Source organism: Tistrella mobilis KA081020-065, from assembly GCF_000264455.2.
In the GTDB taxonomy this organism is placed as follows: domain Bacteria; phylum Pseudomonadota; class Alphaproteobacteria; order Tistrellales; family Tistrellaceae; genus Tistrella; species Tistrella mobilis.
In genome coordinates, this window is record NC_017957.2 from 1 (window position 1) to 230686 (window position 230686).

The window sequence follows — 230686 nt, forward strand, 5'->3', positions numbered from 1 at the left end:
ATGAAGATCGGCGATCTGCTGCTCGACGACATCGCCCAGAAGCCCCGCCTGGCCGAGGCGGCAGCCCCTGCCGTCGATGGCACGGTGCTGGATGCCATCCTGCGCCGGGCCGCTGCCCATCCCGACCGGATGGCGGTGCAGGATGAAGATGGCGCGGTCAGCTATGCCGGGCTGGTGGCCGAGGCCCGCGCCATTGCCGGCGTGATCGCCGCGGCGGGCCTTGGCGACGAGGCCCGGGTGGGGGTGATGACCGGCCGCAGCCGGCAGTATATCGCCGCCGTGCTGGGGGTGATGATGGCGCGGGCAGCGTTCGTGCCGCTCGATCCCGCTATGCCCCTGCCCCGCCGGCAGATGATCGCGCGGGCCGCCGGGCTTGCCATGATCATCGCCGATCGCGACCGCATGGGCGATGCCCGCCGCCTGGCCTGGAGCTGCCCCGATATCGCCCATCTCGTCTGCCCGGATCTCGACGATCCGGACAGCCCGACCGAGGCCCATGGCGCGCGGATGAGCGCCGAGCTCTGGGATCATCTGGCCGGCAGTGCCGCCGACGACGTCGCCGCCGCCGGCTGGCGCAGCCCCTTCACCGGCCAGCCGATCGCGGAGGCGGTGATGGCGGAGTTCGGCCAGGCTGCGGCGGGCAAGCTGTCCGGTCTGGTCACGCCCGCCAGCCGGGTGCTGGAAATCGGCTGCGCCTCGGGCTTCACGCTCCGTGCCCTGGCGCCGCTCGCCGGCCCCTATCTCGCCACCGACATCTCGCGCCGGGCGGTGGAGCGGGCGGGCGGGGTGGCGCGCCGGCTGGGCCTCGACCGGGTCGACCTGAAGCCGATGGCCGCCCATGACCTGGACCTGCTGGCGGGGCGCAGCTTCGACCTGATCGTGCTCAACAGCGTGATCGAAAGCTTCCCGGGCTTCGGTTATCTGGCCGATGTGCTGACCCGGGCGGCCGGGCTGCTGGCGCCGGGTGGCGCCATCTTTCTGGGCAATATCCGCGATCTGGACCGCCGCGACGCTTTCCTGGACGATCTGGTCGGCTTTGCCCGCAGCCATGCGGGCGACCCCGAGATCGGCACGCGGCTCGATGCCGCCGACGACCTCTTCGTGCCGCGCCGCTTCTTCGAAGACTGGGCCGCCCGCCATGGCGGCTTCCGGGCCGAGGCGAGCGCGCTCGACGTGCCGGGCTTCGACCTTGCCCCTTATGTCTATGATCTGGTGCTCCGGCGCGACGAGGCTGCGCCCGCCCACCCGCCCCGCCACAGCCATCACGGGCGCGCGGCGCTGGCCAAAGCGGCATCCGGCCCCCTGCCGGCGGCCCCCACGCCCGACATGCTCGCTTATGTCGTCTTCACCAGCGGCACCACCGGCACGCCCAAGGGCGCGATGATCGAACACGCATCGCTCGCCAATCTGGCCATGGCGACCGCCCAGGTGTTCTATGCGCCGCTCCACCCCTCCGACACGCGGCCGCTCGATCTCTGCTGCATCGCGCCTTTCGCCTTTGACGCCTCGATCATCCAGACCCTGCCGGTGCTGGCGAACGGCCACCGGCTGCATCTGCCCGACGACGACACCCGCCGCGATCCGGCCCTGCTTGATGCCTTCCTGCGGGCGCGCAACATCGCCATGATCGACCTCACCCCCAGCCAGTTCACCCTGCTGCTGGACCACTGGAAGACGAGCGGTACCCACGCGCCCGTCCTTCAGGTTGTTCTGGGTGGCGAGCCGGTGACCACGGCGCTGGTAGAGCGGATCTACGCCGACCCTGCCCATGCCGGGTTGAGGCTGATCAACGCCTATGGCCCCACCGAATGCTGTGTCGGCGCCGCCGCCCATGCGATGACCGCCCATGGCTGGCGCGAGATCCTGCCGCCGCCGATCGGCCGACCCTTCCCCGGGGTGGTGATCGAGATCCGCGATGCCGCCGGCCGACCGGTGCCGCCGGGTGTGGCGGGCGAAATCGTGATCGGCGGCCGCGGTGTCGGTCGCGGCTATCTGGGGGCGGCAGGCGCCGCCACCCGTTTCGAAACCGATGCCGCGGGCCGGCGCTGGTACCGCACCGGCGATATGGGCCGCAGCCTTGCAGGCGGGGCCATCGCCTTCATCGGCCGCGAGGACGGCCAGGTGAAGATCCGCGGCAACCGCATCGAGCTTGGCGAGGTGGAAAGCGCGCTGCTCGCCCATCCCTTCATCCGCGCCGCGGTCGCGACGCTCGCCGATGGCGCGCTCCTCGCCCATATCGTGCCGCGACCGGGCTTCGACGAGGCCCGCTGCCGCGCCGATCTGGAGGCGCGGCTGCCGGCGGTGATGATCCCGTCGCGGATCCTGGTCATCGACGAGATCCCGCTCACCGTCAACGGCAAGGTCGATACCGCCCGGCTGCCCCGGCCGGCCCCGGCCGGCACCAACCGCCCCACCGCCGCCGCCCCCCTTCGCCCGCTCGCCGACGAGACCGAGCGCCGCGTCGCCCGGATCATGGGCGAGGTGCTGGAGGTGGCCGTCGACGATGCCGCGGCCGATTTCTTCCGCCTGGGCGGGCACAGCGTGCTGGCGGTGCAACTGGTCGACCGGCTGCGCCGGGCGTTCGGCGTGAAGCTGCCGCTCTCGGACCTCTTCGCCCATGCGACCGTGGAAGGCCTGGCCCGGCGCCTCGCCCGCCAGGCCCGGACCCGGCGCGACCGGCTGGTGGTGGTGAATGCCGCGGGCCATCTGCCACCGATCGTCTGTTTCCATCCCGTCGGCGGCAATGTGCTCTGCTATCAGGCGCTGGCCGCCGGGCTCGGCCCCGACCAGCCGGTGGCGATGGTCGAAGCGGCGGGGCTGGAGGCCGACGACACGCCCGAGCCTTCAGTCGAGGACATGGTGGCCGCCACCCTCGACGACATCACCCGCTTCGCCGCCGGCCGGCCGCTGCACCTCGCCGGCTGGAGCTTCGGCGGCCTGCTGGCGACAGAGGCTGCCCGCCGGCTGGATCAGGCGGGTAGCCCCACGGGCCGGGTGCTGCTGTTCGACGCCGTCGCCTCGCCCGATCCGATCCGCGACATGCTGGCCAAAGACGATGCCGACTACCTGGCGACACTTTTCGCCGGCATGGGCATCGCCGACGCCGCCACCTTCCGCGCGCTCGACCCCGAAGGCCGGCTCGACCTGCTGATCGACCGCGGCAAGACGGCCCTCGGCCTGCCGGACGGCGTCGACCGCGACGCCATGCGCCGCCTGCTGGCGGTGTTCCAGAACAACGCCGTCGCCGCCATCCGCTACCGCGTCCCCCGCCTCGACCGCCTCAGCGCCCTTCTGGTCCGCCCGAAAACCGCCTCCGCCCAGGCCCCGGGCCTCCCCGGCGACCCCTGGAACGGCTGGCGCGACCGCTTCGGTGCCGGGGTGACGCTGGCCTGGATGGACGGCGACCACGCCTCGATGATGATGCCGCCGCATGTGGAGGTGCTGGCGGGGGTGGTGCGGACGTATCTGGGTGGGGCGCCGGAGGCTGGCAGTGCCGCATGACGGGACGGATCCGCCGGGGAAATGGGACTGGCCAGAGCCCGGATGGTGCCGGAAGCTGCGCAGCGTGGAGGATCATATCCTCTGGTCATACTCGGTGCTCAGCATCTCCCGCAAGGTCATGAAACAGCTCAAAACCGGCGAGACCGGCGACTATCCGGGAGGACGGACCAAGGCCGCCAACATCCTGATGTCCGGCTATCAGCGCCGGCAGAAGAACATCACGAGCCTGGACCGCGACGACGCCCTGGCCCAGGACGGCGCCCATGTCTGCATGCATTGCGGATGCATCTCACCGCGATATCATTGGGACCATCTGATCCCGCGCAGCCGGCTGCGGGGAGAGACCATCCCGCTCAATCAGGTCAGGTCCTGTCCCGGCTGTAATCTGAGCCGCGGCGACAGGGATCTGATGACATGGCATCGCCAGCGACAAACCTTCCCGACCCTGGGCGTCCTCCGTCGCTACATCAAGCTCTGCTACTTCTACGCCAAAGAACGCGGCCTGCTGGATGAGACGGCAGATGACGCCGTCGCCAACGGGCTGCCGTTCGACCCGAGGGAATTGCCGCGGCGATATCCGCCCATCGATCAGTTGGTCTGGGACCATGCGCATCCGACGGTCGGACGTGGATGAGAACGGCAGGTGCGTCGGGCCGGGTCCAACTATAAAGCTTGGCGCCCACAAGACACCAACGACACGCGCCTCAGCTGTCCACAGGCACACGATGAAAATGAGCCGGCGGCCGTAGAGCATGGGCATATACTGGATATAGCCTTTGATAGCGGAGGCCCGCCATGTCCGCAAAAGTCGTGTTGACGATAGAGCTGGAACCGCAACTGCGTGACATGTTCATGGCCGAAGCGGCGGCAGACGGCCGCCCGCCCGCGCAGCTTCTGCACGATCTGATGCCCGACTATGTCGACCGCCGCCGGCAGGCACGGGACTATGACGACTTCCTCCGCCGCAAGGTCGAGATTGCCCGCCGGCAATGGGATGCCGGCCGTCACGTCTCCAATGAGGAGGCGGAGGCCGATGCGGCGGCGGGGCGTGAAAGGCTGCTTCAGCGTACCGCCGCGGCCATTGTTGATGAACTCGCCCCGACCACTGGTACACCGTCAGACCTGTGCTAATATGTCGTACAATATAGCACACTCCTGAGCGGACACCCGATCATGGCGCGAACCACCTCAATCACCCTCGGCGATCACTTTGCCGATTTCGTCCAAACGCAGGTGGCGACCGGCCGCTATGGCTCGACCAGTGACGTCGTCCGCGCCGGACTGCGTCTTCTTGAAGAGCACGAGGCGCGCGTCCGCGCGCTTCATGATGCCCTGCAGGCGGGTGAAGACTCGGGTGAACCGCGCCTCTGGGATGACGAAGCCTTCCTGGCGCGGATGATGGCCCGACATGGCGGCTGAACGGCCGGTCCGGGTCAGCCCCCGGGCCGAAGCCGATCTGGAGAACATTTTTGCCCACACCACCGCCCGCTGGGGCATCCAACAAGCGCAGACATACCACGCCGGTTTCATCGCAGCGTTCCGGAACCTGGCAGCCGGGCGCGCCGGCGTGATGCCGGCCGTGCGCACCGGCTATCTGAAGCTGCGGGTGGGCATGCACGTGATCTATCTGAAAGAGGGGCCGGCAACGATCGATGTCATCCGCATTCTGCATGCTGCAATGGATGTCGATCGGCATTTGTGATGGCCCCGCTGGTGACGCTCGGATCAAATGGCATGCTATGTCTCGGCATTGATTTAGTCGAAGCAGTCATCTAAACTTATTTCCTCGAAATAAGGGGAAATACCGATGCGTATCTCAAAAAACTTGGAAGAAATTCTTGATAAAACTCCCAAAATTTTGACTTATATGCTGTTTTTCGGATTGGTCTGCGCTTCTTGGTCCTTAGAAAACACCTTGGATGCAGCATTTTCTAGGTACATTGAAGCGCTCATGAACGTGCGTGAGTGGAATGATTTTGGTCCGTCAGGAGTCTTTACCTCAATATTGATGATTTTGATGTTTTCACACCTGAGGATGCTGAGAAAAACATACAAAGAAATCAGCCTGTATTTGATCAAGCGTACAATATAACTTCTGATACCAGCAGGATACGAAGTGGATGGCACCGCCGATCCCCGATCAGGACTTTCCTTCCCCTGCCCGCCCGGCCATCATCGCCCGGTCTCAACAGCCTGAGCCCGGGGGCCCCATGACCGATCCGATTGCCCTGTCACCGGCCGAGTTGGCCCGGCGCGGCGAGGCGTTCAGCCGGGCCTGGCGGATGAAGGAGGCCTATGCCGATCTGACGGCGGCGCTGCGGCTGGCGCCCGATGATCCCGAGGCGCGGTATCAGATGGGCCGGCACCATATGCGCAACGGCCATGTCGAGATGGCGTTGATCGCCTTTCACGAGCTGCGGCGGCGCACGCCCGGCTACAGGGATGTGGCGGCGCGGTTCGAAATCTGCCTTGGCCGGCTGCGCTTCCCGCCACCCTTCGACATCACCGCCGATCTGATCGCGGCGCTGGATACAGGGCAGATCGATGATCTGCAGGCGGCCCGGATCATCGCCCGGGTGCTGACCCGCCGCCACGGGATCGCCGCCGACATGGCGCTGGATGACACGCGGATCGCGACCATTACGAGTAATCGGCTATTCCGCCTGTATCTGCGAATGTGCCGCAACATCGACCCGGCGATCGAGGCGGTGCTGTGCCGCCTGCGCCGCCGGGCCGCCGGGCTTGAACCGGGCCCCGCCCTGCCGGCGGGATTGCTGGCCGATCTTGCCATCGGCTTCGCCAATGGCGATTACGTTGTCGACTGGCCGGCCGACGAGGCGGCGGTGGCAGACCGGCTGCGGACCGCTCTGACGGGGGCGGAGGCCGTGGTGCCGGGGGCTGCCCCCAGCCTGGTGATGACCCTCGCGCTTTACGAGGCACCGCCCGTCGCAGCGGTCGTGCAGATCCGATCCGCGGCTGCGGATGACGACGGTATCGCCGCCTTCATCACCCGGTTCCACGACGAGCCTCTGGCGCTGGCAGCCGAGCCGGTGGCGACGCTCGGGCGCGCCGAGCCGGCGACCACGGATGCCGTGTCGACGCGCGTCCGCCGCCAGTATGAAATGGCGCCCTATCCGCGATGGCGCGGGCTGTCGCCACGGGCGGGCCTGGATTTTCGGGAAACGCTGGCGCGCTCCCTGCCCCTGGCCGAGCTACCGGCGAGCGTGACCGGGCACCTGCCCGCCCGGCCCGATATCCTCATCGCCGGCTGCGGCACCGGCCGCCATCCGGCCCGCCGGGCCAGGGCGACCACCTGCGGGTCGCTGCTCGCCATCGATCTCAGCCACGCCAGCCTGGCCTATGCCTCCCTGAAAGCGCGTGAGCTGGGCCTTGCCGACGAGATCCGCTTTGCCCGCGCCGACATCCTCGACCTGCCGGCACTGTTGCCGTCCGCGAGCTTCGATCTGGTCGAGGCGGCGGGCGTGCTGCACCACATGGACGACCCGTTCCGCGGCTGGCAGGTGCTGCGCGATCTGCTCCGCCCCGGCGGCTGGATGCGGATCGGGCTCTACAGCCGCACCGCCCGCCGCCACATCACCCGGGCGCGGGCCTGGCTGGCCGACCGGAACTGGGGCAAAACCCCTGAAGATATCCGGCGCTTCCGGCGGGAGCTGATCGCCGGCCGGCTGGATCCGGCGCTGGAGCCACTCGCGGCCTTCGCCGACCTCCACAATCTGCACCACCTGCGCGACCTGCTGTTTCACGAACAGGAACTCACCTTCACGCCAGAGATGATCCGCGACCACCTGGACCGCCTCGGCCTGACATTTGCAGGCTTCAGCCCCAGCCAGCCCGAAATCCTGTACGCTTATCGCCAGCGTTTCCCCGAAGATCCCACCGCCACCGATCTCGACCGCTGGGCTGCCTTCGAAGCCGATCATCCGGATGCGTTTCTCGGGATGTATCAGTTCTGGTGTTATGACCCGCATTAAGGCGACGTGATCCCTGGCGGGAATGCCATCCGGCGTCAAAGCAGCGGCCGCAGATCGGCACATCTTCCGGAGTGATGAGCGAACTTTCAGAGTTCCATTTGGTTTAGAAATGCTATCTATGATATCTAATATCTATAATATGTTTCTTATTGGTTAGATATCCTCCTGCCGGCTCGTCATACTATGGGATTGGCTCATTCAAACCGATGGAGATGCCGATGTCCCTGTACCGCCACGAGAGCACCCCCACCCCCGTCAAGGCCGATGCGCTTCGCCCTGCACGCAAGACCTGGCAGCAGCCGGTGCTGAGTATCGAAGCCCTGAGTGACACCGCCGCCGCCCCGTACACCGTGAGCGACGGCACCATCGCCTCCTGAGACCTGCCCGCAGTCTTTCCGATCCGCCCGGGATTGCGGGTGCAACGGCCGGGTCCGCGCCCCGCTCGCGGGCTTGCCGCTGCCGGCGATTGTCTGCGCCCTTGCCGATCACGGCAGCTTTACCGCGGCGGTGAATGCCGTGCAGTCAACCCTGACCATGCGGGTGACGGAGCTGGAGGCCGAGCCGGGGTAACCCCTCATCCGCCGCAGCAACGGCGTCATGAGGCGCCGACATCCCAGCCGGAACCGTCGTCCGGATTTCTGCCTATAGTAGATTTCATTATCGATATAATCGTCATAAGTTATTTTCTTCACGCCCAACCCGTGATACCACATGCCTGATGAATTCAACGAATGGAGATGGAGATGGAGATGTCCCCCGACTGCCACGACAACAGCACCCCTACCAGGACCGGTCCCCTCCTCGCGGCACGCACGCCCTGGCAGCGGCCGGTACTGAACGTCGAAAACGTGGAAAGTACTGCAGGCACTTTTAGCGGTTCGATCTTCGACGGCAGCTTCACCTCCTGATCTTTGCCCGACTATACGCCCCCGTCCCGATGCTATAGACTGATGCATCGCCCTCCGATGCATCACTTATGGTGATTCATTCCCCATGGACCTGCGCCAGCTGAAGATCTTCTGTGCCGTCGTCGATCACGGCAGTTTCACCGCGGCGGCAGAGGCCGTGCACACCGTGCAGTCCAACGTGACCATGCGGGTGAAGGAGCTGGAGGCCGAGTTGGGGCAGCCTTTGTTCATCCGCCGCAGGAGCGGGGTGATGCCGACGGCGGCGGGGGAGATTTTTCTCGGCTATGCGCGGCGCATCCTGCAGTTGACCGAAGAGAGCCGGGCCGCCCTGCAGGATGACGGCAGACCGATCGGCCCCTTGCGGCTGGGGGCGATGGAGACCACCGCCGCGATCCGCCTGCCCCGGCTGCTCGGCTCATATCGCGCGCGCCATCCCGAGGTGCGGATGTCGCTCACCACCGGCACCACGGCCGAGCTGATCCGGGCGGTGGAAAGCTGCCAGCTGGACGGCGCCTTCATCGGCGGCCGGCATCAGCACCCGGCCCTGGTTCAGGAGGCGCTGTTCGACGAAGAGCTGGCGCTGATCAGCACCAGCGATATCACATCGCGCGACGCCCTGCTCGACACCCTCCCCGATCAGACGGTGTTCGTCTTCCGGGCCGGCTGCTTCTACCGCTCGACGCTGGAAAGCTGGTTCCATCAGGCCGGGCTGGTGCCGGGGCAGATTATGGAAATGGGCACGCTGGACGGCATTCTGTCCTGCGTCGCCGCGGGCATGGGCATCACCCTGCTGCCGGCATCGGTTGCCCGCCAATCCAGTCTGGCCGATGCGCTGCACTGCCATGCCCTGCCGGCAGGCGTGGCCACCGTCACCACCGTTTTCATCCGTCGGCGCGACACCCTGCCGGGCGCGGCGCTGACGGCGTTCATGGCACTCGCCCGGGCGACGTTCCAGCCATCGCCGCTTCGGCCGCCGCAGCCGGCAGACCCTGAATGAGTTCCGCCATGCGGTCTGCGGCGGGAACGATATCGTGGATACGGCCCACCCCCTGCCCGGCATAGAGCGACAGCTTGCGCGCCAGGGCCGGCCGGTCGATCGCACGTGCGCCACCACCCACAAGGCGCAGCAGGTTCCAGCGGTCGCGATTGGGGATCACGCGATGCGGCGTGCCGTAGCGCCATCCGAAGGAATAGCCGGTGCGATATTCGGTATCGTCGGTGGTGGCCTCGACGATCTTGCGCTTATAGAGCGGGTGCGCCTCGGATTCCGCGCTCGCCACGAAGGCCGTGCCGACCAGCACCCCCGCGGCACCCAGCCCCATGGCGGCCCTCACATCCTCGCGCGTGGTGATCCCGCCCGCCGCCAGCACCGGCCGCCCCTCGGCAGCGGCGATGATCGCCGGCAGCAGCGCCATCAACCCGATGGTGCCGCGATTGAGATGCCCGCCCGCCTCCGCCCCCTGGGCGGCGATGATGTCGGCGCCCGCCGCGATCGCCCGGCGGGCCAGCGCCACCGTGCCCACCTGCACCATGACCACCAGCCCCGCCGCCTTGGCCCGCGGAATCATCTCGGCGCCGTAATCCTCGGCATAGAACAGCGACAGCAGCCGCGGCCGTTCCTGAAGCACCACCTGAAACTGCGCCTCGAAGACCTCGGGCCCGCCGAATTGCGGCACCAGATTGACGCCGAAGGGCCGGTCGGTCAGCGACCGGGTCTCGCGGATCCATCCTCTGAGCGTCCGCGGCGGCAGACGCAGCCCGCCGAGCACGCCCATGCCCCCGGCATTCGCCACCGCGGCCACCAGCCGCGGCCCCGAAATCGCCGCCATGCCCGCCAGAAACACCGGATGGCGCACACCGCAGAGCCCTGCGACGGCCTGGTTCTTCGCCTCGACCATCTCTCACAGCTCCACATGCTTGCCGAGCATCCGCTGCACGGCCGGGGTCTTGAGCACGACGTGGCTTTTCCAGGCGCCGAACAGATGCAGCGCCAGCCCGGCCAGAAATGCCGTGCCGCCGATCGCGAACAGCGTGTCGACCAGGGCTTTCAGCCCGGGGGCGGGATCGATCAGCCGCGGCAGGGCGTGGCCGCCCGGCAGAACGACCGCCGCGCCGCCCGCCGCCCTCGACAGCCACACCGCCGCCGGCAGCAGAACCATGGCCAGGGCCAGCGCCGCCGCGACCGAGCGGCTGACGATCACCTCCACCGGATTGGGCGTGCCCACCGGCAGCGGATGAACCGAGGTGATCCGTGCATAAAACCGGTAGATCGAGACCAGAAACAGCACCAGGCCCAGCAGGTTCTGCACCTCCGCCAGCCCAGTGTCCGCCGCCATGTCCGCCGCCCTCTCCGGCCCCGCGGCCATCGCGATCTCCAGCCCCAGGATCGCCACCAGCAACGCCGCCACCATCCAGTGCAGCACGATGGTGACCGGCGAAAAGCCGAGTCCGTTATCCCGCCATTGCATGATGTCCTCCCGCCGTCACGGCCCTGTTGCCCTGTGCCCGATCGGCCCCCGTGCCCCACCCTAGCGGCGGCAATACATCATGCATAATGCTGAATATTGATCTTTTCCATCATTTAAAATGATGTCTAAGTGCGTCATCACGTCTGTTGAAGGCGGTGTCGCCGGGCATATGATGGGTTGGTGAACGCATTTGCGCGACGGGGGCCCGGCCGGCATCCCCCTTCGCGCGGCAGGGAGATGACGCTGATGGACACCGTCGCGGCCACAGCCATTGCGCGACGCCTCTGCTGGACCACGCGCCCGACGGCAGCGGCACTCTCGCCCAAGGCCAAAGCTGCGGCCTGCCGCGCCGCTTTCGCGCGGGGCCGGGCCACACCGGCCACTGGCCTGTTCCTGCTGGACGCCCTGTTCAAGGCCGGCGCGTTCGACGAGGCTCTCGCCTTTGCCGGCGACAATCCACGTCCGGAGGGGACGGATCCGGCCTGGGATATCAGCCTCATCCATATCCTGCTGGCGACGGGGCAAAAGGCGCGCGCGCTGGCACAGGCAGAAGCCGCGCTCAGGGTCGTGCCCGATCACATCGGGCTGCTGCGCGAACGCGCCGAGATGCTGATCCGGCTGAACCGGGGTGCCGAGGCCGTGGCGGATGTCGTGCAGCTGCTGGAACGGGGCGATCAGGCGCTGAGCCCGCTGATGACCAGGCTTCTGATGGAACACAAGGATCCGGCCTGGTTGCTGGCGATGCTGGACCGCCGGCCCGCGCTTTTCCTGCCCGGCGAGGCACCGCTCACCCGGGTGCAGTGCCTGCTGGCCCTGGGGCGGACGGCAGAGGCCCTGGACTGGATGGATGTCGACAGGCTGCTGTTGCAGGCGCCGCTGCCCCTGCCCGTTATCGGCGATGCCGATCTGTTTCGCCGGGCGGTCGTCGACGAGATCACCGGGGCTGCCGCCACGGGCCCCAAACCCTCCGATGTCTCGACTTTGGGCGGGGTGCAGACCAGCGTGCCGCTGGACGGCATGACCCATATGCCGGTTCTGCTGGCGGCGATCAGGGCCCGGATCGACCGCTATGCGGACGACCTGCCGGCCGATCACCCGTTCACGGCCATGATGCCGCGGGCGGCAACACTTCAGGCCTGGTCGGTCTGCCTTGGCCCGGGCGGGCGGCAGGCACCGCACACCCACCCGTCAGGCTGGCTCAGCGGCGTCTTCTATCTTGCCGCACCCGAGGTGGATGAAACTGCCGGAGCACTGGTCATTCCCACAACGGCCGATCTGCCCCGGACCCTGGTGCCGGAAGCCGGAAAGCTGGTGCTGTTCCCGTCCTATTTCATGCACACCACCCTGCCCCACCGCAGCGGACAGCCGCGGATCTGTGTCGCCTTCGACGTGGTGCCCGACCATGCCACCGCCGGCGCCGGGGTGCCGTGATCCGGCCAGGTCACCCCGCGCGCATCACCATCCCATACAGATCCCGCGGATCGTCCGGATCGGCCAGCAGGTCCAGATCCTGGGCGAAGGGCGTCTCCGCCACCCGGTCGCGGATATAGCGCAGCGCCGAAAAGTCTTCGATCGCGAAGCCGACGCTGTCGAAGAGGGTGACGGCATCGGCGGCACGGCGGCCCGGGGCGTCGCCGGTCAGGACCTGCCAGAATTCGGTGACCGGATGGTCGGGGGCCAGCTGCTGGATTTCGCCCTCGATGCGGGTCTGGGGGGCGTATTCGACGAAGATGTCGGCGCGGGTCAGGATGCCGGCCGCAAGCTCGGTCTTGCCCGGGCAGTCGCCGCCGACCGCATTCAGATGCACGCCCGCACCCACCATGTTGTCGGACAGAATGGTGGCGCGGCGCTTGTCGGCGGTGACGGTGGTGATGATCTCCGCCCCCTCCACCGCGGCCTCGGCCGAGCGGCAGGTGGTGATGGTGAAGCCGGCCCCGTCCAGATTGCGGCGGAATTTGGCGGTCGCCGCCGGGTCGGTGTCCCAGAGCCGCAGCCGGTCGATGCCGAGCAGGGCGCGGAAGGCCAGCGCCTGGAATTCCGACTGCGCGCCATTGCCGATGATCGCCATGGTCGCGGCACCTTCAGGCGCCAGATGCCGGGCGGCCAGCGCCGACATGGCGGCGGTGCGCAGCGCCGTCAGAATGGTCATTTCGGTCAGCAGCACGGGATAGCCGGTCGCCACATCCGCCAGCATGCCGAAGGCGGTGACGGTCTGGCGGCCGCTGGCGGTGTTCTTCGGGTGGCCGTTGACGTATTTGAAGCCATAGGCGCGCCGGTCGGCCGCGGGCATCAGCTCGATCACCCCATCGGGGCTGTGGGCGGCGATGCGCGGGGTCTTGTCGAATTCCGGCCAGCGGCGGAAGTCGTCGGCGATATAGCCGGCCAGATCGGCCAGCACCCGTTCCACCCCCAGATGCAGCACCAGCTTCATCATGTGGTCGACCGAGACGAAGGGCACCAGATTGAGCGTGGCGGGGGTGTGCAAAGCGGTCATGACCGGTCACTCCGTGTCGGATAGTCCATGACCCGGCGGCCCAGCAGGCTGGCCAGCAGGTCGACCATCAGCAGCGCGGTGCGGCCGCGCTCGTCCAGGAAGGGGTTCAGTTCCACCAGATCGACGCTGTCGACCAGCCCCGCCTCGTGCAGCATCTCCATCACCAGATGCGCCTCGCGGAAACTGGCGCCGCCGGGCACGGTGGTGCCCACACCGGGCGCGATGGCAGGGTCCAGGAAGTCCACATCCAGGCTGAGATGCAGCCGCCCGCCGGCCGCCTGAACCCGGTCCAGAAACGGGCGGAGCAGGGCGACCATGCCGTGTTCGTCGATGCGGCGCATGTCGTGCACGGTGATGCCCGAAGCCGCCAGCGGCCCGCGTTCGGCCGCATCCACGCTGCGGATGCCGATCATGCAGATATGGGCGGGGTCGACCAGCGCCGCGGGTTCCGGGAAATGCCCGGCAAAGCCCGACCGGCCGGTGGCATAGGCCATCGGCACGCCGTGCAGATTGCCGCTGACGGTGGTCTCCAGCGTGTGGAAATCGGGATGGGCATCCAGCCAGAGCACGAAAAACGGCCGCCCTTCGGCCGCGGCCCGGCGGGCCAGCCCGGTCAGCGTGCCCGCCGCCAGCGCATGGTCGCCGCCCAGAAACACCGGCAGATCGTCGGGCCCGGCGCTGGCGGCAAAGGCCGCATCGGCGATCGCCGCAGTCCAGCCGGCGATGCGGGCCAGGTGTTTCAGCGCCGGATTGTCATGGGGTCCGGACAGACGATCCGTGCGGGCTGTCGGGTCGGCGCGGGGCGCCAGATCGCCCTCGTCGGTGACGCGATGGCCCAGCGCCGCCAGCGCCTCGACGATGCCGGCGGTGCGAAAGGCGGCCGGCCCCATGGCGCAGCCACGCCGCCCGGCCCCCTCTTCCAGCGGCACGCCGATCAGCCGGCAATGGCGCGGCCGCTCCCCCTGGTCGTTCTCCGTCATCGGGCAGTTCCCTTCCTGTCCGGTGATCACCCGACAGGAATCGAAACATGGCCGCGCGGCGGAGTGGAGACGGCAGATCGGCGAAAAGCGCTGCCGGATTTACCGGATCGGCAGCCCCTTCCGCCGAAATGGCAGACCTCTTGTAAATTACGCCGCGCCGAAGGCCCAGGACATGTAGCCAACCACCCGCCGCCGGTCGGGTTCGGGGAAGGCGGCCAGCGCCGACATCACCGCCGCACCGACCACGCCGCCCAGGATGCACAGCCCGGCGCGGCTTTCGCAGAAGCCGCGGGATGCCGCCGCCTCGGTCTGCGGCGGCTCGATCGCCCGCACGCGGATCACCGGCTGGCTGCGATGGGTCACGGCCGGCGTGGTGGTGTGGGCAGTGGCGGCGGGGGCGACAGGTGCCGGTGTCGGGGCCGGCGTCACCACGGCCGCCAGCGCCGTGCCGGCCGCCCGGCCATTGGCCAGAGCATCGATCGAGGCGGTGCGCACCGGCACCGATTTGGGGCTCAGCGCATCGTCGCGGTCGAGGAAATAGACCGTGACGTTCTCCCCCGGCCGATGCGCCGCAATTGCGGTGAACACATCGTGGGTGCGCTGCAATTCGGTATCGTCGATCCGGAAGAGGTAATCTCCCGGCGCCACCGTGCCCGCCAGCGGCGAGCCGGCATCGACCTCGGCGACGCGAACGAAGATCCGGCCGTCCTTGCGATAGGGCACCGCTTCCAGCGTGATGCCCAGCCGGGCGCCCTGATCCGCCGCCAGCCGGCCGGCGGACCAGTCATGCGCGAAGGGTGCCCTCCCCTCGCCAAAACCGCCCGCGCCGAAACCGCCTCTACCGGAACCGCCGATATCTTGGGAAGCTTCCGCGGCGAGCGCGGGTCCGGACATCCACGACAGGCTAAAGATCAACGACGCGACAAGCGCCTTCTTCATCTGTCCTCCCCGGCCGATGTTTCGGCCTGTCTCTTATATTTATGAGAAGGATGGTAAAGGAGGGTAGTCCCAAGTCAACGCACAAAAACACCGACTCGGAAATGCTGCAGAGCAATATTTGTCTCGGATTGGTTGAAAATCCGATCCGGATCGACCCCAGGAGCCCCCGATGTCCCCGCCAGAGCTCGACCCGCTGGACCAGCGCCTGATCACCCTGCTGCGCCATGACGGCCGGCGCAGCATTTCCGACCTCGCCATCGATCTGGAGGTCTCGCGCGCCACGGTGCGGACGCGGATGGCGCGGCTGGAAAAGGCCGGGGTGATCCTGGGCTATACCGTCATCCTGCGCGCCGATGCGGTGGAAGATCCCGTCCGCGGCATTATGCTGATCGAGGTGGAGGGCCACGCCGCCGACCGGGTGATCAAGGCGTTGAGCGGCATGCCCGCCGTCCAGGAAATCCACACCACCAACGGCCGCTGGGACCTGATCACCACCCTCTCGGCCACCAGCCTGCCCGATCTGGACCAGGTGCTGCGCCGCATCCGCCTGATCCCCGGCATCACCGCCAGCGAAACCAACCTGCTGCTGGCGACGCCGCGGACGACGCGGGCCAGATTGTGAGACGCTGTGGACAGCCCCGCTCTGGACAGACCGGGGTACGCTCTGTCATGGTGGACTCACTGGCATTGTAAAGGGCATTGCCTCTTATAAGGGACACGAGATATGGCCGACGCCGCAGTGTTCGATCTGGTCATTCGTGGGGGGCGGGTCGTCGACCCGGAAACCGGGCATGACGCCGTGGCCGATGTCGGGATCACGGGCGACCGGATCGCGGCCATCGGGCCGGCGCTCGCGGCCGGGCGGCGCGAGATCGATGCGGCGGGGCTGGTGGTGGCGCCGGGGTTCATCGATCTGCATGCCCATGGCCAGTCGATCCCGGCCGACCGGATGCAGGCCTTCGACGGTGTGACCACGGCGCTGGAGCTGGAGGTGGGCGCCCTGCCCGTGGGCGCCTGGTACGATCATCAGCAGGCGGCCGGCCGGGTGCTGAATTACGGCGCGGCCGCCGCCTGGCTGTTCGCGCGCAAGGCGGCGATGATCGGGCTGGACCTGAACAGCGGCCTGCCGCCGATCGCGATGATGGGCGCGGGCGCCGGTGACATGCGCTGGTCGGTCGATGCCGCCACGCCCGCCCAGACCGAGACCATCGTCGACCTCACCCGCCGGGGGCTGGACGAGGGCGCGCTCGGCATCGGCATTCCCCATGGCTATGCCTCGGGCGCCGGGCTGAAGGAGATGAGCCGGATCTGCGCGCTCGCCGCCGCCTATGATCGCCCGACCTATACCCATATCGCCTATATGTCGAACATCGACCCCAGAAGCTCGGTCCAGGCCTATGTCCAGCTGATCGGCCTGGCGGGTGCCACCGGCGCGCATATGCATATCTGCCATCTGAACAGCACCAGCCTGCGCGACATCGAAGAGGCCGCCGGGCTGATCCGTACCGCCCAGGCCCAGGGCCTGCCGGTCACGACCGAAGCCTATCCCTATGGCACCGGCTCCACCGTGCTCAGTGCCGGCTTTTTCATGGAAAGCGATTTCGCCGAGCGCACCGGCACCGGCTATGGCGCGATCGAGGTGGTGAGCACCGGCCGGCGTTTCGGCAACCGCGACGAACTGGCCGCGGCCCGCGCCGAGGCGCCGGAAGCCCTGGTGCTCTGGCATTTCCTCGACACCGACGACCCGCACGACACGAAGCTGCTCGACATCTCGGTCACCTTCCCCGGCGGCGCCATCGCCTCCGACGCCGTGCCGTGGAGCAACCCCGACGGCTCGCTCTATGACGGCGACGCGTGGCCGCTGCCGGCGGACAAATCCTCGCATCCGCGCTCATCGGGCACCTTCACCCGTTTCCTGGCCCAATGGGTGCGGGAGCGCGAGGTGGTGCCGCTGGTCGAAGCCATGGCCAAATGCTCGCTGATCCCGGCGCAGATCGTGGAAAGCTGCAGCAGCGCCTTCCGCCGCAAGGGCCGGCTTCAGCCGGGCTGCGATGCCGATATCGTGGTCTTCGATCTGGCCCGGGTGCAGGACCGCGCGACCTTCGAGGCCATGCATCTGCCGGCCGAGGGCATGGTCCATGTGCTGGTCAATGGCGAGGCAGTCATCGCCGACGGCGCCCTCGTCACCGAGGCCCGCCCCGGCCGGCCGATCCGGAGCGATCCCAGATGACCACCGCGCCTGCAACCGCGCCTGTCCCCGTCCTCGTCGTCACCGGGTATCTGGGGGCGGGCAAGACCACGCTGATCAACCGCCTTCTGGCCGATGCCGGCGGCCGGCGCATCGCCGCGATCGTGAATGATTTCGGCGCGATCAACATCGACGAAGAGCTGATCCGCGCCCGCACCGATACCGTCGTCGGCCTGGCGAATGGCTGCGTCTGCTGCACCTTGCAGGGCGATCTGTTGCGCACGCTGAAACTGCTGCTCGCCGACGGTCCGTCTCCGGATCACATCATCGTCGAGGCGAGCGGCGTGGCCGACCCGGCGGGCATCATCCAGGCGCTGTCAGACCCGGTGCTGTGGAAGAGCACGCGGCTGGATGCCGTGCTCTGCGTGGTCGATGCCGAGGATCTGGTGGCAAGCCCCGCCCGGCGCGCCGACCCGCTCTGGCAGGCGCAGCTGGCGGCGGCGAGCTTCGTGGTTCTCACCAAGGCCGGCGGGCTCGACGCCGCGGCGGCGGCGGATCTGGCCCGCAGCCTCTCGCCCCGGGGCAAGCCGCCGGTGATCGACACCGCGCGCGAACCCCTGCCTGTGGCGCTGCTGCTGGATGGCGGCCCCGACCTCCCCGCCCTGCCCGGCCGACGCTTCACCGCCACCGCCGCAACCGGCGAGAGTCATGCCGGCAGCCGCTTCGCCACCACCACCTGGCAGAGCGCCGGCCCGGTCAGCCTGGTGGCGCTTCAGGCGCTGATCGGCGCGCTGGCGCCGGTGCTGGTCCGCGCCAAGGGGATTTTCCGGTTTGCCGAAAGGCCCGGCCAGACCTGGCTGCTGCAGATGGTCGGACAGCGGGTGACGCTGGAACCGCTTTCAGGAGACTATCCGGAAGGCTGCCGTCTGGTCATGATTGCCGAGGCCGGGCGGCTGGATGGCGATGCCATCGCGGCACATCTCGGACCACAGACCCATCGATAACCGGAAGAAGAACCGCATTCATGCAGCGTGCGAAGGGCACCGACCGCATTCTCGACATTCTGGAACATCTGGAAACGGAGACCAGACCGGTCAGCCGCAATGCGCTGGCCAAGGCGCTGAACTGCCCGCGGTCGACGATCTATTCCCTGGTCGACCAGCTGGTCGCCCGCGACTGGCTGACCCAGGACGACAGCGGCACCATCAGCCTTGGCCATCGGGTGGGGCTGCTGGGCCTCGCCTATTCACGCAATGCACGGTTCGAGCCGGTGGCGCGCGAGGTGGTGCAGCGGGTGGCGAGCGAGGCCGGCGTGGTCACCGAAATCAACATCGCCGACAGCTGGCAACAGCTGGTGCTGATTTCGGCCACCGGCCGCAGCCGCAACTATCTGCGCACGGTGGAAGGCTCGCGCTACCCCCTGCCGATCACCGGCTCGGCGCGGCTGCAGCTGGCCGACATCCCGCGCGACGTGATCCGCCGCAACATCCCCGACGAAGACTTCCGCCTGGGCTCGGGTGAGATTCTGCCTTTCGAGACCTTCTGCGCCGAAATCGACCAGGCCCGCCGCGACGGCCATTTCATCGCCCGCGGGCTGATCGACCGCTATGTCGGCACGGCCGGGGTGCCGATCCTGAACCGCCACGGCCACTGCGTCGCCACCCTCAGCATCATCCTGCCCCAGGCCGATCTGGACGCGCGCCAGAACGACCTCCTCGACCTCCTGCGCCGCGGCGCCGACGAATTGTCGGGCTACCTCCGCGCCGCCGTCTGGCCGATGGGGGATCGGGCTTATGGGCATCTGTTTCATGATCGGGTGGGGGGTGCGGTGGGCGTGCCCTGAGAGGGGGGCTTGAGGCTGGGACGGAGGCAGAGGGGGCGCAGATCGCCGGGTTCCGTGGTTTTGACGCTTTCGCTGTCGATGAACGCACCCGAGGGCCGGCTTCACATCCGACCCGTTCGTCCGGGTGTAAGAGCCCGTCCGGAATGTTATTGAATCCGGTGAATCTGTTGTGATTCGATGCCGCCCCAAAGGAAATGGGAGCGGACAGAATGGGGACCGGAAACCCGCCGTGTTTATGAGCGGCCGGGGCTGAGATACCCGAGCGACCTGACGGATGAAGAATAGGCGCTGGTCGAACCGCTGATCCCGCCCGCGAAGCGCGGCGGTCGACAGCGCACGGTCGATGTCCGCGACGTTCTGAATGGCGTGGTCTATGTGCTGATGACCAGCTGCCAATGGCGGGCCCTGCCCAAGGATCTGCCGCCGCGGAGCACGGTGCATGAATATCTGGGTCTGTGGGAACGGGATGGCACGCTGGCGCGGATCCACCATGCCCTGTTCGTGGATGTCCGCGAACTGGCCAGGAAAGAGACCGGCCCGACTGCGGCAATCATCGACAGCCAGAGCGTCAAAAGCGCGGAAAAAGGGGGGCGCGGATCGATCCGTCGGGCTACGACGCGGGCAAAAAGGTCAAAGGCAAGAAGCGGCACATCGTCGTCGACACGCTCGGCATGATGCTGGAAGCGCAGATCCAGCCTGCCGACATCCAGGATCGGGACGGCGCGTTGCCGGTGCTGAAAGAGGTCCGCCGCCTGTTTCCGTTCATCGAGCGCATCTTCGCCGATGGTGGCTATCAGGACGCCGCACGGCTGCCGCCGTGCGTGAACTCGGCGTCTGGCACCTGGAAATCGTCAAGCGTTCGGATACCGCCAAGGGCTTCCAGGTCCTGCCCAAACGCTGGATCGTCGAACGGACCTTCGGATGGCTCGGCCGCTGCCGCAGGCTGGCCAAAGACTTCGAGAACCTCTCACGGATGGCTTTGGCATTCCTCCGCCTCGCCATGATCCGGATCATGATGCGGAGAATCGCAAGGAGCTGGAAATCATAGATAACTTCTCGGACGGACTCTTGGAGGCGGCGCATAGAGTTCCGTTCACGCCTCAACCCTCCTGCTCCTCGTCAGGAAGATCGCCCGGGTAGCAGGCGTTTTTAGTCGGGCTCTGAGTGGATCACGGTAGAACCAGGTGCCGGGATCCATCGTGTAGAGCGGAGGACTCTCCTTTTAGATGCTACTCCTCTCTATACTGCGATTCCCAAGCTCTGCTACCAATAGTGGGGGCGGACCTTCAAGAGGGAGGAACGGATGAAGATCGCCAAACTAAAGATCACCAACTTCAAGCGCTACGAAGAGACTTTCACATTCGCCATGAACGATGGCCTGAACGTAATCGTTGGCGGAAACGAGTCCGGAAAGACAACAATACTGGAAGCCATACATTTAGCCCTGACAGGGATGTTACACGGTCGCACACTCAATAATGACATCACGAGCTATCTTTTTAATTTAAATACACAAAGCAAATACCTAAACAGCCTCAAGACCTCATCGCCTCTCCCGCCGCCAACAATCACCATCGAACTGTTTTTTTCCGGAACATCGAGCGAACTGGCCGAACTGGAGGGCGATGGGAACTCCGAAAAAATCAAAGCCAGCGGCGTCGTCTATCGGATCGAATTTGATGAAGAAAACTACAGGGGTCCGTATGAGGCGCTATTGAAGGCCGGAGAACTAAATTCTATTCCCGTTGAATATTATACCGTGACCATGCGGTCGTTCGCACGTAGGGGCATCACTGCGCGGAATATCCCGATCAAGTCCGCTTTGATCGACTCGTCGAGTACGCGCCTGCAGAACGGTTCTGATGTGTATGTTTCCCGGATTATTCGAGATATACTTGACGAATCCGATCGTGCATCTATTTCACAAGCACATAGGAAATTGAGAGACGCCTTTGTCAAAGATAGCAACCTCCAGCTGATTAACGAGAGAATCACGAGAACTGCAAAGATCAGTCAGAAGTCAGTCAGCGTCTCAGTTGATCTATCATCCCAGACTGCTTGGGAAAGTAGCCTGATGACATACATCGATCTCATCCCGTTCCAGTATATTGGTAAGGGAGAACAATGTATCATCAAGACCAAGCTCGCTCTTAGCGCCAGAAAGACGACAGAAGCGACCGTCATCCTCTTGGAGGAGCCGGAAAACCATCTGTCGCATGCGCGGCTGAACGAACTTATGGCAGACCTCACCGATGAACACGGGCAGAAGCAGATCATCATTTCTACACACAGCAGCTTTGTTGCCAACAAACTGGGACTTGATCATCTTATCGTGCTGCGCGATGGGGAGGTCGCGCGGATATCCGAATTGACGGCGAGCGACTTCTTCAAGAAATTGGCGGGCTACGATACTCTGCGCTTGGTGCTTGCTCGCAAAGTTATCTTGGTGGAGGGCGATTCCGACGAACTCATCATCCAGCGAGCCTATATGGATAGAAATGACGGCAAACTGCCAATCCAGGACGGTATAGATGTTATTTCAGTCGGTACGGCGTTTCTCAGGTTCTTAGAACTCGCTGACAAGCTCAAGATTCCGGTCGCCGTAGTGACTGACAATGATGGCGACGCAGGTGCCGTCGAGAAAAAATACTCCGAATACAAAGAATCACAAAATATAAAAATTTGCTTTGACAAAGTCGTAGATGCCGGTGAATTAAGAATAAAAGATAAACCATATAATTATAATACTCTGGAACCAAAAATCCTTAAATCAAATAATTTGTCTATATTAAATGGCATATTTAATAAAAAATTAAAAACAGAAGACGATCTTCGAAAGTACATGAAGAATAACAAGACAGAAGTTGCACTGGCGATCTTCAGTTCGGAGACCGCCATTGACTATCCAGACTACATTATCAAGGCCATCACGCTATGATCGACAACAACAAGATTATTGTCGCCGCCGCCGGTTCAGGCAAGACCACCTATCTCGTCCATGAGGCGATGAAGATCAAGGGGGAACGGGTGCTGATCACGACCTACACAGAGTCGAACGAGGCAGAGATCCGCCAAAAATTCTTCGAGATCATTGGACATGTCCCGGCCCATGTCGTGATCATGACGTGGTTCAGTTTCTTGATCACTCATGGCGTCAAACCATTCCAAGGTGGTTTATTTGATTTCCAGGTTGTTGGCATGCAGCTAGTCTCGAAGCAGTCGGGGCTGAAGGTCAATAGATCAGGAAGCCATCCGATTTACTGGGGCGAAAGAGATTTCGAGAAGCACTATTTTGATTCAACCCGGCGCATATATTCTGATAAACTTTCTAAATTAGTGATTCGCTGCAATAAAAATAGTAATGAATCTGTGATAGACCGAATTTCTCGCGTATTCCCACACATATTCGTCGACGAGGTCCAAGACTTAGCCGGATACGATTTAGACATACTCAAAGCCCTAGCGGGAAGCCCTGCACGCTTACTTATGGTCGGCGACCCGCGGCAGGTTACATATTTAACACATAATGAAAAGCGTTACGCGAAATATACTGATGGCGGTATCGTGGATTTCCTACGCCATAAATTTCCCAGAAAAGTCGCTGTTGAGATCGATGAAACTACTCTAAATCGCTCGCATCGCAACAGCGTTGATATCTGTGCGATTTCGTCCCGTCTATTTCCGAGGTTATCCGCCAGCGAAGCCTGCGAATGCACGTGTTGCCGGTCAGGCACTCCACACCATGCAGGCCTCTTCATTCTTAGAACCGCTGACTATACTCATTATCTCGAAATGTTCCGGCCAATGCAGTTACGCGATAAAGTCAGCAGTACTGGGGTTGACAACCGATTTTCGGCGATGAACTTTGGAGAAGCAAAGGGTAGAGGGTTTGATCACGTCGTCATCGTCCCAACTAGCCCCATGAAGCAATGGCTCATCAATCATGAGTTCGATTTAAAACCCCAGAGCAGAGCTAAATTTTACGTAGCCCTTACCCGTGGCCGATATAGCGTGGCGATCGTCATGGACTGGGGTTCAGAACCTCTGCCGGCAGGCTTTTCACTCTACGAGGCCGCACAGTCCGCTTAAGAACCATCACCAGCAAAACACACCTGAGATATGTGAGCAACCGGAAAGACGGGTAACACTTCAGACCGGAGACATAGGTAACAGCTCACCCCGGTTCCGGCCTTGGTTTGGTGCGGGATCGCGATCCCGCACCAAACTTTTCAAAGCCCGCTTTCCCCCTGATCGAGCCCAGCGCAACAGGCCCGTATTTCACCAGCCAGGTCTCGGGGCCGATCAAGAACAGCCCGACCGGCTCGCCTGAGAGCACCTCGGTCAGAAACAGGCTTCGGTTTCGCCATTTGATCTCTCCCGTCCTGCGCACTCTCCGGATCTCGGCGTCATGCGGATAGTCTGGCGATCGCAGCCGGCCGTCAAAACGCCGTGGCGAGGGCTGGTAGCGCGCGGCGGGTACCTCATAATCCAGCGCTTCATGCGGGCGCTCGTGGTTGAAGCTCTGGCGGAAGTCCCGGAACCGCTGCATCTGCTCCTTCAGGCTCCGCGCCGGCGGCGAGGCCGTTTCTTCCTGAAGCGTCAGGTGCATCCGCTCATGTCGCCCGTTCTGTTGCGGCTTGCCGGGCTCGATCCGCTCCGGCCGGATGCCAGCCTTGATCAGTCGTACCGCCAGACGGGACAGGCCTCCCGCACCCCGCCCGGCAAACGGCGCTCCATTGTCCGAGCGCATCGCCGTCGGCAGACCAAACTCGTAAAACGCGCTTTCCAGAACCGGCCACACATGTGCCAGATCCGGACGGCCGACCGCCTCACACCGGATCAGGTATCGGCTCTCCGCATCCGTCACCGTCAGAGAATCCACCTGGATCCCGTCGCCGGTCAGAAACCAGCCTTTGAAGTCCATGCACCAGACGTCGTTCGGCGCCCGGCAGCTCTGGAACGGGTGGGATTGCGGCCCGATGCGCCGACATCTCTTGCGCGCCCGGCTCAACCCGGCCTCGACAAGCATGTCCCCGATCGTGCTCGCCGCCGGCCAGCACAGATCCGGAGACCGTGCCTCAAGCCAGGCATTTACCTTGCGAGGCCCCCAGCGAGGAGGTGCACGACGCACATCCAGAACCGCCTCGCGGATCTCCGCGCCAACCGCTCGCGGATTGCCATGCGGCGCACGCGACCGATCCTCCAGCCCGCGAACCTCGTCACGGCGATAGCGACCCAGCCATTTATGCCCCGTCTTACGGCTGATGCCGAACACACGGCACAACTCCGAGATGCTGTCGCCGCCCTCAAGGCACGCCGACACAAAACACAACCGCTCATCCATCACACAGGTCTCTTGTCACGCCATGGTCGCACCTCCGCGACCATCTTGCACACCTGTTACCCATGTCGGCGGGCTGAACTGTTACCTATCTACGCGGTCTGGACCACCCCTCACCCCCCCAACCCCAACTCCCCCGGCAGCTTCTCATTCCCCGCCAACTCCCCCGCCAGCATCCGGCCGGTGGTCGGGCCCAGGGTGAAGCCCTGGTGGCCGTGGCCGAAATTCAGCCACAGTCCCTTGTGGCGGGGGGCCCGGCCCACGATCGGCAGCATGCCGGGCAGGCAGGGGCGGTTGCCGAACCAGGCTTCCGATTCGACCGGGGTGCCCAGGTCGAACAGTTCGCCGGCGGCCATGCGGGCGCGGTCGATCTGGTGGCGGGTGGCGCCGGCGGTCAGGTCGGTGAGTTCCGCGCCGGTCAGCACCCGCAGCCCCTTGCGCATCGGTGCCACCACGATGCCGCGATCGGCGTCGATCAGCGGCAGGTCGGGGCCGCGGCCGCCGGTGAAATGCTGGTGATAGCCGCGCTTGAAGAACATCGGGATGCGATAGCCCAGTGGCCGGAGCAGGTCAGCACTCCACGGCCCCAGCGCCACCACCACATGTTCGGCCTCGATCGGCCCGTCGGGGCCGTCGATCCGCCAGCCGCCGGCGGTCTGGCGGAGCGTGGTGGCATCGGCCGTGACGGTGGCACCGCCGCGCGCGCTGAACAGCCGGGCATAGGCGGCGGTCAGGGCGCCCGGATCGGCGCAGCTCCAGGCATCCGTCCAGTGGACCGCGCCGGCAAGCCCGATGCGGAGCGTGGGCTCCGCGCGGGCGATGTCCTGGCCGGTTTCGATCCGCGCCGCCACGCCGAACTCCCGCCGCAGCCTTTCGGCCTCGTGCACCGCCTGATCGAAGCTCCTGGGCCTGCGATAGACGTCGCGAAACCCGTCGCGGCGGATCAGATCCCCGGCGCCGGCCGCCTCGATCAGCGGCGCGTGATCCTCTCCGGCCTGGCGGATCATCGCGCTGTAGACCGCGGCGATGCGGCGATGGCTGGCGGGGGCGGAGGCGAGGAAATAGCGCAGCACCGGCCCCGCCCAGCGATGCAGCGATCCCGCCCGCCAGCGGACCTTGTCGTTGAAGCCCAGCGCCGCCGACAGGATCTCGCCCGCCTGGCGCGGGAAGGGATAGGGCTCCACCGCCTCCATCTGGATGATGCCGGCATTGCCGTAGCTGGTTTCCTCCCCCGCCGGACGACGGTCGGCCAGCGTCACCGCCACGCCCAGCCGCTGGAGTGCCAGGGCCGTGCCGACGCCGACCATGCCGGCGCCAAGAACGATGCAATCCTTCATAAAAATCAGATCCCCGATGACAGAAGACAATGAGAGGAAAGGTTATGCGCCCGTCTGAAGGTTATGCACCCGGCCGGAGGGGCGCAATCTCGCGGCAGGCGGCGAAATCCCAGCCGCGGCCGGGGGCGGCGTCGATCAGCGCATGGGTATAGGCATGGCGCGGCGCCACCAGCACCCGGCCGGCGGGGCCCTGTTCCACCACCCGGCCCTGCTGCATGACGATCACCTCGTCGCAGATCTGGGCCGCCACCCGCAGATCATGGGTGATGAACAGGATGGCGATGCCCAGCTCGTCCTGCAGCCGTTCCAGCAGTTTCAGCACCTGGTCCTGCACCGAGACGTCGAGGGCGGAGACGGCCTCGTCGGCGACGATCACCTCGGGTTCCATGGCGACCGCCCGGGCAATGGCGATGCGCTGGCGCTGCCCGCCCGAGAACTGATGGGGATAGCGGTCCAGGGCATCGGCGGTCAACCCCACGGTTTCCAGCAGGTCACGGGCGCGGGCCAGCGCCTGATCGCGCGTCCGGCCGAAATTCATCGGCCCCTCGATCAGGCTGTCGGCGATCCGCCGCCTGGGGTTGAGCGAGCGATACGGGTCCTGAAACACGATCTGGATCTTCGCGCGGTGCCGGCGCATGGCCCCGGGTTTCAGATGGGTGATGTCGGTGCCCGCCAGGCTGATCCGGCCCTGGCCGGGATCGATCAGCCGCATCACGCAGCGCGCCACCGTCGACTTGCCGGAGCCGCTTTCGCCCACGATGCCGATGGTCCGGCCGGGCCTGAGGGCGAAGCTCACATCCTCGGCCGCCCGCTTCGCCAGGGTCGGTTTCAGGAAGCCGCCGCTCCGATAGGTCTTGCCCAGCCCCGCCACGTCCAGCACCGGCGGGCGGGATTGCGGCTCCCGGGGCGCGCGCGGCCGCAGGCTCGGCACCGCCGCCAGCAGGGCGCGGGTGTAGTCGTGTTCGGGGGCCCGGAACAGCCGTTCGGCAGGCGCCGTCTCGACCAGCCGGCCCTGGCGCATCACATGCACCGTATCGGCGATTTCCGATACCACGCCCATATCATGGGTGATGAACAGCACCGCCGTGCCGTGCACCCGCTGCATCTCGGCGATCAGCGACAGGATCTGCTTCTGGGTGGTGACATCCAGCGCCGTGGTCGGCTCGTCGGCGATCAGCAGGGCCGGTTCCAGGATCAGCGCCATGGCGATCATCACCCGCTGGCGCTGGCCGCCCGACAGCTGATGCGGATAGGCCCGAAAGATCCGCGCGATATCGGGCAGATGCACCTGTTCCATCGCTTCCAGCACCCGGGCGCGGCGGTCGGGTCCCTTCAGTCTGGCATGGGTGTCCAGCACCTCGGCGATCTGGTCGCCGACCCGCATCACCGGGTTGAGCGCGGTCATCGGCTCCTGAAAGATCATCGCCATCCGGTCGCCGCGGAGGTTTCGCAGCTGGCGGGGCGTGCGGCTCAGAAGATCCGTGCCCTCAAGCATGATCCCGCCGGACCGCACCTTCAGAACGCCGGGCGGCAGCAGCCCCATGATCGCGAGCGAGGTGAGCGACTTGCCCGACCCGCTCTCGCCCACCAGGCAGGCGGTCTCGCCCTGTCTGATCTTCAGGCTGACGTCGTCGAGCACCGGCCGGGGGCCGGCGGCGGTCTCAAGATCGATGCACAGCCGGTCGATGGCGAGCACGTCTTCGGCCGTCTCGAAACCGGTGGTCTTGAACCTGGTCGTCATCGGCTCAGCCCTCCCGCCGGCGCATGCGCGGGTCCAGCAGGTCGCGCGCGGCATCGCCCAGAATGTTGATCGCGAGCACGCAGAGCGACAGCAGCAGCCCCGGCCAGAAGATCAGCGACGGCTTCAGCAGGAAATAGCTGCGACCCTCGGCCATGATATTGCCCCAGCTGGGCGTTTCGGTGCCGATGCCCAGCCCCAGGAAGGACAGGATCGATTCGATCAGGATCGCCGAGGCGCAGATATAGGTGCCCTGCACGATCAGCGGCGCCAGCGTGTTCGGCATCAGATGCCGCCACAGGATCACCGGCATGCGCGTGCCCAGCGTCATCGCCGCCTCGACATAGGGTTCCTCGCGCGCCGACAGCACCACCGAGCGCACCAGCCGCACCACCCGCGGGATCTCGGAAAAGGTGATCGCCAGGACCACCGACAGGATGCTGGCGCCGTGGATCGCGACCAGCGCCACCGCCAGCAGCACCGGCGGGATCGCCATGAAGGCGTCCATCACCCGCATGATCACCGCATCGGCGGTGCGGAAGAAGCCCGCGACCAGTCCGATGACCAGACCGGCCATGATGCTGACCGCCGCGGTGCCGATGCCGATCAGCAGCGACACCCGCCCGCCATGAAGCACGCGCGACAGAAGATCGCGGCCCAGCGCATCGGTGCCGAGCGGGAAATCACCCCCCGGCGGTTTCAGCCGGTTCAGCGGCGACAGCGCCAGCGGATCATGCGGCGCCAGCAGCGGCGCCAGAAGCGTGGCGAGCACGATCGCCGCCAGCACCAGCACGGCCAGGCCGGGGACGATCAGCGCCGGCATCTGACGGATCGAACGGAACATCTCTGCCATCAGTAGCGGATCCGCGGGTCGAAGAGGGTATAGGCAAGGTCGATCAAAAGGTTGACCAGTACGTAGAGGCCGCTGGTCAGCAGGATCATGCCCTGGATGACCGGGTAGTCGCGGGCCATCACCGCATCGATGGTCAGCCGGCCGATGCCGGGGATGTTGAACACGCTTTCGACCACCACCACGCCCGACAGCAGCATGGCGAAGCCGGTGCCGACCACCGTCAGCACCGGCACCGCGGCATTGCGCAGGCCGTGGCGCAGCAGAACCCGGGTCTCGCCCACGCCCTTGGCCCGGGCGGTGCGGATGAAATCCTCCCCAGCACGTTCAGCAGGCTGGCGCGGGTCATGCGCGCGGTCAGCGCGACATAGGCCGCGGTCAGCGTCAGGGCGGGCAGGATCGCATGGCGCAGGAACTCCCCGAACCCGGCCGAGGGCGCACGATAGCCCTGGACCGGCAGCCAGCGCAGATCGGCGGCGAAGATCTTGATCAGCACATAGCCGACCACGAAGGCCGGCACCGAGAAGCCGGCGACCGAGACGATCATCACCACCCGGTCGCCGATGCGGCCATGGCGCCAGGCGGCGAAGGTACCGAGCGGCACGGCGATCGCCACCGACAGGATGATGGTCAGCACCGCGATGTTGAGCGTGGGCCAGATCCGGTCGGCGATCAGCGCATTGACCGACGTGCCCGACAGAAGCGAGGTGCCGAGATTGCCCTGCAGCAGCTGCCCCACCCAGTGGATGAACTGCATAAGGATCGGCTCGTTCAGGCCCATGCTCTGCCGCAGCCGTTCGATCTGGTCGGGGGTTGCGGCATCGCCGGCGATGATCGCGGCCGGGTCGCCGGGCGTCAGGCGCAGGATCAGGAAGACGATCAGCGCCACGATCGCCATCACCGGGATGACCGCGAGGACGCGTTTGACGATATAGCCTGGCATGGGCTTGGGCTCCGGGCGGGCAGCTGCCCGGCCGGCCCGCCGCAGAGCGGCAGGGCCGGGCCGGCGGATGGATCAGTCGGCGAGCGTCAGGTTCCAGAACACCGGAACCGCCGTCGGCAGCATGTCGGTCAGCCGGTTGCTGCGCGCCTGCACGAAGGGATAATTGCCGAGCGGCACGAAGATCACCTGGTCCAGCACATGTTCCTGGATGCGGTGGGCCACCGCCTTCTGCGCCTCCAGCCCGTCGGCCTTGAGATAGGCGGCGCGCAGGGCTTCGAGTTCGGGATCATTCGCCCAGCCGAACCAGCCGGTATCGCCGGTGGACGGCAGGATCGGGTTGATCAGCGGCGTGTTGGACTCGATCCCGCTGATGAAGCTGGTGAAGATGTTCCAGCCGCCCTCTGCCGGCGGCTTCTGGCTGGCGCGGCGCGACACCAGGGTCTGCCAATCCATGGCCTGAAGATCGACCTTGAACCCGGCCTCGCGCAGGGCGGCGGCGATCACCACAGGCGCGGTGCCGACGGTGCCGAGATCGGTCGCCTGCATGATCACCACCGGCGTGCCGTCATAGCCGGCCTCGGTCAGCATCTGCCGCGCCCGGGCCGGGTCGCCGCCGGCCTTCAGGCTTTCAGACCCCGCCTCGCTGCCGAGCGGCGTCCCACAACCAAAGATCGCACCACACAGCTTATAGTAGTCGGGGTTGCCGATCAGCGTGGCCATGACCTGTTCCTGGCCAAGCGCCGCCAGCGCCGCCCGCCGCAGGCGGACATCGTTGAAGGGCGGATGCTTGAAATTCATCCGCGCGAAAACCTGATAGCCCAGCGGATCGCGGGTCTCCACCGTCACGTCGGGGCTCGATTTCAGGATGTCGAGCAGATCGATCTGGACGTTCTCGATCAGGTCGACCTCGCCGCCCATCAGCGCGCTGATCGCGGTCTGGTTGTCGGGCATGGTCACCCATTCGACGCGGTCGACATTGACGACCTTGCCGCCCGCCAGGCCAGAGGCCGGCTCGCTCCGCGGCTTGTAACCGTCGAAGCGGTTGTAGACGACCTTCACCCCCGGCTGGAAATCCGCGCTCGAAAACACGAAGGGGCCGGAGCCGACATAATCGGTGATCGTCTGATCGGCGGGGGTCGCCGCCACCCGCGCCGGCATGATGAAGGCCGGCACCGAAGACGGCTTGGCCAGAACCTCCAGCAGCAGCGGGAAGGGTGTCGTCAGGGTCCAGACGACCTTGTCGTCACCCTCGGCCGCGATGCCGGCCGTGGCGGCCATCAGAAAGGCGGCGGCGCCGTCGCGCGCACCCCAGCGCTTCAGCGAGGCCACGACATCGGCGGCCGTCACCGGCGCACCGTCGTGGAAGCGCAGCCCGTCGCGGAGCGTGAAGGTATAGACCAGCTTGTCGTCCGAGATGCTCCAGTCCGCCATCTGCGGCCGGACCACACCCTCGCCATCGCCCGCGACCAGCACGTCATAGACCATATAGCCGTGATCGCGGGTGATATGCGCGGTGCTGACGATGGGGTCGAGCATGCGCAGCCCCGAATGCATCACCGCCGTCAGGGTTTCGGCCTGCACCGGCCCCGCCATGGCCGCCAGCACGACGGCGGCGGCGGCAAGTTTGCGCCCTGCCCCCGTCCCGGTCGCCCCTCTGTCGACCCTGCGGAAACGCCTGTTGAACCGCATGTCCAATGCCTCCTCTGTGCACCGCCGCATCGGGCGGCCATGCAGCACCCACGACCGGACCGCCGACGAGCCTGCTCCCCAGCCTCGCCATCCCGCCTCTTCAGGCCCGCATGTCTTTTATAATGGACTTATGTTCCCCGTAATGATCAGCTTATTTTATTGAGGACTGATGTCAACGCCAATTCGGCACGCGCGCCGATGCGGCAGGCATGTGGGGCAGAGGCTGCACGGAAGAGAAGTACCGGTGCCGGTACCGGTAGCGGGGCGCTATGCCGGGCGGAGATGGATCGCGACCACGGCCCCGCCCTCAGGGCGGTTGGCGAGCGTCAGATGTCCGCCATGGGCAACCGCGATGGCCTGGACGACCGAAAGCCCCAGCCCCGTGCCGCCCGTGGCGCGCGACCGCGAGGCATCGCCCCGCCAGAACGGGTTGATCGCGACCGCATCCATGTCCTCGGGGAAACCGGGGCCGCGGTCGAGCAGGCGGACGACCGCGCCGCCATCGGGCAGCCGGGCGGTTTCGACGCGCAGCCAGCCGCCGCCGGCTGCATAGCGGCGGGCATTGTCGACCAGCGCCAGCACGGCCTGGCGAAGCCTCGACGGATCGGCGGAGACGGAGGCCGGCTGAAGATGGGTTTCGACCGTCAGGCCCTCCGCCTCCAGCATCGGCTGCGCGGCCGACAGAACCGCCGCCACCACCCCGGCCGCATCCAGCCTCTGGCGCTGCATCACCAGCTGCTGGCCGATCGCCAGCGACAGGGTGCGCAGATCCTCGACGATCCGGCCCAGACCTTCGACCTGAAGCAGAAGATCCGCCAGCATCCTGCGGTCCATCGGGAAAACGCCGTCGAGTATGCCCTGCAACCCGCCCTGCAGAACCGTCAGCGGCGTGCGCAGTTCATGGGCGACCGCCATGTTGTTGAAGCGCAGCCGCGTCTCCATCCGCTCAAGATTGGCGGCCAGCGTGTTGAAGGTGCGGACCAGGCTTTCCACCTCGCGCGTGCTGCCCGCCGAGGCGGCGACGCGGGCGGAAAAATCACCGGATCCGAGGACATCGGCCGCCGCGGTCAGGTCTTCCAGCGGCCGGGCGATCCGCCGCGCCAGATAGACCCCGATGATGGCCGAGGCCACTGCCGACAGCAGGCTGTAGGCCAGGGTGGCGATCTGCACCTTCAGATCCGCCGCGGCCGATGCCGTCTCCAGATGATCGATGAGCGTCTTAAGCCCGGCCTCGTCGGGCAGCAGCCCCTCGTAGACGCGGGTATAGGCAAGCGCCGCCTCGGGCGGCAGGCTGCGATTGATGCTCTCTTCCAGATAGGCCGAATACCAGGTGACGCCGATATAGGCGAGACCCACGCTCAGCATCAGCATGGTCGCGATGGCGATCGCGGTCAGGGTGGCGAGCGGCAGGGCGCGGGCTCTGCGCCAGCGCGTCGGCCGGCTCATTGCGGGTCCGCCAGACGATAGCCGACGCCGCGCACGGCGGGAAAGAAGCCGGTCTCGCCCATGTCTTCCAGCTTGCGGCGCAGATTGGAGACATGGGTGTCGACGGTGCGGACCAGCGCATCGCTTTCCGGCAGGCAGGCATCCAGAATGTCGGCGCGCGCAAAGACCTGGGTCGGGTGGCGGATCATATGCGCCAGGATCCGGAATTCGCTCAGCGTCAGCGACAGCAGCCGGCGCTCGCCGTCGCGGTTCACGAAGGCCGCATGGCTGCCGAAATCCACCTCGATCGCCCCGAAGCGGCGCAGCACGGTATCGGGCCGCTCCAGGGTCCGGCGCAGGACGGCCCTGACCCGCGCCACCACTTCCTGCGGGTTGAACGGCTTCACGACATAGTCGTCGGCCCCCAGATGCAGGCCGCTCAACCGGTCGATATCGTCGGCAAGCGCGGTCACCATGATCACCGGGGTCGAACTGGTCTGCCGCATCCGGGCCAGCACCGCGAAGCCGTCGATCTTCGGGATCCGCACATCCAGCAGCACGATGTCGGGCTTCAGAAGCGCGTGATGCTGAAGGGCGGTTTCGCCATCGGCGGCTTGAACGGTCCGAAAGCCCTCGCGCAGCAGATAGCCGTCCAGAATTCGCGCAATCGCCGGCTCGTCCTCGACCAGAAGGACAAGATTATTGTTCATATTGAATGCCTTGCCGCCGTTGACCGGGTCGTCGTCGCCAGCGGCGACGCCGGACCATACGGCTTCCACCGACGCCGGACAATCCCGGGGCGCGGCGCCTTGGCCGGATCCCGACAGGATCTTGATCCGGTCTTCGCCGTTTCTTGACAATCGCATTCCAGCCTGCGGCCGTTCCACCCCAAGGAGAGGCCGGCATGCGACGCGCCGTAACGGGCTACGCGCCCCCGATTTCCACCCCCCTGACGGTGCCCACCCCGCTGACGGTACCCGGCCGCCGGACCGGCATCGACCGGGCGCCGGCGGTGATCGCGAGATCAATCATCGTCGTCAGCTTCGCCTTCATGATCTTTCCGGCGATCGATCTGGCGGTCGCGCACCGGGTCGCCGACGGATCGGTCTTCGTTCTGGCGCAGGATCCGTTTCTGAAAGGGCTGCGGGCCTTCGGCCTCGGCAGCCCGGCCTGGATTCTGGGGCTGATGCTGCTGCTGATCCTGGCGCACCGGTTTCTGCCCCGGCGCCATGCGATCTGCCGGCCGCACAAGCCGCTCTTCGTGCTGATGAGCTTTGCGGCAGGCCCGCTGCTGATCGTGGAGGCCCTGAAACCCCTGATCGGCCGCGCCCGGCCGCGCCAGCTGCTCGATTTCGGCGGAACGGCGGATTTCACCCCGGTCTGGCAGTTCTCCGAAGCCTGCGCGCGCAACTGTTCCTTCCCTTCGGGAGAGGCCGCCGGGGCGGCGGCGGCGCTGTCGCTTCTGATTTTCGTGCCCGAACGGCTGCGATGGGTCGCGGCCCTGATCCTCGCCCCCGTGCTGATGATGATCGCGGGCAACCGCGTGCTGTTCGGCGCCCATTTCCTGTCGGATGTGGTGCTGGCCTGGTTGTTCACCATGCTGGCCATGGCCTGGATCTGGCGATGGATGCAGCCGCGCGCGGTGCGCATCGACCGCGCCCTCTCAAGCGCCCGGCCATAGGCTGCACCTCCGTCAATCCGCTGGACGGCCGCCATGGCCGGTGTGACCATCGTCGTCACGCGCCCAGCCAGAGATCCCGCCCATGCCCGATCCCCAGCCAGACCCGCTCACCCCCGTTCTCGACGACATCGCCGATCTGGGGGCGCTGACCCGCAGCCTGTCGGGGCGATACGAGGCGATCTTCCGGGGCTTCCGCGCCGCACTCGCCCGGCGGCTCGATCAGGCGGAGACGATGGCCGACGCGGCGCTTCAGGCGATGGAGATGGCCGAGGCGACCGCGGCGGCCTTCCGGTCGGCCTTTCCCAACCAGCCGGCGCTCGCCTGCACGGGCGGCTGTGCCGCCTGCTGTCACCTGTTCGTGGCGGTGCCGCCGGGGGTGGCCCGGGCGATGGCCGCCCATATCGCCGCCACGCATCCGCCCGCGGCGCGGGACCGGCTGATCGCCGATCTGCGCGCGGCGGCCGCCGCCGCGGCCTCCATGGCCGATCCGGCGCGGCTCAGGCGGCGCTGCCCGCTTCTGGGCGCGGATGATCGCTGCACCGTCTATGACGTGCGGCCACCGGCCTGCCGGGCCTTCACCTCGACATCGGCGGCGCGCTGCCGCCAGCTGCTCGATGATCCCTCGCGCGACGTGCCGCAGAATGCCGGGCAGTATCGCCTGTTCATCGAGGCGACCGCCGCCCTCCAGGATGCCGCGCGGCACCGCGCCCTGCCCGCAGAGCAGCAGGGCCTGGCGGCTGCCCTGCTTGCCGCGCTCGACAACGCGGATCCGGACGGCTGACCAGACGAAGACACCCCGGCAAGAGACCTGCCGGGGTGTCCGTCGTTATCCGTGCCGGGGGACGGCACGGACGTCCTGGGCCTGGGGTCAGCCGCGCGTACCGAGGGCGGCGCGCAGCTCGCCGCCATGCTCGTTGTTGGCGGGGCCGTCCAGCACCTGATCGGGGCGGCTGGCGGCGCCGTAATAGGCGGCCGTGCGGTCCTCGTCATACGAGATGTCGCCCACCGACACCGCCGCACCGGCGAAGGCGCCCTCGGTGCCCGACCACACCACCACATCCTTGGCGGTGTTGTCGGTGGTGGCGGCGGCACCGTCCTTGGCCTCGCCGAAGGTGTAGCCGGCCTCGGCACTCAGCGTGAAATCATCGTCGTTGCGGAAGCCCTGAACGGCCTTGTCGGTCATCAGCATGAAGGCCATCGGGCCCGACTCGCCGCCGGCCTGGGCGCCGAAGCTCAACCCGCCCATCTCGTAAAAGGCCGGATTGCCCCAGCCCTCGTCGGTGCGGGCCAGGAACACGCCGGCACCGCCGCCGGCGCCGATGATCAGGGCGCCCTGGGCGAAATCGGGCACGATGAACACGCCACGGGCCTTGTCGAGCGCGGCACGCGCCTGGCCGTCCGAAGCCATCTGGTTGGCGACCTTGGTGGCCGCGGCGATGATCTCCTGCGCTTCCTGCCGGTCCTCGGCGATGTCTTCCGCATCCTCGCGGTCGTCGCTACGCGCGGCCGGAACCTGGCCGGCGTTTGTGCCGGCTGCGGCCGCCGGGGCCTGATTCGCAGGGGCCTGATTCGCCGGGGCCTGTGCCACGTTGCGCGTCTCGTCGGTCGTGGTGGCCGCCGCAGAGAAGGCGGGGGCGGCAAGGCCGCCGGTCACGAGCATGGTGGCCGTCAGCAGGGCGAACTTACGCATGGAGCGGTCTCCTTGGGGGTAAGAGAACTGAAGAGTGTTTGACAGGCGGCCGGCCGGAGGGCAGGTCGCCGGCTCAATACCAGTGCCGCCGGCCGTCGCCCGGGTCGGAGCCGTCCTCGCTATGGCGGCAGGCCAGGCAATAGGCGGCAAGCCCGATCACCCCGGCCACGATCAGCCCGGTGGTCATCGGATGCTCCCGCGTGGCCCGCCGGGCATCGGCGCCGAGCGCCGCGGCGCGGTGGCGGGCGGCACGCAGCGTTTCGGGCGCCGAGGTCTCGTGGGCGGCATGGCTCAGGCGGTCGGCCAGCTGGTGGACCTGGCGCTTCAGCGCGGCCAGATCCTCCTGAAGACGGCTGGTGGCCGTGCGGTCGTCGGTCATGAAGGCCTCCGGTCGATAGGGTCCTGATCGCACCCCGCAAGGTGCGGTTCGCCCTCTCAACGGCGGCCAGGCGATTTGGGTTCCATGCACCGGACGCTTCTTCCGGAACCGCAGCCGGCCGCGCGCGGTTGACGTCCCGGACCATCAGACCGGGAGACCGCCCTCCATGTATGCCCCGATGTATGACGGCACCGTTCCGCCGACCGACGACGATCTCGCCGCCACCCCCGGCCGGCTTGCCGCCCGCTTCGCCGCCGTCCGGCACCAGACCGAAGCCCTGGCGGCGCCGCTCGATCCCGAGGATCAGGTCGTGCAGTCGATGCCCGATTGCAGCCCGACCAAATGGCATCTGGGCCACACCACCTGGTTCTTCGAACGCCTGGTGCTGCTGCCCTGGCTGCCGGGCTGGGCCCCGGTCGACCCGATCTACGACCATCTGTTCAATTCCTATTATGTCGGCCTGGGCAGCCGCCATCCCCGCGCCGCCCGCGGTCTGCTGACCCGCCCGCCGCTGGCGCGGGTGCTGGACTGGCGGGCCAGCGTTACGCAGGGCGTGCTCGACCTCATGGCCTCCGCCGGGCCGGATGCCCTCGCCCGGGTGATGCCGCTGGTCGAACTCGGCATCCATCACGAGCAGCAGCACCAGGAATTGCTCCTTATGGATGTGCTGCACCTGTTCGCGCAGAACCCGTTGCAGCCCGCCTATCTGCCCGGCGACAGCGGCACGGCACCGGTTGCGGCCATCACCGACACCCCCCGCCCCGTCACCTGGACCGATCATCCGGGCGGCATTCATCAGATCGGCCACGACCCGGCCGCGGGTTTCGGTTTCGACAATGAAGGCCCGCGTCACCAGGTGCTGTTGCAGCCCTATCGCCTGGCCGACCGGCCGGTGACCAATGCCGACTGGCTGGAGTTCATGGCCGAAGACGGCTATGCGCGCGCGGAATTCTGGCTGTCCGACGGCATCGCACGGGCCGAGGCCGAAGCCTGGCAGGCGCCGCTGCACTGGTTCCGGCCCGAGCCCGACGGCCCCTGGTGGCAGATGACCCTGCGCGGCCCGATGCCGATCGATCCGGCGGCGCCTGTGGTCCATGTCAGCCATTACGAAGCCGATGCCTTCGCCCGGTTCTCGGGCGCGCGCCTGCCCACCGAAGCCGAATGGGAGGTGGCGGCCGCCGGGCACAAGGTCGAGGGCAATCTGCTGCCCCGCGGCGTGCTGCACCCGCAGCCGGCCGACCCCCGACAGAGCGGCGGGCCGGTTCAGCTCTATGGCGACGTCTGGGAATGGACCGCCAGCGCCTATGGCCCCTATCCGGGCTTCCGCCCCGCGGCCGGGGCGATCGGCGAATACAACGGCAAGTTCATGGCCAATCAGATGGTGCTGCGCGGCGGAAGCTGCGTCACCCCCGGCGGCCATGTCCGGCCCGGCTATCGGAACTTCTTCTACCCGCATCAGCGCTGGGCCTTTGCCGGCCTGCGGCTTGCCGCCGACGCCTGATCTTCCCCTTAAAGGAGGCTTCTTCCCATGTCAGCCAGCCCCACCGGCGGCATCACCGCCGCCGGCCCGCGCGCCCGGGCCGCGGCCGCCGCCACCGACCCGTCGGATATCGAAACCCAGGCGCTGCGCGGCCTGACCCGGACTCCCAAATGCCTGCCGCCGGCGCTGTTCTACGACGATCGCGGCTCGGTGCTCTTCGACCGCATCACCCGGCTCGACGCCTATTACCCCACCCGGGCCGAAACCGCGATCCTGCGCCGCCGGGCGCCCGAGATCGCGACCCATGCGGGATCGGGGGCGGTGCTGGTCGATTACGGCGCCGGATCCTCGGTCAAGACCCGCCTGGTGCTGGATGCGCTGGACCGCCCGGCGGCCTGGGTGCCGATCGATGTCTCGGCCGGCCATCTGGAACGGGCGGCGGCCGCGATCGCCCGCGACCATCCGGGCCTTCTGGTCGCCCCGGTGGTCGCCGATTTCACCGCCGCCCTGGATCTGCCCGATGCCGTCACCGCCCTGCCCGGCCCTCGGCTCGGCTTCTTCCCCGGCTCGACCATCGGCAATCTGGCGCCCGAAGAGGCGGTGGCCTTCCTGCGCCGCGCCGCCTGCCTGCTGGGGCGCGACGGCCGGCTGATCGTCGGCGTGGACCTCGTCAAGGACGAAGACCGCCTGATCGCCGCCTATGACGACCCCGAGGGCGTGACCGCCGCCTTCAACCTGAACCTGTTGGCCCGCCTGAACCGCGAGGCCCGCGCCGATTTCGACCCCACCGCCTTCGCCCACCGGGTCCGCTGGAATGCCGGCCTCTGCCGGATCGAGATGCATCTCGAAAGCCTGACCGACCAGGTGGTCAGCGTCGCCGGCCGCCCGATCCGCTTCCGGGCGGGCGAGACCATCCACACCGAAAACAGCCACAAATACACGCCCGAAACCTTCGCCCGCCTCGCCCGCCGCGCCGGCTGGCGCAGCCAGGCCTGCTGGACCGATGCAGCGCGGGATTTCAGCGTGCATGAGCTGGTGCAGAGTCATTAGGCCGGCAGGATCGAAGACCCGACGCGCTACGACATCGGACACTTGACATCAAGCACTTGATGGTCGGCCGCATCGCTATGACATTTGAGAGCTGTGGAGCGATGGAGGTCGTGATGGCATCACTAGGGGTCACAGCTGAAGGTCAGGTCACGCTGAAGCAGGATCTGTTGCAGCATCTGGGGGTCAAACCGGGGGAACGGGTTGACGTCGAAAAGCTCCCCAATGGCGAGGTCCGGCTGCGGGCGGCGCGCCCGGCCGGCAACATTGAGGGCTTCTTTCATGCCCTGGACGGCAAGGTGTCGCTGCAGAAGCCGCTGACCATTGATGAGATGAACGACATCGCGGCGGCCGGCTGGGCCGGCACGTCTGGCGGCGCATGAAGGTCATCGCTGATACCAATGTGCTGGCGCGTGCGATCCTGCAGGACGACGAAGCACAATGCCGCATGGCACGTGACCTGCTGAAGCAGGCGACGTTGATCGCCGTCCCACTGCCGTGCCTGTGCGAACTGGTGTGGATCCTGCGGCAGGGCGCCAAACTGCCGAAAGAAGATGTGGCCGTCGCCATTCGGGCGCTGCTGAATACCGACACTGTCGTTGTGAACAGGCCGGCGGTAGAGGCGGGACTTGCGCTGCTGGACGCGGGCGGCGATTTCGCAGACGGCATCATCGCCCATGAAGGCAAATGGCTGGGCGGCGAGACCTTTGTCTCTTTCGATCGAAAAGCAGCGGCCCTGCTGTCGAAGCAGGGGGAATCCGTACGGTTGCTCAGCCAGCGCGACCCCCCTCACGGATCCGCATAGCCAACCGCCCGCATCCGCAGTGCCGCCCCCGTCGGATCGCGGTCGAACAGGATGCCGCCCTTGCGGGTGGAGCGGGCGGGCAGATAATCGATGCGGGTGCGACCGCGGGCCAGGACGTGGCCATCGGCCAGGATCTCGGCCTCGATCTCGACCTCGGATGCCGTGCGCGGGCCGGTGTTGCTGGCCTCGAAGGTGACGACCCAGCCCGCCCCGGCCTGCTGCACCGCCGTGGGGCGGACGGCCAGGGCCGGCGTGCCTGCGGGTTCGGTCAGGGCCAGATAGCCCAGCCATGCGGCCAGCGCGACCAGGGCCGCCGCTGCGACCGAGGCGATGATCCATTCCAGCGGGTCGGTCCTGTCGCCGCCACCCGCGTCGTCCATCCGCGTCCCCATCACACGAATATCCTCATCACACGATGATTCTGGCAGCTGCGGCGCCCACGGCGCCCGGGAAAGACAGCACGATCACGACGCCCGCGACGTCCACCGGGCCGGTGCCGTCCAGCCGGCCGATGGTCCAGAGCACGTAAAGACTGACCAGGGCGACCAGCACATAACCGGTGACCGTGAAGCGCAGGAACAGGCTCCAGAAGCCGTCTTCCGTGCGGGGGCCATGGCCGCCGATGAATTCCAGCTGGTAGACCAGGGCATGCATCACGATCAGGCTGGCCGCCAGAAGCCCCAGCTGCTGCCAGAGCGACATGCGCCAGGCGATCAACACCACCTCTTCGGTCGGCGCGATGTTGAGCGACAGGAAGAGCGCGCCCGCGACCATCACGAACAGCTCTCCGGCATAGCTTTCCTCCACCTCTTCCCGCCCGGCATCCTCCTGGTTCGAGGCCCCGAGCTGGGCGCGGCCGAAAAGCGCGCCCACCGCCCCGGGGGTGATCTGGATCGCGAGCTTGCCCAGCACTTCCGAGGCCGGCATCGCGTCCGAGATCACGCCGAAGATGCCGAGCACCCCGGCCGCGACCACGCCGGCGATGCCGATCGCGATCGCGGCATCGGCCGTGTCCTGGGCCAGGCTGGAGGTCCGGCGGAAGCCACCGATCCGCGACAGCCCGACCAGCAGCGGCAGGGTGAGCGCCAGCAGCAGAAGCAGCCGGGATGCCGGCACCGTGACGCCCAGTTGCCAGGTTTCCATGGTCATCAGGATCGGCAGGGTGAACAGCAGGGCCCCGGCCGCGGCGCGGCCCAGCCCGATGATCAGATCCCGCCGCGGCGATCGTCGCCGCTCATGCTGCCCGGACATGACGTCTCCGGATGATGCTGCCCCGGTGGAAATCGATCGGCGCCGGTTCCGGTTCCGCGGACGTCTGCGGATCTGCCTGCGGAACATAGCGCCCGGGCCGGGATTGCAGCTCCATACCGTGCAGCCCGAGAGGAGACGCCCCGATGATCCCCCGGCCGATCCGGACCACGACCATCAATGCCGTGCTCGCCGCCCGGCTGTTCGCCATGGCAGCCGGCGCCGTGCTGATCGGCAGCGGCATCGCCGCCGGCGCCAACATGACGGCCCCGGCCAGCTCCACCGCCGCCTATACCGAAGAGGCGGCGCTGTCCGACATCTTCGAGATCGAAGCGGCGAAGCTTGCCCGCAACAAGACGCAGAACGACGACATCCGCGCCTTTGCCGGCCGCATGGTGCTGGACCACACCGCCGCGACCGAAAAGATGAAGGAAACGCTGGCCGATATGGGCCTGTCGGTGCAGCTGCCGGCGCGGCTCGACGACCGGCGGATGAAGATCCTGGAAGATCTGAACGAACAGCAGGTCCCGGGCTTCGACCGGATGTATGTCGCAACCCAGATCGAGGCGCATGAAGCGGCGCTACAGCTGCATCGGGGCTATGCCGAAGCGGGCGAGAACGAGGAACTCCGCGAGACCGCGGCGGAGATCGCCGACACCGTGGAACGGCATCTGGAGCATATCCGCGACATTGCCGACGAGATGGGCTCCTGACCGCATGCCCGCCATCCGACACGCGAAGGATGAAGCCGATGACCTTCAATCCCCTGCAGGAAAAAGGCATTCCGCTCGAAAAGCAGTGCCGCACCTGGTCGGAGCTGAACATCCGGCCCTATGACAAGGCGAGCGTGCACCCCTATAGTCGCTGCCGCGGCATCGTGATGAACGGCATCGAGGTCGAGGCGGTGATGTTCTCGCACCAGATGGCCCGCAACACGCTCGACCCCGAAATCCGCAAGCAGCTGTCGCTGATGCGCCGGATCGAGGCCCAGCAGCAGAAGGTGATGAACTGGCTGATCCCCGGCGACGAGACCACGCTGGAGGTGACGCTGGGCTATGAACAGGTGGCGGTGGATCTGACGGCCTGGATCGCCCAGCACGAGCCCGACCCCTATCTGCGCCAGGTTTACGAATTCGGCCTGCTGGAGGATTTCGACCACCTCTACCGCTATGCCAACCTCTACCAGATGCTGGAGGGCCACAAGGCGGACGAGATCACGGATCGGCTGACCGAAATCATGCCCGGCCGTCCGACGCTGTTCGAACATCGCGATCCGCGCGACGAGATCCGCCGCCCGATGACCGCGCTCGCCGCCGATCCGCAATCGGTGATGAATGCGCTGACCGTGATGTCGGCCGAGCAGCAGACGATGAATTTCTACATGAACATCGGCAACCGGCCGCAGGAACCGCTGGCGCGCGCCACCTATCTGGAAATCGCCCAGATCGAGGAACAGCATGTCAGCCATTACGAAAGCATCCTGGACCCGACGGTCGGCTGGTTCGAAAACCTGGTGCTGCACCAGTATCACGAATGCTGGATGTACCATTCCTTCATGCAGGACGAAGTCGACCCCCGGGTGAAGGCGGTCTACGAGCTGCACCTGGCGATGGAGATCGAACACCTGCACGTCGCCTGCGAGATGATGCGCAAGGTGGAGAAGCGCGACCCCGAAGCCTTCCTGCCGCGCGAGATGGGCGAGAGCATCGTCTTCCGTGAGAACAAGGCCTTCATCCGCGACGTGCTGGCCCGGCAGGTGGACCTCACCTCCAAAGACAGCGATTTCGTGCCGGTGGACGAACTGCCGGCGGATGACCGCTATTTCGCCTGGAACCGCGCCGTCAATGACGGCTGGAACCCGACCGAAGAGATCATCGCCCGGGCGCGCGCCGATGGCGGCGACTACCGGCTGGAGACCGAAGGCCCCCATCCGGTGCCCGGGCTCAGGCGCGAAGACGCGCGCGACGACGCCACCACCGCCTATGCCCGCCGCCGGGCCAGCTGAAGAGGGCACGCCCCCCCATGTCCATCACCGTCAGCCACGTCCCCCCGGCGAAAGACTGTGCGCGTTCACCCCGCACCGGCGACCCCGTCCCGGGGGATCTGCATCTGGGCGACCCGGTCTCGCTGGGTGCCGCCCTGATCACCGGCCGCAAGGTGGCGCCCGACGCGACCCTGCTGCTGATCCAGGACCATCGCGAAGCGATGGCCATGTTCGACGCCCATGACGAACAGACCGATCCGGTGGAGCGCGCCGCCATCATCCGCCGACTGCTCCGGGCGCTGCGGCGGCATATGGAGATCGAGGAGCAGATCTTCTATCCCGAGGCCGCCCGCGCCACCGGCCGCGACGACCTGACCGGCCATGGCCGCCATGAACACGACGAGGCGCGCGGCATCATGGCCCGGATCGACACCGTGCTCGCCCGCGGCGAGGCGGCGGATCAGGCGATGGGAGAGCTGCGCCGGGCCATCGACCACCATGTGAAGGACGAGGAGGAGGAGCTGTTCCCCATCGTCCGCAACAGCGGGCTGGACCTCTACGCGCTGGGCCGCAGGCTTGCGGCCCGCAAGGTGGCCCTGCTCTACCGCACGACCGATGGCCGGGTGCCGGGCATCGCTTACGAAGACCTGGAGAGGCGCATGACCGACCGGATGAACGAGGCCCGCAGGCTGCTGGTGATCGGTCTGCGCGACATGCATGCCGCCACCCGGCTGGGCGACGAGATGCTGAAGGTGCAGCTGCCGCGGCTGAACACCCTGCCGCAGATGACGGCCCGGCTGGAGGCCCACCGCAAGGACAAGGCCGCCCAGCAGAGCCGCATCGAACACATCCTGGATGCGCTGGGCGAAGACCGGCCGGCGCTGAAGGACATGATGATGGCCGCAACCGGCGACCTCGCCACCCGGCTGAACGCAGCGAGGGGCGACGAGGTGGTGCGCAACGGCGTCACCATGTTCGGCATGGCCCATTACGAGGTGGCCTGGTACGAAAGCCTGGTCGTGCTGGCAGCCGAAGCCGGCGAGACCGAGGCCGCCCGCCTGCTGGCCGAATGCCTGGCCGAGGAACGCGCCATGGCCGCCTGGGTGGGGGAAAACCTCCGCGGCCTGCTGCTCTCGCATCTGGATGCGCTTGTATCGGGCGTGAAGGATGCGGGCTGAGAGATCGGCCGCCCTCAGTGCGAATGCCCGGCCTGGCCGGGCGGGGCCGGATGCAGTTCAAAGGCCACACAGATCCGCCGCTGATCACAGCCGAGCGGTACGGTCTCATGCGTGAAATGGCTGGGCATCAGCACCACGAGGCCGGGTTCAGGACGGATCCAGCGCTCCTCCCAACCTCCAGCCCCGCAACCGGCGGCCGGAAAGCCGCGCCCGGCAGCCGGGCCGACGCGCAGCCAGCCGGGCCGGCCCGCTACATCCGCCACCACCGGCGGCACCTCGGCGTAATAGACCCCGTTCACCCAGCTGGTGGCATGCAGATGGGGAAGATGGCGGGTTTCCGCCCCCGACACCACGCTCCAGGCCTTGAGGACAAGCCCGGCCGGCCGGGCGCGCAGGAACGGATTGGCCGGGTCCGCCGGCAGGCGGTCGACATAGTCGCAAGCCACCCGCCACAGCCGGTCGAGCAGACGGCGCAGCACCGGGCTGTCCGACCGTTCCAGATGGTTGCGGCGCGATCCCATGCGGATGGAGCGGTCGCCGGGCCGGTCATAATGCTCCAGCCCGCTCGCCAACTCGGCCACCAGCGGCGCCAGATCGGGATCATCCGGCCCGTGCAGACGGGTGATCGACAGGAACCGCTCGGGGCTGGTCAGCTCCCGGGCGGCCGGGATATCGCCCGCCCAGATCGCCGTGGCGGCCAGCAGGTCGAAGCTGCGCGGATTGGCGAAGCCGGCATCGACCAGCGCCCGGACCAGGGGGTAAAGCCGCTCTCGCGGGCGGGCCCAGATCAACAGGTCGACAAAGGCGCCGAAGGTTTCGAGATTGGGGTCGATCGCCTGGATGTGGCCGCAGAGCGCCGCAGCCGCATCGGCCCGGCCCTGCACAAGCAGGAAGGCCGCCTGACGGGCCATGGAGGCCAGATCCGGCGCGGCGGTGACGTCCGGGGCGTCGTTCACGTTGCCTCCTTTCGCACCAGCCCGTGGGTCAGCATGTCTGCGAGCAGCGCCGCGACATCGCGCCGGATGATGTCGAGCGGCGCGTCATAACGGGCATGCAGCTCGCCACACAGATCCTCGAACCGCGTCGGGGTCTCCAGCCGCGCCCAGATGGCGGCGCCGATGCTGTCCAGGTTGAAATAGGCGCTGCTCGCCAGATCCATCATCACCACATCGCCATCGATCTCGGTGGTGAGCGGGTCGGGAGAACGGGTGAAGACGGTCTCAGGGGGGAAGATCATGACGCGGACTGCCTTGCTGCCTGATCGAGGTTGAGCATTCCGGAACCGCCATGGGCGACGGCCGCCAGCCGCTGCCAGGGCGCGCGCAGGAAACGGTCGCAGAGGTCGTGCATCTCCGGGGTGGCGGCCGCCTGCTTCTGCGCCCGGTCGTCGCTGAAGGGCCGGCGGCCCCGGCGGCTCCAGGCCTGAAGCCGGGTCGCATCGGCCATCGCCGCCGCCTCGACCGGTGTCGGCGTGATGCCCAGGCGCGGCAGCAGGCGGGTGATCACCGCATCCGGCAGTTCCGCATAATCCAGGATCAGCCAGCCCGCCGGATCCGCCTCCACCGTCGCCGCCATGGCGGTGAAGGCGCGGCCCAGGCAGCGGACGATGAATTCGGCATCGCTCAACTCCCGCTGCCGGGCGAGCGCCACCCCCGACAGCAGCGGCGACCACACCGCATCACGCAGCTTCAGCCAGCCCGGTGGCCCGGTCAGGTTCGACACCAGGATTTCCAGCGGATCGCGAATGATCAGCACCCGGTGCATATCCGGATGGAGCTGCGCGAACAGATCCTGATCCCGCCAGCTGCGCAGCGACTGCTTCACGACCAGATGCCGTGCCCCGGGCCTGACCCGCTGGCCCAGCGACCGCAGCGCCGCATCCAGCGCCGCCAGCCGGTCGGCGATGGGCACCAGCGCCCAGAAGGCGCCGCAGATATCGACCACGGCCCCCGGCTCGTCCATCACCTGCAGGGCATCGATGCAGGACAGCATGCGGGCGGTGAGCGTGGAGCCGCAGCGGGTCAGATGCCAGATCGCAAGCAGCGGCGGCAACACCGGCGCCGTCGGCGCATGGTCACGGATCAGCGCAGAGTGCAGCCCCGCCGCGGCCGGATGATCGGCGGGCGGGCGGCCATGCAGACCGAACAACACCTCCTCGACCGGGGCATCGGCCGCCATCGGCCGCAGCAGGAAGCTGCCACCGCCGGCCGAGGGCACGGCGCGGACGGGCATGCAGATCGGGCCGGTTCCGGCGAGACCTTCAGCCATTGCGGCCTTCCTGCATCAGGATGAACTGCCCCACCCGCAGCGCCTCGCCCAGCCCCTTGCGCAGACGGTGAGAGGTGGGGAAGCGCCCGGCCTCTTCGGCGGTGGCCGGCCAGGCATCCAGGATCGCGCGCATATGCTGCGTATCCAGAATGGAGCAGGCCAGGGGTGATTGTTCGATCCGGTCGATCTCTGCCGCCATCCAGTCGCGCCGCCGCCCCATCCAGCCGAACCAGTCGGCATGCTGCAGGCCGATCCGACGCTCATCCAGAATCGGCTGCGGCACGCGGTCTGCCAGGGTGCGGCGGGCCAGCAGGCGCGGCACCCCGTTGCGGCGAAACTGGTCGCGCGGCAGCGACAGGCAGAACTCCACCAGGCCCAGATCGCAATACGGATCGCGCCAGGACCAGGCCATGCCCTGAAAGAGGTGGGCGTATTGGGCGTTGTTCTGGCGGAAATGTTCCAGCAGCCGGATATGGTTGTCGAGATCGGGCGAGCCCGTGCGCACGGTCGGCTGATCGTGTTCCGCCAGCCGCAACCGTTCCGCGACTTCTGGCCGGATGCTGCTCCATTCCTGCCACCAATAGTCCCGGCCGCCGCGCAACCGCCGCGTCAGGCGGCGAATGCCGGGGCCGGCCAGGGGCGCCACCGCCTGACCCCAAAGCGCCCGGGGGCCCCAGAACAGCCGTGGCCGGCCCCGCAATTCCGGGCGATAGGGAACGAGGTTGCGCCAGGCCGCCAGCGCCCGCCCGCGCCGCAACTGATCGGCCGCCACCCGGCCGCCGGTATAGCTGAGCGTGACATTGCCCGCATCGCCGCTCAGGACCACGCCGATGTCCTGTTCCCGCACAGTGCGCTCCAAGGGCAACAGCATCCAGGATATCTGATAGGGTCTCTTCACCGGCCAGTCGCGGCTCTGCAGCGGCCCGCCGGCATATTCCATCGAAAGGTCGGGTTGCCAGGCATCGACCAGATGCGGCGTCAACCCGGGATAGCGGGCCAGGAAAGGCTGCAGACGCTCCCACTCGTCGGCGAAATGACCGGCATCCGGGGGCAGCTGGGGAACATCGGGATCGGCGCGGATGGTGAGGGTATGGACGGGCGCGTCATGGCTGCGGGAGGCCGTCGCGGCGACGCCGGGGGAATCCAGCCCTGCCGACAGCAGGCACAGGATGGGTTTGCCGGCAGGGCAGCGCGCGGCGACCGCCCGGTCCAGATGTTCGCGCGCGGCCTCCACATACTCGGCATCCCGGCGCAGACGCAGTGTGCGCCGCGGCACCGGTGACCAGAAGGGGGCCGTCTGCGTGGATCCGTCCTGCCATTCCAGATACCAGCCCGGTTGCAGGCGCCGGATGTGGCGCCAGGGGGTGCGGTCGCCGATCCGGCTTTCCATCTTGACCAGCCGGTAGGCAAGCACCTCGGGGTCCGGTTCCGGATCAACCTCCGGGACGGCCAGCAACCAGCTGGGTCGGCTGGCCGCAACGATGCCGTCGGGCGTGGCGGCATGGCACAGGCTGTCCCGCCCCATCGGGCAGGCGGCGAGCAGCAGCGAGCGATCGGCGGGCGACCAGCGCACCAGGGTGTAGTCGCCATCCAGCCGGGCGAGCCCGTCGACGCCCCACCGGTCGAGAAGGGCATCGACCAGCCGCACCGGCGTCAGCGGCGTCGTCCGGTCCAGCCCCAGCTCTCGGGCCAGACCGGCGAGATTGTAGATCTCGCCGTTGACCAGCGTCACCGCGCCTGACGGACCCGCCCCGATTGATCGGGGCGCGGGGCGCCGTAGCCGGCCGGTCGGGTTGTCGCGGCCCAGCCCGACGACGACACCGCCGTCACCCTGGTGAATCCGGTCGATGCGGAAGTCCGACGGGCAGCGGCGGGCCAGATCACGCACCGCGCCACCGGTGCCGGCCAGAAACCCGGCGCTGCTCTGAACCATCCTGGCGGCGGGTCAGGAATGGGTGGAAATAAAGCCGTCGTCCGAAACATTGCTGATCCCCTGGGTCAGGGGCGTGGCATTGTAAACGCCCAGAACCGGCGCAGCCCAGGGCAGCAGGTCCGTATTCCGGGGCAGGGCAGGATGCGCCGGAGAGGCGGTCATTTCAGGCTTGTTCATATCCACACCAGCACATAACGGGTTCAAGTGGCGTACGGGGTTCCGGTACACGGGTGACCTCGCGGTCAGGGCACTTTGCAGGAAAACGTCGTCATTTTCAAACAGACTTTCTGACCGAACTCTTCGGACGCAGCTCCAGGCGTCGCTTTGGGAAAGTCATTCCAACGCTGTTTATTTCCACGCGAAAGATATTTGCGTCGCCGGCGTGAAACCGGCGCCGACGGCCCGAAGGCGGTCACCCCGCCCGCGGCAGCGGCAGGGTGCCCGGGGTCTTGATCTCGCGCAGCACCAGGCTGGAATGCATCTCGCGGATGCCGGGGAGGCGGCGGACCACGGTCATGGCGAAGCTGCCGAAGGCATCCAGATCGGCGGCGACGACCTGGAGCAGGAAATCGGCCTCGCCGGTGATCGCCCAGCAGGCCGTCACTTCGTCCAGGCGCATCACCTCGGCCTCGAACAGCCGGGCCTCGGCTTCGGAATGCACGCCGATGCGGGCGCGGACGAAGGCCTGCACGCCGAGGCCCAGCCTGCGGCGGTCGAGCTGCACGCCATAGCCGCGGATCACGCCCAACTCCTCCAGCCGCCGCACCCGGCGCCAGCAGGGCGAGGGCGAGAGGCCGACCGCCTGGGCCAGATCCTGATTGCTCATCCGGCCATCGCCCTGAAGCGTGCGCATGATCCGGATGTCGGCGGCATCGAAGCTGATCTCCGGCATGATCCATCCCCGGATTAAGAGAAAGCCGGCAGGATCTTGCGGGATCTGTGACGTTGTCGGCAAGCTTTGCACGCGCTTTTCGGGCGAAACGCGCTACACTGCGCGTGTCCGGTGCACAGGGCCGGGCCTTATCACCCGAAGGTTATCATCCATGCTGCACGGTTTCACACCCCCCTATACCCCGGAGGGCCGTTCCTCTCTGGTGCCGCCGCCGCCCTGGCATTATGCCGGCACGGTGCTGTCCATGGCCTGCCCGACCGATCCGGCGGCCGCCGCGCGCTTCCTGCCCCAGGGGTTCGGCCGCGCGACCGGGCGGATCATCGCCCATGTCTGCGAATGGCAGGCGACCACCGACGGCTGGGAACTGCTCGACCCGGTCAATGCCCAGTACCGGGAATTCATCCTGCTGGTCGAGGCCGAGCGCGAGGGTGCGCTGGTCAATTTCTGCCCGATGATCTGGGTCGATCAGGACATCTCGCTGATCCGCGGCTGGCTGCAGGGCTGGCCCAAGAAACTCGGCCAGGTGTGGATGACCCGCTCCTACGGGCTGGACCATCCGGCGGCCGCTCCGCTCCGCGCCGGCACCCGGCTGGGGGCGAGCCTGGCGGTCAAGGACCGGCGGCTGGCCGAAGCGGCGGTGACGCTGGATGGCGGTGAAGGCCAGGCGCTGGGCTTCCTGGCCGGGCCGACCTATGGGCTGGTGGGGGCGCCGTCGATCATCGGCGAACCGACGCCCGGCGCGCTCCGCCTGGTGCTGCCGGGCATCACCGGGCGGATGGCCGGGCCGATGGTCGGCGGCACGGCGGAGCTGCGCTTCTTCGACGCGCCGCGCGACGAATTGGCCGCCCTCCGCCCCACCGGGCCTGCGGTGGCGGCGATCGGCAATGTCGCGATCACCGTGACGGGTGCGACCGATATGGGCGTGGTGGCGGGGTAAGCCCCACCACCGGCCGGCCCTCAGGCAGCCGCGCCGGATGCCTTCAGCGCGGCGATCTCGTCGGCGGAGAAGCCCCAATCGGCCAGGCCCTGATCGGTATGGGTGCCGGGGGCCGGCGGCGGGGTCGGCCGGTCGGGTGCCGTGCGGCTGAAGCGCGGCGCCGGGCCCGGCTGAACCACGCCGTCCACCTCGATGAAGGTGCCGCGTTCGCGATTATGCGGGTGCTCCGGCGCCTCGAACATCGACAGCACCGGGGCGAAGCAGACATCGCTGCCTTCCATCAGGCTGCACCACTCGTCGCGGGTCTTGGTCTTGAACACCTCGACCAGCCGGGCCTTCATCCGCGGCCATTCCGCCTTGTCGTTCTGGGCCGCGAATTCGGCCGGGTCGAGCCCGGCCAGGCGGATCAGCTCGGCATAGAATTGCGGCTCGATCGAGCCGATCGAGACGTGTTTGCCGTCGGCCGTCTCGTAAGTGTCGTAGAAATGGGCGCCGCCATCGACCAGATTGGAGTAGCGGCGATCATCCCAGCTGCCGGCGGCGGCCATGCCGTACATCATGGTCATCAGGCTGGCGGCACCGTCGATCATGGTGGCGTCGACCACCTGGCCCTTGCCGCTGCGCCCGGCCTCGATCAGCGCCGCCATCAGCCCGAAGGCCAGATAGAGCGCGCCGCCGCCGAAATCGCCGACCAGGTTGAGCGGCGGCACCGGCTTGTCCGCCCCGCCGATCGCATGCAGCGCCCCCGACATGGCGATGTAGTTGATGTCGTGGCCGGCCACCTTCGCCAGCGGCCCGGTCTGGCCGAAACCGGTCATGCGGCCATAGACGAGCTTCGGGTTGCGCGCCAGGCAGATATCGGGGCCGAGGCCGAGCCGTTCCATCACGCCGGGGCGGAAGCCCTCGGTCAGAATATCGGCGCTCTCCACCAGTTTCAGCACGGCGGCGACACCTTCCGGCTTCTTCAGGTCCAGCACCACCGAGCGCTTGCCGCGGTTGGAGAGATCGAATTTCGGATCGAACAGCCCGCTGCCGGTCGCCCGCTCGATCCGCAGCACATCGGCGCCCAGATCGGCCAGCAGCATGGCGCAGAACGGCCCCGGGCCGAGGCCCGCGATCTCGATGACCCTGATCCCCTGAAGCGGACCCATTCCCAGCCTCCCTGTCGGTTGCGGCGCGTCGCGGCGGTATGCCCGGTCTTGCGGCCGTATGATTGAAGTGAACGGCCCGGCTCCGCAACCGTTTTCATCGACCCATGGGTTTCTTCCCGTCCCGCGGGTCAATTCTGCCGGCGGCGACAGTGCGGGACATTCCGGCCGGAACGGATCGGGCAGGCGGGGATTGAGGGGCGAAACCGAAGGAGGGTCAGCGGTGACGGCCGAAACCACAGGTCAGAAGACACAAGCTTCGGGGTCGCAAGCCTCGGGCTCGGGCGAGCCCGGCAATCTCGACGACCTGCTCGACCGGCTGGGAGAGGCCGGCCGGAACGACCAGGACGGCAAGGTGTCGGTCGACGACATCTGGCACACCATCGGCCAGCGATCTTTCGGGCCGCTGCTGCTGGTGGCGGGGCTGGTGGTGATGACGCCGCTGGGCGGCATTCCGTCGGTGCCCACCATCTTCGGGGTGATCGTGATCCTGATCGCAGGCCAGCTGCTGCTGGGACGCGAAAGCTTCTGGCTGCCGGGCTTTCTGCGCCGGCTGCGCACCGATCAGGGCAAGCTGGACAAATCCATCCGGGTGTCGCGGCCGGTCGCGCGCTTCGTCGACCGGCTGATCAAGCCGCGGCTGACCTGGCTGACCCGCAGCCCCTGGAACCGGGTGATCGCGGGTGTCTCGGTCGCGCTGGCCGCGATCATGCCGCCGCTGGAACTGGTGCCGATGGGGGCCGCCGTGCCGGCGGCAGCGATCACCGCTTTCGGCCTGGCCCTGGTCGCCCATGACGGGGTGCTGGCGCTGATCGCCTTCGCAATCAGCCTTGGCGGCTTCGTCCTGGTGGGGACCCAGCTTCTGTGACGCCGCCAGTGACGAAGCTTTCAGCAAAGACGGGGGCCGGCACCGGCCGGCCAAACAGATAGCCCTGGACCTCGTGGCAGTCGTGGCGGCACAGCATCTCAAGCTGCGCCTCGGTCTCCACCCCTTCGGCGATCACCTCCATGCCGAAACTGCGGCCCAGATAGAGCACCGCGCGCACCACGGCGGCATCCTCGGCATCGGTGGTGATGTCGCGGATGAAGCTGCGATCGATCTTCAGCCGGGTGACCGGGAAGCGCTTCAGCAGGCTGAGCGAGGCGAAGCCGGTGCCGTAATCGTCGAAAGCCAGCCCCACCCCCAGCGCCCGCAGATCATCGAGCAGCTGCAGGGTCAGCGGGTCGTTGCGCAGCACGATGGTCTCGACGATCTCCAGCTCCAGCGCCTGGGGCGGCAGGCCGGTTTCGGCCAGCACCTCGCGCACCAGCTCCAGCAGATGGCCACTGCGGAACTGGGCCTCGAACAGGTTGACGGCGATCCGGAAGTCGGGCCGGCTTGCGCGCCAGACCGCGGCCTGCCGGCAGGCGGTGCGCAGGACCCAGTCCCCCACCGCGGCGGCTGCCGGTTTCTGCGCCAGCACGTCGATGAAGGCCGCGGGCGTCAGCAGGCCGCGCTCGGGGTGGTTCCAGCGGAGCAGCGCCTCGGCACCGACCACGCGGCGGCCCTCGCAGGCGATCAGCGGCTGATAATACAGCTCGAACTGGCCGGTCTCGAAGGCCAGCCGCAATTCCCGCTCCAGCGCGCGGCGGGCGGTGGCCGCCGCGCGCAAGGCCGGCTCGAACAGCACATGGCGGTTCCGGCCGGCCCGTTTCGCCTGCTGCAGGGCCAGCATCGCCGCCCCCAGCAGCTCGTCCGGGTCGCCGCCATGGCCGGGCCCCAGCGCAATGCCCATGCGCACACCCACCGTGCAGGGGCGGCCGGCGATGTCGTGCGGGGCCGAAACGGCGGCCATCAGCCGGTCGGCCAGCGCGCTCGCCCGCGCCATGTCGTCGCCCGCCAGCAGAATGACGAATTCATCCCCCGCCAGCCGGGCGACCATCATCGCCGTCCCCGCACAGATGTCGCGCAGCCGTGCTGCGGCGCTTTTCAGCACGACATCCCCGGCCGGATTGCCGAAGGCATCGTTCACTTCCTTGAAGCCGGCCAGATCCAGCAGCATCAGCGTGACCGGACGGGAGGCGGCCATCACCTCGGCCATGCGGCGATACCAGGCGCCGCGATTGGGCAGCCCGGTCAGGCTGTCGACATAGGCCAGGCGGAACAGCCGCTCTTCGCTGCTGCGGCGCTCGGTCACGTCGCGGATGATCACGCCGATGCTGACGGCCCCGCCTTCGGTCCAGGTGGAGACCGACAGATCGGCGGGAATGGCCTTGCCGTTCCGGTCGATCACCGGCAGTTCGATCGACGGCCCGGCCGCCGGCATCAGCCCCCGGCGCAGCCGGTCCAGCTGTCGCGCATAAAGCCGCCGCCAGCTGTCCGGCACCAGGATCGCGGCGTCGCGGTCGACCATCTCGGCGGCGCTGTAGCCGAACAGCCGTTCCGCGGCGGCATTCCAGAAGCTGACCCGGCCATCGCCGGTCAGGCAGAGAATGGCGTCGGGAGAGGTGGCGGCGATGTTTTCGAACCGCGCCTGATCGGCGATGCGGGCATGGATCAGGCGGCGGATTTCCATCCGCTCCATCACCAGCCCGGCGATATCGGTCAGCGTGTGGCGGTCGGCCGCGCTGAAATCGTCGCGCGGCCGGCTGTCGATCAGGCAGACGGTGCCGATCCGCCGGCCCGACGGGGTGATCAGCGGCTTGCCGGCATAGAAGCGGATGAAGGGCGGCCCCAGCACCAGATCATTCGCCTGGAAACGCGGATCCTGCCGGGCATCGGGGACGACGAAGACCTCGTCCGCGAGGATCGCATGGGCGCAGAACGACACGTCGCGCCCGGTCTCGCAGACATCCAGCCCCAGCCGCGCCTTGAAAAACTGCCGGTCGCCGGCCACCAGCGACACCAGCACGATCGGCACGTCGAACAGCCGCGAGGCCAGGCCCACCAGACGATCGAATTCCTCTTCGGGTGGCGTGTCGACCAGATGATAGGCCGCAAGCGCCGCAAGACGATCGTCTTCGTCCGCGGACATCGGCCAGGAGGTCGGGGTCGGCTCGACGGAAGAAGTCGGCTCGGTGGGTCGGGTCATCTCGTCCTGCTCGCACGCGGCCCTTTGCGGGGCAGAGGTTGAAGTTTAGCAGAACCGGGTTAACAAACTCTCCCTCCGCGCGGATCGATCGGGCCCTGCCGGCGTTGCACCGGCAGGTCGATCATGAAACCTGGCCGAAGACGGAACCTGCAGGAGACCGCCCATGCACGCCCGCGCGCTTCTCCCCATCCTTGCAGCGCCCCCCAATGTCGCCCCCCTCACCCTGGTCGCCACCCTGACCCTGGTCGCCACCCTCACCCTGGCCGCCACCCCCGTCCGCGCCCAGGACCCGCCGATGGCGGTGCAGGCGACCGTCGCCGTGGTGAAGCCGGCGAAGCTGGATCTACCCGAACGCGACCAGGATCTGATCCGCCACCTGACGGTGTCCGACGGCTACAAGGTCGAGGTCTATGCCCGCGATCTGGGGGCGCCGCGCATGCTGGCGGTTTCCCCCGCCGGCACGCTTTATGCCACACGCCGCGACACCGGCGATGTGGTGATGCTGCCGGCGGCCGATGGCGGCGGCGCGCGCACGCCGCGCACCGTGGCGAGCCGCGCCGGGCTCCACGGCATCGCCTTCGACGGCGACCGGGTCTTTCTTGCCACCACCACCGATGTCTATGTGGCCGAGGTGCTGGCCGATGGCGGCTTCACGCGGCTGGAACGGATCATCGACGACCTGCCCGATGGCGGCCAGCACCCGAACCGGACGCTGGCCATCGGCCCCGACGGGCAGCTCTACATCTCGGTCGGCTCCAGCTGCAATGCCTGCGCCGAACCCAATCCCGAACATGCGACCATCCTGCGCGCCAGCCCCGACGGACAAAGCCGCCGGATCTTCGCCAGCGGCCTGCGCAACACCATCGGCTTCGACTGGCAGCCGGAAACCGGCGCGCTTTACGGCTTCGATCACGGCATCGACTGGCTGGGCGACGACGGCCAGCTGGAAGAGCTGAACCGGATCGAACAGGGCGGCCGCTATGGCTGGCCGCATCTGGTGGATTTCTCCCGCCCCCATGTCCGCAGCGCCCCGCCCGACGGCGTGTCGCTGGCCGACTGGAAGGCGATGTCGACCGAACCCGCGCTTGGCTACACCGCCCATGCCGCCCCGATGCAGATGGCGTTCCACGACGGCACCGGCATGCCGGCGGATGTGGCGGGCGATGCCTTCGTCGCCATGCGCGGATCCTGGAACCGGGCCACGCCCAGCGGTTACGAGGTGGTGCGGGTACGCTTCGAAGACGGCCGCCCGGTCGAGGTCCGCCCCTTCCTGACCGGCTTTCTGGCGGCGCCCCGGGGGGATGACCGGGTGCCCGGCATGATCGGCCGGCCGGTCGGCCTCGCGATCATGCCCGATGGCGCGATCATGGTGGGGGACGACACCAATGGCGTGATCTACCGCATCACCCACCCCGCGACGGAGGCGACCGGCGCGCGCATCGCGCCCGCAGAGCCGCCGGCGCAGAAGCCTGCGGGCCGGCCGCTGGCGCTGGAGCAACTGGCGCCGGACCAGGCGGCGGAAATGACGGTCACCGCCGGTTTCGAAGACGGCGGCAGCCTGCCGACGGCGATGCTGGCCCGCGGCCACGACGCCTCGCCCGCACTCACCTGGTCGGGCGCGCCCGAAGGCACCCGCTCCTTCGCGGTGATCATGGAGGATCCGGATGCGGGGGATCCGAAACCCTTCGTCCACTGGATGATCCACGACATCCCGGTCGGCCATCAGGCTCTGCGCACCGGCCTGCCGACGGCGCCGGTGCTGCGCGATCCGGAAGGCGCCCGCCAGGCGACCAACAGCCAGGGCGGCATCGGCTATACCGGCCCCAAGCCGCCGCCGGGCGACAGGCGCCACGCCTGGCACCTGGTCGTGCTGGCGCTGGATGTCCCGCGGCTGGAGGTCGGCCCCGCCGCCGATCCCGACGCGGTGCTGAAGGCCATGGACGGCCATGTGATCGGCGCCGGCCGGCTGGTTGGCCATGCTGGTGGCTGATGCATCCTTCCCGCTGCCGGTCGTCCACAACCCCGGCGCCGGCGGCGGCCTGTGGCCGGAGGCGCGGCTGCGCGCGCGGCTTGACGCACAGGGACTGGCGGCAGCGCCCCTCATCCACGCAAAGGATCCCGATCTCGGCCTGCGCCTTGCCGCCGCCGCAGCGCTGCCGGCTGACGCTGGGCGACCGGGTCGTAGCCCTGCGCAGCCTGCTGGTGGAGGTTCCCTGCCTGCCATGGAGCGGGCCGCGGCTGCTGATCGCACCCGGCCTGTCGCCCGGCGGCCGCCAGATCTGCGCCGTCACCCTGTCCGCCCGCCATCTGGCGGCGGCCCGGGACTGGCTCGCCGATCCCGAAATGCCGGTCCATGTCTTGTCGCCGCTGACCGCGCCCCATATCGTTCTGGACGGCCCATAGCGTTCTGGACAACCAGCGGCCCGGTCAGGATCGACGATGCGCAGCTGACCGAAGATGCCGCCGGCCGCCCCTTCGCCTTCGACCCCCACCCCTTTCGGATCCGGCCCGATCCCTTCCGCATCCTCACCGATCCCGATATCTGATCGACCCGCCAGACGGAGACCCGCCGTGACCGCCCTCAGCCCGAACGAGCTTCATGACATCGAGATGCTGGCGGTGGAACTGGCCGAGCGCGCCGGCGCCGAAATCGTCTCGCGGCTGGGCTCTCTGCTGTCGGTGCGCTACAAGACCGGCGCCGAAGACGACCGCACGCTACGCAACCCGGTCTCGGATGTCGACGAGGCGGTCGAGCGCGCGATCCGCGAGCGCCTGGCCGGGCGCTTCCCGGAACACGACGTGATCGGCGAAGAATTCGACCACCGCCCCGGCCGCGATCACAGCGTGGTCTGGGCGATCGATCCGATCGACGGCACCTCCAATTTCGTCAACGGCTTCCCGCTTTTCGCCTGCTCGATCGGCGTGCTGGAACGGGGCCGGCCGGTGGCCGCGGCGGTCTGGTGCGCGACCAGCCATGCGCTGCGCCCGGGCGTCTATCACGCACGCAAGGGCAGCGGGCTGCAATTCGACCGCCAGCCGCTCACGCCTGCCCGCAACCCGATGGTGCACCGCCGTTTGGCCGGCGTGCCGCAATTCCGCCGCGGCCGCCACCCCTGGGATCTGCGCAAGACCGGATCGGCTGCCATCGAATGCGCCTTCGTGGCGGCCGGCCTGCTGGAGGCGGCGGCCTTCAATTCGCCCAATCTCTGGGATGTGGCGGGCGGCGTGCTGCTGGTGCAGGAAGCGGGCGGCACGGTGCTGGAGGGGCGACCGGGTGCCTGGCAGGAATTCACGCAGTTCGCCCCCCGCCGCGGCCGCGGCGACACCCCCGACGCCCCCGCCGATCTGGCACGCTGGAACGCCGGTCTGATCCTGGGCACCAGTGCCGAAGCCGCCCGGATCATGGCGGAACAGGCGATCGCGGAGGGGTGAGGCGATCAGCCCGGTTCGGCCGATGCCGGGCTGCCGCGCCGGCGGCCGGCCAGCACCTCGTCGAAGGCATCGGCGATGCGCGCCACTGCGGTCAGCAGCGGCACGTCCTTCAGGTCATGACCTTCGGCCAGGGCGGCGGCGTTCAGACCCGATCTGCGGGCGCGGGCGACCAGCCGTTCGGCCAGGGCGTAATCGGCGGCGATCCTGCGGGCGAGCGCTTCCAGAACCGGGAAGGCAGTCTCAGACTGTGCAACGTTCGACATGACGGCGATCCTTGGAACGGCACGTCCGGGACATCTGTTGGGGGGAGACGACGTGTTGGGCGAGACGACGGGCGTGCCAGGGCGTTATCATAACCTGGGCGCCGCCGGCGAACCCGGCCCGGCGTCTCAGATAGCCGGCCCCGCGTCTCGATCCGCGATGGCCGTTATGAAAGACCACCGCCCGTGCCCAACCCTTCCGTTCCCGACCCGGAATTGTCCACAGCCGCGCCCACGCAAGCGGCCGGGGTCGTCCGGCTGTTCGGCGCCAATGCCGGGGGCCATGATGCAGCCTTCGAAGGCTGGCGTCTGGCGCTGGACGGGGTGTTCGACGTCTCGCGCCCGCGCGATGGCGGCGATCCGTTCCGGGGCGGCATCGTCGCCCATGATTTCGGCCAGGCGGTCATCACCGACGCCCATGCCGGCGGCCAGCGCTTCCGGCGCGACGGCCGCACCATCGCCCGCGGCGGTCTGGATCATTTCATCGTCCAGCTCTACCGCCAGGGCGGCTTCGACGGCGAGGCCGAGGGCCGCGAGATGGCGGTCCGCCCGGGCGATGTCTGCCTGTTCGACCTGTCGCGGACCATGCAGACCGATGCCGGGCAGTTCCGGAACGTCACTCTGCTGCTGCCCCGCGCCCTGCTGGCGCCGCTGGTCGACACGCCCGACGATCTGCACGGGCTGGTGCTGGACGGCAGTTCCGGCCCCGGCCGGATCCTCGCCGCCCATCTGCAAAGCCTGGTGGCCCAGGGCGCGCTGATCGACCCGGCCGATGCCGGGCCGGTGATGGAAGGCACGGCCGGGCTGATCGCCGGCTGTTTCCGCAGGGCCATGGCGCTGGCCGGCCCCACCGACGGCGAGGCCGCCCAGGTGGTGCGCCACGGGGTGCGCGATGCCGTGCTCGGCGCCATGCACCGTTTCATCGACGCCAACCTGACCTCCCCGGAGCTGACGCCCGATGCGCTGATGCAGCGTTTCCACATCTCGCGCCCCACCCTCTACCGGCTGTTCGAAAGCTCGGGCGGGGTGGTCGCCCATATCCGCGCCCGGCGGCTCCGGCGCTGTTTCGCGGCGATCACCGATCCGGCCCAGGCCCATCGCCGGCTGTCGGACATCGCCTATGATTGGGGCTTCACCGACGACACCGCCTTCGCCCGCGCCTTCCGCCGCAGTTTCGGCCTGTCGCCCCGCGATGCCCGCCGCGCGGCGCTGGAAGCCCGTGCCGCCGGCCACCACGACGGCACCATCCGGGCGCTGCCCGGCGGCGATCCCGGCCTGCAGCGGCTGATCCGGCAGCTGCGGACCGTCTGAGGCCCCCTGCTGCCCCCTCCCCCCTGCCACCGGTGCAGCCCGGCCCTGCACATTCCGCCATCTGCAATCGCTCGCCTGATCGCGCGGGATAGGGCACACTCTCTGCCTTGAGAGGATGCCGGTTCGGGAGGACCGGCCGCGACGCGCGGCCAACGCGCGCGCAGAAACGGCAGAACCTGGGCAGTCGCAAGGCGGGGTCGAATGACGAGATTTAAGAGCGGCGGCGCTGCCGATGCGGCGCTGATGGGGTCACTGGTGCGCCTGTGGCTGGAAGCGGGCACGGTGATGATGATGCGCACCGGCATGAGCCTGTTTCAGACCGGCCCGGCGGGCGAGGAAGTCCGGATGGTGACCGAAAAGCCGGCCGCGTTCATCCAGGCTCAATTTGCCGCCACCGCCGCCGCCGGCGCCGCCATCACCCGCGACCCGATGGACCCGATGGGCGCCATGGTCGCCGCCGGCCGCGCCTGGACCGGCGTGATCTCCCGCAAGACCAGCGCAAATCGTCGGCGGCTGAACCGGCATATCTCGGCGAAGTGAGGGGTGGGGGTGGCCGCTGAGGCTTTGCCGGCAGCCCTCAGATCGGCGGAAGCCCGGCTGCGATACGGACCCGGTTGAATTCGACATAAGGGATGATCAGCGAAAGTGGCCGGTCGTCCAGTGGCACGGCGCCGTATCTCGCATACCATCGGGCTGCATCGGCATCCCTGGCATCGATGAACAGGGCGGTACCGCCAACGCTGGCGGCCGCACGCATGCAGCGCTCGACGGCACCCACCGGCAGATGCCCGCCAGGACTGCGGTCATGTCCGCGTGCAATCGGCTCTTCCCGCCAGGTCGGCAGGCCGGTCACGAGGTCTTCCGGACATTCTGTTCTTCGACGAACCGGAGCCTGGTCTGCACCCGCATGCCATTACGCTGGTGTCTGAAATGCTCAAGCGGGTGGCCAGGACACGGCAGGTGTTTATTGCGACCCGGTCGCCCTACATGGTGGACTGCTTCGACCTCGACAATATCGTGGTCGCCGAAGCCAGCGACGGGGCGACGACGCTGCGCAACCTTCCCCGGGCGCAGTACCAGCAATGGCTGGATGACGACTATCTCCTGTCGGATATCTGGCTCCTGTCGGATATCTGGCTCCTGTCGGATATCTGACTCCTGTCGGATATCTGACTCCTGTCGGATATCTGGCTGAAAATGCCCGTCGGGGTGCCCGGATGATCAGGGTGGCCAGATGAATCGCATCTGCATCGTCTGCGAGGGTGCGACCGAGGTAGAGTTCGTCAAGGGGTGTCTGGCGCTGTCGGTAGAACGGCTGGCGCGCTTCCTGTCCCATCCGTATCGGACCCGCCGGCAGCAGGCAAAGAGGCTGGATTCCCGTCCCACAGGGGCCTGGGTTATTAATGGATCGTTCCGGAAGGTGAGTGTCATGTCGACCTCTCTCAAGATTGATGACGACCTCGAACGGCGCCTCCACGAGGTGGCAGGCCGCCGCCGTCGCTCCGTCGATGCCGTCACGGTTGAAGCGATCCGGCAATATGTCGAACGCGAGGAAGCCCGCGACGACTTCCGACGGGAGGCCGAAGTGTCCTGGGCCGCTTATCAGACGGACGGCCTGCACCTGACCGGCCAGGAAGTCAGCGATTGGCTGAACAGCTGGGGCGCCGACGGCGAGACGCCGGCGCCGCGGTGCCACAGGTAATCGTCACCAGGAATGCCGTTCGCGGCATCCAGCGCTGCCAGGCCTTTCTGGCGGCCAAGGCGCCCGATGCTGCTTATGTGCTGGCTTTCCGACACCAGAAGGAAGCCGGCTATCTGTTGCCTTGACCACCCGGCCCTCACGGAGCCCCCACCTCCCACCCGATCCCATCGCTCCGCCGCCACCCGCCGGAAGCGGTCATGCAGCCGGTCGAAGCTGGCGGTGTCGCGGGCGACCAGCAGGAAGCCGTCGCCATCGGTCAGCGGCAGCACCACCGCCTCGATCGGGGCACTGAGCGCGGGCGCCGGTTGTGCGATCTCAGGCCGGCCGGGCGGGCGCCAGGCCAGAAGTTCGGTTTCGAAAAGCAGATCGGCCGTCGCCGTCAGGGTGTCATGATCCGGCATCGGCGCCTCTGCGGGCACCAGGATCAAAACCTGTTGCTGCATGCCCCAGCGCGCATTGTCCAGCGCCCCGTCGATCACCGCCGCCGCCGGGCCGGTGGCAAAGATCAGCCGCCGGGTCAGCCAATAGCGGATCCGGGCGCGGAGTGTCGCGCAATAGGCCGGGTCGATCCAGAATACCGCCCGCCCCTCCCCGGTCACCGCCTCGGCCAGCCAGGCCGCCAGTTCCGGCGTCGGCTGGGCATCCACCGGCGGCGGTTCGGTCGAAAACGCCACCCGCATGCTCCGGCCATCGGGCCGGACGGGGTCGGCGATCAGACGGTTGCTGGGCGTGGTCACGGCTGCGCTCCGCCGGCCGCCGCAGGCAAGCTGGTCTCAGGCAGCGGCGTGAAGAAGGTATCCGCCGCCCAGTCATAAACCTCGCCGGACACCGCCTCGCCCAGCGCATAACCGCCGATGCCCCCGACGATGCAGCCGCCCAGCGCGCCCACGCCCGTGCCCAGCCCGGGTTCCACGAAGGTGCCGGCGGCAGCGCCCAACTGGCCGACACCCCGGCAGCCCAGCCAGGCCCCGGTCCAGCCGGAGACGACCTGCACCGTGCGCCGGATCGGCCGGTCGGCGACGACGATCGACCAGGCATCGATCGCAATGCCTGCGATCAGAAACACCCGCCCGGCATAACGATAAGCCCGCGCCCCCTGATAGAGCGCGGCCCCGCCACGCCCGGCCGGCGCATGGTCGCTGATCCGGAAGCTGTCATGGGTGCCGCGCTGGTTCCAGTGATAGTCGATGGTACCGCTGCGCGGATTGGGGCCGTAATCGAGCCGCAGCACCCGCTTGCCGGTGACGTCCTGGAAAAACAGGGTGGAGGTCGACTGGCCGCGGAAGCGCGGATCGCGCGTGTCCAGCGCCACCGCCAGCCCGTTGGTCCCGGGTATCGGAATCCGCACCACCGACCCCGCCCCCACACCCACCGGGATCATCCCCGACATCAGGTCCTCGTCGCTGGTCACCTCTTCGCTCAGGGTCGGATCTGCCATGATCTGTCGTCCGTGATGGTGGTCAGGGAGCAGAGAAGGTGGATCGTCACCCGCGCAGGGCTGACGGGGGAAGAGAGGGTGAGAGGGCCGGCATGGCCATGCCGGCCAAGAACCACCACATCACCGCCACCCGGCCCTCACAAGGTCGCCACCTCCCAGCCGATGCCATGCTCCGCCGCCACCCGCCGGAAGCGGTCATACAGCCGGTCGAAGCTGGCGGTGTCGCGGGCGACCAGCAGGAAGCCGTCGCCATCGGTCAGCGGCAGCACCACCGCCTCGATCGGGGCACTGAGCGCGGGCGCCGGTTGTGCGATCTCGGGCCGGCCGGGCGGGCGCCAGGCCAGAAGTTCGGTTTCGAACAGCAGATCGGCCGTCGCCGTCAGGGTGTTGTGATCCGGTATCGGCTCGGCCGCCGGCACCAGGATCAATACCTGTTGCTGCATACCCCAGACCCCGCCGAACGCCTCTACGGCCAGCTCTGCGGCCTCATCCGTCACCCGAAAGGCCACCGCCCGGGTGATCCGGCGTTTCAGGCGCGCAATCAGGCCCGGCGGAGGGTCATGATCGATCCAGACCACCTGCCAGTATCCGCCGGTCACTGCCTCTGTCAGCCAGGCCGCCAGTTCCGGCGTCGGCTGGGCATCCACCGGCGGCGGTTCGGTGGAGAAGGCGACCCGCACGCTCCGGCCATCGGGCCGGACCGGATCGGCGATCAGGCAATTGCGGGCGGTCGTCACGGCCGTGCTCCGCCAGCCGCCGCGGAGGGTGCGGTCTCGGGCAGGGCGGTGTCGGGCAAGGCGGTCTCAGGCAGTGGCGTGAAGAAGGTATCCGCCGCCCAGTCATAAACCTCGCCCGAAACCGCCTCGCCCAGCGCATAGCCGCCGATGCCGCCGACGATGCAGCCACCCAGCGCGCCCACCCCCGTACCCAGCCCCGGTTCCACGAAGGTTCCGGCCATGGCCCCCAGCTGGCCGACACCCCGGCAGCCCAGCCAGGCGCCGGTCCAGCCCGAGACGACCTGCACCGTGCGCCGGATCGGCCGGTCGGCGACGACGATTGAATACATATCAATGGCCACCCCGGCGATCACGAGAACCCGCCCGCCATATTTGTAGGCACGCGCCGATTCGTAAGCCAGTGCACCGATCCGTCCCCCGGGGGTGTGATCAGAAACGCCGAAGATCTTGTGAACCCGATCCTGATTCCAATGGTAATCGATACATCCGGATCGTGGATTGTACCCATAGTCTAAACGCAGTACTCGCTTACCGGTGATGTCCTGCAAAAAGAGGGTAGAAGTCGATCGCCCGCGACGGCGTGAGTCATTGGTCTCAAGCCCCACCGCAAATCCAGGGGTCCCGGGTATCGGAATCCGCACCACCGACCCCGCCCCCACACCCACCGGGATCATCCCCGACATCAGGTCTTCGTCGCTGGTCACCTCTTCGCTCAGGGTCGGATCTGCCATGATCTGTGGTCCGTGATGGTGGTGGCTGGCGTGATGGTGGTGGCGGTGGTGATGGCGGTTGGGGGCGGGCCGTCACCCCCCGCCAAAACTCCCCCGCACGATCTCGAACACCCGCCGGTTGGCGGCGTCGATCAGATAGGGGTCGGGGTCGGGGCGCGTGCCGGCCAGGGCGAAGACCACCCAGCCGCGCGGTTCGCGGACGATGGTCATCTCCACCCGCACCGGCACGCCGGCCCGATTGACCGCGGTGGTGCTGCCGGTCTGCACCTCGGCCGTCGCACCCGGGGCGCTTGCCCGGTCGAGGGTCGGGGTGTCGAAGGTCAGGTCCTGCCGGGTGCGCAGGGTCTCGGCCACCGCCGCCGCCAGCGCCGCATGATCCGTCGCCGCCTGGGGCGCCAGCGTGCCGACATAGATCAGCCCCACCGGCCGGCCGCCGGCATCGGTGGCGGTGAACTGCCGCCCGGCCGCGCGGGGCAGGCGGTCGTCTTGTGCCATCGTCCATGCCGCCGGCACCAGCAGCCAGGCGGGGATCGGCCCGTCCCAGGCGGCCTCGCGCATCGGCTCGGCATAGGGGCCGCCGATCAGCCCTTCCAGGCGGAAGCCTTCGGTGGCGATGAACAGCGTTTCCTCGGCCGCCGCAAAGCCGTCGCGCGACACCGAGGCATCCGCCAGAAACATCAGATCGCCGGATTTGTAGCTGCGCAGCCGGTGCACCCGGCCCGCGCGTTCGGCCAGAACATCGCCCTGGGCCCCGGCCGCACCCGGCAGGCGGCGGGCATCCAGCACCTGCCAGTCATTGGCCTTCAGCCATTCCACCATCCAGTCGGCCGGCGCCAGTTCGCGACGCATGCGCTGCACCGCCACCTCCAGCCGCACATCGCCATCGGGCGCCGACCACGCGGCCAGCACCGCCAGCCCCTCGGTCTCCTCCGCCCGGGGCGGCAGGGCATGGGTGGTCCAGCCATGGGGGATCAGCACCGAAAAATTCGTCCCCGGCCGTCGGGCATCGCCATAGGGCACCCGGCTGTGGCCGGCGGCGATCTCGGCGCGGGGGGTGACGGGTTCGGTCATCAGCCGCTCGGCGGCGCCGGCCCCGGATGCCGTCAGCAAAAGGACCGTCACCGCCAGGGGGAACAGCGCCTGCCTCATGCCGCCGCCGTCGCATCGGCAAAGCTCGCGACCACGATCTCGAAGGCGCGGCGGTTGATCGCGTCCACCAGCAGCGGGTCGGGGTCGGGGCGGTTGCCCAGCAGGGCGAAGACCGACCAGCGGGCGGGGTCGCGGGCGATGACCAGTTCCAGCCGCACCCGCTCGCCATTGGCGCGGCGGGCGGGGACCCTTGCCTCGCGGACATCCACCTGGGCGTCGGGCTCGCTCACCCGGCGCAACGGCGTCTCCTGGATCTCGATCTCCTGATCCTTGCGGAACGAGGCGGTCAGCCGGTCCGCCAGCTCGTCATGGCCGGCGGCGCCGTCATGGGGGATGGTCGCCACATAGATCAGCCCGACCATATGGTCTTCGGTCGCCGGGTTGGCGAAGCGCCAGGCCTGGCCCTCGCGCAGCTGATCGTCGCGCTGCTGCACCCAGATCGCCGGGATCACGAAGCGGGCGGGCGCCGGTGCGGTCAACGTCACCTCGCGCAGCGGCTCGGCCGGCACGGGGGATGCCGCGCCGGTCAGGCGGAAGCCTTCGGTGCCGATGAACAGGGTCTCTTCAAGCGCGTCGAAGCGATGGCGGGCGACCGAGGCCGCGACCAGGAACAGCAGCGGCCCGGATTTATAGCTGCGCAGCCGGTAGATCCGGGCATCGGGTGCCGTACGCTTCACCGCCAGCACATCGCCGAGCGCGCCGGCGGGCGAGGCGATCCGGCGCGCCGCCAGCACCTCGAAATCATTGGCCTTCAGCCATTCGACCATCCAGTCGGCCGGCGCCAGCTCGCGGGCCAGCCGCTGCACCGACACCTCCACCCGCGCATCCTCGCCCGGGTCCGACCAGACGGCCAGCGGCACCAGCCCCTCTTCCGCCGCCCCCGCTGGCCTCGCCGGCGGGTGGGTGTCCCAGCCATGGGGCACCAGCACCGAAAACCCGGTCTCGGGGCGGCGATCGTCTTCATAGGCAACGCGGCTCCAGGTCCGGGCGATGTCCTCGCGCGGGGTCCGGGGCTCGGTCATCAGCTGCATCCGGTCGTCTCTCCTGCTCATGACCGCTAGTCTCCACCGCCCGAGGGGCCGATGCTGCCCTTCAGCCGCACGCCCGCCCCCAGGATCGCGCCCAGCTTGGCATAGGCGCCGCCATGGACGCGACCGTCGCCGCCATAGTCGTAATAGCCGAACCCGCCCGCCGAGGCGGCAACGGTGCCGGCGGCACCGGTCAGGCGACCCTGAAGATTGATCGTATAGTCGTCGGGCACCCAGGGCAGCCAGCCGATCGGGATGGTGACATCGCCCTGCAACCCGCCTTCCAGCGCCGAGGCGCTGGCCATGCCGCCCAGCGCCAGACCCGCACGGCGGCCGTCATCGCCCAGCAGGATCTCGCCCTTGGCCGAGGCCGCCATCTGGCGGTATTCCGCCTGGCCGCCGACACCGCCGGTCTCCAGATCGCCCAGCGCACCGCGGACATTGGCATCCACCATGCTGGCCCGGGCCTCGCCATAGGCGCCGGCACCATAGCCGACGCCGGCATGGCCCTTGCCCTCGGCACCGAGCACGTTCAGCTTGCCGCCGACGCTGCCGTATTCGCCTTCCAGATCGCCATCCAGGAAGGCCCCGCCGCCCTTGAACTCGGCCTCCACCCGGCCGTCATCGGCGGTGATCGATCCTTCGCCGCCCATCACCCGGGCCGTGCCGCCATCGCCGTCGCGCGTGCCGGCCCAGGCGTCGCCTTCGGCCTTCCAGGCCTCGCGGTCGCCCTCGGTTCCGGGGGTGGCGGGCTGGTTCTGAACATAGTCGCCATAGGCCGGCCCGCAATTCAGCATCACCAGCGGGCCGTTGCTGCCGACGCCGTCGGCGGAAATCGTCACCGAGGATGTGCCGCCGGCATCCTCATCCAGCAGCACCTTGCCCTTGCGCACCACCCCGTCTTTGTTGACGAAGATGAAATTGTCGGTGTTGCGCAGCTGAAGCAGCTTGTTGGTCGACGAAAAGCTGATGCCTTCGGCCGACAGGTCGAAGAAATGGCCGTTGGTATGTTCGAACCGCACCCGCTCGCCATCCAGGATGATCCGGCTCATCACATGCTGGATCAGCACATTGGCGCGGGTCTTCACCACCTCGCTGTTGCCGACCGCACTGCCCCAGAGCGTGTTGGTGTCCTCGGTCGAGACATTGGCGGTGTTGATCATGCGGTTGCGGCCGGCCATGCGGGCATGGTCGCGCTGGGCGCGGAACAAAAGCTCCTCCGCCCCGGCCAGATCCTCGAAGCTCAGCTCGTTGAAGCCACCGCCGCCGGGGCTGGTGGTGGATTTGAACGAGGTCCGGGTCTTGGTCGCAGGCAGGGTCAGGGGCGGCATGGTCTCGGCATTGGGCACGGTGCCGACCACCAGCGGCCGGTCGGGGTCGCCCTCGATGAAGGCGACCATCACCTCCATGCCGATGCGCGGAATGGTCTGCACGCCCATGCCCCGCCCGCCCCAGGGCTGCATCACCCGGATCCAGCACGACGACCGGTCGTCGCCGGTGGCATAGCGATCCCAGGGAAAGCGGACCTTGATCCGGCCATAGCGGTCGGTGTGGATCTCCTCGCCCTTGGGGCCGACCACGGTTGCGGTCTGGATGCCGTCGATCGCCGGGCGCGGCGTGGTCTCGGGCGTCACATAGCGGGTCGCCGCCGGAATGGCGCGGAATTCCGCCGCATAGCGCGGCGCATCGCCGGCAGTGCCGACCTCATACCCCTCGGCGCTGGCGCGGTGCGACACCGCCGTCACCACATGGGGGCTGCCGTTCTCGACCTCAGACGGGTGGCCGGTCAGCGTGAACATATCGCCCGGCGCCAGGCATCGATTGGTCGCCAGCGCCTCGACATGGTCGACATCGCTTTCGATCGCCGCCATCCAGCGCGCGGCCCCGCGCCTGCCACTTTCAGGCGTCAGATGCCGGCCATGCCAGTCATAGATCTCGTAAGGTCCGTTGGTCGTCAGCCCGGCGACCGATCCGGCCCGGCCGGCAAGATCCACCTCCGGCGCCTCGTAGTCATAATCCGACCGGGCGACCGCGCCGGTCACGAAGCGGAAATGCCGGTCCCAGCGGATCACCCCGTTCAGGTCGACATCGGTGGGGGCGAAGCGCAGCACCTCGTCGGCGGCCGGCTGATAGGCATGCACGCCATCGGCCACCACCAGCACATGGGCATCTTCGCGGTGGCGGAAGGTCCAGAACAGCCCGTCCTCTTCCATCAGCCGGGCGACGAAGTCGAAATCGGTCTCGCGATACTGGACGCAATAATCGCGCTTGGGCGGGGTGTTGATCACGCCGCCGAAATCGAAATCCTGAAAGCCGTTCTCGGTGAAGATCCGGCGCATGATCTCCAGGCTGGTCATGTCCTGGAAGATCCGGCAATCCGATGTCTGGGTCAGCAGCCAGGTCCAGGGCCTGACCACCAGCGTATAGGCGCGCCGTCCGCGGGCGACCGCCTCGTCGGCGGAAAGCTCGGTCACGATGCCGCACCAGTGGCGCCGCGTGCCGCCGGCCGATCCCTGGGGCAGTTCCAGCGAAAACCCCACCGGCCGGCCGATCAGCTCGTCGGGGGCGACATCCTCGCGCGTCGCCCGCACCCGCAGTTCGAAGCGGAACAGGGTGGACAGCGCCTCGAAGCCTTCCAGCTTTTCCAGCAGGAAGACGTCGCGGCCAAGGCTCGTGTCCAGCACCAGCAGCCGGCCGTCCTGGATCGGCGCCGAGGAGATCGGCGCCCCTCCCAGGCTTCCGAGACCACCTTCCATCATTCCGGCTCCCTCATCGGTCTCCATCTCCGGCTTCGGCTGGCCGAGCCTATCATCGCCATCCGCGGGTCTGAACCGGCGGCGCGCGCCGCCCCGGCTTTCACACGATCCTGCCGCAGCTTTGTCTCAGCCCCGGTCATTGACAGCCGTCCTTTGCCTCATCCAGCAGCTGCGCGGCGCGCGGCGAGAGCGGGCAGCCCTTCGCCGCCAGCAGCTGCACGGCCAGCCGCGCCTTGTCCGGATCGACCAGATTGCCGGCGAAGCTCGACAACTTTTCATGGAATTCCAGAACGACATTACAGGTCCCGGCTGTGTGCCGGACATCGACCCGCGACACGGCCGCATAGGGCCGGCGATGGCTGCGGATCACGCCGAACTCCACGACATTCGGGTGCAGCACCAGCCGGGGCCTGATGTCGCTGCTGGCCCAGCTGATCCAGGGCAGGCCCTTGATGCCCGCAAACCCCGCCGCCAGCGGCAGATGCAGCACCTCACCATCCGGCGCCCCCCCACCGCCCGGCACCACCTCGCGCCGCACGGGGGCCGCCGCGGTGGCGTCCAGCTTGCCGCGCATCATCATCACCAGCGCCAGCCCGCCCATGCCCACCACCAGCAGGCCGAACACCGCGAAGATCCAGCCGGCCATCATTCCGCCACCCCCACCTCTTCTGCCGCCGCCGCCCCGCCGGTGCGGGTCAGATCCGCCGTCCAGGCCGTGCCGTCGGGGGCGCCGGCGCCACCGAAATCGGCGACATGGCGCAGGAACACGTCCAGCAGCTCGGCCATGTCCTGTGCCCCGCGGGCGACCAGGGCGGCACGCACGGGGGCCGCCTGACGGGCGACCACGGCCGAGGGGTAGTCGCGGGCCAGCCGCACCACCGCTTCGACATAGGCTTCGGTCGACCGGGCGAGTGCCCTGGCGAGGCCGGCGCGGCGGGCCTCCATTTCGGCCACCGCCGCTTCCGCCTCGGCCAGCATCGCCTTCGCGCGGCTGCCCGACCCGGCCTGTTTGCGCATTTTTTCGAGCGTCGGCCGCGCCACCTCGTCCACCGCGCGCGCGACCGCGTCCAGCCGGAGCGCATCGCCGCGCACCCGGTAGCCCGAAAGCGCGCCCGCATTCATCACCGCGCGCAGCGCCCGGTCGCGGGCGGCATTGCTTTCGGCCAGCACCTCGCGGATCTCGCGACCGAGCCCGGCCAGCTCCGCGCGCGCCGCCTCGTCGGGCAGGCCTGCCGCCAGGGTCTCCAGCCGGGCGACCGGGTCGCCGCCGCCGTCTTCACCGCGGATCCGGGCCAGCATGGCATTGGCTTCCGACATCCGTTCCCAGGCCGCGGAAATCTCGCCCAGCCGTTCCTGAGAGGTGACGGCCGGCAGGCCGATCGCGAAACGCGCGCCGATGGTGCGGCCGGTGGCGGGCCGGCCGGTGCGGGCATCGAAGGGCGGAAGCTCGCGGCGGTCGGCCGAGCCCAGCCGGTCGGCCGGGGTGGTGATGTCGCCGCCGCGCACCGCCAGCCCGCCGGCCTGGCCATGTGGCCGGCCGCGGCGGTTCAGGCGGAACGGCTCCTGCGTCAGCTCCGCGGCATTGCCCAGCATGTCGTGCAGCCCCAGCGGATCGGGTTTCAGCAGCCCCACCGGGTGCAGCTTGCCGCCGGCCGACCGGCTGCCCTGGTGCCAGGCATAGTCCGAGGGCGGCCCGTCCGGCATCGGTGCGTGGCGGGCCAGGAAGGTTTCGGTCGCAACCGCCGCCCCGCCGCGGGCGGCATATTCCCATTCCGCCTCGGTCGGCAGGCGCACGAAGCCGGTCATGCCCGCCCGGCCCGGCAGGGTGTCGGGGGCCTCGGCCATCAGCCATTCGGTATAGCGCCGTCCCAGATCGACCGCGTCGAACCAGCTCATCTCCACCGCCGGCAGGCGGGTGCGGATGGTTGGTCTGGCGCAGTCACCCAGAAGCGCGCGGCGCTGCGCCTCGGTCAGCTCGTATTTGGCCAGCAGGTAATAGCGTTCCCCCGGCCGGGCGGGATCGGTGAAGCCGCCGGCCACCGCCTCGATCCGCCGGCCGTCGATCGGCGACAGCGCCGCCCCGGCATCGCCCGCCTCGACCAGCACATCGTCCAGCGGCCCGTCGGCCGGGTGGGCCACGCGCCGGAACACCATCGATCCGCCGCAGGGCATGGGCAGCACCACATCGCCCGCAGCCGGCGCCGGGTTGAACATCTTTTCCGGCCACGGTTCCGCAGCATCAACCTGCCCTGCCATCAGCACCAGGACGATTGCGGCCAGCCACCACCGTTCACCCATCCCGCAACCCCTCCGCCGGGGCGATCCCGGCCGCCCGCACCCCCGCCCAGCCGGCGGCGAGCAGGGCGGCCGCCAGCGTCACCGCCGCCCAGATCCCGAAATCTTCGGCACTCAGCCGGGCGATGCGCTCCCCCGGCGCCAGATCGCCGGCAAAGACCCGGTCGAGTGCCGCGGCAAGCCCCAGATAGGCGAGCCCCGCCAGCGCCAGCGCGCCCGCGGCAAAGGCCGCCGCCTGGGTCAGCGGCACCACCACCAGGGCGCGGGCCGGAAAGCCGATCAGCCGCAGCACCGCCAGATCGCGGCGCTTGCGCTCCACCTGCGCCCGCAGATTGGCGGCCAGCGCCACCAGGCAGCCGACCCCGGCCAGCCCCGCCACCATCCAGAACACCCGGCCCAGATTGCGGTCCAGCGCCTGCATCCGCCGGATCTCGGCACCGTTGGTGCGCAGCTCCACCCCGAGATGCCGGGCGGTATCGGCCGCCAGCCCCTCCACCTCGTAGATCGTGGACGCATACAGCCGGAAGCGGGCATAGCGTCGCGGCCGGTCGGGCGGCGGATCGCCGCGCCAGCCCAGCGCCGGCACCGCCAGCCCCTCGCGGAAATCCTCGGTCGCGGTCAGCAGGTCCAGATGCACCAGGGCGGCGGTTTCGGGCCGCACCGGGCCGTCGGTGATGCCGGTGACGGTCACCGGCAGCCGCGTCAGGTCGAACCGTCCGCCGCGCTGGCGGCTGACCTCGGCGATCAGCGCCGTACCCGGCCCCGCCTGCAACGCCTCTGCCGCCGCCCGGCTCAGCACGATCCGGTCGGGCGCCTCGGGCGCCGGCAGACTGCCCAGCATCGGATCGCCCTGCCCGGTCGGCTGGATCGCGAGGCCCGAAATGGAGGTCCGTGCTTGGCGGTTGCGCAGCCGGGCCAGCCCCGCGGCGATCGCCCGGGTTTCGGGGGTCACGAAGGCCGTGCGCGGATCGGCGGCGATGGCGGCGATGTCGTCGGCGCCGAAACCGCCGCTTGCCACGGGCACGATCAGCCGGTTGGCGGGGTCGCGCACCAGCCGGTCGGCCATGGTGCCGATCACGCCTTCGCGGAGGCCGAACAGCACCAGCAGCGGCGCCAGCACCGCCGCCAGCGCCAGAATCTGGCAGAGCGACAGCCGCCGGTCGGCGACCATATCCTGAATGGCGAGGCGGACGGGCAGAGGGAGGCGCAGGTGCCGGCGCATCAGGCGGCCTCCGTCCAGAACCGCGCCCGCACCACCGGCCCCTCGGCTGCGATCTCGTGGCGGATCATCGCGCGCCCGGTCGCCGCCAGCCGCTGCCAGTCATGGCTGGCGATGATCGCGGTGGCGCCGGTGCGGTCCACCAGATCCAGCAGCAGGGCGAAAACCCGGTCGGCATTGGGCGGGTCCAGCGCCGCGGTGGGCTCGTCGGCCAGCAGCACCGCCGGGCGATGGGCCAGCGCGCGGGCAATCGCCACCCGCTGGCGTTCGCCCACCGACAGCGCCGCCGGCTTCGCGTCCAGCCGATGGCTGATCCCGAGCCGCCCGGCCAGCGCCGCCAGGTGATCGGCATCCAGGCGCCCCGCCAGTTCGGCCGGCAGCGCGATATTGGCGCGCACCGTCAGATAGGGCAGCAGCCCGCCGGTCTGGAGCACATAGCCGATGGCTTGGGCCCGCAGCCGCGCCAGCGCATCCCCCTGCCGCCGCGCCCAGAGATCCGCCAGATCGACCGCGCCAAAGCGCATCACCGCCGCCCGATCCGGCGCCAGACAGCCGGCGAGCAGGTTGAGCAGGGTGCTCTTGCCCGACCCGCTCTCGCCCGCCAGCAGCAGCACCTGCCCGCGTTCCAGCCGCAGCTCCGGCACCTCCAGCTCATAGCCCGGCCGCGCCAGATGCAGGTCGCGGATGTCGTAGATCGGGCCGGTCACGGCAGGGCGTCCAGCGCGATCGGGTAGACCGCCTCGCCGCCCGCGCGGTCGTCGTCGAGCGCGATCCAGAGGTCGGCGTCGTCGTGGATCGCCCGATAAAGCCGGATCTTGGCCGCCAGATCGTCGAGGAATTCGCGCTGCTGGCCGAAGCTCCAGGCCAGCCAGTCGTCCTCGGTCAGCTCCAGCACCCGCGAGCGATAGGGCAGGCCTTCCAGATACTCGCCGATCAGCCCGGTATCGGCCAGGCGCCGCGCCTCTGCCCCCGCCACCCGGTCGGGCCGGCGGCTCATCGCGGCGGCCGCGCCCTGCAAGGCGCCGAAGAAATCGCCCGGCGCGATCCGCGTCGCCTCGCCGGCATCCAGGATCGCCTGCAGCGTCGCCTGCAGGTCGCTCAACTGGTTGCGGGTGATCAGCACCCGCACATCCAGCGCCTTGGAGGCCGGGTTGGCGAGGTCGCGATCGGCCACCCAGGCCTGGAACAGTTCCGGCGGCCGGCTGCCCTGCTGCGCGCCGGCCCAGGCCAGGCGCATCGCCTTGCCGACCAGCCCGGTGCGTTCCAGCGCCTCGGCCACCGGCGCCGGGGCCGGCGCCGCCTCCACTTCGGGCACGTCCGCCGGCGTCAGATCCGGCCGCATGCCCTGGGCGATGGTCGTCGCCAGCCGGTCGACCACCGCCTCATAGGCCGCGACATCGCCCCCCGCCACCGGGAAATACAGCGACCCGATATTGGGATAATCGGTCAGGTCGCGATAGGCCGCCGCCGCGCGGGCGTGATCTTCCGCCCCGGCCGGGGTTTCCAGATGCACGGCGGCGATCGCGGTGCGGTTGGCCTGCGCCAGCAGGCGCAGCTGTTCGGTGCCAAGCCCCGACGCGCCGCCGTCTTCGGCACCGGTCCGCGGGCTCGCATCGGTGATCAGCACCACGAAACGGCCTTCGGTATCGCCCCAGTCCACACCCTCGATCGCGGTGCGCAGGCCCGCATAGGCATCCTCGCGGAAGTCGCGGTTGGAGACCTTCGACGCCTCCAGCCGGCCGAGTGCGGTCAGGAAATCGGCCTGCTCCGGATCGGCGACCGGTTCGGCGAAGACCTTCGAGACATAGCCGTCGGGGCTGCCGTCCTCCATCACGTCGCGGAAGCCGACCAGGCCAAAGCGCGGCGCGGCGGGCCCGAATTCCTTCACCAGCCGGTCGCGCACCCCGGTCATCACCCGCTCCGCCGCGCGGATATAGCGGTCGAAGGAGATGCTGGTGTCGACCACGAACACGACCCCGGTGCGGTAGCCTTCCGCGACGACATCAGCTTCCGGAGCCGGCGCTTCGGGCGCCGCCGCCGTCTCGGGCGCCTCCGCCCCCTCGGACGTCGCGGCCACATTCAGCGCCAGCGCCTGAAAGCCGTCGGGGAACCAGACCTCCTGCCAGTCCAGGATCGGCAGCAGATAGAACTGCCGCGAGATGTCGACATGGGCGGGCGGTTCGGCCGCGATCACCGGCGCATCGGCCGCGAGCGTGCCGGTCTGGATCGCGGTCAGGGTGTCGCGGGCGAAGGCGCCGGCATCCTCTTCCTCAACGATCCGACGCAGATCTTCCCCATCCTTAAAGAACAACGCCTGGTTGCGGTTGACCCGGTCGGTGAAGGCCACCACCAGGTTCTGCTTCCAGTCGATCACCGTTCTGGCCGGCACCCAGCCGACCGGCGCCGAGCGGCCGCCGCGGCCGACCTCCACCCAGTCCTCGCCGCCCGCCGTCTCGCGCCCATAGACGAAGAGCAGGCTGAGCGGCGGGATCGCCGCCGCACCCTCGGGCGCATCATCCCCCGGCCGCGCCACCGGCACGGCCCCCGGCCGGGTCAGCACCCGCTGTTCCAGGGTCGATTTCCCCGCCATCAGCAGGGGCCGCCGCTCGGGCGCGGATTGCGCCAGGCCAATGACAGGCAGCAGCGCCAGGGCCGTGGCCATGGTCAGCGTCTTCAACATCACCCCTGGCCTCCGCTACCCGCCGTTCCGTCCAAGGCATCGAACAGGTTCTGCGCCTCGCCATCGCCCAGCCTGGCCGCCTTGGCATAAAAGGCCCGCGCCCGTTCGACATCGGGCGATTTGAAGGGCGAGGGCTCGCCCGGCGCCAGGCGCGGATCATAGAACCGCCCGATCGCCCGCGCGGCCGGCGCGCTGCCCTCGGCGGCGGCGCGTTCCCACACCACCAGCGCGGTATCCAGATCGCCGCGGTCATAGAAGGACCGGCCGGCCTCGTACATCTCCGCCGCCGGCAGCTTCGCGATGCGCGGCAGATCGGCCACCGTCCAGCCGGGCGCCGCCTCCATCGGCGTTTTATCCATCCGGGGCATCGCCACACTCACCGCCCCGTCGGAGGCCTGCATCCGGTGGCTGAAGCCGAAGCCGATCGCCAGCACAAGCCCGACGGCCGCCACCCCCACCGCCGCCAGCGTCCGAAGACTCCAGCCCTCGCGCCGCGCCGGTTCCGGCGGCAAGGCCGCGGCATCCCCGCCGATCAGCGCCCGCATCGCATGCGGCCGGTCCAGCGGATCGGGGGCGAGCAGCCGGGCAACGTCGCCGCGCAGTTCCTCCGGCAGGGCCGACAGATCCGGCACCTTCCGCCGCGCCTCCACGGCGGCATGCAGGGTGCGGCCCATATCGAGCGGCCGGCCGGCCGCCGCCGCGGCCAGCACCAGCCCCAGGCTGTAAATGTCGGTGCGCTCGTCGACCGCGCCGCCGAACAGCCCCGCCTGTTCGGGCGATGCCCAGGCGAGCTTGCCGGCGAAGCCATCGCCGAAGATCGTGCGATGATCGGCGCGGGCCAGCTTGGCGATGCCGAAATCGATGATCTTGGCGCGGTCCAGATCGCCGCCGGCCAGCAGCACATTGTCGGGCGCCAGATCCCGATGGCAGATCCCCGCCTCATGCGCCACCGCAAGCCCGGCGGCCAGCCGGTCGCGCAGTCGCCGCACCTCGTCGGGCGTCAACGGCTTCTGACGGATCCGGTCGGCCAGCGACGGGCCGTCGACGAATTCCATCACCAGATGCAGCCGGCCGGTTTCGTCGCGGAACAGCCCGTCATAGCCGACCACCGCGTCATGGCGGATGCGGCGCAGCGCCTCGGCCTCACGCAAAAACAGGGTCACCACGCCCTCATTGCCCATCAGCTCGGGCAGGATCACCTTGATCGCGTGTTCCGTGCCCTGGTCGACATGGGTGGCGCGCAGAATCTCGCCCATGCCGCCGCGGGCGATCACCCCGGTCACCCGCCAGGTGTTCAGCAGCACGCGGCCCACGGGATCGGGCATTTGCGGCACCGCGGCCACGGCATCGTCGGGGGTGGCGGGGGTGGCGGGTGCCGCATGCGGCAGGGCCCCGGCCAGAATCGTGCGATCGTCGTTGTCAACCATGGGGACGGCTCCAGGGCGTCAGGGTCACGTCCTCGATCGCGTCGCAGGCCAGCGCCACGGCGGCGATATTGTCGGGGGCGTTGCGCGACAGCGCCAAAGTTTTCAGGGTCTGCACCGCGCGGGGTGCCGGGAAATTGGCGATGACATCGGCGATCTCGCCATCGCCCACGCAGCGCGCGATGCCGTCGGTGCACAGCAGGAAGCGGTCGCCGGGCAGCACCGCCGCCGCCTCCATCTCCAACGCCAGATCGCCGAAGGCGCCGACCGCGCGGGTGATGATATTGGCGGCCGGGTGGTCGCGGGCCTGATCCTCGGTGATCACGCCGCGGTCGATCAGCTCCTGGACATGGGAATGATCGCGGGTGATCTGCCAGAGCTGGCGGTCGCGCAGCAGATAGAGCCGGCTGTCCCCCGCCCAGAGGCAGACGAAGCGGCCGCCATGGATCATCAGCACCACCACCGTGCTGCCGATCATCTCGCGATCGCCCAGCGCCCGGCCCTCGGCCCTGAGTTCGCCATGAACCTCCGCCAGCGCCCGGCGCACATCGCCCAGAAGCTCGGCGCCCGATGCCGGCACGGGGATGGCGTCCAGCCGTTCCATGATCATGCCGCTCGCCCGGTCACCGCGGGCATGGCCGCCCATGCCGTCGGCCACCGCCCAGAGCCCGATATCGCGCCGGTCCAGAAAGGCATCCTCGTTATGGCGCCGCACCCGGCCGGCATCGGTCATGCCGGCCGATCGCAGCATCATCGCCGCCCTCATGGCGCGCCTCCCCTCAGGATCTCGTGCCAGAGCCGCGGCTCGGGCAGGTCGGGCGCGAAGACGAAGCGGCCCGGAAGCGGCCCCGCCTCGCCGCGCCGGGGCAGGGTCCAGAACTGCACGGGACCGGCGGTGCCCGGCGGCTCGGCGCGATGGGCCAGGGCCGCGAAGGCCGGGCCCAGATCGCCCGGCCGGTCCAGGCGCACGGCCACCACCCCGCCGGTCAGGCTCTGCCCGGCGCCGCGGGCGTAGTGGTCGGCGATGACCGGCCCCTCCAGCTCCAGCAGCGCCCGTTCCCAGCGGTCGGGGTCGACATCGGGGTCCAGCGCCGCCAGCGCCAGATCCTCCACCCGCTGGAACCAGTCGGCCGCGGCCGAGGCCAGCCCCGGCGGCGGCGGCATCTCGTCCAGCCGGGCGGCGATGGTCAGCGGATAATACCGCCCCACCCGGTCGACGCTGGCCATCAGCACCCCTGCCGCCCCTTGCCGGCCGCAGATCCCCGGCGGCAGCACGAAGCGCCAGACCGGGGCCTGGAGGTAAAGCTCCAGCCAGGCATCGGGCAGGTCGTCGCGCACCCGCGCCAGCCCTGCCCGCACCCAGCCGTCCCAGGGTTCGACGAAGCCGTCATCCAGCCGGCGGCGGACGAAATCGCCCAGCCAGGGCAGCTTGCCGCACACGCCCGGCGGCGTGGCGGATCTCAGAAGCGCCGCGGACATGAAAACGACCTCAGATCGTCGAGAGAGAAGGGGTTGAGCACCGATCCGGCGCGAACCTCGAAGCGCGCGGCATTCTGCCCGGCCCTGAAGGTCACCTCGAAACGGTCGCTCGCGATCTGGCGCACCTCCGACCGGTCGATCAGCCGGAACAGCGCCCAGGGGCCGGTCAGGCTGGTGCCGCCCGCCGGGGTGCCGTCGGTGCCGATGAAGGTGACGCGCACCTGCTGCGGGCCATTGCCCGGCCAGCGCAGCGGCATCGGCCGCACCGGCCCGTGATCGTAAGCGGCGGTCTGGCCGTTCACCTCCACCACCACCCGGGCGGCCGACGGCGTCAGCGACACCGGCACCAGGTCGAAGCCGATATCGGGCACGGTGCCGCCGCCGGGGAAGAAGGCATCACGGATCCGCGCCGCCTCGCGGAAATCGGCCAGCACGGCATTCGGAATGCCCAGATCGGCATTGTTGATCTTGCGCCAGCTCCAGCGCCGGCCGCCGGTCTCCACATAGGGCGCCAGCTCCTTGCGGAAAAAGCCGTCCAGAATGCCGCCGCCGGCGAAGATCCGGGCAAAATCGTCCAGCTTCACATCCTGGCGGCTGCCGCGATCGAAGGGATAGCGGCCGGCGAGCGCCGTGCGGCAGAGATCGCGGCCGTCCAGCGCCCAGGCCTCGTTCAGCCGGGCCCGCGTGTCGCCGATGGTGCGGCTGGAGGCGCGCTCGGCGATGGTCTCGGCCCAGCCGCGCATCACATCGGGCGCGCGCCCGGCATCCAGCGACAGCTGCTGCGCCAGCCCGGCCAGTTCCGCCTCGGCCGCAGCCCCGCCGCCGGGGCCGTCCACCGCCATGCGGCCGCGGCTCATCGCCCGGTAAAGCTGGCCCAGATCGTCGACGATCGCATCCACCGGCGCCTGACCGCCGGGGCCGGCGGTCACGAAGCCGTCCAGCTCCTTGAACCGCTCTTCGACATAGGCGCCGGGCAGCTCCTTGCCGCCGCCGCCATTGCCGCCCGCCAGCGCATCCGATGCCGCATCGCGCAGCAGCAGGCTGGCGATCCGGCCGCTGAAGCCGAACTGGCGCTGCATCCGGCTCTCGGCCTCAAGCGCCACCGCATCGCCCGCACGCTCGCTGCCGGACGGCCGGCCATTGCCCGCCTGCCCGGTATCGCCGCCTCCGGCTGTGGCATCCCCGCGCGGGGTCGCCAGCCGGGTTTCGTCGGCCACCGCCTTCAGCAGGGTCACCATCGGCGAGCGCGGCGAGGACAGCACGTTCAGGCTTTCCACCGCATGGGTGTCGCTCTGGAAGGCGGCCAGATCGATATCGGCGATCAGCCCGTTCCAGATCCCGACATAGTCGTCGTAATAGAGCTGCAGGGTGTCACGGGCGAGTTTCGCCACCTCTTCGTCGGTCAGTGCGCGGGTCTTCTCGCTCAGCACCCAGCCCTCTTCGGCGGTGGCGCGCACCTCCGCTTCCAGCGCCGGCAGGAAGGTGTTGTGGAAGCCGTCATAGGTATAGATGCCGGGAATGCCTTCCGACAGCCGCTTGCCCGATCGGCGGACCAGCACCCGCGCCGCCTGCGGCCCGGCATGGTCGACCGGCGTCCAGGCCGGCAGGGCGGTTGCGGCCGGGCTCTCGACCAGCCGGGCATAGACCCGTTCGGCCAAAGGTTGAGAGGCCAGCAGCGTGCGCACCTGTTCGACCAGCGCACCATCCAGCGGCACCGAGGCGATCGGCCGGTCGAGCAGCGCCGCCAGATGGTCCTGAAGTGCTGCACGCAGCGGCGCATTCTCTTCGCCCGGCCAGCGGTTCTGCCAGTCCAGCGCCATCCAGGCGCCGATCACTTCGGGCTCGATCGGCCCCTGCGCGCCCAGCATCAGATAGACCTTGAGCGCGGTGTAAGACACATCCGACGGCGAGGCCGCCGCCCGCAGCTGGTTCTCCAGGCGCACAAGCAGTCGCGGCAGGAACAAGCGGTTCAGGGCCCGGTGATAGGCCGACACCGTGCCCTGCGACAGGGTCGGCGCCTGGTCCAGCCCGAAGCCGCGATCGATCGGGGTCTCAAGCCCGGCCTCGGTTTCCGCCGCACCGGTCGGTACGTCGCGCAACCGGTCCAGAACGGGCGAAAGTTCCGCCAGATCGTCATCGGCCACCGCCGTTTCGGCAAAAGGCGTCACCGCCCCGCGATACTCCTCGATGCCGGCCGCGGCCTCGTCGATCAGCCGGCTGTTGCCGAAGTACGAGACCGTCCAGGCGGCAACGCAGGCGATGGCGACCACGGCGGCGGTCGCAAAACCGGCATGGCGGATCAGCCGCCGGCGCCGGGCGGCGGCGGGGTCGGTTGTGACCACGCCGGCTTCGGCGAACACCACCCGGTTCAGCAGATCCGCCAGGAAGAAGGCGCGGCCGCGGCCGGTCATCGGCGGCTGGGTGGCACGATCCAGACCGAAGGACCGGGCCATGGCGCCGGTCAGCCGGTCGAAGGGCGTGCCCTCCTGGGTGCCGCTGGTCAGATACACGCCGCGCAGCAGCGGCCGCTCGGCCAGCCGGGTCGGCTGGAACACCTGGCGCAGAAAGTCGCCCAGGGGGGCCCGGACCGAGGCCATCTGCGCCGGGAAGCCATGGATCAGCGCCCGGCGCTCACCATCGGGCTCGGCATGCATCCGGTCGATGACCCGGGCGTTCAGCCGGTCGATCAGCCGGTCGAATTCGGCATCGAAATGCGCGACGGCCCCAGCGCTTCGGCTGCCGCTCTCACCCTTGCTCTCCCCCTCGCTCTCGACCTCGTCGTCGAAGGGGAAGGTCATGCCCCAGACCTGGGCGCGGCCGGCCGCGTCCAGATCGTCGAAAAACGCGGTGAACCCGGCCAGAAGATCGGCCTTGGTGACCAGCACATAAACCGGCACCCGCACATCCAGCTGTTCGGTCAGCTCGCGCAGCCGGCGGCGCAGTGCGCGGGCATGGGCATCGCGTTCGGCGGCAGAGGCCAGCGCCACCTCGGCCAGCGAAATGCAGACCAGCACGCCGTTCACCGGCTGGCGCGGGCGGTGCTTCTTCAGCAGCTCCAGAAAGCCCTGCCAGCCGGCACGGTCACGCCCGCCTGCCCGCGTCCCGGGTCCCGCAGCCGTCCCATCGGACGACACGCCGCCATCGCTGTCCTGCGTGGTATAGCGGCCGGCGGTGTCGATCAGCACCGCCTGGTCGGTGAACCACCAGTCGCAGTCGCGGGTACCGCCGATGCCGCGCATCCGGCGCTCGGCCTGATCCTCCGCCAGGGGGAAATCCAGCCCCGAATTGATCAGCGCGGTGGTCTTGCCGGCGCCGGGCGGGCCGATCATCAGATACCAGGGCAGCTGGTACAGCCATTGCCGGCCACGGCCCAGCCGCGAGCGCTTCAGCGTTTCCAGCGCCTGAACCATGCGCTCGCGCAGCCGGTCGACTTCCTCATCCTCGGGCGTCGGGCCTTCGGGGGCGGCGATCGCCTCGATCATCGCGGCATTGCGGCGGCGGGCGGCGATCACGCTCCACACGAAAGCCACCGCCCAGATCAGAAACAGCCCGCCCGCGATCAGCGCCCGGGTCAGCACCGGTTCGAACGGCCGGCTGTCGCCGATCGCGACCAGCGGCCCGCCCACCCAGACCAGCACCCCCAGCAGGGCGATGCCCAGGAAGCTCAGGAACCATTTCGAGGCCAGCACCTCGATCACGCGCGACATCAGGATGCCCTCCCGCTGGTGGTGGCGGCGGCAGAGCCGGTTTCGGCGGTCTTCATCAGGATGATCTCGATGCGGCGGTTCTGGGCGCGGCCGGCGGCGGTGGCGTTGTCGGCGATCGGCTCGGCGGCGGCCCGGCCCTCGACCGTGAACCGGCCGGGATCCGAGACGTGACGCTTCAGCAGCTCGACCACCGCCTCGGCACGGGCGACCGACAGGGCGGTATTGTTGGGGAAGCGGATGGTGGAAATCGGCTGGCTGTCGGTGTGGCCCACGACCTGCACCCGGCCGGGCTCTGCCTCCAGCGCCTGGCCGATCCGGTCCAGCGTCGGGCGCTGGGCATCCAGCACCGTGTCGCTGGCGGAGGCGAACAGCCCGTTGCTGTTCAGCCGCACGGTCACCGACTGGGCATCTTCCAGCACCGTCACCAGCCCTTCGCGGATCTCGGGCTCCAGGAAGCGGCGCAGCCGCTCACCCGCCTGGTTTTCGGTCACCACCAGCGGCGGCGGGGTGGGTGCCGACCGCGCGATCACCACCGCATCGGTCGGCGGCAGGGTTTCCACCGCCGCCAGCACCGGCTGGGTGCGGGCATCCAGCGCCAGGCGGAAACCGGCGAAGACCAGCACCAGCAGCACCAGCGTGCCCACCCCCACAAGCCACAGCGGCACCAGCGTGCCCAGCGGCCGATGGGCGGCTTCCAGCCCCTGCCAGTGCGGCGACAGCGCGGCTGCGGGTTCGTCGCGCACCTGGCGGATCGCCCGCCACACCCGGTCGCGCACCAGGCCCAGCGTCTGCGCCCCGGCCGGATCGACCCGATAGCGGCCCTCGAAGCCCAGCGACAGGCACAGATACATCAGCTCCAGCAGCGTCACATGTCGGGCCGGCTGTTCCAGGCTGCGGTCCAGGATGTCGAAGAAGCGTTCGCCGCCCCAGGTCTCGTTGTAGAAGGTCGACACCATCGACTGGCCGGTCCAGATCGACCGGCCGCCCCAGGGGGTGTTCAGCACCACGTCGTCGACCGTCGCGGCCACGGCATAGCGCGCGGCGCGCAGCGTCTCGCCATCCACGCCGTCGGCCGCGGCGCGGCGTTCGAAGGCGCGGATTTCGGCGATCACCCGCTGGCGCAGGGTCGGCACGTCGCGATGCACCGCGCGCCCCTTCAGCCGCACGATCAGCGCGAACAGGGGGGCGGCGGCCCGGGCCAACGGGTTGACGCCGGTGCGGGCGAAGATGCCGGAGGCTTCCGGCACCGCTTCGGCCACACCGCCATCCTGCGGCCAGGGTCCGCCGTCGTCGTCCAGCGGCCCGACCCCGGGCTCGACCGGCCCCGGCCGGAACGGCCCATGCCCCAGGGCATCGTGACCCGGGGCATCATGATCGGCATAGCCGCCATGGGCGCGGGCCTCGGCCAGCCGGCCCAGCGCCGGCACCACCGTGCGTTCGGCCGGGTCGGTCACCACCGCGGCGGCGCGGGCGCGCCCCGGGCGCGGTCTCAGAATCGTGCGGTCGGCATCTTCGCCGAAGGGATCGTCATCGACCATGGATCACACCTGCGGCGCCTTGATCGCCCAGCATTCCAGAACCAGACCCGGGAACTCGCCGGCGACATGGACCGCCATGCCGCCAGAGGTCTTCAGGTCGTCCCAGAACCGGCTGGTGCGTTCGAGTTCGAAATACTGCACCCCCGGATGGAAGGGCAGTTGACGCGGCGCCACGGCCAGCGGCCGGATGGCGATGCCGGGCAGGGCCGCGTTCACCAGATTGCGGATCTGTTCCACCGGGCCGATCTTCATCTGCTGCGGCAGATGGCGGCGCACGGCTTCGGCCGGCGCATCGGCCTTCACCGCCAGCACGAAGGCGGCCTGGTCCAGCAGGCTGCGATCGTCGATGCGGGCGACGCGGATGCCGTAATTGCGCAGTTCCAGCGGCACGGGGATGGCGGTCTGTTCCAGCACCGCCGACAGCGCCTGGCGCAGTTCCGTCATCACCGCCCGGAAGGTGCGGCCAAGATCCTCGTGTTCATAGGGCGGCAGCGATGCCGGCCGCTTGGCGCCGGCGGTGAACACCGCCAGATCGCCCATCAGCGCCAGCATCTCCGTGTACAGCCGTTCCGGATGCAGCCGGCTGAGCGCCAGCAGATGCGCAAAGACCGGCTCGTGGCGGTTGACGGTCTGCAGCAGCATGAAGTCGGCGATCTCGGCCACCCCGCCCGATCCGGCATGGGCGACGCGGTCGGCCAGCGCCTCGCCGCGCTGATGCAGCATGCCGGCGATCTCGGTCGCATGGCCGGTCAGCACCGGCGATGCGGTCACCGTCAGCACCGGCGGCACGAAACGGGTATCCAGCACGATCTGCCGGTCGGGCCGGACCTCGACGATCCGGGCGAGTGCGATCGTGGCATAGCCGGCGCGGTCCTCGCCTTCCAGCAGATAGCGCAGCCTGAGCCGCCCGATGCCGATCCGGGCCTCGGCCGTGCTGAAGGCATTGGCATCGGCCACCTCGATCTCGCGCGCGGCAAACCGGGTGCCGGCCTCGGGCGCATCGGCATGATCGACATCGGCCGCCCCGGGGCGGCGCAATGGAACCCCCAGATAGACAAGCCGGTTACGGGTGTCGGGCGGCACGGCCAGGGGGGCCGGATGGTCGGTGTCGTCGGGTACCGAGAACAGGGTGCCGTCCTCGAACACGCCCCGCACCCGTGCCGCGGCAAAGCGGCCTGTCCCCAGAAGATCCTGATCGACGGCAAGCTCGACCAGCCCCCAGGGGCAGGGGCCCAGATCTGCCACCCGGCCGCGCACCAGCTTTTCGATCCAGCGATCCTGCTGCTGGAAATGCTGGGGCCGGATGAACATGCCCTCGGACCAGACGACCTTGTTGTCCCATGACATGGATGCGGATGTCCTTAGCGAAGATCGGGGGAAAACGGATGCCGGTGCCTGTACCGGGTCACCAGCCACCGTCGTCCGGCTGAAGCTGGATCGTGACGTCGGTGCCGTCGATCACCACCTGAAGCGGTTCCAGGTCGTAGGGGTCGACCTCGATCAGCGAGCGCCACCGGGCCTCGTCGATGTCGCGGAAGCCGGCGACCACGCCGATCGCGCGGGTGCGCTGGTCGGCCGAGAACACCAGCTCGCGGCTGCTGCCCGGGGCCATGACCAGTTCGCCCTGGTCGATCAGCGTGCCGCCCAGCACGCCCCGCGGGTTTTCGTTGAGCGCGAAATAATCCGCCTGCTGGAAGGCGCCGGACTGGCTCAGCTGGAAGAAGCGCAGCACCACCGGCGAGGCGCGGCCTTCCGCATCCGGGTTGGCGTCCTCATGGGCCATGATCGCGATCTCGGCCTCGTCGGGCGCGCTGTCGCCGAAGCGCAGGCTGAACAGGCGGTCGGCGGTGCCGATCAGGTCGCTGACCGGCCGGTCGCTGCAGGCCTGGAGCGGCAGGGACAGGATTATGGCCAATATGGCCATCCTGAAAACGGACATTCTGCCCATCATCGCCGGGCCTCCCCGCCCTCCGCCGGTGTCGCGCGCTGCATCGGGAGGGCAGCGTGAGAGGTGGCATAGCCGCGGGCGAAGCCTTCGGCGAACAGCGACCGCGCATCCTCCTCGGCGCGGCTGCGGATCTCGGCATGGCGGCGGCGATAGCCGTCCCAGAGTGCGGCCTTGCGGGCGGTGGAGACGATGGCGCCCAGCCCGCCGACATGGCCGACCGCGCGTTCGGTCGCCTCGGGCGACAGGGTGTCGATGACCACGCCCAGCCCCGCTTCCAGCCCGCGCACCATGGCGATCTGGTGGGCGGCGATGTCGTCGAAGCCCTGTTCCACCGCCTTCACCCCCGACGAGAAGGCCGGCAGGGTCGGCTGCAGGAAGGCCAGCATCGCCTCTTCGGGCGTCGCCGAGAATTTCAGCGGGTTGTTGTTGCGCGGCTTGATGGTGGTGCGCTCGATGCGGAATTCGCCCTTCAGCTCGGCCCGGGCCGACAGGGTCTCGATCAGCCCGCGGGCCGTCGCCCGGAACACCTCGCCCGCGGTCCGCAGCACCTCTTCGGCGCGGGAAGGCGGCAGCTGCTCGCGGGTCAGCCCGGCGCCCGACAGGAAGGCATCGTAGAGCCGGTCGTCACGCAGCCGGTATTCCGACGGCGGCGGGGTCTGGCGCGGCGGCGGGTCGCGATAGGGTTCGGGGTCCTCGTCCGGGTCCGGATCGGGCAGCGGCTCGGGGTCGCGGATCGGCACCGGATCCTCCAGCGGCACGTCTTCCGGGTCCTCGACCGGGATCGGGTCGGGGTCGCGCGGCGGCCGGGGTGGTTGGCTCGGCGGTTGGGGCGGGCGGCGGATCGGCGGGGCCGGCGGGTCCGAGGGGTCGTTCTCAGGGGCCGCCATCAGCCCGTCCAGGTTCTGGCCGTCGGCATCCCAGTCTTCCGGGATCTCGACCCGGGCGACGCGGGGCGGGGTGAAGGCGAAGGCGGTGGCCGGCGGCTCGCCGCCCGAGAAGGCCGCCCCCGGATCAGGGCGCTGCACCGGCTTCGGTGCCGCATGCAGCGGCCGGGCCGGCCGGGGTGCCGGCGCCTCGTCCGGCACCGGCATCAGCCCCAGCGTCAGCACGTAATCGCCAACGAACACCCGGTCGCCATCGGCCACCACATGGCCGGTCTCGCGCGGCACCGGCCGGCGCGGATCGTTCACGAAACTGCCGTTGGTGCTGGTGTCGATCAGCCGGAACCGGCCGCTGTCATAGTCGATCAGGCAGTGCTGGCCGGAAATCACCCGGGTCGGATCTTCCAGCACCACGTCGTTGGCCGGGCCGCGACCGACACGCAGGCCGCGGCGGTCGAAGCTCCGCGAGGGCCCGATCCGGGTTGCCGGATCGTCGCGATGGGCGATGTCGATCACGAGCCGCATGGCTTCCTCCGTAAATTCCTCAATCTGTCACGACAGCCGGCTCTCACGACAACCGGGGCGTCAGGCTGCCATCGGGCCCGGTTGCGATCTCGACTGCACGCGGCGGCGCGCCCTCTTCCGCCAGCCGGTCCAGGATCAGCCCGGCCAGGCCCGGCATCAGCTCGCCGGAAATCACCGCCTCCACCGCGCGTGCCCCGGCATCGCGTGCCCGGGCGCGGGCCAGCACCGCCGGCGCCACCTCGGGCGCCACCGTGACCGGCAGATCATAGGTTTCGGTGATGCGCCGCACTGCGCGATCGAGTTGCAGGTTCACGATAGCAAGCAACCTCTCATCATCCAGTGGCATGAATGGGACCAGTTTGAGGCGCCCAAGGAAGGCCGGCTTGAAACTCTGCCGCAGCACCGGTTCCAGCGCCTCCGCAAGCCCCTCCGGTCCCGGTGCGGTATCGGGGTCGTCCATCAGTTTCGTGATGGTCTCCGATCCGGCATTGGTGGTCAGAATCAGGGTCACGTTACGGAAATCGATCTCCCGCCCCTCGCCGTCGCGCACCCGGCCTTCGTCGAAGATCCGGTAGAACACGTCCTGCACGCCCGGATGGGCCTTCTCGATCTCGTCCAGCAGAACCACGCCATGGGGCCGGCGGCGCACCGCCTCGGTCAGCACCCCGCCTTCGCCATAGCCGACATAGCCGGGCGGCGCGCCCAGCAGCATCGAGACCTTATGTTCCTCCTTGAATTCCGAGAGATTGATCACGGTCAGCGCCCGGGCATCGCCGTGCAGCAGCTCGGCCAGCGCGACCGCGGTCTCTGTTTTGCCCACGCCCGAGGTGCCGGCGAACAGGAACACGCCGGCCGGCCGGCGCGGATCGTCCAGCCCCGCACGCCTGGTGCGCACCGCCCGCGCCACCGCCTCCAGCGCATGGTCCTGGCCGATGATCCTTGTGCGGAGCCGATCCTCCAGCCGGCGCACGGTCTCCAGCTCGTCATCGGCCATGCGGCCGAGCGGAATGCCGGTCCAGTCCGAAATCACCGCCGCCACCGCCCGGGCATCAACATCAACCGGAAGCAGCGGATCTTTGCCTTGCACAACTTTTAGCTGTTCAAGCACCGCCGATTGTGCGGCCGCACGCGCCTCCGGCTCGGCGACCGCCCGTGCCTCGGCCAGCTCACCCACCAGCCGCGTCTCCTCGGTATGGCGCTTAGCCATTTCGGCTATTTGTGTCTCAAGATTAGCCAGATCGACTATCATGGTATCGACCGACAAGGCCGCGCCGCCCAGCGCCGCATCACGCAACCGCATGTCACGCGCCCGTTCCAGCGCGGCGTGCTCCGCGCGCAGTTTCTGCAATGCCGGCGGCACCACCGCCCGGCCCATGGCGACCCGGGCCGCTGCCGTGTCCAGCACGCTCACCGCCTTGTCGGGCAGCTGCCGCTCCGGCAGATAGCGGGCCGACAGCCGCACCGCCTCTTCCACCGCGGCATCGTGGATATGCACCCCGTGATGGGCTTCCAGCTTCTCCACCAGCCCGCGCAGCATGGTCACGGCCCGGGCCTCCGACGGCTCTTCCACCTTCACCACCTGGAAGCGGCGGGCCAGCGCCGGGTCGCGTTCCACATGGCGCTTGTATTCCGCCCAGGTGGTGGCGGCGATGGTGCGCAGCTCGCCGCGGGCGAGCGCGGGTTTGAGCAGATTGGCCGCATCGCCCTGCCCCGCAGCACCGCCGGCGCCGATCAGGGTATGCGCCTCATCGATGAACAGGATGACCGGGTCGGCGCTGGCCTTGACCTCGTCGATCACCGATTTCAGCCGGTTTTCGAACTCGCCCTTCACGCCCGCACCTGCCTGCAACAGGCCCAGATCCAGGGTCAGCAACCGGGCACGGGCCAGCGCCGCCGGCACCTCGCCCGCCGCCACGCGCAGAGCCAGCCCCTCGACCACCGCGGTCTTGCCAACCCCGGCCTCGCCGGTCAGGATCGGGTTGTTCTGCCGCCGCCGCGACAGGATGTCGATCACCTGGGCGATCTCGTCATCGCGCCCCAGCACCGGATCCAGCCGGCCCGCACGCGCCGCCTCGGTCAGGTCGATCGCATAGGTGGCGAGCGCCTTGCCGCTCTGCAGCGAAGAGAGCGGCGCCTCCGCCGCGGCCGGGCCGCTGCCCGCCTCCCCCGCCTCGTCGCTGCCGTCTGCCAGCTCCGGCAGCCGTTCCAGAACCTGATCGGCCGACAGTCGCCCCAGAACCGGGATCACCTGGGCCAGCTGCTGCGAGGCCAGCTCATCGCGCAGGGCCGCCACCAGCAGATGGCCCGATGCGATCCGGTCTGCCCCGCTCTCGATCGAGGCCACCGTCCAGGCCTGGCGGATCATGGCGATCAGCCCCGGCGCCAGGGCCGGCGCGCGGTCATTGCCGCTGCGCAGCCGGTCGAGCGCACCGTCGAGCGCGGTCAGCGCCCGCGGCACCGCGACGCCCGCCTCCGCCAGCGCCCGGGGCAGCACTGCGCCGTCATCGGCGACCAGGGCGCGCAGCCAGTGTTCGATCTCGATCGCGTGATTGCCGCGATTGACGGCATTGCCCGCCGCGGCTTCGAGCGCCTTGCGGCAGGTCCGGTTCAGCTTGTCGACCAGGGAACGGATCTGGGTGGTGGCCATGGGTGCGGGTCCGGAAAGAGAGAGGGAAGCAGAGGGGAAGATCGGGGGCGGAAGGTCAGCGGCGGAAGGTCAGGCGCCGATCTCGAACACGGCATCGTCGGGGTCGCGGGCGGGCGGGGCGGCGCCGGTCAGCCAGCCGGTCCAACCGAGGCGCAGCCCGCCCGCCTCGCCCAATTCGGCCGGCGGCACCTCGCGCCGGTCCAGCACCAGGCGGAGCGCGAACGACATCGCCGGACCGACATAAAGCCGGACCAGATCGGTGAGCGCGCGCACCGCGGCACCTTCGGGCAGCAGCGCCGCGAAATGGGCCCGCGACAGCGGGCCGACCACGATTTCAAAGCGGCCGTCGACATCGCGGACCTTCTCGCCCGCGACCATGTCGACGCCCAGGCGGCAGAAGCCGCCGGGCGTCAGGCGGCTGCGCTCGGCCGCGTCCAGCCGCACCCAGCTGCCGGCGAACTGGCGGATGCGAACCGACGCGCCAAGCTGGCCGGAGAGCATCGCCTCCAGGGCGGCGGCAGAACGCGGCCCGCGCGCGAAATGGCCGGCATGGCGGATCACCGTCAGATCGTCGACCGCCAGCCGCCCGGCCAGATGCGGCGTGCCAAGCCCGGTCAGGGCACGCAATGCGCCGGTGATCGCATCCTCGCGGCCTTCCGCCGCCGCGCGCTCATGCGCCAGCGCCATGCGGTATTTCACCTGGGCGCCGTGGAAAAAGGCGCCCTGGCGATCGAGGAACAGATCCACGAAACGGGCGAAACCGGGATTGCGCCGCCGCTCGGCCTCGATCGCCGCCGCGGTCATATGCGAGGGCAGCACGCCCGAGGGGCCGAGCAGCCCCAGATGGGCGATGCGCAGCACCGCCGGCGCCCCCTCCACCTGGCCCAGACGCGCGCCGGCCACCGCACTTGCCGGAAAGGCCAGCGGCAGCACGCCCTGGAAGCGCACGGCATCGGCCGGATTGCTCCCGGCTGCGCGCTCCAGCACCCTGACCGCCTGCACCGGCTCGAACGACCAGGGCGCGCGGGCAAGATCGGCAAGGACGCCGGTGGGCGCCGGGGTGGGAACCGTTTCGGCCCGGGGCGGTTGCATCGTCGTCATGCGCGCCCCTCAGACCAGATCCTGCGCGCCCGCGCGCGGCGGCCAGGTGCGGATGACGCCCGGCCGGCCCCGCAGTTTCGCGGTCAGCCGGGTGAAGGAATTGATCGTGCAATAAAGTCCCAACACCCGGTCGAGCACCGCCGCGAGCAGATAGAGCCCGCCGGTCGCATAGCGTTCGGGGTCGAGTTCGAGCGTCACATCCAACCCGCGGGCCATGCCGCCGAAGCGGTCGCCGGGCACGCGCGCCATGCCCCGGCGGTGCGAAATGCCGGTGATCGCATCGATCGCGGCCCGGGTTTCGGGCGCGTCGCGCAGATCGTGCAGCGCCAGCAGTTCGCGCAGCGCGGCCGCCCCGTCGGTATCGTCGGTCAGCGACAGATGGTTGAGCGACAGGAAGGAAATCAGCCGCCAGCGGCCGCGGGCCCCCGCCTCGGGTCGCAGCGTCCGGGTGGGCGGGGTCAGGCAGGACACCGCCCGGATCGCCGACATCGCCTCGGCCGGTTTCAGCACCGGATGGCCGCCGCCGAAGGGCAGCCGCGCCGGCAGGTCGCGGTTCAGGCACAGCGTGTCGACCGACAGCACGCCGGTAGCGGGCTCGGACGGATTGAAGCCGTCATCGACCAGGCTGAGATAGATCTCGCTCGCGGGATCGCGCGGCCCGGCCGGCCGGCGCTCGGCATGCCACCAGCGCCGGGTCTCGTCGGCCATGGCGGTGCCGTGGGCGACGGAATGGAAGGGTTGATAGAGTTGCCGCCGGCCGCCTGAATCGCTGCCCTCGACCCGCAGGATCCGGAAAATCTCGGTCGAGAGCGGCCGGCGGGCATCGGGCACCACCCGGTACGCAGACTGGCGCTGATCCAGCCGGATCGGCTCGGCGGCCTGGCGGAACAGGTTGACGATCGGCACGGCGCCCAGCGCAAAACTCTCCGCCGTCACCGCCCGCTCCAGATCCTGGTCGTGGCGGGTGAGGAAGACATGGATCTCCAGCCGGTCGCCGGTGGGCGCCAGCGTGCGGGCATCAAGGCCGTTCAGGTCCAGGAACAGGAATTTCTCGGGGAAGGCGAAATATTCGGTCAGCAGCCGATAGGCCGGCAGGGTGCGGGCATCGTCGGGCAGCAGCCCCTCATCCCCGGCAAAACCCACCGGCGCCACCGCATCCGGCCCGAGCCGCACCGGCCGCGGATCCTCGGGGCCGGCGGCAACCGCGATGCCGGCGACATCATTGGTCAGTCGCTCGTAAAGCCGCATCGCCTGGGCACCGGGGGCGGCGATGAACAGCCGCAGCCGGTCCAGCCCGATTTCGGTGAAGCTGCGCCCGGGCTGCGTCATCCGCAGCCCGATCTTCAGCACCGCCACCGCCTGCTCCACCCCGGCAATCGCCGGCGCCGCCACCGGCCGCGCCTTCAACGCCACGGTCTCGATCTCGACCGGCCAGAGGGTAGCTGGCCAGGCGGTGCGGAAGCGGCAGGGTTCGGGCGCCCGCCCCTCGGCCGGGGCCACGGGTCCCGTCACCAGCTCGGCCCCGGCCGGGACGGTATGGGGCCCCGAAAGATCCGCCTGCGGCGTGAACCGCGCGATCGCCATCGAGGGCACCGGCGCCAGCCAGTGCGGGTGCAGCACCCCCAGAAGGGCATCGGTCAGCTCGGGGAAGGCATCGTCCAGCCGCAGCTGGATGCGGGCATTCAGATAGGCCACCGCCTCGATCAGCCGGGCCACGAACGGGTCATCGGCGGCATCGGCGGTCAGGCGCAGCCGCCCGGCGATCTTGGGATGCGCCGCCGCGAACTCGCCCGCCCGGCGGCGGATCTCGACCAGCTCGCGCTGGTAATGGGGAAGCAGTTCGTCGGTCATATCAGGCCGCCATCGCTGGTGGCGGTGACCCGCACGCCGCGATCGGCGGGGTCCACGACGCCGTCGAAGCTCATCGGCTCGGGCGCCGGTTCGGCGGCGACCAGGGCGTCGATCCGCAACCGCAGCGTGCGGTCACCGGCTTCGGAATTGTCCAACAGATGTACCGCCACCGCCCGGAAGCGCGGCTCCGCCTGGCGGATCGCCGCCTCGATGCCGGCGCGCAGCCGCTCGCGGTCGTCATCGGACGAGACCGGCTGGGCGGTAAAATCGGCGATGCCGTAATTGGTGAGCGCGGTTTCCACCTCGGGCAGCTTCGCCCCCCAGCCCACCGGCCGGCGGCGGGTGTTGAGCAGGTCTTCCAGGTCGCGGCGCAGCCCCTCGCGGAAGGCCTCCACCGTGAAACGGTCATCGGGCGCCAGGCGCTCGTCATCGACCAGCAGCCGGTCCAGGATCGACATCCGGACCGATCCGGCCTCGCGCCGGCCGCCCGCGGAAGATCGCCCGGCCGGCATCACGCCGCCCCTTCGCCGCTGCCGGCCGCCGGGCAGAGCCGGCGGATCTCCGTCAGCTCCAGGGCCGGCATCAGCTCGTCGCCGGCCAGGAAGCAGCGCTGGCCGCGTCCGGAAATCGGCCCGGCCTGGGGCGCACCGGGCCCCTGGCCGGTGGCCCAGTCGGTGCGCCGGCCCAGCTTGAGGGCGGCATCGTCGCTCTCGGCGGTCAGGGCATAGATCGAGGGCATGAAGACCATGCCGTCGGGCCCACCTTCGGTTTCCACCTCGACCGGCCGCCAGATCAGGTCGATCAGCCGGCGCGGCGCCTGGAAGGCCATCCGACGCACCCGTTCGAGCGGGACCCAGAAATAGCGGCCCGAGGCGGTGAGCAGTTCCAGCACCGGGCCGGTGAGGTCGCAGGCGTCGCGGAAATCGTCGACCCGGGTGCCGTTCACCTCGATGGCCCCGCGCGGCCGCAGGTTTTCGGCCTCGATCACCGCCGCCGCCGCATCGGCATGGCGGCCGGCACGGATCGCAACCAGCGCCTCAAGCGCCTTGGCGACCGCGGGCGGCGGCGTGTCGAGGAAGTCGGGCACGCGGCCCTCGGTCATCACTTCGCGTCGGATCTGTTCGGCGCGGATCAGCTGACGGAAGCCCGAAAGCCCCACCGCCTGTTCCGGCGCCTGATCGGCGATCATGTCGAGCTGACGATCCGCGCGCGTCAGTTCCCCCGCCGCCACCATCAGCTCGGCCAGGAAATGGCGCGCCGTGGTATCGGCCGGGTGCGCCCGCACCCGCAGGAGCTGGGCATCGATCGCCTCGTCGAGCAGACCCGCCTGGAGCAGTGCCGCAGCACCGTGAATATCGGCGGTGGAGGTCATCATCTTCATCCCGAGATCCGGTCGTTTGTCTTGCCTGGCCACAGGGGTCCGGCCGGTCGTGGTCGTGGGCGGCATCATGACTGGGGCAGCCCCCGCGCCACGAACCAGGTGACCAGGCGAAAGCCCGAACTCACCTCGTCCAGCTGGAAATGCGGCCTGAGATGGATGGTGCAGTCATAGATGCCCGGGCGACCGGGGGACTCGCGCACCGAGACCGCACATTCCCGAAGCGGATAGCGCGCTTTCTGTTCCGGCGTTGCGGTGTCGCTCGCGATCGAATAGCCGAGCAGCCAGCGGCGGAGATATTCCTCGCAGGCCGCGGCATCGGAGAAACTACCTACGCGATCCCGCCCGATAACCTTAACGTAATGGGCGAAACGGCTGACACAGAGCATGTATTGCAACATCGCCGACAGCCGGGCATTGGCGCTCGCCGCCTCGCGGTCATAGGGCCGTGCCAGCTGCAGCGACGGGTTGCCGTGAAACACCACCCAGGGCGTGTCGCGGGCAGGCGCCAGCGCGATCAGCCCCAGATCCGCCAGCCGCTTGTCCTGGGCATCGGTCAGCTGCACGTCGACCGGCGGCTTCAGCCCGACATCCGGACGGTCGGTGCCGAAATGATCGGCCGGCAGCTCGCGCACCAGCCCGCCCAGCTCGTGATCGCGGGCGGCCCCCCGGATGTCGGCGAACCAGCCGGTGGCGTCATGGGCGCGGATCAGCACCAGGGCGAAGGCGAAGGCCGCCACCCCCCACAGATACTTGCCGGCATCGGGGCCCGACACGTCCTCGACATAGCGGAAACCGTCGATCCGGGCGGGATCCTCGCCCCAGGGGTGGCGGAGCAGGATCCGCGGGCAGGTCAGCCCCAGGAAGCGGGCATCCTCGCCCATCCTGAGACCCCGCCAGCGGACATGATCCGCGCCCTCGAAATCGCCCGGATCGAAGCCGCGGCCCAGCGCCTCGAACCGGTCGAGGCCCAGCAGCCGCGGATGGGCACCGGCGATGAAGGGCGCGAAAGCCGCGGCCGCCACCGTCGCCATGCCCTTGAGGCCGGTGACGTCGTCGGTGGGGTGATCGGCATCGCGCAGATGCATCAGCTCATAGGCGCCGATCAGCACGCCGAAGGGCTCGCCGCCGGGGCTGCCGAACTCGTCTTCGTAGATCTTGGCGAACATCTCGGCACGGTCGAATTCGACCGCGCGCTCGAAATCGCGGCAGATCATGTCCCAAGTGACGTCCAGCACCCGCACCTTGGTCGACCGCGCCCGGCCCGCCCGTTCCACCACCAGCGCCAGGCCGCGCCAGGCCGCTTCCAGCGCCTGCATCCGCGGGTGATGCAGGATCCGGTCGAGCTGCCGGCCGATCGCCGCATCGATCAGGGCGATGACCCGATCGATCAGCGGCCGCAGTGCCGTGGCACGAAGCGGAGGGGCACGAAGCGGAGGGGCGCTCTGGAGGGGAAGCGAGACGGACATCGGATGCGGCCCCCGGTCAGTTGCCGCTGCCGGGGATGCGGGCGACCATGCGCAGAGAGGTCGTCAGCTCTTCCATCTGCAGCCAGGGCCGGAGCCAGGCGACGGCGTTGTAGGTGCCGGGGGCACCGGGGACTTCCTTCACCGACACCCGCGCCTCGGCCAGCGGATAGCGGGCCTTCATGTCCGGGCCGCTGTCCTTGTTGGCGTTGACGTAGTTCATCACCCAGCGGTTCAGCCAGGCCTCGCAATCCTCGGCCTCCATGAACGAGCCGATCTTGTCGCGGCCCATGACCTTCAGGTAATGGGCGAAGCGCGAGGTGGCCATGATATAGGGCAGCCGGGCCGAGATCGCGGCATTGGCGGTCGCTTCGGGCCGGTCATAGGTTTTGGGCCGCTGGGTGGTCTGGGCGCCGAAGAACACCGCATAGTCGGTGTTCTTGTAATGGCAGAGCGGCAGGAAGCCCAGCCGCGACAGCTCGGCCTCGCGGCGGTCGGTGATGCCGACCTCGGTCGGGCATTTGGCATCCGGATCGCCGTCGTCGGAAACGAAGGTGTCGAAGGGCAGGCCCTCGACCTTGCCGCCGCCCTCGGCGCCGCGGATCGCCGTGCACCAGCCATGCATCGAGAAGGCCTCGGCCAGGCGCGTGCCCATCACATAGGCCGCGTTCATCCAGCAATAGTCGCCGTGATCCATGGCCTTGCGCAGGCCGCGCTCGTCCAGCGGCGCCTCTTCGAAATCAAAGGCATCGACCCGTCTCGTGTGCCGCCCGTAGGGCAGGCGCGCCAGCACCCGCGGCATGGTCAGCGTCACGAAGCGGCTGTCCTCGCTGTCGCGGAAGCTGCGCCACTTGGTGTATTCGGTCGATTCGAAGATCTTCTCCAGGTCGCGCGGGCGGGTCAGCTCGGTGAAGTCGTCGAAGCCGAACATCTTCGGCGACGCCGCCGAGATGAATGGCGCGAAGGCCGCCGCCGAGACGTGGGAGACCTGACCCAGCAGTTCCATGTCTTCCGGCTCGCCGGTGAATTCGTAATCGCCGATCAGCGCGCCATAGGGCTCGCCGCCGGGGGTGCCGAATTCGTTCTCGTAGATCTTGCGGAACAGCTGGCTCTGGTCGAATTCCACCGCCCGCGTCAGGTCGCGGTGCAGCTCTCGCTTCGACACGTTCAGCATGCGGATCTTCAGCATGCGCCCGGTCTCGGAGAAGTTGACCATGTGGTGCATGCCGCGCCACGAGCCTTCCAGCTTCTGGAATTTCTCGTGATGCATGATCCGGCCCAGCTGTTCCGACAGCTTCTCGTCGATCGCCTTGATCGCGCGGTCGATGGTCTGGGTCAGGTTCTTGGAATAGCGGACGGTGCCCTTCAGCGCCTCTTCGGTCAGCGCGCGCAGCAGTTCCTCCGCGCGGTCGCGATCGGTCTGGCGGGTGGCGGAAATCGCCTGGTCGAGCAACGAGACCGGGGCCTCGGCAAGACCGGCTTCGGCGGCGCGGCTCTCTTCGCGGATCACGGACATGGACCTTACTCCCCGGGCTTGCTGTCGGCGGGGGCGCGCACACCCAGGGCATCCGACAGCTCGGCCAGCCGGGCATCGTCCTGCAGCACGCGTTCAAGCAGCTCTTCCAGCTCTTCCGAGCGGTCGACCTTGCCCATCAGGTCACGCAGCTTCTCGCGCGTTTCCAGCAGCCGGCGCAGCGGCTCCACCTGGCGCACCACCGCGCCCGGCTCGAAATCGTCCAGGCTGGTGAAATTCAGATGCACCGCCATCTCGCTGCCGTCGCCGGCCAGCGTGTTCTCGACGCGCAGGTCCAGATGCGGCGCGATCCGGGCCATGACGTCGTCGAAATTGTCGCGGTCGATCTGCACGAATTTGCGGTCGCGCAGCGGCGCCAGCGGCCGGTCGGGATCGGGATCGCCCGAGAAATCGCCCAGCACGCCGATGACGAAGGGCAGTTCCTTGTCGACGACGGCGCCTTCGGTCTCGACCTGGTAGGTGATGTGAACCCGGGGCTTGCGCACCCGGTTCAGCTTTTCATGGATACTGGTCGCGGACATGGTCTTCCTCGTGGGTGCCCCCGATGGACGCGGAGCGTCGGCGGGGCCGTAGATGGCAATCAGGCGGCGTCGGCCGGCTTGATCCCGGCGGCGATCAGGAAATCGCGCCGGGCGGTCTCGTCGCGGATCAGTTCGGTGATCAGATCGGTCAGCGGCAGACGGCCGCGGCGGACGGCCTCCTCCAGCGTGTAGGCGATGGGCGAATGCGGCTCGGCGGTGCGGAACCACCCCGCCACCGCCTCGATCACCCGAAAGGCGTCCTCGCGGGTGGCGATCGCCGTGACCGGCAGGGCCATGCCGGCCGGCACGGGAGCGGCTGCAGCGGCAGCCGGAAGCGCCTCTGCGGCCGGCCGGTCACCGGGGGCGGCAACCACCTCCACAGCCGGCTCGGGCGTCTTGGGCGCGCGGGCGCCAAGTCCCAGGCGCAGCCCCTGCTCGGCCGCCTCCAGCACCTGACGGATGCGGGCCAGCGGCGGCGCGTCGCGGCCGGCGGCCTGATCGAGGGCTGCATCCAGCCGGGCCAGCGCCGCGCGGGCGGCGGCGATGCCGGCCTGGGCACGATCGATATCGGCGCTGGTCATCTCACGGCCGGCGGCCTCGATCATCGCCATGCTGGCGGCACCCTTGGCCAGGCGCTGTTCGCGACGATCCGCCTCCAGCCGGCCCAGCTCCACCGCCTGGTCGATCTGCCAGAGGGCGATGCCACGGCCCTGCGGCCCCAGCACCGGCACCTTGCGGATCGCCTGGACCAGCACGCCATCACCGCTTTCGCCGTTCAGCGCCATCAGCGGCCGCACGCGCGACGCAATGCCGTCCTCGTCCGGGGCGGGCCACAGCCCGTCCCAGAAATTGCGGATCAGCCCGGTCGCCACGTCGAAGCCGAAAGCCAGGCCGGCAAAGCCGTTGAGGCGCACCTGCGCCTCGATCAGCAGCCCGGCCACCTCCAGATCCTTGGCCTTGTGGCGCAGCACATCCGCCGCCAGCCGGTCGATCTCGGGCCAGTGTTCGGCCGGTGCCTGGGGCTCGTCCTCCACCTCTGCCGCACGTTCGGCGGCGCGGGCGGCGGAGCGCAGATCCTTCAGACGCCGGAACGGGGCATCGACCCGGTAATCCTCGCGCGGGTCCTCACCCGCGGGGCGGGCCCCTGCAATCGGCTCCAGCAGGGCCTGAACGGCCGGGTCGGGTTTCGGACTGGGCGGCACCGGATGGGGCTTTCCTGTCTGGTGTGACGAGACCCCCGCATGTGCTTCGCGGTCACCTTCGGGGGCTGTGACAGTCATCGTTCAGTCATCTTTCCGCAGCGATCCGGCATCCGAAGCATCAGAGACCGTCGAAGCGCGGCGCGGGAAATCTGTTGAAGGCGGCAGTTTCCCTGCATTAGCGCGAATCGCGATGCCACAGGGAAATCTGTCGTCTCGCTTTCTCAGTGATAGGCAAAACCGCCTGTGACCGGGTGGAGCATTTTTGGGGTCGTTCCGGCACAGCAGATAGAACCCGTCAAAACTGTCATGGAACCCGTCAGCGATAAGGTTCCACTTCGCTCACGATCACGGCACCGGGCACCGGCAGATCCCGGCGCTCGACCCCCGCCAGCCAGATCGCATAACGGCCCGAGGCCGGGGCATCGATGGTCAGCGCCGGGTTGCGATCCCCCGCCGCCCCGTCATCGGCGCAACGCCAGCTGCCGTCGGGGAAGCTCACCACCAGGGCGGTATCGCTGGCGGCAACCGCGTAGAGATGCAGCGGCCGGCTGCCGGCCTGAAATTCCAGCACCATATCGGGCCGGTCGCCGGCCAGGAATCCCGGGCATCCGGCCACGAAATCCGCCGCCGGCATGGCACCGCCGCCGATCACGCCCACCGGGTAGGGATCCTGTACGAAGCCGCTGGTCAGCTGCACCGTTCCGAAATGCGGGGCCGCCAGGCGGGCACCCTCGGGATCCGCCGCCAGCGCCGGCACGCCGAGCACAAGACAGCCGCCGACGAACACGTTACGGAGTGTTGATTTCATCTTCACCAACCTCTGGGTTGCACATCCGGGCACCTGTTCCGAAGCCCGCAGCCTGCCTCACTCTGCCGTCGGGCCTGTGACCAAAAAAGGTTAATAAGCTGTTAATTGAAAGACGTGACGCAATGTTCAGAGGTAAAAACCGGATTTCACGAAACGATCATTGACTCAATTTCGGACTCAGTGAAAAAACGTTAGCGGGAACCGGCGGAAACTGCGAGCCTCGAATGAGAGGTACTTCCCGCTTGCTCCGGAAACGGCATCCATGACCCCGAAAGAGGCGTAGAGGAACGCAATGATCTATCTGAATATCGAGGGAATTCAGGGTGACGCCACCCACGAGACCCACAAGAACTGGATCGACGTGTCGTCGATGACCTGGGGCACCCACCGGGCAGTCTCCACCCCCTCTGGTTCGGCCCAGAACCGCGAAGCCTCGGAGCCGGTGATCGGCGAAGTGCACATCACCAAGCTGATGGACGGTTCGTCGCTGAAGCTGTTCGAGGCCGCCGCCACCGGTAATCAGGGCAAGCAGATCCAGATCCACCTGGTCACCACGGGCAATCCCGGCAACACCTACATGGAATACACCCTCACCGACACGCTGGTGAGCGGCTACCAGATCAATACTTCGGGCGATCGCCCGGTCGAGGAAATCACGCTGAACTTCACCCGCGTGGACATGAAGTACACCACCTATGATGCCAACAACCGGCCGCTGAACAACATCGCCGCCGGCTACGACATCGCCACCACCCGGAAGTCCTGACCGGTCACGCATGATCGGGCCATCCTGCCCGATCACCATGGGATCCGATGCCGTTCATGGGGCCGCCCGCGCCGGCTGCGCCCGCGGCCCCTCTCCCGCTCGGGTTCCGTGCTGCCCGGACCTCCTTTCCTCTATCTCCCCCCCCCTTCTCTGTCACAAACCCCGGCACGCCATGTCTTTGAGGACCAGACGTCTGCGCTCGCTCACCGTCGTTCTGGCGGCGGCCCCTGTCTGGGCCGCCTGTTCCGGCGCCGATCTGGCCGGGCTGGACCGGCCCGAAGAGGCCGGCATGCCGGTTGCGAGCTTCGATACCGGCGCGCCGCCCAAGACCTTTGCGGCCACGATGAAGATGTCGGGCGGCGGCTTCGCCACCGGAACCTCGGACGTGCTGCCGCCGCCGCTGCTGCCCGACGCCGCCGGTCGTGCCGAAACCGCCCGCGCCATCGCGCTGAAGGCCGAGGTACTGGCCGCCGAGGCCGAGCGGGACCGCGCGCTGCGTGCGCGGCAGCTTGATGCGCTGACCGTACAGCTTTCCGCTTTGCGCACACGCGACGAGGCCGCCGATCCGGCCGAGGCCGAGGCCCGTGCGGCGCTTCGCCGGGCCGTTGCCGCCAATCGCCCGCCGGGGCGGGTGGTGGTGCGATCCTCCGACGGCGGCATGGCCGAGATGGGCGGCATGATCCGCTCGCTCGGCGGCGTGGTCCGCGGGTTGGGCGATCCCCTGCCTGCCGAACCGCTGCCTGCCGAACCGGATGCTGCCGCGTCTCCCACCCCGCCTTCCGCTGAATAGGACGACCCGACCGATGGCCCTCGACGACACCCTGAACCGCCTGCACCGCACCTTTTTCGACCTGACCGTGGTGGTCGACACGGCGCTGCGTGCCGAAAGCCCGCCCGCGATCGACGAGATCTGGCCGCGGATCGAGCCCTTCGGCCGGATCCTGACCTATCTGCACGACGAGCTGCGCGCCGCCGCCCCCTCTCCCGGCGGCCGGGCGCGGCTTGCCTGGTCGGGTGCCGCCCGCGACACCGCGCCCGCCGCCCATGGCGCGGCCGAGACCACCGTCACCCGCGGCATCACCTGTGCCGTGCGGGCCGAAGCGGGCCTGCGCTTCTGGCATCTGGGCGAGGGCCGGCCGGGCGATGCCGCCTTCCGGGCCTATGTCGACCGGCTGGGCCGCACCGCGGCCGAAGCCGGCGGCAGCGTGCCGGCGGCGGCGATCCGCGGCTTCATCGGCGACAATGGCAGCACCACCACGCTGATCCGCCGCCCGGTGCAGCAGGCCGACCTGCCGCCGATGGCCCGGCTTGTGGCGCTGACCGCCCTTGTCGCCGCCTCGATCGAGATGCTCGCCCCGGCGCATCCGCCCGTCCCGGCCGCAATGGAAGCCTGATCCGATGACCGACCTCACCAGCCCGCCGTCTTTGGGGTCGGGCGATCTGGCGGCACTCTTCGGCGATGTGATCCAGGATGGCCGCCTGCTCACCATCGACAGCCCGCTCGGGCCCGACATGCTGCTGCTCGAACGCCTGGTCGGCGAGGAGGCGCTGTCGGAGCCCTTCCGCTTCGAGCTGACGGTGCGCGCGAAGCGTGACGACATCGCCTCGGCCGAGCTGGTCGGGCACAAGGTGTCGTTCACCCTGGAACGCGCCGACGGCAGCCGCCGGCCGTGGAGCGGCCATGTCGAGCGGGTGGTGGCGGGGGCGGCCATCGCCAAAGGCCAGCGCTACTACCATCTGGAAGTGCGCCCCTGGCTCTGGCAATTGACCCATAAGACCGATTGCCGGATCTTCCAGGACAAGTCGACGCTCGACATCCTGGAAGAGATCTTCGGGGAATTCGGCTTCCGGGATTACGATTTCTCGGGCGTGCTCAACACGCCGCCCAAACGCGACTACTGCGTCCAGTACCGCGAGAGCAGCTTCGCCTTCGTCTCGCGGCTGCTGGAAGAGGACGGCATCTTCTACTATTTCGCCCATACCGATGACGGCGCCCATGTGCTGACGCTTGCCGACGGGGCCCATGCCTATGTGCCGGTGCCCGAGCAGGAGCTGCGCTACGCCGCGACCGATGTCGACCTCAACAACGTCACCCGCTGGCGCCATGCCTGGCGCTTCGTGCCGGGGCGCTGGGCCGGGTCGGACTATAATTTCGAGATGCCCGGCACCGATCTCGCCAGCGAGGCCGCCTCGGTCACGCCGCTCGAGACCAACCGCGCCTTCGAGATCTATGACTGGCATGCCCGTTTCCAGACCCGCGATGCCGGCGCCCGGGTCAGCCGGCGGCGGATGCAGGCGATGGAAACCGGCCATGACACGGTGCAGGCGGCCTCCACCGCCCGCGATCTGGCGCCGGCGCTGTCGTTCACCATTTTCGGCCATCCGGCGGCCGACGAGGCCGGGCGCGGCTATGCGGTGGTGCGCATCCGCCATCATGCGATCGACACCACCTATGATACGGGCCCCGACCGGCGGCCGCCGACCTACGAGAACAGCTTCACCGCCCTGCCGGTGGAGGTGGGCTTCGTGCCCGCCCGCACCACCCCGCAGCCGCGGATCGACGGCATCCAGACCGCAACCGTGGTCGGGCCTGAAGGCGAGGAAATCCACACCGACCGCTATGGCCGGATCAAGGTGCAGTTCCCCTGGGACCGCTATGCCACCGGCGACGACCGGTCGTCCTGCTGGCTGCGGGTGATGCAGCCCTGGGGCGGGCGCAATATGGGCGCGCAGACCATTCCGCGCATCGGCATGGAGGTGATGGTCTCCTTCGTCGAGGGCGATCCCGACCGGCCGCTCGCGATCGGCATCGTGCCCAATGCCGGCACCATGCCGCCCCTGACCCTGCCCGCGACCAAGACCCGCACCGCCTTCAAATCGGCGTCGAGCCCGGGCGGCGGCGGCTTCAACGAGATGACCTTCGAAGATCTGGCCGGGGCGGAAGAGCTGATGATGCGCGCCCAGCGCGACCAGACCGAACTGGTCGGCCGCAACCGCATGGTCAACACCGCCAATGTCTCCACCCAGGATACCGGCACGCTCTGGGGCAGCCGGGTGGGCGACAGCGAGATCGTGATGACCCAGGCCTCGATCCTGATCCAGCACAAGCAGAGCCGGATCATCCTGGATGGAGAGCGGGTGCGGATCGAGTTCACCAACGGCCATTTCATCGACCTCTCGGCCGAGGGCGTGATCATCTCGTCCACCGCCAAGATCGTGACCGTGCGCGACGAGAGCAATTTCACCGCCGTCGACGGCGAAGGCGTGGTCGCCAAGGGCAAGGTGGTCCATGCGGTCGATGCCAGCGAGGGCAACGACGTGACCGTCTCGGCCGAAGGCGTCGCCGTCAACGGCAAGGTCGTGCTGCTCAACTGCGAGTGACGGCCAGGCACTTTCGGGCACGAGAGCCATAGCAGGAGACCCGTCCCCCATGTCGTTTCCCGGATACAGCGTCGGCGCGCCGGTGATGGGCGGCCATCAGGGCATCAAGGATTACGCGCTGGGTGCCATCACCGAAGTCGCAGCCCCGATGCTCGGCCCCCGCGACCGCACCGACATCATCCCCGAACTGCCGCCGGCGATCGCACGGGCGGCCGAAGCCGCCCTGCAAAGCAAGGCCGCCCAGGCGATCCAGGGCGGCGGCGCCGCGGTGGCCCAGGGCTATGCCGCGGATCTCGGCCCCGTGGCCGGGGCAGCCGGCGACCTGGCGGGCAGTGCGGCCGGGGGTGTCGGCAGCCTGTTCGGCGGGCTTCAGGACGCCGTGGCCGGCGGCATGACGCTGCCGCTTCAGGAACTCACCCCCGACATCCTGCCGATGGCCGCCCGGCTGGTGCAGGCGCCGGAAGTCGCCGCCGCCGATCTGCTGCGCCGGGCCGGCGCGCGTATGGCCGAACGCGCCCGCGCGGTCGCCATGGAACGCATGGGCCTGTCGGGCAGTCTGGCCGATGCCGCAACCCAGAGCCTCGCCCAGGTGGCCGGCGGCGCCGACCCGGCCCAGGTCGCGATCGGCGCGCTGATGGGCGGGGCCGTGCCCTTCGGCGACGGTGCCGAAGACGGCGGCACGGGCGACGCGGTGCTCGATGCCGGCGCGAAGGTGCTGTCCGGAGAGGTGCTGAAACCGGTGACCTTCTCCGAAGCCGCCGCGCCCGGCGGTACGCCTGGCTTCGCACCGCCCGGCCTCCGCACGAAATAACGCCCTCGTCTTCTCCCCCACCATCATTCACGGATGACCCCGCCCCATGTACGCCCTTCAGGAAGGCCATCTCGATCTGCCCACCGATTGGGAGGACCAGTCGGTCAACGTCTTCGCACCCCCGGGGGCCAAGTCGCAGGGGCTGTCGCTGGTGGTGACGCGGGAGCCGCTGCCGCCCGCGACCGATATCCGCGCCTATGCCGAGGCGGAAGTGAAGCGCATGGGCAAGGAACTGAAGGCCTTCTCGCTGCTCGCCCGCCATCCGCTGGAAATCGGGGATCAGACGATCGAGGCCTATGAGGTGCGGTGGAAATCCGACAAGGGGCTGGTGCATCAGCTGCTGGCGGCGGTGGAGGCGAACGGCCGGGCGCTGATCTTCACGGCGACGAAGCCGGTCGACATGGCGCCGGCCCTGCGCGACCGCCTGCTGGCGGTGATCCAGAGCTTCCGGAAGGCCTGATCCGATGGGCCGCGCGGCACGCGTCGGGGACGCCATCGCCCATTCCCACAAACTGGCGGGGTTCCTGATCGGTGCCGCGATCGGCATCGGCATCGGCCTCGCCATCGGTTTTGCGGTCGCGACCGGCGGTCTGGGCGCGCTGATCCTGGGGGCGGTGGCCGGGGCGGCGATTTCCTACGCCACCGAATCGATCGGCTCGGCCATCGGCGACAGTATGATGGGGCCATCGACGGGCGCGATCACCGTGGGTGCGCCCACGGTGCTGGTCAACAACCGCCCGCTCGCCATCGCCATGGATGGCCAGGCGAGCTGTTCGAAGGAACCCACCCCCAACGCCCCCGTCGCCCAGGGCTCGGAAATCGTCTTCGCCGAGAACTGGAACGCGGCGCGCGAGGGCGACAAGATCCAGTGCGACGCCAAGATCACCGAAGGCTCCGACGATGTGAAGATCGGCGGCCCCCAGGCGACGGTGATGGAGATCGACGACGGCATCCCGCTCTGGGCCGAGGTGCTGGTGATCGCCGCCGGCTTCATCGGCCCGGGCGGCGTGAAGGGGCTGTTCAAACTGGCCGGGCGCGGCGGGCTCAAGGCCGCGATCCGCGGTGCCGGCCAGTCGATCCGGGGCGCGTCGCGCGCCATCGTCACCGGCATGACCCGGGCGCGGGGCCTGGCCTCGGCCGGCGCGCGGCGCATGGCCCAGGCCGCGCGCGGCATGCCCGGCCGCATCCGCCAGTTCCTGAAGGACCCGGTCGACATGGCGACCGGCGACTGGGTGGACTGGCGCACCGACATCGCCATTCCGGGCGTGCTGCCGCTGGAACTGACCCGCCTGCACCGCTCGGGTGCCGCAGGCGCCACCGGCGGTTTCGGCCGGCGCTGGACCGACAGCTGGTCGCAGCGCCTGCTGCATGATGCCGGCCAGGATGCCCTGGTCTGGCTGACCGAAGACGGCAGCGAACTGGCCTTTCCCTGGCCCGGCCATTGGGGCGACGGCGAAAACCCGCTGCATCCGGGCTGGGTGATGGAGGTGCGCGGCCCCGAGACCACCCTCCGCGACCTGCCCTCGGGCCGCTGGTGGGCCTTCCCGACGCCTGATGTGGAGCCGGCCCGGCTGGCGCTGGCCGGCGCCCGGGCACGCGACGCGCTGACCCCCGCCAACGACCATGCCGCCCCGCCGGCCCATGTGATCGCGATGGGCGATGCCCATGGCAACCGCATCGATCTGGACCGCGACCCCGCCGGCCGGCTGCGCGCCGTGCGCCATACCGACGGCCATCATCTTCGGGTCGAGACCCTGCCCGACGGCCGCTATCTGTCGGTCGATCTGGTCTCGGACCCGACCGGCGCCGATGTCTCGCCGATCCGCCTGCTGACCTGCCGCTTCGATGCGCGCGGCCATCTGACCTTCGTCGATGCGCGCACGACCGGCATCTACCGCTATGAAACCGATGCCACAGGCCGGGTCACCCGCTGGTCGGATGGCGGCAGCACCTGGTCCGAGCTGTTCTACGACGACGCCGACCGGGTGGTCGAAACCCGCGCCGCCGACGGGCTCTACGGTGCCCGCTTCGCCTATGACGATGCGGCGGGCACCGTCACCTGCCTGGCAGATGACGGCGCGGTCACCACCCACACCCATGATGCGCTGGGCCGGCTGATCCGCTGCGTCGATCCCGAAGGCGGGGTCACGGAACAGATCTGGGGGCCGCGCGGCGATCTGGAGGCCGTGATCGACCCGCTGGGCCGGCGCAGCCGCTATACCCATGACCGTTTCGGCAATCTGACCGGCATCACCCATCCCGACGGCAGCACCGAGATTCTGGATTACGACGTCCTTGGCCGCCCGGTCGCGATCACCGATGCGCTGGGCAATCGCTGGCGCCAGACCCGCGACGACACGGGCCGGCTGACCGCGGCGATCGACCCCGAAGGCGGCGAAATGCGCTGGCGCTATGATGGCGCCGGCCGGGTCACCGCCATCGCCGCCGGCCCCGGCGCCGGCCAGCCCTTCGCCGTCACCCGGCTCGCCTATGATGCCGCCGGCCGGGTGAGTGCGATCACCGATCCCACGGGCGCCACCAGCCGCTTCGCCTATGACCGGCTGGGCCAGGTGATGGTCAGCATCGACCCCGCCGGCGCCGTCACCCGGCTGCAGCGCGATGATCGCGGCCGGGTGATCGCGGCGGATCTGCCCGATGGCGGCCGGATCACGGCCGAATACGACGGCGAGGGCAATCTCACCCGGCTGGTCGATCCCCTGGGCCGCGAGACCCGCAATGTCTATGGCGCCTTCGATCTGCTGCGCGAGACGGTGGATGCAACCGGTGCCGCCTATCGCATCGCTTATGACGGCGACGCCCGGCCGGTCGCGATCACCAACCCGCTGGGCGAGACCGCGACGCTCACCTGGGACCGCAACGGCCGGCTGATCGCCGAGACCGATTTCGGCGGCCGCAGCTGGACCTATCTGCGCGATGCCGCCGGCCGGATGATCGAACGGCACGAGCCGGATGGCGACATCCGCCGCTTCAGCTATGACGAGGCCGACCGGCTGATCGCCGAAGAAACCGCCTCGGGCATCCGCCGCTATGGCTGGGATGCCGCCGGCCGGCCGGTGCGCGCCGAAGAGGGCGGCCATGTCACCGAATGGCGCCATGACGCGCTGGGCCGGGTGGTGGCAGAGGTCCAGGACGGGCTGGAAGTGGCGATCAGCCATGCCGGCGCCGGCCCGCGCAGCCGGGTGGTCACCCCCTGGGGCGCCACCGGTTTCACCTGGGATCCGGCCGGCCGGCTGAAGGGCCTGACCGCCGGCCCCGGGGCGCTCGCCTTCAGCTTCGATGCGCTGGGCCGCGAGACGCTGCGCCAGGACCCCCAGGGCTTCACCCTGGCCCAGAGCCACGACCCGGCCGGCCGGCTGACCGGCCAGCGCGTCACCGGCGGGGCGGATGGCCGGGCGGTGGTCGACCGGCGCTGGCGCTGGGACGTCGCCGGCCAGCCGGTCGCGATCAGCGATGCCCGCTGGCCCGAACAGCGCTTCACCTATGACGGCCGCGGCCAGATCGCCCGCGCCCTGCCCGGCCGGCCCCAGGGCTCGGCCCAGGTGGAGGCCTTCATCTACGACGCCGCCCGCAACCTGGCCGGCCGCGGCCGCGACCTGCCCGACGGCGCCGAGACCACGGCGGCACGGCCCCGTACCCCTGCCGATACGGCCCCCCCTGCCGGCCTGGACCGCTGGCGGCTGGGCCCCGGCGGCGCGATCCTGGCCCGCGGCCATACCCGTTATGCCTACGACGCCCGCGGCCGCCTGGTCACCCGGCGCACCGACCGCCCGGGCTTCCGCCCGGAAATCTGGCGCTATGTCTGGGATGATCGCGACCGGCTGACCGGCGTCACCCGCCCCGACGGCAGCCGCTGGGCCTATGGCTATGACGCGCTCGACCGCCGCATCCTGCGCCGCCGCGTCGATGCGGGCGGCAGGGTGGCGGAGGGCAAGGCGGCGGGCAGCCCCGACGCCGTCCGCTATCTCTGGGAAGGCGACCGGCTGGTGGCCGAACTGCCGCTGGATGCCGCCGGCCGGCCCGATGCCGCAAGGGCCACGCTCTGGCATTACGCCCCGGGCGAGATCGTGCCCGTCGCCCGCCAGCAGGGCGAGCGGCTGTGGTATGTGATCACCGACCAGATCGGCCTCGCCCGCGAACTCGTCACCCCCGACGGCCGCCTGGGCTGGGCCGCCGCCCACGACCCCTGGGGTGCCATCAACGACAACGCCCCCCCGGACCCCGACGCCGCCACCGACTGCCCCCTGCGCTTCCCCGGCCAGTGGCACGACCCCGAAACCGGCCTCCACTACAACCGCCACCGCTATTACGACCCCGAAACCGGGCAGTATCTGTCGCCGGATCCGATCGGTCTCCATGGCGGCCCCCGCCCCCAGGCCTATGTCGAAAGCCCGACCGAACTGGCGGATCCGCTGGGGCTCGCCTCCTGTCCCACCATGCTTGCCCGCGGTCAGGCTGCGCTTCAGGGAGCGGGCCGCAACGGCCTGCGTCCGGCCATGCTGGGGCTGGAGACGATCGCGGACAACCCGCAGCTGCTCGGCCACTGGAACGACGCGCTGCGCTGGGCCGCCGGCAGCACCCGGGGCAACGCCTATACCAAGCTGCTCGCCTCGCTGGAAGAGGGCGTGATGCCTGGCGTCAAGGAGTGGGAGAACGCCTTCGGCACCGTGAACCAGCAATTCATGAAACTCGCCCGCGCCGACGGTTTCGACATTGCCCAGGTGCACCACTGGAACTTCCCCAAGGGCGATTTCGCAACCCAGGTCCTTGATCCGCGCCATCTGGTTCCGACAGACTCGCGTGCCGTGCACGAAGCGATCCACGAGTTGACCACAGGCGGGTCGAAATGGTCTGGTCCGGTCGATCCGCGCCATATCATCGACATCCCCGAATGGTCCACACCGATACAGTTCTGACGGAGACGGTGTCCAGATGGACGACTACACCCGCCTGATCGACGATCTCGGCCTGCCCGGTTGGATGGGCGAACTTCGCGCCGGCCGCTGGCTCGCCGAGGATCTCATGATCCTGGAAACGCCGCCTGACTGGTACACCTGCCCGCCGGCCCTCATCCCGCTGATCTCTCAAGGGTCCGGGCCGAAATACACCGGAATCTGGCACCGCTGGACGGCATCCGGCCACGCGCTGCACATGGTCGAAGCCGGGCCGGAAGACCATTTCCTGCTGATCGAGATGGCACTCACACCCGAGCAGTTCGCGGCCCGTCTGGCCATGCATGCGATGTCCGCAGCCGATGGCGTCACCGCCGACATCCGCGCCTTCGCCGCAGCCGCAGGCATCGCCGATCTGGATGCGCTCGACCAGCACACGATCAACTACAGCGACCAGCCCGACGATCTCGTCCACCTGCCCCTCTTCGACACCCCCCGCCCCGCCACCGCCTGCGCCGAAGGCCTGTCGCGCGACGGCATCACCCCCTTCGCCGGCGACACGCCATCGCCCGAAGAACCCGGCGCCGCCTGGTTCGAGCTCTCCGGCGCCCGCCGCGCCGCCCTGGCCGACGACCCCGCCGCCGCTCCCTGGCAGCGCCGCAACGCGCCGGTCGAGGCCCTGTTCGCCGATGCAATGGCACAGGGCGACCACCTGCGCGCCTGGGCGATCCTGAACAGCACCGGCTGGAAACTGCCCGCCGCCCGCAAGGCCGCCACCGATCTGGCGGCCGCAGTGGCCGATCCGGTGATCGCGGCACAGCTCAGGGCCTGGGTGGATTTCTCGCAAAAGTCGCTCGATCCGGATCGAGAGGATTATTGAGCGGCAGGCCGGATCGCGATACCGCCGCCGGACCCGATCAGGGACCGCGCTCTCAAGCGTGCCGATGAACTCCCGACAACTCTGTCGTCAGCAATGAGGGAGCCGGAAAATGACCATCAAGCCACGATCCGTCTCCGTATGGGTCGGCGATTTCGGCTCCGAAGAGGCGATGACCCGATATTTTGAGGAAGACTTCACCGAAGACGGTGATGCCATCCCATCACCCTTTCAGGCCACCTTCCATATCGATTATGACCCCTACAAATTTGAGGCCGATATATTCAAGGGCACGTCAGATATAGCCCGCGCGCTCGATGACGCCTCGTATTCAGAATATTATGCAGATGATGTCAAGCGCAGTCTCTCCATTATTGGCGAGGCGAACACGATCTGCATCATATTTGATTGCGATCCGCCACAGAAGAAGAAGGACGCGTATCTCACTCATATACTTTACAAGAGAATCTGATGGACGGGATGTTCATCACATCTCTCGGGCGAAACTCCGGAGAGGGACCGGCCGTGGTCTGTAACGGCCGCCCGGGCCTGGCCTGCCCATGACTGAAGACGCTCCCCATTGCGAACGCTGCGCCATGCCGATGATCCCCCATCACGATGCGACCACCCGCGGGCTGATCTGCCCGACTTGCGGCTGGTCGGTGGTGTCGACCGCGCTGCCTGCGGTACTCACCGACGACCGCCCCTGGCGCCTCTTCGCCGCGGGCTTCCCGACCACCGACCGGGACCGGCTCAAGGCCCTGGCGGAGGTGCGCGGGAGCAATCTGGTCGAGGCGGCGAAACTGGTCCGCGCGATGGGCACCGGCCCCGATACCCTGGTCTTCGAGGGCCGGGCGTCGGAGCTGGTGCAGCGCATGGCCCGGCTGCGGGCGGCCGGTATCACGGTTGCGACCGACCCCGGGTTTCCACACGACACGCCCGCCGCCCTTGCCGCGGCGCGGCGGGTGCGGGTGGCGCTGTGAGGGGCATGTGATGGACGGATATGATGCGCTTCTGGCCGCTCTGGACTGCCCGACATGGCTGCGTCAGCTTCGCCAGGGCGCATATCTGACCGGAACTTTGATGCGCCTGTGGCCCGGCTTTTCGACGACTATCTCAGCGACGGCCGTCAGGCCGAAGCCTGGGCCACGCTCAACAGCACCGGCTGGTCTCTGCCCGACGCCCGCGCCGCCGCCGAACGGCTGGCGGCCGCCACTGATCGGCCTTTGCTGGCGCTTCAGCTGAGAGCCTGGATCGCGTTTTCGCAGCAGACGGATATGCCGGAGCGTTATGGATACTGACGGGAGAGACCGCCCATGACCGATGAACACGGCATGCAGGCCGCCATACGGGAGAGCCTGGATTTCTTTCTCAGCGGCCGGATTCTGAACGGGCAGATATCCACCGGGCTGAATCATTATCCAAGACAGACCGGCCGCCTGGACGTCGACGAATTTATGAACAAACACGTCTATCCAGAGACAGGCGAAACCTGGGACGACATGGAAGAGACGATCTTTCATGAATTGGAAAAGCAAATGACCAAGATTGGCATTGCACAAGATTTTGATAACATATATCAAAAATACAATAATGATAACAGAAAAATCTTCATAAGGAATCGTGTGAAGAAAATATTTTCGGAAGATTTTCTCTTTTTCATCAACAGAATTGAAGCGCATATCCTGTACAATGCCGCCTCGTCTCTCGTAAAGATGCACGAACCCTATTTCGCCGACATCATGACCGTTTACAAGCTCGGCGGCATGCCCTGCGGCTTCGAGGGGGCGCCGTTCAGGTCGAGATTGATCGTGTATGTGCCGTCCTGAATGGCCTTCAGATATCGGCCGCCCCGTGACTGACCGAGGTGCATCATGGATCTCTACACCCGCCTGCTCGCCGATCTCGGCCTGCCCCGCTGGATCGGCGAGGTCCGCAATGGCCATTGGCTGGCCGACGCCATGGGCTGGGAAGCGCCTGCCGACTGGTACACCTGCCCGCCCGCCCTGGTGCCGCTGACATCCGACGGCTCCGGCCCGCGCTATGTCGGGATCTGGGTCCGCTGGACGGCGGCGGGCCGGTTCCTCCATTTCGTGGAAGCGGAGCCGGAGGATCAGTTTCTACTCCTGGAATCGGCCCTGACGGTGGAGCAGTTTGCCGCCCGTCTGGCAATGCATGCGATGTCGGCAGCGGATGATGTCACTGACGACATCCGAGCCTTCGCCGCAGCAGCGGGCATCGTTGATCTGGACGCACTCGATCGTCACACGACCAATTACAGTGATCATCCGCGGACCCTGATCCACCTGCCCCTCTTCGACACCCCCCGCCCCGCCACCGCCTGCGCCGAAGGCCTGTCGCGCGACGGCATCACCCCCTTCGCCGGCGACACGCCATCGCCCGAAGAACCCGGCGCCGCCTGGTTCGAGCTCTCCGGCGCCCGCCGCGCCGCCCTGGCCGACGACCCCGCCGCCGCCCCCTGGCAGCGCCGCAATGCGCCGGTCGAGGCGCTGTTCGCGGACGCGATCGCACAGGGCGACCACCTGCGCGCCTGGGCGATCCTGAACAGCACCGGCTGGACCCTTTTTCCCGCCCGCCGGGCGGCCGCCGATCTGGCGGCGGCGGTGGCCGATCCGCTGATCGCCCGCCAGCTCAGGGCCTGGATTGCCTTCTCGGAGGGTGAGGGGGATGATGACTATTGAACCATATCCGCGCGTCATATCTCACCCGGGCGTCGGGGTCGCTTTCCGCCCATCCGGATTCAGACAAATTCATTGAAGTCGTATGATTGCGGACCATATCCTGAAGGTCCGATCAAGGAGGCAGCCCATGACAGCGCTTGCCCGAACCGCCGCCGGAAGCGATCGCCGGGATCTCTCCGGTCCCGGCCTCAGGGCCTTCTTCAACATTGCCGCACAGTGGCGCCTCTCCAACGAGCAGCAGATGACGCTGCTGGGCAGCCCCAGCCGATCCACCTTCTACAAGTGGCGGACCGAGGGCGCGCGCAATCTTCCGAAGGATACGCTGGAGCGGATTTCCTACATCCTGGGTATCTACAAGGCCCTGCAGCTGCTGCTTCCCGACCCCGAAGCGGCCGACGGCTGGGTGGCGCGCCCGAACGCCGCGGCCCCATTCGGCGGCCGGTCGGCGCTGGATCGGATGCTGTCGGGCCAGGTGGCCGATCTTCTTGCCGTCCGGCAGTATCTCGATGCCGCGCGGGGCGGCTGGAGCTGATGGATCAGCCGCCGGCTCCGGATCTCCTCCCTCGCAGCCATATTGCCTGGGCACCCTGCTGGCGCATCATCCCCAGCCGCTTTCCGCCGATTTCACTGTTCGAGCGGGTCGCCGCACCGGAAGATCTCGATGCGGTCCTCGAACTGGAAGCCATGACCAACCCCCGGCTGAGAGACGAGGTGGGCGAGATCAGTCTGGTTCCCCCCGGCGAACGGGTCAGCGGCCCGGGATCGAGCATCATCATGGCCGCCTTCACCCACCTCAACCCCGAAGGCAGCCGCTTTTCCGACGGCAGCTTCGGGGTGTTCTATGCCGCAGCGGCGCTGGAAACCGCCATTGCCGAGACCGTCTACCACCGCGAACGCTTCATGCGGGCAACGGCGGAAAAGGCCATGGACCTGGATATGCGGGTCTATCTGGTCGATCTGAAGGGTGAGCTTCACGACCTGCGCGGCCGGCCGGAGGCGTTCGCCGCCGCCTGTCATCCGACGGATTATTCCGCAGGCCAGAGCCTTGCCCGGAGGCTGCGCGCGGCCGGTGCGGGCGGCATCGTCTATCACAGCGTCCGGCACGAGGCCGGGCTCTGCGCCGCGGTCTTCCGCCCGCACCTGCTGTCGAACGGCCGGCAGGAGCGCCATCTCTGCTACCGATGGAACGGTCGCCAGATATCCGACATCTACGAGAAGTCGCGGCTGTCGATCGATGCCGGTCCCCGGCCGGGCGATCGCGGCTGACCGGATCCGCCCCCTCATAACTCCGACTGCCTTTCCAAGCGCCCCGCCCGGCCCGCCCGACGGAACAGGACGCCCACGGAACAGGACGCCCGCGCGCCGGTTGACGTCCCGCCAGAGGGCCGCGTCTCGGCGGCCGAAGCGGCAGAGGGCGAGGAACAGCATGCACGTCACCCCGCGCGCCACCATGCGCCTGCAATTCAATGCCGGCTTCACTTTCGACGATGCCGCGGCGCTGGTCGGCTATATGCACCGGCTGGGCATCAGCCATGTCTATGCCTCGCCGATCCTGGCCGCGCGCGCCGGCTCGACCCATGGCTATGACGTCATCGATCCGACCCGGATTTCCGACGAGATCGGCGGCCGCGCCGGGCTGGAGCGGCTGGTGGCGGCGCTGCGCCGGCACGAGATGGGGCTGATCCTCGACATCGTGCCCAACCATATGGCGGTCGGCGGCGACGAGAACCCGTGGTGGGCCGACGTGCTGGCGAAGGGCGAGGCCAGCCCCCATGCCCGGGTCTTTGATATCGACTGGCGCCATCCGGATCCTGAGCGCGACGGCAAGGTCCATGCACCGTTTCTGGGGGAGGATTACGACCGGACGCTGGCCGAGGGCGCGCTGCGGCTGGTGCGCGATGATGCCGGCCGGCTGTGGGTGACGGCCCATGACCGGCGGTTCCCGATCCGCGACGAGGATCTGCCGGCGATCTTCGGCGAGGGCACGCCCGATGCGGCCGAAGCCGACCGGCTGGTGGCACGCTATCACGAGCCCGAAAGCGGGCCCCGCGCCCTGCACCGGCTGCTCGACCGCCAGCATTACCACCTCGCCTGGTGGCGCACCGCGGCCGACGAGGTGAACTGGCGGCGGTTCTTCGACATCGGCGAGCTGGCGGGCGTGCGCGTCGAAGACCCGGAGGTGTTCGAGGCGACCCACGGCCTGATCTTCGAGCTTTATGCCACAGGGCTGATCGACGGGCTGCGCATCGACCATATCGACGGGCTGGCAGATCCCGGCGGCTATTGCCGGCGCCTGCGCGCCCGGCTGGAAGACCTGCGCGACCGCCGGCCGGCGGCGGCGGCCGACCATGCGCCGCTGATCCTGGTGGAAAAGATCCTGGCCCCGGGCGAGCGCCTGCCCGAAGACTGGCCGGTGGAGGGCACCACCGGCTATGACTTCATGGCCGAGCTGGGCGGGCTGCTCCACGACCCTTCGGGCCGGATGCCGCTGCGCAGCCTGTGGCGCGAGATCACGGGCGAGCCCGACGACCCCGAGATCGAAGTGAAGGCCGCCCGCCGCCAGATCCTGGCCACGGCTTTCGAGGCCGATCTGGCCCGCACCGTGCGCGCCTTCGCGGCACTCGCCCGATCGCGCCGCCGCGACCGCGACCTGACCACCGCGGCGCTCCGCCGGGTGCTGACCGAGGTGGTGATCCAGGTGCCGGTCTACCGGATCTACGATACCGGCGACGGCCATGATGCCGCCGATGACGCAACCATCGCAGGCGCGATCGACCGCGCCCGGGCCCATGTGGTGCCCGGCGACCGCCCGGCGCTGGAGCGGCTGGCCGACTGGCTGCATGGCGGCCGGGCGATCGAGGGCGGCGGTGTCGATGCCTCGGCCGAGGCGGGCCGGACCGACGAGGCCGACCCCGACATGCTCCGCCGGGCAGCCCTGATCCGCTTTCAGCAGCTGACCGCACCGCTTGCCGCCAAGGCCGTGGAAGACACGGTCTTCTACCGCCAGGCCCCGCTTCTGTCGTGCAACGAGGTGGGCTCGGAACCCGGCGCGCCGACCCTGTCGCCGGCGGCTTTTCACCAGGCCTGCATCGACCGCCGGCGCCGCCACCCCATGGGGCTGCTCGCCACCGCCACCCACGACCACAAGCGCGGCCCCGACAACCGCATGCGCCTGGCCGTGCTGTCGGAAATGGTCGAGGACTGGAGCCGGACGGTGAAGGCCTGGCGGCGGATGAACATGCCATCGCAGGTGGCGCCCTCGCAGGTGACATTGGACGGCCATATGGCGCCGCATCCGGCCGACGAGCTGATGCTCTATCAGACGCTGATCGGCGTCTGGCCGGCCGGGCTCGACGCCACCCGCGCCGCCCGCAACACGGCAGCCGGCGAGATCCTGCCCCGGGTGGCGGGCTGGTGGCAGAAAGCACTGCGCGAAGGCAAGCGCCGCTCCAACTGGGTGGAACCCGATACCGGCTACGAGGCCGCCTGCCTCGCCTTCCTGCAGGCGATCATGGGCAGCGACAGCAGCTTTCCCGAGGCGCTGGACCGGCTGGTGCGGCGGATCACGCCGGCCGCCATGGTCAATACGCTCGCCCAGACCGTGCTGCAGCTGACCTGCCCCGGCATTCCCGACATCTATCGCGGATCGGAGGTGCTGGACCTGTCGCTGGTCGACCCCGACAACCGCCGCCCGGTGGATCACGCGCGCCTGGCAGGGCTGCTTGCGGCCGAAACCGAGCCCGCGGCGGCGCTCGAATCGCCCCGCGACCACGACGCCGCCAAACAGGCGGTGATCGCCCGCATCCTGGCGCTCCGCGCCGGCGATCCTGCCCTGTTTCTGACCGGCGACTACCTGCCGCTGACGGTGACCGGGCCGGCGGCCGACCATCTGCTCGCCTTCGCCCGGGTCGGCACCGCGACGGAGGGGACCCAGCCACCCCATGCCATCATCCTGGTCTCGCGCCTCGCCGACCGGCTGATCCCCGAAGGCGGCGCGCCGCTGATCCCGGCCGAGGGCTGGGCCGACACGCTGATCGAGATCCCGGGCCCGCTCGCCGGCCATCATCACGAGGTGCTGACGGGTGAAAGACTGGCGCTCCGCGAGGGCGGGCTCGCGGTCTCGGGCCTGCTGACCCGGCTGCCGGTGGCGGTGATGACGGGGGTTTGACGGCGCCGGACATCGATGGCGCGGCTTTACCCACGCGTCCGCCCGAGGAGGCGCGCCCCGAAGGCATCCACCACCCGCGCAAAGGCCGCTTCGGCGCCTGCCGACAGGCCGGCATAGCCCGGGAAGTTGTGGATCATGTCGGGCAGGCGCAGATGGTCGACCGGCACGCCGGCCGCCGCCAGGCGGTCCGCCATGGCGTCGCCCTGGTCCGAGAGCGGGTCGAAGCCGGCGGTGACCAGCACGATCGGGCAAGTGCCGGCGACCTCCGGCCAGAGCAGGGGCGAGGCGCGGGGGTCCAGGGCGTCCTCGGGGCCGGTCAGCAGCAGATCGCAGAACCAGTCCATGGTGGCGGTGTCGAGGAAATAGCCTCTGCCGAAGGCGGCCATCGACGGATAGCTGACGTCTTGTCCGGCATTCGGGCGGAAATCGGTCACGGGATAGAGGGCCAGGCCGGCAACCGGCTGCGGGCCTTCGGGCCGGTCGCGGGCGGTGAGCGCCGTGACCAGGGTCAGGCAGCCGCCGGCGCTGTCGCCCGCAAGCCCGATTGCGGCCGGATCGGCGCCCCAGGCCGCCGCATCGCCGGCCACCAGGCTGAAGACGTCCCAGGCATCCTCGACCGCGGCCGGGAAGGGATGTTCCGGCGCCAGGCGATAATCCGGGGTCAGGACCAGCGCGCCCAGCCGGTCGGCCAGCCGGCGCGACTGGTTGTCATAGGCCGCCGGATCGCCGACCACGAAACCGCCGCCGTGGAAATAGATCACCAGCGGCAGTGCCGGGGCATCGCCCGCCCGCGCCGGCCGGTAGAGCCGGGCATCGATCACCCGGTCCGGCAGCTCCAGCACATGTTCCGTCATGGCGACCGACGCTTCAGGGGCGCGGATGCCGCGGATCAGATAGCGCTCGCGATAGGCGGCGCGCGCCTCGGGCACCGGCAGATCGCGGATGCTCGGCCCGGCAGGGGCCTCGGCGGCGGCCTTCAGCATCGCCTTCAGGGCAGGGTCGAGGGCGTCGTCGGTCATGCGGGGAAACTCCGGTCGGAGGGGACATCACGGCTATTGTGACTTTCATGATATCAAAATACAATATGCTCAGCACCCCATTCACGACGGATCGGCCCCCGATGTACGTGCCCACCCATTACCGCACCGACGACCCTGCCGCCATTCTGGGCTGGCTGACCCGCTTCCCCTTCGGCACGCTGGTGACCGCAGGCGCCGACGGCCTGCCGCTCGCCACCTCGCTGCCGTTCATCACAGAAGACCACGCCCCCCACGACATCACCGGCCTCACCATCGCCGCCCATATGGCCAGGCGCAACCCCCATGCGGCGGCGCTGTCGACCGGCATGCCGGCCCTGCTGGTGGTCAACGGCCCCGATGCCTATATCTCACCCGCCTGGTATGAAAGCCCGGTCAACGTGCCGACCTGGGATTATGTCGGCCTGCAGATCCGCGGCCGGCTGACGGTCATCGACGACCGCGACGGCCTGCTCGACCTGATGCACCGCCAGATCGCCGCCTTCGAGGCCCGCAGCGCCACCGGCTGGACCCTCGATGCGGCGCCGGAGCCCCATGTCGACCGGCTGATCCAGGGCGTCGTCGGCCTCCGCATCCAGGTGGAGCGGATCGACTGCATGCAGAAGCTCAGCCAGAACAAACCCACCGACCGCCCGACCATCCAGGCCGCATTGCGCGCCTCCGGCAGCGATTACGGGCCGGTGGTGGCGGGGTTGATGGATCTGGTTAAGTGACGGTCTTTTGATTGCCCAAGAGTCAATCGCATCAGGTCTCGTGCAGGCACAGCAACCGCTTCGCCGCAATCCGCGTCTCCCCCGGATAGCCGAAGGCGTTGTTCACATAGCGCACGCCGTCGATCACCTGGTCGCGGTTGACATGGCTGTGACCATAGACATGGGTGACCGGCCGCCAGGCGCGCAGCTGCGCCTCAAGTTTGCGGGTGCCGAGCACGGGGTAGACGATGCGTTTGGCCGGCGGGATGAAGTCCGGCATCACGTCGATGCGGGGCAGGAAATGCGAGACCGTGATGGTGGCAAGGTGCGCTGCCGCCACCGGGGTCGGGTTGCGGGCCAGGAAGGCGTCGGTGATCATGGCCGGCGTCATGCCCTCGGGCCAGCGGCAGGCGCGGAAATCGGTCCAGGCCAGGCGCAGATCGCGCGAGGGCTCGCCGAACGAGAAGTCGTACCAGCCATAGAGCGGCACGATCCGCAGCCCGGCGCCGTGCCAGACCTGCTGGACGGCGCCGCTTTCATGGGCGATGCGGCGGACCTCGTCGAATTTCGCGAACGAGTCCTCATGGGTGCGGTCGCGCACCACCCACAGCTCGTGATTGCCGGGCAGATAGATCAGCGTGCGGAACCGCAGGGCCAGCCGTTCCAGCGTGCGGCCCAGGCGCTGCGGCATGTCGGAGACGTCGCCGGCCAGGATCAGCAGATCGTCGACGTAATCGGCGGTCGACAGACCGGCCACCCACTGGTCGTTCTCGTCGTAATCGACATGCAGGTCCGAGACGGTAAAGACGCGCATCAACTCCGGTCCGGGTTCGGTCTGGGCCATCCGCCCGGCACCGTCGGAACCGGGTTCCGGGAGAGCCGCCGATCATAGAGGCAAACCGGTCCGGAGGGAAACCGCGGCCGGCGTCACATGGTTGGGGCAGGACTTGCGCACCGGTGAGGCGGGGCTTGCGCGCCGGTGAGGCAGGGCTTGCGCAGGGGCGGCAGGTGTGCGACAGCCGGTCAGCCCCTCCCCCCGGCCGGAAATGAGACATCCATGGACGACCAGACCTCCCAGACCGACACGCCACCTCCCCGGGGCCTGATCGGCCTGCTGATCGCGGCGGTGGTCACCGTCGGCTCCAACGCCTTGCTGCTGAGCCCGATCCTGCTGGATGTTGCGCGCGATTTCGCCACCGACAGCGTCACCATCGCCCGGGTGATCTCGGCCTATGGCGCCGCAACCGCGGTCTCGGCGCTGTTTCTGTCGACGGCGGTGGACCGGTTCGGCGCGAAGCGGGTGCTGGTGGCGACCACCGCGGTGATGGCGCTCGCCCTTGCCGCCAGCGCCGCCGCCCCGGCCTGGCCGGTGCTGGCCGCCGCCCAGATGCTGGCCGGCATCACCGCCGGCATGCTGCTGCCGGCGATCTATGCCACCGCCACCAGCCTGGGCGGGGCGGCACGCGGCGCGCGGGTGCTGGGCCGGGTGCTGAACGGCTGGGCGATTTCCCTGGTCGCCGGCGTGCCGGCCTCGGCCGCGATCACCGATCTCGCCGGCTGGCGGGTCGCCTATGTCGTGCTGGCGGTGATCGCCGCCGCCACCTGCCTGGGTTGCCGGCGGCTGCCGGCAGGGCCTGCGCGCGACACCGCCAGCACGCCTCACCGGGTCGCCTCGCCGCTCGCCACCCTCCGCCGGCCGGGAGTGGCCTCTCTGCTGGTGGTCTGCCTCACCTTCATGACCGCCTTTTATGGCTGCTATGCCTTCGTGGGCGATGCCTTCCGCCGGGCGCTGGATCTGGATGCCGGCACCGCCGGCCTGTTCGTGCTGGCCTATGGCGCGGGCTTCGGCCTCGCCAGCCTGGCGGCACCGCTGATCGACCGGATCGGCCCGGCACGGCTGCTGCCGCGGGTGATGGTGGCGATCGCCGGGGTCTATCTGGTCCTCACCCCCGCCCTTCAGACCTTCCCCACCGCACTCGCCGTGGCCGCGGTCTGGGGCATGGTCAACCATCTGGGGCTGAACATGCTGGTGCTGCTGCTGTCGCGCCGGGCGGCCGGGGCCGGCGGCGCGGTGATGGGGCTGCATTCGGCCGTGACCTACACGGCGGTCTTCCTGGGGCCGCTGCTGCTGGGTCTGGCCTATGAAGGCATCGGCTTCGGCGCGGTTGCGGGCGCGGCCGCCGCGGCCGCACTGATCGGCGCCGTGGCGGCCTGGCGCGATGCATCGCGCTGGTCACCCTCCCACTAGCCGGGCCGGTCTTCCATCTGAGAGACTATGGGTGCCCCGACTGCCCGCAAGGTCCCGCCCGATGTCGCAGCCCGCCACCCGCTTCCGCCGCCTTGCCACAGCCCTGCCCGGCGTCGAGGCGGTGACGGCGGAAACCACCCGCCGCTTCGCCCGCCACACCCATGACCAGTTCGGCATCGGCGTGATCGTCCGCGGCGCCCAGGGCTCGGCCAGCGGCCGCGGGCCGGTGGAGGCGGGGCCGGGCGATGTGATCACGGTCAACCCGGGCGAGGTGCATGACGGCTGGCCGATCGGCGATGCCGGCCGCGCCTGGCGCATGCTCTATATCGACCCGCCGGCGCTGGCAGAGGCGGCGGCGGATCTGCTGCGGTCGGGCGATGCCGAATTCCACCACCCGGCCGCCACCGCCCCGGCCACCGCCGCGCGCTTCCTCGCCGCCTTCCACAGCCTGACCACACAGGCGACCACCGCCGGACAGGCGACCACCGCCGGCCCCCTCGCCCGCGAGGAGCGTCTGACCGTGCTGCTCGCCGATCTTCTGGGCGGCCTGCTGGTGCCGGCCGGCCGCCCGACCATCCCCCCCGGCATCGCCCGCGCCCGCACCGCCATCGACGACGACCCCGCCGCCGCCCATGATCTGGCGGGGCTCGCCGCCCTCGCGGAAACCGGCCGCTTCCAGCTGATCCGCAGCTTCACCCGCGCGACCGGCTTCACCCCCCATGCCTATGTTCTGGAACGCCGCGTCCAGCTCGCCCGCCGCCTGATCACCACCGGCACGCCGCTCGCCGAAGCGGCCGCCGCCGCGGGCTTCGCCGACCAGAGCCACATGACCCGCCACATGACCCGCCGGCTGGGTGCAACGCCGGGGGTTTGGGCGGGGAAAGAGGTATGACGGAACGGCGTCAGCGCGACCCAGGAGGCCAGCGGCGCGCGGCATGCAGCACGTGCAATATCCGAACCGAATCAACGCTCAGCTGATAGACCAGGATGTAGTTGCGATGGACCATCAGCTCGCGTGTGCCATGGACACGACCAGGCCGTCCCAGAGATGGATAGAGCACCAACTGGAGCGCCTTTGCTCGGAAAAGCTCGTCCAGCACAAGTGCAGCTGCCAAATCATCAGCAGCAATGTAGCGACGAATTTCCTGTCGGCTTCTGAGTGCCTGGGGCGTCCAGACAATTTTTCACGAAGCGGCGCCGTTCAACCTGCGCCGGATTTCTGCCCGCCAAATCTCGGCATCAGCTTCAACATCATCACTGGATACGACATTGCCCGCATCAGCCTCGGCGATGGCCGCCTCCACTTCACGCCGAAACCACCGGTCATAGGCTGCAGCCTCGACCTGGTCTCGAACATAGTCCCGCATGAAGTCACGCAGAAGTTCGGCGCCGGTACGATCACTGCCCTTCGCCGCTTCGGCAAACGCATCCTTCAGTCCTTCATCGACCTGAAAGGTAAAGGTGGTCTCGGCCATACTGACCCCCGGCATTGCTGAGTCAGCAGATTATGGCACACCAGACCCTGCGGGTGAACAGCCCCGCAATTCCGTTCAAGACGCCCCCGGCCGGGCGCCGGGCCGGATTTTCTTGCCTGGCCGGTGCGATGGTGCGGGTCAGCCGCCCCTGATTGCCTCAGGGGAAGCGGGCCGGATGGTTCGACGGGCTCGCAAGCTCAGTCCTCCGCCGAATGCGATACCCCTGGGACGGGGGGCCGCACCGCTTGAAAATGTCGGGGCGAAAGCCGATCCTTCTTGCATCGGAGGTACACATGGCCAACACACGACGACTTGAAGTCAATCTCCCGGCTGATGTCGCTGCCGCGATGGACAAGGAAATCGACACGGGGCGGTATGGCTCCGCGGATGATTTCCTCGAAGCGAGCGCACGCGCCCTACTGGCGTGGGATGAGGATGTCGAACGCTGGCTGCATGATGACGTGCCCCGGGCCTGGCAAGAATATCTGGACAACCCTGATCGGGCCGTGTCCTCGGAAAATCTTCTCGACGTCATCCACGCCGACTACCTCGCCCGCCTGAAAGGCGGCTGAGTGTACCGCCACGTCTATTCCCCGAATGCACGACGCCAGCTGACGACGCTTTATGGCTACATTGCCGAAGCGTCAGGGCCAGAGCGCGCCCGCGGATACCTGCAACGCATCGACGATTTCTGTGGGCTGCTGACAACCTTCCCCCGGCTGGGGCGGAACCGTAGCGACGTCATGCCGGGGCTACGGGTCGCGGTTTTCGAGCGGCGTGTCACCATCGCATATCGTCACGACGTCGATCGCCTGACGGTGATCGACATCCTTTATCGTGGTCGGAATGTCGAGGCCTATTGGCGCCAGCCACCGCCGAAGTGATCTCCGCAATTCCGTTCAAGACCACCCCCGCCCGCCCCGCGCATCCTCCGGCGATCCCGCCACTGTTCTGGATGCGTGCCGCCCATGACCACCACCTCTGCCAAAACCACCTCTGCCAATGGCACCCCGGCCGGGCGCCGGGTCGGGTTTGCCTGTCTGGCCGGCGCCATGGTGCTGGTCGGGACCACGGTGATCGCCTCGAAGACGATTGCCGGGGGCGGCGGTCCTGGGGGGATGGGGCCGTTCACCGCCACGGCGCTGCGCTTTGCGCTCGCCTTTCCGGTGTTTCTGCTGCTGATGCGCTGGCAAAGGGTGCGGCTGCCGCGGCCGGGATGGCGGGATCTGGGGCTGCTGGTGGTGCAGGCGGGGGCCGGCAGTGTCGGCTATACCACGCTGCTGATTTCGGGGCTGGCCCTGACCTCCGCCGCCGATGCCGGGGTGGTGATCGGGACCCTGCCGGTGGTCACCGGGGCGATCGCGGTGCTGGTGCTGGGCGAACGGCCCGGGCGGCGGCTGCTGGTGGCGATCGCGCTTGCCGCGGCGGGCATGATGGCGGTGGCCGGTGGTGGTGCGGATGGGCGTGGCGCGGGGGACGGTGGCACGTCGTCGCTGGCCGGCAACCTGCTGGTGCTGGGGGCGGTGGTCTGCGAAGGGGTGTTCATTCTGCTGAACAAGCGGCTGCGGACACCGATCGCGCCGCTCGCGCTTTCAACCGTGATGACCGGGCTGGGCTTCTTTGCCGCCGCCCTGCCGGCGCTGGTGCTGGAACGGCCCTGGGCGGCCGCGCCGGAGACGGCGGCGCTGCTGGGCGTTCTCTGGTACGCGCTGGTGCCGACGGTGATCGGCTTCGTGCTCTGGTACGCGGGCGCCGCCCGGGTGAGCGGGGCGGAGGCGGCGCCCTTCACGGCGCTCGCCCCCGTCTCGGCCGTGGCCCTCGCCGCCCTGGTGCTGGGGGAGGCGGTCAGCCTGCCCCAGATCCTGGGTGTCGCCTGCGTGCTGGCGGCGCTCGCCGCCCTTCAACTTCCGAAGCTTCAACTTCCAAACTGGGCCTCGTGGAGGCGCCGGTAAAGCCCGCCCGCCCCCAGCAGTTCGTCATGGGCGCCCTGTTCGGCGATGCCGCCCCGGTCGACCACCAGGATGCGGTCGGCGCCGCGAATGGTGGCAAGGCGGTGGGCGATGACCAGGGTGGTGCGGCCGACCGAGAGTTCCGCCAGCGCCTTCTGGATCTCGCGCTCGGTTTCGGTGTCGAGCGCCGAGGTCGCCTCGTCGAGGATCAGGATCGCCGGATCCTTCAGGAACATGCGCGCGATGGCGATGCGCTGCTTCTGCCCGCCCGAGAGTTTCACGCCACGTTCGCCGACCACCGTGTCCAGCCCCTGGGGCAGGCTCTCGATCAGATCCATCAGCCGGGCGCGGCGGGCGGCCTCGATGATCTCGGGCTCGGTCGCGCCCAGCCGGCCATAGGCGATGTTCTCGCGGATCGTGCCGCCGAACAGGAACATGTCCTGCTGGACGATGCCGATCTGGCCGCGCAGCGAGGCCAGCGTCATGTCGCGGATGTCGATGCCGTCGACCGTGATCGCGCCGCCGTCCACATCGTAGAAGCGCGGCAGCAGCGAACAGAGCGTGGTCTTGCCGGCGCCCGAGGGGCCGACGATCGCCACCGTCTCGCCCGCGCCGATCTCGAAGCTCACCCGATCGAGCACCGGCCGGCTGCCATAGGAGAACGAGACCTCGCGGAAGCGGATATTGCCCGCCAGCCGCGGCGCCGGCCGGGCGCCCGGCCGGTCGGCGATGTCGGGCTCGGTGGACAGAAGATCGAGATAGCGACGGAAGCCGGCGATGCCTTTGGGATACAGCTCGATCACCGCATTGATCTTCTCGATCGGCCGCACGAACACGCCGACCAGCAGCAGGAAGCCGACGAATCCGCCGTAAGAGAGCTGCTCGTTCAGCACCAGATAGGCGCCCGCGATCAGCACCACCAGCTGAATCAGCCGGATGCTCATATAGTTGAGCGACATGCTGGCGGCCATGATCTTGTAGGCGGCAAGCTTGGTCGACCGGTAGCGGTCGTTGTCGCGGGCGAAGAGCCGGCGCTCGTGATCCTCGTTGGCGAAGGCCTGGACCACGCGCATGCCGCCGACATTCTCTTCGATCCGGACGTTGAAATCCCCGACCCGGCCATAGAGCGCGTCCCAGTTGCCGGCCATGCGTTTGCCGTAATGGGTCGCGACCCACATGATCGGCGGCACCACCGCCGCGGTCAGCAGGGCCAGATCGACATTGACCCACATCATCAGCAGGAAGGCGCCGATGAAGGTCATGATCGCGATGAACAGATCTTCCGGCCCGTGATGGGCGATCTCGCCGATCTCTTCCAGATCCTTGGTGACCCGGCCGACCAGATGGCCGGTCTTGTTCTCGTCATAGAAGCGGAAGGACAGCTTCTGCAGATGGTCGAAGCTGCGGCGGCGCATCTCGGTCTCGATGTTCACGCCCAGCATATGGCCCCAATAGGTGACCACCGCCATCAGCCCGGTGTTGAGCAGATAGACGATCAGCAGGCCGACGGCGGCGGCGATGATCCAGCCCCAGTCGCCGCCGGGCAGCAGCTCGTCGACGTAGAATTTGACCGCGATCGGGAAGCCCAGCTCCAGCAGGCCGGCCAGGACCGCGCAGCCGAAATCGAGCAGGAACAGGCCGCGATAGGGGGCGTAATAGGCGAAGAACTGTCGAAGCATCGGGGGGAGGGTCCCAGGCACGTTGCGGTTGGCGGAGTGACGCGGGAAGAGGTGGCCGTGCGAAGACGGTGTCTTCAGGACCGGCGGTGTCTTCCGCGCCCCAGCAGCCAGACCAGATACGGGCCGCCGAGTATGGACGCGAACAGGCCCACCGGCAATTGGTACGGGAAGGCCGCCATGCGCGCGAGCCAGTCGGCGGCGACCATCAGGGCGATGCCGATCAGGACGGCACCGGCCAGCTGGGCCAGCGGCCGCCTGAGACCGAGCAACCGGGCGGCATGAGGGGCGATCAGCCCGACGAAGCCGAGCGGGCCGACATGGAGGGCGGCGGCCGCGGTCAGCAGCGCCGAGAGCAGCACCAGGATCCCGCGGGCACGGCCGACCCTGAGCCCTGCGGCCTGTGCGACCGCGGAGCCGAGCGGCAGCAGGGCCAGAACCCGGCCGGCCAGCCCTAAGGGCAGGATCAGCAGCAGGGCGGCACCCGCCGCGATCCAGGCATCGCCGGGGGTGATGGCGGCGGTGGAGCCGGCCAGCCAGCCCAGAAGTTCGAAGGCACGGAAGCCGCCGGTCGCGATCACCGCCACCAGCACCGCATTGGCGAGCGCCGCGGTGGCGAGGCCGGCGAGCAGCAGCCGTTCGGCACCGAAACCCGAGCGGCCGGCGATCGCCAGGATGAAGGCGAGCACCGCGGCAGACCCCGCCGCGGTGCCGGCAAGCCGGGCACCGGTCGAGGGCAGGTCGAGGCCGAGCAGCACCAGGGCCAGCCCCAGCCCTGCCCCCGCCCCACCCCCAGCACATCGGGGCTGGCGAGCGGGTTGGCGGTGACCCGCTGCATGACAGTGCCGGCTGCCGCGAGCATGGCGCCGGCCGCGGCCGCCACCATCACCCGCGGCAGGCGCCAGGGCAGCAGGTCGGCGAAGAGCGTGCCGGTGGCGAGATGGAGGCCCTGGGGCCCGCGGCCGAGGGTCAGGCCGGCGAGGACCAGCACCAGGGCGAGCAGAAAGAGCCCGGCCAGTGCCAGACGCGGCCGGGGGTGATGCAGATCCCGCGCGGTGCGGTCGCGCATCGGCGGGCGCTCGATCATCCGGAGCCGGGGCAGCAGCCAGAGCAGCAGCGGCCCGCCGAGCAACGCGGTCGCGGCCCCCGTCGGCAGGCCGGCGATGCCCCGGGCTTCGAGCAGCATCACCGCGCCATCGGTCGCCCAGAGCAGCACCGCGCCGATCACCGGGCTCCAGACCAGCTGGCCGGCGGGGCTGCGCGCGCCCGCCGCCCTTGCGAGGGCCGGGGCCGCGAGCCCCACGAAGCCGATCACCCCCACCTCCGAGACCACCGAAGCGGCAAGCCCCGCCGCCACCGCGACGGCGGCGAGCCGCACCCGGGTGAGCGACAGCCCCAGGCTGCGCGCGGCGCCGTCATCCAGCGCGAACAAAGTGAGCGGGCGGACGAGCAATGCGCCTGCGATGATCGCGAGGCCGAGCCGGAGCGCCAGTCCCATGGCCGGCCCCCAGCTCTGCTGCGCCAGCGAGCCGCCGCCCCAGATGAACAGCGACATCATATAGCGGCCATCGGCGAGGATCGCGGCGGCGGCGATGGCGCCTGCGATCAGCGTGACCATCATGCCGGCGAGCACGACCGACACCGGCTCCAGCCCGCGCCGCCAGGTCAGCGCCAGCACCAGGGCGACGGCGGCAAGCCCGCCGGTCGCGGCGATGGCTTCGCGCCCGGTCGCAAGCCAGAGCGGCGCATGGATCGTCGCCAGCACCAGCGCCAGCTGGGCGCCCGAGGCGATGCCGAGGGTGGCCGGCTCCGCCAGCGGGTTGCGCAGCACCCGTTGCAGCAGGGCACCCGAAAAGCCGAGCGCCGCCCCAGCCAGGATCGAGACCAGGATCCGGGGCGCCACACCATCCAGGCGGATGATCGCATCCAGCGCCGGATCGGCCGAAAAGCTGCGGCCGAGGGCGAGCGCCGAAAGCAGCGCCGCCAATGCCGCAACCCCCAACCAGACCAGCGCGCCCGGGTTGAACAGGCGAAGCCGCTCAGCCATGGGGCACCATGGCGGCGGCGAGCAGGCGGGCGAAGCGCGCGGCGGTCGGCAGGGCGCCGAAAGGGTTGACCGGGTCGATGATCAGCACGCGGCCCTCGCGCACCGCCGGCAGGGCCTGCCAGAGCGCCGCCTGCCCCAGCCGGCGCAGCGTGTCGGGCGGCATCGGCCCGATCAGCGCGATCCAGGCCTCGGGCCGGGCGGCCAGCGCCTCGATGCCGACCGGGGCGGTGCCGCTGTAACGGGTCTCCGCCCCCCAGGCATTGGCGAGCCCCATCCGCGCCGCCACCTCGCCCGGCAGCGAATCCGGCCCGAAGGCGCTGACATGGGCGGCATCGCCGGGGGTGACCAGAAAGACCGGCCGGCCGCCAGAAGCTGCCCGCGCTGCCGTTCCCGCGGCGGCAATCACGGCATCGGTATCGGCGATCAGGGCCGCGGCCGCATCGCCCCGCCCGAGCCGGGCGCCGAGGCTGCGGGCCGCCGCCGCGGCCGCGCCATAAGGCGCCACGCCCGGCCGGTGGATCGACATCGTCTCGACCGGTGCGATGCGGGCGAGATTGGGGTCGGCCCAGGCATGGAAGGCGGAATTCAGGATCAGATCGGGCGCGGCCAGGCGCAGCAGCTCGAAATTGATCGCCCCGCGCAGGCCCAGATCGGCGACACCCCGGGGCACCGGCGGCTCGACCACGGTTTCGCGGAACTGGCGGAGTTCGGCCGCCGCCACCGGCAGGATGCCGAGCGCCAGCACGGTTTCGAGCAGCGCCCAGTCTATGACCGCCAGACGTTCGGGCGTGGCTGCCCGCACCCGCCCGCCTGCGCAGACGGCGAGTGCCGCAGCGGCCGCGACCATCAGCTTGCGACGGGAGAGATCAGCGGACATAGGCGACCGGTGCCCCGGTATCGGGATGCGGGAAAGTGCCCATGGGCAGGCCATAGATCCGGCCCAGCACATCGGGCGTCAGGATCTCCGCCGGCCGGCCGCGGGCGGCGATGCGGCCCGCCGCCAGCGCCAGGATCTCGTCGGCGAAACGCGCCGCCATGTTCACATCGTGCAGCACCATCACCACGGTCTGGCCGCGGGCGCGGGCCTGGTCGCGGATCAGCCCCAGCATGCCGGCCTGATGCGCGATGTCGAGCGCCGAGGTCGGCTCGTCGAGCAGCAGGGCCGCGGTGTCCTGGGCCAGCATCATCGCCAGCCAGACCCGCTGACGCTCGCCACCCGACAGCGCATCGACCATGCGGTCGCGGAAACGCTCGACCCCGGTCACCCGCAGCGCCGCCGCCACTTTCTCGCCATCCCGGGCACTGAACCGACCGAGCGCGCCGTGCCAGGCGAAGCGGCCCAATGCCACCAGCTCCGCCACGGTCATGCCCTCGGCGGCGGGGGTGAATTGCGGCATATAGGCGACCAGCCGGGCGAAACGGCGCGCGTCATGGTCCCCGACCGGCCGGCCCTGCAGCCGGATCTGCCCGGCCGCCACCGCCTGCTGCCCGGCCAACGCCCGGATCAGCGTGCTCTTGCCCGACCCGTTCGGCCCCACCAGCGCATAGACCTTGCCCGCCGCCAGGCCGACACTCAGCCCGTCGATGATCGCGCGGCCGTCGACGGCGATGGTCACGCCGTCGAGGTCATAAAGCGCCGGGGGGTGGTGGGGCTGATCGGTCATCTGGTCTCCGTCACCAGTCGAGCGACAGGGTGAGGGTTGCTGTGCGGCCAGCACCATAGCCGCATTGATAGACACTGCCGCAGCCGCTGACATACTCCTTGTCCAGCAGGTTGACCACATCGACCGACACGCCCCAGCCTGCCCGGCGATAGCGGATCGCGGCGTCGAGCACCGTTGAATCCGGCACCTTGAGCGTGTTGGTCTCGTTGGCCCAGCTCTCGCCGGTATAGCGGATGCCGGCGCCCGCGCTCAGCCCGTCGAGCACGGTGGCCTGAAAGGCGTGGTCGAGCCAGAGCGAGGCGCTGGTATCGGCCACCAGCACCGGCGTCTTGCCGATCAGCGCCGTGTTGCTGTCTTCCGTGATCTCGACATCCTGGAAGGTCGCCTGGCCCAGCAGGCTGAAGCCGCCGCCGAGTTTCGTCCGCGCCTCCAGCTCGATGCCGCGCGAGCGGACTTCGCCGCGCTGGACCTTGTAATTGATGTTGACCGGATCGGGGACCAGGGCGTTTTCCTTGGTCAGTTCGAAGACCGAGGCGGTGAACAACCCGTCGAATTCGTTGGCCATGTATTTCACGCCCGCCTCGTATTGCAGCCCCTTTTCGGGCTCGAAGGGCGTGCCCAGCCGGTCGGCGCCGATCTGCGGGTTGAACACGGTCGCGACGCTGACATAGGGCGTGACGCCGTTCTCGAATTCATAGCCGAGACCCGCACGACCGCTGAACGCGCCTTCCTCCCCCCGATAATTATAGGCATTGGGTGTCCAGGGGCTGACATAGGCGTCATCGGATTTCGTCCAGACCCGGTCATAGCGGCCGGTCAGGGTCAGGATCCAGTTGCCGTCGATGCGCATCTGGTCCTGCAGATAGGCGCCGAGCTGGTGCATGCTCAGCTCCTGGTCCAGATAGGTGAAGGCGGCCCCCTGAGGCGCGCCATAGACCGGGTCGGTGACGCTGATCGGCGTGCCCCCGCCCGACTTCTGGACATGGTCGATCATGTAATAGCGATAGTCGATGCCACCCAGGATCTTGTGGTCGACCGATCCGGTGGTGACCCGCCATTCGGCCTGGTTGTCGGCGGCGACCGAATTCACCGTGGTCTCGTGCTCGAAGCCGATGCGGAACAGTTCGTTGCCGGGGGCCGTCGGCTCGGTGCCACCGCCCTCATAGGGGGCGCCGGGTACACGCCAGCCGTAAGGATAGGGGCCGCGCTCGCGGGTATGGACCCGGCTGTAGCGGAAATTCTGGCGCAGGGTCACGCTGTCCGACGCATCATGCTCCACCTCCCAGCCGATCATCGCCTGCTGGCGGCGGTAGAGGTCGACATCCTCTTCCCCGTAATAGAAATCGCGCGGGATCCGCCCGAAGGCCGCCGGCACCACCGAGCCGACATAGGGCCAGAACCCGCCGGTATGGGTCAGATCCTGATCCTGATACATGCCGAGCAGGGTGACCCGGGTGCTGTCGCCCTTCCAGGTATAGGAGGGGGCGATGACGCCGCGGAAATCCTCGGACTTGTCAGTCTCCCAATGGCCGCCCGAGACCTTGCCGGTCAGGCGGTAGGAGCTGTTCGCATCCAGTGCATCGCCGATGTCGAAGCCCAGATAGGCATTGCCCCAGTTGTTGATGCCGGTCTCGACATGGCGCAGCCGCTCCCCCGTCGGGCGCTTGCTGACCAGATTGATCAGCCCGCCGACATTGGCGCCACCATAGAGCGCCGAACTCGCCCCCTTCAGCACGTCGATCCGTTCCAGCAGGAAGGTGTCGATCGAATAGCCGCCGAAACCGTACTGGTAGAGGCCGAGCCCGTTCATGAATACGCCGGTCTGTCCGGCATCGAAGCCGCGGATCATCAGCCAGTCGGTATCGCTGTCGGTGCCGAACTGCCCGGCCTTCACGCCGGCGGTATAGCCCAGCACCTCGTCGACCTTGTTGCCCGGCAGATCGTCGAGCTGGCGGCGGCCGACCACCGAGACCGATTGCGGGATCTCGGTGATCGCGGCATCGGTCTTGGAGCCGGTGGCGCTGCGGCGCGGCACATAGCCGTCGATCGGACCGTTGGCGGTCTGGATGTCGTCTTCCACCTGCAACTGCGGCAGAACCACGGCCTCGTCGGCTCTGGCCGCCAGCGGCATGCCCGCCAGCAGGGCCAGCAGAGCGACGCTGCCCTTCAGGCTGCGATTGAACGGGATGCGCCCGTCGAACGGGATGCGCCCCAAGCGGGTCGGAGAGATGCGGTCGGTGCCCATGCCTTGATCCTGTCGCCCTTTGATCCTGTCGCCCTGGCCTGCCGGCGTGATCAGTTGCGAGTGTATATCACTCGCAGTCAGGGCCGGGCTTGACCGGATCGGGACGGGTTTGAACGTTTTCGCGACGAATGGCAGCGGCAGGGCATAAAGGTCGTCACGAGACGAGATCGCGCCGCCAGGCGGCGGGGGTGGTACCGGCCACCTGCTTGAAGACACGGGTGAAATGGGCCTGATCGGAAAAGCCGGTGCGGGCCGCCACCTCGGCCAGCGACACCGCCCCCGCCTGCAGCAGATCCTGTGCGCGGCGGATGCGGGCCTGCATCTGCCAGTGATGCGGCGCCATGCCGGTGGCGGCCTTGAAGGCCTGGCCCAGATAGGATTGCGACAGCCCCAGCAGATCGGCCAGTTCCTGCAGGCGGATGGCGCGCAGGCAATTGGCCTCGATGAAATCGGTCACCCGGCGCAGCTGGCGGGGGGTCAGCTGGCTGCGCGGCCGGGCCGCCCGGCGCTGCTGCGCCATCAGGTCGATGAACAGCGCCGCCGCCAGCCCGTCGCCATAGAGCGCGTTCAACGGATCGGGGCGCTCCACCTCGGTCGCGATCAGCCGGGCCAGGGCCAGCAGCCGGTCATCGGTGAAGCCCAGCCGCGGCCGCGCCAGCGCCTCCGGATCCACCGCCTCGCCCATGCGATCTTCCAGCGTCGCCACGTCGAAATGCAGATCCAGATGGCGCAGGCGGTGCGCGCCCACACCCCGGCCCCAGAGCCGCATGCCGGCCGGCACATAGTTCATCAGCCGTCCGGCCAGCCGCGGGCGGGTGGCGGGCAGGCCCGGCCGCGGGCCGACCAGGAAATCGCCCGGGCCGGTCCGCTCCAGCGCCACGAACAGACGGGGGTGTTCGCCCACATAGGTGCCGCAGGCATCCGGCAGGCAGTCCACCTCCCAGACATCGGCGACGATGCCCGACCAGCTGCGGCAGCGCAGATCGCCGATCACCCGGATCCCCTCGATCCGGCTGTCCATTCGCGGGACGAAACCGCTGCCGGCCATGGCATTGCTCCCCGGCTGATGCAGTGCTGCACACATCCGGGCAGTCTAGTGCGGTTGCAAATCAGTCGCAAGTGTGCCGGGCAAGCGCGGGCGGCGTCATCCCTCGGCGTCGAAACGCGGGAACAGGACGTTGTTTTCCAGATGGATGTGATCCATCAGCTCGGCGACGAAATGGCCGAGGCCCAGATAGAGCGCGGTCCAGGAACGGCAGGCGCCGGGCGGGGGCGTGAAGCCGCCGGTCATCGCCTCCAGCCGGCGGATCTGCTCGCCGTGATCGTCGTGTTCCTCGCGCATGACACGCACCGGCTGTGCAACCATGGCCGAGGCGGAGCGGCGCATGGCGGGGAAGAGGATCAGCTCCTCCTTCTTCATATGCATCTCCAGCAGCCCGGCGGTTTCCCGCAGCAGATCGGCCAGGCCGACCGGCAGGGCGGGGTTGCCGGCATGCACCCGCTCCACCTTCTGTGACAGCAGGATCAGCTCGGGCAGGTCGCGGCGGTGGGCCTCGTGATAGCAGACCAGGATATGGTCGATCAGCGCGCCGGTTTCGATCGCCGCGGCCGGCACCTCGTCGGGCTCCAGCCCGGCCAGCCCGGCTTCGATTTCGTCCAGTGCCGCCTCGATCTCGTCCAGCGGCGCCCCGCGCCGTGCGGCGGCTTCCGCCAGCGGCACATCGCCGCCACAGCAGAAATCCAGCCGATGGCGGCGGAACACCGCGGTGGCACCCGGCAAAGTGGCGGCAATCTCGCCGACGGTGCGGCCGCGGAAGGCGATGGCGGGTGCGTGATCGGTGAGGGACATCGGATCATCCTCCGGCTGAACATCTCGTGATCCGGAGTATCCCGCCATGAAGATGGATATGAAATATATATTATAGCCCTGCGACGATCCGCCCCGCCCCTCGGCCCGCCCTCAGCCCAGCTCGAAACTGGTGATGCCGTAGGTGCGGTCGATCGCGATGTCGGGGGCCGGGCCGGTATACATGCGCGCGGTTTCGAAGACCGGGGTCATGCCGTGACGGCTGGCCAGCGCCAGTGCTTCGGGCGTGACCGCGGGCGTGTCCAGGAAGACCGGCGCCCCGGCCGGCACGGCCGCGGTCAGCGCCTGGAACAGCGCCTCGGCCACGGCCGGTCGCTCGGCGAAGAGCGGGCCGATCTTGAAGCCGGTGCGGCAGGGGCGGATGACGCCATAGCCCTGCAGGCGGCCGTCTTCCACATAGCTGCGCAGCACCGTGCCGGGCTGGTTGATCCAGGCCGAGAGGAACCCCGCACGCGGGGCGGCGAAGAAGCGGCGGTCCCAGGCCGGCAGGGCCGCGCGCTCGGCCGCGCCGGGGGTGACGATCGCCGGATGCACCGGCCCCGCCACCGTCGCCCGGCCTTCATGGCGGATATTGCGATGGGCGAGCACGAAGCCCGAGCGGCGGTAATTCTCCTGCTGCGCCACCACCCCGTCCAGCCCGACCAGCCGGCCCTGAAGCCGGGCCATCAGCGCCTGCCAGATGGCCAGCCCATGGCCGCGGCCGCGCATGTCTGGGCGGACGATGTAGAAGCCGAGGAAGGCGAAATCCGCGCCATAGCGCACGCCGGAGATGACGGCGACCGGGGCGCCGTCCAGATGGCCGATCAGGAAGCCTTCGGGGTCTTCGGCCGCGAAGGCGGCGGCATCGTGCAGGCCGGGATTCCAGCCCTCGGCCGCCGCCCAGTCCAGCGCCAGACCGATTTCGTCCGGCCGCATCGGCCTGATCTCCAGCATCCCGCCGGGGGTCTGCATGCCTGTGCCCTCCCTCTCGCATTCGTCCCGATGGCAGCTTAGGCTGCTCGTGACGCTGATGGTCACACGGGATCGGCCAGCGGTAAATGACAGGCGACCTGGCGCGCACCCTGCCCCGCCAGCTGCGGCATCCGTTCCCGGCAGATGGCGGCGGCGCGGGGGCAGCGGCCTTCGAAGCGGCAGCGCTGCGGGTCGGGGTCGATCGGGCTTGCCGGCTCCCCCGCCAGCCGGCGGCGCGGGGGCGGGGGTGCGCCGGGTGCCGGGATCCGCGGGATGGCGGCGATCAGCCCGGCGGTATAGGGGTGGGCCGGGGCATCGAACACCCGGGCCGTCGGCCCGGTTTCGATCAACCGGCCCAGATACATCACCGCCACCCGGTCGGTGACCAGCCGCACCACATTCAGGTCGTGGCTGACGAACAGGCAGGCGAGGCCCAGTTCGGCGCGCAGATCGTGCAGCAGGGTCAGGATCACCGCCTGGATCGAGACGTCGAGCGCCGAGGTCGGCTCGTCCAGGATCAGCAGATCGGGGCCGGGCGCGATCGCCCGGGCGATGCCGACCCGGGCGAGCTGCCCGCCCGACAGCTGATGCGGCAGCCGGTCGTGCAGGCTGCGCGGCAGATGCACCCGGTCCAGCGCCCGGCGTGCCGCGGTTTCGGCCGCGGCCCCTTTCAACCCGTTCAGCCGGCGGAGCGGCCGCATCACGGCCTGGATCGCGGTCAGCCGCGGGTCCAGGCTTTCGCCCGGGTCCTGAAACACCATCTGGATCCGCCGCCGCCAGGGGGCATGGGCCGCGCGCCGCGCCGGCAGCCGGGCCAGATCCTCGCCGTCGAACAGGATGCGGCCCTGATCGGGATCGGCCAGCCGGGCGACCAGCCCGGCGAGCGTCGACTTGCCACAGCCGCTTTCCCCCACCAGCCCCAGCGCCTCGCCGCGGCCGAGCGTGAGGGAGACATCCTCCACCGCATGCAGCCAGCCCGCCGGCCGGCCGGCCGCTTCCGGCACGCGGAAGCGGCGGTGCAGGCCCTGAAGATCCAGCAGCGCCGTCATCGCACCAGATCCCCGATCCGGCTGTCGGGCCCCGGGGTCGCGCGGATCAGCGCCTTTGTGTAGGGGTCGGCCGGGGCCTGGAACAGCTGCGCGGTCGGGGCCTGTTCCACCACCCGGCCGCGGCGCATCACCAGGATGCGATGGGCGCGTTCCGCCGCCACCGCCAGATCATGGGTGATCAGGATCGTGGCCATGCCGCGCGCGTCCGCCAGATCGCCGATCAGGTCCAGGATCACCGCCTGGGTGGTGACGTCGAGCCCGGTGGTCGGCTCGTCGGCGATCAGCAGCCGCGGGTTGCCGGCAAGGGCAATCGCGATCATCACCCGCTGGCACATGCCGCCCGAAAGCTCGTGCGGGAAGGCCCGCGCCCGGCGCAGCGGATCGGGGATGCCGACCGCGGTCAGCAGATCCTGCACCCGGGCGGCACGGGCGGCGCGCGTCAGCCGGCGGCCGGCATGAACGCCGACCACATCGCCGATGGCATCGCCCACCCGGCGCAGCGGATCCAGCGCCCGGCGCGGGTTCTGGAACACCATCGAGATCGCCCGGCCGCGCAGCGGCGCCACGGCCGCCTCGCCGCCCGCCAGCAGGTCGACATCGTCGAACAGGACCCGGCCACCCAGGATCGTGGCGGCGGGCGGCAGCAGGCCCAGGATCGACAGCGCCGTCACCGATTTGCCCGAGCCGCTTTCGCCCACCAGCGCCAGCGTCTCCCCCGCGCCCAGATCGAAGGAGATGCCGTCGAGCGCCGGGGCGGCGCCCTTGAAGCCGACCTTCAGGCCGTCGACCCGCAGCAGCGGCGCGGTCATCGGCGCCTCGGGTCGAGCAGGTCGCGCAGCGCATCGCCCGCCAGGTTGAAGGCGAAGACCGCGAGCATCAGCGCCAGGCCGGGGAAGGTCGCGACCCACCATTGCCCGGTCATGATGAACTGGGCGCCCTCGGCCGCCAGAATGCCCCATTCCGGCGCCGGCGGCCGCACGCCCAGGCCGATGAAGGAGAGGCCCGCGGCGTTCAGGATCGCCCAGCCCAGATTGAGCGACACCTGGATCGCCAGCACCGGCAGCAGGGCCGGCAGCAGCACCTCGACCAGCAGCCTTGCCTCGCCATGGCCGCCCAGCCGCGCCGCCTGCACCCAGGCGGCATCCTTGAGCCCGGCGATGCCGGCGCGGGCGAAGCGGATATAGAAGGGCAGGTTGATGATCGCGGTCGCCCAGACGATGTTGGCGACCGTATTGCCCAGCGCCGCGACCAGCGCCATGGCGACCACGAACAGCGGGAAGGCCATGGCGACATCGACCAGCCGCCCGATCCAGCGATCGAGCCGGCCGCCGCGCAGCCCCGAAACGGCGCCGGTCAGCGTGCCGGCGATACCGGACATGGCAACGGCCGAAAAGGCGATCGCCAGATCGAGCCGGGTAGCGGCGATCACCCGGCTGAAGATGTCGCGGCCCAGCTGGTCGGTGCCGAACCAATGATCGGCCGAGGGCGGCTCCAGCCCGCGGGTGACGTCGGTGGCGAGCGGATCATAAGGCACCAGCGCCGGGCCGGCGATGGCGGCGGCCAGCAGCAGCACCACCACCCCCAGCGCCAGAAAGCCCGGCGGATTGGCGCGCATCAGCCGGACGAGCCTGGTGAGGCCGCCCGCAACACCGCCCGTCCCGCCAGCGGGCGGCGGGCCGCCCAGATGGCGTTCCGCGGTCATCCGATCCGCCCCACCCGGGGATCGATCAGCCCGTAGAGCAGATCGATCGCCAGGTTGACCAGGGTGAAGGCGATGGCCACCAGCAGCACGAAGCCCTGCACCGGGGCGTAATCGGCATTCATCAGCGCATCCAGCGCATAGGAGCCGATGCCCGGCCAGGCGAAGACCTTTTCGACCAGCACATTGGCGCCCAGCATGTACGAGAACACCATGCCGAGGGTGGTGACCACCGGCACCGCGGCATTGCGCAGCGCGCGGGTCAGCACCATGCGCCCAGGCAGGCCGGCGGCGCGGGCGGCGGTGACGAAATCGGCCGAGAGCACCTGGATCATGGCACCGCGGGTGATGCGGGCCAGCGGCGCCACCGCAAACGCGGTCATCGTCAGGCAGGGCAGCACCATGCGCCCCAGCACCGATCCCAGAACCTCCATGTCGCCCGCCAGCAGCGCATCGATGACCAGCGATCCGGTCACCACCGGCGGCGGGATCAGCATCACATCCATCCGACCGACCGGCTCCGGCGCCCAGCCGAGTTCGGAATAGAACACATGGATCAGCAGCAGCCCGACCACGAACGTGGGCAGAGAAGTGCCGGCGGCGGCGATCGCCCGGCAGAGATGGTCGATGACCGATCCCGGCCGGGTCGCCGCCAGAACGCCCAGTGGCAGCGCCACCAGGATGGCGAGCAGAAAGGCGGTGACGGTCAGCTCCAGCGACGCCGGCAGCCGGGCGGCCAGGTCGTCGACCACCGCCTCGCCGGTGGTGTAGGACCGGCCCAGATCGCCCCGCAGCACATCGCCCGCATAGATCGCCAGCTGTTCGGGAATGCTGCGATCCAGCCCCATCGACACCCGGATCGCCTCGATCTCCGCCTGGCCCATGCCGGGGCCGGAAGCGAGGAAGGCGGCCGGATCGGCCGGCAGCAGGCGCATCACCACGAAGGTGAACACCACCGCCCCCGCCAGAACCGGCAGGGTGGCAAGGCAGCGCCGGCCGATGAAGCCGAGGATGGCGGGCAAGGCGATACTCCGTCGGGATGGATCAAAAGAGGGGATCCGCGATGCGGATCCACCTCTTTCCCATAGCCTGCCTTACGCCTTGCGGTCCAGCGGCCGGAAATCGACCTGGCCGTGGATGTAATAGGTGAAGTCGGTCACCCCCGGCTTCAGCGCCGCATCGAAAGACGGCAGCCAGAGCGGCATGATCGGCAGTTCGCGGAACACGATGCGGATCGCCTGGCGCATCAGCTCGTCATAGGCGTCCTTGTCGGTTTCCCAGCGGGCCTTTTCGACCAGGGCGCCCAGTTCCTCGTTCTTGAAGGCGCCGAAATTCCAGCGCCAGTCGCCCTGGAAGAAGATCCGGAAGAAATAGTCCGGATCGTTGAACCAGGCCGACGAGCCCTCGACGTAGAACGGCACCTTCTTTTCGGTCAGAAGCGTGCCCCACTGCGCCGCCGGCACCTTTTCGATCACCACCTTGATGCCGATCCGGCCCAGCTGTTCCTGCACCAGCAGCGCGATGGGGTCGGCGGTGATCGCATCGGCGACATTGTACGAGAAGCTGGTCTCGAAGCCGCCTTCATGTCCCGCCTCGGCCAGAAGGGCGCGGGCGCGGTCCAGATCGGTGGCGTAAGGATAGGGCTGCGGGAAGGACGAGGTTTCGGGCTGGTCCGAAGCCGCGCCGTAAAGCGGCGTGCCGCGGCCGAAGATCGAGCCCTGGAACATGGCGTCATAGGGCAGCGCGAAGGCGATCGCCTGGCGCACCCGGACATCGTCGAAGGGGGCGGTCTGCGTGTTGAAGGCGACGAAGCGGAAGCTGTTGGTCACCGGCAGCGAAATCAGGTCGACCTTGGGGTCGGCATCGATCGCCGCCACATCCTTGGGCGGCAGCTGCAGCGCCACATCGGCATCACCCTTGGTCACCGCGGCGACGCGGGCCGGTGCGGCCGGCACCACCTGCACCACGGCGCGGCGAATGCGGGGCAGATCGCCGCTCTTCCAGTCGTCGAAGCGGTCATAGATCACCTGCTGGCCGGCGGTCCAGTTGGCGACCTTATAGGCGCCGCCGCCGGCGGCATTGTTGCGCAGCCATTCCTTGCCCCAGGGATCTTCGGCGGTGGCATTGGCCTTGACCGCCTCGGCATTGATCACCGAGGCGAAGGTCAGCGCCAGATTGGGCATGGTGTAGCGGTCGGCCTTTTCGAACCGCATCCGGAAGGTATGGGCATCCACCACCTCGAACTGATCGGCCGAGGTGATCGAGCCGGTGGAGAGCTGGCGCTTGGAGGCCGGCAGGTTGATGCCGCGTTCCAGCGACCAGCGGACATCCTCGGCCGTCACCGGCCGGCCGTCGTGGAAGGTGGCATCGGGCCGCAGATGGAAGACCAGCACCCGGCCGTCTTCCAGCACCTCCCAGCTTTCGGCCAGCTCGCCCTTGAACTTCAGATAGTCATAGCGATAGAGCCCGGGCGCCACCTCGATCCGGTCGAAATTCACCAGCCGGTCGTAGATGTTGGTGAAGGTGCCCAGCGCCGCGCGGTTGACGCCGTCGCCATGGGGATCGCGCGAATTCGGCCCGTCCTCGGCCAGCACGCGCAGGGTGATGTCGTCGCCCTCGCGCGCGAAGGCCCGGCCGATCGGCAGCGACACGCCGCCCACCGACAGGAACAGCCCGGCCAGACCGCCGGTCTTCAGAAAATCACGCCGATCCATCTTATCGGGCCTCCCTTGTGTCGGGTATCTCGGGTCGTCTTCCGTCGTCGTCAGCTATAGCCGTCGGGCGGCGGATAGCGCCCGTTCAGGGCGTAATCGCCGACCTCCAGCACCTTGTACACCAGCGGGTCGTGCAAGGTGTGGGTCCGGGCATCCCGCCAGAACCGGTCGAAAGCATGGCGGTTATGGGTCGCACGGGCCCCCATGGCGTCGTAGATCTTCGTCGCCACGTCAAGGCTCAGGCGGGCAGAAAATACTTTTAAGGTTGCGACGTCAATGGCCGCATCACCCCGAAGTTGGATATCGAGCACAGGGCGCGCCGCCAGCAGCCGCTCGACCTTTTCCGCAGCACGGTCCGCCAGCGCCAGCGCCGCCTGCAGCCCGGTCCAGATCTCGCCGAACTGGCTGATCACCAGCGGGTCGTCGGCCGCGCGCTCCCTGCCCGATGCCGGCCATGCCCGGGTGCTCTGCCGCACATAGTCGCGTCCGGCCCGGAAGGCGCCAAGGCCAAAGCCCAGATACAGATTGGCGAACATCAGCTGGTTGACCGGCACCCGCACCGCCGCGGCGAAGTCGCGGTCGCCCTCGCGCCGGTCGGGCAGCACCTCTGCCGCCGTGACCGGGACGTCTTCCATGGTGAAACCGCTGCTGTCGGCCCCGGCCAGGCCCAGCGCATCCCAATCCCGATCGCAGCTCAACCCCGGTGCATCGGCGCGCAGCCAGGCGGTGACGGTCTCGCCGGTATCGGTGCGCCGGCCCCAGACCGACAGCCGCTCGGCAAAGGCGGCCCCGGTGCAGAAGCTCTTGCGGCCATTGACCCGGAAGCCGCCATCGGCGGCCGGCGTGATGCGGACATCGTCGTCGCGCGGATTGGCGACCCCCGCCGCCCACAGCCGGTCGCGGCCGATTTCGGCCAGCCGTGCCGCCCGGCGCGGGCCGGCGCCGATATCCTGGTGGATCAGGTTCATCGAATGATAGCCGAACAGCGTGCCGATCGACCCGTCGACGGCGGCCAGCTCCCGCGCCACCGCCACCACCACCGGCCAGGGCGCGCCGCCGCCGCCGAACTCTTCCGGCAGCACCATGGTGGCGAGCCCGCTCCGCTTCAGCAGCGCGATCTGCGCCAGCGGCGGGGTTCGCGCCCGATGGCGCTCGGCCACGTCCCGCGCCAGCTCCGCCGCCACCTCGTCTGCAAGCGCTTCCCATGCCATCCGGTCACGCGGCCCCGTCATTCGCCCCTCCCCTGCCCGGCCCTACCTTGCCCGGCCCCGCCCTGCCCGGCCCTACCCTGCCCGGTACGCACGGCCGCCGCCGGATGCCCGGCCCCCAGCCGCGGCCCCCGGCCGAACAGCTTCTCGCGCAGCGTGCCCTCGGCATAGCCGGTCTTATAGAGCCGGCGGGCCTGCAATTCCGGCACCAGCAGGTCGGCTGCATCGATGAAACTGCCCGGCGCCACGGTGCGGACCAGATTGAAACCGTCGATGCCGCTCTCCGCCACCCGCCGGCCGATCTCTTCGGCAACCTCGCCAGCCGATCCGATCAGCGGCCGGAACCGGCCGCCCAGCGCCAGGCCGGCCAGCAGCCGGCGCACGGTCGGCGGCCCCTCTCCCGCGCTGCCAAGCCCGGCCAGGATGGAGCGGATGGCATTGCCGCCGCCGGGCGGGATGGGGATCGGCGCATCCGGGTCCAGGCTGCCGAAATCGATGCCGGTCGCCGCCGACAGCTGGGCCAGCGCCGCCTCGGGCACGGCATGGGCGGCATAATCGTGATATTTCTCAACCGCCTCGGCCCGCCTGCGGCCGATCACCGTCTGCAGCGACCCGAAGATCTTCACCGCGGACCGGTCGCGCCCGGCGGCCGCCAGCCGGTCTTCGATCCGCTGCACGATGGCGCGGGTGCCGGGGCCGCCATCGGCGGGGATGAAGATGCATTCGGCATGGGCGGCGGCGAAATCCAGCCCGCGCGCCGAAGCCCCGGCCTGGAACAGCACCGGCGTGCGCTGGGGCGAGGGCTCGGCCAGATGGATGGCGTCCAGGCGGAAATAGGGGCCGTCATGGCGCACCGCCCGCACCTTCGCCGGGTCGGCATAGCGCCGGGCGGCGCGGTCGCGGATCACCGCATCGTCGTCCCAGCTCGCCTCCCACAGCTTGTAGGCGACCTGCATGAAATCATCGGCGCGGTCATAGCGGTCATCATGCGGCAGCGTGCCGGCGGCACCGGTGGCGCGCGCCGCACTGTCCAGAAAGCCGGTGACGATGTTCCAGGCCAGCCGCCCGTCGCTCAGATGATCCAGCGTCGACATCCGCCGCGCGAACAGATGCGGCGGCTCGGCCGAGACGTCGGCGGTGATGCCGAAGCCCAGATGCCGGGTGACGGCAGCCATGGCCGGCACCAGCACCGCCGGATCATTCACCGGCAGCTGTACCGCCCGTTCGATCGCGGTGGCCGCCCCGCCGCCATGAACGTCGTAAACCCCGGTGACATCGGCCAGAAACAGCCCGTCGAACAGCCCCCGCTCCAGGATCCGCGCCAGCTCCATCCAATAGCCGATGCGCCGATAGCCGGTCGCCCGATCTTCGGGATGGCTCCACACCCCATGGGCCAGATGGCCGACCGCATTCATCTCGAAAGCATTCAGCAGGACATGCGGCGGCGCCAAGACCGATCCTCCGGAGGGGCGGGATATCGTCCTGTGAGATTATTTTGTCAAAATGATTCGCGCAACGGGAGATGATCTCGCGGCTGAAGATCATGGCCGGCGGGCGGGCGGCCGGGGGCGGCCACACCAGCGGCCGGCACGGTGTCCCATCGCCGGGATCCCGAACCCGGCGGCCTCGATCCGCCGCAACAGGTCGCGGCCCCGAAAGGGGGCGACAAATCTTGATCCGGTTGGCGCCGGAGCCGTGGGGGTTTCAATCCACGCACCCGCAAGGGTGCGACCCCGGCTTCAGGGGGCCGATGACCGAGGCACAGCGCGTTTCAATCCACGCACCCGCAAGGGTGCGACCCAGTCGCGCCCACCCGCACGCCGACCGCGGCGACGGTTTCAATCCACGCACCCGCAAGGGTGCGACCCCCACCCCCTCTTAATATCCTGAATCCGGCTCCGGAAAAAGGCGATCCGCGCGAACCTCGTCTGGACGTCATACCCGGGAATGAACATGCATATATTGTGTAATTTAATCCATTGAAATCCTGATAATATTTTTCCCGCGAACCTCCCGGGTTTTTTACGGGAGCTTGAGGTTCGCGGGCGCGGCGGTGCAGGTCCGCGATCGCCCCGGATGGCCATGGCGACCGGCCAGCCGGCGGACTACAAAACCAGAGGATGGCGGATACAAGCGTCAACCCGGCTGGCCGGGCCGGCCGCCGGGGGCGGCCCGTGCGGCGATCAGCTGGTCGATGTTCTCAAGGAAGGTGTGCAGCACCGGCGAGGGATTGTCCGCCCGATAGCCGGCCGCGATCCCGATCACCGGCGGGTTGCCGGCAAGCGGCCGGCTGACCAGCGATCGCGGCAGCAGGGGCTCCACATAGGCCGGCAGCAGGGTGACGCCGCCGGTGGAGGCCACCAGCGAAATGCCGGTGGCGATGCCGTCCAGCAGATGCCTGGGCCGGACCACCACCCCGCGATCACGCAGATAGCGGGTCACGATGTCGCGCAGTACATGGGGCGTGCCGGTATAGCCGATGAACGAGGCCGGGTCGATGTCGCGGACATCGATCGCCGGCCGGGCCGCCAGCGGATGGTCGCGCGGCAGGATCACCAGGATCGGCTCGTGCGCGATGACCTTGTAGGTGACGTCGGGCTGCGGCTCCACCCGGCAGACGCCGAGATCGATCTCGCCGCGCTGGATGGCGGCCCCGATCTCGGGCGAGAAGTCGCTCATCACCCGGAAATCGATGTCCTTCAGCTGCCCGCGCAGCAGATGGCTGACATGGGACAGCCACTCCACCTCCTGCCCGGTCAGGAAGCCGACCGCGAAACCGGGCTTGGGCGGGCGTGCCGCGCGCCGTGCCGCCGCCACCGCATCCGCCGCCGATTGCAGGGCCCGCCGGGCATGCTCAAGAAAGGCCTGTCCGGCGGGGGTCAGCTCCACGCCGCGGGCGCTGCGGATGAAGAGCGTGGCGCCGACCTCCTGCTCCAGATCCCGCAACTGGCGACTCAAGGACGGCTGGGCGGTGTGCAGGCGCCGTTCGGCGGCCACCGTCAGGCTGCCCTCTTCGGCCACGGCCACGAAATAGCGGAGGTGACGCAGTTCCATGTCATCCCATGCCTATGAAGTATGGCTGGTACATATAACAGGTCGTTCTCCACCAGCAAAGTCGCGGGTATGAAAAGGGAGACGGAGACCCCATACACCTGCCTGTCGGGCATGACCCGACATCCGGAGGCATAACATGACCACGACCCGGGCCACGCCCACCATCTCGATCGTCACCGGCGGCAGCCGCGGCCTTGGCCGCAACACCGCCCTCAGCATCGCCCGCCGCGGCGGCGACGTCATCCTCACCTATCGCAGCCAGCTTGCCGAAGCCGAGGCCGTGCTGGCCGAGATCCGCGCGCTGGGGCGCCGGGCGGCAACGGTTCAGCTGGACACCGCCGACATCGCCGGCTTCCCCGGTTTCGTCGACCGGATCCGCACCATCCTGGCCGACTGGGGTCGCGACCGGGTCGATCATCTGGTCAACAATGCCGGCCATGGCGAGATGGTCGCTTTCGCCGAAACCACCGAGGCGCAGTTCGACCGGATCTTCGACGTCCATGTGAAGGGCGTCTTCTTCCTGACCCAGGCCCTGCTGCCTCTGATCGCCGATGGCGGCAGGATCGTGAATTTCTCGTCCGGCCTGACGCGGGTCTCCTTTCCGGGCTTCGCCGCCTATTCGGCGGCCAAGGGCGCGGTGGAAATCCTGACCGTCTATCTGGCGAAGGAACTGGGCCATCGCGGCATCACCGCCAACACCATCGCCCCCGGCGCCATCGAGACCGACTTCCTGGGCGGTGCGGTGCGCGACACCCCGGCCTATAACGAGGCCTTCGCCGGGATGACCGCGCTCGGCCGCGTGGGTGTGCCCGACGATATCGGCCCGGCGGTGGCGAGCCTGCTCGGCCCCGACAACCGCTGGGTCAATGCCCAGCGCATCGAAGTTTCGGGCGGTCAGACCATCTGATCAGCCCTCGCCGATCACGGCCACCCGGTGGATCGCCGCCACCACGCGGCCGTATACCCAGGGCGGCAGGTCATGGCCCAGCCCCTCGATTTCGAGCAGAATGGCCCCCGGGATCGCCGCCGCGGTGTCGTGGCCGGCCGCGGGCGGGATCAGCGGGTCGTCGGTGCTGTGAACGACCAGGCTGGGCGCGGTGATCCCGGCAAGCCGGCTGCGGCGGTCGCCGGCGGCGATCATCGCGGCCAGCTGACGCGCGGTGCCGCCGGGGGCGCGGCCGCGGCGAAGCTCGTCCAGCATCAGGGCGCGATGGGTGGCCGGATCGAAAGGCTGCCCCGTGCCGGCGATGCGGCGGGCGAAGGCCAGGCCATGGGCCAGGAAGCCCTCGGGATCGATGGCGGGATCCGGCGCCGGGCCGAGCAGCAGGCCCAGAACATCCGGCGCCGGTCCGGCGACGGTCGGATTGCCGGTGCCCGACATGATCGAGGTGAGCGAGCGCACCCGATGCCCGTATTCGCTCGCCAGGATCTGCGCGATCATGCCGCCCATCGACCGGCCGACGACATGCGCCCGCCCGATACCCAACGCATCCAGCAGCCCCACGGCATCATTCGCCATATCCTCAAGGGTATAGGGCAGATCCGGCCGCTGCCCGGCCCCGAGCGCCCGGATCAGCGCGCCCATGTCCGGCGGCGGGTAGTGGTCGAGATGGGAGGAACAGCCGGTATCGCGGTTGTCGAAGCGGATCACCCGCCAGCCGCGCGCCGCCAGCGCCCGGCAGAACGGCACCGTCCAGCGGATCATCTGCGTGCCCAGCCCGGCGATCAGCAGGATCGCCGGATGGTCCGGATCGCCGAAGCTCTCCCAGGCGATATCGACCGCGCCGATCCGCGCGATCGCTTCCACCCGTGTCTCGTGATGACCGGCCATGATCCTGCTCCGCCGTGACGCATGTCCTGCACCGGCGGATGTCTAGCCGGGGGCGGCTGTGCTGTCAATATTACCCGGGTAAAATTCTGTGACGCCCGACCCCCGTATCAAACCGCCGGGCGAAGATCACCTCACCTCCCGTCTTGGCTCGCGGCCCGAAACCATGGATGATCGTCAGTCGAGGGATGTCGCCCGACCGCTGGTCGCAAGATGAGAACGTCCCCAGGGAGGATTTCGAACAATGTTTCACCGATTGCGGCAGATCTGCCTGGTGGCGCAGGATCTGGATCCGGTGGTGGCGGAGCTTTGCGACGTCTTCGATGTTGCGGTCTGCCACAGGGATCCCGAGGTCGGGATGTTCGGGCTGCACAACGCGCTGATGCCGGTCGGCCACGGCTTCATCGAGGTGGTGGCGCCGCTGGCACCGGGCAAGGCAGCGGCGGCCGAGCGGCATCTGGAGCGGCGCGGCGGCGATGGCGGCTATATGGTCATCACCGATACCGACGACCTGACGCGCTGGGAACCGCATCTGGCGGCGACGGGCGTGCGCATCGCAGCACCGCTGGAAATGGGCGCTTATCGCGGCTTGCAGCTGCATCCGCGCGACACCGGCGGCGCGCTGCTGGAGATCAACACCACCCGCGGCAATACGGGCCCCGACGGTACCGCGATCGACGACCCCTATGGCCCGGCCGGGCCCGACTGGCGGGCGCATCTGCGGACCGGCACCGTCACCGGCATCACCGGCGCCCGGTTGCAGACCGCCGATCCCGAACGGCTGGGCCGGCGCTGGGCGGAGATTCTGCGCCGCGACCTCAGATCCGACAGCGATGGGCCCGACAGCGATGGGCCCGACAGCGATGGACCCGGCGGCGGTAGCTTCGTCCTCGACCTCGACAATGCCCGGATCCGCTTCGAGCCCGACCGCGACGGCCGCGGCGAGGGGCTGGGCGGGGTGGATCTGGCGGTGGTCGATGCCGACGGCCTGCGCCGGCGGGCCGCCGCGCGCGGCCTGCCGGTCGCGGGCGATCATGTCGTGATCGGCGGCCTGCGCTTCCATATCGGGGGCTGAGGCCCCCTCCCCCTTCTCTGTTCCTCTGCTCCCCCGGAAAGTCCGACCATGGATCTGAACTATACCGCCGAGCAGGACATGCTCCGTGACAGCGTGACGCGCGTGATGCGCGACGCCGGTTCCTTCGCCGATCGTCAGAAACGGGTCGCCCTGGCCTGGCAGGCAGGCGCCGGTGCCGCCGAGGCCCGCGCCGCCCAGGCAGGGCCCTTCTGGCAGCGTTTCGCCGAACTGGGCTGGCTGGCGGTGCCCTTTGCCGAGGCCGATGGCGGCATCGGCGGCGGTGCAGTCGATTTCGGCATCGTGATGGAAGGGATCGGCCGGGCGCTGGCGATCGAGCCCTTGCTGCCCACCGTGCTGGCGGCACGGCTGGTGGCGGCAACGGGCGATCCGGCGCAGAAATCCGCCTGGCTCGCCCCGGTGCTCGACGGCCGACGGCGCCTGGCCTTCGCCTTCGCCGAGCGCCAGGCCCGCTATGACCTGACCGATTGCGCCACCACCGCCCGGCAGGCGGATGGCGACTGGGTTCTGGACGGGCGCAAGGCGGTGGTGATCGGCGGCCATGCCGCCGACGGCTTCGTGGTGGTCGCCCGCACCGCCGGAGCGCGCACCGATGCGGACGGGTTGTCGCTGTTCCTGGTGGCAGCCGATGCGCCGGGCGTGGAGGTGATCGCTTATCGCACCAACGACGCCACGGGCGCGGCCGATCTGGTGCTGACCGGGGCGGTCCTTCCCGCAGATGCCCTGCTGGGCACGGCGGGTGCCGCCGCCGGCCCGATCGAGGCCACGGTCGATTTCGCCATCGCGGCGGTCGCGGCCGAGGCGGTGGGTGCGATGACGGCGCTCTGCGAGCAGACGCTCGACTACCTCAAGACCCGTAAACAGTTCGGCCGGCCGCTGGGCGACAACCAGGTTCTGCAGCACCGCATGGTCGACATGGTGATCGCGACCGAAGAGGCGCGCTCGGCCGCCCTTCACGGCGCGCTGATGGCGGAAGATCCCGACCCGGCGGCCCGGTCGCGGGCGCTGTCGCTGACCAAGATCGAAATCGGCCGCACGGCAACGAAGGTGGGCCAGGAGGCGGTGCAGCTGCACGGCGCCATGGGGGTCACCGCGGAACTGGCGATCGGCCATTATTTCAAGCGCCTGACAGCGATCGCCGCCAGTTTCGGCGATGCCGACTGGCATATCCGGCGCATCGCCCGCATCGACGCCGCCGCCCGATCTGCCGCCTGACCCGGCCCGCCGCCCGAACCGGAGACGCCCCATGGACATCAAGCTTTCGCCCGAAGATCAGGCCTTCGCCGACGAGGTGCGCCGCTTCATCCGCGACAATCTGCCGGCGGATATCGCCGACAAGGTGCGCCGCGACATCCATCTCGCCAAAGACGATTACATGCGCTGGCAGCAGATTCTGGGCCGCAAGGGCTGGCATGTGATGACCTGGCCCGAGGCCCATGGCGGGCCGGGCTGGACCATCACCCGGCGCTATCTGTTCGAGGTGATCTCGGCCGAGATGGACTGCCCGCTGATCCAGCCCTTCGGGCCGCGCATGGCCGGGCCGGTGATCTTCACCTTCGGCAATGACGACCAGCGCGCCCGCTTCCTGCCCGGCATCCGCGACAGCACGGTGTGGTGGTGCCAGGGCTATTCCGAACCCCAATCGGGATCGGATCTCGCCTCGCTGGCGACGCGGGCCGAGGATCGGGGCGACCATTATCTCGTCAACGGCCAGAAGATCTGGACCACCTATGCCCATTACGCCGACTGGATGTTCTGCCTGGTCCGCACCTCGAAGGAAGACCGGCCGCAGAAGGGCATTTCCTTTCTGCTGATCGACATGACCACCCCCGGCATCACGGTGCAGCCGATCCCGATGCTGGAGGGCACCCATTCCTTCAACACCGTGTTCTTCGAAGACGTGAAGGTGCCGAAAGAGAACCTGATCGGCGTCGAGGGCAAGGGCTGGACCTATGCCAAATTCCTGCTGGAGCATGAGCGGGTCGACAATGCCGCGATCGGCGTCACCAAGGCGGCGCTGCGCCGGGTGAAAGAGATCGCCGCCGCCGAGCCCGGCGAGGGCGGCCGGCCGCTGATCGAAGACCCGCTGTTCCACGCCCGGCTGACCGCGGTGGAAGCACAGCTGATGTCGCTGGAACTGGCGGCGCTGCGCACGCTGTCGGCCGTGGCGTCCGGCGGCTCACCCGGCCCCGCCTCGTCGCTGCTCAAGATCCGCGGCACCGAGATTGCCCAGCGGATCAGCGAGCTGGGCTCGGAAGCGGTCGGCTGGTATGCCCTGCCCTGGCAGCCGGAGGTGCTCGACGGCAGCTCCAACGAGGAACCGATCGGGCCGGCGCATGCGGGGCCGGCCGCCAATGCCTATCTGTGGCGGCGCTGCATGTCGATCTATGGCGGCAGCAACGAGATCCAGCGCAACATCATCGCCAAGCAGATGCTCGGGCTCTGACGGCACCGGAGGCGCAGGCGGGTGGTCCCATCAAGCGAGACCCGACCTCAGGCCAGGCCCGACCTCAGGCCAGGCCCGACCTCAGGCCAGACTCTTCGGGTCCACCTTGCCTTCCTTCAGCAGCAGCTCCAGCGCCGCGACCGCGCGTTCGAAGGTGCGGGTCTTGGTCCATTCCCGCTCGGCGGCGATCTGGTCGAGCAGGGCCGCCGTGCGGGCATTGACGCGCAGGCTGACCGCCACCGTCGGCGGCCCGGGCGGGCGGCCGCGCGGGCGCGGGGCATAGTCGTCGGCGACGGTGCGCGGATCGGTCGGACGCAGATCGGTCGGGCGCGGATCGGAGACATCCCGCGGATCGCGGCTGCGGAAGCCGGATTGTTCGGCCAGGGGCCGCACCAGTTCGCGGGTCAGACGCGGATCGTCGGCATGGCGCCGGCCGGGACGGAAATCGCTCAGATCGCCCAGCGGATCGGAGACCGCATCCTCGGCGGCCTCGGCCCCGAACAGGCTCGGACGCTTGCGCTCGCTCATGCCCCCTGCCCTCCTGCAACGGCCGCCGCCTGCGCCTCGGCCTCGTTTTCACGCAACAGCTGGATGACCGCGGCGGCATAGGCGCGGGCATTCTCGATCGCCTTGTCGACGCCGGCCACCTCCTTGCGGTCCAGCGCTTCCAGAGTGCCGCCATAGGCGAGGAAGGCGTCGAAGGCGCCCCGTTCGATCAGCTCCACCGGCAGGATCTTCACCCCCGCCGCCTCCAGATCCTCGACGATGGCGCGCAGCGCCCGCGAGCGGATCGCGGCGCTGGTGCGGGTCAACAGCACGCTGTGCGGGATGCGCCGACGGAAGGCCTTTTCCTGGCGTTTCACCAGCTGGATCGCCCGCACCGCCTGCTTCCCGTCCAGCTGCTTGGCCTGCAAGGGGATCAGCACGAGATCCGCCCGGCCGATCGCATAGGCGACCACGGTCGAGGCCGTGCCTTCCAGATCGACCAGCACGAAGGCATGGGTCTCGGCCGCGGCATCGATGGTCTCGACGATGTTGTGCTCGCCGATATCGCCCAGCACGGTCAGGTTGTCGGGCTTGCCCGGCAGGGCCGCCCAGTCGGTGATCGGGTGGTTCGGATCGGCATCGATCACCGCCACTTTGGTGCGCGCCGCAAGCTCCGTGCCCAGGACCAGCGCCGAGGTGGTCTTGCCCGCCCCGCCCTTCGGATTCGCGAATGCGATGATCGCCATGGGAAACTCCCCTCCGGCCCGCCGGGGCCGCCTGTTCCAGCCGCAAAAGATCCGCTGCAAAAGACCGGCCGGCGCCAGCCCGGCCGATCCCGTTGCCGCATCATAGCGCGCCGGGCGGCTGGAACAAGCGGGAACCAGCTTCCGCAAGATGTTTCCTGATTGATCTGGTTTTTTCTGGCTGAAAATAGAAGCGTATGGGTTCTATCTGTTTTCCCGCACATGTCGAACGCGCAGGATCACGACCATGCCGACGACGACCTCGTAGCGGACTTCCCACCATCTGACAATGATACGCCGCACGTCACGCTGACCGAAGCCGGCAAGGCGTGCTCCGATGTGCGAAAACTGGCCGAGACGTTCCGTCGCTTCAATCATCGCCAATGCGATGGCTTGCGCTGCGGTCGGATTCCGGACGACAAGAAGCTCCGACAGCCTCTCAAGATCACTTGCTGCTCGTGCTGTCCAGAGAATGTCCGCCATGCGGCCGCCGATATGATATCAGTCGCGGCCACGCGGGCGAGGCAGGGGAATGGCCGCCTCCGTGCCCAGGCGGCGTGCCCACTCCTTCATCTCGTCATGGGGCACCAGCTCACCGGCGTCGACCTCTGCAAGAGCCTCCAGAGTCTCCTGATATGCCTGCTCTTCCGATGAGATCAGGATTTCAATGGCCTCCTCCAGCACATCGTCGCGCGACCTTCCCTGACGTCCGGCCAGGACATCAAGACGGGCCACCAGATCGGCCGGCAGATCTGCCGTGACTGTGCGCATGGGCATCGCTGAGCCTCCGTGAACGCGGCACTGCGCGTTGATCATAGCGCCGCCGATGCCCCCGGTCGACAGACTCAGACCGACGCCATACCGCAGATCGCAAAAGGATCGATCGCATCGAAATCGGCCGCGACCGGCACGCCCAAGTCGTCGGGCGTGATCGGGCTGCCGGGGGCGCGGCTGCGGTCCAGGCGGATGACCGCCATGCCGGCGCTGCGGGCGGCGGCGATTTCGCCCGGGTGGTCGGACAGGAACAGGATCTCACGCGGGGGCCGGCCCAGTGCTGCTGCGATCCTCGTATAGGAGCCGGCCTCCACCTTCAGCCCGGTGGTGGTGTCGAAATTATGCGAGAACAAGGGGTTGAGGTCGCCCGCCTCGGTATGGCCGAACAGCAGCAGCTGGGCTGCGACCGAGCCCGAGGAATAGACCGCGAGCGTAACCCCCGCCGCATGCCAGCGGCCCAGCGCCGCCGCGACCTCGGGATAGAGATGGGCGCGCAGCGTGCCGTCGGCATAGCCGTCGGCCCAGATCAGCCCCTGCAGGGTTTTGAGCGGGGTGATCTTGGCGTCGGCATCGATCCAGGCGATCAGCCGGTCGGCCAGGGCGTCGATCTCCCCGTCCCTGCCCGCCTCGACGCGCCCGCCGGTGGGCGCCGGCAGAGCGCCGCCTTCGGCGCGGATGCGGGCGCGGACGTCGTCGAGGGCGGCCGCGACCTCGGGCAGATGGGCGTTAGCGTGCAGGAAATCACGCAGCCGCGCGCGGGCGAAGGGAAACAGCACCTCGGACACGAAGGCGATGTCGGTGGTGGTGCCCTCGATATCGGTCAGGACCACCGGTCCGCCATGCGAACCGGTTTCAGGCTGGCCGGCTGCGGTCCGATCACTCGCCATGACGCGGGAAGCCCTCTGCGATCGGGCTGCCGGTGAAGCGTGCCACCCAGCCTTCCGGGTTGGTGAACAGGCGGATCGCGGCGAAACGCGGCGCGGGGCCCATGTCGAACCAGTGCGGCGTGCCGGCGGGCACCGAAATCAGGTCGTCGCGGCAGCAGAGCGTGCGGAACACCCGGCCGCCCAGATGCAGGTAGAAGGTCCCCTCGCCTTCGACGAAGAAGCGCACCTCGTCTTCGGCATGGGTGTGCTCGTCCAGAAACTTGCGGCGCAGCACCGGGTGGTCGGGGTTGTCGGGGGTGAGACGGATGACGTCGGCGGTGACATAGCCGCCCTCGGCCTTCAGCCGTGCAATCTCTGGCGCATAGGCGCCCAGGATCTCGGCCGCATCGCTTTCGATGCCGAGGGCATGGCGCGCGTCCCACCTTTCGAAACGCACGCCGACCTCGGCCAGCAGACGCGCGATCGCCGCCGCATCATCGGTATCGGCGATCACCTGTGCGGGATCGGTTTCGGCATGAACGACCAGACGGCTCATCCGGCAATCCTCCGCAGTTCAAGAGACAGGGAAAACAGGGCGTCGAAGGCATCGAGATGGCGTTCAGCATCGGCCGGCGTCGCACCCCAGGCATAGATGCCGTGGCCGGCGAGCAGATAGCCGGGCGCCGCCACCTGCCCCCCGGGCCGGGGTGTAGCCAGATGCGCCGATACCCGCCCGGCGAGCGCAACCGTGTCCTGATCATTGGGGAAGACCGGCACGGTCACGGTCACGTCATGAGTGGTGATGCCGGCGAAGGCCTTCTGCAGCTCCCACCCCGCCAGCGCCAGCACGCCATCGCCTGCGCGCAGATGCGAGATCAGCATCGAGGCCGGGCTGTGGACATGGAAGATGGCGCCGATCGCCGGATCGTCGCGATAGAGCGCCTGGTGCAGCGGCGTCTCGGCCGAGGTGCCGGCCGGCGCGGGGCCGTCGATCGCGACCTCGGCCAGATCCGCTGGCACGAGCCGGCCCTTGTCGCGGCCCGACCGGGTGACCAGCATCCGGCCTCCGTCCAGCCGCACCGAGAAATTGCCCGAGGTCGCAGGCACCCAACCGCGCGCAGCCGCCGCGCGGCCCGCCTGGATCACGGCCGCCGCCGCCTCGTCAAAACCCATCCCGCCCATGGCGTGTTATTGTCTCCGGCAATGGTCACTCACACCCGGCCGGCCTCTTCCGGGCCGGGCGGACGCGACACCATCCTAGACAAGGGGGGTGAAGTTCAAAACGAAAAATCGCTGTTCATCGATCTTATTACACAGTTAGAATATGTTATTCGCCCTCTACCCTTCCCTTCCCGCCCCGCACGCCGCGGCGCCACACCTCGCTTGCGCGCGGAAGACGGGGATTGTTGACGAGGATGGTTGATGGTCGGGACCGATAATCCGTACCGGGCATCAACCCGCTGCATGACCCCGGTTATCGACCTTGATGCCGTGTTTTCGCAGCCATGCCCGATGCCTCGCGGGGCCTTTTACAGCCGATGAGAGCGGCCGTCCAGAGCGGGACCCGGCCAGGTTGGGGACCGTCAGATGTGGGACGAACAGATCGGGGCCCATCAGAGCAGGCACTGGCCGGCCGCGGCGGTACCCGGCCCGGTCTTGATCATTCATGATTGCGCAAGATGGATCTGGCGAGAAATGGCCCGATGACGCGGCCTCACGACGGCGGAGAGCGACGGCACCGCGGATCCCGGCCACTTTCCGCCGCACCCGGCGTCCAACGGAACAGGACGGGACCAACCGCCGCATCGCCGCTCTCTCGCCGGATCTGGCCTGCGCCGGCCCCCCTTCGGCCAGACAGGGCCGGACGGGCCCCCCCTTCCAAGGCACTCTGCGGGTGCCAACCACCGGCGGGGCCATTCGGCCGGGGTGGCGGCCGTCAGTCACGCTTGCCAGTTCCAGATTGCGCAATATAGATCTGGCTGGAAACGGGGTGGTGCGGCAAGCCCCGGCGCCCCCTGGCCTCAGCCGTATCATGGCCAGATCCAGGCGGTGCAAGACCGTTCCGGGCACCAACGCCCGCGCCTGCCGCACCATAGGGGTGCCGATGACGGGTCGGCACAGAGAGCTTCCGCCATCCTCGCCAATTCCAGATTGCGCAGGATAGATCTGGCAGGAAATAGCATGGTCCAGCCAGCCCGACGCCTGCCGTGCCAGGCTGGTGGGCCGGTGGGCTGATCGGGCGCGGCGGGATCCGCCATGCTCCGGCCGATACCTGCCCGCGCAGAGCTGTCATGGCTGAGCAGGGCCGTACCCAACGCGGCCTGCAGGTGCCGTAGACGAGCCGGGCCTTCAGGTCTGCGCGGAAGACCGCGACGATCCCCACCCATGCCCGAGGAGGGGCGGAGCCCGGCGTCCACATCCAGGCAGCGAGGCGCCAGGCTTACCGTGTTCGCCGGACGAGTGGGCGCGGCTGGGGCGCCGAGGTCGCGGAGGTCGCAACTATCACCGGAAATCTTGATTGCGCCAGAAAGATCTGGCTGGAAACAGCCTCATACAGCCACCCACCATCCGCGCCCTGGGGACCACTGCGGATGCCCGGACCCCATGGCCAACGAAAGGAGGGAGGGGGCGGGGCGGCAGTCATATCCCGCCGGATCGCCGCCTGAGCCTGGTGGCGGCGCCCGGTCCCGCGCCCCCGTCCGCGCCGGCTGCCGGTCTGTTCATCCTGTCGGGTCGGAGAGCAGGGGCGGCGAGGGGAGGGGTCTGTCTGCCAGTTCCTGATTGCGCAAGATGGATCTGGCAGGAAATAGCCTTATGAGGGCACGCGCTTTCGGCCGTCGGAGGTGACGCGCAGATGGGGGAGGGGGCTGGATCGGTGATCGTCCCTTATCTCCTTGTATTTCTTTGCAATTCTGGCGAGAAAATAGCGGAACGGACGACGACGACCGGCGCGGCCGAAGCAAGAGGCAAGCCTCTGCCATTTCTTGCAGGAACATGATTGCGCCAGATATTTCTGGCAGGAAATAGCAGCTTAAAGCGTTCATCCAGGGCAGGGGTGGACCGCAGTCAGGGGCGGAGCGGCCGGCTGCGGCGCTCGCCAGATCAAGATTGCGCAATGTTAATCTGGCTGGATCAGGCCTTCTTCTACCATGTGGGCGTGCCGTGAGAGACCGGCACTGCCACACTGGCCGGGCAGGCGGGCGGCCGGGCAGGCCAGACGGTGACACTGGGCCCGGGCAGGCACCAGCCTGAACGAGATTGCGCCAGCTTTTTCCAGATTGATCCTGCCGTAATTCCGGCGCCCGGCCTGCCGGTCGATCCATCCGGATCCTGGCGCATCCCGCCTGATCCCGCCTGATCCCGCCGGATCCCGACAGATCCGGCGGGATGCGGCAGGTAGGAGATGGTTGTTGCCTGCGTCAGCTCTTTCCTGATTGCGCAATATTTTTCTGGCAGGAAATGGACGCTGCGGCGGCGAAAGCGGCGTGCCGGGGCCAACTCGCCGGCGGCACCGGCTGCCGAGACGTGGTAGTCTGGCCGCGGACACACCACCGCCAGCAGATGGGGGCGGCCACCCCCGGCCGCCCGGAGACGCATGAAGCGACCGACCAAACGGACGGATACCCAGATCGACCTGTTCGTCGCACTGCCGGGCACCATCCCGACTTACGACCAGCAGGACACGATGGAGCTGCCCTTCTTCTCGCTGGCCAAGCCGACGCCGACCTCGCGCCGGTCTTCGATCGACTACCGGGCGACGGACGGCAATACCGAGATCCATATCAACGTCACCGCGCCCGAGAGCATCGGCGTCGCCACGATCTGGGATGCCGACATCCTGATCTGGGCCGCCAGCCAGCTGCGCGCGGCGCTGGACCGGGGCGAGCCGACCTCTCCGACCATCCGGGTCTCGCTGTACGAATTGCTGCGCGGCATCGGCCGGCCGACCGGCGGCGACGAATACCGCCGCATCCTGAAGGCGCTGGAACGGCTGAACGCCACCTTCATCCGCACCAATGTCCGCAGCGGCCGCCGCCGCGACCCCAAGGGCTTCCACTGGCTGGAGAGCTATTCGGCCCCGCTGGACGAAAACGGCCGCTCGCTCGGCATCGAATTCACCATCGCGGACTGGCTGTACAAGGGCATCGTGACCGACCGGCTGGTGCTGAGCATCGACCGGTCGTATTTCCAGCTGTCGGGCGGCATCGAACGCTGGCTTTATCGCCTGATCCGGCGCTATTCCACCGCCAACACCCAGGGCTATGTGCTGCCGCTGCGCTTCCTGCACGAGACCAGCGGCACAACCCAGCGCTATGCCGATTTCGCGAAGGAACTGCGCCGCACCATCGCCCGCCAGCGCCTGCCCGGCTATTGGCTGGATCTGCGCACGCAGGAAGGCGTGGGCGAGGTGCTGTACTTCGTGGCGCGCGAACACCTGGCCCCGGTCCTGCCGGCGCCAGAGGTGGAGGCGAACGGCCGCAAGCGCCGCAAGGCACCGGCACCGGCGCCCGAAACCGCCACCGACGCGCTGATGGAAACAACGGTGGAAATCCTGCAACCGCCGGCCAGGTCCCGGCGCAAGGCCGCCGCATCCGCAGATCACGCCGCCAACGCCGCGGCGGGCGAGGGGCCCAAGCCCCGAACCCGACGCAAGACCACAGCCGCACCGGCCGATACGCCGCCCGCAGGGGCCGAAACCCCGACAGACCGGCCGCTGACCGCCGATCTGCTCGACCAGGCGGTTCAGGCCGCGGCAAAACCCGCCCGCAAGCCGCGCAGCACAGGCCGCAAGACCGCCGGTGCCGGGGCAACCGCCCCGAAAAAACCCGCCGCAACGCGCAAACCGCGCGCAACCACCACCGCGAAGGGGGCGAAACCCCGATAGGGTAGGGGACGCGCCGACCGGCGCCATAACGGCAGGGATGACGGCGTAAGCCCTTGATCATCAAGACAAGATGGCGCGGGCGCGAGCCGGCCGCCGCTGCGGCCAGGGCGCCGATACGCCATGGCGGGACGACACAACCCGACAGGCCCGCCCGACACGACACCCCGGCAGCACGGCACGCCTGCGGATAGCACAACCGGCACAACCCTTTGAACCATAGGCAGCTTCCGGGCACCACCTCTGCGCCGGGGGGCGAAACCCCGATAGAGCGGCGCCGGCCGCCACGCCCCCTGCGCGCAGGGCAGAACGAGGATACGCCCCCCATACGCAGTCGCCGGCGGCCGGAATTGTGGTCGCCAGGGGCCGAAACCCCGATAGCACGCGCGTCGGAACCGGCTTTCGGGGGGCCGAAACCCCGAGAGTCAGGGCCAGGGGAGGGCGGTTCACGGGGGCCGAAACCCCGGCAATTCCGCCAGTTCGGGGGGTAAAACCCCGTGTCATGGCCGGGCGAGGGCCACAGCCACGCCCCCGGGGCCGTGTCGGCAGCCGATCCGCCGGCCGGGCATCGGGCAGACGAAACCTCTCTGTTGCCGCATTTTTTTTGCCAGGGGCCGAAACCCCGACTCCGACAGCACCGGCCCGCAGCCACCAGCCACGCCCCGGAAAACCGGTATCCCACAAGCCGATTCGGGGTTTCGGCCCCCAAGCGTCCCAGAGACGCCAGACCGACCCACCACGGCCCGGACCGCGGGAGTCCGGCAGGAATCCACGGCTCCCGCAGGGGACAGCGCGGCGCGGCTCTCATACCTCTGCCATCAGAGGCCGAACACACCCGCAGCAGGGCGTTTCAAATGCAGCGAAGACTCCGGGGGCCGAAACCCCGATTCCCCTGGGGGCCGAAACCCCGATGATTATTTGCAGAAACCATGTATTGGGGGCTTGACAGACGCGGGAAGGCGTCCGGACTCGGCTTGACTCCAGGCTTTGGGGTGCGTTTCTCTTGTTTCTGACCGGAGTTGGGCCGGTTTTCTCATGCAGGCCGTGAGTCGTTCTGCTCCGACCGCAGATCACGAATGCAGGCCACGAACAGGGAGATGCGCCGATCATGACCCCGAAATGAGATAGTCCCGTTTACGAAGCCGCTTTGGGCGACACCGCAAACGGGACCGACCTCGACTGACAGACTGGCATTCGCCGCCCTATCAGCACCGTGACAAGTCTGATTCTAGGCGTAAGTGCTACTGTTTTCAAGCGCCGACAAGGCGTTGACGGTCTTCCTTTGCTTGTCGTCCGGATGTGACACCGCGGATCACCAGATCCGGCCGGGAGTGTTTTGTCGTGTCCGACATCTTTGAACCGACCCGCCTCGGCTGGCTGCAAAGCGTGCAGCGCAGCCGGGAGACGGATGTTTATGGCCTGGCGCTGGCCGCCAGTCTGAGCGTGCTGGCCGGCAGCGACCATGTCGTGCGCGCCAGCCTGCGCGAACTGGCCGAAACCGCCCGCATCAGCCCCAAAACCGCCGGCGACCGCCTGCAACGCCTGGCCGAAGACGGTCTGCTGACCCTGGTCGACACCGGCGCCACCGGCGGCCATCAGCCGCGGCGCTTCTATCGGCTCGCCATGGCCGGCGTTGTTCCAGGCAGCCGGGGGCATGATGCCCGGGAGGCGGCGGCCATCCCCGCGGCCATGGCGACGCCGAAGCCCACGGCATTGGCGGCAGACCCGGCGCCGATCGTCGATCCGATGATCCGGCTGGTCAGCCGCATCCAGCAGACGGCCGCGGCCCCGGGCTGGAAACGGGTGAAGGCGGCCGCCGCGGTGGCCGCCGCCGTCGAGGCCGCCGGCCTCGATGCGGTGGAAGACTTCGCCGACCGTCTGGGGGCCGGCCCGAAACGCCCGGCCTATGACATCGCCGTCGCCCTGTCGCAGCTGGCCGCCACCGCACCGACCACTGCACCGGCAGCCACCGGCGATGCCGGCCAACGCGACGACGACGCGCGGCACGAGACCGGGGCCGCCCCCGAGGAGAGACGATTCGAGGATGGGCGATCCGAAGACAGACGATCCGGGGATGGGCAGACCCCGCCCCCTGCACCGCCGCTGCCCGCCGCCTATCGGGCCGAAGCCGAAAGCCTGGTGGTCCTGGCCGGGCTCGACCCGGCGCGCCGGCGCACGCTGGACGCGCTGGTGACCGCAAGCGGCCGCCCGGCCCCCTGCTGGGGCCTGCGCGACATGACCGTCACCGCCATCGGCCGGGCCCTGGCCGAGGCCGATCACGGCCATATCGTCATCCCCCCATCCGTCGCGGATCTCCGCCACGACCTGCGCCCCAGACCCGCCTGCCAGACCACCCTGGCGCCCATAGGACTCACCAGGAACAGGACTCTTCCTTCAAGACCATATCCGGACTCGGATTCGGAGCCGGGGTTGATGAGAATGGCAGGACGGCTTGCCGGCACGTCCGGTGGCGAGATGGTCGGACAGCGGGTCACGGGGTGAGGCGGATGATGTGGCCCGGCAGGGTGATCGAGGTGATGGTGCCGTGAAGGACAGCCTGCTTGGTGCATCGGCCTCGGGCGCCGGGGATGATTTCCACCACCGCTGGGTGGCCCGGGAAGTGCTGCAGCTGCTGGACCCCGACAGTCCGGTTGCCGGTATCACCGTCGAGGGTCTGCCCGGGGATGCGGTTCACCAAGGCCTTGGAGAGCATGGCCAGGCGGTGGACGTTACCTTGAGGCTGAGCGACGGCAGCTTTCGCTATCTCCAGCTCAAATACTCGGCAAGTCATCCGGAACAGGCCTGGAGCTGGGCGCGGCTGCTGACGCCCAAAAACCCCCGCAAGCCCGAAAGCAGCGTTCTGGGCAAGCTTGCCGGGCTGACGACGGCCGGCGAACTGCAGGGGTGCTTCTCCATCGTCACCAACCAGCCGCTTGCCGGGGAGGTCGCGCGCGAAGTCGAGGCATTGCGGGGCGAGGGGCCGGTCGAGGCGGCGGTCGAAGCACGCGGGCAAGAGCTTTGCGAAAAACTGACGCTGGATGCCGACCAGCTGCGCCGCTTTCTCAGGGCCTGGGATCTGGCGGGCTTCGGCGAGGTTTCACGCCTGCGCTTGCAGACGGAGGTTATCGCCCGGCTTGCGACGAGCATCGATGGCGATGCGCGGTCCGATGCCGATTATTTCCGGCAGAAGATCATGGAGCTGATGCTGCCCGAGGGACGGCAAGAGCCGGAGATCACGCGGGAAACGGTGCTGAGCTGGCTGGGGATCGGGACCGAGGCGGATCTGTTTCCGGCACCGTCACGGATCATCCCGCCGGAACACCTGATCACGCGCCGGGTGGCGCGTACGCTGGTGGAGAAACTGACCGCACCGGCTGAACGGCCCTTGCGGATCCATGCCGATGGCGGCTGCGGCAAGACCAGTCTGGTGACCGCGCTTGGGGGGTTGCTACCCCCAGGATCGGAGGTCTTCGTCTATGATTGTTATGGCGGCGGGCTGTTCCTGGCGAGCGATGCCGGTCGCCACCGGCCGGAGCAGGCCTTCATCCAGATCGGCAACGAGATGGCGGCGCGGCTGCGCACGCCCTTCGTCATCCGGCGCCAGACGATCAGCGCCGAGCCGTTCAGGGTTTTTCATCGCCGGGTGACGGCGGCATCCCGGATCCTGGCGGACCGGGATCCGGCGGCGCGGCTGGTGCTGGTCTTCGATGCGGTCGACAATGCCCGCAAGGCGGCGGAGCATTGGAGGGACGACTGCTTTCTCGATCCCCTTCAGGCGGCAAGCGGCTGGCCCGACAATGTCCGCATCGTGGTGACCTGCCGGACCGCCCGGCTGGACGAGGTGGGGCCGGCCTGGCGCTATGAAGACTTTCTGATCGAGCCCTTCGATGAGGCCGAGACCCGCAGCTTCGTGGCGCTACGGCAACCGGCATGGCCGGTGGCTGTCGCCGACCGGCTGTTCGACCTGACCGGCGGCAATCCGCGGCGCCTGGCCTATGCGGTGGACGGCCTCAAGGAGGATGGGGCAGGGCAGGCGGTCGAGCGTCTGCTGCCGCGGGAACCGGGGCTGGATCCGCTGTTCCGGAAGCGGATCAGGGAAGCGGGGATCCGGTTTGCCGACGAGCGGCTGGTGTGGCGGGTGCTGGGCGCGCTCGCCCGTTTGCCCCGGCCGGTGCCGGGCGAGATCCTGGCGGCGGTCACCGGCCTGACGGCCCCGGATATTCAGGACATCGCCACCGATACCGGCGGTCTGACCCATCATCCGGGCGGCTGGTCGTTCACCGACGAGGATTTCGAACATGTCGTCGGGATCGAAACGGCCGCCGACGGACCGGCGCTGCTTTCTGCCGCCGCAGATCTGATCCAGGCCCGGGCCGGGCAGGATGCCTGGGCCGCCCGGGCGCTGGGTCAGGTGCTGGTCGGCGCGGATCGCCTCGATGCGCTCTATGATCTGGTCAGGGGAGATCCGGCCTTTCCGGACGACATGTCGGAGGGGACCAAGGCCTATGTGAAGACGCAGCGCCTTGCCCTCGCCATCCGGGCCTGCCGTGCGCGCGACGATATCGATCAGGCGACCCTGCTGCTGATCGCGCAGGCAGAAGGGCTGCATCGGCAGAGGCTGCTGAACGAGCTGATCCTGGGCAATCTGGATCTGGCGTGTCGGTTTGAGCGGGAAACGGCGGAGCGGCTGGTTCTGTCTGATCCGACGCACCGGGAACATCGTGCGCGACTTGATGTCGAACTGGCGGCAGCCCTGGCGGAGACCGACAAGATCGCAGCACGCCGCCATGAATTGTGGTGGGAGATCTATCTCAGATACCACCGGGACAGGCTCGACGGTCGTGACGTCAACGACGAGATGCTTGCGGCCGAGTACCGGTTCAACCGCGACATATCGGGTCAGGAAATGGCCTTGCGCCGCCTGAGGCGCTGGCGCCCGCTCACAGCTCTGACGGGGGTGTTCCGCATCCTCGCCGAACAGGATGCCGGGTGGCGACCGCAGGTCCTGCTGGAGGTCATGGACGGGAAACGCTGGCCACCGGTCATTCTGGCCCCGCTGATGACGGCTGCGCTGCTTGCGGGGATCGGCTTCGACGATCCGATCCTCCGTGCGACCTTGCGGCGGCTGGCCGGGGCGAGCCGTGCCCGCTGGTCGTCCCAATCCGGCAACAGACCCCGCAACCAACCGCTCCTCGCCACGGATGAGGCCGTCCTGTTCCTGTGCGAACGGGCGGTGATCGATCCTGGCCTCCACGACACGGTGCGGACCATTATCGATAAGGCGTTTCCGCGGCCGGATGTCGACGACGAGGAAGCGCTTTCTGGAGTCCGGGCGAAGGCCGTGCACTATGCCCGGATGTTTGCTCTGCGCGAAGTGCTCGACGGCAGCCCGGTAGATATCGAAACCTGGCTCATTCCCGAGAAGGAGATGCCAACGTCGCACCCTGCTGGCCAACGACAGCACCATCACGATGATGAGCCAAGCCGGGAGCAGTTCTTGAGCGACCATCGTAACAGGGCATTGATTTCTCTGATCAGGCCTTGGGGTGGCGCGCGTGCAACGATGTCGTTTTTTACCCGGGAGGCGGATACCGATGCTGCGTGGGCGACTTTCACTTCGGCGATGCACGCCGAACACCCAAATGAAATGACGCTTCATCGGGACGCCGTCTGCCTGCTCCTTCGCGCCCATATACTGCATCAATGTCTGGGTGGCACGGACGTTACAACCCTCTTCGAGGGCATGTGGAGGCTGCTGAAGAGTTGGCAGGTCTCGCTGACCGACGTCCAGATCGATCTCGTCCGGTCGCTGACCCTGACACCTCAGGGCCATGACGCGGCGGCGGCCCTGCTCTCGATCCTGGAAACATCGCTGCCGGGGGCGTTCGGTTCGGCGAAACACCTGTCGGACGCGCAGGCTGACTGCGCCCGGGCCGCCCTGCCTATTGATCCCGATCTGGCACAGCATTTCTTCGCTGAAGCGATCAGAAGTACTGAAAAGGTCGATATCGAGGCGGCGGCGGAGCTGGCCGCCGCCTCGGCGGTCAGCCGGGCGGGGCTGGGCGGGACGCGGGCGGACCGCCTGAGGCTTGCGCAGCGGCTGGGGGATGCCGCCGGGGCCACGGCCGTGGCGCTCGCCTGGGACGGCTTTCCCTGGGCGGATGTCATCACCGGCATCGCTGCGGCGGATCTCGGGGTCGGCCTGGCCGCTGCCGCCCGCTGGCACGATCTCGGGGAGGTGGCGTATGAGACCACCATCCCGGCTCTGCTGACCAGCCGGGCGGGCGAGGCCCTGGGCCTGACCCGCCGATATGCGCTCGCCTGTCTGGCGGGTGATGACTGCCCGACTCTTGCCCGGATCGCCGGCGGAACCCCGGTGCCCGAGAGCATCATCGCCCGCGAGCTGCACGACGCTCTGATCTCCGGAGACCCCGCGCAGGCAATGGCGACCTTCGAGCAGATCGGCGGCCTGCCGGGCGCGGCCGCGAGCCCGTCCCGGCTGGCGGCCCAGGACTGGTACGAGCAGATGCAATCCTGGAATTTGTCGGGGGCGAGTGGGGCGGCCTCCACGCCTTCAGATCCGCCCGCAGACCCGCCGCTGACGACAGCCGAGGCGGTGAGGGCGGCCCTGGCAGAACCGATGATCGACTATGTCCGGCTTGCCGCGCGGGTCGGCGGGCGCCATCTCCGGGTGGGTTTTCTGGAGGCCGCCGTGGCCAGTGCCGCGCCGCGCGGAGATCTGTGGATCGTATTGCCCCGGATCATCAAGAGGTGGCGGGATTATGCACCGGTCGCCAACTGGGCGCGCGAGAACCTGATCCCCCATCTGCCGGACGCGCTGCCCACTCTTCTCGCATGGACCGGTCAGAACCCGCGCGGCATCGAAAACCTGCTGCAGGCGACGGGCCTGCCGCCGGAGGCGCAGGCCGAGGGGCTTCTGGACGCGATCGCCCGCAATGCCGACCATCTCTCGGCCGACAGCCTGTTCACGCTGATCGGCGTTCTGGCCGCCCGGGTCCGCCCCGAAACCCGCAACAGCCTGGCCGGCGATCTGATCACGCGCATCGCCGGGCGCGTGGGGCGTGAGCCGCGGGTCGTTCTCTTCGGCCAGGAGGTGCCGGAAGATCCGACCCTCTGCCTTGCCCGCCTGATCTTTGCCGCCATGGGCGACATGGACGGCCGGGTGCGCTGGCGTGCGGCCCATGCGGCGCTGATCCTGATCGAGGATGGCGACCCGGTGGTGGCGCCCTTGATTGCGCAGCTGGCAGTGGAGGCGGAACCGGTCTTCTCAAGCCGGGATTTCTACGTCTATGCCGCCCGCGAACAGCTGTTATGGACCCTCTGGCGCGGGGCGCAAACGGCGCCCGCGGTGATCGCCCCCCATGCGCCGGAGATCCTGGCGCATCTGCGCGGCACCAGCCATCTGATGGCGCGCGAGGCGGGGCGGCGGTTGCTGCTTGGCCTGGCTGAGCGCGGCCATATCGGTCTGGGCGATGCGGATCGGCTGTGGCTCGATGGTCTGAATCGGAGGGCGTTGCCGCGCAGCCCGGGGAAGGGGGGTGCGGCGGGCGGCCGGCTTCACGACGGGAAGACGCGCGCGTTCAGCTTCGACATCACCGACACCATACCCTATTGGTACAGAGGCCCCGCGGCCTTCTTCGGTCTGGAGATGGACGCGTTTCTGGACCGGGTGGAGGCCTGGATTGACGGCCGGTGGGGATATGGTGGAGCCGGTCATCACGGACGGGAGGCGCGGACGAAGCGTCTCAACAGCGCGTCTTTGGGAGCCTCGTCACACAGCCAGGGCGTGCGACCGCTTTTGGCGCCGCTCTCCAGATATCTGGAATGGCACGGCATGATGTGTGCCCTGGGCGAGTTGATCGGGACCCGGCCGCTCGTTGCAGACACAGGCATGTATGGGGACTTCGACGACTGGTGCGACGGCCATCTGCCGACGATCGGGCCGTTCTGGCTCAGCGATCTGCGCACCCCGCCGCCCATGGAGCCGCGTTTCTGGGGCGTGTTGCCGGACGGTGACGTGGCTGCGAATCGTGTCTCTGGGAACGACATGTGGCCGCACTCAGTCCATGACGCCGTGTTGACCCGGGAACTCTGCGCGGCCGATGGGGGGCGTGTCGTCGCGGGGGATTTCACACTGCGCTGGCAGGTACATCAGCAGCGTGTCAGCATTCGCTCGGCTCTGGTTGCGCATGACCGGGCGGCTGATGTCGCGCACCTCATGCTTCAGGCAGACAGCCACATGGATTTCATCGTGCCTGGCGTCGGAGATCATCCGGGTAAGCCGTTCAGCGAGCGCTTCACAGGCTGGCTCCGGTACGACGACTCCGATGTCCGTGGGGATGAACATGACGAGGCCCGCGGCGATATCTCCGGCATAGCTGCCGCGCCCTGCCATCCGGCCCTCCCGCTGGTTCACGACCCCCGCGCCGCGGCCTTCGTGGATAGCGGGGGGCGGCCGTTGATGTGGCTTGCGCAGTGGTCTTCCGCCGGCCGGTCGGGCAGCTCGGGCTGGCGCCTGACGGCCGGGACCGAGGCGCTGGACCGGCTGGTGCAGACCAGCGGGATGACCCTGCTGACCTGTGTCGAAATCAGGCGGACGTATTCAGGCGACGACCGTCGTACAGAGCCGCCGCCGACATATTGGGCCGTCTGGCTTCACGAAGCCGATGGCGGGCTGCGATATGTCGGCCAGTCCTGCACCCGCCGATCCCCTTGACCCACCGCCCCCACCCCGGCACAACGGATCGGGCACAGACACCAGACAGCGAGGGCCGGTTCCTGACGACGGGAGAGAGGGGCGGCAGGCAGGGGGAGGGCCGGCGGCGCATCCGCAGCCTGGGCCTCCAGGCCCTGGGGCTTGCCGGGGTTGCGGTGGCGGCCCTGGTGACGGCGCTGGTGCATGGCCATGTCACCCGCAGCAATCTGCACGATCTGCGCGAGCGGAGCCTGAACACGTTGCGGCTGACCGAGGCCACCTTGCGCGGGCAGCTGCTGCGTTTCGACCGGCTGCCGGGGCTGCTGGCCGATGAGCGGACGATCCGGGCGCTGCTGCTGAGGCCAGGGGATCCCGGGCTGGCCGATCAGGCCAACCGGTATCTGAAGGACACCGCCACCCGGCTGGGGGCATCGGATCTCTATCTGATGACCCGCGACGGCGAGACCATCGCTGCCAGCAATTACGACCAGCCGCAATCCTTCGTCGGCGGCAATTTCGCCTTCCGCCCCTATTTCCGCGATGCGCTGACGCAGGGCGAGGGCCGGTTCTTCGCGCTGGGCACCACCTCCAACAAGCGCGGCTATTATGTCGGCGCGCCGGTGGTGGTCTACGACCGGGCGGCAGGGCTGCGGGCGCTGGGCGTGCTGGTCATCAAGGTCGATCTGGACGATATCGAACGCGCCTGGGCCGGCAATGATCCGCGGATCATCGTCACCGACCCCGAAGGCATCGTGTTCATGTCCAACCGGCCCGACTGGCTCTATCGCGGTCTCGGCCGACGCAGCGCCGAGGACATGGCCCGGTCGCGCGCCACCCGGCGCTATGCCGACCAGGAGGTGGGCGAGATTCCGGTGATCGCCCGGCGCCATCTGGAGCTGGGCAGTCTGGAAGGGGGGCGCGACGCCGGGGCGGATCTGATCTGGGTTGCCACTGAAGGTGGTGGAGAAAACGAATATCTCGCGGTTAAGACGCAGATGCCGGATGCCGACTGGACGGTGATGGTGTTGAGCGCCACCGCGGCCGCGCGGCTGGATGCGCTGGTCTTTGCGATCGCCGCCCTGCTGGCCATGGGGGTCACGGGCACCGGCGGCATGCTGGTCTGGCAGCGCCGCCGTCAGCTGGCCGAGCGGCTGGCGGTGCAGCAGGCGACGCAGGCCGAACTGGAGAGGCGGGTGACCGCGCGCACCGCCGAACTCGCTCGCACCAACCGTGCGCTGGAAGAGGAGGTCGAGGAACGCATCGCCGCCGAGGCCCGGCTGCGCGAGACCCAGAGCGAGCTGATCCAGGCCGGCAAACTGGCGGCGCTGGGCCAGATGTCGGCGGCGCTCAGCCATGAGTTCAACCAGCCACTGTCGGCCGCGCGCAATTATGCCGAAAATGCCGGCCTGTTCCTGGCACGCGGCGAGTTGGCCGAGGTGGAGGCCAATCTGGGCCGCATTCAGGAGATGATCGACCGCACCACCCGGATCAGCCGCCATCTGCGCGATTTCGCCCGCAAGCCCGATCAGGCGCTGCGCCCGGTGGCGCTGGCGCCGACCATCGCCGCGGTGCAGGAACTGCTGGGCTGGCGGCTGCGCCAGGCCGGCGCCGAATTGATCGTGGACCTGGACGATCCGGATCTGGCAGTGACCGCGGGGGCGGTGCGGCTGCAACAGGTGCTGGTCAACCTGCTGACCAATGCGCTGGACGCGACCGCCGATGCCGCCGATCGCCGGCTGCATCTTCAGGCCCGGCGCGTGGCCGGGGGCCGTGTCGAGCTGCGGCTGCGCGATCACGGGCCGGGCGTGCCGGTGCAGCTGCGCGCGCGGATCTTCGACCCGTTCTTTTCGACCAAAGAGGTCGGCAAGGGGCTGGGGCTCGGCCTGTCGATCTCCTACAACATCGTCAGCGATTTCGATGGCGTGCTGGAGGTGCAGGATCATCCGGGCGGCGGCGCCGAATTCGTGGTCCGCCTGCACGAGGCCGATCGGGAAGGGGAGGGAACATGACCGCAGGCCGCGTGCTGGTGGTGGACGACGATGCCGATCTGCTGGGCTCGGTGCTGCAGTCGATGAAGCTCGCCGGGCTTGCCGCCCAGGGCTTCGGTGGCGGGCTGGAGGCGCTGGAGCATATTTCGGGCGGGTTCGACGGTGTTGTCGTCACCGACATCCGCATGCCGGATCTGGACGGGATGAGCCTGATGACCCGGATCCGCGAGATCGACCCCGACATTCCGGTCATCCTGGTCACCGGCCATGGCGATGTGCCGCTGGCGGTGCGGGCGATGCGCGAAGGCGCGCACGACTTCATCGAGAAACCGTTTTCCGGCGCGCATCTGGCCAGCCTTGCCGCCCGGGCGCTGGATTTCCGGCAGCTGGTGCTGGACAACCGCCGCCTGCGGGCGGTGGCCGGGCAGGCCGACGATCTGGAAACCCGGCTGGTCGGCCGGTCGGCGGCGATGATCGATCTGCGCCGGCGGATCCGCACCATCGGCCCCACCGATGCCGATGTGCTGATCGAGGGCCCGACCGGTGCCGGCAAGGATCTGGTGGCACGCACCCTGCACGACCTGTCGCCGCGCCGCGACCGGCCCTTCGTCGCCATCGCCTGTTCGGCCCTGCCGGCCACGATGATCGAATCGGAGCTGTTCGGCCATGATCCGGGCGCCTTTCCGGGGGCGATCCGCGCACGCATGGGCCGGTTCGAACATGCCCGCGGCGGCACCATCCTGCTCGACGATATCGGGGCGATGCCGATCGATCTTCAGGCCCGTTTGCTCAGGGTGATCGAAGAGCGGATGATGACGCCGATGGGCAGCAACAGCCCGATCCCGCTGGATGTGCGCTTCATGGCCACCAGCCGCACGCCGCTCGACCACGAGGTGGAAGCCGGGCGCTTCCGGCCGGATCTGCTCTACCGGCTGAATGTCGTCAGCCTGCGCGTGCCGGCGCTCGCCGAACGGCCCGAAGACGTGCCCGCTTTGTTCGACCGGCTGCTGGCCGAGGCTCATGCCCGCCACCGCCTGCCCGACCGGCCGGCCTCTCCGGATCTTCTGGCCGAAATGGCGCGGCGCGACTGGCCGGGCAATGTCCGCGAGCTGCGCAATGCCGCCGAGCGGGTGGCGCTGGGCCTGGCCGATCCGGCCGCGGCGCCGGCCGGCGGGGAGGGCGGGGCGGCACCGACGCTCGCCGATCTGATGGCCGAGCATGAACGCCGGATCCTGATCGATGCGCTGATCCGCCATCGCGGCGTGCTGAAGCCGGTCTACGAGACGCTCGGCCTGTCGTGCAAGACGCTCTACGACAAGCTGGTCCGCCACGGCATCGACAAGACCCGGTTCGTGGGCAGCGACGAGGGCATGTAACCCCGGCTACACACCGCCCGGCGGATCTGGGTAGATTTCTACCCATCTCTGGAAAAATCCTGAGATTTCATGAAGCTGGAGATGTCCGGGCGGTTGTCCGCGCCCGGCCGTTCCCGCAACAGTTCTTCCCGAAAGCACAAACACGATACGGGAGGAAAGCAGATGCGTTTCACCGGATTTGCCGCCATGGCCGCGGCCGCCCTGATTGCCGGCACCGCCCTTGTGGCGCCGGCCGCGGCCGAGGATCGCAAGGACTGGCCGTCTGAGATCACCATCGGCACCGCCAGCCAGGGCGGTACCTATTTCGTCTATGGCAACGGGCTTGCCGCCTTCATCGGCGAGGCGCTGAAGGTCAATGCCTCGGGCGAGGTGACCGGTGGCCCGGTCCAGAACGCCACCCTGGTCCAGACCGGCGAGCACGCCATCGGGCTGATGACCATGGGCCCGGCGCGCGAGGCCTGGACGGGCAAGAGCGAACTGGCGCCGGGGCTTGAGCACAGCGAGCTGCGCGCCCTGTTCCCGATGTACATGACCCCCTTCCAGGGCATCGCCATGACCGGATCGGGCGTCGGCAGCGTCACCGAACTCGGGGGCAAGCGGGTCGCCGTCGGCCCCGCCGGCGGCACGCCCGGCACCTATTGGCCGCGCTTCCTGGAGACGCTGGGGGTCAAGGCCGACGTGTCCTATGCCGGCGCATCCGATGCGGCGGGGCAGTTGAAGGACGGGCTGATCGACGGCTTCGTCTTTGCGGCCGGCGTGCCGATTTCGGCCTTCAGCCAGCTGGCGGCCGAGGCGGATGTGAAGATGTTCGGCTTCACCGATGCCGAATTGGCCCGCCTCCTTGAGGCCCATCCCGAGGTGAGCGCGCTGACCATCCCCGCCGGCACCTATCCGGGCCACGATTATCCGCAGAACACCGTGGCGATGTGGAACTTCGCGGTCGTGCATGCCGACATGCCCGACAGCCTGGCCTACGAGATCGTGAAGCTGGTGATGGAGAACAACGACCGGATGCGCCAGATCCACGCCTCGGCCGCCGACACCGTGCTGGAGAATGTCGACAAGAACGGCTTCCTGCCCTTCCACCCGGGGGCGGTGCGCTATTACGAGGAAAAGGGTCTCGTCATCCGCGACGGGCTGAAGGGCTGATCCCGAAGCCGGCCGCACCCCGAGCGGCCCGGATGCTTATGCCTCCGGGTCCCGGGGTGCCGGCCGGCGCGTTTCTTGGGGGATAAGAAGGGGGAAAGCCCGATGTCGTCATCCGCACCGATGGCGCCCGGCGGCGCTGCCGACAGCATCGCCGACGGGGTCGATGCCGAGGTGATTGCCGGCAATCAGCGCGTGTTCACCGGCCGTATGGGCCTGATCATCGCCGCGGCCTGCATTCTCTATACCGGCATGCACATCTATTCGATGAATGTGCAGCCGATCGAAACCTGGGTCTATCGCCTGCTGCATGTGTCGGGCGGGCTGATGCTGGGCTTCCTGCTGTTCGCATCCCGGCCGCTGCGCGACGATGCGCCGGCAGGGCAGAGTTACCGGCTGACCGAAAAGCTGCTGCTGGCGGCGGCGGCCGCGGGCATTCTGGTGGCAGCCGGCCAGCTGGCGGCCATGTTCCTGGCCGATGACCGGGTCGTGACCGGGGCGCTGGCGACGAAACATCTCTATACCTTCGGTTATCCGCTGATCGCCGGCACGGCGCTTGCCCTGCTCGCATCCTGGATGGCACCGGCGCGCGGACGGGGGCGGCTCGGGGCCGCCGATACCCTGCTGGCCCTGGCGGCGGTGGTGGTCGGCGGCTACATCATCGGCCATGCCGATTTCCTGCGCATCCGTGCCCAGGTCTTCCCCCATGTCAACGACATGTGGGCGGCGGTGGCCGGCATCCTGCTGATCCTGGAACTGACACGCCGCCTGGCCGGGATGGCGCTGGTGGTGATCGTGGGCCTGTTCCTGGCCTATGGCTTCGTCGGCCCCTGGCTGCCGGGGGTGCTGAACCATCGCGGCTATGCGCCCGGGCGGTTCTTCGCCTTCATCTACACCGACAACGGCATTCTGGGCCCGACCACGGCGATCTCGTCGACCTATATCATCCTGTTCATCGCCTTTGCGGCCTTCCTGCAGGCGAGCCGGGTGGGCGAGTATTTCGTGAACTTCGCCTTCGCCGCCGCCGGTGCCATGCGCGGCGGGCCGGCCAAGGTGGCGGTCTTCGCCTCGGGGCTGATGGGCATGATCAACGGCACCTCGGCGGGCAATGTGGTCTCCACCGGATCGCTGACCATTCCGTTGATGAAGAAGGTGGGCTACCGCCCGCAGACCGCGGCGTCGGTGGAGGCGGCGGCCAGTTCCGGCGGCCAGATCATGCCGCCGATCATGGGCGCCGGCGCCTTCATCATGGCCGAGATCACCGGCATCCCCTATACCGAGATCGTGATCGCCGCCGCCATCCCGGCGCTGCTCTATTTCCTGTCGGTCTATTTCATGGTCGACAAAGAGGCGCTGCGCAACGGCATGCAGGGCCTGCCGCGCGACCAGCTGCCGCGCTTTTCGGCCCTGGCCCGCCGGGCCTTCCTGTTCCTGCCGATCGTCATCCTGGTGGTGGCGCTGTTCCTGGGCTATTCGGTGATCCGCGCCGGCACCGTCGCCATGGCGGCGGCGGCCGTGGTCAGCTGGTTCACCCCCCATCGCATGCTGCTGCGCGAGGTGCTTTATGCGCTGGAACTGACGGCGCGGATGTCGCTGCAGCTGGTGGCGGTCTGTGCCGCGGCCGGCGTGATCGTCGGCGTGATCGCGCTCACCGGCATCGGCACCCGCTTCTCGTCGATGCTGCTGGGGCTGGCGGGGGAAAGCCAGTTCGTCGCACTGGTCTTCGCCATGCTGGTCTCGATCATCCTGGGCATGGGCATGCCGACCACGGCGGCCTATGCGGTGGCGGCGGCGGTGATCGCGCCCGGGCTGATCCGCATGGGCATCGAGCCGCTGACCGCGCATTTCTTCATCTTCTACTATGCGGTCATGTCGGCGATCACCCCGCCGGTGGCGCTCGCCTCTTATGCCGGGGCGGCGATCGCGCAGTCCGACCCGATGAAGACCTCGGTCGAAAGCTTCAAGATCGGCCTTGCCGCCTTCATCGTGCCGTTCATCTTCTTCTACAACGCGCCGATGCTGATGCAGGGCAGCTGGTTCGAGGTGGCGCATGTCTTCGTCACCGCCACCATCGGCATCTATCTGCTGGCCTCGGGCGTGCAGGGCTGGCTGTTCGGCCGGCTGGGCTGGCCGCTGCGCATCATCGCCATGGCGGCCGCCCTGGCCATGATCTCGGGCGGCTGGGTTTCTGATGCCATCGGCTTCGCCGCCGGCGCGGCCATCTTCCTGGTCCAGCGCGCCCGCCCCGCCGCGGTAACACCCGCCCGCCGCACCGGCTGAGCCGCCTGCACGGGGGTTGAGACGAGACGGAGGCTTGAGACGATACCGCCCGCAGCCGGGGGTCCGGCTGCGGGCGGTCCGTCGGTCCGGCGGTTCAGAACCGGAACATCAGAACCGGAACACCCCATAGCCCTTGCGTTCCAGCGGCGCATTTGCCGCCGCCGACAGCGCGATGCCGAGCGCGTTGCGGGTGTCGACGGGGTCGAGCATGCCGTCATCCCAGATTTCCGAGGTCGAATACCAGGACGAGGTCTGGATCTCGTAGTCGCGGCGGGTGTCGGCGATCACCGCTTCCAGCAGCTCCGGATCGGCCGCGGCGCCGTTGCGGGCCAGCTGACGGGCCTTGACCTCGGCCAGGGTCCGGCCGGCCTGCTCGCCGCCCATCACCCCGATCTGGTGGCCGGGCCACGAGAACAGGAAGCGGGCGTCATAGGCGCGGCCGCACATGCCGTAATTGCCGGCCCCGAACGAGGCATTGCACATCACCGTCAGCTTGGGCACATGGCTGCAGCTCTGTGCCATGATCATCTTGGCGCCGTCCTTGGTGATGCCGGCGGCCTCGTAATCGCGGCCGACCATATAGCCGGTGATGTTCTGCAGGAACAGCAGAGGCGTATCGTTTTGATTGCACAATTCGATAAAATGGGCACCTTTGAGTGTGCTCTCATTGAACAGCACGCCGTTATTGGCCAGGATGCCGACCCGATAGCCCCAGAGATTGGCGAAGCCGCAGACCAGGGTCGGGCCATAGGCCGGCTGGTATTCGTGGAAGCGGCTGCCATCGACCAGGCGCGCGATCACCTCGCGCATGTCGAAGCCCTTTTTGATGTCGTCGGGCAGGATGCCGTACAGCTCGTCCGGGTCGTAGGCGGGCGGTTCCGGCGTATCCACCGCGGCGATCCATTTGCGCGGGGCATCCCAGCGCGCCACGATCTCGCGGCCGATGGCGATGGCCTCGGCCTCGCTCGCGGCCGGATAGTCGCAGGTGCCGCTGACGCTGGTGTGCATGTCGGCGCCGCCCAGCTCGTCGACGCCGACGATTTCGCCGGTGGCCGCCTTGACCAGCGGCGGGCCTGCCAGGAACACCGCGCCGGTGCCGCGGACGATGACGTTGTAGTCGCTGAGCGCCGGCACATAGGCGCCGCCGGCGGTGCAGTGGCCGAAGACCAGCGCCAGCTGCTTCACCCCCATCCGGCTCAGGATCGACTGGTTGCGGAAGATCCGCCCCGCCATCTGTTTGTCGGGGAAGACCTCGGACTGGCGCGGCAGGAAGCCGCCGGCCGAATCGCAGAGATGCACCACCGGCAGCCGGTTCTCGATCGCGATGTCGAGCGCGCGGACGATCTTCTTCACCGTCAGCGGGTACCAGGCGCCGCCCTTGATCGAGGCGTCGTCGGCATGGATCATCACCTCGCGGCCCGAGACGATGCCGATGCCGGTGATGCTGCTCGCTCCCGGGCTCTCGCCGTCATAGGCAAGCCCGGCGGCGAGCGTCGACAGTTCCAGGAAGGGCGTGCCCGGATCCAGCAGCCGTTCCAGCCGTTCGCGCGGCAGCATCTTGCCCTGGCGCTCCAGCCGGCGGAGATCGGTTTCGGGCCGCTGGTGGCGGGCGGCATGCTGGCGGTCGCGCAATTCCGCGACCAGTGCCCGGTTGCGGGCATAGCGGCGGCGGAACTCCTCGGACTGGCCGTCGATCGCCGATCTGATGAAGCTCATGGAACCATCTTTCGCAAGGGGGCGGCATCACCGGCCGCGTCGACGGGCTGAAGCGAGACCAGCAGGTCGCCGCGCGAGAAGGCGGCGTCCGCGCCGAGATGCACCTCTGCGACCACGCCCTCGCGGGGGGCGGCGAGGGTGGTCTGCAGTTTCATGCTCTCGATGGTGACGAGCGGCGCGCCGCGGTCGACCGTATCGCCCGCGGCGCAATGCACCGCCACCACCATGCCCGGCATCTCGGCGCGAACTTCGTCGGCTGCCGCCCCTGCGGCCGCGTCGCCACCCCGCCGGTCATCGACCGTCAGGCGATGGCAGCGGCCGTCGAGGCGCAGGAAGACGTCGTCGCCGGCCACGTGGACCCAGCCGCGGACCGGGCGGCCGTCGACTTCGAGCGCGAACCGTCCGGGACCGGCGGTGGCGGTATCCAGCACCTCGTGAACCACGCCGTCGACGCTCAGCCTCAGGCCGGGCCGACGGGCGGCGACGTCCAGCGCATGGTCGCGGCCGTCCAGGGACATATGCATCGGCATCGATATATCCTTCACACCCTTGGCCGATGCCGCCGCGCCGGTGCGCTGGTATGCATCGACATCGATGTATCTCTGTGGTCAGTTCCGCCAGAAGCCGATCGAGCCATGCGGCTCCGGCGTCTCGCGGATCAGGGTGCGCAGCACCGGATGGGCGAGGGCTGCCGCGATCACCGCCCCGGCCGCGGTGGCAGGCCCCGTTTCCGGCAGGGCCAGATCCGCGCCATGGGTGTCGAGAAAGCCGGTATCGACGGCCCCCGACAGGAAGGCCGGGTGGCGCAGGATCCGCGCCAGATGGTCGACATTGGTGGCAACCCCCAGGATCGCGGTCTCGTCCAGCGCCCGGGCCAGCCGGGCGGCGGCGGTGGCACGGTCGGGGCCGTGGACGATGATCTTGGCCAGCATCGAATCGAAGGCCGCCGTCACCTCCTGGCCGCGGGCGATGCCGCCGTCGATGCGCAGCCCGGGCAGGCGCGGCAGATCGAGCAGGCCGATCCGGCCGGTCGCCGGGCGGAAGCCGGCCTGGGGCTCCTCGGCGCAGATCCGGCACTCGATCGCATGGCCTTCGGGCATCATGTCACCCTGAGTGAAGCGCAGGCCCCCGCCGGCGGCGATGTGCAGCTGTTCGGCGACGAGGTCGATGCCCAGCACCATCTCGGTCACCGGATGCTCAACCTGCAACCGCGTGTTCATTTCCAGGAAGTAGAAGGCGCCGTCCGGGGCCAGGACGAATTCGACCGTGCCGGCATTGCGGTAATTCGCCGCCGATGCCAGATCGACCGCCGCCCGGCAGATCGCATCGCGCAGCGCCGGCGCCAGGCCGGGGGCGGGGGTCTCTTCGACGATCTTCTGGTGGCGGCGCTGGATCGAGCAGTCACGCTCGCCCAGATGCACCACCCGGCCGGTGCCGTCGCCCAGCACCTGCACCTCGACATGGCGGGGCCGGTCGATCAGCCGTTCGGCATAGATCCGGTCGTCGCCGAAATAGCGCAGGGCCTCGCCCGCCGCGATCCGTGCCGCCTCGGCCAGTTCGCCGGCGCTGCGCACGATCTTCATACCCTTGCCGCCGCCGCCGGCCGAAGCCTTGATCAGCATGGGAAAGCCGACGATGCGGGCGGCCCGGTCGAGAAAACCGGCGGGATCATCCTCGCGGATCACGCTCGGCGCCACCGGCACGCCGGCCGCGCGGGCGAATTCGCGGGAGCGGATCTTGTCGCCCATCAGCCGCATCACCCCGGCATCGGGGCCGATGAACACCAGCCCGGCGGCGGCGACCGCCTCGGCGAAACCGGCATTCTCGGACAGGAAGCCATAGCCGGGATGCACCGCCTGCGCACCGGTCACCCGGCAGGCCTCGATGATCGCCGCCGCGTCCAGATAGGCCGCGGCCGGGGTGGCACCCCGGATCTCCACCGCCTGATCGGCCAGGGCGACATGGGGCGCGTTGCGGTCGACATGATGGTGGATGGCGACGCTGCGGATGCCCTGCTCCTTCAGCGTGCGCAGGATCCGGCAGGCGATCTCGCCGCGATTGGCGACCAGAACGGTGGTGAACATCGGGGATCAGTCTCCGGATTTCTGGTTGGCCGATCCTGCACGGGCGAGCAGCGCCTCGGCCTGGACCAGATGCGGCCGGTCGAGCATGCGGCCGTCGAGCCCGACCGTGCCGGCTCCGGGTGCGGCGGCGAAGGCATCGACGATCCGCCGCGCCGCGGCGATCGCCGCCGCATCGGGGGTGAAGGCGGCATTGATCGGCCCGACCTGATCGGGATGAATGGCGATCTTGGCGCGGAAGCCGGCATGGGCGGCGGCACGTGCCGCGGCGGTGAGCCCGGCCTCGTCGCGATAATCGGCGTGGAGCGTGTCGACCGGATCGGCCCCCGCCGCCACCGCCGCCAGCAGGCAGAGATGGCGGACGGTCAGGTAGAGCGGGTCGAGCCCGCCCGCGGCATCGCGGTTGGAAACCGCCCCCAATGCGGCCGACAGATCCTCCGCCCCCCAGGTCATCGCCCGCAGCCTGGGCAGCGGCCCGCCGGCATAGCTGCCGAGGGAGAGCACCGCCGCCGGCGTCTCGGTTGCGACCGAGAAGATGCGGGTCGACCCGGTCTCCAGGCCGAACGCCGCTTCGAAGGCATCCAGATGATGGCCGAGGCGGACGACCTCGGCCCGGTCGCGGGCCTTGGGCAGCATGATGCCCCGGGGGGCCCCCGGCATCACCGCCGCCAGATCCCGGAGACCCGCCTCCCCATCGAGAGCCGCCCCCCCATCCAGCGGATTGATCCGGACCCATAATTCCGGCCCTGCCCCCCGGCTCCGATGCTCCGTCAGCGCCTCGCGCAGCATGGCCCGTGCGGCGGGCTTGCGCTCGGCCGTGACTGAATCCTCAAGGTCCAGGATCAGCGCATCGGCGCCGCTCTCCAGCGCCCGGGCCAGTTTACGCGGCGCATCGGCGGGCACGAAGAGGTAAGAGCGCGCCCCGGTCATGCCACCTCCGCCGTGCGGGGCGAGGCCCGCTTCATCAGGGCGAAGCGCCGGCAGGTCGCGACCATCTCGCCGCGCTGGTTGAAGCATTTATGCTCGAACACCGCGACCCCGGCATCGGGGCGGGAGCGGCTGTCGCGCAGCTCCACCACCTCGGTCGTCGCGCGCAGCGTGTCACCGACATGAACCGGCTTCGGAAACTTCACCCCCTCCATGCCCAGATTGGCCACCGTGGTGCCGAGCGTGGTGTCGCCGACCGACACCCCCAGCATCAGGCCGAAGGTGAAGATGCTGTTGACCAGGATCCGGCCGAACTCGGTGCCCTTGCAGAATTCGGCATCCAGGTGCAGCGGCTGCGGATTATGGGTCAGCGTGGTGATCAGAAGGTTGTCGGTCTCGGTGACGGTGCGGGTCACGGCGTGCTCGAAGCGCTGGCCGACCGTGAACTCCTCGAAGAACAGTCCGGACATGGGGGTGTGGCTTCCTCGGCTGACGGGGCACCGGGGGTCGCTCCGGCCTCTGCCCGCATTAAAGTGAGTGATATTTACTTTATGTGGCGCTCATTCAGAGGTCAATCCCGCTTGATTGGCTTGAAAGCAATGATTTTTGAGGGGATTATATTTATGAATCAAATTTCCTTTTGGAGGATGGCATGCAGAGTCCCGCTCCCGGTGGCCATTTCGCCCCCGGTCTCTTCACCGGCCGCACGGCCCTGGTCTCGGGCGCGGGCTCGGGCCTCGGCCGGGCGATCGCGCTCGCCTTCGCCCGGCTCGGCGCCGATCTCGTGATCTGCGGCCGCCGGGCGGCGCCGCTGGAGGAGACCGCGGCGGCGCTGCGCGATCTGGGCGCGCGGGTGCTGGTCCATCCGATGACCATCCGCGACCCCGATCGGGTCTCGGAGCTGTTCGGGGCGGCGGGCGAGTGCTTCGGCGGCATCGATGTCCTGGTCAACAATGCCGGCGGCCAGTTCCCTCAGGCGGCGATCGACATGTCGCCCAAGGGCTGGAATGCGGTGATCGACACCAATCTCAACGGCAGCTGGTACATGATGCAGGCGGCCGCCCGGGCCTGGCGCGATGCCGCACGGCCCGGCTCGATCGTCAACATCACCGCGCCGATCTGGCGCGGCATGCCCGGTGTCGCCCATACCTGCGCCGCCCGGGCGGGGGTGGTGTTCCTGTCGAAGACGCTGGCGGTGGAATGGGCGCCGCTCGCGATCCGGGTGAACTGCATCGCCGCAGGCGTGATCGAAAGCGAGGGCATGGCCGCCTATACGCCCGAGGTGCAGCGGGCCTTCGACCGGTCCAACCCGATGATGCGCAAGGGACGGGTAGAGGAGGTGGCCGATGCCTGCTGCTTCCTGGCCGGCCCCACCGCCGGCTATGTCACCGGCGAAGTGCTGAACGTCGATGGCGGTCAGCAGATGTGGGGCGAGCTGTGGACGGCGGGGCGGCCGGATTATTTCGCGGACTGAGCAGTTTAATGGTCCGGGCGGTTCAATGGTCCGGGCGGATGGGCGGCGGCGGCCGGTGCCGTTGCCGGCCGTCGCCGGCGCGTTCTATTTCAGCAGTTCGCCCGCGATGATCAGCTTGCGGATCTCGGTCGTCCCGGCGCCGATTTCGAGCAGTTTGGAGGCACGGTAAAGGCGGTTGATCTCGGTCTCGCGCATATAGCCGGCACCGCCGAAGATCTGCACCGCCTCGCTCACCACCCTGGTGCAGCCCTCGGCCGCATAGAGGATCGCACCGGCGGTCAGCTTGTGGATCTCGCCGCGGCCGCCTTCGTCATGTTCCATGCGGTTGGCCTCGTCGAGCACCCGATAGCAGAAGCTGCGCATGGTCTCGACCGTCACATACATCTCGGCCAGCTTGGCCTGGACCATCTGGAACGAGCCGATGGTGCGGCCGAACTGCTGGCGGGTGCGGGCATAGTCGAGCGCCAGATCGAAGGCGCGCTCGGCCATGCCGAGATTGATCATCGCGACCACGATCCGCTCCAGGTCGAGCCCGCTCATCACCACCGCGACGCCCTGGTTCTCGGTGCCGACCAGGTTCTCCGCCGGTACCCGGCAGTCGTCGAACACCAGTTCCGCCGTGGTGCTGCCGCGGAACCCCATCTTGTCGAGCTTCTGGGCGACCGAGAAACCGGGGGTGCCCTTTTCGACCACGAAGGCCGAGATGCCTTTGGCGCCAAGCTCGGGCGCCGTCTTGGCATAGACCAGCACCAGGTCGGCGACGGGGCCGTTGGTGATGTAGAGCTTGGTGCCGTTCAGCACGTAATGGTCGCCCTCGCGCCGGGCGGTGGTGCGCATCGATCCCAGCGCATCCGAACCGGCGCCGGGCTCGGTCAACCCCAGCGCGCCGATCTTCGTGCCGGCGCAGAGCCCGGGCAGGACCCGGGCCTTCACCGCCGCGTCGGCATTGCGCAGGATGTTGTTCAGGCAGAGGTTTTCATGCGCCACATAGCTGAGCGAGATGGCATGGTTCCACCGGGCCAGCCCCTGGGCGATCAGGCCCGAGGCGAAGAGGTCGCTTTCGGCACCGCCCAGCTCCGCCGGCGCGGTCACGCCCAGAAAGCCCATCTCGCCCAGCCGCGGCATCACCTGGGGCGGCCACCATTCCTCGTCGTCCATGCGCTGCTGCAGCGGGTAGAGCTCGTTGCGGGCAAAACGGTCGGCATGGTCCAGGATCTCCTGCCGCTCGGGCGACAGCGTCCAGCCGGAGACCGGCGGGTGGTTGGGGATGGCGTCGATCACGGTCACGGTCTGCAATCTCCTTCGCGGCGTCAGCTCAGCCAGCGCTTGCGCCGGCGGTAATGTTTCACCCGGGCGTAGTCGACGCTGCCGCCGCCGCCCAGATAGAAGTCGCGGATGTCGGGGTTGTCGCGCAGCTCCGCCGCCGGCCCGCTCATCACCACCCGGCCGTTCTCGATCAGATAGCCATGGGCGGCGATGGCCAGGGCGGCATCGGCATTCTGTTCCACCAGCAGCACGCCCATGCCGGTCTCGGCGGCGATATGGGCGATGGTGTCGAAGATCTCGTCGACCAGATGCGGGGCAAGGCCAAGGCTCGGTTCGTCGAGCATGATCAGCCGCGGTGCGGTCATCAGCGCCCGGCCGATGGCGAGCATCTGCTGCTCGCCGCCCGAGAGATAGCCGGCCTCCGACCGTGCCCGCTGCCGCAGCCGGGGGAAACGCTCCATCACCTCCTCGGCCCTGTGGGCGGCGGCGCGGCGGTCGCCATGCATGGTGGTGGCGGCCATCAGGTTTTCCATGGGCGTCAGATGCGGAAACACCCGGCGGCCTTCCAGGACATGGACGATGCCGAGCCGCACCCGTTCCGCCGGGGCGAGGCCGGTGACGTCGCGCCCGTCGAAGGTGAGCGTGCCCTTGGTCACCAGCCCGCGTTCGGGCTTGAGCAGCCCGCTCACCGCCTTGAGCGTGGTGCTCTTGCCGGCGCCGTTGGCCCCGAGCAGGGCGACGATGCCCTGCCCGGGAACCTGGAGCGACACCCCGGTCACCGCCATGAACACCCGGTCGTAGACGACCTCGACATTGTTCAGGCCGAGCAGCATGGGGCGGTCACTCCCCGGTCTTGCGGTAGTGCTCGGCCTCGGCGCGGACCAGCTTCCAGACCAGGTCCTGATGGGCCGCGAACCAGTCGGTCTTCGCCACCCAGCGCGTGCCGTCCCAGGCCGCCATCCGGCCGGCGCCGCCGCCCTGATGATCTTCGGGCGTCAGCGTGGTCGGCGGCAGCAGCCCCTCGGCGTCGAAATCGCGAATGCTGGTCAGCCCGGCATTCAGCCGCTCTGCGGTCAGCGGCAGGGTCGGATCGGCGGCGAGCGCCAGCCGCACCCCTTCCACCACCATCGCCATCATGCCGACGCCCATATTGTAATAGGCGGTGCCGACCTTCTCTTCGGGGCCGGCGCCTTTGCCCTTGGCCACCACCTCGGCCAGGATGTCGGCGATGATCTTCGGCTCGCGGCCGCTGGCCACCGCCTCGAATTTCAGCACGCCTTTGGCCTGTTCGCGGCCGACGATTTCGGCGTCCGATTCCGACAGCCAGACGCCGGTCGCCAGGCGGTCGCGGGGGATGCCGTTGCGCACGGCTTCCCGCAGGGCCACGGTCTGGCCGATGCCGCCGCCCCAGATGATCGTCCAGTCGGGCCGGAAGCGCCGGACCTGGGTCCAGACCGCCGACTGTTCGCTGCCGGGGGAGGGGTAGGGGAAGGTGCCGAGTTCGAAACCGTCGGCCTCGGCCAATGCGTTCAGCACCGGCAGCGGTTCACGACCGAAAGGCGAGTCGATATATACGTATGCGAGCTTCTTGCCCTTGAGGCCACCCTCGCTCACCTGGTTCATGTAAGACACGACCGCGGCGGCCTGCGACCAGTACATGGGCGACATCGGGATCACCCAGGGGAAGGTGGTGCCGTCGGCGGCGTCGCTGCGGCCGCTGAAGGTGGTCAGCAGGTTCATATGATCGGCCATCGCCCGCGGCACCAGTGCGCGCGACACCGGGGTGGACAGGGCATCGACGGTCAGCACCCCGGCCTTTTTCAGTCGTTCATAGGCCTCGATGCCGCGCTGGGGCTGGTTGCCGTGGTCCAGGACCAGCGCCTCGAAGGTGACCCCGCCGACCCCGCCGCGGCCATTGACCAGCGACAGATAATCCCGCTGACCCTGGTTGTATTCCGAGGTCACGAATGTGTAGACCGCGGTGAAATCCTGCGGCATGCCGAATTTCACCACCGTGTCGGCATCCTGGGCAGCGGCCGATCCCGCCACCAGCGCCGCCCCGAGCCCGAGCGTCAGACCAAGCCCAAGCCCGAGTCCCGCCATACGACTGAGCACGCCCATGTCGCTCCTCCCCTATAAGATGTAGCTAGATCGTCTTTTGGTTGTGGATCCCGACGGCAGGCCGGCCATTTCAACCGAAGTGACGGAATGGCCAGACCATCAGGTACTTGCGGATGTTGTCGTAGATCTTCGCCAGCCCCAGCGGCTCGGCGAGCAGGAAGCCGATGATCAGCGCGCCATAGGCGGCCAGCGGGATATGGGCGACCAGTTCCTGCGACAGGTCGAGCCCGGCGGCCTCCACCACCCCCAGCACCGCCATGTTCAGGATCAGCGGTACCGCGAAGATGAAGGCGGCCCCCAGAACGCTGCCCAGCACGCTGCCGAGCCCGCCCACGATCACCATCGCCACCAGCTGGATCGAGACGTCGAGATGGAACTGTTCCGGGGTGATCGCCCGGTAATAGCAGAAGGCGAGGATCGCGCCGGCGACACCACCGATGAACGACGCGGTCCAGAAGGCCGACAGCTTGTAGCGGAACACGTTCACGCCGATGACCTCGGCCGCATAATCCTTGTCGCGGATCGTGGCCAGCGCCCGGCCATAGCCGGTGCGGCGGACATTCAGCAGGAAGGAGGCGGTCAGGATCGCGACGGCGAGCGCCACCCACCAGCGCCCGGCATCGCCTGCGATCGGGATCACCCCCAGCAGCACCACCGGCGGCGCCTGCAGGGTCGCCTGGGCGCCGCCGCTGATCGCCGGCACATGGGAGATGGCGAAATCGACGATGTACTGCATGGCCAGCGTCGAGATGGCGAGATAGAGCCCCTTGACCCTGAGCGCCGCGGCGCCGAACAGGCTGCCGATCGCCGCTGCGGCGAGGCCGCCGCCGATCACCGCCAGTTCGAAGGGCAGCCCCGCCCGCGCCAGATGGATCGAGGCATAGGCGCCGATCGCCATCACCGCGGCATAGCCCAGATGGATCTGGCCCGCGCCACCCATCAGCAGGTTCAACCCCATGGCCGCGGTCGCCCAGATCACCATCGGCAGTGCCCAGGCGGTGAGATAGAGCGGCGTCAGCCACCAGGGGGCGGCGATCGCCAGCACTGCCAGCAGCAGGATCAGCCGGCGGTCGAAAGCCAGCGGCCAGAGCCGGCGATCGGCGGCATAGCTGGTGTGGCGCACGCCTGCGCGACGGTAGAACATCGCCCTCAGACCCTTTCGATATGCACGCGGCCGAACAGGCCATAGGGCCGGACCAGCACGGTGAGCAGGATGATCATGGCCGCCACCACATCGCGGGTGCCGCCGCCGACCACGGGGTCGAGCAGGCCGCCGACCAGGCTTTCGGCAACGCCGACCACCAGCCCGGCGACCAGCAGGCCGGGCACGCTGTCGAGCCCGCCCAGGATCGCCACCGCCAGCCCCTTGACCAGGAACAGCGACAGCGTCCAGTCCACCCCTTGCACCGAGCCCCAGAGGATGCCGGCAGAGGCGGCGGTGACGCCGGAAATGCCCCAGGCGAGCGCGATCGCATGCTCGACCCGGATGCCCACCGACCAGGCGGCGACCTGATCGTCGGAAACCGCGCGCAGCACGATGCCCTGCAAGGTGCCGAAGAAGACGACCGCCGCCAGGATCAGCGCCAGCGACACCGCGCCACCGACGAGATAGGCGGTGTTGATCAGCATCGGCCCCAGGAAGACCGGATCCTGGCCGATGCCAAGATCCAGCCGTTTGACATCGGCCCCCCAGATGCCCGGCACCACGCCGCGGAGCATGATTTCCACGCCCAGCGTCACCATGATCACCATGATCGGTGCCTCGCCGGTCATCCGGCGCAGCACCACCCGTTCCAGCGCCAGGCCCAGGGCGAACATCGCCGCCAGCACCACCGGCACGGCCGCCCAGCCGGGCAGGCCGGCCATCGATGCCGCCGCCCAGGCGACATAGCCGCCGGTCATGGCCAGCGCCCCCTGGGCCAGGTTCACCACGCCGGAGGCCTTGTAGATCAGCACGATGCCGAGCCCGACCAGGGCATAGAACAACCCGACCAGGGCGCCGTTGATCGCAAGCTCGCCTGCAAAGGCCATGTCCATCTCAGCCGACCTCCTTCAGGCGGATGCGCCGGCGGATGGTGCCTTCGGCGCCGGTCTCGTAGGTGATGGCGATCTCGATCTCGACCGCGTCGGCGGTGCCGTAGAGCGCGTCGATCAGGGCTGCATAGCGGGTCTCGATCAGCTTGCGGCGCAGCTTGCGGGTGCGGGTGATCTCGCCGTCATCGGCGTCGAAATCCTTGTGCAGATCGGCGAAGCGCCGCACCCGCTGCCCGGGCTCCAGCCCGGCATTGGCCTCAGATACAACTGAAGAGATCAAATCAACAACTTCTGGGTGCTGGGACAGCTCGGCATAAGAGGTCCAGGGGATGCCCTGGCCCTGGGCCCATTGCCCGACCGCCTGCTCGTCGATGCAGATCAGCGCCGCCAGATGCGGCCGGCCGTCGCCGAACACCGCGGCATTGCGCACGAAGCGGCTGAATTTCAGCCGGTTCTCGACATGGCCGGCAATGAAGCGGGTGCCGTCGGCGGTTCGGCGCAGATCGCCCATCCGGCCCAGCACCACCAACTCGCCCCGGGCGTCCAGATGGCCGGCATCGCCGGTGTGCAGCCAGCGGCGACCCTGGGGATCGGTTTCGACCACGGTGTCGCCGCCGCCCAGATAGCCGCCGAACACCGACCCCGCCCCGATCAGGATCTCGCCCGCCTCCGACAGGCGCAGCTCCACCCCCGGCAGCGGCCGGCCGACGGTATGAGGCGAGGCGTCGTCTCCGGTCTGGCAGACCACCAGGGCGCAGCTTTCGGTCTGGCCGTAGAACTGGCGCAGATCGATGCCCAGGGCCCGGAAGAACAGATAGGTGTCCTCGCCGATCGACTCGCCCCCGGTGTAGGCCCGGCCGGCCCGCGACAGCCCCAGATGATCCTTGACCGGCGCATAGACCAGCGGTTCGCCCAGCGCGCGCAGCAGGCGGCGGCCGGCAGAGGGGCGGCGTCCGGCCAGGCGGTCGCGCTCGATCCGGGTCGCCAGCCCGATGAAGCGGTCATAGATCCAGCGCTTGACCGGCGTGCTCTCGGCCATGCCGACCTGGACCCGGGTCAGCATCAGATCCCAGGCCCTGGGCGCCGCCAGATACAGGGTCGGTGCCACCTCGCGCAGGTCGCGGGCGACGGTTTCCTGCCGCTCGGGCACATTGACCACGAAGCGCAGCGCCATGGCGCCGGCGATGCTGAACACGAAATCGCCCACCCAGGCCATGGGCAGATAGGCGATGTGCTCGTCGCCCTCGCGGAAGCAGCCGGCGGCAGCGGCGGCCGTCACGGCGGCCAGCGCCTGGGCGTGGGTGATGGGGATGCCTTTGGGTGCGCCGGTGGTGCCCGAGGAATGCAGCAGCACCGCAACGTCGCCGCCATCGGCCCGCCCGGCCAGCGCCCCGGCCAGGGCCGGATCGGCATCGAGCAGGGCCCGCCCGCGCGCCGCCACATCGTCCAGCGCCACCAGCCCGGCTTCGGCATAGCCGGTGATGCCGCGCGGATCGTCGTAGATGATGATCTCGGGCAGGCCGGTCGCGCTGCGCAGCGCCAGCAGCTTGTCGGTCTGTTCCTGATCCTCGGCCAGCGCGAAGCGCGGCCGGGCGGTGCGGGTGAAATGCTCAAGCTCGCCCGGCGGCACGTCGGGGAAGACCGGGGCGGCAAATCCGCCCAGGGTCATCGCCGCCACCGTGCCGAAATAGAGCGCCGCGCGGTTGTCGCCCAGCACCGCCAGCGCCTCGCCGGGGCCGAAGCCCAGCGCGTCCAGCCCGGCCGCGATCTCCATCACCCGGCGGTGATAGTCGCGCCAGCTCCACACCCGCCAGATGCCGCGCTCCCGTTCGCGCAGCGCCGGTCGGTCGCCATGGTCGCGGGCATTCACTGCCAGGATCGCGGGCACCGCCGGCCCGTTCCGGCCAGGGGCATGTCCGGCCGGCATGGCCCGGGCGGGGGCGATGTCCGCTGTCGCCATCCGTTCAGGCCGCACGGGACCGCCCCTTTCCCAGATAGGCCGCGACCACGGCCGGCCGGGCGATCACCTCGTGCGGGTCGCCTTCGGCGATCGGCTCGCCATAGGTCAGCACCAGCAGCCGGTCGGTCAGGGCGGTCACCACGTCCATGTGGTGTTCGATCAGCAGCACCGCGGTGCCGAAGGCGTCGCGGGCATCCAGGATGAAGCGGGCCATGTATTCCTTCTCTTCCTGGTTCATGCCGGCCATGGGCTCGTCCAGGATCAGCAGCCGGGGTTCGGCGGCCAGTGCCCGCGCCAGTTCCACCCGCTTCTGCAGGCCGAGCGGGATCACCTCCACCGGCTGGTCGCGCACGTCCTGGAGCTGCAGGAAATCGATCACCTCTTCCACCACTGCCCGGTGGCGGATTTCGGCCGGTCTGGCCCAGAAGGGATAGAACAGCGCCGGCAGTGCCCCCGGCCGCATGTGCAGGTGACGGCCGACCAGGATGTTGTCGAGCACGCTCATGCCCCGGAACAGCGCCAGGTTCTGGAAGGTGCGGGCGATGCCCAGCCGGGCGATGCGGTGCGGCTTCAGCCCGCGGAGATCGCGGCCGGCGAAGCGCACCTGGCCGGCATCGGGCGGATAGAAGCCGGTGATGGCGTTGACCATGGTGGTCTTGCCGCTGCCATTGGGGCCGACCAGGCCGAAGATCTGGCCGGGATGGATGGCGATCGAGACGGATTTGAGCGCCTTCAGCCCGCCGAAGGACCGCTCGATCCGGTCGCAGACCAGCAGCGGCGTGGGGGCGGAAGACGAGGTCGGGTCGGCTGGGGTCATCGGTCCGGGTGGCCCTCTGCGACGGCCGCGGCGGGACGGGCGTTCGGGTGACGCCGCCCCCCGGTGGCATGGGGGTGCAAGGACGGGGCCGGCGGCGGCGCAGGCGGCCGTGCCGGTCGAAGGTATGTGGCAGTCGAAGGCGTGCCGGGGTCGAAGGCGCGTCGGGTGCGATCGAAGATCGTGCCCCGGTGGGGCATGGCTGCCCGGGATGGCGCACGGTTTCTTCCTGGTGCCGGCGCCTCCCTGGTGCCGGTGTGCCGGTTTTGCCTGTGTTTGTTGTCCGGCGACCGTTTTAGTGAACGATACTCACTTTTTAGAGTCAACACGAAAGCGGCTCATGACGCCGGCATGAGTGCCTTCGTCTGATGAATTCGTGTTATTTTGCAATGCAAGACGATATGTTGCGGCCGCACAGGGCGGGCCGGCCCGGCACGATCGCCGGCCGGGAACAGGTCAGTAAATATGACTCACTTACTTGGGGCTGCCGCCTCGATCCGTGCCACCACCGCTTCCAGCCGGTCGAGCAGCGGCACCGCGGGGTCGGTGGTGCCGGCCGGGCGCATGCCCTGGATCAGCACATCGGTCAGGGCATCGGCAACGGCGGCAACTTCGATCCGGCCGCGGCCGCTCAGCGCCCGCCAGGCGACGTGTTCCAGTGTGCCGAACACCAGATAGCGCACCAGCCGGACCGGGAAATCCGCCCGCACGTCGCCGGCGCGGATGCCGTCTTCCACGATGCGCAGGGTGATGCCGGTATAGCGGCGGTTGGCCTCCAGAAGGGTCGATTCGAAATAGTCGTCATGGCTGCGCGCCTCGCGCAGGAAGACCTTCGAGATGCCGGCATTGATCAGCATCTTCTGAAGGTGGAAGCCCAGCACATAGCGCAGCTTCTCGCGGAAGCCCGCGATATGGGGCAGGTTCTCCTCAAGCTCGGCGATCAGCCCTTCGTAATAGCGGCAGAGCACCTGGCCGAGCAGATCCTTCTTGCTGTCGAAATGCTTGTAGATCGTGCCCTCGGCGATGCCCACCCGCCGGGCGATCTCGGAAATCGACGCCGCTTCGTAGCCGCGTTCGGCGAAAACGTCATGGGCGGTTTCCAGGATGGTGCGGGTCCGCGCCAGGGTCTTGGGCCTGGGCCCACGCTTGCGCGGCGCGGCCGCCGTCTCAGGGCTGGTCTCGGTCATCGGGTTCGGGCTCTCCCCCCTGGACACTGGCCGTGGGCGGCCTTCGCCTTCCTAGCACGGGCGGGCCGGGCTTGTCAGCGCGACGTGCCGATGGCGCGACGGGCGGCGGCGATGCCGGGGGCAGGGAGGGCTCACAATTATTGGTTAGGGATATATCCAATAAGTTGAATTTAATAATAAGCACATTGTAAAAATGGTTCGGGTGCGCGGCCACACCCCGCATCAACCGCCGCCGCGACCCGCATCTCAGGGAGGACAGGACCCATGCCTGGTGGTCCCATCGATAGAACCGTCATCATCCGCCACAGATCCACGGGCCGCCTGCTCGGCCTCTCGACCCTCTCGGTCGCAGCTGGCCAGAAGGTCTCGCTGATCGGCATCCCCGACGAGAACGGGGCGCGGAGCCGGGCGGAGGTGATCTGGAAGCTGGTCGGCCAGCCGCCGATCATGCAGGAGATAAGCCTGATCAATGAAGCGGCCGCAGCCTATGTCGGCGTCGACCGCACGCCGCTCGACACCCACGACATCCCCGTGCTCAATGCCGTGGGGATCGGCCTGACGGCAGGCGAGGGGGCACCGGCCTTCCTGCTGGAAATCACCAAGACCGGGCAGCTGCTGAGTCTCGGCCACGCGCAGTATCTCAATCTCCGCCGGCTCGGTGCGGTGACGGCGGTTTGGGCTCCCATCGACAGCCCGGTCGACGAATTCGAGCCGGAATTCGAATGGGAGATCGTGGCGCTCGACTGACGACCACCCGACGCCTGCGGCGTGATGCCCGGCCTCAGGCCGCAGGCGGCACCTCGTCCCCCCACAGCTCGGGCCGGGCGATCACCCGGGCGCGGAAGGCCGCTTCGGCCTCGGGGGTCAGCGGCCGGTCGGTATAGGTCTGATAGTAGATCGGCAGCAGCGACAGGCGGACCGACATCGGCTCGCGCACGTCGAGGGCGTAATAGCCCATCTGGATGAAATAGAAATTCCGCGCCCGGATCTCGGCCTGGCCGGCGTCGAAGCCGTGGCGGGTGTACATGTCGACCAGGGCCGCGAGACGGGCCTGGTCGGCAGCGCGGATCGTGTCCTGGATGGCCGGCATGCCGCGCGCCCAGTCGCGTACCGCGAAATCGAGCCGGGGGTCGAACTGCCCCGGATCCAGCCAGATCTCGAACAGCGCCAGAATGCAGGCTTCCAGCGTCGGCCCCGCCATCGCCGCGCGCTGGATCGCATCGGTGTTCTTCCGGTTCCAGACCTCCAGCATCGCGTCCAGCAGCGCCGCCCGATCCTGGAAATGCCAGTAGAAGCTGCCGCGGGTGACCCCCAGCCCGTCGGCCAACCGGGTGATGCGCACCGCATCGACCCCGCTTTCCACCAGCACCTGCAACGCCTTTTCGAGCCAGTCCGCCCGGGTCAGGCGCGGCGCGCGCGCATCGTCTTCGGGCATGCTCACCTGCTCGATCAGCCGGCGGTTCGTCATTGACGTCTCCATACAGGTCTGTATCGTTCAAGACATAAGTGTACGGTCTCGGGCGTGGTCTGACCAGAGTCTCCACAACGAAGACGTGGCACCACAACGAAGACGTGACACCACAGCAAAGACGACAACCGGGGGGAAGAGAGAGATGACGGTGCAGGCGAAATCGCCGCCCAGGGTGATGCGGTTCGACGGGTTGAGCTTCGCGCCCCGCTTCGCCTTCCCCGAGATGGCACGCGTCGTGGAAGTGGCGGGGGCGGAAGACGGCAGCGCGCTTGCCGGCGGCTTCGCGCGCTTCACCGGCGCCCGGATTCCGTGGCAGCTGCGGTATGACGAGCTGATCCTGGTGCTCGACGGCCGGCTTGTGGTCGAAACCGCGGATGGCCGGCTGGAGGCCGGGCCCATGGATACGATCTGGCTGCCGGCGGGCACCGACCTGGTCTACAGCTCGGAGAACGCGCTGGTCTGGTACTGCCTGCAGCCGGCCGGCTGGTCGCGGGACATGGATGCCGCAGGGAGTGGGGCATGACCGCCATCACCCTGCTGCCCGAGAACGACCGCACGAACGGCTGGAGCGCCGACCTGCCGCCGCGCCGGCCGAAGCCGCCGCTCGGCCGCGACGTCACCGCCGATGTCGTGGTGATCGGGGCCGGTTTCGCCGGGCTCGGCGCCGCGCGCCGGCTGGCGGAACTCAGGCCAGATGCGAAGATCGTGGTGCTGGAAGCGGGGCAGCTGGGCGAGGGCGCCTCGGGCCGCAATTCGGGTTTTGCGATCGACCTGCCGCACAATGTCGGCTCGTCGCTGGAAGAACTGGCCAAGGGCCAGGCCTATAAGCGCCTCGCCCGCGCCGGCATCGCCTCGCTCAAAGACACGATCACCCGCCACGGCATCGCTTGCGACTGGAGCGCGGACGGCAAATACCACACCGCCTCGTCGGATCGCGGCGCGGACGAGGTGCTGCGGCCGACGGTCGAAGAACTCGTCCGGCTGGGTGAGCCTCATGAATGGCTGGACCGCGAGGCGACCGCCCGCCGGCTCGGCACCCGCCATTTCGCCGCCGCGGTCTTCACCCCCGGCACGGTGCTGGTCAATCCGGCGGCGCTGAATCGGGGTCTCGGCGACAACCTTCCCGAGAATGTCGACCTTTATGAAGGCACCCCGGTTGTGGATGCCGCGTTCGGGGCAAGCGTGGTGCTGAAAACGCCCGGCGGCATGGTGCGCGCGCCCAAGGCCATCCTGGCGGTGAACGGGCTGGCGATGCGCTTCGGCTTCTGGAGGGGCCGGCTGCTCAACTTCGCCGCCCATGCCAGCCTGAGCCGGCGGCTGACCGCGGCCGAACAGGCGGCGCTGGGCGATATCGCACCCTGGGGATCAACCCCCGCCAATGCCTTCGCCGGCATCACCATGCGCTATACCAACGACCGGCGGATCCTGATCCGGCAGAACATCCATTACTGCCCGGGTCTGCGCCAGTCGGATGCCCGCCGCGCGCTGATCCGCACCGAGCATCAACGCCTGTTCGACCAGCGGTTCCCGATGCTGACCGGCGTGCAGATGGAGCACACCTGGACCGGCTTCATCTGCCTGTCGCGCAACGGCGCCCCCGGCTTCGGCCAGGTGGCCCCCAATGTCTGGAGCGCCGTCTGCCAGAACGCGGTCGGCATCGCCAAGGGCACGATCAGCGGCCGGCTGGCGGCGGCCATGGCGCTGGGCGAGGACGACCCGCTGATCGCGGACATGGTGAGCCTCGGCACCCCCAGCCGCGTGCCGCCGCGTCCTTTCCTCGATATCGGCGTGCGCGCGCGCTTCGCGCTCGAAATCTTTGCCAATCGTCACGAGGCCTGAGGCGTCACGAGGCCTGAGGCGTCGGACGCAAGACCAACACCACAAAGACGATCCGCAACAGGATCGCACCCATGTGATCAGGGAGGATACCGACATGACCATCAGGACGATGCTGACCATGAGGACGATGCTGGCCGGCGCCGCATTGCTGGCGCTGGCCGCGACCGGGCTTGCCGCAGCCCCCGCCCGGGCGGTGACGCTGAAGCTTGCGACCGATTCCGGCGCCAAGGGCTCGGATGCCGGCAATGCGATCGAGGCCTGGGCGGAGAAGATCAGGGCCGGTACCAAGGGTGAGGTCGATGTCCAGGTCTTCTATCAGAACGAACTGGGCGGCCAGCAGGAAGTCTTCGACCTGCTGATGGCCGGTGATGTCGACCTGATGCTGAACTGGCCGATGACCTCTTACGATCAGCGGATTTCGCTGATCTACACGCCCTATATGTTCACCGACTGGCCCGAGGCGCTGAAGGCCTATGGGCCGGGCGGCTGGCTCAACGCGGCCCTGGGCGACATCTATGGCGATATCGGGCTGCGCTTCCTGGGCGCCTGGCCCGAGGGCTTCAACGGCGTCGCCACCCGCGGCGGCCATGCCACCACGATCGAGGCCGCCAGGGCGTTCAAGGTGCGGGTGCCGCCGGTCTCGCCCTTCACCGAGACCGTGGCGGCGATGGGCTATCAGACCGCGACCGTCGATTGGGGCGAACTCTATTCCGCCATCCAGACCGGCGTCGTCGACGGCGAGGCGGCCAATGTCATCTTCTACGACGTCACCTATTTTGGCGACGTGCTGACCGATTACGTCCACACCCGCCAGCAGTTCCTGACCGGCATCCTGACCGCGAACGAGGAAAGCTGGCAGGAGCTGACGCCGGCACAGCAGGCGGTGGTGGCAGAGGCCGCGCGTCAGGTGATGGTGGCGCAGTTCGATGCGGCGAAGGCAGCCGACGAGGGCCATGTGGCGTCGTGGAAAAAGCTCGGCCACAGCTATGTCGAACCCACGGCCGAGGAGCTGGCGGCCCTGACCAAAGCGGTGCGCGCCGCCGTCTGGCCGGGCATGGAAAAGGTGCTGGGCCCCGAGCTGATGGCCCGGGTGCGCGCCCAGACCGGCAACTGACCGGCTGGCAATCCTGCCCCGTCCTGCCCGCTGTCTCTGGGGGTTGTGCCCGTGATCACCTTCCTCGCCGCGCTGGACGGGGTGTTCGCCCGCGTCCTGAACCTGCTCGTGCTGGTCACCAGCCTTGTCGTCACCGCCGCCCTGGTGCTGCTGGTGACGGCACGGGCCGGGTTCGACCTGCCGCTCACCGGTATGCACGAGGCCAGCATGCTGGCCGCCATGTGGCTCTACATGGCAGGCGCCACACTCGCCACCCGCAATGGCCGCCATCTGACGGTCGATTTCCTGGCGACCGGCCTGACCGGCCGGCGGGCGCGGGCGATCCACGGGCTGATCATCGCCGCGATCACCGCGGTGGTGGCGGGGTTGTTCTGCTTCTGGGTGTGGAAGATGTTCGCCTGGGGCCTGAAACGCCCGCAGACCATCCCGGTGCTGGGCCTGCCGCTCTGGCTGGCCCAGGCACCGCTGGCGCTGGCCGCCGTCACCGCCGTGCTCTATGCGCTGCGCGACATGGCGCGTGCCGTCCTGGCCCTGGCCGGACGGGGGGAGGGCGGCTGAGATGGATGCGCTCGCAGCCCTTCTGCTTCTGCTGGTCCTGCTCGGCATCGGCCTGCCGGTGGCCTGGTCCTTCGCCGCGGTGGTGGCGGCGCTCGCCGTCATCTACGATGCCAATTTCAACACCCTGATGCTGCAGGGCTTCCGCTCGCTCGACGGGGTCATCCTGCTGGCCCTGCCGCTTTTCGTGCTGGCCGGCTATCTGATGCAGTCGGGCGGCATCGCCGACCGGCTGGTCGCCTTCATCGAACTGCTGGTCGGCCGCCGCCGCGGCGGCATGGGCAGCGCCATGGTGGTGACCTCGGGCGTGTTCGGCGCGATGGCCGGCACCGCGACCGCGGCGGTCGCCGCCATCGGCACGCTGATGATCGACCCGATGGAAAAGCGCGGCTATTCCCGCGGCTATGCCGCGGCCCTGCTCGGCATCTCGTCGCTGCTGGGCATCCTGATCCCGCCCTCGATCACCATGATCCTGTTCGCGGTGGCGACCCAGCAATCGGTCGCGGCCTGTTTCGCGGCCTCGATCGTGCCGGGGCTGCTGTTGATGGTGGGGTTGATCCTGTTCAACCGCAGCCAGATCGGCCGCCATATCCACGAGATCCGCAGCGATCGCCGGCAAAGCCCGGCCGAAAAGCTGGGCGTGTCGGTCCGCGCCCTGCCGGCGCTGTCGATGCCCGCGATCATCATCGGCGGCATCTATGGCGGGCTGTTCACCCCCACCGAAGCCGCGGCCTTCGCGGTGCTGGCCGCCGTGCTGATCGGCCTTTTCGTCTATCGCGACATGACGCCGGCAAAGCTCCGCCAGGCGACGATCGATGCGGCCGAGACGACGGGATCGATCATCATTATCCTGCTCTTCTCGTTCATCATCGGCCGGATGCTGGTCGCCGGCCGGGTGCCGCAGGATCTGGCGGCGCTGGTCGCCTCGGTGGTGTCGGATCCGGTGATGATCATGATCATCGTGAACCTCTTCCTGATCCTGGTCGGCGCGCTGATCGACGACGTCTCGATCACGGTGGTGATCGCGCCGCTGCTGCTGCCGCTGATGGTCTCGGTCGATGTCCACCCGGTGCATTTCGCCGCCATCGTCGGCACCTCGGTGGTGATCGGCGCCAACAGCCCGCCGATGGCGCCGCTGTTGTTCATGGCCTGCCGGATCGGCGGGGTCTCGGCCCAGCACGCCGTGGGGCCGGCGCTCAGGATGATGGCCTGGGTGGCGCTGCCGGTGCTGCTGCTGACCAGTTTCGTGCCCGCCCTGTCGCTCAGCCTGCCGCGCTGGCTGGGGCTGCTCTGAGCGGCGGTTCCCGGCAGTCTCAGACCGGATCGCCCCCGTCCCGTTCCCAGCCTGTTCCGCAGCGTCGTCAGCACCCGATATGCGGTTCGCAGCTCGTCCAGGCTCAACCCCTCGGCCAGGGCGTCGATCTGCGGATCGTACAGGCGGAGCGCTTCGTCATAGACCGCGCGGCCGCGGGGGGTGAGCACCACCAGCTGCGCGCGTTTGTGATGGGGGTTGGGCGCGAAGGCGACGATGCCCTCTTTCGCCAGATCATTGACGATCCGCTGCACGTTCTGGCGATTGGCGCCCAGATCGCGGGCCAGCCAGGCCACCGGCTGCGGCCGGTCGGCATAGACGATCGCGCCCAGAATCTGCCAGCGCGCGCTGGTCAGCCCCAGCGGCGCCACCAGCCGGTCGCCCCAGGCGAGCGTCAGATTGTTCACCCGGAACAGACCCAGGATCAGATCGGTCAGGGCCGTGGCCCTGGCGGCATGCTGGTCATCGGACATGCGTCATCCTGCGAGTTTATTGACACTCTGCGCATTAATTGACATCATGATGTCAATTGGTCATGTAAGTGACGCTAGCGCGTCTGCCGCTCCCGGGCAAGCCCCGGATGCCGGCGGCGCCGATGGGGAGATCCCGTCCCGATGAAGGCCGCCCTCATGAAACCTGCCGCGCCCATACGCCGCGTCCACCCGATCGCCGGCACCATTGCCCTGCTGACAATCGCGAGCTTCTGGCTGGCCACGGTCGCCGCCGAAATCTGGGGCAGCGCCGCCACCGTCACCCTGGTCAAGACCGCCATCCCCTGGGGTTTCCTGCTGCTGGTGCCGGCCCTGGCGGCGACCGGCGGGTCGGGTATGGCACTTGCGCAGGGGGGACGCAGCGGGCTGCCGGCGCGCAAACGCAGGCGCATGGCGATCATCGCCGCCAACGGCATGCTGGTGCTGATCCCCTCGGCCCTGTTCCTGGCCGCCCGGGCCGGGGCGGGGCGGTTCGACACCGGCTTCGTGCTCGTCCAGGCGATCGAGCTGGTCGCCGGGGCGGTCAACCTCACCCTGCTCTGCCTCAACCTGCGGGACGGGATCCGGATGGTGCGGGGGCGGGTTGCGTAACCGGCGACGACCCCGCCAGCGCCTCCAGCGCCATGCGGCGATAGGTGGCGACCAGGCGGTCGCCTTCCTCAGGGGGTACGGCGATGGCGAGCCGCATGGTCGCCTCGCCCAGATGCATGACCAGGAAGGCGGTGGCCTCCACGTCGGCCGGGTCGGCGCCCGGGCGGATGCGGCGGATGGTGTCGGCCAGAAGGCGGCCGTTCAGCCGGCTTTCCTCGACCTCCATCTCGCGCAGCAGCTTGTCGGCCTGCATGCCCGACCAGATGTCCGAGATGACCGGATCGGCCCGGAACAGGCCGTAATATTCATCGATCAGCGCGCCGAAGGCGGCGAGCAGCCCGGCCTCGTCGGCCACCGGCTCCAGCCCGGCACGGATGCAGGCCCGGCTCTCTTCATTGCAGCGCATCGCCAGCATCCGGATGATCGCCGCCTTGTCGGGAAAGAACTGGTAAAGCGAGCCGATCGGCACACCAGCGCGTTCGGCCACCTGCGCCATGCGCAGCCCGTCGGTGCCGTCGGCGGCGATGATCTCCCGCGCGGCCAGAAGCATGCGCTCCACCCGCTCGCGGCTGCGCTGCTGGGTGGGCATGCGCCGTGGCGCGGCGCGGTCGGCCGTGGTCGTCACCGGTTCCGGATCCTCCGTCACTTTCCTGCTTGACCCAGAATACGAGTCTGCCTCATGTTTTTCAATATGAGGATTGCTCATGTTTTTGGGAGGGACGGATCATGACCACAGGCGCGACGACGCTGGATCAGCTGCCGGTTCTGGTCACCGGCGGCACCGGCAAGACCGGTCGGCGGGTGGCGGCGGGGCTGCGGGCGCGGGGATGGCCGGTGCGGATCGCGGCGCGCAGCCTGGCACCCGCCGCCGATGCGGTACGCTTCGACTGGGCCGATCGGGATGGCTGGCCGGCGGCATTGGATGGAGTGGGCGCGGTTTACGTCGCCTATGCGCCCGATCTGGCGGTGCCGGGGGCGGTGGACGACATCACCGCCTTCGCCGCCGCGGCGCGGGCGGCGGGTGTCGGCCGGATGGTGATGCTGTCGGGCCGCGGCGAGCCGGGGGCCGAGGCCGCGGAGCGTGCGCTGGCGGCTGCCGGCTTCGACTGGACGGTGCTGCGCGCCAGTTGGTTTGTGCAGAATTTCACCGAAGGCCTGTTGGCCGAGGCCCTGGCCGCGGGCGAACTGGCCCTGCCGGTGGGCGATGTGCCCGAACCCTTCATCGATGCCGACGACATCGCCGAAATCGCGGTCAAGGCGCTGACCGAAGACGGGCTCGGCGGCCGCATCCTGGAGCTGACCGGCCCCCGGTCGCTGAGCTTCGCCGCGGCCATGGCCGAAATCAGCCGACTGACCGGTCGGCCGATCAGCTATCGGCAGATTCCGATGGCCGATTTCCTGGCCGGGCTTCAGGCCCAGGGCGTGCCCGACGACATGCGCGACTTCCTGGCCTGGCTGTTCACCACGCTGTTCGACGGCCGCAACAGCGCCACAACCCCCGCCGTGACCGAGGTTCTGGGCCGGCCCGCGCGCGATATCACCGACCGAGCTGCTGCCGGATGGCCCTGAGGGTTGCCCGGCCATAGGGCGGTTTCAGCCCGGCGAGTTTTGCGATGTCGAACCGCGACTGGCGATAGATCGCCCGGGCATGGCTGAAGGTGCGGAACCCGTCCCGACCGTGATAGGCGCCCATGCCCGAGGGGCCGATGCCGCCGAAGGGCAGGTCTTCCTGGCCGATATGGAAGATCACGTCGTCCAGCGTCACGCCCCCTGAGACGGTGCGATCCAGCACGCGGCGGCGTTCGGCCGCATCGCTGCCGAAATAATAGAGGCCGAGCGGCCGGTCGCGGCGGTTGACCTCGGCGATCGCGCCGTCGATATCGCCATAGCGGCGGAGCGGCAGGATCGGGCCGAAGATCTCTTCCTGCATCAGGATCATGTCGTCGGTGACGTCGCGGACGATATGCAGCGGCATCTTGCGGCTGTTGGTGGCGGTGAAATCCTCACCCGCCGGATTGACCGTCTCGATCCGTGCGCCCTTGGCCCGGGCATCCGCCAGCCAGCCGGTCAGGCGCTGGTGATGGCGGTCGTTGATGATGGCCGTATAGTCGGGATTGTCGATCAGGCGCGGATACATGGCGCTTGCCGCGCGCGTCAGCCCCTCGACCACCTGGTCCTCGCGGTCTTCGGGCACCAGCATGTAATCGGGGGCGAGGCAGGTCTGGCCGGCATTCATCATCTTGCCGATCACCACCCGTTCGGTGCTGCGGGCGATATCGGCCGACGCCCCCAGGATCACCGGCGATTTGCCGCCCAGTTCCAGCGTCACCGGCGTCAGATTGTCGGCCGCCGCGCGCAGGATATGGCGGCCGATACCGGTGGCTCCGGTGAACAGCAGATGGTCGAAGGGCAGGGCGGCGAAGGCCCGGCCGGTCTCGGGCCCGCCCGAGACGAAGGCCAGTTCGTCGGCGGCGAAATAGCGCGGGCAAAGCTCTTCGAACAGGGCGGCGGTGCGCGGGGTGTATTCGCTGGTCTTGACCATCGCCCGGTTGCCGGCGGCCAGCACCCCCGCCAGCGGCGCCATCACCAGATTGACCGGATAGTTCCAGGGCGCGATCACCCCCACCACGCCCTTGGGCTGGTATTCGACCCGGCCGCGGCCGCCCAGCAGGCCCAGCGGAAAGGTCACCGGCCGCCGTTCCGGCCGCATCCAGCGCCCCAGATGCCGGCGGGCATGGCGCAGCGGCAGAACCGAGGCCAGGATGTCGGTGATCATCGACTGCTCGCGGCTGCGATGGCCGAAATCCTCGCTCATCGCCGCACAGAAGGCCTCGGCATTCTCGGTCACCAGCGCCATGGCGCGCGTCAGTCGGTCACGGCGGATATCGGCCGCGACCGGCAGGGCGGCGGTGAAGGCCGCTGTCTGTGCCTGAAAGATGGTGGTCGGATCGGACATGTCTGATCTCCTGCCGCGGAGAGGGGGGAGGCCGGAGGATGGGATAAGAGTGTGCCGTTGCAGCCCCCCACATCTTTTCCTGATCAGAGACGGATGGCCATATTTACTTATGGTTGTGGTCTGGAGTGATCGCCCCGACGACCGGGATCGACAGCAGCGCAGATCGGGCCGGCGCGGCTGGATCACGCGCCTGCGGTCAGCCGGGCGCGGACGGGCGGCAGGATTGCGGTGACCGGTGCGCAGTGCCGGCAGCACCATAGCGCAGCCCGTCGATCAGAAGGCCCAGCATGCGGCTGACATGGGCGGCGCCGTCCTCGCCGCCGGCGGTGGCAAGATTGCCGATCGCGCGCAGCAGATCATATGCCGCAACGTCGCCGCGGATCGCGCCGGCCGCCGCGGCTGTGTCCAGCAGGGCGGTCAGCGCCGGTTCGAACCGGCTGCGGAAATGGTCGGGCAGGGTATCGAAGGCCGGGTCGCCGGAATGCAGCGCCGCGGCCAGCCCCTTCTTTGTGGTCAGGAAGCCGGTATAGCGGGCCAGCCACAGCGCCAGTGCCTCGGCCGGCGGGTGGCTTGCGGCAAGGGTGGCGGCGTCGGCCGCGCAGGCATCGACCTCGCGCCGGAACACCGCCGCCACCAGATCGGCGCGTTTGGGGAAGCGGCGATACAGCGTGCCGACACCGACGCCCGCCCGGGCCGCGATCTCGCGCGCCGGTGCATCCACGCCGGCCTCGGCGAACAGCGCCTTCGCCGCCTCCAGCAGGGCGTCTTCGCTGCGCTGCGCATCGGCGCGCAGCCGCCGGCTGCTGCCGGTTTCCGCCGTCTCGTCCCCGCTCACCTGCATCTCTCCCCCGCCGTGCCGGCCCGGAAACGGGTCTCCGGGCACGACTTGTCGCTTGATAAACGGAACACGGTTCCGTATATCTCGGTCTCAGTCGGAACGCGGTTCCGTTTATAGCCGGATCGCAGTTCCGTTTCCTGTTCTACAGGCGAAGCCTGCCCTCCCGCCAGCCCCTCCCGACCAACTCCCTCCCAACCAAGGGTCTCTCTCCCATGACCGATCTGATCCAGGCGGCCCGGCATCTGCCGGCGCGCGCAGCCCTTCCCACCCTGTCGGTGGCCCCGATCCACATCCCCGTGCCCGGCCGGCCGCGGCCGCTGGCGCTGCGCGTCACGCTGCCGGTGCCCACCCTGCCGGTGCCCACCCTGCTGGTACCGGACGGGGGGAGCGATCCTCTGCCGGTGGTGCTGCTCTCTCACGGCCACGGGCCGTCGCTTTATCTGTCGTCGCTGGATGGTTATGGGCCGCTGGCGGGGTTCCTGGCCGGGCAGGGGTTTCTGGTGATCCAGCCCACCCATGCCAGTTCACGATCCGGCGGTCTCGGCGCCGATGCGCCGGGTGCGCCGCTGTTCTGGCGGATGCGGGTGGCCGAGATGACCGCGATCCTCGACCGGCTGGACGAGATTGCGGCCCTGATCCCCGGCGCGCCCCCACGCCTGAACCGGGACCGCATCGCCGCCATCGGCCATTCCATGGGCGGCCAGACCGTCGCGATGCTGCTGGGGGCGCGCCTGACCGACCCGACCGACCCGGCGGCGCGGGATGTGAACCTGATCGAGCCGCGCATCCGCGCCGGCGTGCTGCTGGCAGCCCCCGGCCGCGGCGGCGACGCGTTGAGCGCCCATGCCGCCGCCGCCTGGCCGGCGCTGAACCCCGATTTCAGCCACATGACCACGCCGTCGCTGGTGGTCTGCGGCGAGCGGGACGACAACCCGCATCTGACCACCATGGGCCCCGCCTGGCATGCCGACCCCTTCCACCTCAGCCCCGGCGCCCGCGCCCTGCTGACGCTCGCCGGCGCCGGCCACGGCCTGGGCGGCATTGCGGGGTATGATGCGAAGGAAACCGACGACGAAGACCCCGACCGCCTGGAAGCCACCCGCCGCCTGATGGCAGCCTGGCTGCGCTCCACCCTCGACCCCACCGACCCGGTATGGGAGCAGGCGGTGGCGGCGTTGCGCGCGCATGCGCCGGGGTTGGGGTGGGTGGAGGGGCGGTGACGGAGAGATGGCCCTCAGTAGATGTATGCTGTACAAACATGGCCATTGCGATGGAGCAACAGGGGCAGCCAGAGACGATGGCCAGGTCTTTGAACGACAGGCTGCAGCAGCTTCCCGACGCCCGCCGGCAACGCATCCTGGCGGAGGCCGATCGGCTGCGTGCGGAATGCGTGGCGCTCCACGCGCCACACCGGACCGGCACGCCGTCCCAGGCGACCTCCGGTCGTCGACGGGCGTCTCCCCGCGCCTCCGGCACCACCGGCCCGACCGCCGGTGGCGAACACGGGTCTGTCGGCGGGCCGCACCGGTCATAGATCACGGCTTTCACCCGTCACCTCCGCCATTCCTCGTCTCTCATCGCATCATCCCCGGGAGACAAAACCCCGTCGCCCCGTTCGGCCCCGCCTTGCGTCTGAAGCGCCGCCCTCAGCGCCGCATTCTCCGCCTCCAGTTCCGCGATACGGTCCCTAACCGGACGCAGGGCTTCGGTCAGTTCCGCCTCGGTGAAGCGGGGGGTGATGTATTGGGGGCAGTTCCAGTCGAAGGCCTCCAGATGCAGGCGGATGATGCGCTCGGCCTTTGGGGCCGTGGCGCCCGGCACCCGGGCGGTCAGTGCCGGATCGGCGTCCAGTGCGACGATCTCGGCCAGGGCATAGATCTTCAGCCGCGCGCGGCGCGGATAATCCATCAGGAACAGGCTGACCTTGTCATTCGTCGACAGGTTGCCGACGCTTATGTATTGCCGGTTGCCGCGCTGGTCGGCGAAGGCCAGGCTGCGATCGTCCAGCACGGTCAGAAACCCTTGGGGTCCGCCGCGGTGCTGAACATAAGGCCAGCCGGTTTCCGAGGTCGTGGCCATGTAGAAACTGTCCCGGCTGGTGATGAAGGCCGCTTCCTGGTCGGTGAACCGGTCGAACGCCCGGTGTCCCTTGAAATCCTGCCAGAGATGGGCGACGCCCAGCCGGTCCTGCGCCGCCCGCACGGCCGGCGTCATCGCGATGTCGAGAAAGCCGTACCCCATGGTCTGCCCCTCCTGCTGCGGATGGATTATTCTCTACCAGTCATGAGGTAACAGGCGGCAGGCCGTGCAACAATCGGCAGAATACGGCGAGCATCTCCCCGGATTTTGAGGAAATCATGGACCGTCTGGAAGCCATGGCCTTTCTGCTGGACGCGCTGGAGGCCGGCAGTTTCTCGGCCGCCGCCCGCCGGCTGGGCGTGCCCGTGGCCACGCTGACGCGACGGATCGATCAGCTGGAGCAGGTGACCGGTGCCACCCTGCTGATCCGCACCACCCGCCGGCTGGTGCTCACCGATGCCGGGCAGCGCTATGTCGAGGGGGCGCGCCGCATCGTCGCCGAGGTTCGGGATATGGAACGCGAGGCGGCGGGCGAGTTCATCGAGCCGACCGGCCGGCTGGTGGTCAGCGCGCCGCGCATGTTCGGCCGGCTGCATGTCCAGCCGGTCATACATGAGTTCCTGCGCCGGCATGCGGCGATTTCGGTGGTGCTGCATCTGTCGGACAGCAATGTCGATCTCGCGGCCGGCGCCGCCGATCTGGCGGTGCGCATCGGCGTGCTGCCCGACAGCAGCCTGATCGCCACGCATCTCGGCCGCATGCGCATCGTCACCGTCGCCAGCCCGGCCCTGCTCGACCGCCATGGCGAGCCGCACCATCCGGAGGATCTGGCCGGCATGCCCGGCGTGGTGTTCGACATGCCGCCATCCGACCGCCTGGCGCATGCCCCGGGGCGCAGCCGGGGACAGGATCCGGGACCGCGTGTGGGCACCCGGCTGATCGTCACCGGCGCCGAAGCGGCGGTGGATGCCGCCGTGGCGGGTGTGGGCGTGGTGCGTCTGCTGCATTATCAGGCAGCGCAGGCCCTGGCGGATGGCCGGCTGCGCCTCGTCCTGGAGGCATTCGAACCCGAACCGGCCCCCGTGCATGTGCTGCACGCACCGCTCGCCCAGCTGCCGCAGAAGACCCGCTATTTCATCGATGTCGCCAGCGCCCGGATCCGGGCGTCGGTGCAGGCGCTGGGGCAAACCACGCAGCACACCGCGTGCGAAAACTGACGTTGGGCCTCAGGGGCTCCTGTTGGCGCGCGCCTGTATGTCGGCACATCGGGCCATCAGCGTGTCGAACGGTTCTGCATCGTCGAAGAGCAGACCGTCCTCGACCATTCTGGCGTAGTCCTCTTTCAGGGCCTTCGCAGCGTCCCCCGTCGGCACCAGCTTCAGACCGCCATTGATGGCGGCGTCATAGTCGATCGGTGTCCGATCGGCGGCCTTTTCAGCAAAGAACATCCCTTTGTGTCGTGCAACACTGCCGGCCAGGTCTCGCTTTGCGAAGGCAGCCTCGGCCAGTCCGGCATCATCCAGCCGGACGATATCGTGCCAATGTCGCGCGAAGCGATCTCCACGCAGTCGTTCTTGCAGACAGAACACATGGATTGCCGTCGCTTTCTCCCAGAACGTCCGTTCGGCATGCATGACGCGGGGGCGCGCTGTGGGAAATGTCAGTTCGGTGATCAGCTCCGAGGCATCGCAGACGACGTCGCGAGAGCTTGCCGGTTCGCCCGTCGAGCGTGCGCCGAATTCCAGCATGACGCTGGGGGCGACATAGCCCGATCCGGTGCTGGTCGGGTCATAGTCAATGAAGAGCTTCTCGCCGTCGATCCGGACGGTGGCGGCAAGATCTTCTGCCGTCAATGCGGCCGTGACGATCGGTCCGACGACGGTCTCCACCCAATGTGGCAGTCGTCGGCGGACCTCGGCTGACCAACGCCTCTCCTCGCTCCGGGTCTTTGGCAGGGCTTCGCCATCTTCGCCTGCCAGATCTGGCGCAATCGCCCGAATGTCGTATGTCAGGTCGACGTCCTCGGAAAACCGGCGGATGGCTCGATAGACTTTCGACAGCGATGTGCCGCCTTTGAACACCAGATCCGCGCCGAGCGGCGTGGTGTAGAGTGCGTGCAGTGCCCAGACGACCCAGACATCCTTTTCGAGAAGATGCGCAGGCCGCCCCGACTGTTCTGCCGCGACACCCAGGGCGTCGCGGCGGTCCCGGGTCGACAGCTGCAGAAAACGCTCAGCCATGAGCCACCTTCCCCACATGCTGCGCAAGCCATGTCGGCAGCTGTGGTGCGGCCGCGACCAGTTCGCCGAAGGTGCCGGGCGGCATCTTCCGTTTCAGGGTTCTGAGGGCCGCTTCCGCTTTCTCCGGGCCGAGCCAGGCCAGCGCCCGGACGGCTTCCCCCGCCGGCCGGTCGGCCAGCACCAGTTGCCAGCGCGGCGCATGCCGCAGTTCCACCACCTGTTTGCCCAGCTGCATGTTCCGGCTGCGCCCCGAGGTCAGGTAGACCGGCCGGACGGGAACCTGTGTCGTCAGCCCCAGGGCGTTTGCCGCCGCGGCACCGTTGGAGGCGATGATCTCCCCGTTCCGGGCTGCGACGGCCCGGACCGTCTGTTCCACCGAGGGGGGGCGGGTGCCGAACCGGCTGACGACGGGATGAAGATAAATGCCCCGACTGGCGCGGATCAGACGACCCCGGGCGGCCAGGCGCGACAGAGCCTGGTCCACCGCTGCCCGATTTCCGAGATGAAGCAGGCTTTTGGCGGATACGGGGGTGCCTTCGGGCAAGCCCGCTGCATGGGCCAGAATGCGTTCGCTCAGCTGGGTCATGACGTGCCTCCTGTCAGAAAAATAGGCAAGTTTCTGACAAAATGCAAAAGGCACGCCCGGCGCCCACCCCGGAAAAAACACCGCCGCAACCCGAAGGCTGCGGCGGTGTCTGATCGTCCGACGGTGCGGGCAGGGCAGGCGGTTACGGCTGCCCTTCGGCCGCATCCTCTTTCATCTCGAACCACATCGCGTTCAGCACGGCGAAGGCGCAGGCGAGCGGCAGGCCGAGCAGCCAGGCGAAGTACCACATGGGGTTGTCTCCTTCGTGATGCTTGCGATCAATAGTAGTGGCCGGCTTCGTCGCGGATCGCCTCTTCTTCCACCTTTCCCCACATGATGCGGTAGGCCCAGGCGGTATAGGCCAGGATCAGCGGCAGGAAGATCACGGTCACGACCAGCATGATGAACAGGGTGAGGTGCGAGGACGACGCGTCCCAGACCGTGAGGCTGGAGCGCGGGTCGATGGAGGAGGGCAGGATGAAGGGGAACATCGAGAGCCCGACCGTCGAGATCACCCCGAAGATCGACAGCCCCGAGGCGATGATCGAGAGGCCCCGGATCCGGGCACGAAGCCCGATCAGGGTGACGGCGGCGCCCGCAAAGCCCAGCACCGGCGCGATCAGCATCCAGGGGTTGTTGGCGTAGTTGACGAACCAGGCGCCGTCGCCATGGACGACGTCCTTGAGCAGCGGGTTCGACGGGCCGTCGGCGGCCATCGGTGCCGCCAGCGCATAGCCGTCCACCCAGTTGGCCAGTGCCAGCCCGCCCAGGGCAAAGAGGGCGATGGTGGCGACGGCGGCGACGGTGCCGAAATTCCGCGCCCGTTCACCCACCACGCCGCCGGCCTTCAGGGTCAGCCAGACCGCGCCGTGCATGGCCAGCATGGCCACCGACATCAGCCCGCAGAGCAGGGCGAAGGGGTTGAGCAGGCCGAAGAAGCTGCCCTCATAGAAGGCGCGGAGCGTGTCGTCGAGCCGGAAGGGCACCCCCTGGAGCACATTGCCGACCGCGACACCGAAGATCAGCGCGGGCACGAAGCCGCCCACGAACAGCGCCCAGTCCCAGGACGACCGCCAGCGGGCCTCGATCCGCTTGGAGCGGTATTTGAACGCCACCGGCCGCAGGATCAGGGCCGCCAGCACCACGAACATGGCGAGGTAGAAGCCCGAGAACGAGACCGCGTAGAGCGGCGGCCAGGCGGCGAAGATGGCGCCGCCGCCCAGGATGAACCAGACCTGGTTGCCTTCCCAGACCGGGCCGATCGTGTTGATGGCGACGCGGCGCTCCACATCGGTCTTCGCCACGAAGGGCAGCAGCAGGCCGACGCCCATGTCGAAGCCGTCGGTGGCGGCGAAGCCGATCAGCAGGATGCCGAGCAGCCCCCACCAGATCAGGCGCAGCGTGCCGTAGTCGATAAGCTCATGCAGGATCATGGCTGGTCACTCCGCCGGGAAGGGCCGGGCGGCGCCACCTGCGGCAGGCAGATGCGTCGCAGAGGGGGGCGTCGAGGGCGGGACAGGGTCGTGATCGGGCTGCGGCCCCTTGCGGATGGCGCGGAGCATCAGCCCCATCTCGATCACGAACAGCACGCTGTAGAACAGGGTGAAGCCGGCGATGGTCAGCAGAAGTTCACCCGCCCCCAGGCTGGACACCGCCATGGCCGTGGGCAGCACGCCTTCGATGATCCAGGGCTGACGGCCGACTTCGGCCACGATCCAGCCCATTTCGGCCGCGATCCAGGGCAACGGGATCGCCAGCACCGCGATCTTCAGCAGCCAGCGCTGTTCCCCCAGCCGGTTGCGGGCCGACTGCCAGAAGAACACGCCGGTCAGCAGGATGAAGAAGAAGCCGAGCCCGACCATGATCCGGAAGGCCCAGAACAGCGTCGGCACATGCGGCACCAGATCCCAGGCGGCCTGGTCGATCTGGGCGTCGGTGGCAAGCCGCGGGTCGTCGACATAGCGCATCAGCAGCAGGGCATGGCCCATATTGCCGCCATTGGCCTCGAAGGCCTCGCGCACCTCGGGGCCGACCGCCTCGATGCTGCGGGCGGCACGGATCTTCTGCAGCGCGTCATAGGCGATGATGCCGCTCCGGATCCGCTCCTTGCCTTTTTCGACCAGATCGTTGATCCCGGGCACTTCGGTGTCGAGCGAGCGGGTGGCGATCAGCCCCAGCGCATAGGGGATGGTGATCACGTGATGGGTCTCGCGCCCCTCCTGATCGGGGAAGCCGAGCGCCGTGAAGCCGGCCGGGGCCGCCTCCGTCTCCCACATGCCTTCCATCGCCGCCAGCTTCATGCGCTGGTGTTCGGTCGCCATGTAGCCGCTCTCGTCGCCCAGCACCACCACCGACAGCGAGGACAGCAGGCCGAACGAGGCCGCCACCGCCATCGAGCGCTTGGCGAGCAGCACGTGCCGCCCCTTCAGCATGTACCAGGCCGAGACGCCGAGCACGAAGATCGCCGCGGTCACATAGCCGGCCGAGACGGTGTGCACGAACTTGGCCTGGGCGACCGGGTTGAACAGCACCTCGAAGAAGTTGTCGACCTCCATCCGCATGGTCGCGGGGTTGAAGGCGGCGCCCACCGGGTTCTGCATCCAGCCATTGGCGATCAGGATCCAGAGTGCCGAGAAGTTCGACCCGATCGCCACCGCCCAGGTGGCGCAGAGGTGCTGAACCTTCGTCATCCGGTCCCAGCCGAAGAAGAACAGGCCGACGAAGGTGGCTTCCAGGAAGAAGGCCATCAGCCCTTCGATCGCCAGCGGCGCGCCGAAGATGTCGCCGACATAATGGCTGTAATAGCTCCAGTTCATGCCAAACTGGAACTCCATGGTGATGCCGGTCGCGACCCCGAGCACGAAGTTGATGCCGAACAGCGTGCCCCAGAATTTGGTCATCTGGCGCCAGATCGCGCGGCCGGTCATCACATAGACCGTTTCCATGATCGCGATCACGACTGACAGGCCCAAGGTCAAGGGCACGAAGAGGAAGTGATAAAGGGCGGTCAGGGCGAATTGCAGCCGTGACAGCGATACGACGTCCAGTTCCATTCGAACAACTCCCGCCGGCCGGACCGGCATTATCCTTGGCCGCATCCCCGGGGGCGGACGATACCGTCCGGGGTGGTGCGGCTGTCGTCAATCCGGGCGGAGCCTGTCGAGCGCCGCCTGGAATGCCGTCTCACCACGCCTGAGATCGCCGGTGATCCGACCGTCTTCCAGGATCAGAAGCCGGTCGGCCAGGGCGGCCTCCCGCCGCAGATGCGTGACGACGAGTATCGTCTGCGTCTGCGGCAATTCCTTGACCGTTGTCAAAACGTCAGCGGCCGTCCGGGCGTCCAGCCCGTCGGTCGGCTCGTCGAGCAGCAGCAGCGGCGCGTCACGCAGGAAGATGCGCGCCAGCGCCATCCGCCGCCGCTGCCCGGAAGAGAGCCCTTCTCCGCCCTCTCCCAGACGCTGGCCGAGCCCCGCCTTGTGGTCGCGGACAAGCTGCCCCAGCCCCGCGCGGTCGAGTGCGGCCAGCATGCGGTCTGATGTCGCAGCCGGGTCGGCCAGCAGCAGATTGCCGGCCAGATCATCGGCGAACAGCTCGGTCGCCTGGCCGAGCAGGCTGTGCGGCAGCGCCCGGATCCGGCCCCGATCGGGCCGGCGTTCGCCCGCGATCAGCTCGACCAGGGTCGATTTGCCGGCACCGCTCGGCCCCAGCAGCGCCACCCGCTCGCCGCGGGCGAGCGCAAGCGACAGCCCGTCGAAGAGCGGCGCGGTGGCACCTTCATGGGCGAAGCGCAGATCCTCGATCACCAGCGCCGAGGGTGCCGGCGGCGGATCGGCCGCGGGCAGGGGCGGTGCGGGTTCAGGCGTGAGCATGGGCAAAAGCCGGCGCGCCGCGATGACCGTGCGGCCCAGGTCGAGCACGCCGCGGCGCAGCGCCGCGAAAGGTTCCATCAGTGCCAGCGACACCAGCACCACCAGCGCCGCCTGCGGCACCGTCGCGATGCCGGCCTGGACCAGCCCGCCCGCCGCGGCAAGGCTGCCGGCCAGCAGCAGCGCGCTCGCCGCACCGAAGCCGGCGGCGGCGGTGGTGTCCAGCCGGTTCAGCCGGTCGTCGGCCAGGGCCAGCCGGGTTTCGGCGTCGGCGGCATGGTCGCGCGCGGCCGCGATCCGCCCGGTCATCAGATGGTCGGTCTGGCCCGCCACCAGATCGACCGTGCGCATGCGCAGGGCTTCGAGCGCCGCCGCCCGCCGCCGGGCCGGCCGGTCGGCGGCCCGGGCCAGCGCGAGCGGCAGGGCGATGCCGGTGACCGCCACCCCCAACCCCACCCCGACCCCAAGCCGGGTATCGATCAGCGCGAGCGCGAGCGCCGCAAGTGCTGCGGTGATCACGGCCGCCGCCGCCGGCAGCAGCACCCGCAGATAAAGATTGTCGAGGGCATCCACCTCCACCGTCAGCCGGTGGAGCAGTCTTGCCGGCCGGGCCTTCAGCGCCCGGGCGCGATCGGGGCCGGCATGGGCGCGGAACAGCCGCTCGCGCAATTCGGCCAGCAGGCCCAGCGTCGCGTCATGGCTCACCAGCCGCTCGCCATAGCGGCCGCCGGTGCGCAGCAGCGCCAGCATGCGGATGCCCGCCGCCGGCCGGAACACGTCAAAGGCGAGTGCGGTTGCAGCGGCACTTCCTGCGGCTGCGGTGGCGGTGATGAACCAGCCCGAGAGCCCAAGCAGCGCCACCCCGGCCAGCACGGTCAGCGCCGCCAGCGCGATGCCGCCCAGCAGCGGCTTGCGGCGCATGCGGAAGAACAGCGCCGCGGTGTCGGCGAGCGCCCGCATTCTGCCCTGTCCGTGCCGTGTCCGGTTCATGCCGCCCCCTCCAGCCGGATCACCCGGTCGAGTGCCGCCGCCAGGTCGGGATCATGTGTGGCCACCACCAGGGTGCGGCCGGCGGTGGCCTCGATCAGGGCGGTGCGCACCCGGGCGGCGGTGTCGCCGTCCAGATGCGCGGTCGGCTCGTCGGCCAGCACGATATCGGCGGCGGGGTCGGCGATGGCGCGGGCGATCGCCAGCCGCACCGCCTCGCCGCCCGACAGCCCGAACCCGGCCTCGCCCACCTGGCGGGCGGGGTCGACGCCCGGCAGCAGCCGGGCGAGCGGCGGGCCGGCCTCCACCGCCCTGCCAAAGCGGACATTCGCCATCAGGCTGCCGGCGATCATATGCGGCCGATGGCCGATCCAGGCGATCCGCCGGCGCAGATCCGCCCGGGTCGATGCGTCGAGCGGCGTGCCGCCGATGATGATCCGACCGCCATCGGGCAGGGCCAGCCCGGCGATCAGCGCCAGAAGGGTGGATTTGCCCGAACCCGAAGGGCCGAACAGCGCCACCCGTTCGCCGGGTGCCACCTCCAGGCTGAAGCCCTGGGGGATGCCCCGGCCGCTCGCCGGATGGGTGAAGGAAAGCCCCTGAAGCGAGAGCGACGGCGGGCCGGAGATGGTTGCCTCCGCCGGGGAGGGGGCCGGGGCCGGGTCTGCGGCGGGGGCCGTCCCCAGCGCCATGAGCGCGTCATGCGCCGCCTCGCCCGAGGCGCGGTCGTGCCAGACCGCCGCCAGCTCGCGCAGCGGCTCGAAAAACGCCGGGGCGAGCAGCAGCACGAACAGGCCCTGGGCCAGCCCCATCCGTCCGCCCCAGGCGCCGAAATTCAGGTCGCCCAGCAGGTGGAAGCCGACATAGACCGCCACCATCGCAACCCCCAGCGCCGAGAACAACTCCAGCACCGCCGAGGACAGAAAGGCGATGCGCAGCACCGCCATGGTCCGCTGCCGCACGCTTTCGGCCGCGGCGCGCAGGCGCCCGGCCGTCACCTCCACCGCATCCAGCGCCCGGATGGTGGAAAGCCCGCGCAGCCGGTCCATCAGCACCGCGTTCATGGTGCCGAGTTCGGCCAGCTGCGCCTCGCTCGCCGCCTTGGCGCGGATGCCGACCAGGGCCATGAAGACCGGGATCAGCGGGGCCGCCACCAGCAGGATCAGCGCCGCCGCCCAGGATATCGAGGCCACAGCCACAAGAAGAACGAAGGGAACAGTGACAACCTTAAGCTGCACCGGCCGGTAGCGATGCAGCCAGGGCAGCACGGCTTCCGCCTGTTCCGCCACCACCGATGCCGCAGCCCCCGATGCCGTCCGACCCGGGTCCAGCGGGTCGCGGGCGGCCAGCGCCGCCAGGGCCTGGCGGCGCAACTGCCCCACCTCCGCCCGCGCGGCCCGGAACACCATCCGCGTGCCCAGCGCCTCCAGCCCCGCCCGCAGCAGCCCCAGGGCCAGAACCGCCAGGGCGGCGGGCAGCACGGCCGCCGTCCCGGCATCATCCGCCAGCTGCCCCAGCGTGCGGGCGATGATCCAGGCCATGGGCAGCCAGACCAGGGCGGCGGCCAGCTGCACCAAACTTCCGGTGGTTGTGGCGCGCGGAAAACGTCTCGTCCGGTTTCGCATATCCGCCTCGTGGAATCCTTGACGTCAAGGGCACCACAGATTGATGCGACATGGAAGGGGGCATGGCTGCGACCTCATGCCCCGGCAGGCGTGACCGCTCACATCCGGCAAGGGATTGCTCCTGCCGACGATTAATTCAATCTTCATCAAATTGATGATAAATGACCCGAAACGGCCTAGCCGCCACGCCGGCCTGAATCTTTCCGAAAGGGCGAATTTTGGCGGGAATTATAAACAAAACGGTGTATGGGGGGATTCTATGTTTCTGCGCAACTGGATGCGGCGCCGTCTGGCCGTAAAGATCGTCGTGCCGGTGCTGCTGGTCCTGACCCTGGGGCTGGGCCTGTCGACCTGGTTCGGCGTGTCGCGCAGCGGCGAGACCATCGAACATCTGAGCGAAACGGTGGTCGAAGGCGTGGCCGGCGAGGCCAAGGAGCAGGTCGCCGGCATCATCGACGGCGCCTTCGGCGTGGCCCGGGGTATCGGTGCCACGGCGGCGGGCGCGATCGATGCCGGCAAGGCCGATCGCGAGGCCGTTGTCGCCATGCTGAAACTGTTGCTGCAGGACAACCCCAACCTGGTCGGCACCTGGATCGCGTTTGAACCCGACGCCTTCGACGGCGCCGATGCTGCCCATAAGGACCAGCCCGGCCATGACGCGACCGGCCGTTTCATCCCCTATGTGTCGCGCAGCGGCAGCACCATCAATCTCGAACCGCTGATCGACTACGAGACGCCGGGGGCGGGCGACTATTATCTGCTGGCGCGCAAAACCCGTCGCGAGCAGATCATCGAGCCCTATTTCTACGAGATTGCCGGCAAGCAGGAGCTGATCACCAGCCTGGCGGTGCCGGTGGTGCGGGATGGCCGGGTGATCGGCGTGGCCGGCGTCGACCTGAAGCTGCCGGTGCTGAACCAGATCCTGGGCGAGATGAAGCCCTTCGGCACCGGCAGCGTGTCGCTGATTTCGACCGGCGGGCTGTGGGTCGCCTATCACGACGCGGCGCAGCTGGGCAAGGCCGCGGCCGATCTGGAGCCGGACCTCGCCGCGGCGATCGGCCGGTCCGACGGCCGTCCGATGGCCTTCGAGGCGGCATCCCAGGCGGTGACCGGCACGCCCGTGCACCGGATCGTGCTGCCCGCCCGCTTCGGCAAAGTGGAGGCGCCCTGGTTCGTGACCGTCGACGTGCCCGAGGCCGAAATCAGCGCGCCGGTGGTGGAGCTGACCAACGGCCTGGTCACCACCGGCCTGGTGGTGGTGGTGGCCATGGGGGTGGTCGTGGCCCTGCTGATCCAGCGTCTGGCCGCGGCCCCGGTCGGCCGGCTGACCGCCGCGGTGCGCCGGCTTGCCGCCGACGAGACCGATGTGGTGGTGCCGCTGACCGGGCGTGCCGACGAGCTGGGCGTGATGGCAGGCTCGATCGACTATTTCAAGGACCGGCTGGTCGAGGTGAAGCATCTGCGCGAAGAGCAGGAGGCGGCCAAGGAACGCGCCGCCGCCGAGCGCCGGGCCGAGATGATGCGCCTGGCGGGGTCGTTCGAAGCCGCGATCGCCGGCGTGGTCGACGGTGTCGCGCGCGCCGCCGGCGATCTTCAGGCCAATGCGACCGAGCTGTCCGGCACGGCCGACGATGCCAGCCGCCAGTCGGCGGCGGTGGCGGCGGCGACCGGCCAGGCCTCGTCGAACGTGGCCATGGTCGCAGGTGCCGGCGAGGAGCTTTCGGCCTCGATCGCCGAGATCAGCCGCCAGGTGGCGGAAAGTTCCTCCGTCACCCGGTCTGCGGTAGAGGACGCCGAGGCCACCGGCCGCACGGTCGAGGGCCTGGCCGAGGCCGCCCACCGCATCGGCGGCATCGTTCAGCTGATCAGCGACATCGCCGCCCAGACCAATCTTCTGGCGCTGAACGCCACGATCGAAGCGGCACGCGCCGGCGATGCCGGCAAGGGCTTCGCGGTGGTGGCGAGCGAGGTGAAGAGCCTGGCCGACCAGACCGCCCGCGCCACCCAGGACATCTCGGCCCAGATCGCCGGCATGCAGCAGGTGACGAAGGGGGCGACCGAGGCGATGACCCAGATCCGCGCCACCATCGGCCGCATCGACGAAATCTCCACCGCCATCGCGGCGGCGGTGGAGGAACAGTCGGCCGCCACCAGCGACATCTCCACCAACGCCCAGCAGGCGGCCCGCGGCGTCGACGAGGTCTCGCGCAGCGTGACCGGCGTCAGTCGGGTGGCCTCGGATGTCGGCACCACGGCCGGCCGCGTGCTGGCGGCCTCGTCCGATCTCTCCACCCAGTCGGATGCGCTCCGCCGCGAGGTGGGGGCGTTCATCGAGGGGGTGCGGCGGGCCTAGACCTTTACCCCGTCAGGTGGCGCCACCTCCTGACGGGGATCTGCTTTGCCCGCCCCTTGCATACCGGCCGGGCGGCTGGCCGACATGGCGGCTGAACGCGATGCTGAACGTGCTGGCCGAGCCATAGCCGACCCGCCGGGCCACCTCGTCGAGCGGAAGGTCCCGGCGGCGGAGAAGGTCCCTGGCGACGGCCATTCGCCAGGCGAGCAGATATTCCATCGGCCTCTGTCCGACGATGCGGGTAAAGCGGTCGAAGAAGGCCGAGCGGGACATGCCGGCTGCGCGGGCGAGGTCCGCCACCGTCCAGTGCCGTTCCAGATCGCCATGGATCTGCCGCAGGGCATGCGCGATCCGCAGATCCGCCAGTCCGCGCAGCAAGCCGGGCGGCATATCCTTCCCCGGCATTGCGCGCAGCGCCTCGATCAGCAACAGGTCGACCAGGCGGGTCAGCACCAGTTCGCGGCCGGGCCTGTCGTGCGCCGCCTCGTCGCGGATCAGCCGCACCAGCACCGAAAGCTGCGGCACGCCGCGCAAATGGAGCATGCGCGGGAGAAGCGACACCAGCAGCAGGGCGTCGGGGGACTCGAAGACGACATGGCCCCCGAACAGCCGGACGTCCGGCGCATCGCCGTGCCGGCCGTGCCGACGCTCCTCCGTCGGCGCCGGTGCCGCGTCGGGCACGATCAGCGTCGGCGTCGCGGGCAGAAGGCCCGACATCGTGAAGGCGGGGGTTGCGGGGAGAAGCACGAAATCCCCCGCGTCGAGGGTGACGGTATCCTCGCCCTCCACGGCCAGGCGGCACCGGCCCTCCATCACCACACAGAAGCCGGGCCGCCCGAAGGCTTCGTAACGCACGGCCCAGGGTTCCACGCCGGTGATCCCCTTCGAGAACAGGGCACGGGGACGCATGAGCGTGATGATCTGTGCGAGGGGGTCGCTCATTTCCGGACGGATGCCAACGAAATACCGACGCCTGATTGATGTTGGTCCTGATTGTCGAGGGTAGATCTGCTGCGTCAACCTCGAACACGGGAGTTTCGCGATGAAGACCGTTCTGATCACCGGCTGTTCGTCCGGCTATGGCCTTGAAACCGCCCACCGCTTCCACGCCGAGGGCTGGAGCGTTGCCGCCACCATGCGGACTCCGCAGGACGGGCTGCTGCCCGCCTCCGACCGCATCCGCGTGCTGCCGCTGGATGTCACCGATCCCGACAGCATCCGATGGGCCATCGATGCGGCGGGGCCGGTCGACGCGCTGGTCAACAATGCGGGCATCGGCATCGTGGGGGCCTTCGAGGCCACGCCGATGCTGCATATCCGCCGGTTGTTCGAGACCAACACCTTCGGCGTGCTGGCGATGACCCAGGCCGTCATTCCGCAGTTCCGCAGCCGCCGATCGGGGGTGATCGTCAATGTGACCTCCAGCGCGACGCTCGCCCCGATGCCTCTGGCCGCCGTCTATACTGCCAGCAAACAGGCTATCCAGGGTTTTACGGGGTCGCTCGCCCATGAACTGGCGGTCTTCGGCATCCGCGTCAGGCTGGTCGAACCGGGCTACGCCCCGTCCACCCGCTTTGCTCAGAACATCCCGCTGCCGGTCGACGCGCTTGTCCCTGAGGCCTACCGGGCCTTCGCGGCCCCCGTTTTCGCCGGCTTCGCGACGCCTGCGATGGTAACCCGGGAAAGCGATGTGGCCGAAGCGGTCTGGCAGGCCGTCAACGACGTCTCGGACCGGCTGCATTTTCCGGCCGGCGCCGACGCCGTGGCGCTTGCCCGGGCGGCCTGCCGGGCCGATTGATCACCTCTTGCGCGGCCGCCTATTCCGGCGGCCCCACCAGCAGCAGCCGGGCCGGCGTTTCGGCCGCCGCCTCGTGAATAGTACCCGCCGGCACGATCAGATGGTCGCCGGGGCCGAGCAGATGTTCGGCCCCGTCCGTCCGGGCACGGAGGCGGCCGTCCAGCACCACGACCAGCTCGTCGGCGGCTGCGGCATGGGGCGGGATGGCGCCATCGACCCGGGCCTCGACCACCAGCAGCGGCGCGGTGGCCGGGCCCAGGCGGCCGGTGATCCGGCCGTGGAAGCCGGGCATGGTGATCTCGGCACCGATCGACGCCGGCATCGCCGGCTTGCGGGCGGTGATCAGATAGCCGACCTGTCGGACGGGCTTCACCTCGCCCGGGATCAGGCCGGCATCGGCCATCCAGCCGGCCAGGCTGTCCGGCGCATCCAGACGCATGCGCGCGGCCACCGGGCCGAACCAGCGTTTCAGCATCGCCGCCTGGTCGGGCGGGGTGGTCACGATGCCGAGCCGTCCGCCGGGGGCCAGGACCCGGGCCATCTCGGCGATGGCCGCCTGCGGTTCCGGAAAAAAGAAGAAGGCGTTGAGCGAGGTCACCAGCGTGAAGGCACCGTCCGCGAAGGGCAGGCGGGCCACATCGCCCTGGTGCAGCTCCAGCCGGCCGGCGGCCAGGGCTGCGGCGTTGCGCCGCCGGGTTTCCGCCACCATGTCGGGGCTGTGGTCGAGCCCGGCGGCAGAGGCGCCCCGCGCCAGCACCCGTTCAATGAAGACGCCGCCGCCGCAGCCGAGATCGAGCAGGCGGTCCCCGGGCCCCGGATGCAGGGCATCCAGCGTCATCGCGAAACTGGTCTCGTGACCGGCGGGGTGGCGGTAGATCAACCGGCCGATCAGCCCGCCGGGACGGCGGGCGATGCGATCGGTCAGTCGGTCCATGAAGGTCGCGCTCATGGGGATATGGCCTTGTTGAGGGGCAGGGATCAGGGGGCGGATCAGTCGTCGAGCCGTCGCAGCGCCGGGCGGGCGAGCATGGCGCGGGTGACGACGAGGCCCGCCAGCCCGGCGGCGAGCACGGCGGCCAGCGCGCCGGCATAGCCGGTTCCGGCGGCGATGCCGGTGGCGACGCCGCCGCTCAGGGTCTCGCCCGCCACCTGCGCCGCCTGGGGGATGGTGACGTCGGTGCCGGCCTGGTTGCCCCGTGCGGCGAAGCGCATCATCAGCGTGGCGGCCGCGGTGGTGGCGGCCCCGCCGGCGGTGCCGAGCAGGATGGATGCCGGCAGCACGACCGCCAGATCGGGGGCCACCAGCCCCGCCACGGGCAACAGCCACAGGCCGAGGGCGGCAAGCGTGAGGACCAGGGCCGAGACGAGGGTCGGGCCGGTGCCGTGGCGCCCGATCATCCGGACTGCCAGCGGGCAGCCGATCAGAATCATCGCCAGGCTGCCGGCGATGCCGATGAGGCCGATCCGGTCCAGCGCCATGCCGGCATCGGTCAGATAGAGCTTCGAGAGCGCGAGCCCGCCCGAATAGGGCAGGGCGAAGCCGATGCCGGCGATCAGCACCGGCCAGGCCCCCGGCCGGCGGAAATAGGCGCGGAGCCGTGCCCGCGGCCGGTCGTGGCGATCGGGGTCCGCCGGCGGTTCGGCCCAGCCCAGCACCGGCAGCAGGGCGGCGAGCAGCAGCCCGGCCAGACCGGCGAGTGCCGCCTGCACGCCGAGATGGCCCGAGGCCCAGAGCAGCCCCGACCCGCCGAGCATGAAGCCCGCCATCATGCCGCCGCTCTGCAGCGCATTGGCGCGGGTGAGCCGGCCGCCATGCAGCCGTTCCGCCGCAAGCCCGTCGGTGGCGGTATCCTGGGTGGCCGAGGCGATCGAGGCGATCAGCGTCAGCACCACCACCGGCAGGGCCGCCGCCTGCCAGTCGGCGATCATGGCGAGGCCCGCCATGGCCGCGGCCAGGATCAGCTGCATGGGGATGATCCAGGCGCGCCTGCGGCCGAGGCGCCGGCCGCCCCTGTTGTCCACCAGCGGCGCCCAGAGCGGTTTCAGCACCCAGGGGAGCCCTGCGAGCGATACCCAGGCGATCATCTCCAGCGGCACGCCGGCCCGGCGCAGCAGCACCGGCAGGGCTTCGAAGGCGAAGCCGATCGGCAGGCCCTGCGCGATGTAGAGCGCGCCGATCAGCAGCAGGCCCGGGGCCGTGTGCGGCTCAGCGGTGGCGGAGGTCGTGGTTGTGGCCTGACCGGTCATGGCGCTCACCACCGCCCGGTCAGGGTCAGGCCCAGGCTGCGGCCGCGCCCGGCGACGCCGACATCGCTGCCGCCCATGTCGTAATAATAGGTCAGATATTCTTCGTCGAAGAGGTTGCGGGCCCAGAGCGTCGCCGCCCAGGCGCCGGTATCGAAGCCGATCCGGCCGTCGACCAGATGGGTTTCGCCCTGGCGATAATCCGAGGCGGGGGTGAAGCTCATCGACGAGCGCCAGGAATAGTCGACGCCTGCCACCAGATCGACCCCCGGCGCCACCGGCCGGTTGAGGTCCAGCCCCAGCGCCAGGGTGTGTTCCGGGGCATAGGGCAGGTCCTGCCCCGAATAATCCGCCCCCTGGATGCTGTCGACGAAATCGTCGAAATGCGCGTTCAGATAGCCATAGGCCAGGCGCAGCCCCAGACCTTCGGCGATCTGCGCCCGGGCCTCGATCTCGGCACCTTCCGAGGTGGAGCGGGCGGCATTGCGCAGCACCCGGGTCAGCGGGCTGGTGTAGATCACCACCTGCTGATCCTTCCAGTCATTGCGGAACAGGGTGAGGTCGATCGCCAGCCGGTCGTCGAGCCACAGGGTCTTGGCGCCGATCTCGAAGGTGGTGACGGTTTCCGGGTCGTAGCGGTTGATGCTGCCGTCCAGCTCCGGATAGGGGCTGATGCCGCCGGATTTGAAGCCGCGGGCGACGCGGGCGAAGGTGGTGATGCCGTGCGCCACCGGCCGCCAGCGGATCGTCATCTCGGGCGAGACGTCGTCGAAATCGGCATCACCCGACACCCGCATCGGCGCGCCCATCATCATATTGCCCGAGGGGCTGGTGATCTCCGACGTGGTGTCTTTCCATTCGCGGGTATAACGCAGCCCGGCCGTCACATCGACCGAGGGCAGCACCTGCACCCGTGCCTCGCCGAAGGCCGAGGCGGTGTCGGTGGTCTGGTCGAAGCCGCTGCGGCTCCAGTCGGCGCGGGGCACGGTGGTAAAATCGTAGAACTGCGCCGCCTTGAAATCCTCGCGCATGTAGAACAGCCCCGTGCTCCAGCCGAAGCGGCGGCCGTCCTCGGGGCTGGACAGGCGGAGTTCCTGCGAGACCTGGCGCTGTTCCTCGGTCTGGGCCTGAACGTAATAGGGCAGGGCCATGAAATCGCCGTCGAGCACATGGTCCAGGTCATGGCCGCGGATCGCGGTCACCGAACTCAGCACCACCGCACCGAAATCATGGGTCAGCTTCGCCGACAGGCCGGCGGTGTCCAGGCTGCGTTCGCCCTCGGTATCGTGGGTGGAGCGGTGGTCGAAGGCGAGCGGCAGGGGGGCATAGGCGAGCCCGCCATCATCGCGATCACGTGACAGATCCGCCCGGATCATCACCTCGGTCGCATCATCCAGCATGCCACCGATCGCGAGTTTCGCCGCCATGCGGTCGGTGCGGCCCAGGCGATTTCCCGACGCATCGTCGCGGATGAAGCCGTCATCGCGGGTGAGGCCGATCATGGCCCGCACCGCCAGATCGGCGGCCGCACCCGCCTCACCCAGCGGCGTGTCGAGCACACCCTGCATCTCCAGCCGCCGGTCGCTACCCAGGCCGGCCGTGGCGGTGATCCCCGGATCGGCGCCCGGCACCGGCGAGACCAGATTGACCGCGCCGCCGATGGTGTTCTTGCCGTAGAGCGTCGACTGCGCGCCGCGCACCACCTCCACCCGGTCCAGATCCTGAAACGCGGTCGGATAGCCGTTGGGCCGGGCGATATAGACGTCGTCGACGAACAGGCCGACACCGGGCTGGCGGTCCACCCCGCCGCTCATGCCCAGAGAGCCGATGCCGCGAATGGTCAGCGGTCCGCCCTGGGGGCTGTAGGTGGCGTTGGGCACGGCCCGCGCGGCATCGTCCAGATCGCGCACCCCCGCCTCGCCCAGCCGGTCGGCTGCGATGACGGTGACGGCGACCGGCGCGTCGCCCGCCTGCTCCGCCCGGCGGCGGGCGGTGACGGTCAGCGGTTCCAGGGTGACGGCGCCGCCGGTCGCAGCCTCGCTCGCCACCTCTTCCGCCAGAGCCGGGGCCGGCATCAACGGCAGGGCGGCCGCAAGGGCCGCGCTGGTCAGCAGGCGGCGGGCCAGGAGGGGGCGGGCCAGGAGGGGGCGTCTCGGAAGGGGGCGCGTCGGGATGGGGCGTGTGAGGGCAGGCGGCATCGGCGAGGTCATGGCTGGCATCCCGCAGGTCATATGCGAATGAGACGCATTAACGACCATATGGCTGCCGAAATCCATGGCGCCGGCTTTCGCGATCCGGACTCAGTCTTGCGCGTTTTGTCCGCCGCCGGCCGGCGCCTGCCGCGGGCGGTCAGCGCCTGCCGCAGGCGGCGCCGGGCGGCAGGCCGTGGCGCTTGCGGAAGGCGGTGGAGAAATGGGCCGGGCTGTAGCCCACCCGCCAGGCGGCCTCGGCGATGCCCAGCCCCTCGTCCTCGATCAGCCGGCGGGCCTCGTCCAGGCGGCGGTTCTTGACGAAGGCATAGACCGGGCTGCCGAACAGGGCCTGAAAGCCGCGGCCCAGCTTGCGGGCGTTGAGGCCGACCGCGCGGGCGAGATCGGGCACCGGGGGCGGGGCGGCCAGGTCGCGCAGCAGCAGGTCCCGCGCGGCGTGCAGCCGCTCGATATCGCCGGGGGAAAGGACCACGTCGCCGCGGGAACGGGCCACGGCATCACGTCCGGAACCGGTGCCGCCGGCATCGCCCGCCTCGACCACATGGCCCAGCAGATGCAGGGCTGCCGCGGTCAGATGCAGCCGCCGCGCCGTGCCCGTGCCGGTCGTGCCGAGCATCCGCCAGACCAGCCCCATGGAAACCGGCACGCTGGCCGCTTCCCGCCCGGCCCCGCCGGCCAGCCGCGCGCCATCGGGCCCCAGCAGATCCTCCACCGCCTCGGGCAGCACGCGCAGGAACACCCCGGCAATGGTGCCGTCGGCCCGGGCGGTATGCCGGCTCTCGAACCCGCGGGCGGCCCAGAACCGCGCCGCCATCCCCGGCACCCAGTCGGCCGGCGCCGCCGGCTCATCCGCCTCTCCGGCCCCGCCGACCGCCACCCGCCCGGCCGCCAGCGTCCCCAGCCACAACCCGGGCGCCACGACCGACGACCAGCACTCGCCCTGCCGGATCCGGCTGCGATAGAGGTAAATCTCCAGCCCGGCCGCGGTGACGGTTTCCATCCTGGGGCCTTTTCTGGGAGGGGAGGGATCCGGGGATGATGGGGAGGGTAGGGGTGGGGTGTCAATCTGGATGAAGAGCGGCCCCGCTTCCGGGTGATCCGCTCAACGCCTGAACAAGACTGCGGGCAATGCCGGGCAGTGCGGCGGTCTCCAGCCTGGCAGCTGCCGCATCGACGGCCAGGAGATCATCGTCGAGCAGATGGTCGAACTTGTTTTGAATCTTGTTGCCGATCCGTTGCGCCAGGATCAGCGGATCCGGTGGCGGAGCGTCGGCGATCCGGCATAGCGCCTTCAGCACATTCCCGGGGTCGGCGCGCAGATCGAGCGCGACGCCGTCACCGGTCCCTCGAATGCCTTCGGCATCGAGTGCGAGCAGCAGTGCCAACGCCCGGCAGGCGGCCCGCGGCGTCGCCAACCACGACCCGGGCGCCACCACCGACAACCAGCACTGGCTTTGCCGGATTCGGCTGCGATAGAGATAAGCCTCCATCCTGAGATCTTCGTTGAAGGATCGATCCCGGGACTATGGGGAGGGGGGGCAATCGATATGGTCTGGTAGTTCTCCGGTCCTGAGGTACTGGCCCTCCCAGAACATGAGCTTGTCGAGCAGGCGGCGGGCGATGAATTCGTCGGAGATGTTCCCACTGCGGGACAAAGGGCCCTCACGGCGCCGCAATTCATCGATCAGCCCGGCAGTTGCGGTCTGGAAATCCTGGCGCTGGTTTTCGAGGGCGAAGTGGACGGTACAGGCGCTATGGTAGGTGGGATAGCTGGCCGTGCCGCGCCTGAGAATCACCTGATCATCCTGTGACAGGAGGCCTGGGTTCTCTAGTTCAATTCGCCGTCGCGCCCGGGCGGCCCTGCGCGCCATGGTGTCCCAAATGAATATGCAAAGATTTGGCCAGGAAAATACGGCGATCTTACTGGCAGCTGAGATGTGGCTCCGGTTTTGCGCGTCGGCCTCTTGTAAGGCCTTCGCCAGCGACTCTATCAAATTATTTGGGTCTGCATCTCCATATTTGGACTGACGGAAGTCCATAATGACTTTGGCAACAGCCGCATAATTCCAGGTTCCTGTCCGGGCAAGTCGGAAGGTCACAAGGAAAAGACGTGCATCGCTCTCGCTAATTTCATATCTCGATGTCGAACTGAAGATGGTCAACCAGTACTGATCCGATGGGAAGCGACCAATGTTGATACCAGGAGCGGCGCACCACTTGAGTACATCTTTACGAGCCATTTCCAATAAACGAGACCGTAAAGTTCCACACAGGAAATTCGGTTCCATGATCGTCCTCCAATAATTTTGGTTGGAATTCGCCCGAGACGTTGGCTGGTTTCCTGCTCCTTGCGATTCTCCGCATCATAATTCGGATCATCGCGAGGCGGAGGACTGCCAGAGCCATCCGAAGGGCCGTTCGATGATCCTGCGTTTGGGCAGGATCTGAAAGCCGTTTGCGGTAGCCGCCATCGGTGAAGATGCGCTCGATGAAGGGGAACAGGCGGCGGATCTCCGTCAGCACCGACAATGCACCGTCCCGATCCTGGATGTCGGCAGGCGGGATCAGCGGCTCCACCGGCGACCATTCTTCATCAGCCCGCCCCGCGCATGGGGCTTATGAACGGAATGCCGGCGAAGTCCTTCTCGTTGTCCGTCACCACCAGACAGTCATTGGCGCGGGCGGTGGCGGCGATGATCATGTCGAGACCGCTTCCTGGCCTGCCGGCGGCCTTGCCCTCGGCCATCAGGTGGGCCCAGATGAGGCCGGCTTTGTCGTCGAAGGGCAGGACGCGACCGGCGAACAGCGACTGCGGTCCCTCGGGGCCGGCAAACCAGGCCTCAAGGGCGTCACGCTTCCTGCCGCGGGGTTTTTCCAGAATGCCGCGACGGATTTCGGCGATCGTCAGCGAAGAGATGAACAGATCGTCGTCCCGCTGTTCCGCCCACCAGGCGAGCAACAGCTCCGAGGGCTCTGGCTTGACGACATTGCTGATGATGTTGGTATCGAGAAGATAGCGCGTCACAGCCTGACCTTGCGCCCGTCTTCGCGCGGGCGGGCAAGGTCGAGATCGGCGCCGACGAGGGGCGATCTGCGAAGAGCAGCCAGGATGCCGCCTTTCCCGGGCGTGTCACCGGAGAGGGCCTGGCCGACCATCGCGCGCAGTCTGGACGCATCGGCGCCATCCTCGGCCAGACGGCGCGCCAGCGCACGGATGAGATCGCGATCCATGTCGCGCCCGAGCACTTCGAAGCGCGCCAGACCTCTCTCGCTCAATCGGGACCGGTAGTTCTGAACGGCGCGCTTCTGCGAGTTTCCCATCGGCGTCTCCCCTGCGCTCCCCTGTAATATATCCGGTAAGTCGCGGAGGGACAAGGCGGAGGGGCGCGCGGCTTGAGGCAGCCCCCTCCGTTCAGGTCGTACCGGCGGGGCCCCTCACAGATGCCCCACCCACTCCGCCCGCGCCTTCAGCGCCTCGGCATAGCGCCGGCCGATCCGGGCGATCCGCTCGGGTGCGAAGTTCTGCTGGGCGAGCGCCATGCCGCGGTCGAAGACTTCGGAATAGCGGCGGATCAGGCCGTCCGGTGACAGGTCCAGCCAGGCGATGCCGTCGAAGCAGACGCGGGTGCCGGCGGCTTCCGGGGCGGTGGATCGATAGCTGAAGCGATAGCGGGCACAGGCGCGGCCGGGGCCGGCCAGCACGTCGTGGAACTGCCAGCGGAAATCGCGGCCGCCCTTGTAGAAGCCCGCCAGGATATGGGCGATGCCGTCGGGGCCCTGTTCGGGGCCGAAGAAATAGTCGTCATAGATGCCGTCGGGGGTGAAGCAGGCGGCGAGCGCCGCGGCGTCGTTCGCCTCGACGGCGGCGGCGAAGCGGGTGAGCAGGGCTTCGGTGGCGGTGGCGGTGGCGGGGTCGGTTGCGGTGGTCATGGGGGCGGTCCTCCCGGGGCGGCGCTCATGATCCGGCGCCGTGTCATCCGCCAGTATGCCCGCCGTCGGCTCTCTGCGTCACCTCGTCGTCTGCCGCCGCGAAGCGACGGTGGAACAGGTCCCAGGAAGGCTGGCCGATGGCGGCAATGCGGGCGGTGGCCGTCTCTATGGCGGCCTGATCGCCGGCCCCGGCCGCCGCCTGCAGGGCCTGCCCCGCCTGCATCAGCGCGGTCAGCCCGCAATTGCCGGCGACGGAGATCATGTCGTGGCCCAGCCGGCGCAACCGGTCCTGATCGCCGATCGTGAGGGCGGCGGCCACCTCACTGAGCTGCTGGCGGCCGGTCGATTCGAAGCTCACCACCATCGAGGCCAGCGTTTCGGCCGAGATGATGCCGCGGAGCGTGGTCATCGGCGCCTCGTCCAGAAGGTCTGACATGTCGTCGGCCGCCGCCGCCGCCGCGGGCGGCGGGGGCGCGATGCTGGCGGTTATGGGAGCGACCCGGTCCCTCCACGCCGTCCAGCGGGCGGCCATGGCCAGCAGCTTTTCGGCGCGGAAGGGCTTGGGCACGAAGTCGTCCATGCCGGCGGCCATGTATTCCTCGCGCATGCCGGCCATGGCGTTGGCGGTCATGGCGACGATCGGCGTCCGCGGCCGGCCGCTCTCTGCCTCGGCGGTACGGATGCGGCGGGTCGCCTCCATCCCGTCCATCACCGGCATCTGCACATCCATGAACACCAGGTCGAAATCATCGGCCCGGCAGGCCTCGATCGCCTCGGCGCCGTTTTCGACCACCGCCACCCGATAGCCCTGTTTTTCCAGAATGGTCGAGGCGACCGCCTGGTTGACGGTGTTGTCCTCGACCAGCAGCACACGGCGCCCGGCCGTGAGGGGGGCGGATGGCGGCGCCTCGGCCGATGCCGCCGGCGGCGGCGACAGGCCGAAGCTGCGGGCAAGGGCCGTGATCAGCTCCCCCCGCCGGATCGGCTTGGTGATCACCGCGTCGAAGACCCGCGCCGCCTCGGCCGAGGGCGGGGAGGAGGCGGCCAGGATCGTGCGCACCGTCTGAAACCGTGGATGCAGCCTGAGCCAGGTGCCGAGGATCGCACCATCCATGCCCCCCAGATTGAGATCGGTGACGACCAGATCCACCGGCGTGCCGGTCTGGGCGGCCTTTTCCAGCAGGTGCAGGCTTTCGGCGACGTCGGTGGCCTCGCTGATCTCCATGCCCAGCTCTCCCAGGTGATGGGCCAGAACCCGGCGGTTGAGCGGCAGATCGTCGACGATCAGCGCCCGCCGCCCGCGCAATCCGGCCTCCAGCCCCTCGCCGCCCTCCGGGGGTGCGGGCAGCGTCGTCCGCTCCAGCGGGACCTCGAAGCGGAAGACCGATCCCCGGCCGGGCTCGCTGTCGACCGAGATCGTGCCGCCCATCAGCTCGACCAGTTTCAGGCAGATGACAAGCCCCAGCCCCGAGCCGCCGAAGCGGCGGGTGATCGAGGCGTCGGCCTGGGCGAATTTATGGAACAGCTTTGCGGTCTGGTCGGCGCTCATGCCGATGCCGGTATCGCGCACCTCGAACAGCAGGCGCCGGTGGTCGGTTCCTGGCCGGTCGGCCCCTCCGGACCGGCCTTCGCAATCTTCGCCACTTTCGTTGCCAACATCTTCGCAATCTTCGCAAGCCACCGGACCCAGGTCGCGCACGGTGACGGCGACATGGCCGCGTTCGGTGAATTTCACCGCATTGCCGGCCAGGTTGAGCAGGATCTGCCTGAGCCGCGTGGGATCGCCCAGCCAGCCGGTGCCGGTGTCGGGTTCGGCCATGCAGGCGATCTCGATGCCCTTATCGCGGGCCCGGGGCGCCAGGATCGCGGCGACGCCATCCAGCAGCCCGGTCAGATCGAAGGGCAGGTGTTCCAGCTCGACCCTGTCGGCCTCAAGCTTCGAGATGTCGAGGATGTCGTCGATCACCACCAGCAGGGCTTCGGCGCTGTCGCGCACGGTTTCGGCATAGCCGCGCTGCTCGTCGTCGAGCGGGGTGCCGAGCAGGATCTGGGTCATGCCCATCACGCCGTTCATCGGCGTGCGGATCTCGTGGCTCATATTGGCCAGGAAGTCGGATTTGGCCTGGCTTGCGGTCTCGGCCATGACCTTCGCCCGTTCCAGCGCCGTGGCGAGCGAGGCGAGTTCGCTGGCCTGGCGTTCCAGCTGCGCATTGGCCTCGCGCAGTTCGACGATCGCCCGGTTGCGGATGGTGAGATCTGTGATCGCGCCGACGAACATCCGGCCCTGATCGGTGACGAACTCACCCACCGACAATTCGATCGGGAAGCTGCTGCCATCCTGGCGCCTTCCCTGCAGCTCGCGGCCGATGCCGATGATCCTGGGCGGGCTGCCGGCCACATAGCGGGCGACATAGCCGTCATGGGCGGCAGCCAGTTCCGGATCCATCAGCATGGCCACGTTCTGCCCGATCATCCGATCGGCCGGCCAGCCGAACAGCCGCTCGGTGGCGGCATTGACCATGGCCATGCGGCCGTCTGCGCCGATCACCACGATGCCAACGCCCAGCGTGCCGAACAGCGCCTGCAGCCGGGCCTCGCTCTCGCGCAGCTGTGCTTCGCCGCGCCGGATTTCGGTGACGTCGGAGAAGGTCACCGCGCAGCCCTCGCCCAGCCGCACCGCCTGAACGCGGAACCAGCGGTCGCCGCTCTCCCGCCGGGCGGCATGGTCGAACAGGGCCGGCTCGCCGCTGTCGACCACCGCGGCATAGCGCGCCACCAGTTCGGGCCCCTCGCGGCTGCGCAGCGTCTTCAGCGTGTTGCCGATCGCCTTGTCGAGCGGCACGCCGGTCTTGCGGACGAAGGCGGCATTGGCCATGACGATGCGGAAATCGTCGATCCGTCCCGCCTCGTCGCGGACGGGTTCAATGGTCATGATCGCGTTCAGCGAGGCATGCATTATGCCCGACAGCATGTCGCGGGCGCGGACGATTTCGGCCGCGTGCCCGCGCTCTTCGGTCACGTCGGCGCAGCTCGTCACCAGCCCGCCGCGCTGCATGCGCCTGACCCGGGTTTCGATCACCCGGCCGTCTTCATGGGTCGTCTCGAAGGGCTCGGTCAGGATGGCGTCGTCGGCGGCGATCAGATCGCGCAGCCGGGCCAGATCGGCCGCCGTCCCCCGGGCGCAGGCGATCTCCACCACGCCCAGATCCTGGCCCACGACCAGCCGGCCCGGGGCGATGCCGTGCAGATCCTCGAACCGGGCATTCCAGGCCAGCAGCTGCAGATCGGGGCCGAAGGCGGCAATGCCGTTGTCGATGGTCTGCAACACGGCATCCAGCAGCGCCTCGCGCTCGGCAAGCGCGGCCTTGGCCTGCATCTGCTCGGTCAGGTCGCGGCCGGATCCGCGGAAGCCGCGGAAGTTGCCGGCATCGTCCAGGATCGGCTCGCCGTTCATCTCCACATGGCGCAGCCGGCCCACACCGTCGAAGATGTCGTAGCAGAGGTTGCGGAAGGACCGCCGCCCGGCCAGGGCCTCGGCATAGGCCCGGAAGCCCGGCTGCGCGGTATCCGCCACCAGTTCGCGCCGGGTGCGGCCCAGGATCTGCGCCGGGTCCAGGCCGATTTTCAGCACCCCCGGCGACATGGCGGTGAAGCGCCCGTCGGCATCGGTTTCCCAGTACCAGTCCGATGACAGCTCGGTCAGTGCCTTGAACCGGATCTCGCGTTCGGCCAGCTCGGCCGTGCGGGCCGCCACCTGGCGCTCCAGATCGGCCGCCATGCGCTGCGATGCCTGCGCCGACAGGCGCTGACGCTCCAGCCGCGCCAGATGCATCTGCAACAGCGCCGCGAGCAGCAGCGCGATGACGCTCAGCGCCAGCGTGGTGTAGAGCGGATGGGCCAGGTTCAGCGACGCGACGAAGGGCGCGCCCGCGCCGATGGTCACCAGCCAGTTGCGGTCGAAAACCCGGATCGGCAGGGTTTCGGTCAGCACCTGACTGGTGGCGAAACCGGCGCTGCGGTGAAATGCCTCGGCCTCGGGGTCGTCGGTGACGTCGCGGATCGACAGCTCCACCGGCCTGTCGTCGTGGCCGGTCCCGGCCAGAACATCGTCGATCACCAGCGGCGCATAAGTCCAGCCGGTGGTGGCGGCCATCCGTTCGGCGACGGTGCCGAGCGGCATGCCCGGCCGATAGACCGGCAGCAGCAGCAGGAAACCGCGATCGCGGGCGCCCGTCGCCTGGACCAGGGTGATCGGCGCGGTCAGCGCAGCCTCGCCGCTGATCATCGCCGCCCGCGCGGCGCCGGCGCGGGAGATTTCCGAGGCGATATCCAGTCCCGCCGCGCCGGCATTCGGGGCTGTGGGCTCGATATAGCGGATGATCCAGCTTTCGCCCTCATGCGCGGTCAGGCGGCGGATGGCGAAATCGGGCCGGCCGTCGGCACGCTCACGCGCGATGAAGGACTGTTCCTCGCCCGGGCGCAGCCGGGTGATGACCCCGAAGCCCAGCGCGCCGGGAAATTCCCGGGCGATGTCGCGGCTGGCGGCATAGGTTCTGAAGGCGGCCAGCGTCATGTCGCGGTCGCCGCCCACCAGCAGGGCGCCGCGGGCCCCCTGCAGCCCGTATTCATAGGTGTGGATGCGGTCGGCGATGCGACCCGCCATATCGGTTGCGGTCAGGCGGAACCGGTTGCCGATCACCGTCTGATTGGTCTGATGCTGCCAGACCCCGCCCAGTACCGCCGCGACCAGCCCCAGGATCAGGAGCAGCGCCGCAGCCGGATACGGCCGCGCGCTGCGGCCGGGCCGGGCGGATCCGGACAATGGGGGCGTCTCCCGCGGGGCGGGATCTGGCTGTTCAGTGGCGTTGTGCACGCGCGGGATTCCGGCTGTTGGATCGGCTCTGTTTTGCAAAGTGTAGATCCGAAACGTCACAAAGTCCTTAACGGCCCGCCAGATGAAGAATACCTCTCCGGGTATTCAGTCATGATGTGGGGTAAGGGCAGATACTTAGTTTTCATATATTTGAAGAACCATGCAGTGATCATGCGGGTGCGCGGGTTATTCATGCGCATGCAGGCGGCTCCCGGCGGGCTTGCATTTCGCGGCGCAGCACGATAAACCAGGATCATGCTGCAACGCGGCAGCCGGCATCCGTCTTCAGGATGTGCCCCTCTTCGGAATGTAGCCTGCGACCGATGTAGACCCGGACCGGTACCGCCCGAGACTGACGTGGCCCGCCCGCCTGGCTTCCGCCCGGCCGCGGGGCCTGCTCGTGCGTATCGTTGTTCCCTGGTCCATCGCGCCCCGCGGCCCCGAACCCCCCTCTCATCTTCCGCAAGAATCATCTTCCGCAAGAAACTGTCCCGACCGCGTCGCCGGCCGCCCGGCTGCCGCAGTCGCAAACCGTCCGGAGACGTCCGTCTTGACCACGCAATCCTCCCCATCGGCTGGCCCGCGCGGCCGGCTTCGCGCCGAATGGTTCGGCAATATCCGCGGCGACCTGCTTTCGGGCCTGGTGGTCGCGCTGGCGCTGATCCCCGAAGCGATCGCCTTTTCGATCATCGCCGGCGTCGACCCCAAGATCGGGCTCTACGCCTCGTTCTCGATCGCCGTCGTCACCGCCATCGCCGGCGGCCGGCCGGGCATGATCTCGGCTGCGACCGCCGCGACCGCCGTGCTGATGGGCTCGCTGGTCCGCGATCACGGGCTCGATTATCTGCTGGCCGCCACCGTGCTCGCCGGCCTGCTCCAGATCCTGGCCGGGCTGCTCCGCTTCGACTATGTGATGCGGTTCGTGTCGAACTCGGTGATGACCGGCTTCGTGAACGCACTCGCCATCCTGATCTTCATGGCCCAGCTGCCGGAACTGATCGGCGTGCCCTGGATCACCTATCCGATGGTCGCGGCCGGGCTCGCCATCATCTATCTCTTCCCCCATCTCACCCGCGCGGTGCCCTCGCCGCTGGTCTGCATCGTGGTGCTGACGGTGGTGGCGCTGTCGATGGGGCTGGAGCTGCGCACCGTGGGCGATATGGGCGAGCTGCCCTCCAGCTGGCCGGCCTTCCTGATCCCCGACGTGCCGCTGACGCTGGAAACGCTGAAGATCATCCTGCCCTATTCGGCCGGCGTCGCCGCGGTCGGCCTGCTCGAAAGCCTGATGACCGCCCGCATCGTCGACGAGATGACCGACACCAGCGGCAGCCGCCGCCGGGAATGCTTCGGCCAGGGCCTGGCCAACACGGTCACGGGCTTTCTGGGCGGCATGGCCGGCTGCGCGATGATCGGCCAGTCGGTGATCAACGTGAAATCCGGCGGCCGCGGCCGGCTGTCCTGCTTCTGCGCCGGTGTGTTCCTGCTGTTCCTGATCGTCGTTACCGGCGATCTGGTGGCGCAGATCCCGATGGCGGCGCTGGTCGCGATCATGATCATGGTCTCGGTCGGCACCTTCCGCTGGTCGTCGCTGAAGGAACTGGCCACCCATCCGCGGGTGTCGAGCCTGGTGATGCTGGCGACCGTGGTGACGGTGATCGCCACCCATAATCTGGCGATCGGGGTGGGCGTGGGCGTGCTGCTCTCGGGCCTGTTCTTTGCCTGGAAGATTTCGCGCATCGTGCGGGTGACCTCGACGCTGTCGGAAGACGGCCGCACCCGCACCTATCTGGTCGAAGGCCAGGTCTTCTTCGCCTCGGCCGAGATTTTCCAGTCCGGCTTCGATACCAAAGAGGATCTGGAGCGGGCGGTGATCGACGTCTCCCGCGCCCATATCTGGGACATTTCCAGCGTCGCGGCGCTTGATGCCGTGGTGCTGAAATTCCGCCGCCACGGCACCCGCGTCGACATCCTGGGCCTGAACGAGGCCAGCGCCTCGATCGTCGACCGGCTGGCGCTGCACGACAAGCCGGGTGCGGCCGGGCGGCCGGCGGGGCATTGACGGTGGGGCATTGACGGAGGCCGGGCGGCCCGCCGCGGCCGCCCGGCCCGATCACCCGCCGCCGACCGATCAAGGGCGACGTGAGGCGGGCTGCACGGAATCGACAGGGAGTGCAGATCGGTACCAGAGTTGGAAAAACGGAGGGATCCG

200 protein-coding genes and 5 pseudogenes are annotated in these 230686 nt (G+C 68.8%); 82 read left to right on the forward strand and 123 right to left on the reverse strand.

Translation table 11 applies throughout. The features are described 5' to 3' along the window. From TMO_RS31725 to TMO_RS17990, 9 genes are all read left to right on the forward strand, one after another. Window positions 1-3501, forward strand: coding sequence for an AMP-binding protein (locus TMO_RS31725; RefSeq protein WP_014747081.1), 3501 nt, complete (start codon window positions 1-3; stop codon window positions 3499-3501). Window positions 3502-3565: 64 nt separating this feature from the next. After that, window positions 3566-4135 (forward strand): HNH endonuclease, encoded by a 570-nt coding sequence (locus TMO_RS17965; protein WP_014747082.1) that lies wholly within the window; start codon window positions 3566-3568, stop codon window positions 4133-4135. Between the two features lie 185 nt (window positions 4136-4320). Further along, window positions 4321-4632 (forward strand): antitoxin of toxin-antitoxin stability system, encoded by a 312-nt coding sequence (locus TMO_RS17970; RefSeq protein ID WP_228382359.1) that lies wholly within the window; start codon window positions 4321-4323, stop codon window positions 4630-4632. 42 nt (window positions 4633-4674) lie between these two features. After that, window positions 4675-4920, forward strand: coding sequence for a type II toxin-antitoxin system ParD family antitoxin (locus tag TMO_RS17975; protein ID WP_014747084.1), 246 nt, complete (start codon window positions 4675-4677; stop codon window positions 4918-4920). Then, complete coding sequence (locus TMO_RS17980; RefSeq protein ID WP_014747085.1) at window positions 4910-5203, forward strand: type II toxin-antitoxin system RelE/ParE family toxin; 294 nt, start codon at window positions 4910-4912, stop codon at window positions 5201-5203. Before TMO_RS17975 ends, TMO_RS17980 begins: the two co-directional genes overlap by 11 nt. A gap of 508 nt (window positions 5204-5711) precedes the next feature. Then, window positions 5712-7493, forward strand: coding sequence for a methyltransferase domain-containing protein (locus TMO_RS29695; RefSeq protein WP_051045541.1), 1782 nt, complete (start codon window positions 5712-5714; stop codon window positions 7491-7493). Window positions 7494-7711: 218 nt separating this feature from the next. Beyond that, a complete protein-coding gene (locus TMO_RS31730; protein ID WP_014747087.1) occupies window positions 7712-7870 on the forward strand; it encodes a hypothetical protein in 159 nt (52 codons plus the stop codon). A 366-nt stretch (window positions 7871-8236) separates the two neighbouring features. Beyond that, window positions 8237-8401 (forward strand): hypothetical protein, encoded by a 165-nt coding sequence (locus TMO_RS31735; RefSeq protein WP_187297851.1) that lies wholly within the window; start codon window positions 8237-8239, stop codon window positions 8399-8401. Window positions 8402-8486: 85 nt separating this feature from the next. Next, window positions 8487-9398 carry a LysR family transcriptional regulator gene (locus tag TMO_RS17990; RefSeq protein WP_041606861.1) on the forward strand — a complete coding sequence of 304 codons (912 nt, stop codon included), beginning with the start codon at window positions 8487-8489 and terminating at the stop codon, window positions 9396-9398. Here the strand turns inward: TMO_RS17990 and TMO_RS17995 are convergent. Both TMO_RS17995 and TMO_RS18000 read right to left on the reverse strand, forming a co-directional pair. Continuing rightward, a complete protein-coding gene (locus TMO_RS17995) occupies window positions 9328-10299 on the reverse strand; it encodes an NAD(P)H-dependent flavin oxidoreductase (RefSeq protein ID WP_014747088.1) in 972 nt (323 codons plus the stop codon). The two genes, TMO_RS17990 and TMO_RS17995, sit on opposite strands and share 71 nt — an antisense overlap. A gap of 3 nt (window positions 10300-10302) precedes the next feature. Beyond that, window positions 10303-10869, reverse strand: a complete 567-nt coding sequence (locus TMO_RS18000) for a cytochrome b (RefSeq protein WP_014747089.1) — start codon at window positions 10867-10869, stop codon at window positions 10303-10305. Window positions 10870-11115: 246 nt separating this feature from the next. Between TMO_RS18000 and TMO_RS18005 the strand changes: the two genes are divergently transcribed. Beyond that, window positions 11116-12300 (forward strand): putative 2OG-Fe(II) oxygenase, encoded by a 1185-nt coding sequence (locus TMO_RS18005; RefSeq protein ID WP_014747090.1) that lies wholly within the window; start codon window positions 11116-11118, stop codon window positions 12298-12300. Window positions 12301-12310: 10 nt separating this feature from the next. On the opposite strand, the gene TMO_RS18010 is transcribed toward TMO_RS18005, so the two are convergent. From TMO_RS18010 to TMO_RS18020, 3 genes are all read right to left on the reverse strand, one after another. Then, window positions 12311-13363 (reverse strand): ornithine cyclodeaminase, encoded by a 1053-nt coding sequence (locus TMO_RS18010; protein WP_014747091.1) that lies wholly within the window; start codon window positions 13361-13363, stop codon window positions 12311-12313. Continuing rightward, window positions 13360-14343 carry an arginase gene (gene rocF / locus TMO_RS18015; protein ID WP_014747092.1) on the reverse strand — a complete coding sequence of 328 codons (984 nt, stop codon included), beginning with the start codon at window positions 14341-14343 and terminating at the stop codon, window positions 13360-13362. Before rocF ends, TMO_RS18010 begins: the two co-directional genes overlap by 4 nt. 147 nt (window positions 14344-14490) lie before the next feature. Beyond that, a complete protein-coding gene (locus TMO_RS18020) occupies window positions 14491-15237 on the reverse strand; it encodes a PDZ domain-containing protein (RefSeq protein ID WP_187297852.1) in 747 nt (248 codons plus the stop codon). 214 nt (window positions 15238-15451) lie between these two features. Between TMO_RS18020 and TMO_RS18025 the strand changes: the two genes are divergently transcribed. The 7 genes and pseudogenes from TMO_RS18025 (at window position 15452) to TMO_RS30575 (ending at window position 23402) form a co-directional block, all read left to right on the forward strand. Beyond that, window positions 15452-15904 (forward strand): Lrp/AsnC family transcriptional regulator, encoded by a 453-nt coding sequence (locus TMO_RS18025; RefSeq protein WP_014747094.1) that lies wholly within the window; start codon window positions 15452-15454, stop codon window positions 15902-15904. Between the two features lie 102 nt (window positions 15905-16006). Then, window positions 16007-17512 carry an amidohydrolase family protein gene (locus tag TMO_RS18030; protein WP_014747095.1) on the forward strand — a complete coding sequence of 502 codons (1506 nt, stop codon included), beginning with the start codon at window positions 16007-16009 and terminating at the stop codon, window positions 17510-17512. Then, window positions 17509-18474, forward strand: coding sequence for a CobW family GTP-binding protein (locus tag TMO_RS18035; RefSeq protein WP_014747096.1), 966 nt, complete (start codon window positions 17509-17511; stop codon window positions 18472-18474). The genes TMO_RS18030 and TMO_RS18035 overlap by 4 nt, the downstream gene beginning before the upstream one ends. 20 nt (window positions 18475-18494) lie before the next feature. Further along, window positions 18495-19313, forward strand: coding sequence for an IclR family transcriptional regulator (locus tag TMO_RS18040; protein ID WP_014747097.1), 819 nt, complete (start codon window positions 18495-18497; stop codon window positions 19311-19313). Window positions 19314-19490: 177 nt separating this feature from the next. After that, window positions 19491-20361, forward strand: a pseudogene (locus TMO_RS18045) (IS5 family transposase). 255 nt (window positions 20362-20616) lie between these two features. After that, window positions 20617-22251, forward strand: a complete 1635-nt coding sequence (locus TMO_RS18050) for an ATP-dependent nuclease (RefSeq protein ID WP_014747100.1) — start codon at window positions 20617-20619, stop codon at window positions 22249-22251. Continuing rightward, window positions 22248-23402, forward strand: a complete 1155-nt coding sequence (locus tag TMO_RS30575) for a UvrD-helicase domain-containing protein (RefSeq protein ID WP_081599037.1) — start codon at window positions 22248-22250, stop codon at window positions 23400-23402. Before TMO_RS18050 ends, TMO_RS30575 begins: the two co-directional genes overlap by 4 nt. An 85-nt stretch (window positions 23403-23487) precedes the next feature. Here the strand turns inward: TMO_RS30575 and TMO_RS30580 are convergent, their stop codons facing one another. From TMO_RS30580 to TMO_RS18090, 8 genes and pseudogenes are all read right to left on the reverse strand, one after another. Continuing rightward, the gene (locus tag TMO_RS30580; RefSeq protein ID WP_228382343.1) at window positions 23488-24657 is read right to left on the reverse strand and encodes an integrase core domain-containing protein; all 1170 of its coding nucleotides are present in this window, start codon (window positions 24655-24657) and stop codon (window positions 23488-23490) included. A gap of 110 nt (window positions 24658-24767) precedes the next feature. Then, the gene (locus TMO_RS18060) at window positions 24768-25991 is read right to left on the reverse strand and encodes an NAD(P)/FAD-dependent oxidoreductase (protein WP_014747102.1); all 1224 of its coding nucleotides are present in this window, start codon (window positions 25989-25991) and stop codon (window positions 24768-24770) included. A gap of 61 nt (window positions 25992-26052) precedes the next feature. Further along, a complete protein-coding gene (locus TMO_RS18065; protein ID WP_014747103.1) occupies window positions 26053-27732 on the reverse strand; it encodes an ABC transporter ATP-binding protein in 1680 nt (559 codons plus the stop codon). A 4-nt stretch (window positions 27733-27736) separates the two neighbouring features. Next, window positions 27737-28573: an ABC transporter permease gene (locus TMO_RS18070; protein ID WP_416069009.1), complete on the reverse strand. Its 837-nt coding sequence runs from the start codon at window positions 28571-28573 to the stop codon at window positions 27737-27739. Between the two features lie 8 nt (window positions 28574-28581). Continuing rightward, window positions 28582-29522 (reverse strand): annotated as a pseudogene (locus tag TMO_RS18075) (ABC transporter permease). Window positions 29523-29594: 72 nt separating this feature from the next. Beyond that, entirely contained in the window at window positions 29595-31211 is a 1617-nt protein-coding gene (locus TMO_RS18080) for an ABC transporter substrate-binding protein (protein WP_014747107.1), read from the reverse strand. Between the two features lie 267 nt (window positions 31212-31478). Then, on the reverse strand, window positions 31479-32657 hold the full coding sequence (locus TMO_RS18085; RefSeq protein WP_014747108.1) for an ATP-binding protein: 1179 nt from the start codon (window positions 32655-32657) through the stop codon (window positions 31479-31481). After that, window positions 32654-33346 (reverse strand): response regulator, encoded by a 693-nt coding sequence (locus TMO_RS18090; RefSeq protein ID WP_041606955.1) that lies wholly within the window; start codon window positions 33344-33346, stop codon window positions 32654-32656. Before TMO_RS18090 ends, TMO_RS18085 begins: the two co-directional genes overlap by 4 nt. Before the next feature lie 194 nt (window positions 33347-33540). On the opposite strand from TMO_RS18090, the gene TMO_RS18095 reads away from it, so the two are divergent. Both TMO_RS18095 and TMO_RS18100 read left to right on the forward strand, forming a co-directional pair. Further along, window positions 33541-34317, forward strand: a complete 777-nt coding sequence (locus tag TMO_RS18095; protein WP_041606862.1) for a phosphatase PAP2 family protein — start codon at window positions 33541-33543, stop codon at window positions 34315-34317. Window positions 34318-34399: 82 nt separating this feature from the next. After that, on the forward strand, window positions 34400-35098 hold the full coding sequence (locus tag TMO_RS18100) for a YkgJ family cysteine cluster protein (protein ID WP_014747111.1): 699 nt from the start codon (window positions 34400-34402) through the stop codon (window positions 35096-35098). Between the two features lie 87 nt (window positions 35099-35185). On the opposite strand, the gene TMO_RS18105 is transcribed toward TMO_RS18100, so the two are convergent. Then, on the reverse strand, window positions 35186-36007 hold the full coding sequence (locus TMO_RS18105; protein ID WP_014747112.1) for a lipid-binding SYLF domain-containing protein: 822 nt from the start codon (window positions 36005-36007) through the stop codon (window positions 35186-35188). A 73-nt stretch (window positions 36008-36080) separates the two neighbouring features. After that, window positions 36081-36386: a hypothetical protein gene (locus tag TMO_RS18110; RefSeq protein ID WP_014747113.1), complete on the reverse strand. Its 306-nt coding sequence runs from the start codon at window positions 36384-36386 to the stop codon at window positions 36081-36083. A gap of 166 nt (window positions 36387-36552) precedes the next feature. Here TMO_RS18110 and egtB point away from each other — a divergent pair, with 166 nt between their 5' ends. From egtB to TMO_RS18130, 4 genes are all read left to right on the forward strand, one after another. Then, a complete protein-coding gene (gene egtB / locus TMO_RS18115; RefSeq protein WP_014747114.1) occupies window positions 36553-37887 on the forward strand; it encodes an ergothioneine biosynthesis protein EgtB in 1335 nt (444 codons plus the stop codon). 27 nt (window positions 37888-37914) lie between these two features. Continuing rightward, the gene (gene egtD / locus TMO_RS18120) at window positions 37915-38916 is read left to right on the forward strand and encodes an L-histidine N(alpha)-methyltransferase (protein ID WP_014747115.1); all 1002 of its coding nucleotides are present in this window, start codon (window positions 37915-37917) and stop codon (window positions 38914-38916) included. A 113-nt stretch (window positions 38917-39029) separates the two neighbouring features. Beyond that, a complete protein-coding gene (locus TMO_RS18125; protein ID WP_014747116.1) occupies window positions 39030-39296 on the forward strand; it encodes an AbrB/MazE/SpoVT family DNA-binding domain-containing protein in 267 nt (88 codons plus the stop codon). Then, window positions 39293-39718 (forward strand): type II toxin-antitoxin system VapC family toxin, encoded by a 426-nt coding sequence (locus TMO_RS18130; RefSeq protein ID WP_014747117.1) that lies wholly within the window; start codon window positions 39293-39295, stop codon window positions 39716-39718. The genes TMO_RS18125 and TMO_RS18130 overlap by 4 nt, the downstream gene beginning before the upstream one ends. On the opposite strand, the gene TMO_RS18135 is transcribed toward TMO_RS18130, so the two are convergent. Then, the gene (locus tag TMO_RS18135; protein WP_014747118.1) at window positions 39703-40110 is read right to left on the reverse strand and encodes a hypothetical protein; all 408 of its coding nucleotides are present in this window, start codon (window positions 40108-40110) and stop codon (window positions 39703-39705) included. The genes TMO_RS18130 and TMO_RS18135 overlap by 16 nt on opposite strands. 16 nt (window positions 40111-40126) lie before the next feature. After that, window positions 40127-40969 carry a TIGR02587 family membrane protein gene (locus TMO_RS18140; protein WP_014747119.1) on the reverse strand — a complete coding sequence of 281 codons (843 nt, stop codon included), beginning with the start codon at window positions 40967-40969 and terminating at the stop codon, window positions 40127-40129. Window positions 40970-41112: 143 nt separating this feature from the next. Between TMO_RS18140 and TMO_RS18145 the strand changes: the two genes are divergently transcribed. Genes TMO_RS18145 through TMO_RS29705 form a run of 3 tightly spaced genes read left to right on the forward strand, consistent with a single transcriptional unit; the run spans window position 41113 to window position 44128 of the window. After that, window positions 41113-41679 carry a DUF4142 domain-containing protein gene (locus TMO_RS18145; protein ID WP_014747121.1) on the forward strand — a complete coding sequence of 189 codons (567 nt, stop codon included), beginning with the start codon at window positions 41113-41115 and terminating at the stop codon, window positions 41677-41679. A gap of 38 nt (window positions 41680-41717) precedes the next feature. Next, window positions 41718-42971 (forward strand): hypothetical protein, encoded by a 1254-nt coding sequence (locus TMO_RS18150; RefSeq protein ID WP_014747122.1) that lies wholly within the window; start codon window positions 41718-41720, stop codon window positions 42969-42971. 17 nt (window positions 42972-42988) lie between these two features. Beyond that, window positions 42989-44128, forward strand: coding sequence for a DUF892 family protein (locus TMO_RS29705; protein ID WP_014747123.1), 1140 nt, complete (start codon window positions 42989-42991; stop codon window positions 44126-44128). A gap of 14 nt (window positions 44129-44142) precedes the next feature. On the opposite strand, the gene TMO_RS18160 is transcribed toward TMO_RS29705, so the two are convergent. The 5 genes from TMO_RS18160 to TMO_RS18180 form a co-directional block, all read right to left on the reverse strand. Further along, on the reverse strand, window positions 44143-45084 hold the full coding sequence (locus TMO_RS18160; protein ID WP_014747124.1) for a putative 2OG-Fe(II) oxygenase: 942 nt from the start codon (window positions 45082-45084) through the stop codon (window positions 44143-44145). After that, on the reverse strand, window positions 45081-45365 hold the full coding sequence (locus TMO_RS18165; RefSeq protein ID WP_014747125.1) for a PqqD family protein: 285 nt from the start codon (window positions 45363-45365) through the stop codon (window positions 45081-45083). Before TMO_RS18165 ends, TMO_RS18160 begins: the two co-directional genes overlap by 4 nt. Next, window positions 45362-46396 carry a hypothetical protein gene (locus TMO_RS18170; protein ID WP_014747126.1) on the reverse strand — a complete coding sequence of 345 codons (1035 nt, stop codon included), beginning with the start codon at window positions 46394-46396 and terminating at the stop codon, window positions 45362-45364. Before TMO_RS18170 ends, TMO_RS18165 begins: the two co-directional genes overlap by 4 nt. Next, on the reverse strand, window positions 46389-48329 hold the full coding sequence (locus TMO_RS18175) for an asparagine synthetase B family protein (protein WP_014747127.1): 1941 nt from the start codon (window positions 48327-48329) through the stop codon (window positions 46389-46391). The genes TMO_RS18170 and TMO_RS18175 overlap by 8 nt, the downstream gene beginning before the upstream one ends. A 412-nt stretch (window positions 48330-48741) precedes the next feature. Next, entirely contained in the window at window positions 48742-49221 is a 480-nt protein-coding gene (locus TMO_RS18180) for an Lrp/AsnC family transcriptional regulator (RefSeq protein ID WP_014747129.1), read from the reverse strand. Between the two features lie 151 nt (window positions 49222-49372). Between TMO_RS18180 and TMO_RS18185 the strand changes: the two genes are divergently transcribed. Further along, window positions 49373-50158, forward strand: coding sequence for an acetoacetate decarboxylase family protein (locus tag TMO_RS18185; RefSeq protein ID WP_014747130.1), 786 nt, complete (start codon window positions 49373-49375; stop codon window positions 50156-50158). A gap of 20 nt (window positions 50159-50178) precedes the next feature. Here the strand turns inward: TMO_RS18185 and TMO_RS18190 are convergent, their stop codons facing one another. Continuing rightward, on the reverse strand, window positions 50179-51315 hold the full coding sequence (locus TMO_RS18190; protein WP_041606967.1) for a CaiB/BaiF CoA transferase family protein: 1137 nt from the start codon (window positions 51313-51315) through the stop codon (window positions 50179-50181). A gap of 214 nt (window positions 51316-51529) precedes the next feature. Here TMO_RS18190 and TMO_RS18195 point away from each other — a divergent pair, with 214 nt between their 5' ends. Next, window positions 51530-52174, forward strand: coding sequence for an exopolysaccharide biosynthesis protein (locus TMO_RS18195; protein WP_014747132.1), 645 nt, complete (start codon window positions 51530-51532; stop codon window positions 52172-52174). Here the strand turns inward: TMO_RS18195 and TMO_RS18200 are convergent. Continuing rightward, window positions 52131-54377, reverse strand: coding sequence for a putative bifunctional diguanylate cyclase/phosphodiesterase (locus TMO_RS18200; RefSeq protein ID WP_272481419.1), 2247 nt, complete (start codon window positions 54375-54377; stop codon window positions 52131-52133). The two genes, TMO_RS18195 and TMO_RS18200, sit on opposite strands and share 44 nt — an antisense overlap. 163 nt (window positions 54378-54540) lie before the next feature. Between TMO_RS18200 and TMO_RS18205 the strand changes: the two genes are divergently transcribed. The 3 genes from TMO_RS18205 to TMO_RS18215 all read left to right on the forward strand — a co-directional run bounded on the left by TMO_RS18205 (window position 54541) and on the right by TMO_RS18215 (window position 57809). Then, window positions 54541-56367 (forward strand): YbhB/YbcL family Raf kinase inhibitor-like protein, encoded by a 1827-nt coding sequence (locus tag TMO_RS18205; protein ID WP_014747134.1) that lies wholly within the window; start codon window positions 54541-54543, stop codon window positions 56365-56367. Window positions 56368-56513: 146 nt separating this feature from the next. Further along, complete coding sequence (locus tag TMO_RS18210; protein WP_014747135.1) at window positions 56514-56780, forward strand: hypothetical protein; 267 nt, start codon at window positions 56514-56516, stop codon at window positions 56778-56780. Between the two features lie 168 nt (window positions 56781-56948). Continuing rightward, window positions 56949-57809, forward strand: coding sequence for an inositol monophosphatase family protein (locus TMO_RS18215; protein ID WP_014747136.1), 861 nt, complete (start codon window positions 56949-56951; stop codon window positions 57807-57809). A 5-nt stretch (window positions 57810-57814) separates the two neighbouring features. Here TMO_RS18215 and TMO_RS18220 read toward each other — a convergent pair whose 3' ends face one another. Then, window positions 57815-58072, reverse strand: a complete 258-nt coding sequence (locus TMO_RS18220; protein ID WP_014747137.1) for a hypothetical protein — start codon at window positions 58070-58072, stop codon at window positions 57815-57817. Window positions 58073-58255: 183 nt separating this feature from the next. On the opposite strand from TMO_RS18220, the gene TMO_RS18225 reads away from it, so the two are divergent. Further along, window positions 58256-59380, forward strand: coding sequence for a helix-turn-helix domain-containing protein (locus tag TMO_RS18225; protein WP_014747138.1), 1125 nt, complete (start codon window positions 58256-58258; stop codon window positions 59378-59380). A gap of 201 nt (window positions 59381-59581) precedes the next feature. Continuing rightward, on the forward strand, window positions 59582-59920 hold the full coding sequence (locus TMO_RS18230) for a hypothetical protein (RefSeq protein WP_014747139.1): 339 nt from the start codon (window positions 59582-59584) through the stop codon (window positions 59918-59920). Window positions 59921-59957: 37 nt separating this feature from the next. Here TMO_RS18230 and TMO_RS18235 read toward each other — a convergent pair whose 3' ends face one another. Next, a complete protein-coding gene (locus tag TMO_RS18235; protein WP_014747140.1) occupies window positions 59958-60233 on the reverse strand; it encodes a hypothetical protein in 276 nt (91 codons plus the stop codon). Between TMO_RS18235 and TMO_RS32935 the strand changes: the two genes are divergently transcribed. Continuing rightward, complete coding sequence (locus tag TMO_RS32935; protein WP_145978274.1) at window positions 60194-60535, forward strand: AAA family ATPase; 342 nt, start codon at window positions 60194-60196, stop codon at window positions 60533-60535. The two genes, TMO_RS18235 and TMO_RS32935, sit on opposite strands and share 40 nt — an antisense overlap. Before the next feature lie 274 nt (window positions 60536-60809). Next, window positions 60810-61082 carry a CopG family ribbon-helix-helix protein gene (locus tag TMO_RS30585; RefSeq protein WP_081599038.1) on the forward strand — a complete coding sequence of 91 codons (273 nt, stop codon included), beginning with the start codon at window positions 60810-60812 and terminating at the stop codon, window positions 61080-61082. Here TMO_RS30585 and TMO_RS31740 read toward each other — a convergent pair. The 30 genes from TMO_RS31740 to TMO_RS18390 all read right to left on the reverse strand — a co-directional run bounded on the left by TMO_RS31740 (window position 60983) and on the right by TMO_RS18390 (window position 99125). Beyond that, window positions 60983-61819 carry a hypothetical protein gene (locus TMO_RS31740; RefSeq protein WP_014747142.1) on the reverse strand — a complete coding sequence of 279 codons (837 nt, stop codon included), beginning with the start codon at window positions 61817-61819 and terminating at the stop codon, window positions 60983-60985. The genes TMO_RS30585 and TMO_RS31740 overlap by 100 nt on opposite strands. After that, a complete protein-coding gene (locus TMO_RS18250) occupies window positions 61816-62520 on the reverse strand; it encodes a hypothetical protein (RefSeq protein ID WP_014747143.1) in 705 nt (234 codons plus the stop codon). Before TMO_RS18250 ends, TMO_RS31740 begins: the two co-directional genes overlap by 4 nt. Window positions 62521-62657: 137 nt before the next feature. Continuing rightward, window positions 62658-63257, reverse strand: a complete 600-nt coding sequence (locus TMO_RS18255) for a hypothetical protein (RefSeq protein WP_014747144.1) — start codon at window positions 63255-63257, stop codon at window positions 62658-62660. Next, window positions 63254-63988 (reverse strand): hypothetical protein, encoded by a 735-nt coding sequence (locus TMO_RS18260; protein WP_014747145.1) that lies wholly within the window; start codon window positions 63986-63988, stop codon window positions 63254-63256. Before TMO_RS18260 ends, TMO_RS18255 begins: the two co-directional genes overlap by 4 nt. A 72-nt stretch (window positions 63989-64060) precedes the next feature. Further along, the gene (locus tag TMO_RS18265) at window positions 64061-65137 is read right to left on the reverse strand and encodes a hypothetical protein (RefSeq protein ID WP_014747146.1); all 1077 of its coding nucleotides are present in this window, start codon (window positions 65135-65137) and stop codon (window positions 64061-64063) included. Beyond that, window positions 65134-66189: a hypothetical protein gene (locus tag TMO_RS18270; RefSeq protein ID WP_145978275.1), complete on the reverse strand. Its 1056-nt coding sequence runs from the start codon at window positions 66187-66189 to the stop codon at window positions 65134-65136. Before TMO_RS18270 ends, TMO_RS18265 begins: the two co-directional genes overlap by 4 nt. 5 nt (window positions 66190-66194) lie before the next feature. Continuing rightward, the gene (locus tag TMO_RS29710) at window positions 66195-68948 is read right to left on the reverse strand and encodes a type VI secretion system Vgr family protein (RefSeq protein WP_228382344.1); all 2754 of its coding nucleotides are present in this window, start codon (window positions 68946-68948) and stop codon (window positions 66195-66197) included. 109 nt (window positions 68949-69057) lie between these two features. Further along, complete coding sequence (locus tag TMO_RS18280) at window positions 69058-69570, reverse strand: hypothetical protein (RefSeq protein ID WP_014747149.1); 513 nt, start codon at window positions 69568-69570, stop codon at window positions 69058-69060. After that, on the reverse strand, window positions 69567-71219 hold the full coding sequence (locus TMO_RS18285) for a formylglycine-generating enzyme family protein (RefSeq protein WP_014747150.1): 1653 nt from the start codon (window positions 71217-71219) through the stop codon (window positions 69567-69569). The genes TMO_RS18280 and TMO_RS18285 overlap by 4 nt, the downstream gene beginning before the upstream one ends. Beyond that, entirely contained in the window at window positions 71212-72438 is a 1227-nt protein-coding gene (locus TMO_RS18290) for an FtsX-like permease family protein (RefSeq protein WP_014747151.1), read from the reverse strand. The genes TMO_RS18285 and TMO_RS18290 overlap by 8 nt, the downstream gene beginning before the upstream one ends. Further along, the gene (locus TMO_RS18295; RefSeq protein ID WP_014747152.1) at window positions 72438-73142 is read right to left on the reverse strand and encodes an ABC transporter ATP-binding protein; all 705 of its coding nucleotides are present in this window, start codon (window positions 73140-73142) and stop codon (window positions 72438-72440) included. The genes TMO_RS18290 and TMO_RS18295 overlap by 1 nt, the downstream gene beginning before the upstream one ends. Beyond that, on the reverse strand, window positions 73139-75115 hold the full coding sequence (locus tag TMO_RS31745) for a vWA domain-containing protein (RefSeq protein ID WP_014747153.1): 1977 nt from the start codon (window positions 75113-75115) through the stop codon (window positions 73139-73141). Before TMO_RS31745 ends, TMO_RS18295 begins: the two co-directional genes overlap by 4 nt. Next, window positions 75115-76542: a serine/threonine-protein kinase gene (locus tag TMO_RS29715; RefSeq protein ID WP_014747154.1), complete on the reverse strand. Its 1428-nt coding sequence runs from the start codon at window positions 76540-76542 to the stop codon at window positions 75115-75117. Before TMO_RS29715 ends, TMO_RS31745 begins: the two co-directional genes overlap by 1 nt. Continuing rightward, window positions 76535-77305: a PP2C family protein-serine/threonine phosphatase gene (locus TMO_RS18310; RefSeq protein WP_014747155.1), complete on the reverse strand. Its 771-nt coding sequence runs from the start codon at window positions 77303-77305 to the stop codon at window positions 76535-76537. The genes TMO_RS29715 and TMO_RS18310 overlap by 8 nt, the downstream gene beginning before the upstream one ends. Further along, window positions 77302-78018 carry a type VI secretion system-associated protein TagF gene (gene tagF / locus TMO_RS29720; RefSeq protein ID WP_014747156.1) on the reverse strand — a complete coding sequence of 239 codons (717 nt, stop codon included), beginning with the start codon at window positions 78016-78018 and terminating at the stop codon, window positions 77302-77304. The genes TMO_RS18310 and tagF overlap by 4 nt, the downstream gene beginning before the upstream one ends. Next, the gene (gene tssM, locus TMO_RS18320; RefSeq protein WP_014747157.1) at window positions 78000-81725 is read right to left on the reverse strand and encodes a type VI secretion system membrane subunit TssM; all 3726 of its coding nucleotides are present in this window, start codon (window positions 81723-81725) and stop codon (window positions 78000-78002) included. Before tssM ends, tagF begins: the two co-directional genes overlap by 19 nt. Then, window positions 81725-83263, reverse strand: coding sequence for a type IVB secretion system protein IcmH/DotU (icmH, locus tag TMO_RS18325; RefSeq protein ID WP_014747158.1), 1539 nt, complete (start codon window positions 83261-83263; stop codon window positions 81725-81727). The genes tssM and icmH overlap by 1 nt, the downstream gene beginning before the upstream one ends. A gap of 3 nt (window positions 83264-83266) precedes the next feature. Then, entirely contained in the window at window positions 83267-84610 is a 1344-nt protein-coding gene (gene tssK / locus TMO_RS18330; protein WP_014747159.1) for a type VI secretion system baseplate subunit TssK, read from the reverse strand. Between the two features lie 58 nt (window positions 84611-84668). Next, a complete protein-coding gene (gene tssJ / locus TMO_RS18335) occupies window positions 84669-85178 on the reverse strand; it encodes a type VI secretion system lipoprotein TssJ (protein ID WP_014747160.1) in 510 nt (169 codons plus the stop codon). Between the two features lie 32 nt (window positions 85179-85210). Then, window positions 85211-86617 (reverse strand): type VI secretion system-associated FHA domain protein TagH, encoded by a 1407-nt coding sequence (gene tagH / locus TMO_RS18340; RefSeq protein WP_014747161.1) that lies wholly within the window; start codon window positions 86615-86617, stop codon window positions 85211-85213. A 43-nt stretch (window positions 86618-86660) separates the two neighbouring features. Next, window positions 86661-89264, reverse strand: coding sequence for a type VI secretion system ATPase TssH (tssH, locus tag TMO_RS18345; protein WP_014747162.1), 2604 nt, complete (start codon window positions 89262-89264; stop codon window positions 86661-86663). 69 nt (window positions 89265-89333) lie between these two features. Next, entirely contained in the window at window positions 89334-90365 is a 1032-nt protein-coding gene (gene tssG, locus TMO_RS18350; RefSeq protein ID WP_014747163.1) for a type VI secretion system baseplate subunit TssG, read from the reverse strand. A 9-nt stretch (window positions 90366-90374) separates the two neighbouring features. Beyond that, window positions 90375-92216, reverse strand: coding sequence for a type VI secretion system baseplate subunit TssF (gene tssF / locus TMO_RS18355; protein ID WP_014747164.1), 1842 nt, complete (start codon window positions 92214-92216; stop codon window positions 90375-90377). Next, window positions 92213-92674 carry a type VI secretion system baseplate subunit TssE gene (gene tssE / locus TMO_RS18360; RefSeq protein WP_041606989.1) on the reverse strand — a complete coding sequence of 154 codons (462 nt, stop codon included), beginning with the start codon at window positions 92672-92674 and terminating at the stop codon, window positions 92213-92215. The genes tssF and tssE overlap by 4 nt, the downstream gene beginning before the upstream one ends. A 53-nt stretch (window positions 92675-92727) precedes the next feature. Further along, complete coding sequence (locus TMO_RS18365) at window positions 92728-93591, reverse strand: type VI secretion system accessory protein TagJ (RefSeq protein WP_145978278.1); 864 nt, start codon at window positions 93589-93591, stop codon at window positions 92728-92730. A gap of 71 nt (window positions 93592-93662) precedes the next feature. Then, entirely contained in the window at window positions 93663-95063 is a 1401-nt protein-coding gene (gene tssC / locus TMO_RS18370; RefSeq protein WP_014747167.1) for a type VI secretion system contractile sheath large subunit, read from the reverse strand. 16 nt (window positions 95064-95079) lie between these two features. Then, a complete protein-coding gene (gene tssC, locus TMO_RS18375) occupies window positions 95080-96576 on the reverse strand; it encodes a type VI secretion system contractile sheath large subunit (protein WP_014747168.1) in 1497 nt (498 codons plus the stop codon). A gap of 5 nt (window positions 96577-96581) precedes the next feature. Next, window positions 96582-97115 (reverse strand): type VI secretion system contractile sheath small subunit, encoded by a 534-nt coding sequence (gene tssB / locus TMO_RS18380; RefSeq protein ID WP_014747169.1) that lies wholly within the window; start codon window positions 97113-97115, stop codon window positions 96582-96584. A gap of 59 nt (window positions 97116-97174) precedes the next feature. After that, the gene (gene tssA / locus TMO_RS18385) at window positions 97175-98317 is read right to left on the reverse strand and encodes a type VI secretion system protein TssA (protein WP_014747170.1); all 1143 of its coding nucleotides are present in this window, start codon (window positions 98315-98317) and stop codon (window positions 97175-97177) included. A 316-nt stretch (window positions 98318-98633) separates the two neighbouring features. Further along, the gene (locus TMO_RS18390) at window positions 98634-99125 is read right to left on the reverse strand and encodes a peptidase S1 (protein WP_145978280.1); all 492 of its coding nucleotides are present in this window, start codon (window positions 99123-99125) and stop codon (window positions 98634-98636) included. A 292-nt stretch (window positions 99126-99417) separates the two neighbouring features. On the opposite strand from TMO_RS18390, the gene TMO_RS18395 reads away from it, so the two are divergent. The 16 genes from TMO_RS18395 to treY all read left to right on the forward strand — a co-directional run bounded on the left by TMO_RS18395 (window position 99418) and on the right by treY (window position 116740). Continuing rightward, a complete protein-coding gene (locus TMO_RS18395) occupies window positions 99418-99891 on the forward strand; it encodes an Hcp family type VI secretion system effector (RefSeq protein ID WP_014747172.1) in 474 nt (157 codons plus the stop codon). A 172-nt stretch (window positions 99892-100063) separates the two neighbouring features. Continuing rightward, complete coding sequence (locus TMO_RS18400; RefSeq protein ID WP_041606869.1) at window positions 100064-100681, forward strand: hypothetical protein; 618 nt, start codon at window positions 100064-100066, stop codon at window positions 100679-100681. Between the two features lie 13 nt (window positions 100682-100694). Next, a complete protein-coding gene (locus tag TMO_RS18405; RefSeq protein WP_014747174.1) occupies window positions 100695-101285 on the forward strand; it encodes a hypothetical protein in 591 nt (196 codons plus the stop codon). 4 nt (window positions 101286-101289) lie between these two features. Beyond that, window positions 101290-103272 (forward strand): type VI secretion system Vgr family protein, encoded by a 1983-nt coding sequence (locus tag TMO_RS18410; protein ID WP_014747175.1) that lies wholly within the window; start codon window positions 101290-101292, stop codon window positions 103270-103272. 49 nt (window positions 103273-103321) lie between these two features. After that, window positions 103322-104083, forward strand: a complete 762-nt coding sequence (locus tag TMO_RS18415; RefSeq protein WP_014747176.1) for a hypothetical protein — start codon at window positions 103322-103324, stop codon at window positions 104081-104083. 46 nt (window positions 104084-104129) lie between these two features. After that, the gene (locus TMO_RS18420) at window positions 104130-104543 is read left to right on the forward strand and encodes a DUF1795 domain-containing protein (protein WP_014747177.1); all 414 of its coding nucleotides are present in this window, start codon (window positions 104130-104132) and stop codon (window positions 104541-104543) included. A gap of 4 nt (window positions 104544-104547) precedes the next feature. Continuing rightward, the gene (locus TMO_RS18425; protein WP_014747178.1) at window positions 104548-109017 is read left to right on the forward strand and encodes an RHS repeat-associated core domain-containing protein; all 4470 of its coding nucleotides are present in this window, start codon (window positions 104548-104550) and stop codon (window positions 109015-109017) included. A gap of 16 nt (window positions 109018-109033) precedes the next feature. Next, window positions 109034-109873 (forward strand): hypothetical protein, encoded by an 840-nt coding sequence (locus TMO_RS32630; RefSeq protein ID WP_014747179.1) that lies wholly within the window; start codon window positions 109034-109036, stop codon window positions 109871-109873. A gap of 109 nt (window positions 109874-109982) precedes the next feature. Then, window positions 109983-110342 carry an immunity 22 family protein gene (locus tag TMO_RS29725; protein ID WP_014747180.1) on the forward strand — a complete coding sequence of 120 codons (360 nt, stop codon included), beginning with the start codon at window positions 109983-109985 and terminating at the stop codon, window positions 110340-110342. A gap of 88 nt (window positions 110343-110430) precedes the next feature. After that, window positions 110431-110853 carry a hypothetical protein gene (locus tag TMO_RS18440; RefSeq protein WP_145978281.1) on the forward strand — a complete coding sequence of 141 codons (423 nt, stop codon included), beginning with the start codon at window positions 110431-110433 and terminating at the stop codon, window positions 110851-110853. 108 nt (window positions 110854-110961) lie between these two features. Next, window positions 110962-111171 (forward strand): hypothetical protein, encoded by a 210-nt coding sequence (locus tag TMO_RS18445; RefSeq protein WP_014747182.1) that lies wholly within the window; start codon window positions 110962-110964, stop codon window positions 111169-111171. Window positions 111172-111186: 15 nt separating this feature from the next. Then, the gene (locus TMO_RS18450; RefSeq protein WP_014747183.1) at window positions 111187-111699 is read left to right on the forward strand and encodes a hypothetical protein; all 513 of its coding nucleotides are present in this window, start codon (window positions 111187-111189) and stop codon (window positions 111697-111699) included. Window positions 111700-111744: 45 nt separating this feature from the next. Further along, window positions 111745-112572 carry a hypothetical protein gene (locus TMO_RS18455; protein ID WP_014747184.1) on the forward strand — a complete coding sequence of 276 codons (828 nt, stop codon included), beginning with the start codon at window positions 111745-111747 and terminating at the stop codon, window positions 112570-112572. A 127-nt stretch (window positions 112573-112699) separates the two neighbouring features. Continuing rightward, window positions 112700-113104, forward strand: coding sequence for an MbcA/ParS/Xre antitoxin family protein (locus TMO_RS18460; RefSeq protein WP_014747185.1), 405 nt, complete (start codon window positions 112700-112702; stop codon window positions 113102-113104). Further along, window positions 113104-113838 (forward strand): RES family NAD+ phosphorylase, encoded by a 735-nt coding sequence (locus TMO_RS18465; protein WP_014747186.1) that lies wholly within the window; start codon window positions 113104-113106, stop codon window positions 113836-113838. The genes TMO_RS18460 and TMO_RS18465 overlap by 1 nt, the downstream gene beginning before the upstream one ends. A gap of 160 nt (window positions 113839-113998) precedes the next feature. Beyond that, on the forward strand, window positions 113999-116740 hold the full coding sequence (treY, locus tag TMO_RS18470; protein WP_014747187.1) for a malto-oligosyltrehalose synthase: 2742 nt from the start codon (window positions 113999-114001) through the stop codon (window positions 116738-116740). 26 nt (window positions 116741-116766) lie between these two features. On the opposite strand, the gene TMO_RS18475 is transcribed toward treY, so the two are convergent. Continuing rightward, a complete protein-coding gene (locus tag TMO_RS18475; RefSeq protein ID WP_014747188.1) occupies window positions 116767-117759 on the reverse strand; it encodes an alpha/beta hydrolase in 993 nt (330 codons plus the stop codon). Between the two features lie 101 nt (window positions 117760-117860). Between TMO_RS18475 and TMO_RS18480 the strand changes: the two genes are divergently transcribed. Next, window positions 117861-118490, forward strand: a complete 630-nt coding sequence (locus TMO_RS18480; protein WP_014747189.1) for an FMN-binding negative transcriptional regulator — start codon at window positions 117861-117863, stop codon at window positions 118488-118490. Window positions 118491-118521: 31 nt separating this feature from the next. Here the strand turns inward: TMO_RS18480 and TMO_RS18485 are convergent, their stop codons facing one another. Next, on the reverse strand, window positions 118522-119283 hold the full coding sequence (locus TMO_RS18485) for a metallophosphoesterase (protein ID WP_041606997.1): 762 nt from the start codon (window positions 119281-119283) through the stop codon (window positions 118522-118524). A gap of 243 nt (window positions 119284-119526) precedes the next feature. On the opposite strand from TMO_RS18485, the gene TMO_RS18490 reads away from it, so the two are divergent. Both TMO_RS18490 and TMO_RS18495 read left to right on the forward strand, forming a co-directional pair. After that, window positions 119527-120717, forward strand: coding sequence for an MFS transporter (locus TMO_RS18490; RefSeq protein WP_014747191.1), 1191 nt, complete (start codon window positions 119527-119529; stop codon window positions 120715-120717). A gap of 61 nt (window positions 120718-120778) precedes the next feature. Beyond that, entirely contained in the window at window positions 120779-121609 is an 831-nt protein-coding gene (locus TMO_RS18495) for an AraC family transcriptional regulator (RefSeq protein ID WP_014747192.1), read from the forward strand. Between the two features lie 10 nt (window positions 121610-121619). Here the strand turns inward: TMO_RS18495 and TMO_RS30590 are convergent, their stop codons facing one another. Then, window positions 121620-121898, reverse strand: coding sequence for a type II toxin-antitoxin system RelE/ParE family toxin (locus TMO_RS30590; protein WP_081599039.1), 279 nt, complete (start codon window positions 121896-121898; stop codon window positions 121620-121622). A gap of 3 nt (window positions 121899-121901) precedes the next feature. After that, window positions 121902-122192: a CopG family ribbon-helix-helix protein gene (locus tag TMO_RS18500; protein ID WP_041606870.1), complete on the reverse strand. Its 291-nt coding sequence runs from the start codon at window positions 122190-122192 to the stop codon at window positions 121902-121904. 293 nt (window positions 122193-122485) lie between these two features. Here TMO_RS18500 and TMO_RS18505 point away from each other — a divergent pair, with 293 nt between their 5' ends. The 3 genes from TMO_RS18505 (at window position 122486) to TMO_RS18515 (ending at window position 124144) form a co-directional block, all read left to right on the forward strand. Next, the gene (locus TMO_RS18505) at window positions 122486-122764 is read left to right on the forward strand and encodes a CopG family transcriptional regulator (RefSeq protein ID WP_145978283.1); all 279 of its coding nucleotides are present in this window, start codon (window positions 122486-122488) and stop codon (window positions 122762-122764) included. Further along, window positions 122765-123076 (forward strand): type II toxin-antitoxin system RelE/ParE family toxin, encoded by a 312-nt coding sequence (locus TMO_RS18510; protein WP_014747196.1) that lies wholly within the window; start codon window positions 122765-122767, stop codon window positions 123074-123076. An 84-nt stretch (window positions 123077-123160) separates the two neighbouring features. Continuing rightward, entirely contained in the window at window positions 123161-124144 is a 984-nt protein-coding gene (locus TMO_RS18515; RefSeq protein ID WP_014747197.1) for a DMT family transporter, read from the forward strand. On the opposite strand, the gene TMO_RS18520 is transcribed toward TMO_RS18515, so the two are convergent. The 17 genes and pseudogenes from TMO_RS18520 to TMO_RS18595 all read right to left on the reverse strand — a co-directional run bounded on the left by TMO_RS18520 (window position 124108) and on the right by TMO_RS18595 (window position 144315). Further along, a complete protein-coding gene (locus tag TMO_RS18520; RefSeq protein ID WP_014747198.1) occupies window positions 124108-125820 on the reverse strand; it encodes an ABC transporter ATP-binding protein in 1713 nt (570 codons plus the stop codon). The two genes, TMO_RS18515 and TMO_RS18520, sit on opposite strands and share 37 nt — an antisense overlap. Window positions 125821-125894: 74 nt before the next feature. Beyond that, complete coding sequence (locus TMO_RS32635; protein WP_267020519.1) at window positions 125895-126575, reverse strand: iron chelate uptake ABC transporter family permease subunit; 681 nt, start codon at window positions 126573-126575, stop codon at window positions 125895-125897. A 74-nt stretch (window positions 126576-126649) separates the two neighbouring features. Next, window positions 126650-127864, reverse strand: a pseudogene (locus TMO_RS32640) (iron chelate uptake ABC transporter family permease subunit); the annotation flags it as partial. Continuing rightward, window positions 127857-128741 (reverse strand): ABC transporter substrate-binding protein, encoded by an 885-nt coding sequence (locus TMO_RS18530; RefSeq protein ID WP_041606871.1) that lies wholly within the window; start codon window positions 128739-128741, stop codon window positions 127857-127859. The pseudogene TMO_RS32640 and the gene TMO_RS18530, both read right to left, overlap by 8 nt. Then, window positions 128731-129528 carry an ABC transporter ATP-binding protein gene (locus TMO_RS18535; RefSeq protein ID WP_014747202.1) on the reverse strand — a complete coding sequence of 266 codons (798 nt, stop codon included), beginning with the start codon at window positions 129526-129528 and terminating at the stop codon, window positions 128731-128733. The genes TMO_RS18530 and TMO_RS18535 overlap by 11 nt, the downstream gene beginning before the upstream one ends. Before the next feature lie 10 nt (window positions 129529-129538). Then, on the reverse strand, window positions 129539-131773 hold the full coding sequence (locus TMO_RS18540; RefSeq protein WP_014747203.1) for a TonB-dependent siderophore receptor: 2235 nt from the start codon (window positions 131771-131773) through the stop codon (window positions 129539-129541). Between the two features lie 154 nt (window positions 131774-131927). Next, on the reverse strand, window positions 131928-132821 hold the full coding sequence (locus tag TMO_RS18545) for a helix-turn-helix domain-containing protein (protein ID WP_014747204.1): 894 nt from the start codon (window positions 132819-132821) through the stop codon (window positions 131928-131930). A 96-nt stretch (window positions 132822-132917) separates the two neighbouring features. Further along, entirely contained in the window at window positions 132918-133622 is a 705-nt protein-coding gene (gene ric / locus TMO_RS18550) for an iron-sulfur cluster repair di-iron protein (protein ID WP_014747205.1), read from the reverse strand. Window positions 133623-133733: 111 nt separating this feature from the next. After that, the gene (locus TMO_RS18555) at window positions 133734-134591 is read right to left on the reverse strand and encodes a GNAT family N-acetyltransferase (RefSeq protein WP_014747206.1); all 858 of its coding nucleotides are present in this window, start codon (window positions 134589-134591) and stop codon (window positions 133734-133736) included. Between the two features lie 62 nt (window positions 134592-134653). Next, a complete protein-coding gene (locus TMO_RS32325; protein WP_014747207.1) occupies window positions 134654-135640 on the reverse strand; it encodes an ABC transporter ATP-binding protein in 987 nt (328 codons plus the stop codon). After that, window positions 135637-136449: an ABC transporter ATP-binding protein gene (locus TMO_RS32330; protein ID WP_014747208.1), complete on the reverse strand. Its 813-nt coding sequence runs from the start codon at window positions 136447-136449 to the stop codon at window positions 135637-135639. The genes TMO_RS32325 and TMO_RS32330 overlap by 4 nt, the downstream gene beginning before the upstream one ends. Beyond that, a complete protein-coding gene (locus TMO_RS18570; protein WP_014747209.1) occupies window positions 136446-137342 on the reverse strand; it encodes an ABC transporter permease in 897 nt (298 codons plus the stop codon). Before TMO_RS18570 ends, TMO_RS32330 begins: the two co-directional genes overlap by 4 nt. Further along, window positions 137339-138361 (reverse strand): ABC transporter permease, encoded by a 1023-nt coding sequence (locus tag TMO_RS18575; RefSeq protein WP_014747210.1) that lies wholly within the window; start codon window positions 138359-138361, stop codon window positions 137339-137341. Before TMO_RS18575 ends, TMO_RS18570 begins: the two co-directional genes overlap by 4 nt. Window positions 138362-138433: 72 nt before the next feature. Then, entirely contained in the window at window positions 138434-140053 is a 1620-nt protein-coding gene (locus tag TMO_RS18580; RefSeq protein ID WP_014747211.1) for an ABC transporter substrate-binding protein, read from the reverse strand. A 50-nt stretch (window positions 140054-140103) separates the two neighbouring features. Then, entirely contained in the window at window positions 140104-141285 is a 1182-nt protein-coding gene (locus TMO_RS18585; protein WP_014747212.1) for an acyl-CoA dehydrogenase family protein, read from the reverse strand. Continuing rightward, a complete protein-coding gene (locus tag TMO_RS18590) occupies window positions 141282-142712 on the reverse strand; it encodes an NtaA/DmoA family FMN-dependent monooxygenase (RefSeq protein WP_014747213.1) in 1431 nt (476 codons plus the stop codon). Before TMO_RS18590 ends, TMO_RS18585 begins: the two co-directional genes overlap by 4 nt. A gap of 685 nt (window positions 142713-143397) precedes the next feature. After that, window positions 143398-144315 carry a LysR substrate-binding domain-containing protein gene (locus tag TMO_RS18595; RefSeq protein ID WP_014747214.1) on the reverse strand — a complete coding sequence of 306 codons (918 nt, stop codon included), beginning with the start codon at window positions 144313-144315 and terminating at the stop codon, window positions 143398-143400. A gap of 136 nt (window positions 144316-144451) precedes the next feature. Between TMO_RS18595 and TMO_RS18600 the strand changes: the two genes are divergently transcribed. After that, the gene (locus tag TMO_RS18600; RefSeq protein ID WP_014747215.1) at window positions 144452-145222 is read left to right on the forward strand and encodes an SDR family NAD(P)-dependent oxidoreductase; all 771 of its coding nucleotides are present in this window, start codon (window positions 144452-144454) and stop codon (window positions 145220-145222) included. Here TMO_RS18600 and TMO_RS18605 read toward each other — a convergent pair whose 3' ends face one another. Next, window positions 145223-146146: an alpha/beta fold hydrolase gene (locus TMO_RS18605; RefSeq protein WP_014747216.1), complete on the reverse strand. Its 924-nt coding sequence runs from the start codon at window positions 146144-146146 to the stop codon at window positions 145223-145225. Window positions 146147-146387: 241 nt separating this feature from the next. Here TMO_RS18605 and TMO_RS18610 point away from each other — a divergent pair, with 241 nt between their 5' ends. Genes TMO_RS18610 through TMO_RS18620 form a run of 3 tightly spaced genes read left to right on the forward strand, consistent with a single transcriptional unit; the run spans window position 146388 to window position 149682 of the window. Further along, a complete protein-coding gene (locus tag TMO_RS18610) occupies window positions 146388-147218 on the forward strand; it encodes a VOC family protein (RefSeq protein WP_014747217.1) in 831 nt (276 codons plus the stop codon). A gap of 48 nt (window positions 147219-147266) precedes the next feature. Next, on the forward strand, window positions 147267-148451 hold the full coding sequence (locus TMO_RS18615) for an acyl-CoA dehydrogenase family protein (RefSeq protein ID WP_014747218.1): 1185 nt from the start codon (window positions 147267-147269) through the stop codon (window positions 148449-148451). 31 nt (window positions 148452-148482) lie between these two features. Beyond that, window positions 148483-149682: an acyl-CoA dehydrogenase family protein gene (locus TMO_RS18620; protein ID WP_014747220.1), complete on the forward strand. Its 1200-nt coding sequence runs from the start codon at window positions 148483-148485 to the stop codon at window positions 149680-149682. Window positions 149683-149763: 81 nt separating this feature from the next. Here the strand turns inward: TMO_RS18620 and TMO_RS18625 are convergent, their stop codons facing one another. The 7 genes from TMO_RS18625 to mtnB form a co-directional block, all read right to left on the reverse strand. Further along, window positions 149764-150210 (reverse strand): hypothetical protein, encoded by a 447-nt coding sequence (locus tag TMO_RS18625; protein WP_014747221.1) that lies wholly within the window; start codon window positions 150208-150210, stop codon window positions 149764-149766. Further along, the gene (locus TMO_RS18630; RefSeq protein ID WP_041606873.1) at window positions 150207-150914 is read right to left on the reverse strand and encodes a ParA family protein; all 708 of its coding nucleotides are present in this window, start codon (window positions 150912-150914) and stop codon (window positions 150207-150209) included. The genes TMO_RS18625 and TMO_RS18630 overlap by 4 nt, the downstream gene beginning before the upstream one ends. A gap of 201 nt (window positions 150915-151115) precedes the next feature. Continuing rightward, window positions 151116-151394: a type II toxin-antitoxin system RelE/ParE family toxin gene (locus TMO_RS30605; RefSeq protein ID WP_081599040.1), complete on the reverse strand. Its 279-nt coding sequence runs from the start codon at window positions 151392-151394 to the stop codon at window positions 151116-151118. An 18-nt stretch (window positions 151395-151412) separates the two neighbouring features. Then, window positions 151413-151688, reverse strand: coding sequence for a CopG family ribbon-helix-helix protein (locus TMO_RS18635; RefSeq protein ID WP_014747224.1), 276 nt, complete (start codon window positions 151686-151688; stop codon window positions 151413-151415). 68 nt (window positions 151689-151756) lie between these two features. Beyond that, on the reverse strand, window positions 151757-152572 hold the full coding sequence (gene mtnC, locus TMO_RS18640) for an acireductone synthase (RefSeq protein WP_014747225.1): 816 nt from the start codon (window positions 152570-152572) through the stop codon (window positions 151757-151759). Next, window positions 152562-153107, reverse strand: coding sequence for a 1,2-dihydroxy-3-keto-5-methylthiopentene dioxygenase (locus tag TMO_RS18645; protein WP_014747226.1), 546 nt, complete (start codon window positions 153105-153107; stop codon window positions 152562-152564). Before TMO_RS18645 ends, mtnC begins: the two co-directional genes overlap by 11 nt. Further along, window positions 153104-153733 carry a methylthioribulose 1-phosphate dehydratase gene (mtnB, locus tag TMO_RS18650; RefSeq protein WP_014747227.1) on the reverse strand — a complete coding sequence of 210 codons (630 nt, stop codon included), beginning with the start codon at window positions 153731-153733 and terminating at the stop codon, window positions 153104-153106. The genes TMO_RS18645 and mtnB overlap by 4 nt, the downstream gene beginning before the upstream one ends. A 2413-nt stretch (window positions 153734-156146) precedes the next feature. Here mtnB and TMO_RS29730 point away from each other — a divergent pair. The 7 genes from TMO_RS29730 (at window position 156147) to TMO_RS18685 (ending at window position 172939) form a co-directional block, all read left to right on the forward strand. After that, window positions 156147-157436, forward strand: a complete 1290-nt coding sequence (locus TMO_RS29730; RefSeq protein WP_014747228.1) for a replication initiator protein A — start codon at window positions 156147-156149, stop codon at window positions 157434-157436. 1338 nt (window positions 157437-158774) lie between these two features. Next, window positions 158775-159935 carry a winged helix-turn-helix domain-containing protein gene (locus TMO_RS18660; RefSeq protein WP_014747230.1) on the forward strand — a complete coding sequence of 387 codons (1161 nt, stop codon included), beginning with the start codon at window positions 158775-158777 and terminating at the stop codon, window positions 159933-159935. 43 nt (window positions 159936-159978) lie between these two features. Beyond that, the gene (locus TMO_RS18665; RefSeq protein ID WP_014747231.1) at window positions 159979-166170 is read left to right on the forward strand and encodes a hypothetical protein; all 6192 of its coding nucleotides are present in this window, start codon (window positions 159979-159981) and stop codon (window positions 166168-166170) included. Next, complete coding sequence (locus TMO_RS18670; protein WP_228382347.1) at window positions 166167-168158, forward strand: sensor histidine kinase; 1992 nt, start codon at window positions 166167-166169, stop codon at window positions 168156-168158. Before TMO_RS18665 ends, TMO_RS18670 begins: the two co-directional genes overlap by 4 nt. Next, window positions 168155-169513, forward strand: coding sequence for a sigma-54-dependent transcriptional regulator (locus tag TMO_RS18675; RefSeq protein ID WP_014747233.1), 1359 nt, complete (start codon window positions 168155-168157; stop codon window positions 169511-169513). The genes TMO_RS18670 and TMO_RS18675 overlap by 4 nt, the downstream gene beginning before the upstream one ends. 162 nt (window positions 169514-169675) lie before the next feature. Further along, window positions 169676-170662: a TAXI family TRAP transporter solute-binding subunit gene (locus tag TMO_RS18680; RefSeq protein ID WP_014747234.1), complete on the forward strand. Its 987-nt coding sequence runs from the start codon at window positions 169676-169678 to the stop codon at window positions 170660-170662. 102 nt (window positions 170663-170764) lie between these two features. Next, the gene (locus TMO_RS18685) at window positions 170765-172939 is read left to right on the forward strand and encodes a TRAP transporter permease (protein WP_014747235.1); all 2175 of its coding nucleotides are present in this window, start codon (window positions 170765-170767) and stop codon (window positions 172937-172939) included. Window positions 172940-173047: 108 nt separating this feature from the next. Here TMO_RS18685 and TMO_RS18690 read toward each other — a convergent pair whose 3' ends face one another. The 5 genes from TMO_RS18690 to TMO_RS18710 all read right to left on the reverse strand — a co-directional run bounded on the left by TMO_RS18690 (window position 173048) and on the right by TMO_RS18710 (window position 178133). Next, complete coding sequence (locus TMO_RS18690) at window positions 173048-174655, reverse strand: acyl-CoA carboxylase subunit beta (RefSeq protein ID WP_014747236.1); 1608 nt, start codon at window positions 174653-174655, stop codon at window positions 173048-173050. Continuing rightward, entirely contained in the window at window positions 174652-175179 is a 528-nt protein-coding gene (locus TMO_RS29735) for a biotin/lipoyl-containing protein (RefSeq protein ID WP_228382348.1), read from the reverse strand. Before TMO_RS29735 ends, TMO_RS18690 begins: the two co-directional genes overlap by 4 nt. Window positions 175180-175263: 84 nt before the next feature. Continuing rightward, a complete protein-coding gene (locus tag TMO_RS18700) occupies window positions 175264-176739 on the reverse strand; it encodes an acetyl/propionyl/methylcrotonyl-CoA carboxylase subunit alpha (protein WP_014747238.1) in 1476 nt (491 codons plus the stop codon). Window positions 176740-176745: 6 nt separating this feature from the next. Continuing rightward, window positions 176746-177666: an HpcH/HpaI aldolase/citrate lyase family protein gene (locus TMO_RS18705; RefSeq protein WP_014747239.1), complete on the reverse strand. Its 921-nt coding sequence runs from the start codon at window positions 177664-177666 to the stop codon at window positions 176746-176748. Beyond that, window positions 177663-178133, reverse strand: a complete 471-nt coding sequence (locus tag TMO_RS18710) for a MaoC family dehydratase (RefSeq protein WP_014747240.1) — start codon at window positions 178131-178133, stop codon at window positions 177663-177665. Before TMO_RS18710 ends, TMO_RS18705 begins: the two co-directional genes overlap by 4 nt. A gap of 182 nt (window positions 178134-178315) precedes the next feature. Here TMO_RS18710 and TMO_RS18715 point away from each other — a divergent pair, with 182 nt between their 5' ends. After that, complete coding sequence (locus TMO_RS18715) at window positions 178316-179137, forward strand: SDR family oxidoreductase (RefSeq protein WP_041606875.1); 822 nt, start codon at window positions 178316-178318, stop codon at window positions 179135-179137. Window positions 179138-179221: 84 nt separating this feature from the next. Here TMO_RS18715 and TMO_RS18720 read toward each other — a convergent pair whose 3' ends face one another. The 8 genes from TMO_RS18720 to TMO_RS18755 all read right to left on the reverse strand — a co-directional run bounded on the left by TMO_RS18720 (window position 179222) and on the right by TMO_RS18755 (window position 188519). After that, on the reverse strand, window positions 179222-180424 hold the full coding sequence (locus TMO_RS18720) for an acyl-CoA dehydrogenase family protein (protein WP_014747242.1): 1203 nt from the start codon (window positions 180422-180424) through the stop codon (window positions 179222-179224). Window positions 180425-180447: 23 nt separating this feature from the next. Then, the gene (locus TMO_RS18725; protein ID WP_014747243.1) at window positions 180448-181236 is read right to left on the reverse strand and encodes an ABC transporter ATP-binding protein; all 789 of its coding nucleotides are present in this window, start codon (window positions 181234-181236) and stop codon (window positions 180448-180450) included. Window positions 181237-181243: 7 nt separating this feature from the next. After that, window positions 181244-182524 (reverse strand): ABC transporter substrate-binding protein, encoded by a 1281-nt coding sequence (locus tag TMO_RS18730; RefSeq protein ID WP_014747244.1) that lies wholly within the window; start codon window positions 182522-182524, stop codon window positions 181244-181246. A 70-nt stretch (window positions 182525-182594) separates the two neighbouring features. Then, window positions 182595-183668, reverse strand: a complete 1074-nt coding sequence (locus tag TMO_RS18735; protein WP_014747245.1) for a branched-chain amino acid ABC transporter permease — start codon at window positions 183666-183668, stop codon at window positions 182595-182597. Window positions 183669-183673: 5 nt separating this feature from the next. Continuing rightward, window positions 183674-184561, reverse strand: a complete 888-nt coding sequence (locus tag TMO_RS18740) for a branched-chain amino acid ABC transporter permease (RefSeq protein WP_014747246.1) — start codon at window positions 184559-184561, stop codon at window positions 183674-183676. A gap of 1 nt (window position 184562) precedes the next feature. Further along, the gene (locus TMO_RS18745) at window positions 184563-186446 is read right to left on the reverse strand and encodes an AMP-dependent synthetase/ligase (protein ID WP_228382349.1); all 1884 of its coding nucleotides are present in this window, start codon (window positions 186444-186446) and stop codon (window positions 184563-184565) included. Window positions 186447-186522: 76 nt separating this feature from the next. Beyond that, the gene (locus TMO_RS18750) at window positions 186523-187335 is read right to left on the reverse strand and encodes an ABC transporter ATP-binding protein (RefSeq protein WP_014747248.1); all 813 of its coding nucleotides are present in this window, start codon (window positions 187333-187335) and stop codon (window positions 186523-186525) included. Between the two features lie 467 nt (window positions 187336-187802). Beyond that, window positions 187803-188519 (reverse strand): TetR/AcrR family transcriptional regulator, encoded by a 717-nt coding sequence (locus TMO_RS18755; RefSeq protein ID WP_014747249.1) that lies wholly within the window; start codon window positions 188517-188519, stop codon window positions 187803-187805. A 264-nt stretch (window positions 188520-188783) separates the two neighbouring features. On the opposite strand from TMO_RS18755, the gene TMO_RS18760 reads away from it, so the two are divergent. Then, window positions 188784-189266, forward strand: coding sequence for a hypothetical protein (locus tag TMO_RS18760; RefSeq protein WP_014747250.1), 483 nt, complete (start codon window positions 188784-188786; stop codon window positions 189264-189266). Window positions 189267-189300: 34 nt separating this feature from the next. On the opposite strand, the gene TMO_RS32645 is transcribed toward TMO_RS18760, so the two are convergent. Further along, window positions 189301-189987: a TetR/AcrR family transcriptional regulator gene (locus tag TMO_RS32645; RefSeq protein ID WP_014747251.1), complete on the reverse strand. Its 687-nt coding sequence runs from the start codon at window positions 189985-189987 to the stop codon at window positions 189301-189303. A 145-nt stretch (window positions 189988-190132) separates the two neighbouring features. Between TMO_RS32645 and TMO_RS18770 the strand changes: the two genes are divergently transcribed. The 5 genes from TMO_RS18770 (at window position 190133) to TMO_RS18790 (ending at window position 194792) form a co-directional block, all read left to right on the forward strand. Next, window positions 190133-190513: an ethanolamine utilization protein EutQ gene (locus TMO_RS18770; protein WP_014747252.1), complete on the forward strand. Its 381-nt coding sequence runs from the start codon at window positions 190133-190135 to the stop codon at window positions 190511-190513. Next, the gene (locus tag TMO_RS18775) at window positions 190510-191829 is read left to right on the forward strand and encodes an NAD(P)/FAD-dependent oxidoreductase (RefSeq protein ID WP_014747253.1); all 1320 of its coding nucleotides are present in this window, start codon (window positions 190510-190512) and stop codon (window positions 191827-191829) included. The genes TMO_RS18770 and TMO_RS18775 overlap by 4 nt, the downstream gene beginning before the upstream one ends. A 94-nt stretch (window positions 191830-191923) precedes the next feature. Beyond that, a complete protein-coding gene (gene dctP / locus TMO_RS18780) occupies window positions 191924-192943 on the forward strand; it encodes a TRAP transporter substrate-binding protein DctP (protein WP_228382350.1) in 1020 nt (339 codons plus the stop codon). 51 nt (window positions 192944-192994) lie between these two features. Beyond that, window positions 192995-193501, forward strand: coding sequence for a TRAP transporter small permease (locus TMO_RS18785; RefSeq protein ID WP_014747255.1), 507 nt, complete (start codon window positions 192995-192997; stop codon window positions 193499-193501). 1 nt (window position 193502) lies between these two features. Further along, window positions 193503-194792 (forward strand): TRAP transporter large permease, encoded by a 1290-nt coding sequence (locus TMO_RS18790; protein WP_014747256.1) that lies wholly within the window; start codon window positions 193503-193505, stop codon window positions 194790-194792. Window positions 194793-194839: 47 nt separating this feature from the next. On the opposite strand, the pseudogene TMO_RS30615 reads toward TMO_RS18790, so the two are convergent. Next, window positions 194840-195283 (reverse strand): annotated as a pseudogene (locus tag TMO_RS30615) (MarR family winged helix-turn-helix transcriptional regulator); the annotation flags it as partial. Window positions 195284-195424: 141 nt separating this feature from the next. Here TMO_RS30615 and TMO_RS18800 point away from each other — a divergent pair. Further along, complete coding sequence (locus TMO_RS18800; protein WP_014747258.1) at window positions 195425-195892, forward strand: hypothetical protein; 468 nt, start codon at window positions 195425-195427, stop codon at window positions 195890-195892. On the opposite strand, the gene TMO_RS18805 is transcribed toward TMO_RS18800, so the two are convergent. Then, window positions 195846-196517 (reverse strand): TetR/AcrR family transcriptional regulator, encoded by a 672-nt coding sequence (locus tag TMO_RS18805; protein ID WP_014747259.1) that lies wholly within the window; start codon window positions 196515-196517, stop codon window positions 195846-195848. The genes TMO_RS18800 and TMO_RS18805 overlap by 47 nt on opposite strands. Before the next feature lie 101 nt (window positions 196518-196618). On the opposite strand from TMO_RS18805, the gene TMO_RS18810 reads away from it, so the two are divergent. Continuing rightward, complete coding sequence (locus TMO_RS18810) at window positions 196619-197461, forward strand: NAD(P)H-binding protein (RefSeq protein ID WP_014747260.1); 843 nt, start codon at window positions 196619-196621, stop codon at window positions 197459-197461. Here TMO_RS18810 and TMO_RS18815 read toward each other — a convergent pair. Together TMO_RS18815 and TMO_RS18820 are read right to left on the reverse strand one after the other, a co-directional pair. After that, a complete protein-coding gene (locus TMO_RS18815; RefSeq protein WP_014747261.1) occupies window positions 197430-198848 on the reverse strand; it encodes a coniferyl aldehyde dehydrogenase in 1419 nt (472 codons plus the stop codon). The two genes, TMO_RS18810 and TMO_RS18815, sit on opposite strands and share 32 nt — an antisense overlap. 196 nt (window positions 198849-199044) lie before the next feature. Continuing rightward, complete coding sequence (locus tag TMO_RS18820) at window positions 199045-199689, reverse strand: helix-turn-helix domain-containing protein (RefSeq protein WP_051045544.1); 645 nt, start codon at window positions 199687-199689, stop codon at window positions 199045-199047. Window positions 199690-199898: 209 nt separating this feature from the next. Here TMO_RS18820 and TMO_RS18825 point away from each other — a divergent pair, with 209 nt between their 5' ends. Continuing rightward, complete coding sequence (locus tag TMO_RS18825) at window positions 199899-200906, forward strand: alpha/beta hydrolase family protein (protein ID WP_014747263.1); 1008 nt, start codon at window positions 199899-199901, stop codon at window positions 200904-200906. A 331-nt stretch (window positions 200907-201237) separates the two neighbouring features. On the opposite strand, the gene TMO_RS18835 is transcribed toward TMO_RS18825, so the two are convergent. Then, window positions 201238-201927: a pyridoxamine 5'-phosphate oxidase family protein gene (locus tag TMO_RS18835; protein WP_014747264.1), complete on the reverse strand. Its 690-nt coding sequence runs from the start codon at window positions 201925-201927 to the stop codon at window positions 201238-201240. 116 nt (window positions 201928-202043) lie between these two features. On the opposite strand from TMO_RS18835, the gene TMO_RS18840 reads away from it, so the two are divergent. Continuing rightward, entirely contained in the window at window positions 202044-202982 is a 939-nt protein-coding gene (locus tag TMO_RS18840; protein WP_014747265.1) for a LysR family transcriptional regulator, read from the forward strand. A gap of 9 nt (window positions 202983-202991) precedes the next feature. On the opposite strand, the gene TMO_RS18845 is transcribed toward TMO_RS18840, so the two are convergent. From TMO_RS18845 to cydD, 7 genes are all read right to left on the reverse strand, one after another. Continuing rightward, the gene (locus TMO_RS18845; protein ID WP_014747266.1) at window positions 202992-204005 is read right to left on the reverse strand and encodes a nucleotidyl transferase AbiEii/AbiGii toxin family protein; all 1014 of its coding nucleotides are present in this window, start codon (window positions 204003-204005) and stop codon (window positions 202992-202994) included. Next, entirely contained in the window at window positions 203998-204591 is a 594-nt protein-coding gene (locus TMO_RS18850) for a DUF6088 family protein (RefSeq protein WP_014747267.1), read from the reverse strand. The genes TMO_RS18845 and TMO_RS18850 overlap by 8 nt, the downstream gene beginning before the upstream one ends. Window positions 204592-204733: 142 nt before the next feature. Then, window positions 204734-204841: a cytochrome bd-I oxidase subunit CydX gene (gene cydX, locus TMO_RS30620; protein ID WP_081599042.1), complete on the reverse strand. Its 108-nt coding sequence runs from the start codon at window positions 204839-204841 to the stop codon at window positions 204734-204736. A 28-nt stretch (window positions 204842-204869) separates the two neighbouring features. Beyond that, on the reverse strand, window positions 204870-206024 hold the full coding sequence (gene cydB / locus TMO_RS18855; protein WP_014747268.1) for a cytochrome d ubiquinol oxidase subunit II: 1155 nt from the start codon (window positions 206022-206024) through the stop codon (window positions 204870-204872). A 6-nt stretch (window positions 206025-206030) separates the two neighbouring features. After that, window positions 206031-207644, reverse strand: coding sequence for a cytochrome ubiquinol oxidase subunit I (locus TMO_RS18860; RefSeq protein WP_014747269.1), 1614 nt, complete (start codon window positions 207642-207644; stop codon window positions 206031-206033). Window positions 207645-207731: 87 nt separating this feature from the next. Then, the gene (locus tag TMO_RS18865) at window positions 207732-209417 is read right to left on the reverse strand and encodes an amino acid ABC transporter ATP-binding/permease protein (RefSeq protein ID WP_014747270.1); all 1686 of its coding nucleotides are present in this window, start codon (window positions 209415-209417) and stop codon (window positions 207732-207734) included. A gap of 26 nt (window positions 209418-209443) precedes the next feature. After that, a complete protein-coding gene (gene cydD, locus TMO_RS18870) occupies window positions 209444-211018 on the reverse strand; it encodes a thiol reductant ABC exporter subunit CydD (RefSeq protein ID WP_014747271.1) in 1575 nt (524 codons plus the stop codon). Between the two features lie 310 nt (window positions 211019-211328). Here cydD and TMO_RS18875 point away from each other — a divergent pair, with 310 nt between their 5' ends. Continuing rightward, a complete protein-coding gene (locus tag TMO_RS18875; protein WP_014747273.1) occupies window positions 211329-213422 on the forward strand; it encodes a methyl-accepting chemotaxis protein in 2094 nt (697 codons plus the stop codon). Window positions 213423-213434: 12 nt separating this feature from the next. Here TMO_RS18875 and TMO_RS18880 read toward each other — a convergent pair whose 3' ends face one another. After that, window positions 213435-214364, reverse strand: coding sequence for an AraC family transcriptional regulator (locus TMO_RS18880; protein ID WP_014747274.1), 930 nt, complete (start codon window positions 214362-214364; stop codon window positions 213435-213437). Between the two features lie 100 nt (window positions 214365-214464). Here TMO_RS18880 and TMO_RS18885 point away from each other — a divergent pair, with 100 nt between their 5' ends. After that, the gene (locus TMO_RS18885; protein ID WP_014747275.1) at window positions 214465-215220 is read left to right on the forward strand and encodes an SDR family oxidoreductase; all 756 of its coding nucleotides are present in this window, start codon (window positions 214465-214467) and stop codon (window positions 215218-215220) included. Window positions 215221-215239: 19 nt separating this feature from the next. On the opposite strand, the gene TMO_RS29740 is transcribed toward TMO_RS18885, so the two are convergent. The 11 genes and pseudogenes from TMO_RS29740 to TMO_RS29750 form a co-directional block, all read right to left on the reverse strand. After that, window positions 215240-216169: a methyltransferase domain-containing protein gene (locus TMO_RS29740; protein WP_145978287.1), complete on the reverse strand. Its 930-nt coding sequence runs from the start codon at window positions 216167-216169 to the stop codon at window positions 215240-215242. A 41-nt stretch (window positions 216170-216210) separates the two neighbouring features. Further along, window positions 216211-217467 carry an MFS transporter gene (locus tag TMO_RS18895; protein WP_014747277.1) on the reverse strand — a complete coding sequence of 419 codons (1257 nt, stop codon included), beginning with the start codon at window positions 217465-217467 and terminating at the stop codon, window positions 216211-216213. 5 nt (window positions 217468-217472) lie between these two features. Continuing rightward, the gene (locus TMO_RS18900; RefSeq protein ID WP_145978288.1) at window positions 217473-219674 is read right to left on the reverse strand and encodes a TonB-dependent receptor; all 2202 of its coding nucleotides are present in this window, start codon (window positions 219672-219674) and stop codon (window positions 217473-217475) included. Between the two features lie 139 nt (window positions 219675-219813). Beyond that, entirely contained in the window at window positions 219814-220674 is an 861-nt protein-coding gene (locus tag TMO_RS29745) for a helix-turn-helix domain-containing protein (protein WP_014747279.1), read from the reverse strand. 61 nt (window positions 220675-220735) lie between these two features. Then, window positions 220736-221164: a hypothetical protein gene (locus TMO_RS18910; RefSeq protein ID WP_014747280.1), complete on the reverse strand. Its 429-nt coding sequence runs from the start codon at window positions 221162-221164 to the stop codon at window positions 220736-220738. Between the two features lie 33 nt (window positions 221165-221197). Beyond that, on the reverse strand, window positions 221198-221962 hold the full coding sequence (locus TMO_RS31320; RefSeq protein ID WP_187297853.1) for a hypothetical protein: 765 nt from the start codon (window positions 221960-221962) through the stop codon (window positions 221198-221200). A gap of 111 nt (window positions 221963-222073) precedes the next feature. After that, a pseudogene (locus TMO_RS18920) lies at window positions 222074-222242 on the reverse strand (IS5/IS1182 family transposase); the annotation flags it as partial. A 25-nt stretch (window positions 222243-222267) separates the two neighbouring features. Beyond that, window positions 222268-222699, reverse strand: a complete 432-nt coding sequence (locus TMO_RS18925; RefSeq protein WP_014747283.1) for a PIN domain-containing protein — start codon at window positions 222697-222699, stop codon at window positions 222268-222270. Beyond that, a complete protein-coding gene (locus TMO_RS18930) occupies window positions 222696-222995 on the reverse strand; it encodes a hypothetical protein (RefSeq protein WP_041606879.1) in 300 nt (99 codons plus the stop codon). Before TMO_RS18930 ends, TMO_RS18925 begins: the two co-directional genes overlap by 4 nt. 114 nt (window positions 222996-223109) lie before the next feature. Next, entirely contained in the window at window positions 223110-223604 is a 495-nt protein-coding gene (locus tag TMO_RS18935; protein WP_014747285.1) for a nuclear transport factor 2 family protein, read from the reverse strand. A 43-nt stretch (window positions 223605-223647) separates the two neighbouring features. Next, the gene (locus TMO_RS29750; protein ID WP_014747286.1) at window positions 223648-228426 is read right to left on the reverse strand and encodes a CHASE domain-containing protein; all 4779 of its coding nucleotides are present in this window, start codon (window positions 228424-228426) and stop codon (window positions 223648-223650) included. Between the two features lie 601 nt (window positions 228427-229027). On the opposite strand from TMO_RS29750, the gene TMO_RS18945 reads away from it, so the two are divergent. Further along, window positions 229028-230536 carry a SulP family inorganic anion transporter gene (locus TMO_RS18945; RefSeq protein WP_014747287.1) on the forward strand — a complete coding sequence of 503 codons (1509 nt, stop codon included), beginning with the start codon at window positions 229028-229030 and terminating at the stop codon, window positions 230534-230536. Window positions 230537-230686: the final 150 nt, after the last annotated feature.

Coding starts and splice junctions, on each gene's coding strand:
- TMO_RS31725 (WP_014747081.1), top strand. CDS start 1: ATGAAGATCGGCGATCTGCTGCTCGACGACATCGCCCAGAAGCCCCGC.
- TMO_RS17975 (WP_014747084.1), top strand. CDS start 4,675: ATGGCGCGAACCACCTCAATCACCCTCGGCGATCACTTTGCCGATTTC.
- TMO_RS17980 (WP_014747085.1), top strand. CDS start 4,910: ATGGCGGCTGAACGGCCGGTCCGGGTCAGCCCCCGGGCCGAAGCCGAT.
- TMO_RS29695 (WP_051045541.1), top strand. CDS start 5,712: ATGACCGATCCGATTGCCCTGTCACCGGCCGAGTTGGCCCGGCGCGGC.
- TMO_RS31730 (WP_014747087.1), top strand. CDS start 7,712: ATGTCCCTGTACCGCCACGAGAGCACCCCCACCCCCGTCAAGGCCGAT.
- TMO_RS31735 (WP_187297851.1), top strand. CDS start 8,237: ATGGAGATGTCCCCCGACTGCCACGACAACAGCACCCCTACCAGGACC.
- TMO_RS17990 (WP_041606861.1), top strand. CDS start 8,487: ATGGACCTGCGCCAGCTGAAGATCTTCTGTGCCGTCGTCGATCACGGC.
- TMO_RS17995 (WP_014747088.1), bottom strand. CDS start 10,299: ATGGTCGAGGCGAAGAACCAGGCCGTCGCAGGGCTCTGCGGTGTGCGC.
- TMO_RS18000 (WP_014747089.1), bottom strand. CDS start 10,869: ATGCAATGGCGGGATAACGGACTCGGCTTTTCGCCGGTCACCATCGTG.
- TMO_RS18005 (WP_014747090.1), top strand. CDS start 11,116: ATGGACACCGTCGCGGCCACAGCCATTGCGCGACGCCTCTGCTGGACC.
- TMO_RS18010 (WP_014747091.1), bottom strand. CDS start 13,363: ATGACCGCTTTGCACACCCCCGCCACGCTCAATCTGGTGCCCTTCGTC.
- rocF (WP_014747092.1), bottom strand. CDS start 14,343: ATGACGGAGAACGACCAGGGGGAGCGGCCGCGCCATTGCCGGCTGATC.
- TMO_RS18020 (WP_187297852.1), bottom strand. CDS start 15,237: ATGTCCGGACCCGCGCTCGCCGCGGAAGCTTCCCAAGATATCGGCGGT.
- TMO_RS18025 (WP_014747094.1), top strand. CDS start 15,452: ATGTCCCCGCCAGAGCTCGACCCGCTGGACCAGCGCCTGATCACCCTG.
- TMO_RS18030 (WP_014747095.1), top strand. CDS start 16,007: ATGGCCGACGCCGCAGTGTTCGATCTGGTCATTCGTGGGGGGCGGGTC.
- TMO_RS18035 (WP_014747096.1), top strand. CDS start 17,509: ATGACCACCGCGCCTGCAACCGCGCCTGTCCCCGTCCTCGTCGTCACC.
- TMO_RS18040 (WP_014747097.1), top strand. CDS start 18,495: ATGCAGCGTGCGAAGGGCACCGACCGCATTCTCGACATTCTGGAACAT.
- TMO_RS18050 (WP_014747100.1), top strand. CDS start 20,617: ATGAAGATCGCCAAACTAAAGATCACCAACTTCAAGCGCTACGAAGAG.
- TMO_RS30575 (WP_081599037.1), top strand. CDS start 22,248: ATGATCGACAACAACAAGATTATTGTCGCCGCCGCCGGTTCAGGCAAG.
- TMO_RS30580 (WP_228382343.1), bottom strand. CDS start 24,657: ATGGATGAGCGGTTGTGTTTTGTGTCGGCGTGCCTTGAGGGCGGCGAC.
- TMO_RS18060 (WP_014747102.1), bottom strand. CDS start 25,991: ATGAAGGATTGCATCGTTCTTGGCGCCGGCATGGTCGGCGTCGGCACG.
- TMO_RS18065 (WP_014747103.1), bottom strand. CDS start 27,732: ATGACGACCAGGTTCAAGACCACCGGTTTCGAGACGGCCGAAGACGTG.
- TMO_RS18070 (WP_416069009.1), bottom strand. CDS start 28,573: ATGTTCCGTTCGATCCGTCAGATGCCGGCGCTGATCGTCCCCGGCCTG.
- TMO_RS18080 (WP_014747107.1), bottom strand. CDS start 31,211: ATGCGGTTCAACAGGCGTTTCCGCAGGGTCGACAGAGGGGCGACCGGG.
- TMO_RS18085 (WP_014747108.1), bottom strand. CDS start 32,657: ATGAGCCGGCCGACGCGCTGGCGCAGAGCCCGCGCCCTGCCGCTCGCC.
- TMO_RS18090 (WP_041606955.1), bottom strand. CDS start 33,346: ATGAACAATAATCTTGTCCTTCTGGTCGAGGACGAGCCGGCGATTGCG.
- TMO_RS18095 (WP_041606862.1), top strand. CDS start 33,541: ATGCGACGCGCCGTAACGGGCTACGCGCCCCCGATTTCCACCCCCCTG.
- TMO_RS18100 (WP_014747111.1), top strand. CDS start 34,400: ATGCCCGATCCCCAGCCAGACCCGCTCACCCCCGTTCTCGACGACATC.
- TMO_RS18105 (WP_014747112.1), bottom strand. CDS start 36,007: ATGCGTAAGTTCGCCCTGCTGACGGCCACCATGCTCGTGACCGGCGGC.
- TMO_RS18110 (WP_014747113.1), bottom strand. CDS start 36,386: ATGACCGACGACCGCACGGCCACCAGCCGTCTTCAGGAGGATCTGGCC.
- egtB (WP_014747114.1), top strand. CDS start 36,553: ATGTATGCCCCGATGTATGACGGCACCGTTCCGCCGACCGACGACGAT.
- egtD (WP_014747115.1), top strand. CDS start 37,915: ATGTCAGCCAGCCCCACCGGCGGCATCACCGCCGCCGGCCCGCGCGCC.
- TMO_RS18125 (WP_014747116.1), top strand. CDS start 39,030: ATGGCATCACTAGGGGTCACAGCTGAAGGTCAGGTCACGCTGAAGCAG.
- TMO_RS18130 (WP_014747117.1), top strand. CDS start 39,293: ATGAAGGTCATCGCTGATACCAATGTGCTGGCGCGTGCGATCCTGCAG.
- TMO_RS18135 (WP_014747118.1), bottom strand. CDS start 40,110: ATGGGGACGCGGATGGACGACGCGGGTGGCGGCGACAGGACCGACCCG.
- TMO_RS18140 (WP_014747119.1), bottom strand. CDS start 40,969: ATGTCCGGGCAGCATGAGCGGCGACGATCGCCGCGGCGGGATCTGATC.
- TMO_RS18145 (WP_014747121.1), top strand. CDS start 41,113: ATGATCCCCCGGCCGATCCGGACCACGACCATCAATGCCGTGCTCGCC.
- TMO_RS18150 (WP_014747122.1), top strand. CDS start 41,718: ATGACCTTCAATCCCCTGCAGGAAAAAGGCATTCCGCTCGAAAAGCAG.
- TMO_RS29705 (WP_014747123.1), top strand. CDS start 42,989: ATGTCCATCACCGTCAGCCACGTCCCCCCGGCGAAAGACTGTGCGCGT.
- TMO_RS18165 (WP_014747125.1), bottom strand. CDS start 45,365: ATGATCTTCCCCCCTGAGACCGTCTTCACCCGTTCTCCCGACCCGCTC.
- TMO_RS18170 (WP_014747126.1), bottom strand. CDS start 46,396: ATGGCTGAAGGTCTCGCCGGAACCGGCCCGATCTGCATGCCCGTCCGC.
- TMO_RS18175 (WP_014747127.1), bottom strand. CDS start 48,329: ATGGTTCAGAGCAGCGCCGGGTTTCTGGCCGGCACCGGTGGCGCGGTG.
- TMO_RS18180 (WP_014747129.1), bottom strand. CDS start 49,221: ATGCCGGAGATCAGCTTCGATGCCGCCGACATCCGGATCATGCGCACG.
- TMO_RS18185 (WP_014747130.1), top strand. CDS start 49,373: ATGCTGCACGGTTTCACACCCCCCTATACCCCGGAGGGCCGTTCCTCT.
- TMO_RS18200 (WP_272481419.1), bottom strand. CDS start 54,377: ATGACCCGACCCACCGAGCCGACTTCTTCCGTCGAGCCGACCCCGACC.
- TMO_RS18205 (WP_014747134.1), top strand. CDS start 54,541: ATGCACGCCCGCGCGCTTCTCCCCATCCTTGCAGCGCCCCCCAATGTC.
- TMO_RS18220 (WP_014747137.1), bottom strand. CDS start 58,072: ATGTCGAACGTTGCACAGTCTGAGACTGCCTTCCCGGTTCTGGAAGCG.
- TMO_RS18230 (WP_014747139.1), top strand. CDS start 59,582: ATGACGAGATTTAAGAGCGGCGGCGCTGCCGATGCGGCGCTGATGGGG.
- TMO_RS30585 (WP_081599038.1), top strand. CDS start 60,810: ATGTCGACCTCTCTCAAGATTGATGACGACCTCGAACGGCGCCTCCAC.
- TMO_RS18250 (WP_014747143.1), bottom strand. CDS start 62,520: ATGGCAGATCCGACCCTGAGCGAAGAGGTGACCAGCGACGAGGACCTG.
- TMO_RS18260 (WP_014747145.1), bottom strand. CDS start 63,988: ATGGCAGATCCGACCCTGAGCGAAGAGGTGACCAGCGACGAAGACCTG.
- TMO_RS18265 (WP_014747146.1), bottom strand. CDS start 65,137: ATGAGGCAGGCGCTGTTCCCCCTGGCGGTGACGGTCCTTTTGCTGACG.
- TMO_RS18270 (WP_145978275.1), bottom strand. CDS start 66,189: ATGAGCAGGAGAGACGACCGGATGCAGCTGATGACCGAGCCCCGGACC.
- TMO_RS29710 (WP_228382344.1), bottom strand. CDS start 68,948: ATGGAGACCGATGAGGGAGCCGGAATGATGGAAGGTGGTCTCGGAAGC.
- TMO_RS18280 (WP_014747149.1), bottom strand. CDS start 69,570: ATGATGGCCGGCTGGATCTTCGCGGTGTTCGGCCTGCTGGTGGTGGGC.
- TMO_RS18285 (WP_014747150.1), bottom strand. CDS start 71,219: ATGGGTGAACGGTGGTGGCTGGCCGCAATCGTCCTGGTGCTGATGGCA.
- TMO_RS18290 (WP_014747151.1), bottom strand. CDS start 72,438: ATGCGCCGGCACCTGCGCCTCCCTCTGCCCGTCCGCCTCGCCATTCAG.
- TMO_RS31745 (WP_014747153.1), bottom strand. CDS start 75,115: ATGTTGAAGACGCTGACCATGGCCACGGCCCTGGCGCTGCTGCCTGTC.
- TMO_RS29715 (WP_014747154.1), bottom strand. CDS start 76,542: ATGGTTGACAACGACGATCGCACGATTCTGGCCGGGGCCCTGCCGCAT.
- TMO_RS18310 (WP_014747155.1), bottom strand. CDS start 77,305: ATGAGGGCGGCGATGATGCTGCGATCGGCCGGCATGACCGATGCCGGC.
- tagF (WP_014747156.1), bottom strand. CDS start 78,018: ATGTCCGCGGCGCTTCTGAGATCCGCCACGCCGCCGGGCGTGTGCGGC.
- tssM (WP_014747157.1), bottom strand. CDS start 81,725: ATGTCGCGCGTGATCGAGGTGCTGGCCTCGAAATGGTTCCTGAGCTTC.
- icmH (WP_014747158.1), bottom strand. CDS start 83,263: ATGGTCGATGACGATCCCTTCGGCGAAGATGCCGACCGCACGATTCTG.
- tssK (WP_014747159.1), bottom strand. CDS start 84,610: ATGTCATGGGACAACAAGGTCGTCTGGTCCGAGGGCATGTTCATCCGG.
- tagH (WP_014747161.1), bottom strand. CDS start 86,617: ATGCGGCTCGTGATCGACATCGCCCATCGCGACGATCCGGCAACCCGG.
- tssH (WP_014747162.1), bottom strand. CDS start 89,264: ATGGCCACCACCCAGATCCGTTCCCTGGTCGACAAGCTGAACCGGACC.
- tssG (WP_014747163.1), bottom strand. CDS start 90,365: ATGACGACGATGCAACCGCCCCGGGCCGAAACGGTTCCCACCCCGGCG.
- tssF (WP_014747164.1), bottom strand. CDS start 92,216: ATGACCGACGAACTGCTTCCCCATTACCAGCGCGAGCTGGTCGAGATC.
- tssE (WP_041606989.1), bottom strand. CDS start 92,674: ATGTCGATCCTGGACCGGCTGCTGGTCGATGACGAGCGCCTGGCGCCC.
- TMO_RS18365 (WP_145978278.1), bottom strand. CDS start 93,591: ATGATGACCTCCACCGCCGATATTCACGGTGCTGCGGCACTGCTCCAG.
- tssC (WP_014747167.1), bottom strand. CDS start 95,063: ATGTCCGTCTCGCTTCCCCTCCAGAGCGCCCCTCCGCTTCGTGCCCCT.
- tssC (WP_014747168.1), bottom strand. CDS start 96,576: ATGTCCGTGATCCGCGAAGAGAGCCGCGCCGCCGAAGCCGGTCTTGCC.
- tssB (WP_014747169.1), bottom strand. CDS start 97,115: ATGTCCGCGACCAGTATCCATGAAAAGCTGAACCGGGTGCGCAAGCCC.
- TMO_RS18390 (WP_145978280.1), bottom strand. CDS start 99,125: ATGAAATCAACACTCCGTAACGTGTTCGTCGGCGGCTGTCTTGTGCTC.
- TMO_RS18395 (WP_014747172.1), top strand. CDS start 99,418: ATGATCTATCTGAATATCGAGGGAATTCAGGGTGACGCCACCCACGAG.
- TMO_RS18400 (WP_041606869.1), top strand. CDS start 100,064: ATGTCTTTGAGGACCAGACGTCTGCGCTCGCTCACCGTCGTTCTGGCG.
- TMO_RS18405 (WP_014747174.1), top strand. CDS start 100,695: ATGGCCCTCGACGACACCCTGAACCGCCTGCACCGCACCTTTTTCGAC.
- TMO_RS18410 (WP_014747175.1), top strand. CDS start 101,290: ATGACCGACCTCACCAGCCCGCCGTCTTTGGGGTCGGGCGATCTGGCG.
- TMO_RS18415 (WP_014747176.1), top strand. CDS start 103,322: ATGTCGTTTCCCGGATACAGCGTCGGCGCGCCGGTGATGGGCGGCCAT.
- TMO_RS18420 (WP_014747177.1), top strand. CDS start 104,130: ATGTACGCCCTTCAGGAAGGCCATCTCGATCTGCCCACCGATTGGGAG.
- TMO_RS18425 (WP_014747178.1), top strand. CDS start 104,548: ATGGGCCGCGCGGCACGCGTCGGGGACGCCATCGCCCATTCCCACAAA.
- TMO_RS32630 (WP_014747179.1), top strand. CDS start 109,034: ATGGACGACTACACCCGCCTGATCGACGATCTCGGCCTGCCCGGTTGG.
- TMO_RS29725 (WP_014747180.1), top strand. CDS start 109,983: ATGACCATCAAGCCACGATCCGTCTCCGTATGGGTCGGCGATTTCGGC.
- TMO_RS18440 (WP_145978281.1), top strand. CDS start 110,431: ATGACTGAAGACGCTCCCCATTGCGAACGCTGCGCCATGCCGATGATC.
- TMO_RS18450 (WP_014747183.1), top strand. CDS start 111,187: ATGACCGATGAACACGGCATGCAGGCCGCCATACGGGAGAGCCTGGAT.
- TMO_RS18455 (WP_014747184.1), top strand. CDS start 111,745: ATGGATCTCTACACCCGCCTGCTCGCCGATCTCGGCCTGCCCCGCTGG.
- TMO_RS18460 (WP_014747185.1), top strand. CDS start 112,700: ATGACAGCGCTTGCCCGAACCGCCGCCGGAAGCGATCGCCGGGATCTC.
- TMO_RS18465 (WP_014747186.1), top strand. CDS start 113,104: ATGGATCAGCCGCCGGCTCCGGATCTCCTCCCTCGCAGCCATATTGCC.
- treY (WP_014747187.1), top strand. CDS start 113,999: ATGCACGTCACCCCGCGCGCCACCATGCGCCTGCAATTCAATGCCGGC.
- TMO_RS18475 (WP_014747188.1), bottom strand. CDS start 117,759: ATGACCGACGACGCCCTCGACCCTGCCCTGAAGGCGATGCTGAAGGCC.
- TMO_RS18480 (WP_014747189.1), top strand. CDS start 117,861: ATGTACGTGCCCACCCATTACCGCACCGACGACCCTGCCGCCATTCTG.
- TMO_RS18485 (WP_041606997.1), bottom strand. CDS start 119,283: ATGCGCGTCTTTACCGTCTCGGACCTGCATGTCGATTACGACGAGAAC.
- TMO_RS18490 (WP_014747191.1), top strand. CDS start 119,527: ATGGACGACCAGACCTCCCAGACCGACACGCCACCTCCCCGGGGCCTG.
- TMO_RS18495 (WP_014747192.1), top strand. CDS start 120,779: ATGTCGCAGCCCGCCACCCGCTTCCGCCGCCTTGCCACAGCCCTGCCC.
- TMO_RS18500 (WP_041606870.1), bottom strand. CDS start 122,192: ATGGCCGAGACCACCTTTACCTTTCAGGTCGATGAAGGACTGAAGGAT.
- TMO_RS18505 (WP_145978283.1), top strand. CDS start 122,486: ATGGCCAACACACGACGACTTGAAGTCAATCTCCCGGCTGATGTCGCT.
- TMO_RS18515 (WP_014747197.1), top strand. CDS start 123,161: ATGACCACCACCTCTGCCAAAACCACCTCTGCCAATGGCACCCCGGCC.
- TMO_RS18520 (WP_014747198.1), bottom strand. CDS start 125,820: ATGCTTCGACAGTTCTTCGCCTATTACGCCCCCTATCGCGGCCTGTTC.
- TMO_RS18530 (WP_041606871.1), bottom strand. CDS start 128,741: ATGTCCGCTGATCTCTCCCGTCGCAAGCTGATGGTCGCGGCCGCTGCG.
- TMO_RS18535 (WP_014747202.1), bottom strand. CDS start 129,528: ATGACCGATCAGCCCCACCACCCCCCGGCGCTTTATGACCTCGACGGC.
- TMO_RS18540 (WP_014747203.1), bottom strand. CDS start 131,773: ATGGGCACCGACCGCATCTCTCCGACCCGCTTGGGGCGCATCCCGTTC.
- TMO_RS18545 (WP_014747204.1), bottom strand. CDS start 132,821: ATGGCCGGCAGCGGTTTCGTCCCGCGAATGGACAGCCGGATCGAGGGG.
- ric (WP_014747205.1), bottom strand. CDS start 133,622: ATGTCCCTCACCGATCACGCACCCGCCATCGCCTTCCGCGGCCGCACC.
- TMO_RS18555 (WP_014747206.1), bottom strand. CDS start 134,591: ATGCAGACCCCCGGCGGGATGCTGGAGATCAGGCCGATGCGGCCGGAC.
- TMO_RS32325 (WP_014747207.1), bottom strand. CDS start 135,640: ATGACGGCGCTGCTGGATCTTCAGGGCCTGCACCGCCGCTTCCGCGTG.
- TMO_RS32330 (WP_014747208.1), bottom strand. CDS start 136,449: ATGACCGCGCCGCTGCTGCGGGTCGACGGCCTGAAGGTCGGCTTCAAG.
- TMO_RS18570 (WP_014747209.1), bottom strand. CDS start 137,342: ATGACCGCGGAACGCCATCTGGGCGGCCCGCCGCCCGCTGGCGGGACG.
- TMO_RS18580 (WP_014747211.1), bottom strand. CDS start 140,053: ATGGATCGGCGTGATTTTCTGAAGACCGGCGGTCTGGCCGGGCTGTTC.
- TMO_RS18585 (WP_014747212.1), bottom strand. CDS start 141,285: ATGACGGGGCCGCGTGACCGGATGGCATGGGAAGCGCTTGCAGACGAG.
- TMO_RS18595 (WP_014747214.1), bottom strand. CDS start 144,315: ATGGAACTGCGTCACCTCCGCTATTTCGTGGCCGTGGCCGAAGAGGGC.
- TMO_RS18600 (WP_014747215.1), top strand. CDS start 144,452: ATGACCACGACCCGGGCCACGCCCACCATCTCGATCGTCACCGGCGGC.
- TMO_RS18605 (WP_014747216.1), bottom strand. CDS start 146,146: ATGGCCGGTCATCACGAGACACGGGTGGAAGCGATCGCGCGGATCGGC.
- TMO_RS18610 (WP_014747217.1), top strand. CDS start 146,388: ATGTTTCACCGATTGCGGCAGATCTGCCTGGTGGCGCAGGATCTGGAT.
- TMO_RS18615 (WP_014747218.1), top strand. CDS start 147,267: ATGGATCTGAACTATACCGCCGAGCAGGACATGCTCCGTGACAGCGTG.
- TMO_RS18620 (WP_014747220.1), top strand. CDS start 148,483: ATGGACATCAAGCTTTCGCCCGAAGATCAGGCCTTCGCCGACGAGGTG.
- TMO_RS18625 (WP_014747221.1), bottom strand. CDS start 150,210: ATGAGCGAGCGCAAGCGTCCGAGCCTGTTCGGGGCCGAGGCCGCCGAG.
- TMO_RS18630 (WP_041606873.1), bottom strand. CDS start 150,914: ATGGCGATCATCGCATTCGCGAATCCGAAGGGCGGGGCGGGCAAGACC.
- TMO_RS30605 (WP_081599040.1), bottom strand. CDS start 151,394: ATGGCGGACATTCTCTGGACAGCACGAGCAGCAAGTGATCTTGAGAGG.
- TMO_RS18635 (WP_014747224.1), bottom strand. CDS start 151,688: ATGCCCATGCGCACAGTCACGGCAGATCTGCCGGCCGATCTGGTGGCC.
- mtnC (WP_014747225.1), bottom strand. CDS start 152,572: ATGGCGAGTGATCGGACCGCAGCCGGCCAGCCTGAAACCGGTTCGCAT.
- TMO_RS18645 (WP_014747226.1), bottom strand. CDS start 153,107: ATGAGCCGTCTGGTCGTTCATGCCGAAACCGATCCCGCACAGGTGATC.
- mtnB (WP_014747227.1), bottom strand. CDS start 153,733: ATGGGCGGGATGGGTTTTGACGAGGCGGCGGCGGCCGTGATCCAGGCG.
- TMO_RS29730 (WP_014747228.1), top strand. CDS start 156,147: ATGAAGCGACCGACCAAACGGACGGATACCCAGATCGACCTGTTCGTC.
- TMO_RS18675 (WP_014747233.1), top strand. CDS start 168,155: ATGACCGCAGGCCGCGTGCTGGTGGTGGACGACGATGCCGATCTGCTG.
- TMO_RS18680 (WP_014747234.1), top strand. CDS start 169,676: ATGCGTTTCACCGGATTTGCCGCCATGGCCGCGGCCGCCCTGATTGCC.
- TMO_RS18685 (WP_014747235.1), top strand. CDS start 170,765: ATGTCGTCATCCGCACCGATGGCGCCCGGCGGCGCTGCCGACAGCATC.
- TMO_RS18690 (WP_014747236.1), bottom strand. CDS start 174,655: ATGAGCTTCATCAGATCGGCGATCGACGGCCAGTCCGAGGAGTTCCGC.
- TMO_RS29735 (WP_228382348.1), bottom strand. CDS start 175,179: ATGCATATGTCCCTGGACGGCCGCGACCATGCGCTGGACGTCGCCGCC.
- TMO_RS18700 (WP_014747238.1), bottom strand. CDS start 176,739: ATGTTCACCACCGTTCTGGTCGCCAATCGCGGCGAGATCGCCTGCCGG.
- TMO_RS18705 (WP_014747239.1), bottom strand. CDS start 177,666: ATGACCGGGGCGCGCTCTTACCTCTTCGTGCCCGCCGATGCGCCGCGT.
- TMO_RS18710 (WP_014747240.1), bottom strand. CDS start 178,133: ATGTCCGGACTGTTCTTCGAGGAGTTCACGGTCGGCCAGCGCTTCGAG.
- TMO_RS18715 (WP_041606875.1), top strand. CDS start 178,316: ATGCAGAGTCCCGCTCCCGGTGGCCATTTCGCCCCCGGTCTCTTCACC.
- TMO_RS18725 (WP_014747243.1), bottom strand. CDS start 181,236: ATGCTGCTCGGCCTGAACAATGTCGAGGTCGTCTACGACCGGGTGTTC.
- TMO_RS18730 (WP_014747244.1), bottom strand. CDS start 182,524: ATGGGCGTGCTCAGTCGTATGGCGGGACTCGGGCTTGGGCTTGGTCTG.
- TMO_RS18735 (WP_014747245.1), bottom strand. CDS start 183,668: ATGTTCTACCGTCGCGCAGGCGTGCGCCACACCAGCTATGCCGCCGAT.
- TMO_RS18740 (WP_014747246.1), bottom strand. CDS start 184,561: ATGGACATGGCCTTTGCAGGCGAGCTTGCGATCAACGGCGCCCTGGTC.
- TMO_RS18750 (WP_014747248.1), bottom strand. CDS start 187,335: ATGACCCCAGCCGACCCGACCTCGTCTTCCGCCCCCACGCCGCTGCTG.
- TMO_RS18755 (WP_014747249.1), bottom strand. CDS start 188,519: ATGACCGAGACCAGCCCTGAGACGGCGGCCGCGCCGCGCAAGCGTGGG.
- TMO_RS18760 (WP_014747250.1), top strand. CDS start 188,784: ATGCCTGGTGGTCCCATCGATAGAACCGTCATCATCCGCCACAGATCC.
- TMO_RS32645 (WP_014747251.1), bottom strand. CDS start 189,987: ATGACGAACCGCCGGCTGATCGAGCAGGTGAGCATGCCCGAAGACGAT.
- TMO_RS18770 (WP_014747252.1), top strand. CDS start 190,133: ATGACGGTGCAGGCGAAATCGCCGCCCAGGGTGATGCGGTTCGACGGG.
- TMO_RS18775 (WP_014747253.1), top strand. CDS start 190,510: ATGACCGCCATCACCCTGCTGCCCGAGAACGACCGCACGAACGGCTGG.
- dctP (WP_228382350.1), top strand. CDS start 191,924: ATGACCATCAGGACGATGCTGACCATGAGGACGATGCTGGCCGGCGCC.
- TMO_RS18790 (WP_014747256.1), top strand. CDS start 193,503: ATGGATGCGCTCGCAGCCCTTCTGCTTCTGCTGGTCCTGCTCGGCATC.
- TMO_RS18800 (WP_014747258.1), top strand. CDS start 195,425: ATGAAGGCCGCCCTCATGAAACCTGCCGCGCCCATACGCCGCGTCCAC.
- TMO_RS18810 (WP_014747260.1), top strand. CDS start 196,619: ATGACCACAGGCGCGACGACGCTGGATCAGCTGCCGGTTCTGGTCACC.
- TMO_RS18815 (WP_014747261.1), bottom strand. CDS start 198,848: ATGTCCGATCCGACCACCATCTTTCAGGCACAGACAGCGGCCTTCACC.
- TMO_RS18820 (WP_051045544.1), bottom strand. CDS start 199,689: ATGCAGGTGAGCGGGGACGAGACGGCGGAAACCGGCAGCAGCCGGCGG.
- TMO_RS18825 (WP_014747263.1), top strand. CDS start 199,899: ATGACCGATCTGATCCAGGCGGCCCGGCATCTGCCGGCGCGCGCAGCC.
- TMO_RS18835 (WP_014747264.1), bottom strand. CDS start 201,927: ATGGGGTACGGCTTTCTCGACATCGCGATGACGCCGGCCGTGCGGGCG.
- TMO_RS18840 (WP_014747265.1), top strand. CDS start 202,044: ATGGACCGTCTGGAAGCCATGGCCTTTCTGCTGGACGCGCTGGAGGCC.
- TMO_RS18845 (WP_014747266.1), bottom strand. CDS start 204,005: ATGGCTGAGCGTTTTCTGCAGCTGTCGACCCGGGACCGCCGCGACGCC.
- TMO_RS18850 (WP_014747267.1), bottom strand. CDS start 204,591: ATGACCCAGCTGAGCGAACGCATTCTGGCCCATGCAGCGGGCTTGCCC.
- cydX (WP_081599042.1), bottom strand. CDS start 204,841: ATGTGGTACTTCGCCTGGCTGCTCGGCCTGCCGCTCGCCTGCGCCTTC.
- cydB (WP_014747268.1), bottom strand. CDS start 206,024: ATGATCCTGCATGAGCTTATCGACTACGGCACGCTGCGCCTGATCTGG.
- TMO_RS18860 (WP_014747269.1), bottom strand. CDS start 207,644: ATGGAACTGGACGTCGTATCGCTGTCACGGCTGCAATTCGCCCTGACC.
- TMO_RS18865 (WP_014747270.1), bottom strand. CDS start 209,417: ATGCGGGCGCTCGCCGACACCGCGGCGCTGTTCTTCCGCATGCGCCGC.
- TMO_RS18875 (WP_014747273.1), top strand. CDS start 211,329: ATGTTTCTGCGCAACTGGATGCGGCGCCGTCTGGCCGTAAAGATCGTC.
- TMO_RS18880 (WP_014747274.1), bottom strand. CDS start 214,364: ATGAGCGACCCCCTCGCACAGATCATCACGCTCATGCGTCCCCGTGCC.
- TMO_RS18885 (WP_014747275.1), top strand. CDS start 214,465: ATGAAGACCGTTCTGATCACCGGCTGTTCGTCCGGCTATGGCCTTGAA.
- TMO_RS29740 (WP_145978287.1), bottom strand. CDS start 216,169: ATGAGCGCGACCTTCATGGACCGACTGACCGATCGCATCGCCCGCCGT.
- TMO_RS18895 (WP_014747277.1), bottom strand. CDS start 217,467: ATGACCGGTCAGGCCACAACCACGACCTCCGCCACCGCTGAGCCGCAC.
- TMO_RS18900 (WP_145978288.1), bottom strand. CDS start 219,674: ATGACCTCGCCGATGCCGCCTGCCCTCACACGCCCCATCCCGACGCGC.
- TMO_RS29745 (WP_014747279.1), bottom strand. CDS start 220,674: ATGGAAACCGTCACCGCGGCCGGGCTGGAGATTTACCTCTATCGCAGC.
- TMO_RS18910 (WP_014747280.1), bottom strand. CDS start 221,164: ATGGAGGCTTATCTCTATCGCAGCCGAATCCGGCAAAGCCAGTGCTGG.
- TMO_RS31320 (WP_187297853.1), bottom strand. CDS start 221,962: ATGGAACCGAATTTCCTGTGTGGAACTTTACGGTCTCGTTTATTGGAA.
- TMO_RS18930 (WP_041606879.1), bottom strand. CDS start 222,995: ATGGGAAACTCGCAGAAGCGCGCCGTTCAGAACTACCGGTCCCGATTG.
- TMO_RS18935 (WP_014747285.1), bottom strand. CDS start 223,604: ATGACCACCGCAACCGACCCCGCCACCGCCACCGCCACCGAAGCCCTG.